Raw genomic sequence first — 230,686 nt, 5'->3', positions numbered from 1 at the left:
GCGAAAAGCGCCCACAAAGCCGCGACCGGCCAGCCGATCAGCGTGAGCTGGAGGATCAGGCAGATAATGCCGGAAATCGGCTTGCCGATGGTGAAAAACGAAAGCCACGGCAGAATGACGGCAATGAAATAACGCATGAAATTGTCCTCTCTTTGAGCCTGTCCTGCGTATCAAGGGGCCGGACGATTTTCTGCTACATGGTGCAGGCGTCGTCGTTTTTGGAGATGCGCGACCCGATTCTTACGAAATTTTGAGGAACGCCTGTCGCTTTTCGGGCCACCATGCCTTGTATCCTATTGCCGAACCTATCATATTATCGTCAGGCTTGCTGGAGCCCCCCAGCGGCGCCTGGGTTATTGCGTATGCCGCATTTTCCCGACACCGTGATCAACGAGGGGCTTTTCTAAGAGGAAATTGATGGCTGATCTTCGTAACTATCAGAACCGCGCGCAGGCGGGAGCGCACGCGAGTGCTGAAATCGATCAGGGCCTGCGCACCTACATGCTCAACATCTACAACCTGATGGCGCTTGGCCTGGTGATTACGGGCACACTCGCTTTCGGGCTGAGCACGCTTGCAACCACCACTGATCAGGCCGCTGCCGTTGCGCAGCTTCCCAACGGTATTCTGCTGACCAGCGTCGGCGCCGCCGTTTACGGAACGCCGCTCAAGTGGCTGATCATGTTTGCACCGCTGATCGCATTCTTCTTTCTGGCTTTCCGCGTCAACAAGATGAGCGTATCGGCTGCGCGCACGTCCTTCTGGGTCTATGCCGCCCTGACGGGCCTGTCGCTGTCGTCGATCTTCATCATGTACACGACGGCCAGCATCGTACAGACCTTCTTCATCACCGCCGCGTCCTTCGGTGCGCTGTCGCTTTACGGCTACACCACCAAGCGCGATCTTTCGGCAATGGGCTCGTTCATGGTCATCGGCCTGTTCGGCATCCTGATTGCCATGGTGGTCAACATCTTCCTGCAGTCGAGCGCACTCAGCTTCGCTGTCTCCGTCATCGGCGTTCTCGTCTTTGCCGGCCTGACCGCCTGGGATACGCAGAAGCTCAAGGAAATGTATTATGAAGGCGACGGTGAAGTCGTTGCCGGTCGCAAGGCCGTCATGGGCGCCCTGACGCTCTACCTCGACTTCATCAACATGTTCCTGTTCCTCCTGCGCCTGCTGGGCAACCGGAACTGATATCGCAGAAATTCAATTGATCGAGGCGGCCTTCCGGGGCCGCCTTTTTCATGCCCAAACCCCTTGAGCCGGCCGCTTGCCCATGTCGATCACCATCCGCCCCGCCACATCCGACGACATCACCACCATTACCGAGATCTACGCAGAAAGCGTGTTGAACGGCACCGCCAGCTATGAGCTCGAACCGCCGGCACCTGCCGAGATGCGCGCCCGGATGGACGCGACCATGGCCGGCGGTTTTCCCTATATCGCCGCCGTCGAGGCGGACAGTTTGCTGGGCTATGCCTATGCCGGCGCGTTTCGCACCCGCCCGGCCTATCGCTGGCTTGTCGAGGATTCCGTCTATATCGACCCTCGGGCGCGTGGCAGAGGCGTCGGCAAACTGCTGCTTCAAACCCTGGTGGAAGAATGCGAAGCGCGCGGCTTCCGGCAGATGGTCGCCGTCATCGGCGGCGCAAGCCCGGCCTCGATCGCACTGCACCGAACATGCGGTTTCACCGATGCCGGCCGGTTGACCGGTACCGGCTTCAAGCACGGACAATGGCTCGACACCGTGTTCATGCAGCGCCCGCTTGGCGAAGGCAATGCCTCCGATCCGCTGCCGCTTTCGCTCTGATCCGGCCTATTTCTCGACGAGCTTCAGCTTGCGGTCGAAGACCTTGAGCACCTGACGCAGATCGTGGCCGCGCTTCAGCACCATGCCGGCGGTATTGGTGACACTGAAGGCACCCTGTTTGGAGGCCAGTTTCGGGTTCTTCTCAATCCGGTAGAGCGGCATTTCGCCGGAGCGCTTGAAAACGGAAAAGACCGCTTTGTCCTTCATGTGGTCGAGAGCGTAGTCGCGCCACTCGCCGTCGCCCACCATTCTGCCATAGACCCAGAGGATCGCGTCGAGTTCACGCCGGTGGAATGTGACGGGCAATGGCTCGGCCTTCTGGCCGGGTCTGAACTGGGCGATTTCGACGACATTGCTGCCGTCCGCCTCTTGCTTGCGTTGCGTATCCGGCTTTTGCACCATGCTTTCCCGCCTCGCATCCTGATTACAGATAAATGACAGTCTGCCCGCTTCAGCGAGAATTGCAAGGGCGCGCTTTCACCCGTTTCACCATGGCGGGCCAATAATTTGTTAACCCAAACGGCTTATCAATTCGGCAAGGGTTTTCGATCAGTTCCAGTAGTGCGTATCCATGTGTTCAGGCATCCCAAAACCGCTGACGTCCGGTGCGTTGGAAATGCGCCCGGCCATTTCGTGCCGTGCTGACGGGCGAAAGGCGGCGGATCGATGAGCATCATCCGCAAGGACCTCGGACCAAGACCCCCTGCCCGGCTGAAATCGAAACTGTCGGTGGTACGCCCCGGCAAGACCGTGCCCGATCTTCGCCTGGAGCTGAGAAGCGGCGGCGAATTTTCCATTTTCTCCGATGCTCCGGGCGAGCTGGAACCCGCCATGGAGCGGCTGGGCGATCAGGCCGTTGAACCAAATCCCTTCCAGACATTGCCATTTTTGACCGGGCTCTCTGGCCAGGCCCATGCACATACGCGTCTGGCGCTGATCGAAGACAGCGCCGTTGCGGCCGGGGCCGGCCATCTTGCCGCACTGATGGGGTTTTCGGTTGCGAGCGGAAATTCACACCTTGTCGCGTCCACAGCACCCGGTGGCTATCACGCCCCGCTGATCTCGCGCCACCGCCCGATGGCGACGCTTGACCAGCTGTTCGAGGCACTGGCGGGCTCTCTTGCCAATCTTCCCGGCGTGATTGCCTTTCCAGGGCTTCTGGCCGACGGCGCTTTCATGCGTTCAGCACGCGCGGTCGCTGCTGCACGCGGCCTTGCCTTCCGGGTTGCAGGCGCCTGGCGCGGCCACGCACTGTCCGGGCGGATCGACCCGACCAGCGGGCTTTCCCACGCAGACCGGGAAGCCTGGCAGGCCAATCTCGAAAAATGGGAAAACCTGCAGAAAAAAGGCAGGATCACCTACCACGTTGCCCGCAACCCCGCCGAAATTTCCGCAGCGCTAGAAGAGCTTTCACTGCTCTGCGACACGGACGAGCACACCAGCCGGTGCGCGGCATATTTTCCCGCCGTCAGGCTGCTTTCCGAGCGCGACCGGATCAGGCTGCATGCGCTTTATCTTGACGGACAGATGATTGCAGCCGCGCTCCAGCCGCTTCATCGCAGCGAGGCCTGGGTCTGGCAGGTCATGGTCCGGCCCGACATGAGCGACAAGGCAATCGACGAGCAGCTGATCATGCGACTGACGCAGTGGAACCTGCGCGATGCCAATATCGCCGTAACCCGCGTTGCGCCCGCAGCAGGTCCGTTTCTTGCAGAGCGGTTCTGGCCGGTTGACGAGGGCTATGCGAGCCTGCTGGTCGCGCTGCGCCCCGGCATGGAGCGCGCGCTCGACAGCGTGGCCGCAACCTATGAAGACGCCGGGGCGCAGTACCCCAGCCATCAAACCGAATAACAGCCCTACATCGTGAAAACGGCCGGCAGCGGCTGCCATGGCCTTGACACGGGGTCAGGAACAGCTTTTCAGCCGCGATTCCTCGGGCCGATTCATCAGTGCGAAAATGTCGATATTCTGAAGCAGCGGATGGAAACCATCGTCGTCGCCGGCCTCGATCAGAACATCGAGCGGCACGACCGGCGCGACCATGGGACCGTTCCAGCAGGCGGCATCGAGATCAACCGAAAAACCGGGCTTGGCACCGCCAGTCTGGCGGGCGGCCGCCATCTGCTCCTGCTGATCCCTGAGCGCCAGAGCATCGGCGGGCGAAAGCCGCAGCACCGTCAGGTGCTGACCGGGCTTGCGGAACTTTGCCACGTCGGCTTCCTCCGCAGCGGCATTCGCGCTCACCAGCGTATAATCGTGACTGATCTCGCCGGCGCCGGATTTCTGGTAAACCGTCAACACAATCTCGTTTGTCGGCAGCTTCATCTCCTCCGGCGCCAGCACCGCAATCCTGAGCGACGCAGGATTGGCCGCGATCGGCGACGGGATGGTCGTCGGCTTGGCGCCCGACAGGAAATTGAGCGAACAGGCCGAAAGCAGGGCGAGACCGGAAGCAGCCAGGAGTGTCTTGAAGATTGGCATGGGCATGATCGGGCGGGTCACAAACATGGTTAATAATCATTCATCCTATCGGGGATAGCTTAAGGGCCGGTAAAGAGTCGGCCGCTGACTGAGGCCGATGGCGCAACAGGCGCGGACGAAAACACGCCGTGCGCGCGGCATACCCTTGTTCGACCGGCTTCAACACGAGACGCCATTTTCCCATGCGGTTGCCGCACTTTTGCGCCGCGCGGGCCTGATTGCGCTTGCCGGCGCTGTCACCAGTCTTTTCCTCACGCCGGTGGCTACACTTCTGGCAACACTCGCCAATCCGCCGGGCAGCCGCACGCTGTCCGTCGGTCTCGGCAGCGATCAGCTGATGTTGTTCCTGCTCGCCGGCCTGCTTTTCGTGATGGGGCATGTCATGGTGCTCGCGACATCGATGAATGAAGACTATGAGCGTTTCGTCTGACCCATGCCGATCATTGTCAATCTCGATGTCATGCTCGCCCGCCGCAAGATGCGGGCGAAGACCCTTGCCGAACATGTCGGCATCACCGAGCAGAACATCTCGCTGCTGCGCTCGGGCAAGGTCAAGGGCGTGCGGTTCGAAACGCTTGAAAAGATATGCCAGGCGCTCGATTGCCAGCCCGGTGACATTCTGGAGTATCAGCCGGACGAAACCGGCTGATCCTTATCTCTGCTCGGTGTCGCAATTGCCCCGGGCGGCAGATCAAAGCCCGATTTCTTGCGCGTAGGGCGGGTTGGCGCCGGCGCGAGAGACGGTGACGGCAGCGGCCTTTGCGCCCAGCGCCAGGGCGTCCGCGATTGCCTCGGGGGACAGCGTTTTGACCTTCTCCTTGGTCAGCAGCCCGGCGATATCGAGCGAGGCAAGAATGCCGGCGTCGAACGTGTCGCCGGCGCCGACGGTGTCGACGACCTCGACCTTTTCACTTGGCACCTCGACCTTGTGCTCAGCGGTATAGCCGATCGCCCCATCCGCGCCGCAGGTGATGACAACAAGGCTTGCACCGGCCGTAATCCAGTGGCGCGCCTTGTCATCGAGCGAGCCTTCAAGACCGAACCAGTCCAGATCCTCGTCGGAGAATTTCACGATATCCGATTTGGCCGCCATGCGCTCGATCCGGGCACGGTGACCGGCGGGATCGGTAATGAATGTCGGACGGATATTCGGGTCGAGCGAGATCACGCGAGTTTCGGCCTCACGCATCAAAAGCGCTTCATAGGTGGAACCGCAGGGTTCGGGGATCAGGCTGATCGCGCCGAAATGCATGGCCGCGCAGTCTTCGCCGATTGCAGGCAGATCATCCTCGGTAATCATCCGGCCAGCCGTGTTCTCGTCGTAAAAGGCATAGCTTGCCGAACCGTTGACCAGCTTGACGAAGGCGAGCGTCGTCGGCCGGTCGGAAATGGCGACATAGGAATGATCGACCTTCGATGCGTCAAGTTTCTCGCGAATGATATCGCCCATCAGGTCGGACGAGATACCGGAGAAGAACCCGGTCGGACGGCCAAGCCTGGAAAGCGCGACCGCCGTGTTGCACACGGCACCGCCGGCATAGGGCGCAAATGCCGGTTCGCCCTTGTCGGTCTCGCGCGGCAGCATGTCGATCAGGGCTTCACCACAGCATAAAATCATTCTCTTCTCCCGTTTTTGTTCCCGCGCCTGTCGTCCCGGCCTAGACGATCAGTTCCTCAAGACCGCCGCGGGCCCGCGACCATTCCATTGGATGATCGAGAAACGCGCCAACCGCATCGAGCGTTGCCTTGTCGGCAAGCTCTTCTTCGCGTGCGACCGCAAGAACGTTCTGCCACGTCGCCAGGTAATGAAGCTCAACGCACCCTTCCCGGAAACGTTTCTCGGCCTGTTCGAAAATATCATAATAGAACAGAGCCATGCCGTGTTCCACCAGTCCGCCGGCAGCGCGGATGGCATTGATGAAGTTGAACATGGAGCCGCCCGCCGTGGTCAGGTCCTCGATCACCAGCACCCGCGCTCCGGCTTCCAGATGCCCTTCGATCTGGGCGTTCTTGCCATAGCCCTTCGGCTTCTTGCGCACATAGATCATCGGCAGTTCCAGACGGTCGGCGAGGAATGCGGCGAAGGGAATGCCCGCCGTTTCGCCGCCGGCCACGCAGTCGAATTTCTCGAAACCGGCATCGCGCAGCACCTTGGCTGCGGCAAAATCCATCAGCGTGGAACGGATGCGCGGATAGGAAATCAACTGCCGGCAGTCGATATAGACCGGACTGACCAGACCGGAAGCAAGCTTGTAGGGCTCATCCGGGGAAAAATGGACGGCGCCGATTTCCCACAGCATGCGGGCCATCAGTTCGCCCATCACTGCGGGGTCGGCAAAACTTGCTCTGCTCATCTCAACAATCCTCTTTGTCTTTGCGCCGTCACGGCCTTGCAGGGTGCGGGAGGGACACTCTCCTGCAAGACACAATCTGCCGGCACACGCCGCCGCCGGGGCAGCCGTTTCCGTTCCGGCCCTGAGTTGAACTGTCGGGGCCGAAAAATCAATCGCAGCCGGTATATTTCATCATGCCGAATGGCATGCCCGCCACCATAGCGGAACGCCGGATGGCCGCAATGACGGATATTAAATCGTTTAAAAAAACTTTTTGCCGCTGCTCTAGACTTCCATCGAATATCCGGCTCCGCGCACGGTGCGGATCACATCCGGCATCTGCGAGAAATTGAGCGCCTTCCTGAGCCGGCCGACATGTACGTCGACGGTGCGCTCATCCACATAGATGTCATGCCCCCAGACACCGTCGAGAAGCTGCGCGCGGGAAAACACCCGCCCCGGAGACGTCATCAGGAATTCGAGAAGCCGGAATTCCGTCGGGCCAAGCCGCACTTCGCGCGCCTTGCGGTGAACCCGGTGGGTTTCGCGATCAAGCTCGATATCGCCGCATTTCAGCACGCTGGAGAGCACTTCCGGACGCGCGCGGCGCAGGATCGCCTTGACCCGCGCCATCAGCTCCGGCGTGGAAAACGGTTTGACGACGTAATCGTCGGCGCCGATGGCAAGGCCGCGCACCCGTTCGCTCTCCTCACCGCGCGCCGTCAGCATGATGATCGGCAGGCGTTCGGTTTCCGGCCGCATTCGAAGGCGGCGACATAGCTCGATGCCCGACACCCCCGGCAGCATCCAGTCGAGCAGAAGAAGGTCGGGGACCCGCTCCTGCAGTCGGATTTCGGCCTCGTCGCCGCGCATGATGGTTTCGACCTCATAGCCTTCGGCCTCGAGATTGTAGCGCAGCAGAACGCTGAGCGCTTCCTCGTCTTCAACAACTGCTATCTTCGGCACCATTGGGCTGATATCTCCCTCGTCTCAAATGGCTTCAGACATCATCGGAACCGACGGCAGGGGAATTGTCGTCCTTCGGACGTTCTCCCTGCGGCTGGGCGCCTGTCGCGATGTAGTAAATCATCTCGGCGATGTTGGTGGCATGATCGCCGATGCGCTCGATGTTCTTGGCGCAGAACAAAAGATGCGTGCAGGTGGTGATATTGCGCGGATCTTCCATCATGTAGGTCAAAAGCTCGCGGAACAGCGAGGTGTAGATCGCGTCGATCTCGTCATCACGCTCGCGGATCGAGCTCGCCTTGTCGGCCTGGCGCGTGGTGTAAGCGTCGAGCACTTCCTTCAATTGCAGGAGCGCCAGTTCGCACAGATGCTCGATGCCGTGGGCCAGCTTGCGCGGGACACCGGTGCCCTGCACCGAGATCACCCGCTTGGCGGTATTCTTGGCCATATCGCCAACGCGTTCGAGGTCGGCAGCGATGCGAATGGCGCCCATGATTTCGCGCAGGTCCGCAGCCACCGGCTGGCGCCGGGCAATGGTGACGATTGCCTTCTCGCCGATCTCGCGCTCCGCTTCGTCAAGCGCCAGATCGTCGGCGATCACCTTTTCGGCAAGCTCGGTATCGGTGTTGACGAGGGCCGAGACCGATTCGCTGACCATCTCCTCTGCCAGACCGCCCATTTCGGAAATGCGGCGCTGGAGGTATTTCAGCTCGTCATCGAATGCCGTCGAAATATGCGAGGGGGCCATGTTCTTTCCTTTCCTGGCTTGAGCGTGCGGCAGCCGCCCCTCAGCCGAAACGTCCCATGATGTAATCCTGGGTCCGCTGGTCCGCGGGATTGGTGAAAATCGTATCGGTATCGTTCTCCTCGACCATATGGCCGAGGTGGAACATCGCCGTGCGTTCGGAAACCCGCGCGGCCTGCTGCATGGAGTGCGTCACCATCACGATGGTGTAATTCTCTCTGAGATCGGAAATCAGTTCCTCGACGCGGGCCGTTGCGATCGGGTCGAGCGCCGAACAGGGTTCGTCCATCAAGATCACTTCCGGGCTCACCGCAATGGCGCGGGCAATGCACAGCCGCTGCTGCTGGCCGCCGGAAAGGCTGGTGCCCGGCTCATGCAGGCGATCCTTGACCTCGTTGAACAGACCCGCCTTGATCAGGCTGGTCTCGACGATCTGGTCGAATTCCGTGCGGTGGCGGGCAAGACCGTGGATACGCGGCCCATAGGCGACATTCTCGTAGATCGACTTCGGGAACGGGTTGGGATTCTGGAACACCATGCCGACGCGCGCGCGCAGTTCCACCACATCGATCCCGGAGGTGTAGACATCCTCGCCGTCGAGCGTGACCGTACCGGTCACCCGGCAATTGTCGATCGTGTCATTCATCCGGTTGAGCGTGCGCAGAAAGGTCGACTTGCCGCAGCCCGACGGGCCGATCAGCGCAGTGACGGCGTTCTCGCGGATGTTGAGGCTGACATCGAACAGCGCACGCTTCTGCCCGTAATAGACGGACACCGCCTGACCGGCCATCTTGTATGTGTTTTCGCTCATCGTCTTTTTCCAAGCCTTTTTGCGGTCATAGTCATCCATCGCCTACCAGCGCCGTTCGAAACGGCGGCGCAGTATCACCGCCGTGACATTCATGAAGATCAGGAATGCCAGAAGCACGATAATGGCGGCGGAGGTGCGCTCGACAAAGGCGCGTTCGGCCTCGCCCGCCCACATGTAGATCTGCACCGGAAGCGCTGTTGCCGGGTCAAGCGGGCCCGCCGGATAATCGGCCACGAAGGCGACCATGCCGATCAGAAGCAGCGGCGCGGTTTCGCCCAGCGCCTGGGCAAGACCGATGATCGTTCCCGTCAGAATGCCCGGCATGGCCAGCGGCAGGACATGATGGAACACCGCCTGCATTTTCGAAGCCCCGACCCCCAGCGCCGCCGAGCGGATCGAAGGCGGCACCGCCTTGAGAGCTGCCCGCGTCGCGATGATGATCGTCGGCAGCGTCATCAGCGTCAGCACCAGCCCGCCGACCAGCGAAGCCGAACGCGGCAGGCCGAGGAGGCCGATGAACACCGCAAGGCCCAGAAGGCCGAACACGATGGAGGGCACGGCCGCCAGATTGTTGATGTTGACCTCGATAAGGTCGGTGAACCGGTTCTTCGGCGCAAATTCCTCAAGATAGATCGCCGATGCCACGCCGATCGGCAGTGCCAGAAGCAGGACCACGCCCATCATGTAAAGCGTGCCGACAAAGGCCACGCCAATCCCGGCTGCTTCCGGCCGGCTGGATGCGCCATGGGTGAAAAAGCCGGTGTTGAAGGACTTGTTCAGCCGTCCCTCGGCCTTCAGTTCCTCCATCCACTGCAATTGCCGGTCGGAAACCCGGCGGCTTGTTTCCGGTACGGAAAGGTCGATCTGGCCCTTGTTGGCGGAATCGATATCGGCGGCGGCCAGAAGCCGCACATCGACGGTCTTTCCGATGACGGAGGGGTCTTTCAGCACCACATCGCGCAGCTCCACCCGGCTGCTGCGGGAGATCATCCGCATCGCCGCGCGCATTTCAGGCCCGTTTTCGGGATTGATGGCGAGCGTGCGGGCAAGCGCCTGACGCACCAGTTGCGGATAATCGGCCGTCAACAGCAGACGCGGGTTCTCATCGCGCGCGCCATCGGGATCGATCACCGAGGCCTCGAAGGTGACCGGCAGGGTGATGGTCGTCTGCTGAAACGCGGTATAGCCCTTGCCGGCAACGGAAAACAAAAGCGCGCCCAAGAAGAAAATGCCCACGCAGATCGCCAGCAGGCCGAAAACGCGGAAACGACGTTCGGCCGCATTCCGACGTTTCAGCGACTTGCGACGCCTTGCGGCAATCGCCCGGCTTCCTCCAGCCGTTTCGGTCGCGGTGCGGACTGTGTCGGTCATGCGTACTGCTCCCGGTATTTGCGCACGATATAGAGCGCATAGACATTGAGGCAGAGTGTGATCACGAACAGCGTGAGGCCAAGGGCGAAGGCCACAAGCGTCTGCGGCGTGTTGAATTCCAGATCGCCGGTCAGCTGGTTGACGATCTTGACCGTCACCGTCGTCATCGGTTCCAGCGGGCTGAACTGCAACTGCGCGGCAACGCCGGCGGCCAGAACCACGATCATGGTCTCGCCGATGGCACGCGAAGCCGTCAGCAGCAGAGCGCCGACAACACCGGGAAGCGCCGCCGGCAGCACGACGCGCTTGATGGTCTCCGACTGCGTGGCGCCAAGGCCGAGCGAGCCCTTGCGCAGGCTGTCGGGAACCGCATTGATGATATCATCGGACAGCGAGGAGACGAAGGGAATCAGCATGATGCCCATGACCACACCCGCCGTCAGCACCGACTGCGCCTCGATGAAATTGCGATAGCTGCCGGTAAAAAGCCCGTTCAGTTCTGCAGAAATATCGCGCAGCAGCGGCCCCACCGTGACAAGGGCGAAGAAGCCGTAGACGATGGTGGGAATGCCCGCCAGCACTTCAAGTAGCGGCTTGGCGATCGCGCGCAGTTTCGGCCCGGCATATTCCGACATGTAGATCGCCGCATAAAGCCCGATCGGGACGGCAACCGCCATGGCGACGATGGAGATGTAAAGCGTGCCGGCAAGCAGCGGGATCAGTCCGAACTGCCCGATTGAACCGCTTTCACCAGCGGCAGCAAAGCGCGGGTCCCAGACCGTGCCGAAGAAGAAGTCGGCCGGCGGCACCTGGGAAAAGAACCGCAGGGATTCCGTCAGCATCGACAGCACGATGCCGACCGTCGTCAGGATCGCGATGGTCGAGGCGAGGACAAGGGCTGCGAGTACGGCCTGTTCAACGCGGTTGCGCGCGTGAAAAGACGGCCTGACCGCGCGGTATGCAAGGCCGAGCGAGACCAGCGCCACCGCCAGCGCCGCAACGGCCATGGCCGCGCGCGATGCGGCGGAAAGCGCATTGAACCGCTCGGCCGAAGACAGCACGAAAGGCCGGGGCGAAGCGGCAAGCGGAATGCCGTTTGCGGCAAGAACAGCGCGCAGCGCGCCCGCATCCTCATCGACGCGCGCCCGGGCATCCTCCGGCAGCTGCCGCAGGCCATAGGCCACGGAAATCACCGTATTATAGGTGAGGCTCTGGGCCGCGGCCGGCTGCTGCTGCACGCCTTCGGGAAAGTCGCTTCGGATCTGTGCGCCGATGACCAGCGGACTGACCACCATCCACACCGCCATCAACAGCACGGCCGGGACGATTGCGGCCATCGCCACGAAGCTTGCATGGTGGGCCGGCCGCGAATTCAGCCGTTTCAGGCTTTCTCCGGCAAGCGCGTAAGCCTTGGCCCTTGCCGAGAAATAACCGGCAATACCAAGCCCGGCCACAATCGCCAGTATGATCAAAAAGACATGCATTATGTCGTTCCAGACCGTCCGGGATTTCCGGACCCTTGTTTCCGGCGTCCCTCAAAAACATGGACACAGCCGGGTGTTTATTCCGTCTTTGGCAGCGCCTGCCCTAATCTTCAGGCGAAACCGTTGCTTCCTCGAATGCGGCAAGAACCGCCGCGCGCTGTTCCTCCGATGCCGGGACAAGACCATATTCGGCAAGCGGCCCGTAGGGACCGGCCATGGCATCCGACAGGAAGAAGGCAACATATTCCCGCAACCCCGGGATGGCCCCGACATGTGCCATCTTGACGTAGAAGAACAGCGGCCGCGATACCGGATATTCGCCCGATCCCACGGTTTTAACCGAGGGCGTGACACCGGAAATCGTCGCCACATTCAGCTTGTCGGCATTGTTGTCGTAAAAGGACAGGCCGAAGACACCAAGACCGGTCCGGTCGGCCACCACGCGGGCCAGCGTCTCCGTGTAGTCGCCGTCAATCCCCGGCGCCCGCCCGTCCCTGCGCACGGCAATGCATTTGTTTTCGCCCTGTCTTTCGCCAAAGGTCTCCGTCAGAAAAGGCAGCGCACCGGCCTCCGCGCAGCCGACGGCCAGCACCTTTTCCTCGAAGACCTCGCGCGTTCCGTGCTTTTCTCCGGGAATATAAGCCTTGATCTCGGTGTCCGGCAGCGCGGGATCGATCTCGGACCAGCGGGTATAGGGGTTTTTCACCAGCGCGCCGTCAATAACCAGTTCGGCGGCCAGCGCCCGATAGAGATCAAGCGGCGTCAGCGCCATCTGCGGCATGGATGCATCGGTGGCAAAGACGATGCCGTCATAGCCGAACACCACTTCCGCGATCTCGGTGACACCGTTCTTCGCGCAGTTTTCAACCTCGCCCGGCCGGATCGGCCGCGACGCATTGGCGATATCGATGGTGCGCGGGCCGACACCCCGGCAGAATTCCTTCAGACCGGCGGAAGAGCCGCCGGATTCCACCACCGGCGTCTTGTAGTCGGGATAGATCTCGCCAAAGGTCTCGGCAACGATCTTGGCATAAGGCAGGACGGTCGACGAACCGGCAATCTGGATCTGGTCACGCGCCTCGGCCGACCCGATGGCGAAAAGCACACCGGAAAGCACAACAGCCGGCAGAATGAAAAACTTCATGGCGCATCCCTTGCGGGTTACATGCCCGCATCGTTTCAATCGATGCCCGAGCGGGGCCGCCAAGAACCGGCGGCATTGATCTGGCCCGGTTTTATGTCATTTTTGATTCAGTTTTATGACAGTACAAATTATTGTTTTTTATATCATATTTTAAACAGTCAGAAACGGACGGTAAAGGTCGTTCCCTTGCCGACGGCAGACTTGACCACCAGACGCGCACGATGGCGGCTGAGGATGTGTTTCACGATCGCAAGCCCCAGCCCGGTGCCCTTCTTCGAGCGGCTGTCGGCCACCGAAACCCGGTAGAAGCGTTCCGTCAGGCGCGGCACGTGTTCGGCGGGAATGCCCGGACCATAATCGACGACGGACACTTCCGCCGCCCCGTCGTCCCGCGCCTTGAGATAGACGTCGACCCGGCCACCCTCGGCACCGTATTTGCAGGCATTTTCGATCAGGTTCTCGAACACTTCCAGCAATTCGTCATTGTCGCCGTTCACCGTGACCTGTTGTTCCGGCAGGAAAAGATTGATCGCGACGTTCAGGTCCTCGGCAAGCGGCAGCAAGCCGTCACGCACATGCTCAAGCAGCGTATTGAGCGTGACCTGCTGCTCCGGCGAAAGATGGGCCTTGGCCTCCAGACGCGACAGCGACATCAGGTCATCGACAAGCCGGCTCATGCGGGTCGCCTGATCGAGCATGATCGGCAGGAAGCGCTCCTGCGCCTTGGTATCGTTTTTCGCAGGGCCCTGCAGGGTTTCAATATAGCCGCGCAGCGAGGCAAGCGGCGTGCGCAGCTCATGGCTGGCATTGGCGACGAAGTCGGAGCGCATGCGGTCGATCCGCCGCGCCTCGGAAATATCGCGCAGCACCAGCATGAAAACCGGCGTGTCATCCGCGCCGCCGGCAACCGGCGCAACCCGCACGAGGTAGACCCGCTCGGAGGGCAGCCGTTCGGAATATTCAATCTGATTGGTGTGGCCGTTGGCCAGCGTGTCGCGGATGATATCGAGCACGCCCGGTGCGCGCATGCGGGCGGAAATATGCGATCCGAGGGGAAAACTGCCGAACGTGCTGCTGGCCGAACGATTCTGGAACAGCACGGATCCGTCTGCGGCAAGCAGGTATACGGCAAGGTCGATCTCATCGAGGAAGCGTGGCAGATCGCCGAATTCGGCCGCATTCTCGCTCGGTTCGCGTTCCTGCTCCTGCTGTTCCGGTTCATCACCGGCCGGCGAACACGATGCCAGCGCCGCCGCAGATACGGCGAGCCAGCCGACAACGGCGGCAACCGGCGGGGCGAAACCGAAACCGACCGCGGCAAGGCCCGTGGCAGCGGCCACCAGCAGAACAAGCCGCGCGGCCAGCGCGCGGACCGCAATACTTCTGACCGTCTGCTCCAGCCTGCCCACCTGATTCCCTCAAAACTTATGCAAGTTGTGTTGCATATACGCCTTTTGTGACAGGAATATTCATCAACACACGAAAATGCCGACCATTCAGTCAGCCGCGCGCGCACGAATGGCGAAGATGTCCAGCGGTGCTCCGCCCCCGGTGAGATCGCTGGAAATCATCATCTGCGTCGGCAACACCCCGCCCTGGCTCGGATCAAGCCGAATCACGAGGCTTTCTCTGTGGGCGCTCGGCGTGAAACGGTGACGCTGGCAGCCGTCGATCGTGCCATCGGCACAATAGATGCCGACCGACTGTCCGCCGCCATCCGGCGCCAGCACGCTTGCCTCGATCAGGACCGGACCGCTCTCCAGCATTTCCCTGACGGCCGGCGGCAGGTTGATGCTGACGGCGCCGGCATCACCGCCCGCCTGCGCTGAAATCTGCACGGCCGGCACGCCATCAACCGTGACATTGTCGACTTGCACGGCAGAGCCTGCCGCAGAGCCGGTTTCCGACCCCGGCTGGAAGAGGCCGGTCCAGCCCGACGCCCCTTCGAAGTCCTCGGCTTCGATACGCGGCGCGGGATTGGGCACGGCCGTATCGAGGCTGTCCGGGTCAAGCGCGAAATTCGAGCTGACCACCCACCAGCCGCCGAACACCAGAAATGCCAGAACGATAACAAAGATCAGCAACCTGGCGAACCGGCCGCGCTTGCGCGGGGGGCGCTCCGCCCTTTCCGCCCGGTGTGCCTTTCTGTTTTTCTTCGGCCGCTTTTTGCCGGACGCCTTGAGCGTGCCGCCGCCCGGCCGCCGCTCCTCAGCCGCAACAGCCAGATCATCGATCGCCGAAAGCTCTCCGGAATCAAGATGACCGTTTTCTGTGCTGTCTTGCGTCGAAACCGTAAAATCGGCCTCGGTAAAATCCGTCTCCCGCCGTTCAGGCGAAACAACAGGACTTTCGGGATAATCGAAATGCGCTTCCGGTTCCGCGCGCAGGCCGAAATCACCGATCTGCGGCTCTGCCGGGCGCGCGTCCTCGAAAGACGGCTCCTGCGGTGCGTCCGGTTCGGGCGCTGCCGGGCTTTCCGGCACGCGACCGACAGCAAAGGGATCGTCGAAGACCGCCGGGCGCGGCGACCGCGCCTCGCGGGCCTTGCGGGCGGCTTCCGCCTCCTCGCGTTCTATCGCCGTGATGATTTCATCGAGGCGATGGCGCTGGCGCGCGACGGCCTTGCTGTCGGTAATGCCCTGCTTGGCAAGGCCGCCTTCAAGAGCCTGCCGCGCGGACTGATAGATCCGTGCCCGCTGGTTGGCATCCTCCCGGTCAGTGCTCTCCAGCGCTGTTCTTATGGCTTGTTCAAGTCCGCTCACAGTTTCATCCCGTTACGTTTCACGAGGCTTTCTCAACGCTATTGACAGTGTTTCACCCTGCTGATCAAGGCCAAATAGCGCGTCCGACCCTGACCGGTTATGGTGCCGGCCGACGATGCTTCAACGCCGCAGCACTTCAAAGCGTTGCAAAACTTCGCGAAAAATGTCTCCCTTGGGCGATATTCCGACGCACGATAATCCGTGCGAACGAGACCTGAGGGATCCATGTCGCAAACTTTCCGCCTTGATGACCTGATGCAGATCGCCCGTGAGGACGGCCGGATTGTGGCCGAGGATGCGGCCGCGCGTCTGGGCGTCACCGTGCAGACCATCCGGCGCGACCTGCTGAAGCTCTCCGAAGCCGGCAAGCTGACCCGCGTTCACGGCGGCGCGGTGCTGGCATCGGGCACCAGCAATATCGGTTATGATGACCGACGGGCGCTCTATACCGACGAAAAGGCGGCGATTGCGGCGGCCTGTGCTGCCGAAATTCCGGACAATGCCGCAATCTTCATGAATATCGGCACGACCACGGAAGCCGTCGCCCGCGCCCTGCTCGCCCATCGCGACATTCTGGTGGTGACCAACAACCTCAATGTCGCCAACACGCTGGTCGCCAATCCCGATTGCAGGATTGTGGTTGCCGGCGGACAGCTACGGCGCACCGATGGCGGCCTCGTCGGCACACTGGCCAACACGATCGTGGAACAGTTCAAGTTCGATCTGGCGATCATCGGCTGTTCGGCGATGGATGATGACGGCGACCTGCTCGACTTCGATATCATGGAAGTCGGCGTCAGCCAGACGGCCATCAGGCGCGCGCGCCGCACCTTCCTGGTGGCCGATCATTCGAAATTTTCGCGCTCGGCGCCGGCGCGGATCGCTTCGCTTGCCGATATCGACACCTTCTTCACCGACCGCAAACCATCCGACGACCTGGCGTCGCGCTGCACCGCCTGGAACACACGGGTTGTCGTCGCCGGATAGCCTGCACCACCGGCGCTCGTCCACATGCGAAAACCGTCATAATCACCCGGTTCGGATGACAAGGATGTTTTTTGATTTACGTACATCATTTTTCACGCTATAGTCCGCTCAACGAGGACCGGACAAGGTTTCGGGCAGCAATGCCCACCCCCGGTGAGGAGCGAAACAAACCAGGCGGACGAGATGCGCCCTACCGTACACGACATTGCTGCCGAAGCCGGCGTCAGCCTTGCCACCGTTGACCGGGTGATGAACGCGCGCCCCGGCGTGCGCGAGAAAACCAGGCTCAAGGTGGAGCAGGCGATCGAGAAGCTCGGCTATGTGCGCGATGTCGCGGCCGCCAATCTGGCCAAGGGCCGGAGCTATCCCTTCACCTTCATTCTGCCGTGCAACGACAACGCCTTCATGGCTGAGCTGCGTTCGGCCGTTATCCAGGCCGATGCCCGTGGCCGGGTCGAGCGCACCCGGATCACCATTGTCGACGTACCGGCTTTCGATGCCGAAGCCCTGGCCGACGCCCTGCTTGCCGCCGGTGAGAGCGAGACCGCCGGCATTGCTCTCGTCGCCATCGAAGCCGATCCCGTGCGCGCGGCGGTCCGCTCGCTCACCGAGCGGGGGATACCGGTCGTCACCCTCGTTTCCGATCTGGAAGACAGCACGCGCGACCATTATGCCGGTGTCGACAACCCCTCCGCCGGCCGCACCGCGGCAACGCTGCTCGGGCGCTTTCTGGGCCCGCAAAAGGGCACTATCGGCGTGCTGGCCGGTTCGCTTTCGGTGCGCGACCACCAGAACCGTTTCGACGCGTTTTCCGAAACCATGGGCGCGCATTTCCCCGGCCTTGCCATTCTGCCGCCGATGGAAGGCCGGGACGATGCGTCCCGGGCCCGCCAGCTGGTTTCAAAGGCACTTGCCGAAAATCCGGACATGATCGGGCTTTACAGCCTCGGCGCCGGCAATCGCGGCCTGATTGCCGCGCTGGAAGAGGCGCGCGAAAACGGCCGTGAGGTCGTCACCATCGCCCACGAACTTTCGCCCCATTCACGTGCAGCACTGGAAAGCGGCCTCTTCGATGTCGTGCTCAACCAGGATGCCGGGCATGAAGTGAGAAGCGCCATCCGCGTGCTCAAGGCCAAGGCCGACGGGCTTCCGGTGATCGCCGCACAGGAACGTATCCGCATCGACATCTTCATCAAGGACAATCTGCCCTGAAGAGGCGGAGAAACAAGGGAGAAGCAACCATGTATCTCGGGTTAGACCTCGGAACGTCCGGTCTCAAGGCCATGCTGATCGACGACGCCCAGACCGTCATCGCCAGCGCCGACGCGCCTCTGACCGTTCAGCGTCTTCATCATGGCTGGTCGGAACAGAACCCCGCCGACTGGATCGACGCCTGCAAGATTGCCGTCGACCGTCTGGCCGAGCGCCATCCGGCAGAGCTTGCAGCGGTGAAGGGCATCGGCCTGTCCGGCCACATGCACGGCGCAACGCTGGTTGACGCCGGCGGCAATGTCCTGCGCCCCTGCATCCTGTGGAACGACACGCGCTCCTATGCGGAAGCCGCTGGCCTTGATGCCGATCCGCGCTTTCGCGCCATCACCGGCAATATCGTCTTTCCGGGCTTTACCGCACCGAAACTGGTATGGGTGAAGAACAACGAGCCGGAGATCTTTGCAAAGGTCGCCAAGGTTCTGCTGCCGAAGGACTACCTCCGCTTCTGGCTGACCGGCGAATATATTTCGGAAATGTCGGATTCGGCCGGCACGTCCTGGCTCGATACCGGCAAGCGCGACTGGTCGGATGAGCTTCTGGCCGCCACCGAGCTCCGCCGCGAACAGATGCCGGCGCTGGTCGAGGGATCGCAGCCCGGCGGCACGTTGAAACAGGCGCTTGCCTCCGAATGGGGCATGACCGGCCCGGTCGTCATTGCCGGCGGTGCGGGCGACAACGCGGCCTCTGCCTGCGGCATGGGCACGGTGGCCGATGGCGCCGCCTTCGTTTCGCTCGGCACGTCGGGCGTGCTGTTTGCCGCCAATGACCGTTATCTGCCGAAACCCGAAAGCGCCGTTCACGCCTTCTGCCATGCCCTGCCCGCCACGTGGCACCAGATGGGCGTCATCCTGTCGGCAACCGATGCGCTGAACTGGTATGCGAAGGTGACCGACAAGAGCCCGGCAGAGCTTACAGCCGAAGTCGGCGACACGCTGGTCGCGCCGACCGATGTCACCTTCCTGCCTTACCTTTCCGGCGAACGGACCCCGCACAACGATGCCGCCATCCGCGGCGCGTTCATCGGTCTTGCCCATGAAAGCGACCGTGCGGCCATGACCCGCGCGGTCATGGAAGGTGTCACCTTTGCGCTGCGCGACAGCATGGAAGCGCTGAAGGCGGCCGGCACGGACCTGACCCGCATTACCGCCATCGGCGGCGGCTCGCGCTCGCGCTACTGGCTGAAATGCATTGCCACCACGCTGAACCTGCCGATCGACATTCCCGCCGACGGCGATTTCGGCGCGGCGTTCGGCGCGGCCCGCCTCGGGCTTGCCGCTGCCACCGGCGCCGATCCACGCAGCATCTGCACCCCGCCGGAAACGGCGGAAACCATTGACCCGGAGACAGCCCACACGGCTGCCTTCGAGGCGGCCTATCAGCGTTACCGGGCGCTGTATCCGGCCATAAAACCGCTTTCCGGAAACTGATACGCAGACCGGGCGCTGGCATCGTCCAGGGTCCGGAAATCTGCGGATAACAACAGACTGAATGGGAGTTACAAGATGAGCACCGGCTTTTTCGGCGACGTCACCAAGATCCAGTATGAAGGCCCCGAAAGCGAAAATCCGCTTGCCTTCAAATATTACAACCCCGACGAAATCGTCATGGGCAAGCCGCTGAAGGAACATCTGCGCTTCGCCATCGCCTACTGGCATTCGCTGGCATGGGAAGGCGGCGACCCCTTTGGCGGCCGCACCTTCGACCGCCCGTGGTATGACGGCGGCATCGACAAGGCCAAACTCAAGGCCGATGTCGGCTTCGAGCTGTTCACCCTGCTCGGCGCCCCCTTCTACTGCTTCCACGACGTCGATATCCGTCCGGAAGGCGCAAACTTCGCCGAAAGCACGAAGAACCTGAACGAGATCGTCGACTATCTCGGCCAGAAACAGGAAGCAACCGGCGTCAAACTGCTCTGGGGCACGGCCAACCTGTTCACCCACCGCCGCTTCATGTCGGGCGCCTCGACCAATCCGGACCCGGATGTCTTTGCCTACTCGGCTGCAACCATTAAGACCTGCATGGATGCCACCAAGAAGCTCGGCGGCCAGAACTATGTTCTGTGGGGCGGTCGCGAGGGTTATGAAACCCTGCTCAATACCGACATGGGCAAGGAACTCGACCAGATGGCGCGCATGCTGCACATGGTGGTCGAATACAAGCACAAGATCGGTTTCGAAGGCACGATCCTGGTCGAGCCGAAGCCGCAGGAACCGACCAAGCACCAGTACGACTACGATGTCGCCACCGTCTACGGCTTCCTCCAGAAGCACGGGCTGGAAAAGGAAGTGAAGGTCAACATCGAGCAGGGCCACGCCATCCTCGCCGGGCACACCTTCGAACATGAACTGGCGCTTGCCCGCACGCTCGGCGTTCTCGGCTCCATCGACATGAACCGTAACGACTACCAGTCCGGCTGGGATACCGACCAGTTCCCGAACAATGTTCCGGAAATGGCGCTGGCCTATTACCAGGTTCTGCTGAACGGCGGCCTTGGCACCGGCGGTACCAATTTCGACGCCAAGCTGCGCCGCCAGTCGATCGACCCGGCCGACCTGCTTTATGGCCACATCGGCGGTATGGACAGCTGCGCCCGCGGTCTGAAGGCTGCGGCAAAGATGGTCGAAGACGGCGCCCTGCAGAAGCCGCTCGACGAACGTTACGCCGGCTGGAACGGCGAAACGGCCAAGAAGATGCTTGCCGGCGAAATGACGCTGGAAGACATCGCCACCATGGTCGAGAAGGACGATATCAATCCTGAGCCGAAGTCCGGCCGTCAGGAATATCTGGAAAACATCGTCAATAAATACGTCTGATCGCGCGAAAGATGTGATGTGCATTCGAGGACCGGGGCGGGAAACCGTCCCGGTCCTCAGTGTATTGGCAAACCTCTTTTTCCGTTCTGCGCCAACGGAATGATACCGTTCAGTCCACGCCTGTGATGCGGAGTGCGCGATTGTCGCTCTCGACAATGTCATCCATTGCACGTTCCAGGGCATCGCGATCATCGGCACCGCGCAGCATGCGGCCGGCCAGCCGGTCGAAGCGGCCCCGGGCGATGTCGGCAATCAGCGCTGCGGCGTTTGAAGGCGGCACATTGATATTGTCTTCAAAAAGCTGTTTGACATCAGGCAGATAGGTCTGACCCGCCTCGGTATTCAACTGAAGCTCCGTCATGCTGGTGCGCACGAGGCCCGGATCGACGGCAAAGGCCCGCACGCCGCCGCTTGCCGTCGTATCGTTCAGGCTTTCGGTAAACCGCATGATGCCCGCCTTGCTTGACGCATAGCCTGAACCGTGCGGGAAACTCGTGCCGGTGCCCCCGCCGACGAGATTGACGATGCGCCCGCTGCCGCGCGAGAGCATATCGGGAGCCGCGGTCCGGCAGGTGTGAAACACGCCGCGCAGATTGATCTCGACATCCTGCCACCAGATATCCGGATCGCACTCCCAGATGGGGCCGAATGCGCGGAACGCACCGTGATTGTTGACCAGCAGGTCGACCGGACCGAGATCCGCGCCGATTTTCGCGAAGACGGCTTCCACGGCCATGCGATCAACAAGGTCGACGGGGTATGCGCGCGCCATTCCCCCCTCCGCCGTGATCATGGCAGCCGTTTCGTCAATTTCGGATTTTGTGCGGGCGAGAACGGCAACTTTTGCGCCGGCGCGCGCCTGATGCAGGGCGATTTCCCTTCCGATTCCCCGACCGCCTCCGGTCACGACGCTGATCGTTCCTCCCAGGTCAGCCATACCGGCCCTCCTCTTTTCCCGGTTTCCTGCAGCCATTGGTCAATGGCGCATCGCCAAGCTGGAACAACGGAGATGCGATTGCAAGCCCGTGAGGGAGAACGCCGGCACCCCCGCCGGCATCAGGCGGGCAGCGGGAGGAAAGGATTACGCTTCCAGCTCGACATTCGACAGCGGACGCGAGCAGCAGGCGAGGATGTAGCCTTCCTCGATCTCGTCATCGAGAATGCCGCCATTGTGCTGCATGTCGACCTTGCCGGATTTGCACATGGTGCGGCAGGTACCGCAGATGCCGCTTTCGCAGGATGACGGGATGCGCACCCCGGCCTTGCGGGCGGTCTGCAGGATGGTGAAGCCGGCTTCCGCTTCCACCTTGACCCCGGAATCGGCGAACTCGATCATGAAGGATTCGGCTTCCTCGCCGCTTTCGCCGACAAACACCGTCGGCTCCGGCACTTCCGGCGTGAAGGTCTCTTCGAAATAATTGCCGGCCATATCGAAACTGGAGACTTCCAGCGCGTCGCGCACGGTGGCCATGAACGGCGCGGGGCCGCAGCAGAACACCCGCCGCTCAAGGAAATCCGGCACCAGAAGGGCAATCTTGGCGCGGTCGATCAGGCCTCTGAGCCCCGACCAGAGCTGGGTGCGCTCCAGTTCGGAGACGATGAAGCCGAGATTAAAGAACGGCATGTAGCGCGCCTTGTACTCCAGCTCCCAGCGGAAAATGATGTCGTTGGGCGAGCGCGCGCAGTGGATGAAGGCGATATCGGTATCCGGATTGCGGTCCCCCAGATCGCGCGTCATCGACATCATCGGCGTGATGCCGGAACCGGCGGAGATGAACAGATATTTTTCCGCCGGATGGTTCACATAGGAAAAATCGCCGAGCGGGCCGATGGCCTTCAGCTTCATGCCGGGATGCAGGTTTTCGTGCATCCAGCGCGTGCCGATACTGTCCTTCTGCGCCTTGACCGAGACCGCGATGGTAAACGGCCGCGTCGGGCTGGAGGAGATCGTGAATGTGCGCATGATCGGCTCGGGGCCGACCGGCAGTTCCAGCGTGATATACTGGCCCGGCAGATACCGGAACCAGATGTTCGGCTCCTCCGCTTTGAAGGTGAAGGTCATCACGTCCGGCGCTTCCGGCGTCCACGCGACACATTCCAGCATGTGTTCGCGGCCGTTCCAGGGCACCATTTCATCGATATGTTTGAACGGCTGCGGTTTCTTCATGTCAGGCGACGATCGAAAGCGGTTTTTGGGCATCGGTCAGGCGGTTGATCGATGTGTTGACGTACCATTCGACGAACTGCATCACGCCACCCTCGTCTTCGGTCGAATAGGGACCGGGCTCATAGGCCGGCGAGCGGATGCCGCGCGCGTTTTCCTCGACGATCTGACGGTCCTGATCATTGGTGAAGGTCCACACATGGGTGAGATCCTCAACGTCGTAATCGATGCCTTCGACCGCATCCTTGGGCACCAGCCAGGTGGTGGTGACTTCCGTTTCCTGAGGCCCGCGCGGGATAACCCGGAAGGAGATGGCGTGGTCGCCGAGGAAATGGTTCCAGGTCGTCGGATAGTGGAACAGAAGCAGGGCCCCGATGCCGCCGGCGCCGGTTTTCTCGCCCATATTCTTCTTCACCGCCGGCTTGCCGGACATGGTGTAGCTTTCCGCCCCGTCGATCAGCGGCATGCGGGTAACGCGGAACTGGCCGTCGGGGCTCAGGAAGAACCGCGCCTCAAGCCCGGCCTGTTCGCAATGGGCCCAGTGCGCGAGGATTTCCGGGTCGTCCATCATGCCCTGCACGCCGGTGACCGAAGCGGCCTCGGGATAGGTGCGGCAAAGTTCAGGGTGATTGGCGGCGCAGTGATAGCATTCGCGGTTGTTTTCCCAGACCAGCTTCCAGTTGCCCTTCTCGATGATCGAGCTTTTGAAGGCGACCTTGGTTTCCGGGATATTGTGGGGCGCGAGATAGGGCGCGATCTTCTGGCGCAGCGGCTCGATATCGGGCGCGACATCGGCCAGACAGATGAAGATATAGCCCTCAATGCTTTCGCAATGGATCGGCTTCAGGCTGAATTTCGACTTGTCGAAATCCTCGCCCATATGGCGGACGAACTGCAGCGTGCCGTCAAGGTCGTAGGTCCATTGGTGGTAGGGGCAGACGAGCTTGGCGCTGGTTCCCTTTTCCGCCGAGCAGACCCGCGAGCCGCGGTGACGGCAGGCATTGTGCAGCGCCCGGATCTTCTTGTCGCGCGCGCGCGTCAGGATGACGGAGTATTCGCCAACCTGAACGGTCATGTAATTGCCGGGCCGCGACAGTTCGCAGTCGTGCCCCACAAACAACCATTCACGGTAATAGAAATTTTCCATGTCGATCCGGAAAATATCCGGGTCTGTGTAAAAAGGCTGCGCCAGGGAAAAACCGTCCCGGCGGTTCTGCAACTGTTCAAGCATTGACTGACGTGTTGTCATGACGGCCTCGCAGGAGAAAACGAGCAATTAAGGCTGCATTAAATCATCGCGCGCGCTGGCCTTGCATCTCATGAGCGACATGACTTTCGAAAATGACGACACCGGCATGACAGCACCTGCCGGATCGCACTGAACTGTTGCGATGGCGCAATTCGGCGTTATCATGAAATGCATACTTGCATATTAGTTTGCTGACGAACCATCGCAAAGCTCTGGGAGGACGACTGCATGGACAGGAAAAACAGGCATTTTCATCTGAAACGCGCCACGGCCACGGCCGCCATAGTCATCGCGGCAATGGCTCCGGCAATCGCCGCCGATATGTCTGACCCGGACGATACGCTATTCAGCATCGAGGGCTATGCCGCCGTGGCGAACGTCACCGGCGGCGGCGTTTATCCCGAAGGCGACCCGCGCTATATCAAGGTGTCCACGGCGGAAGAGTTTCTCGCCGCCCTTGCCGGTATTTCGGATGAGGACAACGAACCCTACCGCGTCATCGAAATCACCGAGGATCTCGACCTTGGCTATGCGGCCGCGGGCGGCGATGCGACGGCGGCGAAATATCCGTTCTTCACGGCCCACAACCCCGCGCTTGCCAATCCGCTGTTGATGAAGACCGGCGTTTCGAAGATCAACATCACCGGTTTTGACGGGCTGACCATCTATTCGAAAAACGGCGCCCGCATTCTGCACGCCGGTTTCAATATCGATGACGGCAGCAATCTCATCATCCGCAATCTCGTCTTCGACGAGTTCTGGGAATGGGACGAGAAAACCGGGGGCGACTACGACGAGAACGACTGGGATTACATCACCATCGGCAATTCCAAGGAAACCACCGTCGGCGGCATCTGGATCGACCACTGCACCTTCTACAAGGCCTATGACGGCATCGTCGACATCAAGCGCGGCGCGTCCAACCCTGCCGACACTGGCCTTGATACGCAGAAAGCCAATGGCATCACCATTTCCTGGTCGCAGATCCTGCCCGGCAGCGGAAACCCGGATTTCATGAAAGGCCAGTTCGACTATCTGGAGCAGAACCGCGGCGATTTTCCGTTTTACGATTTCCTGCGCTCCTTCATGAGCGAAGACCAGATCATGGAAGTCGAAACGCCGGTCAAGAAAGGGCATCTGATCGGCTCGTCGAGCAAGAAGGAAAAGCCCGGCTTCACCGTCACCCTGGCGCATAATTATTACAAAGACCTGCAGGATCGCATGCCGCGGCTGAGGACCGGCGACGTTCAGGTCTACAATCTTTATGCCGACGTTGCCGATGTGCGCGAAACCATGGTCTGGTTCGACAAGCTGATGGCCGACAATCCGGACAAGGCGGCCAAGCTTAAAGGCGATCCCTACAAGCTGAAACTCTACACCAACGGCTCGATCTCGACCGAGGGCGGTGCGGTCATGGTGCGCAACAGCGTCTACAAGGGCGTGGAATGGCCGCTGAAGAACAACCAGTCGAAACCGGATGACCCGACCTATACCGGCGCCATTGAAGCCTTCAACACCCGTATGGAGCTTCTGGCGGGCGACGACGCCGAACGCCTGCCGGACCCGATGGGTTCCTACACCGATGATCACGGTACGGAATGGATCTGGTGGCAGGGCGACAGCGGTCTTTCCGGCACCCCGCTCGGGCCGCTGGATGCCCCGCCGATCCCGTTCAAGTGGAACAATGGCGAGCCGCCCGAACCCGCCAATCTGGTCGATACCGATCAGGTGGAAGACCTCGTGACATCCTATGCGGGTGCGGGAAAGATCGACCTGACGGCAGACCAGTGGATGACCCCGGTTCTGAAATAAGATCCGGCAAAACCGGCGGCGGCGCTCACCCTTCGGCGGCGAGCGCCGTCACCTCGATTTCAATTTTGTATTTCGGATCGATCAGGCCGCATTCGATCATTGTCGCCGCCGGCGGATTATCGCCGAAGGTTTCGGCAAGAACCGGCCAGCAGGCGGGAAAATCGGCGGCATCCGGCAGATAATAGGTGACCCGGACGACATTGGCGAAACCGGTGCCAGCTTCGGTCAGCGCCTTGCCGATGGCTTCCAGTGCGGAGCGGCACTGGCCGGCGACATCTTCGGGAATATCTCCGCCCTGTGCCGTCGTGCCGGCGACATGAACAAAGCCGCCGGCCACCACCGCACGGCAATAGCCGATTTTCTGTTCATAAATCCCGCCCGAACTGATCCGTCTGATTGCCATGAGAAAATCCTTTGTTGTGTCGTGCCTTTGTTCTAAACGGGAAACGCTCAACGAAGAACAGGTTTGTCATGGCGCGGATTATCGATATCGCCCGGGAGGAAGACATTGCGCTGGCAGAAGGCCGCAGACTTCTGAACCAAGGCGAACTCGTGGCCATGCCGACGGAGACGGTCTACGGGCTTGCCGCCGATGCCACCAATCCGGACGCGATTGCGAAAATCTATGCCGCCAAGGGGCGTCCGGCTTTCAATCCGCTGATCTGCCACATGTCGGATCTTGCGATGGCGGAAGATTATGCCGTGTTTTCACCGCTCGCCCGCCGTCTCGCCGAGGCATACTGGCCCGGCCCGATGACGCTGGTGTTGCCGCTGAAAGAGAACGCAGGCATTGCGCCGGCGGCAACGGCAGACCTGCCGACGGTCGGCGTGCGTGTGCCGAAAGGCTTTGCCGGCAAGCTGATTGCCAGGACCGGTCGCCCGCTTGCCGCCCCCAGCGCCAATACATCCGGCAGGATCAGCCCGACCACCGCCGCCCACGTCGAAGCCGATCTTGGCGACAGGCTGCAGCTCATCCTCGATGCAGGCCCGGCCGAAGTCGGTGTGGAATCGACCATATTGAAGGTCGAGGACGATGCCATAACCCTTCTCAGGCCGGGCGGCATCGCGGCGGCAGAGGTCGAGAGGCTGACGGGCCATCCCGTCCTGCGCCCTGCCCGCAAGACAGCCATTGTCGCGCCCGGCATGATGGTCTCGCATTACGCCCCGACGGCCACCGTGCGGCTCGACGCGACACGGGTGGAAGACGGTGAGGCGCTGGTGCTGTTCGGCCCGCAGACAATCGAAAACGCATCCGCCGCGTGCGCCACCTTCCAGCTGAGCGAAACGTCCGACCTTGCGGAAGCGGCAAGCCGGCTTTACGACACGATGAAACTGGCAGATGCCAGCGGCGCACGCGTCATCGCCTTTGCGCCGGTTCCCAAAGACGGTATCGGCGAGGCCATCAACGACAGGCTTTCGCGCGCTGCCGCGCCCCGGAAGGAAGACTGACCGCATGACCACGCCCGCCCCCGAACTTATCGCCCGGTTTTCCCAGATTGTCGGCCCGGCCCACGCCCTGACCGAAGCCGCCGATATCGAGCCTTACCTCACTGAAAACCGCGGCCTTTACCGGGGCCGGACCGTGCTGGTGCTCAAACCCGGTTCCACGGAAGACGTCTCGGCAATCCTGAAACTGGCGAGCGAAACGAAAACGCCGGTGGTGCCCGCCGGCGGGCGCACCGGCCATGTCGGTGGTCATGTGCCGCGCGAGGACGGCACCGACATCGTGCTGTCGCTGGAGCGCATGGACAGGATACGCTCCATCAATGCCGCCGGCGGTTACCTCATCGCAGATGGCGGCGCGATCCTTGCCGATGTCCAGAAAGCAGCCGACGAGGTTGACCGGCTGTTTCCGCTTTCGCTGGGTTCGGAGGGTTCCGCCCGCATCGGCGGCAATTTGTCCACCAATGCCGGCGGCACGGCGGTGCTGGCCTATGGCAATATGCGCGCGCTCTGCCTCGGGCTGGAAGTGGTGCTGCCGACGGGTGAAATCTGGAACGGGCTCAGAAGCCTGAAGAAGGACAATACCGGCTACGATCTGCGTGACCTGTTCATCGGCGCGGAAGGCACGCTCGGCATCATTACCGGCGCCGTGCTGAAGCTTTTTCCCAAACCGCGCGGCCATCAGGTCGCCTTTGCCGCGGTGGAGACGCCGGAAAAGGCGCTCGACCTGTTCAACCTCGCCTCCAACCGCTGCGCCTCGGCGCTGACCGGTTTCGAATTCATGGCCCGCATGGTCTTCGATTTCACCGTCAAACATACCGAAGGCGCGCGCGACCCGCTGGCGACAAAATACCCGTGGTACACGCTGATCGACGTTTCGACCTCCGACAGCCAGCAATCCGCCGACCAGATGCTGGAAACCCTTCTGGAAGAAGCCTTCGAGGCGGGGCTGGTGGAAGATGCGGTGATCGCCAAGTCGCAAGGCGAGATCGATGAATTATGGCACATGCGCAACACCATGTCGGAAGCGCAGAAGCCGGAAGGCGGCTCCATCAAGCATGACGTTTCCGTGCCGGTTTCGGCCATTCCCGCCTTTCTGCATGAGGCGGATGCAGCGGTCGTGAACGCCGTTCCCGGCGCGCGCATCTGCGCCTTCGGCCATCTCGGCGACGGCAATATCCATTACAACATCTCCCAGCCCGAAGGCGCCGACAAGGCGGAATTCATGGGGCGCTGGGGCGAAGTCAACAAACTGGTCCACGCCATCGTGCTGTCGCATGGCGGTTCGATCTCCGCCGAACACGGCATCGGCCGGCTGAAGCGCGACGAACTGGCCGAGATCCGCGAACCGATCGAAATCGACCTGATGCAACGCATCAAGCACGCCTTCGACCCGGCCGGGATCATGAACCCGGACAAGGTGCTGAAAAGCCGGGGCTGAGCGCCCCGGCTGCGGCAAATGCCATCAAACCGGAATCAATCCGGTTGCGGTGCATAAAACAGGCCGCGCCGGGCGAAGGTCCTGCGCGCGTTGACGAACATCACGATACCGGCAACACACAGCATGGCGACATCGCTTGCCGGTGACGCCATCCACAAGCCGGTTTCACCAAAAGCAAACGGCAGGATGAAGATCAGCGGAATGGTGAAGAAATAGGTGCGGCCAAGGCTGATCACCGCCGCATTCGCCGCCTGTCCGATCGCCTGAAAATAACCCGACAGCACCATCAGCGGACCGACCAGAATATAGGCGGCGCTGATGAAGCGGACGATATGGGCTGCGCCGGCGATGACCGCGGGATCGGACACGAAAAGCGCACCCAGCGCTGCCGGCGCCAGTTGAAACACCGTTTCCACCAGAAGCCCGTAGCAAAGCCCGGCGCAAACACCGATGACCAGCGTGCGGTCGGAACGCTCAAATGCCCGCGCCCCGAAATTATTGCCGACAATCGACTGGCAGGCGAAATTCAGCCCCATCAGCGGCAGGAAGGCAAAGGTCAGAAGGCGCGAGGCGATGCCGTATGCGGCAATCGTCACATCCGCATTGTCGCCGCTCCACAGCTGAATACCGACGATATAGGAGCCCGCCGACAGGCTGACGCCGACAAGCGCCAGCGACGAGGGCAGACCGAGCGCCAGTATCCGCCCCCAGGCCTCGGTCGCCGCAAGACCGGTTTTGCGCCAGAGCGCAATCGGGGTACGGCCGGAGAGCCGGAGAGCAACGACGAAGACAAGCGCAATGGCCTGCGCGGCAAGCGTGCCGATGGCCGAACCGGCAACACCAAGCCCCATCATGGCGATGAAAACATAGTTGAAGCCGATATTGGCGAGCGTGACGAAGACCCCGATCAGCGCCATCAGGCCGGGCTTGCCCTCGGATCTCAGCGTATCGCCCTGAACGCCGATGAAAAACTGCAGCGGCGAGCCGAAGACCATCAGCGCAATATAGATATCTGCCATTCCGGCAAGCCCGCTGTCACCGCCCGAAAGCCAGCCGACCAGCGCATGGCCCCCGGCAAGGTAGAGCACCATCAGCGTAACGGCCGTGACAAGCGCCAGCAACGTCGCAGACTGCACGGCCGATTGCGCCCCATCGTGATCGCCCGCCCCCAACCGGCGCGCCAGAATGGAGGCCATGCCGGAGGAAACCAGCGTGGAAAGCGCGTTGATCGCCATGAACAGCGGAAAAACGAGCGTGACGGCGGCCAGCGCCTTCGCGCCGACATAGACCCCGAGAAAAATGGCATCGACCACCGTATAAAGCCCGCTGACCAGCATCAGCAGAATGATGGGTGCCGCCGTCTTGAAGAAAAGCGGGCCGAGCGCCCCGGCAAGATAGGGATTGGCGCGGGAAGAAGACGTGTCATCCATGGTGTTGTCCTTCATGGACACCCGAAAAACGCAATAACGCGCCGCAGGAAAGGCGCCCGCATTACCTTGAAGCTTCGAGTGCCGTTTTGGGAAAACAACCAACGAAGACCATGTCTGACTTCACCATCGCATGTTCAGCGCGCGGGCGGCAGGCGTCAGCAGCCGGGCGCAGATAGCCCCGCAAACCGAGCCAAGTCAAGAAGAAGAAAGTGGGCCTGCTTCAGCGTTCAGACTGCTGACAAACCTCTCCGTTTAAGAGGCGTCATCCTCGGGCTTGTCCCGAGGATCTAACCACCGTTCCGCACGAGCGGCGTTGGCGTTTCGTAGTATATTGTATTTAAACAGATTTTCATTCGACACGCTTGTCGCATTGATGCGTGTTTAGATGCTCGGGACAAGCCCGAGCATGACGAATGTGGGGGAAGCAACCTTTGTCAGCAGTCTGAGGCGACCTCAGTCCTTCGCCTCTTCCCGCGCGACTGCCCGCCAGCCGATATCGCGGCGGCAGAAGCCTTCGGGCCAGTTGATATCCTCGATCAGCTCATAGGCATGGGTCTGGGCTTCGGTGACATTGTGGCCAAGCGCGGTGATATTGAGCACACGGCCGCCATTGGCCACCAGCTTGTTGTCGCGCACCGCCGTGCCGGCATGGAAGGTGCGGGCTGATTCCGTATCCTGCGGCAGGGATTTGATTTCGCTGCCTTTCTTGTAGGAACCCGGATAGCCTTTGGTCGCCATGACCACGGTGAGCGCGGTCTGATCGCTCCATTCGGCAGAGGCCTTGTCCAGCGTGCCGCCGGCGCAGGCGTCCAGAATATCGAGCAGGTCGCTTTGCAGCCGCATCATCAGAACCTGGCATTCCGGGTCGCCGAAGCGGGCATTGTATTCGATGAGTTCGGGCCCCTTTTCGGTAATCATCAGCCCGGCATAAAGCACGCCCTGGAACGGATGGCCCATTTCGGCCATGCCGCGAATGGTCGGCTCGATGATTTCCGCCATGGTGCGGGCGATCATCGCAGCATCCATCACCGGGGCCGGGGAATAGGCGCCCATGCCGCCGGTATTCGGCCCGGTATCGCCGTCGCCGACCGCCTTGTGGTCCTGCGCGGTGGCCAGCGGCAGCGCGTTCTTGCCGTCCGAAAGGCAGAAGAAGCTTGCTTCCTCGCCCACCAGAAATTCCTCGACCACCACTTCCGCGCCCGCAGCACCGAACGTGCCGGAAAAGCAGTCGTCGATGGCGGCCAGCGCCTCGTCATTGGTGCGGGCGACGGTCACGCCCTTGCCGGCGGCAAGCCCGTCGGCCTTGATGACGATCGGCGCACCGATTTCGCCGACATAGGCCTTTGCGTCCTCGGCATTGTCGAAGCGACGATAGGCCCCGGTCGGGATATCGTAGCGGGCGCAGAGGTCCTTGGTGAAGCCCTTCGAGCCTTCAAGCTGGGCTGCTGCCTTGGTCGGGCCGAAAGCCCTGATGCCGGCAGCCGTCAGCGAATCGACAAGCCCGTCGACCAGCGGCGCTTCCGGGCCGACGACAACGAGCGCGATATCCTTCTCGCCACAGAAGGCGACGATAGCGGCGTGGTCGGCCACATCGAGCGCAACGCATGTGGCATGGTCGGCCATGCCGGGATTGCCGGGGGCCGCGTAAAGTGTCGTCAGACGCGGGGATTGCGAAAGCTTCCAGGCCAGCGCATGCTCGCGCCCGCCCGAACCGATCAGAAGGACATTCATGGGGTTCGCTCCAGTTGTCACCTGCTGGCGGTTGGGTAAGCAGGCAAGCGGAAAAGGTCAAGGCCGCGTTGGTTACCAAATTGGATAAGATGCCACTCGGACGCCGGCTTCAGGCAAGCGTCACCCACAGCGGAAAATGATCGGACCCGCAGGCGTCCCGGTCCACCCGGGCACCGCGCATGCGCGGCGCAAGGCCGGGGCTGACAAAGACATAGTCGACCCATTTGCCTTCGCCGTTCTGAAAACTCGGATGTGTCCACGTGATCGCATTGCCGGCGCGTGCGCCAAGCCGGTCGAAGACATCGACGGGCTGCCCCGCACGCAGGTTGCGCGCTCCGTCGAGTTCGCGGCGGCCGGCCATTGCCAGATAATCCTCGCTTTCCGGTTCCATGTTGAAATCGCCGAGCAGGATGAAGTCCTCGGCCATCGGCGGATCGGCAAGTCCGTATTCCGCGCCGCCGGTCATGGCACTACCCTCCATCGCAAAACCGGAAAGCCGTTTGCGCAGGAAGCCGATCTGGGCGAGCCGTTCGTCCACGCTCATATGGTCAAGATGGGTGGAATAGACCCGCAAGGCCCCGGCCGGCGTCTCGACCACGCCTTCCAGCGCCGAACGCTGATAGTTCAGGCGATCAAGGGTACGGCTGCGCGGCAACAGCAGATGCCTGAGCGACAGCAGCGGATAGCGTGACAGCAGCATGTTGCCGAACTGCAGACGCCGTTCAACGATGCGGCCATTTGTGCGGGAAAAATCAAGGTGCATGTCCGCGCCGGCGCCGAAGGCTGCGAAATGGCCGGGAAACAGCGCCTCGATCTCTGCGACCATATCTCGCCCGTCATTGCCCGGAAAACCGCGCGTGACCTCCTGAAGAGCAATGATGTCGGCCCCTTCCAGGCTTGCGGCAATGCGGTTCAGGTCATATCTGCCGTCGGTTCCGATACCGAACTGGATGTTGTAGCTTGCGATTTTCACGATAATCTTTGACCTTGCCGCCGACGGACGATAACGATGCGGTCGGTTTTACCCTTCACACTCCAAGGCACAAGCGACGAACCATGAAATTTCTCGATGAGGCAAAAGTCTATATCCGTTCCGGCGATGGCGGAGCCGGGTCTGTCTCGTTTCACCACGAGAAATATATCGAGTTCGGCGGCCCGGATGGCGGCGACGGCGGACGCGGCGGCGATGTCTGGGTGGAAGCCGTCGAAGGGCTGAACACGCTGATCGACTTCCGCTACCAGCAGCATTTCAAGGGCGCGACCGGTGGCCACGGCATGGGCCGCAACCGCACCGGCGCCAATGGCAAGGGCGTGACCCTGAAAGTGCCGGTCGGCACGCAGATCTTCGAGGAAGATCGCGAGACGCTGATCTGCGACCTCACCGCGGTCGGCGAACGCTACCGGCTGGCCGCCGGCGGCAATGGCGGTTTCGGCAACGCCCATTTCAAGACATCGACCAACCAGGCGCCGCGCTGGGCCAATCCCGGGCTCGAGGGCGAAGAAAAGACGATCTGGCTGAAGCTGAAGCTGATTGCCGATGCCGGTCTTGTCGGCCTGCCGAATGCCGGGAAATCGACATTTCTGGCGACCGTCACCCGGGCGCGGCCGAAGATTGCCAATTATCCGTTCACCACGCTGCATCCCAATCTCGGCGTTGCCAGCATCCATGGCCGCGAATTCGTCCTCGCCGATATTCCCGGCCTGATCGAAGGCGCCCATGAGGGCGTGGGGATCGGCGACCGGTTCCTCGGCCATGTGGAGCGCACCCGCGTGCTGCTGCATCTGGTATCATCCATGGAAGAAGACGTGGCCGCCGTCTACCGCACCGTGCGCCACGAGCTTCAGGCCTATGGCCATGAGCTGGCCGACAAGCACGAAATCGTGGCGCTTTCGCAGATCGACATTCTCGATGACGAAACGCTTGCGGAAAAGAAGAAAGCGCTGGAAGCGGCAAGCGGCGGACCGGTCTTTGCCATTTCGGCTGTGGCCCAGAAGGGCATGACGGACGTGCTTGCAGCCCTTGCAGAGACCATTCGCGCCGAAGAGGTGCGCCTGGGTATCGCCGCGCCCGAACGCGGGGCGGACAAGGGCCGTCACGACAAGTGGGAGCCCTGACGATGAACGGCATGCACCGTTCACTGACGCATTACCGGCGGATCGTGATCAAGATCGGTTCGGCGCTGCTGGTCGATCGCACAAGCGGGCTGAAACATGACTGGCTCAACCGGCTTGCAGACGACATCGCGGCGCTGAAGGCCGCAGGCGTCGAGGTGCTGGTCGTCTCCTCCGGCGCTGTCGCGCTTGGGCGCACCGTGCTCCACAGCCATTCCGGCACGCTGAAACTGGAAGAGGCCCAGGCCGCCGCCGCCGTTGGCCAGATCGGCCTGGCGGGCGCCTGGACGGAAAGCCTCAGACATCATGATATTCTCGCCGGACAGGTGCTGCTGACCCTGCAGAACACCGAGGAACGGCGGCATTATCTGAATGCCCGTGCCACCATCCTTCAGCTGCTGAAGGCCGGCGCCATCCCGATCGTCAACGAAAACGACACGATTGCCACCTCGGAAATCCGCTACGGCGACAATGACCGGCTGGCCGCCCGCGTCGCCACCATGATCGGCGCCGATCTTCTGGTGCTGCTGTCCGATATCGACGGGCTCTACACCGCGCCGCCGCATCTGGATCCGGATGCCCGTTTTCTGGCCGAGATCGAAATGATCACACCTGAAATCGAGGCCATGGCGGGCGGTGCGGCCTCCGAACTGTCACGCGGCGGCATGCACACCAAGATCGAGGCGGGCAAGATCGCGACGGCTGCCGGCTGTGCGATGATCATCGCGTCCGGCACGATCGACCATCCGCTGAAGGCGGTCGAGGGCGGTGCACGCCATTCGATGTTTCACGCCTCGCATATGCCGGTCAACGCCCGCAAGGTCTGGATTGCCGGACAATTGCTGCCGGCCGGCACCATTTACATCGACGACGGCGCGGTCGCGGCGCTCAAGCACGGCAACAGTCTTTTGCCGGCGGGCGTGAGCGCGGTTGACGGGCATTTTGCACGCGGCGACACTGTGGCGATCGTCAATGCCCGCGGCGGCGAGATCGCCCGCGGCCTGTCGGGCTATGACAGCGACGAGGCGCGGATGATCGCCGGGCAGAAAACCAGCAGCATCGAGGCGATACTGGGTTATCCGGCGCGCGCAGCGATGGTACACCGCGACGATCTGGTGATGACCGCCACGGGCAAGAAGAGACAGAACGAGGGTTCGACCCATGCTTGATCAGGTTCAAAACGACGATGTAACCGCCGTGATGCGCGAGATCGGAAAACGCGCGCGCGCAGCTGCCCATGCGCTCGCCATTGCTCCGACCGCGGTCAAGAACCAGGCGCTTCATGCCATGGCCGATGCCATCGAGGCCAACAGCGATGACATTCTGGCCGCAAACCGGAAGGACGTCGCCGCTGCCCGCGAAAACGGCATCTCCGGCGCCTTCATCAACCGGCTGGAACTGGACGCGGCCGGCATCGCGGCAATCGCCGAGGGCATTCGCGCCATCGCCGCCCTGGATGATCCGATCGGCGACACGATAGCCGAATGGGACCGGCCGAACGGGCTGACGATCTCGCGCGTGCGCACGCCGCTCGGGGTCATCGGCGTGATTTACGAAAGCCGCCCGAATGTCACGGCGGATGCCGGCGCGCTGTGCCTGAAGGCCGGCAATGCGGTGATCCTGCGCGGCGGCTCGGATTCCGCCCGCTCGGCGCGCGCCATCCATACCGCGCTCAAGGCGGGCCTTACCGAAGCCGGCCTGCCGGAAGACGCCATCCAGATCGTGCCGACCACGGATCGCGCTGCCGTTGGCGAAATGCTTGCCGGTCTTTCCGGCAATATCGACGTGATCGTGCCGCGCGGCGGCAAAAGCCTGGTCGCGCGCGTGCAGTCGGAAGCGCGCGTGCCGGTGTTTGCCCATCTGGAAGGCCTGTGCCACATCTATGTCGACAAATCCGCCGATCTCGACATGGCGCGCGCTATCGTCGTCAACGCCAAGATGCGCCGCACCGGCATTTGCGGAGCGGCCGAGACGCTGCTGATCGACCGGGCGGCGGCCGAAAAATTCGCGACCCCGCTGATTGAAGCGCTGGAAGACAAGGGCTGCCTCGTGCGGGTCGATCACGACATGATCGCTTATGCGCGGGGCCGCGACGAGGCCGATGATACCGACTGGACCACGGAGTATCTCGACGCGATCATTTCGGTGAAGCTGGTCGACGGGATCTCGGGCGCGATCGAACACATAGGAAAATATTCCTCGCATCACACCGAAGCCGTGATTGCCGAGGACCATGAGGTGGTTGCCCGTTTCTTCAACGAGATCGATTCCGCCATTCTTCTGCACAATGCCTCGACGCAATTTGCAGATGGCGGCGAGTTCGGCATGGGCGCGGAAATCGGCATTGCCACCGGCAAGATGCATGCGCGCGGACCGGTCGGCGTCGAACAGCTGACCTCGTTCAAATATCTCGTGCGCGGCACCGGACAGACACGGACCTGACAGCTTGACCGAGGGGACCATCGATCGGCGTTATCTTGTTATGCCCTATTGCGAGCCGGGGATGACGGTCGGCCTGTTCGGCGGGTCATTCAATCCGCCGCATGAGGGGCATTTTCTGGTGGCAAGCCTTGCCATTCAGCGCCTCGGCCTCGATCAACTCTGGTGGCTTGTGACACCCGGAAATCCGCTGAAAAGCGGCAATGGCCTTGCGCCGCTACATGAGCGGCTGGCGCTCAGCGAAGCGTTTGCGCATGATCCGCGCATTCACGTCAGCGCGCTGGAAAAAAAGCTCGGCACCGCCTATACCGCCCGCACCATCCGCCACATCGTCCGCCGCAACACCGGCGTCAATTTCGTCTGGATCATGGGCGCAGACAATCTCGGCGATTTCCACCGGTGGCAGGAATGGCGCAGCATTGCCCGCACCGTGCCGCTGGCGGTGATCGACCGGCCCGGCTCCACACTCACCTTTCTGTCGTCCAAGGCCGCGCGCGCACTCGACAAGGCCCGTGTCGCCGAGAAGAATGCGCGCGCGCTGGCGCGCATGAAACCACCGGCCTGGACCTTCATCCACGGCCCGCGCTCCCATGTCAGTTCCACCGCGCTGCGGCGCGGAAACGGCCATTCGGGCTGATCTGAGGGGCATTCCGACGCGCGACTTTCGCCATATCCACCCCGAAACCGAAATGACCTCTGACAGCACAGCATCCCGGCGCCGGCCCCGCGCAATATGCCCGGCCGCAGCCCAAGGCGGCTCAATTTTTGTGACAGACCTTGCATAGAAGGCGTTTTCGCATCACCTTAAAGGGGACTCGTGGGATCACGAGTCGCACCCGTGCTTGTTCCGGTCCATGAAGAAAGGAAGACCCCTGACAACATTGCACGCCAAGGGCGCAGCAGATGACACTGCGCCGAAGAGCAGGAAAAGCGGCGCCCATGCCGCAGATCAGGCTTTGTCCACCGTCCTCACCAGCCTCGAGGATTCGAAGGCTGAAGATATCGTGACCATCGACATCAAGGGCAAATCGGCACTCGGCGACCACATGGTGGTTGTGTCCGGGCGCTCGAACCGTCATGTCGTGGCCATCTGCGACCATCTGGTCAAGGACATCAAGCAATCGGGCATCGGCACGCCCAGGATCGAAGGCCAGGAGGCCGGCGACTGGGTGCTGATCGATACCGGTGACGTGATCGTCCATGTGTTTAGGCCGGAAGTCCGCGAATTCTACAATATCGAGAAGATGTGGTCCGCGCCTGAAATGAACGAGGGACGGCTGCACTAGCGGTTGTCCCGAAGCGTCGGTGAATGCCGTCTTGCCCTGCCTGCGCGCATGGGCCCGGTTGTTGCGGCCTGGAAAAGCCCCGGAAGAGACGTGTTTTCAGGATCCGGGCGGGGCCTGCCGGGCACTGCGACAATGTCTTGTGTGCGCCGGTTCCGGCTGTTTGCGCACGGTGCACCTGCTTGGGACTATTGCAGCGCTACATCCCGGTTGAAGGATAAAAAATGCAGATCGGAATTTTTGCGGTCGGACGGCTGAAATCCGGTCCGGAAAAAGAGCTTGTGGCGCGCTATCTGGACCGGCTGAAAAAAACCGGCAAGGCACAGGGCATCGACTTTACCCGCGTCACCGAGGTCAACGAAAGCCGCGCCGGCAATGCCGCCACCCGTAAACGCGAGGAGGCACAGGCGCTGGAGGCGACGCTTTCGCCAGAGACCGTGTTGGTGCTTCTCGATGAAAACGGAAAATCCTTCGACAGTCCGGGCTTTTCCGAAAAGATCGCGACCTTCCGCGACCAGGGCAAGCGCGCGATGATCTTTGCCATCGGCGGCGCTGACGGGCTCGATCCGGCCCTTGTCGAACGTGCCGATCTGACCATCAATTTCGGCGCCATGACATGGCCGCACCAGATCGTGCGCATTCTGCTTGCCGAACAGCTCTACCGTGCCGTGACACTGATGGCCGGCCACCCCTATCACCGGGTATAGTACCATCAAATCTTTGTGTCTTATAAAGATGTTCGGGTTTCGTTAACCTGTCGGCGTTCTATATCGTCTGCGCTGCAACGGGAAGACAGGCTAGATGGGCTTTGCAAGGGCCAATACCGTGCGAATTGCGGCCGCAGGCAGCCTTGCGCTGCTGGCGGTCTTGCTCCTGCTTGCGCCCGTGCCGGGGCTTGCGCAGGACAATGACGAGCCGCAGACCGATTCCCGGGAAATGGTGGAAAAGCTTTCCGCCGAGCGCAGCGAGACACAGGTGAAGCTCGACACGATCCGCAGTTCGATCACCCTGTCTCAGGAAAAGATTACCGCGCTTGAGGCCGAGATCGACAAACTGGCCGGCGACACGGCCAGTCTGAAACAGGCATTGGTGGATTCTGCCGAGCGCAGGCGCGCGCTGGAAGAGCAGATCGGCGCAAGCGAAACCCGGATTGCGGAACTTTCGGAAAAGGAAGACCAGTTGAAAGCCGCGCTGAACAGGGAGCGTGATGTGCTGGCCGATGTGCTGGCGGCGCTGCAGCGCATGGGCCGCGATCCGCCGCCGGCGCTGCTGGTTGCCCCCGGCGATGCGCTTGATTCCGTCAGAAGCGCCATCCTGCTTGACGGTGTGGTGCCGGAAATGCGCGAGCGGATGGACAGCGTGCTCGGCGATCTGCGTTCGCTGCAGGCCGTCAAACAGGAACGTGAAGCCACGCGCGATGAACTGGCCGCAGATCTCGACAGCCTCGCCGAGGAAACCAGCCGCATGGATATGCTGGTCGCTGAAAACGAGAAGGCCAGCGCAAAAAGCACCGCCGCCCTTGCCGAAGAGCAGCGCCAGGCAGAAGCCCTGGCTGCGCGCGCCACCGACCTCAACGGGCTGATCGCCACGCTGGAAACGGAAATCACATCGGCGCGCAACGCCGCCCTTCTGGCCCGGCAGGAAGAAGAACGCCGCCGGCAGATGAGCGAGGCGCAGCGCCGCGAAGCGCGTGAGCGTGCGCTTTCCACCACGCCCGATAAAAACCGCATTGCGCCCGCATACCCGTTTTCTGATCTGAAGAACCGTCTGGTTCTGCCGGTGGCAGGCGATATTCTCCGCCGCTTCGGCGATCCCGACGGGACGGGCCATCAGGCAACCGGCATCACGATTGCGGCACGGCCGGGCGCTCTGGTGACGGCCCCTTCGGACGGAACGGTGGTTTACGCGGGGCGCTTCAGAAGTTACGGAGAGATGATCATCCTCAATGTCGGCGACGGGTATCACATCGTGATGACCGGCATGGAGGGTCTGAAAGTACATCAGGGCGATTTCGTGTTCTCGGGCGAGCCCCTGGCACAGATGGGCGCCAGACGCATTGCAAGCGCGGCGACACTGGCTCTGGAAACAGACAGGCCGACTCTCTACATTGAGTTTCGGCAAAATGGCAAACCGGTTGATTCTCAGGCCTGGTGGGCGGATGAAAAAGATGGAAAGGCACGTAATGGTTCGTAGGGCAACGCTTCTTGTGGCGGGCGTCGTTATTGGCGCGGCGACAACCGGGATTCTGGTCTCGGCCGATATACCAGCGCGCGCGGCAAGCGACGATTCCACCTATCGCGAGATGTCGCTGTTCGGCGATGTGTTCGAGCGCGTGCGCAGCCAGTATGTCTCGCCGCCGGACGAAGAGAAGATGATCCAGGATGCGATCAACGGCATGCTGAGCGGGCTCGATCCGCACTCAAGCTACATGACCGCGGAAGAATCCGAGGAAATGCGCGACCAGTCGAAGGGCGAGTTCGGCGGTCTCGGCATCGAAGTGACGATGGAAGACGAGGTCGTCAAGGTCGTTGCCCCGATCGACGACACGCCTGCTGCCAATGCCGGCGTTCTGGCCGGTGACAGCATTGTCGAGATCGACGGCGAAAGCGTGCGCGGCATGTCGCTTAATGACGCCGTTGACCGGATGCGCGGCGAGGTCGGCGAACCGATCGACGTCACCATCATCCGCGAGGGCGTGACCAAGCCGATCGAAATGACCATCGTGCGCGGCGTCATTCCGGTACAGTCGGTCAAATGGCGGGTTGAAAACGACAATGTCGGCTATATCCGGCTTTCGACCTTCATGAACGAAAAGCTGGACGAGAGCCTGAACGAGGCCATCGAGGAAATCAGGGCCGAAGTGCCTGACGATCAGCTGAAGGGCTATATCCTCGACCTGCGCCTCAATCCCGGCGGCTTCCTCAATCAGGCAGTTGCCGTCGCCGACACCTTCCTCGATGAAGGCGAGGTGGTTTCTACCCGCGGCCGCAATGCCAGCGAAACCCGCCGTTTCGATGCAGGCCCCGGCGACCTGACCAACGGCAAGCCGCTGATCGTGCTCGTCAATGGCGGTTCCGCTTCGGCCTCTGAAATCGTCGCCGGCGCGTTGCAGGACCTCAAGCGGGCGACGCTGGTCGGCACCCGCACCTTCGGCAAGGGCTCGGTCCAGACCATCGTGCCGCTCGGCGTCGAGGGTTCGTTGCGGCTGACGACGGCGCTTTACTACACGCCGTCCGGCACCTCCATTCAGGGCACGGGCATCAGCCCCGACATCACCGTTGAACAGGTGCTGCCGGAAGACCTTGAAGGCGTGATCCGTCCGGAAGGCGAAAGCGCGCTGCGCGGCCATATCCAGGGCGACGAGGAAACCGATGAAGGCTCCGGTTCTGTGGCCTATGTGCCGCGCGAGACCGAAGACGATGTCCAGCTGAAATACGCCATCGATCTTCTCGAGGGCAATATCACCGATGACGCCTTCCCTGCCGATCCGGCCAAGGCCGTGCAGGAACTGCAGGCCGCAAAGGCCAATGCAGAACAAGAAGACAAGGAACCGGAAATGGAAGATGCCCACTAAGGGCATCGCTTCCACACAGGTTTGCGATTGGGAAAGGCCGGGTTCGCCCGGCCTCAGGTTATTGACAAAGCTGCCTCTCACTTCCGGTCCCCTCATTCCGGGTCATCCTCGGGCTTGACCCGAGGATCCAGGGCTACACGATGTATGCTTGCTTGAAACCCTTTCTTATCAAAGGGTTGAGCGGAATGGATGCTCGGATCACGTCCGAGCATGACACCTGTGGGGACAGATGACGGAGGCAACAACCCGCACGTCTTCGGGTTTGTCCACAAAGTGAGGCCGGGTTCGCCCGGCCTTTTGCTTTTTACAAAAAAGTGCTGAAACAGCGGATAATCGTAAAAACCGGCTATGCCGTCCGCAGGGACGGGCCGAACTGGGCGACCAGCGTGTGCATGTCGCCGGGATAGGTGAGATTGACCTGGGTGATCGAGCCGTTCGCATTCCAGGTACGCCGGGCAATGACAAGGCAGGGCGTGCCTTCTGCCAGATCGAGCGCCCGTGCGGCATGAGCGTCGGCGCCTCTGGCATTGATGCGATGTTCGGCAGCGCTCCATGGCACCTGCTCGAGAAGCCAGGAACCGGGCGGATTGCGGGAAAAGTCGGCATCCTGCGCCAGCGGCACCTCCGCAAGACTGATCAGCCGATCCTCGAGGCAGAAAGGCCGCTGCCCGGCGACATGAAGCCCCTTCAGACCCAGAATACTTCCCGGTTGCTCCAGAACAAGACGCCGGCAATCCTGATCGTCTGCAATCCGCTCGACGCGCTCGATCAGCCTGAAATCGTAATCGAGCCCGAGCGCGCGCACCTCGCGCTCAAGCTGGTGAATCTCCAGAACCGCCGACAGCACTTCCGGCTGGCGCACATATGATCCCGATTTGCGCCGTCGTTCGATCAGCCCCTTGCGGACCAGTTCGGAAAGCGCCTTGTTGACCGTCATGCGCGAACAGCCATATTCGGCCGTCAGCTCGTGTTCGAAGGGAATGCGCGTGCCCGGCGGCCATTCACCGGAAACGATCCGGCTCTCCACATCCTGCTGAATGCGGGCATGAAGGGCGGTTGGACGGCGTGCCTGCCCTGTGTTGTCCCGGCCATCTGCTGCACGCGCCAATTGCCTTACCCCCTGCTTGCCGCCGCAATCACTTCAGCCCGGATTTCCTCCGTCAGCTTCATGCGAAGCTTGGCGAATTCGGGATCGGCTTTCAGGCGGTAGTCGCGCGGATGGGGGAAATCCACCGGTGTGACCGACGAAATCCGGCCGGGCCGCGCCGACATGGTGACCACGCGCGAGGCCATGAACACGGCCTCCTCGATATCGTGGGTGACGAAGATGACGGTCTTCTTGTCACGCTCCCAGATGCCGAGCAGCAGTTCCTGCATCAATCCGCGGGTCTGGTTGTCGAGCGCGCCGAAGGGTTCGTCGAGCAGCAGGATTTTCGGGTCGTTGGCAAGCGCGCGCGCAATCGCCGTCCTTTGCTGCATGCCGCCGGAAAGCTGTTTGGGCCAGTGATCGGCAAAGGCCGAAAGGCCGACGCGGTCGAGATAGAGATCGACGACCTCGCGGATTTCGGCCGTTTTCATGCCCTTTTCACGCAGGCCGAAGCCGACATTTTCGCGGATCGTCAGCCAGGGAAACAGCGTGTAGGACTGAAACACCATGCCACGGTCGGCGCCCGGCCCGCGAATTTCCTTGCCTTCCAGATAGACAGCACCCGTCGTCGGCCTGTCGAGGCCGGCAACGATGCGCAGAAGCGTCGACTTGCCGCAACCCGACGGCCCGAGAATGGTGACGAAATCGTTCTTTTCCAGTGTCAGATCGGTCGGCGACAGCGCCTGCACAGGCTCCGCTCCACGCCGCCCCGGAAACACGCGGGAAACGCCGTTGATTTCAAGCTCGGCGAAGCTCATGCGAACCTCCATGCAAACAGGCGGCGGTTCGCCATCTTGAAGGCAAAGTCCGAAATCAGGCCGATCACGCCGATGACAATAATGCCGAAAATGATCTGGCCGGTGGCCATCAGTGCCTGCGAATTGATGATCATGTAGCCGATGCCGGACGATGCGCCGATCAGCTCGGCGACGATGACATAGGTCCACGCCCAGCCGAGCACGAGGCGCAGCGTCTCGGCAATATCCGGCGCGCTGGCCGGCAGCAGAACGCGGCGGACAATGCCGGTATCGGATGCGCCAAGCGTATAGGCGGCTTCGACAAGATCGCGGCGCGTATTGGCGACATAGACGGCGACCATCAGGATAATCTGGAACACCGCGCCGATGAAGATGACGAGCAACTTCTGCATCTCGCCGATCCCCGCCCAAAGGATGAGAAGCGGCACGAAGGCGGAGGCAGGCAGATAGCGCGCGAAGGACACGAACGGCTCCAGCAGCGCCTCAATGGGCTTGTATGCCCCCATGATGATGCCGAGCGGCACGGCGATGACCGAGGCCAGCACGAAGCCGCCGACAACGCGCCAGACGGTGATGCCGATATCGCCGAGAAAACCGCGTTTCGACAGCAACCACCAGCCATCCTGCAGCATGGTGATCGGGTCGGCGAGGAAGGTCTTCGACACGAACCCGCCAAAGGTCGCGAACGACCAGCCGGCAAAGAAGATCACGAAGAACAGGATGCCAAGCGACAATCTGAGCTTCGGACTGATAGGCTCAAGCGGTTTCATTGGGTCTCCGTGTTTGGGTGGCGGGCATGTGAGGTACTTTTCTTTGCTGTCTGGTGGTCTTCCAGCTTTGGAAGGAGCAAGGCATGCAAATTTAGCAAGCCCTCCCCCAGTTCTGCGTCATCCTCGGGCTTGACCCGAGGATCCAATCCCGTTTCCCTGCGAGCGAAGTGGCCGTCTGCTCATGGGGTTCCCGATCTTAACAAACCAGCGCCGCCCCCCCGGCGGCAATGTGGTTAGATCCTCGGGACAAGCCCGAGGATGACGGAATTAAGGAGGTAGTGCCCCAAAAAGACATGCCTCCCGGAGAGCGCAGACTACTCCTGAATGAAGGACGGGTCAGCCAGCGTCGAAAGGTCCGGGATTTCGCGGATAACCCCGGCATCCAGCAGAAGCTGCGCCGCATCGGCGGAAAAGTCGTTGAACTCGCCGCCGAAGAAGGCAATCGCCGCGTCGCGATCCTGCCATTCGAGATATTGCGCGGACCCGGCAAACTGTTCGGCCGACTGGTTCACATCGGCGCCCATGATCTCATAGGATTTTTCGGGCTCGGCCGCGATCATGTCCAGCGCCTCGTAATAGGAGGTCGCAAGCGCCTTGGCCGCATCCGGGTTTTCCTCCAGAAAGGCCGGTGTACAGCCGAAGGTGTCCATCACAGCCGGATAGTCGAGCGTGGTGGCGATGATCTTGCCGGCGTCCGGTGCTTCACGGACGGAGGAGAGATAAGGCTCATAGGTCATCGCGGCGTCGTTCTGGCCGGCGATGAAGGCCTGCGCGGCCGGGCCCGGCTCCAGATTGACGACCTTGACGTCGTCCATGGTCATGCCGTTTTCCTTGAGGATCCAGGCGAGATAGAAATAAGGCGACGTGCCGGGTGCGGAGGCCGCAATCGTCTTGCCCTCAAGATCGGCTATCGACTCGATATCGGAACGCACCACCATGCCGTCAGCGCCATGGGACTTGTCGAGCTGGAAGATCTGCGTGGTCGGCACGCCGGCGGCGGCCCAGACGATCCATGTTTCCACCGTGGTCGCCGCGCACTGGATATCGCCGGAAGCCAGCGCCAGATGACGGCTTGCCTGCGGGATCTTGACGAGATCGACATCGAGGTCGTTTTTCTCGAAAATGCCGGCGTCCTTGGCCAGCGTCAGCGGCGCGAAGCCGGTCCAGCCGGAAAGGCCGACGGCGACCTTGGTTTCCTGAGCCTGAGCACCGGCGGCGACAGCCGTCACGGCGATTGCAGTTGCTGCAAACCATTTGAAATTCATGTTGGAACCCCTCTTTGCACGATTTTAGGCAGTTTTTCTGATTGCTATTCCGGCGGGCATAGTAGCCAGCTCCCGGATATTTTGTCTAGACAAAATATCCGGGTTCCGCGACCGGCCGCCGTCACTCGATCCGCCCTGAAAGCGCAGGCCATTCGGACAGAAAGGCATCGCGGGTGCGAATACCGGGAGACCCCTTCATTCTTTCGTGCGCCTGTGTCAGCCGGGCGAAGATACGGGTCTGCCCGTCCTTTTCCGCCCAGCCCACATACCAGCCCCAGCCGCGCGCATAATCGAAGCTGCGATCTGCCCTGCGGGGAAAGGCAGCGCCCGTTTTTCCATGCACCCGCCAGCCGCCGGCCTGCCGGGTTTCAACGATGGCCCGCGTCCGGGCCATGGCATCCGCGCGCACCGGCAACGTGCCAAGAACAAGGGCGCGCAGGAAACGCACCTGCTCTACGGGCGAAACCTGAAGCGAGGATGCGATCCATGCCCGATCAAGCCCGTTGTCAAAACCCGCATCGCCGGAAAAATCAGCATTGCCGTAGCCGAAGGATTGCGCATAGGCCGTCAGCGTTTCCGCCCCCAGCGCATGGGTGATCCGCTGCGAGTACCAGACGACGGAATAGTGCAGCCAATCCGCAGGATTGGTATCGCGCCGCCAGTTCACCCCGCCCCAGTCGGGATCCCCGACGTGATAGGCCAGAACGGGATGTCCGGCATCTCTCAGAAATCCGGCATCAAAACCCATGACCGCCAGCGGCAGTTTGAAGGTGGACGCCGGCGTGACCCGGGCCTGACAATCGCCCTCTTCCAGCAGCACCGCGCCCGTTGCTGCATCGGCGACGAGTGTGCAGAGCGTTTCGGCAAGGGCGGCCCGTGCCGGTATTGCGATGACGAACGAAACGAGGGCGGCGATAAACCAGCGCATGACATTCCTTCCGGCGCGCATTTGAGACGAGCCTCCCGATGGGTTGAACGTAAAGGCTCTTCCGCCGGCGCACGTCGTATGGCTCTGGATCCTCCGGTCAAGCCGGAGGATGACGCAGAGGAGGAAGAGAGGGTTGTCAACGAACGGGCCGCGCAACACACACAGCGTCCCGCCCTGATGTGCGATTCGGGTAAAGATTTCCGAAACGCCGGTCGCCTTCATCCTTCAATTGCCGAGAATACCGGGCAGCCGTAAGCCGTTTTCCTTTGCGCATTCAATGGCGATGTCGTAGCCCGCATCGGCGTGGCGCATGACGCCGGTGGCCGGGTCGTTCCACAGCACCCGGCCGATGCGCCGCGCGGCATCATCCGAGCCGTCGCAGCAGATCACCATGCCCGCGTGCTGGGAAAAGCCCATGCCGACGCCGCCGCCGTGATGCAGCGATACCCATGTGGCGCCCGAGGCGGTGTTGAGCAGCGCGTTCAGCAGCGGCCAGTCGGACACGGCATCGGAGCCGTCCTGCATGGCCTCGGTTTCGCGGTTTGGCGAGGCGACGGAGCCTGAATCGAGATGGTCGCGACCGATGACGATAGGGGCTTTCAGCTCGCCATTCTTCACCATTTCGTTGAAGGCGAGGCCAAGGCGGTGGCGATCGCCGAGGCCAACCCAGCAGATGCGCGCAGGCAGGCCCTGAAAATGGATGCGCTCCTTCGCCATGTCGAGCCAGTTATGCAGGTGGGTGTTGTCCGGCAGCAGTTCCTTGACCTTGGCGTCGGTCTTGTAGATGTCTTCCGGATCGCCGGAAAGGGCAGCCCAGCGGAACGGACCGATGCCCTTGCAAAACAGCGGGCGGATATAGGCCGGGACGAAACCGGGGAAGTCGAAGGCGCGCTCGCAGCCTTCTTCCTTGGCCATCTGGCGGATATTGTTGCCGTAATCGACGGTCGGAATGCCCATATCCCAGAAGGCCAGCATGGCCTCGACATGGGTGCGCATCGAAGCCCGCGCCGCCTTTTCGACCGATTTGGGATCGCGTTCGGCCTTTTCCCGCCACTCGCCGAGGCTCCAGCCTGCGGGCAGATAACCGTTGACCGGATCATGGGCGGAGGTCTGGTCAGTGACGATATCGGGACGCACGCCGCGTTTCACGAGTTCCGGCAGGATTTCGGAGGTATTGCCGAGAAGGCCGACGGATTTCGCCTCGCCCGCTTTGGTCCAGGCGTCGATCATGGCCAGCGCCTCGTCCAGCGTCTCGGCCTTTTCATCGACATAGCCGGTGCGCAGGCGAAAATCGATGCGGGTCGGGTCGCATTCGACCGCAAGGCAGCAGGCGCCGGCCATGACGGCGGCGAGCGGCTGTGCGCCACCCATGCCGCCAAGACCGCCGGTGAGGATCCATTTGCCCGAAAGATCGCCGTCATAATGCTGGCGACCCGCTTCCACGAAGGTCTCATAGGTGCCCTGCACGATGCCCTGCGCGCCGATATAGATCCACGACCCGGCCGTCATCTGGCCGTACATCATCAGACCTTTCTTATCGAGTTCGTGGAAATGGTCCCAGTTTGCCCAGTGCGGCACGAGGTTGGAATTGGCAATCAGCACGCGCGGCGCATCCGCATGGGTGCGGAACACGCCGACCGGCTTGCCGGACTGCACCAGCAGGGTTTCGTCGTCTTCCAGCGTTTTCAGTGTCTCGACGATCCGGTCGAAATCGCCCCAGGTGCGCGCCGCCCGGCCAATGCCGCCATAGACCACCAGCTCATGCGGCTTTTCCGCGACATCGGGATCGAGATTGTTCATCAGCATTCTGAGCGGCGCCTCGGTGAGCCAGCTCTTGGCGTTCAGCTCCGTGCCGGTGGGTGCGTGGATCTCGCGGGAATTCAGTCGCGGATTATCGGTCATGGCTTGTCCCTCACTTTTTGTCCTTGTGGCGCCTTTGCGGCCCCCGCCCCCTCTTCTGCGTCATCCCCGGACTTGATCCGGGCATCCATACGGCTTTCGCCATGGATCCTCGGGTCAAGCCCGAGGATGACGCCTGTGAGGGTTGCGCTGCCCAACAGGCTTGCGGCTCTTCAATCTCTACATCCGTGCGGAAAACGACAGGCGTTCGATCCGCTCGAGAACATCCTGAAGATGGCGGCGCAGCTTTGCGGCCTTCTCCTCATCATAGGCAAAGGGCGGCGCTTCCGTTGTCAGATGCGTCGACTGCGCCAGTTCCATCTGGATGGCATGCACGCCGGTTTCCGGCTTGCCGTAGTGGCGCGTGGTCCAGCCGCCCTTGAAGCGACCGTTGACGACATGGGTATAGCCATCGGCCAGCGACACAACGCCTTCCACTGCGGCCTCGAACTCCGGCGCGCAGGTGACGCCGAGATTGGTGCCGATGTTGAAATCCGGCAGCTTGCCCTCGAACAGGAAGGGGATATGCGAGCGGATGGAATGGCAGTCATAGAGAATGGCAATGCCATGTTCCTTGCGCACCCGTTCCAGCTCGGCGGCAAGGGCCGCGTGATAGGGCCGATGAAAGCCCTCGATACGCGCGGCGATATCGGCCTCGCCCGGCCCCTCGCCGTCCTTCCAGATCGCCACACCGTCAAAATCGGTTTCCGGCACCAGGCCGGTCGTGTTTTGCCCCGGATAAAGGCTACCACCCGCCGGATCGCGATTGGCGTCGATGACATAGCGGTGGAAATTCGCTTTCACCATCGTCGCGTCTGCCAGCAGCCCGTCATAGAGCCTGTCGACATGCCAGTCGGTATCGGCGAGAAGACGGCCGTTGTCGTTCAGGTGTTTTTCGATCTCGGGCGGCACATAGGTGCCGGTATGGGGAAAGCCCAGAACGACGGGGGACGAACCGTGCTTGACGATGACCGGATCTGTCATGGGAAAATAATCCTTTGTCTGGGGTTATGGCCAATGCAGCTTGCCCTCATCCGGCCTTTGGCCACCTTCTCCCCAAGGGGAGAAGGGTACGCCGGCGACGCTCTGCCTTTCTGCATTCTCCGGTGCTGACGGCTTACTCCCCCTCGCCCCTCAGGGGAGAGGGTGGCGCGCATGCGCCGGGTGAGGGGTGGAACCCGCAGCGCTGGCGAGAATACACCGCCCATGTCCACAGACACCATCATGTCGAAATCTCCGGCAGCAGCCCTGCATTGACTGCGCCGATCAAGGTGCCATCCTGAACGGCAAGTGCGGCCTTTTCCAGATCGCCCGCCATATAACGATCGTTTTCGAGCCCCGGCACGATGGCGCGGAAAGCAGCAATCACCGTATTCAACACCGGACTGGTTTCCAGCGGCGCGCGCAGTTCCACGCCCTGCACGCTGCACAGCGCCTCGATGCCGATGATGGCGGCGAGGTTGTCGGTCATCTGCAGCAGCCGCCGGGCGCCATGGCAGGCCATCGACACATGGTCTTCCTGATTGGCCGAGGTCGGGGTGGAATCGACCGAGGCGGGATGCGACATCTGCTTGTTTTCGCTCATCAGCGCGGCGGATGTGACTTCGGCGATCATCAGCCCGGAATTGAGCCCCGGCTTTTTCGAAAGAAACGCGGGCAGGCCGAAGGACAGCGCCGGGTCCACCAGCAGCGCGATACGGCGCTGGGCAATCGCGCCGATTTCGCAAACGGCAATGGCAATCTGATCAGCGGCAAAGGCCACCGGCTCGGCGTGGAAATTGCCGCCGGAAACCACGCTGTCATCGGAAAGCACCAGCGGATTGTCGGTCGCCGCATTGGCTTCGATTTCCAGCGTGCGGCCCGCCTGCCTGAGAAGATCGAGGCAGGCGCCATCCACCTGCGGCTGGCAGCGGATGCAATAGGGGTCCTGCACGCGCTCGTCACCCTCGATGTGAGAGACGCGGATTTCCGAGCCTTCCAGCAGGTGGCGGAGGCTGGCGGCCGCATCGATCTGGCCCTTGTGGCCACGCAGCGTGTGGATATCGGGATGGAAGGGCGCGGGCGAGCCCATCGCCGCATCGGTGGAAAGCGCGCCGGTGACAAGTGCGGTTCTGGCGCAGCGGAAGGCGCGAAACAGGCCGGCAAGCGCCAACGCGGTCGACACCTGCGTGCCGTTGATCAGCGCAAGACCTTCCTTGGCGGCAAGCTGAACCGGCGCAAGCCCCGCCTTTTGCAATGCTTCAGCGCCGGAAAGCCGCTCGCCCGCAAAGAACGCCTCGCCCTCGCCCATCATCACCGCCGCCATATGGGCGAGTGGCGCGAGGTCGCCGGAAGCGCCGACGGACCCCTTTTCCGGGATCACCGGGGTGACGCCGTTTTCGATCATGCCCTCGATCAGCCGGACGAGTTCCAGCCGCACGCCCGAAGCTCCGCGCCCGAGCGAAATCAGCTTCAGCACCATGATCAGGCGGACGATCTCGGCGGCAAGCGGCTGGCCGACGCCGCAGCAATGCGACAGGATCAGGTTGCGCTGCAGGGTCGCGGTATCGGCGGCATCGATCTTTATCGAGGCAAGTTTACCGAAACCGGTATTGATGCCATAGACCGGCGCATTCCCGGCGGCGATCCCGGCAATGCGGGCGGCCGCCTTTTCAATCGCGGCATCGCAGGCGGGCGCAAGTTTCACCGGCATCGCGCCGCGATAGATCGTTTCGAGCGTGGAAAGCGTGACCGAACCTGGTTCGAGCGTGACGGTCATGGCTGAACCTCCCGGCCTTCGGCGTAAAACGAATGAAGCGGATTGAAACCGATGCGGTAGGCAAGTTCTGCCGGTGCTGCCACATCCCAGATGGCGATATCGGCGGCTTTGCCCGCTTCGAGCGTTCCCGTTTCACCGGAAAGCCCGAGCGCCTGCGCGGCATTGCGGGTGACGCCAATGAGGCATTCCGAGACCGTGAGGCCGAACAGCGTCGCGCCCATATTCATGGTCAACAACAGCGAGGTCAACGGCGAGGTGCCGGGATTGCAGTCCGTCGCCAGCGCGATTTTTGCGCCCGCTTGCCTGAGAGCTGCGACCGGCGGATGCCGCGTTTCCTTCAGCGTGTAGAATGCGCCCGGCAGGAGAACCGCGACGGACCCGGCGGCAGCCATGGCCCGTGCCCCGGCCTCATCGAGATATTCGAGGTGATCCGATGACAGCGCGCCGAAGGATGCCGCCATTTCCGCGCCGTGAAGATTGGAAAGCTGCTCGGCATGCAGTTTCACCGGCAGGCCCAGCGCCCGCGCCTTTTCAAACAGGGGCTTGAGTTCCTCGGGCGAAAAGGCAATGCCCTCGCAAAACGCATCGACCGCATCCACGAGACCGTCCCTGTGCGCCGCTTCGAGGCCGGGCAGAACGATATCGGCGATATAATCGGCATTGCGGCCCTTGTAGGCCGGCGGCGTGGCGTGGGCGGCAAGGTAAGTCGTCTTGATGCGCACCGGGCGCAGTTCCGCCAAGCGTTTCGCGGCGCGCAGCATTTTCAGCTCGGCCTCGATATTGAGGCCATAGCCGGACTTGATCTCGATGGTCGCAACGCCCTCGCCAATCAGCGTGTCGAGGCGCGGCAATGCGACTTCAACCAGTTCGTCTTCAGAAAGCGCGTTGGTCGCCTTAACGGTGGAAACAATACCACCGCCGGCGCGGGCGATCTCCTCATACGGCACGCCCTCAAGCCGCATTTCGAATTCCTTCGCGCGGCTGCCGCCATAGACGATGTGGGTGTGGCAATCGATCAGAGCGGGCGTCATCAGCCTGTCGCCGCAATCCACGACCGGAAAATCGGCGCAGTCTGCCGGAAGCCCATGCTCCGGACCGACATAGGCAATCCGCCCATCGCGCATCGCCAGAACGCCGGAAACCGGCGCAATGTCGTCGCCGGTCATGGCCGCAATCCGGGCATTGGTAAAAAGCGTGTTCGGCGCTGAACGCATCTTCTTCCCCTTATTGTCTTGGTTGATTATTATGTATATACATAACACAATAATCGGCAAGAATAAATTTCGAGGCGGGACAGGCAGAATGACAACCGGGATTTTCGCAGAAAACGTGCTGACACCCGACGGCTGGCGCAAGAACGCACGGCTTTCGGTGGCGGCAGGCCACATTGCGACGCTTGCCTTCGACACGAAACCCAAAGCCGGAGACGAACGCCACGGCATGATCGTGCCCGCCGTCGCCAACCTGCACTCCCACGCCTTTCAGCGCGCCATGGCCGGCCTTGCCGAACGCCGGGGCCCGGCAAGCGACAATTTCTGGAGCTGGCGCGAGGTGATGTACCGTTTCACCTTCGCCATCGAGCCGGACGAGGCGGAAGCGATTGCCGCGCAGCTCTATATGGAAATGCTCGAGGCCGGGTTTTGCCGGGTCGGCGAATTCCACTATCTGCACAATAACAGGGACGGCAGCCATTATGCCAATATCGGCGAAATGGCCGAACGTATCGGCGCGGCGGCCGCCGAAACCGGCATCGGCCTCACCCTGCTTCCGGTTTTCTATGCCCATTCGAATTTCGGCGGCGCGGAACCGAACGACGGCCAGCGCCGGTTCATCCACGATCGCGACAGCTTTGCCGGATTGATGGAGGCTTCGGCCAGGGTCGTCGCCGGGCTGGACGGCGCGGTTCTCGGCGTCGCCCCGCATTCGCTGCGCGCTGTCACGCCGCAAGAACTGGATTTTGCGGCAAACCTGACGGCCGGCCCGGTCCATATGCATATTGCCGAGCAGGTGAAGGAAGTGGATGACTGCCTTGCCTGGAGCGGCAAGCGCCCGGTCGATTGGCTGCTTGAAAACACCGATGTCGATGCCCGCTGGTGCCTGATCCACGCAACCCATATGACGGACACCGAGACCGAAGGGCTGGCAAGGTCCGGCGCGGTTGCCGGTCTCTGCCCGGTCACCGAGGCCAATCTCGGCGACGGCATCTTCCCGGCAGGCCGGTTTCTGGAAGCAGGCGGCCAATTCGGCATCGGCTCGGATTCCAACGTTCTCATCGGCCTTGCCGACGAGTTGCGCCAGCTGGAATATGCCCAGCGGCTTGGGACGCGCGCCCGCAATGTGATTGCCGAAACCGGCGGCTCCACCGGCCGCAGGCTCCTTGACGGCGCGCTTGCCGGCGGCGCACAGGCGATGGGGGTTAATGCCAGGATTTTCGAAGGCGCACCGGCAAGCTTCCTGTCTCTCGACAACAGCGCCGCCCCGTGGCTAACCGAAGATCAGGCGCTGGACGGTTTCATCTTCGCCGGTCAGATCAAGCCCGATTGCGTTTGGGTGAACGGAAACAAGCTGGTCGAAGACGGACGCCATCTGAGGCGCGATGCCATCACGTCGCACTTTCGCAAGGCGATGACGGCGCTCATGGAACGCTCGGCATAGGGCGATACCCCTTTGGCAGACGCCTGCGGCGTGATAGGACCGGATCGAATTCCTCCCGCCCGCCCAAGGAGCGCATCATGTCTGAAGAAATGCCCCGCCCAAAAGCCCAGGACCTGCCCTACCGCCCCAATGTCGGGGTGATGATCCTGAACCGTGAAGGCCAGGTCTGGCTTGGCCGGCGGCTGTCGGAAGGCAATTCGGAATCCGATGGTTCGCCGCAGCTCTGGCAGATGCCGCAGGGCGGCATCGACCCCGGCGAGAAACCGTTCGAGGCAGCAAAACGCGAGCTTTACGAGGAGACCGGCATCAAGACCGTCGAGCTTCTCGGCGAATCGAAAGGCTGGATCAATTACGACCTGCCCGAACACCTGATCGGCATCGGGCTGAAGGGCAAATTCCGCGGACAGACCCAGCGCTGGTTCGCCTTCCGGTTTCTCGGCGACGACAGCGAAATTGCCATCGATCCGCCGCCCGAAGGCCATGAACGCGAATTCGATGCCTGGCAATGGACCGATATCGACGAACTGCCGAAGCTCATCGTTGCCTTCAAGCGCGCGGTCTATGATCAGGTGGTTGCCGAGTTCCGCCATCTCGCCAAGGGCTGACAATACCCGGCGCGATGCAATAAAAAAGCCCGGGACGCAAATCCCGGGCTCTGGAAACCAAGAGAACAGAAGTGCCTATTCGGCGTCGTCGGACGCACCGGCATTCAGCTGGGCATATTTCTTCTCGCCAAGCGACTCGAAAAGCTCAAGCTGGGTTTCGAGGAAGTCGATATGGCCTTCCTCATCGATCATCAGTTCTTCGAAGAGTTTCATGCTGACGTAATCGCCAGCGGTGTGACAGATGTCGCGGGATTCCTTGTAGGCGTTGCGCGCCTCATACTCGCCAGCCAGATCGCCTTCCAGCACTTCCTTGACGTTCTGCCCGATATGCAGCGGCGCCACCGTCTGCAGGTTCGGGTGGCCTTCGAGAAAGATGATGCGGTCGATAAGCTTGTCGGCATGCTGCATCTCTTCGATCGACTCAGCCCGCTCTTTCGCAGCGAGTTTGGTCAGACCCCAGTCTTCAAGAAGACGGTAATGCAGCCAGTACTGGTTAACGGCTCCCAGCTCCAAAAAGAGCGCTTCGTTTAATCGTTCTATGACCTTTTTGTCGCCTTTCAATATCCGTTCTCCTTTTGTGTTCCTGAAATGCTTTTAGCCGATTCAGGAAATCACAAATCTCATCCTCGGTCGAGTCTCGTTTCTGGTGATACGCCTCGGATGTACGGACAATGATATCGATGACACTGGGGAAGCAGCCGCAACAGCGACCGCGCTTTTCAAGCCGGTTATAGACCTTGCCGGGAATGATGATCTGCCAACAGTCTTCATCGAGGAGTTCGGTCACGACATCCTCGATTTCTTTTTCCGTTACGAAATTGCAGCTGCAGACAAGCATGGGTTCACCATTGACCACCATATTCAATGGGAATATCTGCGAAATACGAGGCAATTTGTCAAGTTTTCTTCGTCGATTCCGTGTTCACGATTTGCGGCGCTGCATTTGCCTCGCCGCGCCGCGTCAGCCCATGCTGACAAAGGCGCACAGCCATGGAGAACATTATGGAAATATATCCGATCGGCACCATCCACACCGGCTTCAGCACACTGGACGATTGCCCGCCCGCGCCGGGTCTTAGGGACGGCACCGCCCGCATCGAGGTTTTTGCGCCTTTCCGCGACGGTCTCTACAATTTCAGCGCGGAAGAAGTCGACGTGCTCTACTGGTTCGACAAGGCGCCGCGTGACCGGCTGCGCTCGGCGACGCCGCATGACGGCGTGGAGCGCGGTGTGTTTGCAATGCGCTCGCCGCACCGCCCCAACCCGATCGCGCTATCGCGGGTCAAGGTCATTAAAGCCGATGACACCGGACTGACGGTCGACGCTCTGGATTGCCTGGATGGCACCAGCCTCATCGATCTGAAGCCGGTCCGCATAAATCGCAATACTGTCGGGAAAAAGTAACGGGGAAAGGCCAAAGAGCCTGAAGCGAAAATCGTGCCGGCTGATCCGATACCGCCGGCACCGATATTATTTCAACGCGGCCATGGCGCAGGGATCGATGCCATAGGCAGGCGCGCATCCGGGCTTGCTTGCTGCAATGGACCCCGGCGCGGCAAGCGAAGCTGCCATGATGATCAAAGCCGCACCTGCAAACAGAACAGCGATCGATTTACCCATTTTTATGGACACCTTTTCAACAAAAAACCGGCAATACCATTCTCATGATTGCCAACGAATAGTTATTAAAGACGTAACCCGCGTGACAGGTTCCCGATTGTGGCTAAATTTTGTTAAAAAAGCGCACGAAGGGGTCTTCGCGTCCCACTTTGTCAGGCGGCTCTTCCGAATTGCCCGTGCTGACGGTACTGCACGAGATAGGTCGGCAACACGGCATCCAGCTGCGCGGCGCGAATGCCGAGCCCGCTCAGCGTGCGCCCCTCCGCCACGGCAGCCTCCGAAACGACATTGTCAGTTTTCAAAAGCCTGACCTGATCGGCGGTCAAGGGCGGCGTGATCAGCGGAATGGCGCCGGCGATCCCGCCGAAGAAGGATGCAAGGCCGAAGGGCAGCGACACAAGCGCACGCTTGCGACCGGTCACCTTCAGGACCTCCTCAAGACATTCGCGGAAGCTCAGCACATCGCGGCCGCCAAGCTCGTAGACCTGGCCGCCGGCAAGCTGTCCGTCGACAGAGCGTGCGATCACCTCGGCAACATCGCCGACATAGACCGGCTGGAATTTGGTCTTGCCGCCGCCGATCAACGGCAGGAACGGCGAGATAAGCGACATCTTGCCGAACTTGTTGAAGAAATCGTCTTCCGGCCCGAAGATGATCGACGGACGGACGATCACGGCATCGGGCACGATTTTCTGGACGGCGGCTTCGGCCGCAGCCTTGGAACGGGCATAATGCGACGGGCTGTCCTTGTCGGCGCCGATTGCGGAAACATGGGTGAGGGTTGCGCCCTGTTCATGCGCAGCTTCCGCCACAAGGCGGGCGCCCTCGGCCTGGACCGCGTCGAAACCGTTCTTGCCGTTTTCAAACAGAAGACCGACACAGTTGACAACATGATCGGCGCCTTCCACCGCGCGGCGCACCGAATCGGAAAACCGCAGATTGGACTGGAAGAACGTGATCTGCCCGACATTGCCTAGCGGCTGCAGGAACAGCGCCAGATCCGGACGGCGAACGGCCACACGAATGCGATAGCCCCGTTTTGCAAGGGCGCGGACAACATAGCGCCCGACAAAACCCGAGCCGCCGAAAACCGTGACCAGCGGGGGTATATTCGATAGCGTCATGCCGAGCTCCTGAGATCGCCGAATGCCTGAATGATTATCTTGTCCAATAGACCAAACCGAACCCAAGGTGAAGGGTCAAGCTGACGCAGTCGCGTCAACGTCACCGCATCAGCGTCAAAAACCCTGCCGGTCGTGTCGAAACGGACACATGACGGAAGTCTAATTTGCCGCAACAGCGCTTTCAATCTCCGCAACGATGCCATCGGCAGCGGCCCTGGGGTTTTCCGAGCGGATCACCGGACGGGCGACAACGAGATGCGATGCACCTGCGGCAATGGCTAGGGCCGGCGTCATCACGCGTTTCTGGTCGTCTGCCGCCGCGCCGGCCGGGCGGATGCCCGGCGTCACGAGCGCCTTGTCCGGGCCGATAATATTGCGCACCAGCGTCGCCTCCGCCGCCGAGCAGACGATCCCGCCCATGCCGGCTTCCACCGCCTGTTCGGCGCGCCGTTTCACCAGCGCCTGCGCATCGCCGGGATAGCCGGCTTCTTCAAGGTCGTGATTATCCATCGAGGTCAGCACCGTCACGCCGAGCAGGCACAGCCCGGAACCGCTGGCGGCTTCGACGGCCGCGCGCATTGCCTTGGGATAGGCATGCAGTGTGAGCATCGACATGCCCATCTTGGCGATATTCTCGACGCCCTTGGCAACCGTGTTGTCGATATCGAGCAGCTTCATGTCGAGGAAGACCTGCTTGCCGTCGGCGGCCAGTTCGCGCGCAAAGGAAAGCCCGCCGGCAAAGGCTAGCTGATAGCCGATCTTGTAAAAGGAGACACTGTCACCAAGCCGCGAGACCATTCGCTCAGCCTCGTCAACAGTCGGGACATCCAGCCCCACGATCAAGCGTTCGCGTGCGCCCATGGTATCGCCCCTTCGTTCCGCAACTTTTTCGCGCTTCAATTGGCACAAAAGCCGTTCGATGAAAAGGGCAAAGCGCCATATGGAAAACCGGACGACGCGCCAGCATCGCCCGGTTGTTCAGATTCCTTGTTTCAGCGCGGCGGGTTAGCGGAAAACCGGTAACCCTTTTTCATCCGACGCTTTAAACCCGCATCGGCATCAGAACGTAGAGCGCGTTTTCATTGTCGGTATCACGCACCAGCGTCGGAGACCCCGCATCGGCAAACAGGAAGATCGCCTCGTCGCCGGTCAGCTGCGCGGTGATGTCGAGCAGATATTTGGCGTTGAAGCCGATATCCATTGCCTCGCTGTCGTAACCGACGGCCAGTTCATCGGTAGCGCTGCCCGAATCGGGATTGTTGACGGTGAGCGTCAGCTGCCCTTCGCCAAGCGACAGCTTGACGGCGCGCCCGCGCTCCGACGAAACGGTCGACACGCGGTCGACGGCCTTGGCGAAGGCATCGCACTCGATCCGCATTTCGCGGTCGTTGTTGGCCGGAATCACGCGCTGATAGTCCGGGAAGGTGCCATCGATCAGCTTGGACGTGATGACCACCGAACCGATGGTGAAGCGGATCTTGGCATCGGACACTTCGACGGCGACAATGATCTCGGGATCATCGACGAGTTTCTGCAACTCGCCGACGGTCTTGCGCGGAATGATCACGCCCGGCATGTTCTCGCAGCCCGAGGGCGCATCGATTTCAGCGCGCGCCAGACGGTGACCGTCGGTGGCGACAGCGCGCAGCTTCAGGTCGGATCCCTCGGCCATGGCATGGAAGAAAATACCGTTCAGATAATAACGGGTTTCCTCGGTCGAAATCGCAAACTGGGTGCGATCGATCAGCATCTTCAGATCGGCGGCCTTCAGCTTGAAGGCATGGCTGAAGCTTCCCGCGGTCAGGTCCGGGAAGTCTTCCTGCGGCAGGCATTGCAGCGAAAACTTGGATTTGCCGGAAAAAACGGAAATGGTCTGGCCGTCGGGCGCGGTTGCCAGCGACACCTCCGAACCGTCGGAAAGCTTGCGGACGATCTCGTACAGCAGATGGGCCGGCACGGTGGTCGCGCCTGCCTGCTCGACCATGGCCGGGGTTTTCTCGGTGATCTCGAGGTCCAGGTCAGTCGCCTTCATTTCCAGATCGGCGCCTTCGGCCTTCAACAGAACATTCGAGAGAATCGGAATGGTATTGCGGCGTTCGACCACGCGGTGAACATGGTTCAGGGACTTCAGCAGATTGGATCTCTCGAGCGTGATACGCATGACTTTCGCTTTCACTCTTTCGCACGGGACAAATACCGGACGGCAGTCGAACACGGCCCGCAGCCGGAAAGGCCACAGGCGGGGAGACAAAATGACAGCAATTCAGCGCCGATTGCAAGGGCCGCCATGGCGCGCGCGCATTTATTCCACTTCTGTCGCCGGTATCCGCTGTCACCGCCTGACCTTTACCCCTTGTCGCAGCATTAAGGTCATGTTCAAAGAGGAAAAAGCAAGGTCGGGAAGATGAGCATAAACGAAAGCGACAGCAACCGTTTCGAAATCGCGGGGCATTCAATCGAGGCCCGCCCGCTGGCGCCCGGCCTTTATCTGGTGGCAACGCCGATCGGCAATCTCGGCGACATGACCGTGCGCGCGCTTGAAACCCTCGCCGGCGCCGACATTCTCGCCTGCGAAGATACGCGCGTGACCCGCAAGCTCCTGGACCGCTTCGCGATCCGCAAGCGCCCCTTCGCCTATCACGAACACAATGCGGAAAAGGCCGGTGAGCACCTGCTGGCCGCACTGCGGGACGGCAAAAGCGTCGCGCTTGTTTCCGATGCCGGCACGCCGCTGGTTTCCGATCCCGGCTACAGGCTTGCCGGCATGGCAATTGCAGACGACATCAAGGTCGTGCCGATCCCCGGCGCATCGGCGCCGTTGGCAGCCCTTGTGGGCGCAGGCCTGCCGAATGATGCCTTCTTCTTTGCCGGTTTCCTGCCGCACAAGGACAAGGGCCGCCGCGACCGGCTTTCAGAACTCATGCATGTTCCGGCAACGCTGATCTTCTTCGAATCACCGCACCGCATTGGAGCAACGCTTCAGGCCGCCTGTGATGTGCTGGGCGCGGCCCGGCCGGCCGCCGTCTGCCGGGAGCTGACCAAGACCTATGAGGAGTTCCGGCGCGGCACGCTGGGCGAACTTGCCGAAGCCTATCGCGATGCGGAGGTGAAGGGCGAGATCGTCCTCGTCATCGGCCCGCCGCCGGCAGCGGAAGCCCCGCAACAAGCAGATATCGACGCATTGCTGAAACTGCTGGTCGCCGACATGCCGGCGGCCAAAGCCGCAGCGCAGGCCGCAAAGGAAACCGGCCTGCCACGCAAGGACCTCTACCAACGGCTTCTGGCGATAAAGGACGGCGATGGCGCGTGAGGCCGACAAGAGGCGCAGCGCGGAACGGCGCGGACGGCGCGCCGAACGCCTTGCCGCCTTTTATCTGCGTCTCAAGGGCTATCGCATCCTGACCACGCGTTTCAAATGCCATGCCGGCGAGATCGACATCGTCGCCCGCAAGGGCGATCTGGCCATTTTCGTCGAGGTCAAGGCGCGCAGAAGCGAGCAGCTGGCCATCGATGCCGTAACCGCGTCCGCCCAAAGGCGCATTCGTTCAGCGTCCGATATCTGGCTTTCGCGGCAGGCCGATGCCCATCGTCTGTCGCAACGCTACGACATCATCGCCTGCCTGCCCGGCCGCCTGCCCCTGCACTTCCCGGGCGCATTCTGACGATGCAGCATTGATAATGCGCAAGTGCACGTTCGCGCATATCCGGTTTTACAAATCTGAAACAAATCCTTCGTTCAGGCGTCACGCAACCGCAATAGGTCCGATCCATCATCCCGAGCGATGATTTCAAACCTATTTGAACGGGGATTTTGACGATGAAGAAATTTGTTCTGGCGGCGGTTTTCGCCGGTCTTTCCACCTCGACGGCCCTGGCCGCTACGCAGGTTCCGTGGTGGCACGCCATGGGCGGTGAACTCGGCAAGAAGGTCGATGAGATCGTCGCCGGCTACAATGCCTCGCAGGACGAATATGAGGTCGTCGCATCCTACAAGGGCGGCTACGCCGAGACCATGAACTCCGCGATCGCCGCTTTCCGCGCCGGTCAGCAGCCCGCTATCGTTCAGGTTTACGAAGTTGGCACGGGCACGATGATGGCTGCCAAGGGCGCGATCTATCCGGTCTACGAACTGATGGAAAAAACCGGCGAGGCATTCGATCCGTCCGCCTTCCTGCCCGCTGTCGTCGGCTACTATACCGACACCGACGGCAACATGCTGTCGATGCCCTTCAACTCTTCCACGCCGATCCTCTATTATAACAAGGATGTCTTCGAAAAGGCCGGCCTCGACCCGAACACGCCGCCCAAGACCTGGGCGGATATGGAAGCGTTTTCAAAGAAGATCGTCGAAAGCGGCGCTGCGGAATGCGGCTTCACCACGGGCTGGGTTTCCTGGATCCAGACAGAAAACCTCTCCGCATGGCACAATGTACCGCTCGGCACCGAGGAAAACGGCTTTGGCGGCCTTGATGCGCGCCTGACCATGAACGGTCCGGTTCAGGTCAAGCACTGGGGCAATCTCAAGAAATGGGCTGACGAAGGCCTTTATAAATATGCCGGGCCTGTCGGCGGCGATGACGCACAGCCGCTGTTTTATTCACAGAACTGCGCGATGATGATGAACTCTTCGGCATCCCGCGCTGGCGTTATGGCCAACGCCAAGGATTTCGACGTCGGTTTCGGCATGCTGCCCTATTACGACGATGTCGATGGCGCTCCGCAGAATTCGATCATCGGCGGCGCAACACTCTGGGTTCTTCAGGGACAGAAGGATGACGCCGTCTACGCGGGCGTTGCCGATTTCTTCTCCTATCTCTCGTCGCCGGAAGTTCAGGCCGACTGGCACCAGTTCTCCGGTTACCTGCCGATCACCGCCGCTGCTTATGACCTCGGCAAACAGCAGGGTTACTATGAAGCCAATCCGGGTGCCGATGTCGGCATCAAGGAAATCACGCTGAACCCGCCGACAGCCAATTCGAAGGGTCTTCGTTTCGGCAACTATGTTCAGATCCGCAACATCATCGATGAGGAATTCGAGGCCTTGCTCAACGACAGCAAGGACGCCCAGGGCGCACTCGACAGCGTTGTTTCGCGCGGCAATGCACTGCTCGTCGATTTCCAGGACGCCAATCAGTAATCCCGACGGTCACGGAAACACATGGGTCCGCGCAAGACTGCGCGGACCTTCTTCTATCCGCTTACCTGAATGCAGGTCAGCGTTTTTGAAAAAAGCCCGCCATGACGACAAAACGCACGATTTTCCGCAATCCGATCCTGCCCTACCTGCTGCTGTCGCCGCAATTGGCAATCACCGCCGCGTTCTTTCTGTGGCCTGCGGGCCAGGCGGTGCGACAGTCCTTTCTGCGCGAAGACGCCTTCGGCTTCAAAACCACCTTTGTCGGTCTGGCCAACTACAGCCGTCTCTTTCATGACCCAGTCTATCTCAATTCGGCAAAGGTCACGGTTGTCTTTGCCCTGTCCGTGGCGGCTCTTTCCATGGGGCTGGCGCTGATCTTTGCCGTGGCTGTCGACAGACTGGTCAAATCTGCGCAGGCCTACACCACGCTTCTTGTCTGGCCCTATGCGGTGGCGCCTGCCGTGGCCGGTGTCCTGTGGTGGTTCATTTTCAATCCCACGCTCGGCGTGCTGCCTTACCTGCTCAAGCAGATCGGTTATGACTTCAGCCAGACAGCCTCCGCAACCGATGCCATGATCCTTGTGGTGATCGCAGCGAGCTGGAAGCAGGTCAGCTACAATTTCCTGTTTTTTCTGGCCGGGCTTCAATCGATACCGACATCGCTGCGCGAAGCGGCGGCAATCGACGGAGCGGGGCCGTTCAAGCGCTTCTGGACCATTACCTTTCCCCTGCTGTCTCCCACCACATTTTTCCTGATGGTCGTAAACGTCGTCTACACCATGTTCGATACCTTCGGCGTTATCGACGCCACGACATCGGGCGGGCCGGCACAGGCGACCAATATTCTGGTCTATAAAGTGTATCAGGACGGCTATATCGGCCTCAATCTCGGGTCTTCCGCCGCGCAGTCCGTCATTTTGATGCTGATCGTTATCGCACTCACGGTGTTCCAGTTTCGCTTCATCGAACGCCGCGTCGAATACTGAGGAAAAGCATCATGGTTGAAAACAAACGCTGGCTTGATGTTCTCGCTCACGCTGTTCTGCTGCTTGGACTGCTGGTCGTTGCCTTCCCGGTTTATATCGCCATTGTCGCATCGACCCACGCCTCCGGCGACTTCCTGTCCGGTATGATCCCGCTTTTGCCGAGCACCCATCTGCTCGAAAACTACAAAGCCGTTCTGTTTTCCGGCATCAACAATTCAGGCACCCCGCCAATCGCCCTGATGCTGTTCAACAGTCTGGTCATGGCACTGATCGTCGCAATCGGAAAAATCGCCATCTCGATCACATCCGCCTTCGCGATCGTCTATTTCCGCTTTCGTTTCCGCATGTTGGCGTTCTGGCTGATCTTCATCACGCTGATGCTGCCGGTCGAGGTTCGCATCATGCCGACATTCAAGGTGGTCGCCGATCTTGGCATGCTGAACTCCTATGCGGGTCTTGCCATTCCACTGATCGCTTCAGCCACGGCGACATTCCTGTTTCGCCAGGTTTTCCTGACCATGCCGGACGAACTGACCGAGGCGGCGCGCATCGACGGCGCCGGGCCGATGAAGTTCTTCAAGGACATTCTGTTGCCGCTCTCGGTCACGAACATCGCCGCCCTGTTCGTCATCCTCTTCATCTTTGGCTGGAACCAGTATCTCTGGCCGCTTCTGGTGACCACGGACGAGCGGTTCTACACGATCGTGATGGGAATCAAGCGCATGTCCGATGCCGTTGATGCCGAACCGCGCTGGCATCTGGTCATGGCCGCCGTCACCCTTGCAATGCTTCCCCCGGTTCTGGTCGTCATATTCATGCAGAAGCTCTTTGTCCGGGGCCTCGTCGAGACGGAGAAATAATCAATGGCGTCAATTTCGCTTCAAAATGTCGCAAAAACCTATGTCGGCGGCACCAGAGCCGTCTGCGATATCAATCTCGACATAGCCGATGGAGAGCTGATCGTTCTGGTTGGTCCGTCGGGATGCGGCAAGTCGACCCTTTTGCGTATGGTCGCCGGACTGGAAACCATCAGCGAAGGCATTGCCCTGATCGGAGACAGGCAGGTCAACAATGTCGAACCGGCCGAGCGCGATATCGCCATGGTGTTCCAGAACTACGCGCTCTATCCGCATATGACGGTCTATAACAATCTCGCCTATGGCCTGAAAAACCGGGGCACGCCCAAGGCCGAAATCGACGCGCGGGTGAAGGAAGCCGCGCGCATGCTGGAGCTGGAGCCCTATCTGGAGCGCAAGCCGCGCGCGCTTTCCGGCGGCCAGCGTCAGCGTGTCGCCATGGGGCGCGCCATCGTGCGCAAGCCCGCTGCCTTCCTGTTTGACGAGCCGCTGTCAAACCTCGATGCCAAGCTGCGCGTTTCCATGCGCGGCGAAATCAAGCATCTGCAAAAGCGCCTCGGCACCACCTCGATCTATGTCACCCATGACCAGCTCGAGGCGATGACGCTGGCCGACCGGCTGGTGGTGCTGAATGCCGGGCACATAGAGCAGATCGGCACGCCGCTCGACGTCTACCACAAGCCGGCCTCCACCTTTGTTGCCAACTTCATCGGTTCGCCCGCGATGAACCTGCTTTCCGCAGAGCTTAACGATGACCGGCTCGCCCTTGGCTACAATGTGCTGAACATGACGCGCGACCTGCCGGTTTCCGGCCCGCTGACCGTCGGCATCCGCGCCGAGGACCTGCAGGTCGCCGACCAGCCTTCCGCGCATACGATCACCGCCAGGCTCGACTATATCGAGGAGTTGGGGGCCACCCGCCTTGCCCATTGCCTGATCGGCGAACAGAAACTGACGGCGGCCCTGTCGCCCGCCATTCCGCTGGGTGAGGAGATGCGCTTTTCAATTGATCCGGACAGGCTGCATTTCTATGATGGCGAAACCGGCAAGCGGGTCCATTCCCGGAGCGCACCGGCTGAAGCTTGAAAATGCGACCCATGCCAGAACTCTTTACCGATTGTGTCCCCGCGCTGGACGCGCCCGGACGCGCCGAGCGCGCGCGTATCTCAGGCCTTGAGAAGGCAAATCACATCCATGACCGGCTGCAGCAGGAGCTTGGATGCCTGCACACGATCGAGACCGGCGGCAGGCCGGACAGGGATATGCCGCTTGCCTTTCCCTTTACGGCGGCCGCCTGGAACCTGCAGCGCGGCCTTTTCCCGCATGAAAGCGCTTCAAGGCTTGCTGCGGAAAACGCCGCCGTGGTGATGCTTTCGGAAATGGACAACGGCATGGCGCGCACCGCCCAGCGCCACCCGACCGCAGAAATCGCCGACGATCTGGCCATGGCCTATGCCTATGGCGTCGAATTCATCGAACTCGGTCTCGGCAATGCCGCAGAGCGACCCTTCTGCACTGACGATTTCAACGCCAGGGGCTTTCACGGCAATGCGCTGCTTGCCCGTACGCCGCTTGTCAGCCCGTTCATGCTGCCGCTTTCCGGAGACCCGATCTGGTTCAGCCGTGACAAGGACCAGCCGCGCATCGGCGCGCGCATGGCCATCGGTGCGCAGATCGAAACGGCGCAAGGGCCCCTCGTCGCGCTGTCGACCCATCTGGAAAGCCATGGCGACATTGCGCTTCGCGAACGGCAGATGGCCGATATCTTCGCGCTTGTCGACTGGCATTTTTCCGGCCTTCCGGTGCTGATCGGCGGCGATCTCAACACCGTCAACCGCAGCGGCAGCGACCCGGACGTCGAGACACTGTTTTCGCTCGCCGCAGACAAGGGCTATGAGCGCCACGGCGGACCGGCGGACCGGATTACAACACGGCCGAGCCTGATCTCGGAGGAGCGCCCGAAGCCGATGAAGCTCGACTGGTTTCTGTCCCGTGGGCTGGACATTTCCGAAAGCCGCGTCATCGATGCTCTTGATGCCGACGGCAAGCCCCTGTCGGACCACGACCTGCTGATCTGCACCGTCGCCGGCGTCCGCTCCTGATCGGGAACGATTGCCAAGCCGCACCGCGATGACTACATATCGTGGCGCTTCAAACCATATCGGGGGCTCCAGTTTCATGGCCGCAATCAAAAACGTCGCTGTCCAGATGGACCATATCTCCACCGTCAAGATTGCAGGCGATTCGACCTTCGCCATGTGTCTGGAAGCCCAGAACCGGGGCTATAACCTGTTTCACTACACACCCGACCGGCTGAGCCTGCGCGACGGCAAGGTTTTCGCCGCCGTCGAGCCGATGACGCTGCGCGATGTCGAGGGCGACCATTATACGCTCGGTGCGGCCGAACGCGTCGACCTTTCGACCATGGATGTGGTGCTGCTGCGCCAGGACCCGCCCTTCGACATGGCCTATATCACCTCCACCCATCTTTTGGAGCGCATCCACCCGAAGACGCTGGTGGTCAACGATCCGGCCTGGGTGCGCAATTCGCCGGAAAAGATTTTCGTCACCGAATTCGCCGACCTGATGCCGCCGACGCTGATCACCAAGGACGAGGGCGAGATTGCGCGGTTTCGCGAGGAAATGGGCGACATCATCCTGAAGCCGCTTTACGGAAACGGCGGCGCCGGCGTGTTCCACTCCACCCGCGACGACCGCAACTTCACCTCGCTTCTGGAAATGTTCGCGCAGATGTTCCGCGAGCCCTATATCGCCCAGGCCTACCTGCCGGCCGTGCGCAAGGGCGACAAGCGCATCATCCTCGTTGACGGCGAATTCGCCGGCGCAATCAACCGCGTTCCGGCCGAAACCGACAGCCGCTCCAACATGCATGTCGGCGGCCGCGCGGAACCCTCCGAGCTGACGGCGCGCGAGAAGGAAATCTGCGCCCGCATCGGCCCGGCGCTGAAGGAACGCGGCTTCATTCTCGTCGGCATCGACGTCATCGGCGACTACATGACCGAGATCAACGTCACCTCGCCCACCGGCATCCGCGAAGTGCAGAAATTCGGCGGCGCGGATATTTCAGCGCTGATGTGGGACGCAATCGAGAAAAAGCGCGGTTGAGACGCTATTTCGTCTGCCCGACCAGCGCCTGCTGCGTGAGTGAGGTGCGCAGTTCGTTCTTCTGGGCTTCGATCATGCCGGAGATCAGGAACAGGTCGACCAGCCACCAGATGCCGAAAATGGCCAGAAACAGAAAACCGATAAAGAAAACCAGCGTCAGCCAGCCGACGACATTCAGCAGCAGCATGGTGACGGCGGTGCCGGGCCGGCCGAGATAAAACCGGTGGGCGCCGGCCCAGCCGACGAAAAACCAGAGCAGATAGGCCGCCGCCGCCGATTTCGCGCCATTGGTTATCCGCTGTTCGATCAGGATCTGTTCTTCGGTTGTCAGTCCCATTTCAATCTCCGCCTTATCTTGCCGGCAAGCCTGTGTTTCGAATCGTTTACGGTGCGAACACGGCAAATGTCCATCCCCAATGACATTGACACATCCGGCGCTCCGATAAGTTCCTCTTTTGTTCTTGCATTAATGCGCGCATTGTGGAATCTTTACAACCAAAAGATTTGACGGAATGTCGTTTTCAGCGAACACCGATCGGAGCGGGGCTTGTCATGGTGTCGAGAATACAGACGGTTGCATTTCAGGGGATCGAGGGGGTTCCGGTCGATGTTCAGGTGATGGTGGCGCCGGGCAAGATCGGCATGCAGATCGTCGGACTGCCCGACAAGGCGGTCGCCGAAAGCCGTGAGCGGGTTCAGGCCGCCCTTCATGCCACCGGCCTTGCCCTGCCGCCCAAACGGGTGACCGTCAACCTCGCGCCTGCCGACCTACCGAAGGAGGGTTCGCATTTCGATCTCGCCATCGCGCTCGGGCTGATGGCAGCCCTTGGCGCCGTGCCGGCGGATGCGCTGACCGGTTACGTCGTCATCGGCGAGCTCAATCTCGACGGCACGATTGCCGCCGTCGCCGGTGCGCTGCCGGCCGCCATCACCGCAAACGCACAGGACAAGGGGCTGATATGCCCGGCCGATTGTGGGCCGGAAGCCGCATGGGCCGGAAGCGACATTGATGTTCTGGCGCCGAAAAGCCTGATTGCGATCGCCAATCATTTCAAGGGCACACAGGTTCTTTCGCGCCCGGCCCCAGCCGTCCGCGCCAGCGCCCGGAACCTGCCGGACCTTGCCGAAATCAAGGGGCAGGAAAGCGCCAAGCGCGCGCTTGAAGTGGCGGCCGCCGGTGGCCACAATCTGCTGATGGTCGGCCCGCCGGGATCGGGCAAATCAATGCTGGCCGCGCGTCTTCCTTCGATCCTGCCGCCGCTTTTGCCGCAGGAACTTCTGGACATGTCGATGGTGCATTCGATTGCGGGCAAGCTTTCGGGCGGACGCCTGTCCGACCGCAGGCCTTTCCGCGCGCCGCATCATTCCGCCAGCATGGCGTCACTCGTCGGCGGTGGCATAAAGGCGCGACCGGGGGAAGCATCACTTGCCCATCACGGCGTCCTGTTTCTCGACGAACTGCCGGAATTTTCGCCGCAGGTGCTCGACGCGCTGCGCCAGCCGCTGGAAAGTGGTGAGTGTGTGATAGCGCGTGCCAACCACCGGGTCTCCTACCCAGCCGCCTTCCAGCTCGTCGCTGCCATGAACCCCTGCCGCTGCGGCATGGCGGGCGAACCCGGCCATAGCTGCGCGAGGGGGCCGCGTTGCGCCGCCGATTACCAGGCCCGCATCTCCGGCCCGATGATGGACCGGATCGACATCCGCATCGACGTACCGGCCGTCAGCGCCATGGATCTCATCGGCGCCAGCGCCACCGGCGAGACAAGCGCCGCCGTGGCAAACCGCGTGGCCCGCGCCCGTCAGGCTCAGCGCGAACGCTTTGCGGCGCTCGGAAGCGATCCGGCCACCGTCAATGCCCGCTGTTCGGCCAATGTAATCGAGAAGCTTGCTGAACCCGATGCGCCGGGACTCGCGCTTTTGCGGGAAGCAGCCGAAAAGATGCGGTTTTCTGCCCGTGGTTATCACCGGGTGTTGAAGGTTGCCCGCACCATCGCCGATCTTGACGGCAAGGCAACAGTCGGCCGGGTGCATATCGGCGAGGCCATTGCCTACAGGGTCTCTGCGGCCGAACGCGTCAATACCGCGGCATAGGCGCATTGCCCACCTTTTTCCCCGCGCACTCCGACGGCGCTAGGCTTGAGCCATCAGGCCACAGGCCCGCAACAGGAGTGTAACATGTCGGATCAGACGGCCAGGATCGGCCTTCCCTTCATACTGCCCGCACAGGCCCAGAAACACGTCACCCACAACGAGGCGCTTCAGCGGCTCGATGCAATCGTCCATCTCACGGTTCTCAGCGCCGGCACTGCACCGCCTGCAAGCCCCGATGACGGAACCTGCCATCTGGTCACGGAGGCGCCAACCGGCGAATGGGCGGGACATGCCGGTGCGATCGCGATCTTTCAGGACGGCTACTGGCAGTTCATCACACCGGTCACCGGCTGGTCTGCCTGGTTTGCAGCAGACAGCGCCCTGCGCATTTTCGACGGCAGTGACTGGGTTTCCCCGCCCCTGCCGGCCGACCTCTCAGCCTCCATGCTCGGCATCAATGCCGCCGCCGATGCCACAAACCGGCTTTCGGTTTCATCCCCCGCAACGCTTTTCAACAATGCCGGCAGCGGGCACCAACTGAAAATCAACAAGGCGACGGCGGGCGACACGGCATCCCTGCTCTACCAGACGGGCTGGTCGGGCCGAGCGGAAATGGGGCTTGCGGGCTCGGACAATTTCGCGATCAAGACCAGTCCCGACGGCGCAAGCTGGTACGAGGCGCTTCGGATCACCCCCGAAGGCGCCGTTGTTATGCCGTCGCGACCGCTTGCCCGCGCGGCGGCCCCGAGCGGATCCACCCTGATTACCGGCCCGGCAAACCGCGGGTTCGGCACATTGCATGTCGGCGAAGGCGGATTTGCACTGGGTGGGAGCGTCACCGGCGGCGGCAACCGGCTTATGTTTCCGACAAGCGGCTATTACGCCGTCAACCTCACCGTCACGGCCGCTGCCACGGGCAGTTATTCGGTGTCCCTGGAAAAGAACGGGTCGGAAAACTGCGTCATCCTGCGCGGAATTGCCACCGGCGGTAGTCCGCTTACCCATTCGGCTTCCGCCATCAGCTATTTTTCGGCCGGCGATTATGCCCGCCTCGCCTTTTCCGGCACCGCAACCTATGAACTTGGCTACGGCGCGACGGAAATGACGGCCATGCTGCTTTGAGGTTCGTCTTGCCATCGACCGCCCTTCCCCGCTATGCCTTGTCGAAACACACCCCGGAAAGGCGATGACATGGCAGGCAAGATCGACTGGCGCGAAAGCCTTAATCTGAAACATCCGTCTCTCAAGCCGCTCTGGATCCGGGTTCTCGCCGTTGCGGTGTGTGGCGGCTGGGCCGTTGCCGAAATCTTTATCGGCTCGCCCTACTGGTCGATCCTGTTTGGCGCGGCCGCAGCCTACATGGCCTATGCCTTCTTCATTTCTCCGGACAGTTCCTATTTCAGCGAACCTGAAAACAAACCAGAAGAATAGGCCAAAAATCTCAGGCCGGGTGAGGCCCCGGAAAAGTGCGGTCCGCCAGCTTCGGCAGCATGTAGCGGAAAGCGACAGAGCGCACGCCCTGAAACAGCAGCATGGCAATCCACAGGCCGTGATTGCCGAAAAGCGGCTGCAGCACGGCCCAGGCGGCGAAATAACAGGCGAGCGAAAACAGCATCAGCGTGCGCATTTCGCGTGACCATGTCGCGCCGATGAATACCCCGTCCATCTGGAAGGCGATGACGCCGACAAGCGGCATGATCGCCGCATAAGGCAGATAGACATGGGCCAGCGCCTGGGTCTTGGCGATCGGCGCGATCAGCGCGACCACATATGGCCCGGAGATGAAAAACGCAGCGGAGACGAACACCGCCATCGCCACGCCCCAGAGCGTGGTCAGCCGGATCACCCGGTCGAAGGCCGGGCGATAGAAAGCCCCGACAGCGCGGCCGGCAAGCTGCTCGGCGGCGGTGGCAAAGCCATCGAGAAAGGCAACACCGAAGAAATAGTAGCGCAACAGCACCGTGTTGGCGGCCAGAACATCGATACCCAGAACGCCCGATTGCCGGGTGAAGAACGAAAGCCCGATCAAAAGCGCAAAGGAGCGGATCATCATGTCGCGATTGACCGAGAAAAGCCGTTTCACGGTGGCAAGATCCGGAACTTCCCATTTGTGCCGGTCGGTACGGCGCAGGATGAGAACGACGCCGGCAATCGCCGTCAGCCCCTCGGCCACCAGGCTTGCAGCGCCCGCGCCCGCAAGCCCGTAATTCAGCCACAACACCCAGAAGAAGCTGAAAAACAGATTGAGCGCATTCAGCGCGACCTGCAGGAGAAGCGCGGTCACCGCCTCGCCGCGGCCGATAACCCAGCCGAAGACGACGAAATTGAACAGCGCGAACGGTGCCGACCACACCCGCCAGGCATAATAGGTCCAGGCTGCGTCCCCTACCGCGCCGTCGGCATCGAGCACGTAAAGGCCAAGCCGGCCGATGGGAACATGCAGCGCCAGGATAAGAAGACCGGAGCCGACCGCAATCAGGATGCCGCCGAGCAGCATGCGTTGCTCGGCACGGGGATCCTCCGCCCCGACGGCCTGCGCGGTAAAGCCGGTGGTCGCCGCGCGCAGGAAGTTGAACGTGGTGAACAGCACATCGAAAATCACCGCCGCCAGCGCCACACCGCCGATCAGCACCTCGTCGCGCAATTGCCCGACCACGCCGGTGGCCGCAAGGCTCACCAGCGGGGTGGAAAAATGCGCGATCATCATCGGCAGGGCGATGGTGAGCACCTGCCGGTGCGTCACCGAAAAAGGGCGCGGAACGCGACCGGTAGCGGTTTCCAAAACAGGTTCGTCCTTGATATGCGGCTCGCCCGGTGTGCATCAGCCGGTGGGCCCGGCCGAAAAAAGGCGATAGCATCGATTAGGTCGAGAATTTCCGGATCGTCAAGACCTGCCGCATGAAGTTTCGCCCCATCGGCGCGTCTTACTTATCGTCACAGCTCAGCGCGTGGAAATAGTCGCCCCAGCTATCGATGCGGATGCCGAAATGGCGGCCGCTGTCGAAGACACGGCCACCATCCCAGACAAGGTCGCCATCTCTGGCGGTTCCGCGCATGTAGACAACGCCGTTATCCGTCATCAGATCGACGAAGCGGCGCGCGCCACCCTCGATACGCCCTGAAATGTCGGTAAATTCTCCGCTGTCGTCGCCCTCCATCACCCGATAGCGCAGATTATAATCGATCGGCACATCGCAGCGGTTGGTCAGCACGAAGGTAATCGCAAACCGGGGATTGGCCTCGATGGCGCGGAAAAACGGCGACCCGCTGCCCATCACAATGGCCTCGATGGCCTCGACTTCCGTTTTTCCGAGATATCGCCCAAGTCCGGGCGAAAGATAGACCCCGAAAATGCCTGAGGCGGCGCGAATGCCGGCCCCCGACGCACCATCGGGCAGCGTGCAGTTCACCGGCATCAGATCACCCGGTTCGATTTCAAGCGCCGCACAGCCCGAAGCCGTCATCAGCCCGCCCGTCGCCGCATCATGAAACTGCACCACCGGGCGACCATCGCCAGCGCCTGCTTCCTCCCCTCTGTAGAAGGATATTTCGTCCGTTTCGGCCGCAAAGGGCGGGCGCTCGGAAGGCTCGCGGACCTCAACGAGGGCGATCTGGCTTTCAGGCGCGCCGGCCGTGCTGAAGGGGGCTGCATCCACCGGCAGATAGACGCGCTGGATGAACCGACGCGAAACAGGGATATAACCGTCATCGAGATCGATCCGCGGCATAACCTGCCGGTCGGCAATCACCTCTCCGGTTTCGGGGTCGAGAACGCAGGCGGCTGCGGTCAGAACATGGCGCGGCCCGACCACGGTTGCGCTGCAGACCACCTGATCGATGCCGGTGACAATGGCCGCCAGCGAACGGTTGTCTGTCGCACGCGCGTCGACCGGCTGAATGCCGTTTTGCGCAGGCTCCACCACCGCATCTGCAACAAGGTCTGCACGCGTCGGACCGCTTTTCTCGTAAGAAGCCTGATCGTCTTCCATCAGCGCCATGATCGCGGCGGCGTCGCCCCGTGCCTCGTCATAGGCCGTCGGATCGCCCGCCTTCAGGCTGTCCGGCAGGCTCAAAAGCCGCTCGAACTTGCGCAACAATTCAAGCGGCACCGCCGACCGGAAGGCGGGTTCTTCAAATTGCGCTGGGTCCTCGAGTTGTGCTGCGACCTCATAGCCGAAACTGCGGGCAGCGCCGGAAAGCAGGCGATTGACCGCCTCGGCCGTGGCGATGGAACGATTGCGCATATTGTTTTCGGCAAGATAGGCCATCAGGTCCGCGGCCGACCAGCTGATGCCGGCGATCCGCACACCGTCCGGCTGCAATGCGCCGTCATTCCAGATCTGCTCCGCGGTGGCGGCGGGGACCGGTTCCCCCGCAGCATCCCCGCTTTCCCAGACGAAAACATCGGACCAGTCCGGGCTTTGCGGCTGATTGCTTGCCCACGCTCCCGGCAGGCCCGGCGCTTCGACAGTCTGCGCGAGGCCGATAGCGGCATCCTGGCCTGGCACGCGAAAGCGAAAGATCAGTTTGACTGCATAAGGCAGGACGGGCGGTGCGGCCTCCGGCAGTGCAGCACTATCCGGCACGCTGCCTGTCAGCGACCAGAGTTGAAACGCACCGGGGCCAAGCGTGGGCAAGGCGTAGAGGTAGTCCTCGAGATCATAGCGAAACCGGGCGGAGACCACCGGCTTGCCGGCATCAAGCACCATTGTCAGTTCGCTGTCCCAGCCGAGCGTCACCGTCGAGGCAGGAGCTGTGTCCTCTTCACGCATCGGGTGCCGGAATTCGGCTTCGTGTGCATTGCCTTCGGCCGTGATCACGCGCGCGTCATCGGCCAGCGCCCCCACCGGAAACAGCATCAGTGCAGCAAGAAAAAGCACCGGTACGCTGCGCAGTTTTACAAACGATACAGCATCCAGCCAGTCACAATGACCGTTCAGGAATCGAGCCATGCTTCAAATCCCCTTTGCTGTTCGTCCGAGATGAAGAGTTTGCGCTTTCCACCAAGCGATTCGATGTTGAGGCGCTGGCCATAATAGCCGTCGGCACCGGCTCCGACGTGATCAAACGGCACATAGGTCAGCACATACCAGCCGGAGACGGCCAGAGCGGCAATCACGCCGAGGCCGGCAGCAAGGCCGATCCGCCTTTTTGCTGTCCGGCCGTGCGTCGCGGCGACGGTCGCAGATGGTTTGTCGGCGGCGGTCTCGTCCTCGTCACCTGCAAACACACCATCGGCAAGCAGATAGACGCCCTGCGCCGTACCCAATGCCGCGGCCAGCGGATCATCCGCATCGGGTTCGATGACGGCGATTGCACGATGACGCACAAGATTGCGGGCGTCATTGCTGGAGAGAATCCGGCCCGAAAGCGGCATCTGAAGTTCGACCACCGCCCCGGTTGCCGCTTCGATCGTATAGAGCACGCTGTTACGATCAATCCATTCTCCCGGCTCGGCGTGCACTTTCATGAGATTGGCAGGATAAAGCGCGGCATCGACAGGCGTGCGCAGCTCCACCCGTCTCGTGCCGGTTGGCAAGGCCGTTTCCGCCGGCATTTGCGGATGGAATTCTTCCGATGCGTCATCATCGGCAACGTTGAGTTCGATCAGCGTTTCACGCGCGCTCAGGACGGCGCCGACGGCAAACGGCGATGTCACCGCCTCGCCGCTATGACTGGCGTGAATATGGAGCAGCCGGCCATTGGCCGTCTCCAGATCATAAAGCGGATCACCGCTGATGATCGTGTCGCCCGATTCGAAATAGTTTCTTTTGACCCGGGCCGGATAGAATTCATCTCCGGCCGGGCTTTCAATGATCACACGTACCATCGCATTCACAGCCCCCGCTGCGGGCAAACGTAATCGAGCGCCCGGTCATCAGCAAGTGACAAGCCGATCCAGTGTGAAGAAGCCTTTCCGAATGCTTAAAGTTCGAGCGGGCGTGCTTCCGAGGCCAGCATGATCGGCACGCCATCGCGGATGGGATAGGCCAGCCGCGCCTTCTGCGAGACAAGCTCCTGACGCTCGGTATCATAAGTCAGCCGTCCCTTGGTCACCGGACAGACCAGAAGCTCCAGCATTTTCGGATCGATACCGGCATCCTTCCTGTTCATCGGGGATGCCCTATTGCAGCTTGTCGCCGGGATCGCCGGCAAGCGCGAATTCGATGATCGCCACGAACATTTCCGCGCGGGCCTTGAGATCCGGCGCCTCAAGCAGCGCCTGTTTTTCCGCCGGCCCGAACGGCGCCATCATCGAAAGCGAGTTGACCAGCGTCAGATTACCCGCCTGTTCGATATGCTCCCATTCAGTCTCCAGCCCCTCGGCCTCAAGATAGGCGCCGAAGGCTTCCAGCAGCGCGGCGCGGTCGACGCCGGCTTCCTGAGCCTCGACATTGAGATCGCCCATGAACGGGGCGATCTCGAAACTGCGGAACGGTTTGGCGGTGTGCACTTCCTCGATCAGCCGCACACGGCAAATGCCGGTGAGCGCCACGAGATAGCGCCCGTCCCCGGTTTCCGCAAAAGAGGTGACCCGCCCGACACAGCCGATATTGGAAAGCGGCGTTTGCGCGTCGACGTCCAGCGTCTCGTCGTGATGAACGGGCTGGACCATGGCAATCAGCCGGTTGCCCGCGACCGCATGGTCGACCATTGCCAGATAACGCGGTTCAAAGATATTGAGCGGCAATTGCCCCTGCGGCAGCAACAGCCCGCCCGTCAGCGGAAACACCGGAACCACGTCCGGCAAGTCCTTGCGGGTCAGATATCGGGCATTGCCAATCTGCATGATGCGCTCCCGTTACGAAAACAGGATCGTGGAAAGCCTGCGGCGCGCGGTAATCGTTGCCGGGTCCTTCGGGCCCCAGGCTTCGAAGAAGTCCACCAGTTGCCTGCGTGCGCCGTCATCCTCGAATTCGCGATCCTTGCGCATGATCGTCAGCAGATGTTCGGCCGCCTCTTCGCGCTTGCCTTCCGCATTCAGCACCTTGGCTAGTTTCATGCGGGCGGCGTGATCGTCGGGATTGTCGGCCAATGCCTGTTCAAGCGCTGCCGGATCACCGAATTTGCGGGCTTCCTCGATCTGCGCGATGCGGGTGGCGAGCGCCTTGATGGCGTCATCCTCCTTCAGTTCCTCGGGCACCTGGTCGAGAACCTGTTTTGCGCGGTCAAGCTGGCCGGCGGCAACCATGCAGCGACCGATACCGGCAAGGGCTTTGGGGTTTTCCGGATCGGCCTGCATGACGCCGGCAAAAAGCTGGCCGGCTTCCTGCAGTTTCTCCTCGGCCAGCAATTGTTCTGCCTGCTCGAGCGCCGAAGCGATCTCGGCCTTGCGATCCTGCTCGGACGGGTTGGCCGACGACAGCTTGGCGATGAACTCGTTCACCTGGCTTTCGGGCACGGCGCCCATGAAACCGTCGACCGGCTGACCGTTGGAAAACGCGATAACGGCAGGAATCGACTGAATGCCGAGCTGACCGGCAATGGCAGGGTGATCATCGATATTCATCTTGACCAGCTTGACCTTGCCGCCGGCCCCCGTAACCGCCTTTTCAATGATCGGACCAAGCTGCTTGCATGGCCCGCACCAGGGCGCCCAGAAATCGACCAGCACCGGCTGAGTGCGCGATTCCTCGATCACGTCCTTGGTGAAATCGGCCGTTGTGGTGTCCTTGATCAGTCCGCCGGGCGGTGTCGCGCCGTTGGTTGCGCCATCGGCCGATACATTCATCTGGCCACTGAAGGAGCCGCCATATGGGTTGTCAAAACCGCTCATCAATATCTCCCCGTCTGGCCCGCAGGGCCTGTTCCGACTTTGCCTGTAGATCGTGTGTCACGCCGTCACTTTCAAGACAAGCGGTTCGTGTCCCGTCGCCCGGATGAAGCGCAGAAGATCATCACGGTGGATGGAAGTCGTCGCCGTGTTGCGCAGCGGATGACAGTTTATGGTTTCGCTCTCCATCAGATCCGCATCGAGGATGAAGGTCACCTGATGCTGGGTATCATTGATCGCGCCCAGCGCGGTAACCGACCCCGGTTCGACACCGAGATACGCCATCATCGCATCCGGCTTGCCGAAGGAAACCCGGCCCGATGCACCGATCAGATTATGCACCTGCTTTAAGTCCACCGTCGCATATTCCTCGACGGTCAGCAGAAAATAGCGGCTCTTCTTGTCCTTGATGAACAGGTTCTTGGTGTGGCCGCCGGGAATTTCCTCCCGCAGATCATCGCCTTCGGCAACGGTGAAGACGGCGCGGTGTTCCCGGTTGTCGTAGGCAATCCCGAGTTCATCGAGATAGGTGAACAGATCTTCGGACGATTTGGGGGCGGTCTTGGAAACAGTCATGGCGGCCAGGTGCTTTTCGACGGCGTGAAATCACAACGCGCCTGTTTCACCACCATTCGAGGCCGAATGCAACAATGGCCCCGCCTGCGCAGGGCCATTGCAACAAAATCACGGCAAGGCGTGCTAAACGCCGCAGAAGCTGACCGTCATACCCATTTTCGCCGCAAGCGCGGCCTTGGCCATCATCGCCTTGTCGGCTTCCGCAGCCGAAAGCGCATAGGCAACCTGAATATGGTTGGCCTTGTGGCGCGCCATCATCTGGTCGCGCGAAACACCGGTCAGAACCGCATTCATGATCGGCCAGGGATAGTCCGTGGCCCGGCTGCGGCGTTCGCACTCTTCCGGCGGCAGCTTGACCGCCTGCCCGCGACCGATATCCATGTGCAGGGCGCCGTCCTTGAGGAAGATGCGGCTCCAGACGATTTCGCCGGGCTTGGCATAGCCCTTCAGCGTTCCCCCGCCGAAGGGAAAGAACATAGCCGGCTGGCGATAGCTTTCCGACCCTGCCCAGCCGCCTTCGTGGTGGGCGGGCGGAACCGCGCCGGAAATCTCGAACACCCAGATGAAGTCGTCGCGCGAGCCCGATTTGTCGCCGTCGCCCCAGCGCAGGTCGTGCAGCGTGGTCTCCACCGGCTGGCCGAGCGCGCGATGCAAGCGGTTGGTCAACACCGCATCGAGGCCGGCGCATTCATCGACCTCGTTGAAATGCACGATTGCCCGGCCATCGCGGATGATCGAACCATCTTCACGGGTCACCGGCGGACGGTCATCATTGTTGAGCATGCCCTCAACCAGGTCGGAGGCCGGCAACAGATCCTTCAGCCCCTGCTGATACTGGATGCCAATCGCTTCACAGCCGAAGAAATCGGCCAGTCGAACGGCAGCAATATACATCCGGCACTGATCGATGACCTGATCTTCGGTCAGTTCCTCCTTCGGATCGGCGCCGAAGTGGAAGGTCATGCCCTTGTCGAGCATCCACTGATAGGCGGCACGCGCTTCTTCGTCACGCACCTGTTTCGTGGCGTGATAGAGCGCGGACTGTGACAGCCGCTCCTTGAACACACCGAGTGGCATCAGGATTTCATCCGGAATGATGGCATTGTACATGCCCATGCAACCCTCGTCGAAAACGCCGAGGATGATCTTGTTGCCGGCCAGATCGGCGGCAATCTCATCTGCAAGTCCGGCCAGTTCGGCCGGCAGCGAAGCCGCATCGAACGGGCGGACATGGCTTTCATCGTGGGCAATCGTACCGGTCTCGAGCCAGCTCTTCAGGCCTTCACGGAAAAAATCGTCATCGAAGGTCTCGCTCCACAACGAAGCATAGGGAACGCCGGCCTTGGTCAGCGAGCCATTCAGGTTCAGCAGGCCGACGAGACCCGGCCATTGTCCCGACCAGTTTGCCACCGTCAGGATCGGCCCCTTGTGCGCCAGCAGGCCGGGCAGCACATGATAGGAATATTGCCAGACGGCCTCCGCCACGATGATCGGCGCGTTCGGATCGATAGTCCTGAAAACATCCATGCCCTCACGCTGGGTGGCAATGAAACCGTGTCCGGCGGGCTTCACCGGGTGAGCACGCTTCAGCGTATGCCCCATTTCGGCAACGACTAAGGCTAGCTTGTCCTCCATCGCCTTTTGCGTGGGCCAGCACTTGGTGTTGGCGCTTTCGCGCAGGTCACCGCTGGCAACCAGCATGATATCCGTCATATCCATTTCCTCCCGGTTGTCATGAAAGCGAGATCACGTCCCTTGCAGACTGGCTGGCTGCGCGCGCCGGATGGAAACATGACCAGCGACCCGGAAACCAATTTTGAAACGAAATCCCGATTTTTCGTTAGCAAATTCGTGTCAGCACCCGTGTTATCCCCGGAAATGACACTTGTCCAGCAGCAAACGGGTGCGCGACAAAACGACGTCTTCCGGCAGGATGCAAACGAACCGACGGAGTCAAGCACCATCCAGAAATGACGGGAATCCTCGGCAGGGCAAATGCCCCGATCTCTGACCTTCATCCAACGCGAGAACGCCCGGCGCACACGGAAATTCCGCCCCCGCTCCGCTTTCTTCCGTTAATGCACTGAAAATGCTTCGCGATTTTTCGCACACAAAAAAATGCAGAAATCCATCATTTCGTTGTTGCATTTGAAATCGGGTTAGGCCATATACGCCCTCGTCGCCGACACGGTGACATCGCCGGTCACTGACTTACCCCGGACCGGTTTGATGAGCGGGTGTAGCTCAGGGGTAGAGCACAACCTTGCCAAGGTTGGGGTCGAGGGTTCGAATCCCTTCGCCCGCTCCAGTTTTTCTTACTTACATAATTTTTTGGTTGTGCAATAAAAGGCGCTTGCCTGTTCGTTTCCGGACATAACGCGTTTTTCCGTGGCGCGTGGAACTTTTCCCCTGCATGCGGGTTTTATGTCGGTGTTTATCACTGACGGTAAAGCAAATGCACTTCAGCACAGTATTTCGATCGAGAAACGCCAGCGTACGTAAGACGAAGCTGAGCCATGCGTTTACGGAATACCTATCTTGCGTTTTCTTCATGTCTTCATCTTTGGCGCATATGAGGCAGAAACAAATTTACAACATTTTTCTAAATTAGAAAAAATAGATCAAACAATTCAGTCTATTAAAAATAAATCGTAGAAATGGTCTGTGACTGGCACATATTCGACCACTTCAGCACAGCAACGATTGTGTCAATGAAAGTCCGAAAAACAGGCAAACGCTGATGACAATTCGGTCGAGAGGGGGTAAAAACAGTATATTCTAATATTTTAATCAACTTAAACATTTACAACCCAAAAGGTGCTGTAGTGAGCGCGGCGGATTTTCAGGCCTCCCCCACGGCCCATGTTTCAGAAACGAATACTTTGCCCAGACGTGCGTTCGGTCACGAGCTTGTTTTTTCCGGTCATTACCAACGGCGAAAGCTTCAGCTGGCCCTGAAGCGTCTGTTCGATATTGCCATTTCGTTTGGCGCCCTTGCGGCGCTCAGCCCGCTGTTTCTTGTGATCGCGATCCTGATCAGGCTCGACAGCCCCGGCCCGGTGTTTTTCAGCCAGGTGCGCTGGGGGCGAAACGGTACCAAGATCAACATTTTCAAATTCCGCTCGATGCGCAACGACCTTGGCGACAAGTCGGGCGTGAAGCAGACGGTCGAGAATGACCCGCGGATCACCAAAATCGGCGCCTTCCTGCGACGGACGAACATCGATGAGCTGCCGCAGCTCTTCAACGTGCTGCGCGGCGACATGTCCCTGATCGGGCCACGCTGCCACGCCGTCGGCATGCTGGCGAGCGGCATGCTGTTTGAGGAACTGGTGCCGGAATATCACCAGCGTCACGTCATGCGCCCCGGCCTCAGCGGCCTTGCGCAGATCAGAGGATGGCGCGGCCCGACCACGCGACGCGGCGAAGCCCGTGCGCGCATCATGTGCGACCTATATTATGTGTCGAACTACAGCTTCATGCTCGACATGCAGATCCTATTTGCAACGCTGCGTTCGGAAGTGGGGCGCGGCACGGGGTTCTAGACAGGAACAACAGCCATCAAAATCAACAACCGGGCGGGACATGTGTTCCGCCCTTTTTGTTGCCTGCCAGTATGCCGGAAGCGTCTGGGAGACAGGCGCTTCTGGTTACCAGAGCGTTACCGTGTCCTTAGTCAAATTTTAAAAGTACCGCGCTAGCTTGAAGTCATAGGTTGTGAGTTTGTGTAGAGAGTACGATGACCGAGCTAGCCCGCGTTCGCGCAAAATACGTCATAGGTCCCGATGGCAGTCCGCTGACTGTTGCCGACCTGCCGCCCTCCAACACAAGACGCTGGGTCATCCGGCGAAAGGCCGAAGTGGTGGCGGCCGTCCGTGGCGGGCTTTTAAGCCTGGAAGAAGCCTGTGAGCGCTACTGCCTGACAGTGGAGGAATTCCTCTCCTGGCAGGCGTCGATCGACGATCACGGCCTTGCCGGTCTGCGCACGACCCGCATTCAGCAATACCGGAACTGAATCACGAGAGCAGCACGACCGACGCTTTCAAGCGCGGCCAAGGCCTCTGGTAAAAAACAAACGCCTCCGTCAGAAATGATGGTGGCGTTTTTTTCTGCTTTTCAGCAGCTCCCAAAACGGCAAAAGGCCGCACCCGATGGATGCGGCCTCGTTCAATTATATACGCCAGCCTACCCGTGAGACGGTCAGGCGCGCTTTCTGTTGGCGCCGTCCCGCATTTCCAGGGCAGCGGCGCGCTCATAATCAATTTCCATCTGGGCAAGTTCCGCTTCCGCAACGTTTTGCTGCTGGCGCAGATCCGCTACCGACACGGCCAGATTATCCGCCCGCTGACGCGCAGACTTGGCAAATGTGGAATAGGCAAAATGGGCGGGATCGGAAATCCCGGACCTTTTTTCTTCCGCAGCAATCTGCTGCATGAGTTCGTCCGACATGCGTGCGAACTCGTCCATCATGAGTTGCAGTTGCTGCAACTGCCTTTTCTTTTCCTTCACCTGAAACGCCTTCAGACGCAACAGACTGTTTCGTGCCTTCATACGCAAAACTCCCCGGCTGACGAACGCATTGCCGAAAGGCGCCCCCCTTGTTGATTTCTGATTCGTTCTCCCTTTTTCGGGGATGATTAACGAATTCGAAATCCCGGTAACCTTTCATTTACAGTCATCGAAGACCATAGCGGTCATCACTTAAGGGTCGGTAAACCGAAAGCGAAAAAAACCGGAAACTTGCGAGTCTAATGAGTCACTTAGCCAGTTTGGTTAATCTTTTTTGTTGGGTTTCACAAACTAAAAAATTCAATGAAATCAATGATGTCACTATGTTCATTAATAAATTCTGTTCACCTTGCCAAAAGGAATCAGAATTTGTTAACCATTCAATGGCAGCTTCTGTTTCAGGTCATCACTGAGTCCGTATCGCGTCGGGGCGACACCAGACCTTTCAATTGCGGCGGTTCAAGGGGAAAGACATGCGGGTTCTTTTAATCGAAGACGACAGTGCCACAGCGCAGAGCATCGAGCTGATGCTGAAGAGCGAAAATTTCAACGTCTATACCACCGATCTCGGTGAGGAAGGCGTCGATCTCGGCAAGATCTACGATTACGATATCATCCTTCTCGATCTCAACCTTCCCGATATGTCGGGATATGAAGTGCTGAAGGCGCTTCGGGTTTCGAAGATCTCCACACCAATCCTCATCCTCTCCGGCATGTCCGGCACCGACGACAAGGTGCGCGGCTTCGGCTCGGGCGCGGATGATTATCTGACCAAGCCCTTCCACAAGGAAGAACTGGTCGCACGCATTCACGCCATCGTCCGCCGGTCCCAGGGCCATGCGCAGTCGATCATCACCACCGGCGATCTTGCCGTCAATGTTGATGCCAAGACTGTCGAGGTGGACGGCCATCCGGTGCACCTGACCGGCAAGGAATATCAGATGCTCGAGCTGCTTTCGCTGAGAAAGGGCACGACGCTGACGAAGGAAATGTTCCTCAACCACCTTTATGGCGGAATGGACGAGCCGGAACTGAAGATCATCGACGTCTTCATCTGCAAGCTGCGCAAGAAGCTTGCAAACGCCGCCGGCGGCACCAATTTCATCGAGACCGTCTGGGGTCGCGGCTATGTGCTGCGCGATCCGGACCAGCAGGAAATGCAGAAGCGGGCCTGAGCCCGCCTTTTCCTCCTCCCCTCAAAATCTGCGGCGCCCGGCGCCGCTTTTTTTGTGTGCGCCAGAAAGGCCGAACATCGCCTATTCGGCCGCGGGCTGCTGCTGTTGGGCAATGTCGTCGCGCCGCTCACCCAGCGGGGCGCACAGCAGCCGCAGATCGCCCTTCAGTCGCTCGATCTTGTATTCGGCCGATTTCACCGATGCCCGTGCCTTGGCGACATCGTTTTCCGCAGCACAACGCTCCAGCGGATCGGCGCTTTGCAGCAGCGTTTCGGCCCGCGCCAGCACCGAACTGGCTGCAGCCAGTTCACTTTCGGCAGCGGCGATCCCCAGTTTCAGCGAATCGAAGTCGCTCATGAAAGCGCGCCGGTTGTCGCGCGCGGTCAGGATCGTGTCGAGCAGGGTCAGCCGCGCCTGTTGCGTCATGCGTAACCCATCGCCTTCATCGATGAGCGGCAAGACATAGGAAATCAGGAACTGAAGATTGAAGCCGCCGGTCTGGGTCATGAAACTCGGGATCGAGGTCGTCAGCCGGGTAAACCGCGACTGTTCGGCAATATCCAGCTGGGCAGCCGCCGCTTCCACCAGAAGGTCCTCCAGCTGCTTCTTGCCCGAGACGGCAAAACAGGCTTCTGCATCCTCCGTCTTGACCGGCGGGTAGTCGGACAGCGCCGAAAGAATGGAGCGGCCGGGGGAAACGTCATAACCACCCTCGGCAAGCCCCGAAAGCCCCAGAAGCTCATCCCGCTTGGAGGCAAGCGAACGGGACACGGCCATCGCTTCACGGCGGGCCGCTGAGATCTGGTCCCTGAGCGTGTCGAGCTCCATCTGACTGGAATTGCCGAGCGCCACTTCGACTTCCATGTCCTCGACCCGGCATTCCAGCCCCTTCTGCTTCAGGGCAACATTTTCGCGCTGGAAATCAAGCGCGGTATAGTCGTTATAGGTATGCAGAAGCGCGCGCGTGGCATTGCGCTGGGCCACCTGATACTGCACCGGAATAAGACGCCCGGCGACTTTCACCGTCCGGCGATCCAGCCTAAGAAGCGCCCGCGAGACGTCCCAGTTCACACCGAGAACGATATTTGAAACAGTCTCGATTTCATCGTTTTCACGGTTGAACGTCGAAATCTGCCGGGCTTCGGCGCTGACGCGCGGATAGCGGCCCGACTTGACCTTGTCGAGGTCCAGCACCGAGCGGGCGCGGCTGATGCGGGCGCGCATGAAATCCTTGCCGCGGCTGTTTGCGCTGGTGAGCAGTTCGGAAGGCCCGAGCGCCTTTCCGTCATCCGGCGGCACCGGCGGCGGGGCGTTGAGCTCGGCTTCCATCACATCGATCCGTGTCTCGGTTTCCTTGAGCTGCGTCGAAGCGCAGCCCGCAAGTGCGACGCTGCACAGGGCAAGGCCTGCGAAGGCAGAAACGGAGCGACAACGGGGAAGGATCGGTCGCCGGCTGGAGAAGGGCACTGCACGTCTAGTCAAGGACAAAATCACCCGGATTGAGACCCGAGATCACCCGGACATAGTCATTGGACATATTGCCGAGTTCCACCTTGATCAGTTCGGGTTCGTCGCCGTCATCCTTGCGCACGAAGGTCTGGTCATCCCTGATCACCACCGCCGACACCGGCACAGCAGGCTCCGGCCGTACACTCGGCTTGGTGAAGCGGCAGGTCGCCGTCTGGTTGAGAAGATCGGCCCCGGAAGGATCGCGGAAGGCAACTTCGACTTCGGTGGTCAGCTCCCCGCGGCGGCGTTCCACCGGATTTTCCAGCGGCCGAAAGGCGGAGATTTCCGCAGGCCTGGGCTTTCCGTCGCTTTCGGGCGCCACGGTGACTGCGGCATTGCGCACAAGGCGCATCTCGGCATCATCGAATGTGAGCCGCGCGCCAAGCTGCCCGGGATCGACAAGCAGGGCCAGCCGGTCGCCTTCATCGACCGTCAACTTGCCGTCGGCAGCCGTGCTGGTCTCGACGTCCACAAGACGGCCGGATGCGCTTGCCCTGACAATCGCGTTGTCGAGCTTGTCATTGGCCTCGGCAAGCGCGTTTTCGCGTTTGCGGATATCATGGGTCATCCGGATCACCTCAAGCCCGGACTCCTGACGCGCCATCACGTTCTGGCGCCGTTCGCGCTCCAGCGCCGCGTCCGCCGCATCAAGGTTGCGCTGAGCTTCCTGAAAGCGGCCAAGCGCCAGACGGCCCTGGCCGTAAAGCCGCTTCATCTCGGCAAACTGCGCAGCCAGATAGTCACGGGTCGCCTCTTTCTCCGCCTCGTTGAGGTTCTGGATGGCGCGGGTATTTTCCTGATACGGCCCCGTCCGGTAATCAAGCCGCGCCTGCATATAGTCGATGTCCAGCCGGACCTCCTCAGCCCGCCGCTCGAGCGCCTCGGTATCATAGCGCGCAATGACATCGCCCGGCGCCACCGCCCGGCCGTTTGCCACGTTGAGCGTCAGCCGCCCGGAGACTGGCGCCACCACGGCCTGGGGCCGTCCGTAGCCGATTTTGCAACTGCGAACGATCTCCTCGGGGAAAGGACGCATTTCGACGGGCACGCGCCGCACCTCCCGCGTCGGGTCGGCAACGGCAATCTGGTAGGTCTTCGGCGGATCGGCAAAGGCCGTTGCCGGCAGCGCCAGAACCAGCGCGCCCGCTGACAATCGCAGCGAAACTTCATTAAAACGCAAGGCGGGGCTCCCTCAGAAACTGACGGGACAGTTGTGGTCACGTATTTTCTAAACGTCGCACTGGCAAAATTGTTTCACCAACCACCAATGCGACACGGCAAAGAAAACCCAATATGAGCACAAAGCGTGACAAAAATTGGATCGTCTCTTGCCGCAACGCAAAATCACGCCACGCCGCAAGCTGATCAGACCGCCGGTTTGGCCTCGAACACCACTTCGCCATCATTGACGACAAATTCGACGGACATGCCGGATTCTTCGGCCAGAAGCGCGGTGTAATAGGGCTGGACGTTGTGAGAGGTGATCGGGTCTTCCATGACCCCGCCATAGATCCGGGCGAAATCGGCCGGCATCTGCACATAGGGCCCGCGGGCGCGGATAATAAAGGCGAAAATGTCACCGGCAGAATCAAGCCCGACATCGATCGTACCGCCACGCGGAATGGTGGACTGGGCGACGAGAAACAGGTTCAGAAGCAGCTTCACCCGGTCCTTGGGCGCATTGAGGCGCGGCCCGGTCCAGTTCAGCGTCACCCGTTTGCCCAGTCCGATCAGCTCGCGCGCGGCCGTTTCGGCCTCGCCAGTATCAAGCGGGGCTTCTAGGGTGCCCGACGCGCCGAACGCGATCCGGGCGAATTTCAGATGAACCGTGGCGCTGAGCGTGCTCTGACGGATCAGGTTCAGGGCTTCCTCGTCCATGCCGCCTTCATCGAGCAGCTCCAGTCCGTTTCCGGCTGCACCGATGGGATTGACCACGTCGTGGCATATGCGGCTGGCCAGAAGCGCGGCCAGATCGGCTCCGCTCAGTGTCAGATTCGGATTTTTCATCGCTGCAAACTTCCTTCCGGTTTGGCCGGCCACCACGCCATAGCATTTCCCGCCTTTCCGGAAAATCGCCGCATTTGGTAAATCCATTGTTAAGAGGTCTCCCTCACAATAGCGGCGGGTTCCACGCTTGCCACATTCACAGAAAAAGGCAATGGCGTAGCGCCCCGGTAATGCCATAAAGCAACAGGAATGGAACCGCCATGCTCGCCAGAACAGTCTCAAGGTCCGCATCGGCCCTCATTTTCGCTCTGCTCCTGCTGACGGCGCTCTGCACCCTGCAGGCAGCCGCGCAGACCGCACAGCAACCGCCGCCCGCAGCAGTCCAACCCCAACAAAACGGCAATTTCTCCGCACAGGAGGTTATTGACGCGGGCAACACCTTTTTCGGCTCGGCAAGCTCCGGCCTGGCCACGGCACTGCAGAATGCCTTCGCCAAACACGGCCTGCCCAACGGCTATATTCTCGGCTCGGAAGGCTCCGGCGCATTCATCGCGGGCCTCACCTATGGCGAGGGTCAGCTCAACACCAAGAATGCCGGCATGCACAAGGTCTTCTGGCAGGGCCCCTCGATCGGCATCGACTACGGCGGCGACGGTTCGCGTGTGATGATGCTGGTCTATAACCTGCCGGCAGTGCCCGAACTGTTCCGCCGCTTCGGGGGCGTCTCCGGTTCGGCCTATGTCGTTGCCGGGTTTTCGATGCAGGTCTATACCAACCGCAATATCGTTCTGGTCCCCGTCCGCTCCGGCATCGGCGCGCGACTTGGTGTCAATGCCGGATATCTGAAGCTGACCCAGAGACCGACCTGGAACCCCTTCTGACCGGAGAATGCGGCTTGGCAGGCGACCCTGAAGCAGAAAAACGCGAGATCGAGGCCCGTTACGCCGCCCTTTGCGCGCGCGTGAACGAAGCCGCCGGTTCCGCGCAGGAAGACGACGCGCTCAGGGACGCCTTTGCCGAACTTGCTGCAATGATGATTGCCTATAGCCACGAAACCGGTGCGAAACAGGCGCTTGTCGAAGCGCTTTCGCGCGCCGAGAAGGGCAGGACAAACCCCGCCCGCCTCAGCCTGGCCGCCCGTGCACTGAAACGGATCGCGGAAGACAGCGGGAACTGACGGCCGGTCAGCCGATGCGGCCGGTCGAAAGCGCAAGCTGATAAAGCGCGATCCCGGCGGCAGTGGCAACATTCAGGCTGTCGAGCCCCGGCGACTGCGGAATGCGCACCGGCCGGAAAGCCTTCAGGATATCCGGCGGCAACCCCTCCCCTTCGGTTCCAAGCACCAGCGCCGTGCGCCGGCCGGGCCGCAGGGTATGAAGCGCGTCTTCACCCGCCGGAGAAAGGGTGACGACCTGAAAACCGGCGGTATCAAGCGCCGTCAGGATTTCTGCGCCAGACCCGCAACGGCTCCACGGCATTTTCAGAACCGACCCGACCGAGACCCGCAGCGCTTTCCTGTAGAGCGGATCGCAGGAGGTCTCGTCGAGCAGCACGGCATCGGCGCCGAAGGCCGTGGCGTTGCGGAAAATCCCGCCGGCATTGTCGTGATTGGAAAGGCCGACCGCGACCGCAACCAGCGCATTGTCCGGCAGCGTGGCAATCATCCCGGCGGGCGACGGGCTTTCCGACACCCGCCCGAGCGCCAGCACGCCACGATGCATGTCGAAACCGGCAATCGCGTTCATCACCGCAGAGCCGCAGACATAAACGGGAATGTCGTCAGGAAAACCCGCAAGCACATCGGCAACACCGGCGAGCCGGTTTTCCAGAACCAGAATGCGATCAGCGACAAAACGCCCCTTGCCATGCGCCTCGGACAGCACACGCAAGACCACGGTGCCCTCGGCAATGAACAGGCCGCGACGCCCGACCAGATCCTTCTCCCGGATGGCGCGGAAGGGCGCTATCCGTTCGTCCTCGGGATCAAGGATCGCAACCGGTTCAGCCGCCATCAGTCAAAACGGATTTCAACATCGGCGGCCATCCGGCCGGTGTGAAGGTCGAACAGGTACAAGGTCTGCTCGCCGTTTTCCTTCTGGCCGTAAATCAGCGCCTGACCGTTGCCATAGCTGATATCGGCGATCTGGAACCCGCGCGGCAGCGTGGCCGTCAGCGCACGCGGCGCATCGGCCGGCACAATCGCCCCGGAGGAGGTTGCCGCCGTCTGTTCGTCGGCCGGCTTGTTGAAGACCTTGTAGAGGATCGCGCCGAAAACCGCCATCAGCGAGACGATCATGATCAGCGCGGAAACGATCTGCAATCGCAGCATCCGCCGCCGCACCAGCTCGACGGCCGGGTCAAGCGGCTGTTCTTCTTCCTGGTCTTCGTTAAGATGTTGCGACATTGTCCATTGCTCCGCAGCCTTGTTTGGCATACAAGCGCCAGTCTCGCACCAGCCCTCACGCAAACACTCAGATGACAGACGATCCCTTTAAACAAACAGAGGCCAATAGAAAAGTCTTTCTCGTTCCCGAAGGAACGAAAGAGCGCCTCGACGCTTTTGTCGCACGGCAGATGGGCGACGGTGTATCGCGCACCCGCATCAAGGCCCTGATCGGCAAGGGGGCTGTCACGGTCGACGGGTCGCCGGTTCTGGAGGCAAGCCGCAAGGTGAAGCCCGGTGCGGAAATCACGGTGATCATCCCGGAAGCCGTCGAGGCCGAGCCGCAAGGCGAGGATATTCCGCTCAACATCCTGCATGAGGACGACGATATCATCGTCATCAACAAGCAGGCTGGCCTTGTGGTCCATCCCGGCGCGGGCAACTGGACCGGAACACTGGTCAATGCGCTGATCTATCATTGCGGTGACACGCTTTCCGGCATTGGCGGGGTCCGGCGGCCAGGCATTGTCCATCGCCTCGACAAGGATACCACCGGCGTCATGATCGTGGCCAAGAACGATGCCGCCCATCAGGCGCTGGCAGCACAATTTGCCGACCACGGCCGCACCGGGCCGCTGCAGCGCGCCTACAAGGCGCTGGTCTGGGGACGGCCGCGCAACCTGCACGGCACGATCGACGCGCCACTGGGACGCGCCTCCGACCGTATTCGCCGCGCGGTTAAATCCGCCGACAGCGCCGATGCCGATTTTGCGATCACCCATTACAATGTCGAGCAGCGCTTCGGCGAGCGGCCGGACGGAACGGCGCTTGCAAGCCTGGTCGAATGCCGTCTTGAGACCGGACGCACCCACCAGATCCGCGTCCATATGGCTCATGCCGGCCATCCGCTGATCGGCGACAGCCTGTATGGGTCCGGCTTCAAGACCAAGGCCAACCTGCTGGAAGAACCGGCACGCAGCATTGTGCGCGCCTTTCCGCGTCAGGCGCTTCATGCCGCCCTTCTGGTCATTGAACATCCCGCAACGGGCGCGCAGATGCGCTTCGAGGCCGCCCTTCCCGACGATATGACCGCACTGTGCGCGGCATTCGGGCCATCAGCGTAAAAAACATTCCAGTGAATGGAGTGTTCACCGTTCGAGAACCTTGAAACACGGGATTGCCATACTTAAATCCGGTTTTCCCTTCATGACATCAGTGACTGGTTTGCGGGGTCAAGACCTCGCTGGCTATGCTATGCTTGTTTCATGGAAGGTTCAGACACACCAAGGGGGTGAAAGCAGTGGCCAATACATTACCCAGCATTCGCGCCGGAGAAAACGGTCTCAACCGCTATCTCGAGGAAATCCGCAAGTTTCCGATGCTGGAGCCGCAGCAGGAATACATGCTCGCCAAACGCTATCAGGAGCATGACGACCGCAATGCCGCTCACCAGCTGGTGACGAGCCATCTGCGCCTCGTCGCCAAGATCGCGATGGGCTATCGCGGTTACGGTCTGCCGATCGGCGAAGTTGTCTCGGAAGGCAATGTCGGACTGATGCAGGCGGTGAAGAAATTCGATCCCGAACGCGGGTTCCGGCTTGCGACCTACGCCATGTGGTGGATCAAGGCCTCGATCCAGGAATATATCCTGCGTTCGTGGTCGCTCGTCAAAATGGGCACAACCGCCAATCAGAAGCGCCTGTTCTTCAACCTGCGCCGGCTGAAGGGCAAGATCCAGGCAATCGAGGACGGCGATCTCAATCCCGAACAGGTCAGCGAAATCGCCACCAAGCTGAAAGTCAGCGAGGAAGAGGTCGTTTCGATGAACCGCCGCCTGTCCGGCGACGCCTCGCTCAACGCACCGATCCGCGCCACCGAGGGCGAAAGCGGGCAGTGGCAGGACTGGCTGGTCGACGAGAATGACAGCCAGGAAGACATCCTGATGAATCAGGATGAGCTGGAAAACCGCCGCGACATGCTGTCATCGGCGATGAACGTGCTGAATGACCGCGAAAAGCGGATTTTCGTGGCACGCCGGCTTTCCGAAGACCCGGAAACGCTGGAATCGCTGTCCGGCGAGTTCGACATTTCACGCGAGCGTGTTCGTCAGATCGAGGTCCGCGCCTTCGAAAAGGTGCAGGACGCCGTGCAGAAACAGGTTGCCGCCAATGCCCGCGCGGTTCGTGCCGTGCGCGACGGCGACGACGCTTCGGAATAACAGGATCGCCTCGGTCTGAGCGTTTTCGCCAGCCGGGAACATGAAGCCTGAACATATTGAAACGCCCCCACGGATGACTTCGCGGGGGCGTTTTCTATTTATTGTGAGACGGCGATGATTGAACCATCCAGCCGTTATCAATGTTCAGAGGCCGGAAAGCCGATACACATCAGCGTAAGAGGCGCAAGTGGCGCCGGCAGCTCAAGAACACCTGCCGTGGCTTCATCATCAAAGCCGCCGACCAGAACGCTTCCCAGCCCTTCTTCCACCGCCTGAAGCTGGATATTCTGGGCGACCGCACCTGCCTCCAGATAGACATACCGCTCACCGCGCGCGCCATAGGGCTGCTGCTCGAAAAACGCCTGTGCCGCGGCCAGCATGTCGCACAGAGGGCGATAACGCACGCCGCATTCGCAACCCATTCAGGATTGCCAATCGATGCCTTGCACAGGGCCGGCCGCAGATCGGTTTGGTTGACGGCTTTCAGGTCAGGCCCGGTCGGCTCAGCGGCGTATAACCCGCGCTCAAGACCGGCGACACTGCCCGCCAGGACAAACAGGCGAAGCGGATAAAGCGCGTGCGCGGATGGAGCGGTCCTTTTGCCATCTTCGCCAGACCTGCCCTGGGCCGCCCACAGGAGTTTTTCCAGAGAGGCGAGCGGTATCGGACGCTCCGCAAAAGTGCGGACCGAGCGCCGGCGGGCAATTGCCTGACCAAGAGTGATACCCATCTGTCCGGCCCCATTTCACGCCCGCAAGCAGCCTTGCGCGGTATCGAAAAACCGCGTCAGTTGCCGCTGTTGATATCGCCGAGCGCCTGCCATTCCTGAATGGCGCGGTTGAAGATCGCCATGCCGGTCGTGCCCTTTTCGAGCGTCAGCAGCGCACGGCGGCCATTGCGATAGGTCACCGGAATGTCGATCCAGTTGCGTTCCCCCAGAAGCGAGAGGTTCTGCGCCCGTGCCTGATCGAAATCGTTGAGCGCGAGCATGTAGAGATCGTCCGTGATCTTGGCGGAAACCGCGATCAATGGATCGCCGCGTGCCGCCTCGGTGCCCTTCATCGAAATGCGCTGGACGTTTTCGATCCCGCCACCGTCGAAACCATCGCTGAGCGTGAAGGAAATGTCGATGAGATGGCTTGCCGGCAGCGACGGATCGTCATTGCGCCGGAAGGTCAGGACACCGGAAAGGCCGGCATCAGGCACATTCAAAACCCCCTCGACCACCGGTTCGGAAACCGCCGTTCCGGTGTTTTCCTGCTTCAGCTCCCATTCAACCGTGCCCTGGAAGGCCGAGGGCACCGACTGGCCGAGCTGCTCTTCATAAAGATACATCTTCTGCCCGGACCCGACCGGCGGCGCGGGATCGGCCGTCTCTGTGGCGGACGCTGTTTCCGAGGGCGTCGAGGGCGATGTCTGGTTGGCAACCGATCGCGCCGGCCCGGACACGGCCCCGGCAGCCGGCAGGCCTTCATCGACCTCGGTTCCGTCGGGCAGCAGTCGCTGGGTATAGGGCTTGGTGTTTTCGGCCGTTTGCGTCTCGTCCGGCTCAGATGCGGGTTCTCCCGATGCCGAAGACGGCTCGCTTCCCGCGCTCTGCTGCTGGTCGGCAGGCGAAATCGCCGCCACAATACGATCGCGGTTGTCCCAGGCGAAATAGCCGCCGACAACGAGAACCAGCGCGACGACAACGGCGCCGGCGATCATGAAAATACGCCGTTTGCGTCCGGCCTCGGCGTCATCATCTCCAGCCTGCGCCGGGGCGCCGGTCATCTCGTCATAATCATCGAAGCCCGAACCGGGATCTTCCGGTTCCAGCCCTAAAAGACTGTCGACATGCGCCCAGTCCTTTTCCGGCACGGACCGGCGGGGCGGCGGCGGAGCAGGCTCGAACGGACCGGCCTTTGCGGTTGTCGCCTCGAAATTCCAGTCATGCGGCGCGGATTGCTGTTCTTCTTCCTCATCCCAGTCCCGACGCAGCGCCTCTTCCTCGTCGGGCTCGACGATGACGGTGCCCGCATCGGTTTCGACCGGTTCGTCGGTCACATCATAGGTATAGGCGTTGTCGCGGTCTTCGGCGCCATCATCGTGATAGACCCGGTCCGGCGTGCTGACCGTCTCGAAGGTTGCCCCTTCGAGCAGATTGCGCGACGCAGAGGGCGCTTCTTCATCGAAAGGCGCGGTCTCCGTTTCCGCACTCTCGTCGACAGCAGGCCTGTCGGCAAACGCCGGCGCTTCGGCCATTCCAGAGGCCGGCTCCGCCGGACCCTCATGCGCATGGTGATCGTCATATTCGGGGTAGGACGCATCGGAAACGACCCGTTCCGGCTCACCAGTGGGAACCTCTTCCGGTTCGTCGTCCTGCTGCGGTTCCGCCTCATCGGCGGGCCATTCCTGTCGTGCGTCTTCCGGCGCGCGAGCAGGCTCGTCATCGCCCGCATCGGCCGGAGTATCGTCCTGCTCCTGTTGCTCAGCAACAGGTTCTTCCGGCAGATCGGCATCCTCGGGCGGCAGGGCCTCGGCAAATTCGGCCTCGACTTCGGCAATCGCGGCGTCGATCTTGTCGATCTGCCGCTTGATCAACGCCTCGGGCGGGGCCGGAGACATATTCTCCATCTGCCGGACGACGGCGGAGCGCGCCTTCTCGTAAACGCGCGCGCGCAATTCCGGAGACTGTTCCGGAAGGCCTTCGACGGCACGCCGAATGACTGCTGTGAAATCCGCCATTAATTACCCCTATTGTGCGGGTCGTATTCCGCGACAATACTATGATTTATGCTTAATCCTCAAACGGATCGGTCACAAGAATGGTGTCTTCACGCTCAGGACTTGTGGATAGAAGCGCAATTGGTGCACCAATCAGCTCTTCAACCTGGCGTACATATTTGACAGCCTGTGCGGGAAGGTCCGCCCACTTGCGTGCGCCGACGGTTGATTCTTTCCAACCTTCGAGCGTGATGTAGACCGGTTTGACCCGTGCTTGAGCACCCTGACTGGCCGGCAGAGCCTCGATCTGCTCGCCGTCAAGCTCATAAGCGACGCAGATCTTCAGCTCATCAAGGCCGTCCAGCACGTCGAGCTTGGTCAGCGCGATACCGGTGATGCCGTTGGTGGCAACAGCCTGACGCACCAGCACGGCATCGAACCAGCCGCAGCGGCGCTGACGCCCGGTCACCGTGCCGAATTCACGGCCGCGCTCGCCGAGAAACTGGCCAACCTCATCTTTAAGCTCGGTCGGGAACGGACCTTCGCCGACGCGGGTGGTGTAGGCCTTGGTAATGCCGAGCACATATTCGAGCGCGCCCGGGCCCATGCCGGAACCGGCGGCGGCCTGGCCTGCGACCGTGTTCGACGAGGTGACGAAGGGATAGGTGCCGTGATCGATATCGAGCAGCGAGCCCTGCGCGCCTTCAAACAGGATGCGCTGACCGGCGCGACGCTTCTTGTCGAGCAGCAGCCAGACGGTTTCGCGGAACGGCAGAACCTTGTCGGCGATCGAGGTCAGTTCGTCCATGATCGCATCATGCTCGATTTCGGCTGCGCCAAAACCGCGCCTCAGCGCATTGTGATGGGTCAGCAGGCGGTCGACCTTGGCCGGCAGCGTTTCCAGATTGGCCAGATCCATCAACCGGATCGCGCGGCGGCCGACCTTATCTTCATAGGCCGGGCCGATGCCGCGGCGTGTGGTGCCGATCTTGGTGCCGGAATTGGACGCCGCATCCTCGCGCATACCGTCCAGTTCGCGGTGCAGCGAAAGAATCAGCGTCGCGTTGTCGGCGATACGCAGATTGTCGGGCGAGATCGAAACGCCCTGCGCTTCCAGCCGGCCGATTTCGGCAATCAGTGCATGCGGGTCGACGACCACGCCATTGCCGATAACGGCAAGCTTGCCTTCACGCACAACGCCTGACGGCAGCAGCGACAGCTTGTAGCTGACGCCATCAATCACGAGGGTGTGGCCGGCATTATGGCCGCCCTGATAGCGCACCACGATATCCGCGCGCTCGGACAGCCAGTCGACGATCTTGCCCTTGCCTTCATCGCCCCATTGCGAGCCGACCACTACAACATTTGTCATTTTACCTACCTAGAAACCGATGCCTTGCCTGCGGCAGAACCGCAGCATCTATAACCATCCCTTACGTATATTGCGACACCCCTTAGCCGCAAGCCCGCAAAATTTTTGCGTGACTTTGGCACGCGCGACAGATTATGGCGAAAGCGCGATAAAACCATCATCCCTTCTTTTTTGAAGATACGACCTGCGGATGAGCCAAATAGGGGACTATGGCCATGCAATGGCGCGCCTATCTTCTTTTGACAGTGACCACACTTTTCTGGGGCGGAAACCTCACTGTCGGCAAACTCGCCATCGGCCACGTCTCCCCGATGGTGATGAACTCGCTCAGATGGGGCATCGCCGCACTGGTCATTTCGGCCTTCGCCATGCCACAGATCCGTCGTGAATGGCCGGCCATCAAGAAGAACTGGCCGATCCTCTTCGGTTTCGGCGCTGTCGGCTTTGCCAGCTTCAATGCCTTTCTCTATTCCGGCCTCAGGTTCACTTCCGCCATCAACGGCGCCATCGACCAGGCCGCAATTCCGCTTTTGATCTTCGCCCTCAATTTCGTGTTTTTCAGGGTTCGCGCCTCGCTGGCGCAGCTCGCCGGTTTTGCGCTCACCCTCGCAGGCGTTGCCGTGACGGTTTCCCATGGCCAGATATCGCGGCTGCTCAGCCTTGAAATCAATTTCGGCGATTTTCTCGTGCTGATGGCGGTGCTGTGTTATTCGTTCTACACGGTCTGCCTGCGCTACAAACCGGCCCTCGACTGGCGGGCCATGGCCATGGCCTGTTTCATCGGGGCCTTCATCGCCTCACTGCCGATGGTGGCAACGGAGGCCGCACTGGGCCTTTCCATGCTGCCGCACGACCTCACCGGCTTCGGCGTTATCGTCTTTATCGGCCTTTTCCCCTCGCTGGTCTCGCAGATTCTGTTTATCCGCGGCGTGGAGATGATCGGGCCGAACCGCGCCGGCCTGTTCATCAATCTCATTCCGGTCTTCGGCATGATCCTTGCCGTGGTCGTGCTTGGCGAAAGCCCCGAAGGCTATCACGCCATCGCGTTCCTGCTGGCCATCGGCGGCATCGCCCTTGCGGAATGGGGCAAACCGAAACAGGCCTGAGAGCGCGCGCAAAAAGGCAGCGGACGGAACACAAAACGATGCTTTTGTCCGCATGATGTTTTTCCTACACCTGTTTTGAAGCCGCACAGGGGATGCGGCACGGGAACATCAAACAGGTTGATCGACATGGCCAAGCGCTTCTACTGGAATGAACTGACAAGCCCGGAATTCAGCGCTCTGGACCCGGCGACCACCGTGGCCATCCTGCCGCTTGCCTCGACCGAACAGCACGGCCCCCATCTGCCGGTCGCAACCGATGTGGCGATTGCGCAGGGCATGCTCGACACGCTGCAGGAAAACATCCCCGACAATCTCGACGTGCTGGTCCTTCCCGTTCAGGAAATCGGCAAGGCCAACGAGCATATCCATGGTCCCGGCACGCTGTCCTTCGGGGCGGACCTTCTGATCCCGGCCTGGACGACGATTGGCGAAAAGGTGGCAGCCGCCGGGCTTCGCAAGATCATCATGGTCAACAGCCATGGCGGCAATCTCGACATCATGAGCATTGTCGCGCGCGAAATGCGGGTGCGCTTCGAGATGGTCGCCGTTGCCACCCAGTGGGCGCGCTTCGGCACACCGGACGGCATGATCAGCGAGGAAGAGCGCACCTATGGCATTCACGGCGGCGAGGTCGAAACATCGCTGATGCTTCACTTCCGCCCGGAACTCGTGAAAATGGAAAATGCCGAAAACTTCGTGTCATTGGCCAAATGGCAGAAGGAAAACACCCGCCGCCTGCAGCCGACGCCGCCGAATGCGCTTGCCTGGGTCGCCCACGACCTGAACCCCAAGGGCGCGCTCGGCAATGCCGCGATCGCGACCGCTGAAAAGGGCGCAGCCATTGCCCGCCACCAGATCGAAGGCTTCATCGAGCTGGTCGAGGATGTCATCGCCTATCCGCTCGACAAACTCTATACGCCGGGCTGATCAGCCCGGCGACGGCGGCAGGTGGTGGCGCTCCTGCAGCGTCTCGATCATCGCTGCGATTTCCTTCAGCAGGTAATCGACAAACAGGCTGCTGGCCGCATCCAGCGGCGCGCGGGCGCGGGAAAACAGTTTCATCGGCTGGTGACGCACATGCGGATCGGCGAGCGGGCGGAAGGCCAGTTCGCCCTTCTGGCATTCGACATAGACATCGAGCGGGTTGAGAAAGGTCAGTCCCGTGCCGCGCTTGACCAGACCTTTCAGCATCTCCGATGCATTGGTCTCGACCACCGGCTCGATCGGCAGCGACAGCGGAGAAAGCGCCAGATTGATGACGTGACGCAGGCTGGTGCCCGGCTGCGCCAGAACCAGTGGCTCCTGCACGACATCGGAGACATTGACACGGTCTTCCTTCGCGAGGCGATGGTCCGGCGGCATCACGGCGCCAATCGGCACATCGAAGGATGCCAGCGTGCGGATGCCGGGGGTCGGCGGAATATTGAAGCCGAGGCCGAGATCGACATCGCCAGTCAGCACATTGGCAATCGTCGTGGTGCCGCCATCGGACCTGAGATGAATCCGTATCCTCGGATTGTCGGCGACAAAGCGGCCGATGATCTCCTGCAGCGGACCGGCCGCAAGCCCGACGGTCGCCACCAGCGTCACCTTGCCGGCCTGCGGCATTTTCAGCGCACGAATACGCGATTCCAGCCGTTCATAGCCCTTCAGCACCTCGCGGATATGCTCCACGCACATCTCGCCGGCCGCCGTCAGCCGCAAACCCCGCGGCAGACGCTCGAACAGCGGGGCGCCGAACTCCTCCTCCAGCGCCAGAATTTGCCGGTTGACGGCGGATGAGGCGACATTCAATCGCTGGGCCGCCTTGCGGATTGAACCGCATCGGGCAATTTCATCGATATATTGCAGTTTCCTGGAGTGCAGCATGGGCGTAAACTCAAGCGTAAAAGAACCGGCTCTGACCAAATTTTGCGCAGTTCGATTACATTTATAACAATCGCGCCGCCTGTGCAAAAAAGGCATCAATGCGCACGAAATTTGATGCTTCTCAAACAGCGGTGAAGCCGCTCAAATGCAGTTCTGGAAAGCGACACGACGAAAAGCGAAGGGGAACAGCTTATGTCGACTACCTCAAAGACCGCCGCATTAGCCGGCGCTGCCTTGCTGGCAGCGGCTGCAACGCCCGCCTTTGCGCTGGATGAGGTCACCTACGGCACCAACTGGCTGGCACAGGCCGAACATGGCGGGTTCTATCAGGCCGTGGCCGACGGCACATATGAAAAATACGGGCTGGATGTGACCATCGTTCAGGGTGGCCCGCAGGCGGCCAACCGCTCGCTTCTGATCGCCGGCAAGGTCGATTTCTACATGGGATCGCCGCAGGGCGAACTGGATGCCGTGGTCGAGGGTATTCCGGTGGTCGATGTCGCCGCCATGTTCCAGAAGGATCCGCAGATCCTGATGGCCCATCCCGATCAGGGCATCGAGGAATTCGCCGATCTGGCCAAGCTGCCGACCATCTTCATGGGCAAGGACGGTTTTCTTTCCTACTTCCAGTGGATGAAGGCCAATTTCGACGGCTTCGACGATGCCCAGTACAAGCCCTATACCTTCAACCCCGCGCCGTTCATCGCCGATCCGGAATCGGCCCAGCAGGGTTATCTCACCTCCGAACCCTATTCGGTGGAACGGGAAGCCGGCTGGACACCGGAAGTGTTCCTTCTGGCCGACAGCGGCTATTCGCCCTATTCGACGATGATCACCGCCCAGCAGAAGCTGGTCGACGAAAACCCGGATCTGGTCCAGCGTTTCGTCGATGCCTCGATTGAGGGCTGGTACAACTATCTCTATGGCGACAACACGGCTGCCAACGACCTCATCAAAAAAGACAATCCGGAAATGACGGATGAGCAGATCGCCTTCTCCATCGACAAGATGAAGGAATACGGCATCGTCGTCTCCGGTGACGCCGACGAAGGCGGCATCGGCTGCATTACCGATGCGCATTACAAGACCTTCTTCGAAGACATGGTCGATATCGGCCTGTTTGAAGCCGATCTCGACTATACCAAGGCCTTCACGACCCAGTTCGTTTGCAAGGGCGTTGGCATGGATCTGATGAAGTAGACGGGAAATACCCCGGCACTCCGTTTCGCGCCTTCCCGCGCGAAACGGGATTTTGAATTGAATGCAGGATAACCGCATGCCGAACGCTAGTGCCGAGACCCCGGCATCGCCGCCTTTGCAAAAGTCCCTGGTGCGGATGGAGCATGTCACCAAGATCTTCTCCAACGGCACCATCGCACTTTCCGACATGTCGCTGACCGTGCGCCAGGGTGAGTTTGTCAGCCTGCTCGGCCCCTCCGGCTGCGGTAAGTCAACCGCGCTCAGGATCATCGCGGCTCTCGGCGATGTGACCCGCGGCACCATTGACTGGCCAAGTTCACGCATTTCCGCCAAGGGCCGTCCCGAAGGCGATATCAGCTTCGTGTTCCAGGAACCGACGCTGATGCCCTGGGCCACGGTTTTCGGCAATGTCTACCTGCCGCTGAAACTGCGCGGCCAGTCGAAAGCCGGTACGCGCGACCGGATCATGGATGTCCTGAAAACCGTCGGTCTTGAGGATTTTGCGGACGCCTATCCGCGCGAGCTTTCCGGCGGCATGAAGATGCGGGTTTCGATTGCCCGCGCGCTCGTCACCAACCCGAAACTGCTGCTGATGGACGAGCCCTTCGCAGCCCTTGACGAAATCACCCGCCAGCGGCTCAACGACGATGTTCTGCGGCTCTGGCGCGAAACCGGCATCACCGTCGTGTTCGTGACCCATTCGGTGTTCGAATCCGCCTATCTTTCAAACCGCATCGTGGTGATGCGCGCCCGTCCGGGGCAGGTTTTCGACGATTTCCCGCTCGACACCAGCCAGGTTCGCGACGAGGACTATCGCTCCTCGGACGAATACCACCAGGCCTGTGCGAAAGTGTCTCATGCGCTGCAGGGCGCAATCCACGCCGCCGGGGGAGAACACTGATGAGCGACAAGGTAACCGCCACGCAGCCGGACGATACGGTTTACGCCCAACCCGGTTTCTTCGCCCGTCACGGCGAAACCATTCTCAAGGTCCTGATCCCGATCGCCGTACTCGCGCTTCTGGTGGCAATCTGGCAGGCGATCGTGATCATCTACCAGACGCCGCACTACATCCTTCCCGGTCCAGCGCTGGTGGCCGAAGCCTTTGTCGAGGACTGGGGCATACTGGCGCCGGCGCTGTGGGTGACAACCAAGATCACCTTCATATCGCTCGGTCTTGCGCTGGCCGGCGGTGTTGGTCTTGCCGTCATCATGGTGCAGTCGCGCTGGATCGAGACCGCGCTTTACCCGATCACCGTGATCCTGCAGGTCACCCCGATCGTCGCGATTGCGCCGCTGATCCTGATCTACACGCCGACGACGCAGGTGGCGCTGCTGATCTGCGCCTTTCTGGTGGCGTTCTTCCCGATCCTATCCAACATGGCGCAGGGGCTGAAAAGCGTCGACCACAACCTTTTGAACCTGTTCGAACTTTACGGCGCCTCGCGCTGGCAGACGCTGATCCATCTGAAACTGCCCGCCTCGCTGCCCTATTTCATGACCGGGCTGAGGATCGGTGGCGGGCTGGCGCTGATTGCCGCCGTGGTCGCCGAATTTGCGGCCGGGTCGGCCGGTGCGGGCTCCGGCCTTGCCTTCCGGCTTCTGGAGGCGCAGTACCGGCTCAACATTCCGCGTCTGTTCGCAGCGCTGTTCATGCTCGCCTGTCTCGGCGTCGCCATCTTCGCGCTCACCTCCTTCATTGCCTGGCTGTTCCTGCATCGCTGGCATGAAAGCAGCCTGAAGAGGGAAAACTGATGGCGGATTTCATGACACTGCCGAACGCGACGTCATTTGCGCTGTCACGGGCGACCATCCCCGCAATCTGCCTTGCGGATGCGAGCGGCTTTGCGGCCCGGGAAGGCCTTGTTTCGGCCGATATCGTGGTCACCGATGGCAAGATCGGCGCCATTCTGCCGGCCGGCACGGCGCCGGCCACCCTTCCCGTAACCGATATGCGCGACGGCATGGTCTGGCCGACCTTCACCGACATGCACACCCATATCGACAAGGGCCATATCTGGGAGCGCCGCCGCAATCCCGACGGCACCTTCATGGGCGCGCTTGAAAACGTGATGACCGACCGTCAGGCCAACTGGTCGGCCGAAGACGTCGCCGCCCGCATGGAATTCTCGCTGAAATCGGCCTATGCCCACGGCACCGGCCTTCTCAGAACCCATATCGACAGCCTGCCGCCGCAACACGACATCTCGTTCGAGGTGTTTTCCGACATGCGCGCAAAATGGGCGGGACGGATCGAGCTTCAGGCCGTGGCGCTGTTTGCAATCGACATGATCTTCGAACCGTTTTTTGATGATCTGACCGCCCTTCTGAAACGCCATAACGGCCTTGTCGGCGGCGTGACGCAGATGCTGCCGGACCTCGATGCACGGCTCGACCGCCTGTTTCAGGCCGCCGGCGACAACGGCCTCGATATCGACCTTCATGTCGACGAGACCGAGGACCGCGAGGTGCTCACCCTGGGCCGCATTGCCGAGGCCAAGCTGCGCAACGGCTATGAAGGCGCGGTCACCGTCGGCCATTGCTGCTCTCTGGCGCGCCAAGACGAGGAAACGGCAAAACGCGCCATCGACCTTGTGGCCGAGGCCGGGCTTTCCGTCGTCTCATTGCCGATGTGCAACATGTACCTGCAGGACCGCCACGAAGGCCGCACGCCGCGCTGGCGGGGCGTGACGCTGTTCAAGGAGCTTGCCGCAGCCGGCGTGAAAACGTCCGTCGCCTCCGACAACACCCGCGATCCGTTCTACGCCTATGGCGATCTCGACCCCGTCGAGGTCATCCGCGAGGCCGTGCGCATTCTCCAGCTCGACCACCCGCTGGACGACACCGCCCGGATCATCACCCGCACGCCCGCCGAAATTCTCGGGCGGGCCGAGCGCGGGATGATCGCCGCAGGTGGTCCCGCCGACCTCGTTTTGTTCAGCGCCCGGCGCTGGAGCGAATTTCTTTCCCGTCCGCAGGCCGACCGCATCGTGATGCGGAATGGCATGGGCATCGACCGCAGCCTGCCGGACTATCGCGAACTTGACCCGCTTATGGATAAGTGAACATGCCGGACTATCAGCAGATCAAGGCCGAACTCGACGGCATCACCGTTGACGACAATCCCAACATGGTTTTGCGCAAGAGCCGGGATTTCTACTGGTACTCGCCGATCCTGAAGGAACAGCTCGACCAGGTGACCGGCGATCTGGTCGTCTCGCCGAAGAACGAGGAAGAAGTTATCCGGGTCCTGAAAACCGCCTTCAGGCATGATGCCCCGGTGACGGCGCGCGGCGGCGGGACCGGCAATTACGGCCAGTGCATGCCGCTTTCGGGCGGTATCGTTCTCGACATGACCAAGATGAACGCCATCAAGGAGGTGCATACCGGTCGTGTGGTTGCCGAAGCCGGCATCATCTGTGCCCGGCTCGACAAGCAGTTGAAGGAAGAGACCGGTCAGGAACTCCGCTTTCACCCCTCAACCACCAGTTCGGCAACCCTTGGCGGCTTTGTTGCCGGCGGCTCCGGCGGCGTCGGCTCGATCACCTGGGGCGGTTTGCGCGATCTTGGCAATGTCCTCAAACTCAGGATTGTCACGATGGAGGCGGAGCCGCGCGTGATGGAGCTGACCGCGCGCGACCTGATGAAGGTGAGCCACGCCTACGGCACCAACGGCATCATCACCGAGGTGGAAATGCCGCTGGCGCCCGCCTATGACTGGGTCGACGTGATTGTCGGGCACGACACCTTCATGGACGCAGTGCGCTTTTCCGATGCGCTGGCCGCCAGCAACGGCATCTTGACCAAGGAAATCGCGCCGATTGCCGCGCCGGTTCCCCATGCCTTTTTCAGTCGTCATCAGCCTTATCTGAAGGAAAACGAAGCCGTCTCCGTGGTCATGGTTGCCCCGCATGCCATGGCCCCGTTCGAAGCGCTGGTGAAGCTGCACAAGGGCGAAATCCGCTTCCGCGCCGACGAGGCGGAAAGCCTGCGCGGCATGCCGCGCGCCTATGAACTGGCCTGGAACCACACCACGCTGCGGGCGCTGAAGAAACAGCCCGGCTCCTTCACCTATCTTCAGGTGCAGTATCCCGGCCCCGATCATGTCGCCAAGGTGGAGAAGATGTGCGAAATCTTCGGCGACGAGGTGATCGGCCATCTCGAGTTCATGCGCTTCGACGGCGCCATCCAGTGTTCCGGCCTGCCGCTGGTGCGTTACACCACGGCCGAACGGCTGGAAGAGATCATCCGCATTCACGAGGAAAACGGCTGCCCGATCTTCAACCCGCACCGCTACACACTGGAAGAAGGCGGCATGAAGCAGACCGACACGCTGCAACTCGCCTTCAAGAAGGAAACCGACCCGAAGGGGCTGCTCAACCCCGGCAAGATGATCGCCTGGGAAAATCCGGATTTCGATTTCAAGGCCGGCCGGTATTTCCTGTTCAAGGGGCTGGCCGAAACGGAGATCGGCTGAAATGCGGGTTCTCGTTCTCTACAGCCACCCGGTGGAGACCAGCTATGGCGCGGCTCTGCATGCCCAGGTCGTGGAAAGTTTGAAAAAGGCCGGCCACGACGTCGACGACTGCGATCTCTATGCAGAAAACTTCCAGCCGGTTCTGACCCGGCAGGAGCGGATCGGCTATCACGATTACCCCGAAAATACCGCGCCGGTGGCAGACTATGTCGAAAGGCTGAGAAAGGCGGAAGCGCTGGTGATCGTCTCGCCGGTTTGGAATTTCGGCTTTCCGGCAATGCTGAAAGGCTATTTCGACCGGGTCTGGCTGCCGGGCGTTTCCTTCGCGCTTGAAGACGGCAAACTGTCCCCGACGCTGCGCCACATCGCCAAGCTCGCCGCCGTCTTCACCTATGGCGCAACGCCGATGCGCGCCTTTCTGGCCGGCAATCCCCCGAAGAAGATCGTCAAGCGCGTGCTGCGCGCCCAGATCAAGATCGGCGCGCCGGTTTCCTTCATGGCCCATTACGACATGAACAACTGCACCGACAGGACGCGCGCCGATTTTCTGGCCAGAGTGAAGGCCGAGATGGAGGCTTTCTGAGGTTTCAGACCACCGCCCCCCCTTTACATCACCGCTCAGACCACTAGGTCTAAGACTACCCCGCAAGCGCACCGCACAGGCGCTTGCGGGCTCTTTTGAGCGATACCGCAGCGCCCGAGATGATGTATTTTGTACCGGGCACGCGGCAGAATATGAGAAATAGCGCATATTTTTAGGGTTTTTCAGATCCGCCATGCGCCAGACGCGGGGAATAAGGCCAAAATGTCCATGCTTGAGCAGAAAACCGCCGACGAGACCCGCCTGCGCAAATTGCGCGGCACTGTGCCGGTCAATGCCGTGCTTCATGTCTGGCTGAAATCCGTTCATCCGCACGCGCCTGCCGAAATGCGGCTTTCGCTGAACGAGCAGGTGTTCGGCAATATCTATGTGCAGAACTCCGAGGAATATGAATTCCGCATGTTCTTCGTGCCCCATGGCGGTGAGCTTGAATGCGCCTACGACCCGGAAACGACGACGATTTCGGTGGCTTACTGGTTCACCGATGCCAAGGTGCTGGACGAAGGCATCACCGTGCTGCGCACGCATGCCGCCAATGCGCCGGCACCGGCGCCCGGCTCCTACCATTTCCGTCCGCCCTTCGGCTGGATGAACGACCCCAACGGCTTCGGCCGCTTCAATGGCTCCGCCCATCTTTTCTATCAGCATTATTCACATGGGCTGACATGGAACACCATGCATTGGGGCCATGCGGTGTCGGAGGATTTCCTGCACTGGCGGCACCTGCCGATCTTCCTGTTTCCCTCCGAGGAGCTGACGGCCAAGCCGGACAAGCGCGGCGGCGCCTTCTCAGGCTCGGCTATACCGCTGGAAAATTCCGCGGGCGTTCGGGTGTTCTTCACCGAAAGCGTGATCGAACGCGATCCCGAACGCGAAATCCAGATGGTCGCAACCTCGCAATCGCTGATCTTTGCCGGCGCGGCGCATCCGCTGATCGACAAGCGGCCGGAGGTCGAGGGGCTGACGCTCGATTTCCGCGACCCGTATGTTTTCCGCGGGCCGGACGGCTACTGGAAAATGCTGCTCGGCAGCCGCCAGGGCGAGGAAGGCGTGGTGCTGCTCTATCAGACAGCCGACCTGACGGCCGCCGGCGGCTGGGAATTCGTCGACATTTTGCACCGTGAAGGCCGGTTCAACACCCAGGTAATCGAATGCCCCTGCCTGCTGCCGCTCGACGGGCCGGCGGGCGACCCACAGACCCGCTGGGTGCTGGTCTGCGGCCTGATGCACAGCCATCACGAGAAGACCGGCCGCAAGAACCTGACCATGGCCACCGTCGGCCATTTCGACGGCAGCAGCTTTACACCCGATTTCGAGCAGGAACTCGATTTCGCCACCGACAATTATGCCTTTCAGGCCTTTCTCGATCAGGGAACGCCCGTGGGCATCGGCTGGCTCGCCAACTGGGCCGACGCCGCGCCTGAAATCGACTTCCCCACCGCCATGACGCTGCCGCGCAACATCGTCTATGACGCGGCGGACGATACGCTTCTGACGCCGCCGATCGAGGGTGTCGAAGTGCTGCGCGATCAGCTGATCGACGATAGCGTGCTTGCCGCCGGCGAACCCGTGATGCTGGAGAGCGGGCAGGCCGAAATCGTGATCGAACTGGACCGCAATGACGGCCCCTTCGAACTCGACCTCTACCACAACAATATCGAGATCATGGTGAAGGTGGACGAAGAAGGCCTGCGGCTGATCTATCTGGATGACAGCAAGGAACAGAGCCCCGATTACATCGCGCCCGGCGCCACGCCGAGCCACATCCGGGTGTTTCTCGATATCGGATCGGTCGAGGTCTTCGCAGACAACGGCCGCTGGACCGGCACCAAGCGCATTGCCGGCTTCGATCCCGTGCATTCGCTCAGAATTCGCGCCGGCGCCGTCAAGTCGGCAAAGGTGTGGTCGCTCGCGCTTTAACAGCCCGCCTTATGAAGGGGGCCAGAGGTCGTGACACTGGTTTTCTGCGTGGACGGCAAAGCAAACCTATTCTTTTTACGGACGTCATCCTCGGGCTTGTCCCGAGGATCTAACCACGGCTCAGCACGAGCGGCGTTGGCGGTCCGTAATGATTTGTTTGAAATTGACTTTTTACCCGATACGCTTGTCGCGTTCATGCGTGCTTAGACCCTCGGGACAAGCCCGAGGGTGACGAAAGAGAGTGGGGCGAGCTTTGTCAGCCGTCTGACAAACGACCCGGTTTCAAGGCCGGGCCGTTTGCAAACATTGTATGCGGACACAATCGTCCGTGGGCATTTCCGCGCCGGCAATTCAGGCGCGGATCACACCGCCCGTCGACTTTTCGACATTGGCGATAATCTTCTTCATCAGCACCTCGAAGTCCTCATCCGTCAGCGTGCGGTCCGCCGGTTGGATTGCCACTTCGATGGCGACCGACTTCTTGCCTTCGCCCACTGAAGCGCCCTCGAAGATATCGAAGACGGTAACGCCGGTGATCAGCTTGCGGTCGGCGCCTGCTGCGGCGCGCTCGATGGCCGCCGCCTCGATATCGCGGTCAACGACGAAGGCGAAGTCGCGGGAGACGGCCTGGAACGGCGACAGCGTCAGCGCCGGCTTGGTGCGGGTGGCCTTTTTCTTCGGCGCGGGAATGGCATCGACGAAGATTTCGAAGCCGGCAAGCTTGCCGGAAACATCCAGTGTTTCCAGCACTTTCGGATGGAACTCGCCGAAATGACCCAGCACCACTTTCGGTCCCATTTTGATGGTGCCCGAACGGCCGGGATGATACCAGTCCGGCCCGCCAGCGACGATCTGCACATTGCCCATCGGCATGCCGCAGGCCTCAAGCACGGCCAGCGCATCGGCCTTGGCATCGAACACGCCAACGCCACGGCCAGCACCCGTTTCGCCGTTCGACCACATGCGACCTGCGCCTGAAAGCGTGGCGGAGCCGCGACGCACACCGCCTGCAACGCGGCGCTGGCCCTTGGGCGTGTCGTTCTCATAGGTCCCTGAGACTTCGAACAGCGCCACATCGCCATGGCCGATGGCCGCATTGCGTTTGGCGGCGGCCAGAAGGCCCGGCAGCAGCGACGGGCGCATATCGGACATGTCGGCCGCAATCGGGTTGGAAAGCTTCAACGCTGGCGCACCGCCGCCGAAAAGCGTCGCCTCCGCCTCGGAGATGAACGACCAGGTGACGGCCTCCATCATGCCGCGTGCGGCCAGCTCCCGCCGGGCGGCGCGCGAGCGGATCTGCAGCGGTGTCAGGATCTTTTCATTGACCGCGCCAAGCGTCGGCAGTGCTAACGGCTTGATGCTGTCGACGCCGTGGATGCGCATCACCTCTTCGACCAGATCGGCCTTGCCATCCACATCCGGACGCCAGGAGGGCACGGCGACGGACACCGTCTCGCCATTACCCTCAACGGCAAAACCAAGCCGGGTCAGGATATCGCGGCTTTCTGCCGCCGAAACGTCGAGACCGGTTAGTCGCTTGACCTCGGAGAACGGATATTCGACGATTTTCGGCTGATAACCGTCATAGCCGGTCACCGTCTTCTCACTCGCCGTACCGCCGCAGAGCTCCAGCACCAGTTCGGTGGTGCGTTCCAGACCCGGCACCATGTATTCCGGGTCGACGCCGCGTTCGAAACGATAGCGGGCATCGGTGATGATGCCGAGCGTGCGGCCGGTGCGGGCGATGTTCATCGGGTCCCACAGCGCCGATTCGATCAGCACATCGGTGGTGTTCTCGTCGCAGCCGGAGTGCTCACCGCCCATGACGCCGCCGATGGATTCCACGCCATTGTCATCGGCGATGACAACATTGTCCGCCGTCAGCTCGTATTCGCGTTCATCGAGCGCCAGAATTTTCTCGCCAGCCGTGGCGCGGCGCACCGTCAGCCCGCCCTTGACCTTGGCCGCGTCGAAGACGTGCATCGGGCGGCCCTGATCGAAGGTCATGTAATTGGTGATATCGACCAGCGCATTGATCGGACGCAGGCCGATGGCAATCAGCCGCTGCTGCATCCATTTCGGGCTCGGCCCGTTCTTCACGCCGCGCACCAGACGCAGCGCAAAACCGGGGCAGAGATATTTGTCGTCCTCAGCGAAATCGAGCGTCAGCGAAACCGGCATATCGCCTTCGACCGCGAAGGACGGCGCGGGTTTCGTCTTCAGCGTGCCGAGGCCGGAGGCCGCTAGATCGCGGGCGATGCCGAAAATGCTGGTGCAGTCCGGCCGGTTCGGCGTCAGGTTGATTTCGATGACCGGATCGTCAAGTCCGGCATATTCGGCAAAGCTTGTGCCGACCGGCGCATCCTCCGGCAGGTCGATGATGCCGTCATGATTGTCGGAAATGTCGAGTTCCTTTTCCGAACACATCATGCCGTGGCTTTCGACGCCGCGAATTTTCCCGACAGACAGCGTCACGTCGATGCCCGGCACATAGGTGCCCGGCCGCGCCAGCGCACCGACGAGCCCTGCACGCGCATTCGGCGCGCCGCAGACGATCTGCAAAGGCTTGCCGTCACCGGCATCGACCGTCAGCACCTTCAGCCGGTCGGCATCGGGATGCTGTTTGGCGTCGACCACCTTGGCGATGGTGAAGGGCTTGTAGGCCGCCTTGTCGTCAACCTCTTCGACCTCCAGGCCGATGGTTGTCAGCCGCTCGCAGATTTCATCGAGCGAAGCGTCGGTTTCCAGATGTTCCTTCAACCAGGACAGTGTGAATTTCATGTCTCTCGTCTCACCATTTCAGTCGACCATCGCCCGGATTGCCGAAATCCGTACCAGCCGAATTCTGTTTTCTCAAACGTTGTCTTCCGCGCCCAGAACTTCGACAAGCCGGAACCGCTCGCATATGAGCTCCATGTCCGGGGCAAAGCCGCCATTGCGCTCGAAATATGCCTGGTGCTCCTGCCGCCAGGTGGCAAGCGACCGGTCGCCTTCCCCCTCGTCATGCGCAAAATCCGCATCCACTTCGTCGAAACGGCGAATGCTCACTTCCGTCGTTTCGATGACCGCCGCCGGCTGGCCGCGCCCGTCCAGAACGACATCGCGGCGCCCGACACAGGGCATTGGCTCACCGGATTCAGTCACATCTCGAAGCGCGCCACAGGTCGCCGTCTTCCTGCCGGCAATGACCAGCGCCAGCAGCTCATCCATGAGTGCCGGCGTGTCGCCGAATGCGAAGGTGACAGCCCCTTTATAGCGCTCCGGCAGTTGCATCACGAACTCAACCCGCCGAACAGCGTCGGAATATCGAGCGGGCGGAAGCCGTAATGCGATGTCCAGCGTTCGTCGGCGGCAAAGAAGTCTCTGAGGTCCGGCATGCCGTATTTCAGCATGGCGATGCGGTCGAGGCCCATGCCCCAGGCAAAGCCCTGATAGACATCCGGGTCGAGGCCGCAATAGCGCAGCACATTCGGGTGCACCATGCCGCAGCCGAGGATTTCCATCCAGTCCGTGCCGGTTCCGAACTTCACCTGCTCGCCGGAACGGTCGCACTGGATGTCGACCTCGAAGGACGGTTCGGTGAAAGGGAAGAAGGACGGGCGGAAGCGCATGGTCACGCTGTCGACCTCGAAGAACGCCTTGCAGAATTCCTCCAGCGTCCAGCGCAGATGGCCGACATGGGTGGTCTTGTCGATCACAAGGCCTTCAAGCTGATGAAACATCGGCGAGTGCGTCGCATCGCTGTCCTGGCGATAGGTCTTGCCGGGAATGACAACGCGGATCGGCGGTTCCTGGCTCTCCATCGTGCGGATCTGCACCGGCGAGGTGTGAGTGCGCAGCACCTTGCGCTCGCCGTTCTCATCCGGATTGAAGAAGAATGTGTCGTGCATTTCGCGGGCGGGATGCCCTTCGGGGAAGTTCAGCGCAGTGAAATTATAGTAGTCCGTCTCGATTTCCGGTCCTTCGGCAATCGAAAAGCCCATATCGCCGAAAATGGCGGTGATCTCGTCGATCACCTGGCTGACCGGATGAATGCGGCCGGACAGCGACGGCGACGGACGAACGGGCAGCGTGACGTCCACGGTCTCCGCCTTCAGCCGCGCGGCAATCGCTGCATCCTTCAGCTCGGCCTTGCGGGCGGCTATCGCCTCGCCGACCTCGTTGCGCAGCGCATTGATGGCCGCGCCGCGCGTCTTGCGCTCTTCCGGGTCCATCTTGCCGAGCGTTTTCAAAAGCTCGGAGACCGAACCTTTCTTGCCGATAGCACCGACGCGCACGGCTTCGATTGCCGCCTCGTCCGCCGCCCCGGCGATCTCGTCCATCAGCTTCTGTTTCAGATCCTCAAGATCGGACATCTCTTATCTCTTTCCTGCCGGAGCGGACCGGCTCCGCTCGCCCCTCGGCCAGATACATGACTTTCGTGATTTGAAAATGAAAAACCCGCACTGGTCCTGCCAGCGCGGGTTTCCCAAAAGGTAGAATTTCAAAAGAGCTTGGGAAGCGCTGGCTTATGCAACCGCGCTTTCAAACTCATTGGCCGTGCCCTCTTTCTTGAGGTACTCAAGGCCCTTCTTGGAAGCAGCAACGATGCTTGCAAATGCTTCCGGCTCATGAATGGCCATATCGGACAGAACCTTGCGGTCGACTTCGATGCCGGCCTTGTTCAGGCCGTCGATGAAGCGGCCATAGGTCAGGCCATGTTCACGCACAGCGGCGTTGATGCGCTGGACCCACAGAGCGCGGAAATTGCGCTTGTTGACCTTGCGGTCGCGGTAGGCGTACTGCTTCGACTTGTCGACAGCAGCCTTGGCCGTGCGGATGGTGTTCTTGCGGCGGCCGTAAAAGCCTTTTGCCTGCTTGACGACTTTCTTGTGCTTGGCGTGTGCTGTAACGCCACGTTTTACGCGAGCCATATCGGTTCTCCTTGAAATCTATCGGAATGCGTTAAGAATCTGCGGGCGTTACTTGCCGTAGGGCATGAACTGCTTGACGATCTTGGCGTCCTGATCGGACAGGACCATCGTGCCGCGCGCATCACGGATAAACTTGTTGGAACGCTTGATCATGCCGTGCTGCTTGCCTGCAGCCGCGACCTTGACCTTGCCGCTCGCGGTCAGCTTGAAACGCTTCTTGACCGACGATTTCGTCTTCATCTTGGGCATTTTGCTACTCCGTTGTTGTTAATTGCACCGGACGAAGAAATCCGGGGCCTTTGGCATTGAGAACACACACGGCATGCCCTGCCGGCCTGTTCCGGTGCACGCTTTCCCGATATCGAAAAAGGTGCACATTCAAAATGTCCGGGAGGAAAACCTGTCGGCATTCCGCTCGGACGGCGCGCTTATACGCGGTTTGTTGGAAAAGCGCAACCGGTTCTGAAACAACACACGCAATTCGCCGCCACGGCACTTTTGAAAAGTCCCGGACGGCGCATAAACGTGTGCGGCAAGGCTTATTTCGGCGCCAGCACCATCAGCATCTGACGGCCTTCCAGCTTCGGTTCGGCTTCCACCTTGGCGATTTCCGCCGTGTCTTCCTTCACCTGGCTCAGAAGCTTCATGCCCAGTTCCTGATGCGCCATTTCGCGGCCGCGAAAGCGCAGCGTCACCTTGACCTTGTCACCGCCTTCAAAGAACTTGTTCATCGCCTTCATCTTCACCTCGTAATCGTGGCTGTCGATGTTGGGACGCATCTTGATTTCTTTGACTTCGACGACTTTCTGCTTCTTGCGGGCCTCGGCGGCGCGCTTCTGGTTGGCATATTTCAGCTTGCCCAGATCGAGAATCTTGCAAACGGGCGGCGTCGAGTTGGGGGCGATCTCTACAAGATCAAGCCCGGCTTCTTCAGCCATTCTCAGCGCATCTTCTGTTGGAACAACGCCCTGGTTCTCCCCGTCCTCGGTAATCAGCTGCACTTCACGAATGCGAATGTCGCGATTGGCGCGGGGACCTTCCTTGGTCGGGGGAGCGGCTCTATGGGGTCTGCGAATGGTCGTGATCTCCTCAATTGTTGAAAAACGGGTTCGTAAGTGCCAAGTGCAGGACTATAAGCACGTATCGGACACAAATGGTTGTTAAACCCGTCCCATGTCAATAACACAGCCCAAAAAGAAAATCACCACTTCATCGCGCAATCGGCGCGGTTGCGGGCTTTTCCGGTAAATCAACGGAGACCAGAATGCAGCAGGACATTGCCTTGAGCTATACGCAAATCGACCATGGCGACGGCCCGCTGAAGATCGCCATGCGGCTACGGCCCGGCAACACGGACAAGCCGGCGCTGGTCTGGTTTTCCGGCTACGGCTCCGACATGCTCGGCACCAAGGCCGAGGCGCTTGACGCTTATGCGGCGGAAGAAAACCTTGCCATGATCCGCTTCGATTATACCGGGCACGGCGAGAGCGAAGGCGCTTTTGCCGACGGCACGATTTCGCGCTGGCTTGCCGACAGCCTGGCCGCAATCGACCATGCCGCACCCGAGCGGATCATCATTATCGGCTCGTCCATGGGCGGCTGGCTGGCGCTCAGGGCCGTTCAGGAGCTGAAAAAACGACCGGACGGACCGAAGATCGAGGGCCTGCTGCTGCTGGCGCCGGCGCCGGACTTTACCAACGAGCTTATCGAGCCGGGCCTGAAAGAGGCCGAATGCAAGGCGCTTGCCGACAAGGGATATTTCGAGGAAGCCTCGATCTATGGCCCGGAGCCGACCATCTATACGGCCAACCTGCTCGATGACGGACGCCGAAACCGCGTTCTGGACGGCATTATCGAAACCGGATGCCCGGTGCACATCATCCAGGGCCGGCAGGATCCGGATGTGCCCTATACCCATGCACTGAAGCTGATGGCGCACCTGCCGGCCGACGATGTGGTGCTGACGCTGGTGCAGGATGGCGACCATCGGCTTTCGCGGCCCGCCGATATCGAACGCATGCTCAAGGCTGTGGGCGATCTCGTCTCGCCGGCACGTAGCGGTTAACCATTCCTTAAGAACCTGCCCCCGGTTCACGCTTGTCTGATTGACTCCGTCCGCCAATTCTTCTTAACTCTTTGTTAAGAATTCACAGGCGGATGGGTATAGCGTGCCTCGTTTCAGTCAACTGGCTTATTTGGTATTCTGTGCAGTAGCAGGCGTTTTCGGGGCAGGCCTTTTTGCCCCGGTGCTCGCGGCCGGCATGCCTGCAATGCCCATCGGCGGCATTACCTCGCAGCCCATCGGCCATTTCGAATTCTGCCAGGCCCATCGCAACGAGTGCCGCGCCCATCGCGGCAATACCGGCCCCGCCCGGCTGACGGATTACGGCTGGCAGGCCGTCCAGACAATCAACCTTTCCGTCAATGCGACGATCGAGCCTGTTACCGATGAGGAACTCTACGGCCGCGAGGAAGTCTGGTCCTACCCGAAAAACGGTGCCGGCGATTGCGAGGATTTCGTTCTGGAAAAGCGGCGGCGCCTGATCAAGGCCGGTTTCTCCGCCACCGACCTCCTGATCACGGTCGTGCGCAAGCCCAATGGCGAAGGCCATGCCGTTCTGACGCTGCGCAGCACGCAGGGCGATTACGTCCTCGACAATCTCAGCGACGAGATCCTGCCATGGTCCGAAACGCCCTATACCTTCCTGAAGCGTCAGGCCTCTTTCGACAGCGGACGCTGGGTCAAGGTTGAAACCGGCAGGGACCTGCCCGTGGCCGCACTGCGTTGACACGGACGCGACCGATCGGCAGGGCAACCGCATAGCAAGGCACGAACGGTCTCATGCAGATTTCACCCAAAGCTTCCATTGTGGTTCTGACCGGGGCGGGCATTTCCGCTGAATCGGGCCTTGCAACCTTCCGTGACAATGGCGGCCTGTGGGCCGATCACGATATCCGCGATGTTGCCACCCCGGAAGGCTTTTACCGCAATCCCGGCCTCGTCTTCGATTTTTACAACATGCGGCGGCGCGAGGCGGCCAAGGCCAGCCCGAATGCGGCCCACAATGCGCTTGCAGCCCTTGAGAACGCCTGGCCCGGCGATTTTCTGCTGGTGACCCAGAACGTCGATAACTTGCATGAAAAAGCCGGCTCGAAAAATGTTCTGCACATGCATGGCAAGCTGAATTCGGCGCTCTGCTATGAATGCGGCAGCCATCAGCCATGGGAAGGCGACCTCGACGAGGGCATGGTCTGCTCGAGCTGCGCACGCGCGTCACTGCGCCCCGACATCGTCTGGTTCGGTGAAATGCCTTACGACATGGAGCGGATCGAGGACGCGCTCGACCGGGTCGAACTGTTCGTGGCCATCGGCACGTCTGGCACCGTTTATCCGGCAGCCGGCTTCGTGATGGAGGCCGCCGGCAAAGGCGCGCATACCGTCGAACTCAATCTTGAAGCGACCGGCAATCCCTTATTCAAGGACTGTCGCGAGGGGCCGGCCGCAACCGCCGTCCCCGCTTTCGTCGAAACGCTTCTGTCTGGCCGGTAACGCCCGCCCCCTCCGCTCACGCGACGAATGATTGTTTGACTGCCGTGACTTATTCATGACAAAAACAATCATATTTTCTACATGATACCGCCCTCATCAATGGCGCGGTATCTTTTTCGGAGTCCGCCATGTCCCACCAGACCAACAACACCGCTTCGCCCGATATCGATACGCCGGAGGTTGCTCCGCCGGAGATCGCCCCACCCGAGATCGAACGCGTCCGCCATGAACTCAAGCGCCGGGTACTGACGGTTACCGCCTGCGAATACATCACGCCGGTGATGCTGCGCATCCACTTTGAAAGCCCGACACTCAGCGATTTCATCAGTGCTGCGCCCGACGACCATATCAAACTGTTTTTCGAAACCGGCGACGACAAGCCGGCGATGCGTGACTACACGCCCCGCCGGTATAACAATGACGACAATTCGCTGATCATCGATTTCGCCATCCACGACGCAGGCCCGGCAACGGCCTGGGCCGTTGCGGCAAAGCCCGGCGATACGCTTGAAATCGGCGGACCACGCGGCTCGAAGGTCATCAGGGGACCGGTCGATCACTGGCTGCTGATCGGTGACGAAACCGCCCTGCCGGCAATCGCGCGTCGCATCGAAGAGGCGTCCGCCGGCACGACTTTCACGGCCATCATTGCCGTGCCCTCGCCCGATGATCATCAAAGCTTTGAAACCGAAGCCGATACGCATATCCACTGGATTGATCGTCAAGGTGCAGACGCGACCGATCCGGCGCCGTTTCTCGACATTCTGAAGGGGATCGATCTTCCGCCGCAGACATTTGTCTGGGTCGGCGCCGAAGCACGCGTTGCACGGGCCGTTCGCACCCACCTGCTGGAAGAACGCAACCATCCCCTCACCTGGATGAACGCATCGGGCTACTGGGTCAGCAATGCACCGGGTGCAAGCGAGAAAAACATGTGAAACCGGCAACCGTCGCATGATTGTTGCAAAAAGCGGCAATCATGGCGACGCCCGCCTTCCCGGATCACCGCATTTGACCTTCTCCCGATATTAGATTAGAAATATTCTAAACTAATATCGGGACGACGATCATGGCGCTTAACTTCTTCCCCCGCGCGCGGCGGGCATTTTCCTCGCTGTCCGAGCAAGAGATTCTGGCCCTGGCAATTTCGGCGGAGGAGGATGATTCCCGGATATACAAGACCTATGCCGAGCATCTGCGCGAGGATTATCCGGATTCGGCGCGGATCTTCGATGACATGGCACAGGTCGAAGACAGTCACCGCCGCATGCTGATCGACCAGCACAAACGGCGTTTCGGCGACACCATTCCCTTCATCCGGCGCGAATATGTCCGTGGGTTTTACGATCGCAAGCCGGACTGGCTGATCAAATCCATGCCGCTTGAAAAAATCCGGGCGCAGACGATCGTCATGGAGGATCAGGCGCGCCGGTTCTATCGCGCCGCCGTGACCCAGGTCAGCGATGCCGACACCCGCAAGCTTCTCGGCGATCTGGCCATGGCCGAAGAAGCCCACGAGGAAACGGCCCGGGCGCTGACCGAAAAACACGCCCCGGAAGATGTGCGTGACGAAGAGACCATGAAGGAGCGCCGTCAGTTCGTGCTCACCTGGGTGCAGCCAGGCCTTGCAGGGCTGATGGACGGTTCGGTCTCGACGCTGGCGCCGATCTTTGCCGCCGCCTTTGCCACCCAGGATACCAAGCAGACCTTTCTCATCGGCCTGTCGGCCGCCGTCGGCGCCGGTATTTCCATGGGCTTCACCGAAGCGGCCCATGATGACGGCAAGCTTTCCGGGCGCGGTTCGCCGATCAAGCGCGGCATCGCATCGGGCGTGATGACCATGCTCGGCGGGCTGGGCCATGCCCTGCCCTACCTGATCCCCGAATTCTGGACAGCGACCATCGTCGCCATCATCGTGGTGTTCTTCGAACTCTGGGCAATCGCCTTCATCCAGAACAAATACATGGAAACACCGTTCATGCGCGCCGCCTTCCAGGTCGTGCTCGGCGGCGGTCTTGTTCTGGCAGCAGGCATGCTGATCGGCAGCGGCTGATCAGCCGAAGCTGCGGGTCGGGCGATCCATCACCCGTTTCCCGAACAGGCTTGCCGCCAGATCGGTCATCAGGATTGCGGACTTGCCGCGCTCATCGAGAAACGGATTGAGTTCCACAAGGTCGAGGCTGGTCACCAGCCCGCTGTCATGCAGCATCTCCATCACCAGATGCGCCTCGCGGAAACTCGCGCCGCCCGGAACAGTGGTTCCGACGCCGGGCGCGGCCGACGGGTCGAGAAAATCGATATCGAAACTCACATGCAGCATGCCATTGCTGGCCGCGACCTTTTCGAGAAACGCCGACAGCAGCGCGCCGATGCCACTTTCGTCAATCGCGCGCATATCGTGGATCGTAACACCGGCCTGACTGACGGCCACGCGCTCGGGGGCATCGACGCTGCGAATACCGAGCATGCAGACATTGGCCGGATCAACCGGCGCATCGAGCGGCGGATAAACCCCTTCGAAACCCGGCCTGCCGGTAAAATAGGCCGCCGGCGTGCCATGCAGATTGCCGCTTTCGGTGCTTTCCAGCGTATGAAAATCGGTATGGGCATCCAGCCAGAGCACGAACAGCGGGCGACCCTTCTGCTGCGCCCGCCGGGAAACGCCAGCCACGCTTGCCGCCGCCATCACGTGATCGCCGCCCATGAAAACCGGAATGCCGTTTTCGGAAATCTCGAAGGCCTTCTCCGAAAGGGCATCGAGCCAGGATACGGTTTCGGCAAGCGCCTTCAGGCTGGGATTGGAATGCGAAACCGCGCGTTCCGGCGCGGGCTGCAGATCGCCCAAATCGACAACATCATGCCCCAGCCCGGCCAGCGCTTCGGCAAGGCCGGCCGCCCTGAGGCCGTTCGGGCCCATATTACAGCCCTTCCGTCCGGCACCGGACTGAACGGGAACACCGAGCAACGTGCAATACATCAAATAACTCCGTCATGAAGGCGCTTCCCCATGCAGGACACGACAGGGAAGCCGGGATTTTCGGCCAGAAGTCTTCGCCGGCCTGAAATATATGGGGGCTTTGTCTTTGTGGTTTGTAGAGTATAACGAACCATTCGCGGAAATGTACCCCGTATTCCGCGCCATGCAGATTTGATGATTGAAACGTTTGAACTGCAGAAATTTATGCTATGGCTTGCTTCAGGGTGAAATGGACGGGAGGACGAATGTACAAGGCCCCGCGCCCCATGACCATTCCACGCAGAAGGGCCGAGGTTTTGCGCTGTCATACCCATTTTCATCTTGAGAAAAGACATCAGACACACGTGACGGACAAAAACGGCAAGGCTTGGTGGGCTCGCAATGTTCCGATCTGCCCGGCCATCTTGTCCGGCATTGCATACTGTCTGGCGATCATCGCAGTTGCTTTCCTTACGCTCCTGTCCGCCGGAACGCCGGCACGCGCGTCCGATCTTGAACTGAACCCTGCCGAGCGCGACTGGATTGCCGAACGGGGAGCGGTGAGCATCGGCGTGGTGGCCGACAACGACCCCTATTCCTTCTATCGCAACGGCAACATCATGGGCTGGACCGTCGATGTCATCGGCGCGATCGGCACCATGACCGGGCTTGATTTCAAGCTACGCATGGGCTCGTGGTCGGAGGTCTACGGCCAGTTTCGCGCCGGCGGGCTCGATGTGATTGCCGATATATCCGAAACCGAGGAACGCAGCCACTTCATCACCTTCACCGATCCCTATCATCTGCGCCGCACCGTACTGTTCGAAAATGTCGACCACCCGCTTGAAAAACCGGTCACGCTGGAAGGGCTGAGACAGAAGCGCATCGGCATCATCCGCGATATCTATTATGCCGATGCGCTCAGCGAAACCGGTATGACGCCGGTCAGTTACGCCACCTATCGCGACCTGATGGCCGCCGTTGCCTTCGGCTGGGTCGATGGCGTGCTCGCCGCCGAGATGACCGGGCATTACTTCGTGCGCGAAAACGGCTTTACCAATGTTGTCGATGCCGGAACGCCACCGCTGACGGCCGTCGCACTGGAGGATTTTCGCTTCGGTGTCATGACCCGGGACGGCAACACGGACGCGAAGATGCTGTCGGGCATTCTGTCGAAGGCGGTCGACGCGCTTCCCACGGCAACCCTCGATGCAATCACCGCACGCTGGCTGGGCTACCGCAGCGACCGGGCGATGAGCACGGGGCCGCTGCGTCTGCTTCCCGAAGAACAGGCCTTCGTTTCGGATGCGCCAACGCTGAAGATCGGCTTTTCGGCCGATTACGAGCCTTTCAGCTTTCTCGAGAGCGGCAACGGCAAGGGGTTTGCCGAAGACATCACCCAATATATCGCCTCGTCTACGGGGCTTGCTTTCGAACGCGTCTATGACAACTGGACGGGACTGCTTGAACGTTTCCGCGCGGGCGAACTCGATGTGATCACCAATATTTCCTACACCGATAAACGCGCCGAATACACGCTTTATTCCGACCTCTACTACCGTGTGCCGAACGCGGTTTTCCTGCGCTCCGGCGACGGCCCCTATCACGGCCTTGAAGACCTCGACGGCAAAATCATCGGCATCAGCCGCGACATCTACTACGCCGATGCCCTGCGGGAACGCTTCGACCATGTCCGCGGCTTCCGCAGCCGCGAAGCGCTGATGCGGGCGCTCTCCGACGGCGATATCGATGCGGCGGTCACCTCGCTCAGCAACGGCAACGCCATCATCCGGCAGTTGGGACTGATCAACGTGCAGATCGGCGGCGAATTTCTGATGGACGGCGTCGAGCGGGAGGATCTGCGCTTCGGCGTCTCCCCGCGCTATCCCTATCTGAAGAGCATTATCGACCATGCGTTGGAATCCATCCCGCTGTCGCGCTGGGAAGAAATGGAACGGCGCTGGCTCGGCCCGCCGGTTGCCGGCATGGAAACCAGCCACGACCTGCTGGACGGCGACGAGCGACGGTATCTTTCCGAAAAAGGCACGATCCGCGTGTGCGTCGAGCCGCGCTCCCCGCCCTATACGACGATCAACGATGATGGCGCATTCGGCGGTGCGGTTGCCGAAATTCTCGGGCTGATGAGCGAACGCGGCCGTTTCGACCGCCAGATCGAACCCATCGCGCTGCCGAACACCGACAACGAAAGCGCGCTTGCAGCCGATTGTGACGTACTGCCCTTCGTGGCGCGCGAAAACATGCGCTCCACCACATTCGATCTCGCGCCGCCCTATCTCGACATCGCGCTCGCCGTGGCCGCGCCGCTGCAGGCGCCGTTCGTCAACAGCCTGCGCGAACTTGAGGGCCAGCGGGTCGGCATTGTGCCCACACATGTGCCGAAAGACCTGCTCACGAACCGTTACCCCGGTGTCACGCTGGTCGACCTCGAGAGCGAGAAACAGGGACTGGAAGCCATGGAAGACGGCGATCTCGATGCCATCGTCGGCCCGCTCGACAGCCTTGCCTATCTGATTGCCGGCATGAACAGGAACGATGTGAAGATTTCCGGCCGCATTCCCGAAGGCCTGCAGGTGGTGGTTGCCACCGCACCCGACGAACCGGATCTGGGCCGGATTTTCGGCAAGCTTGTCGTCAATCTCGATCCCGATGCCGTCGACCACATCGTCAGCCGGCAAAAGCTGGCGCCCTTCGAGCGGCGGGTCGACTACCGCCTCCTGCTGGCCGTGACCTCGGTCGGTATCGTTGTGCTGGTGCTGTTTCTCTACTGGGTCCGCAAGCTGCGCTCGCTCAACCGCGCGCTCAACCGGGCCAACAGCCAGTTGCACGAGATCAGCATCACCGATGGCCTGACCGGGCTTTTCAATCGCGGCTATTTCACCGACCGCGGCGATGCGGAATTTGCCCTTTGCCGGGAGCGCGGGCGGCGTTTCACCGCGATCATGCTCGATGTCGACCACTTCAAGCCGATCAACGACAGGATGGGCCATGTCTTCGGCGATGCCTGCCTCAAGCATCTGGCCGAACTTCTGGACGCTCATTTCCGGCGGACCGGAGATCTTGTCGCCCGTTACGGCGGCGAGGAATTCGTGGCCTATACGCTATCCGGCGAGACGGACCAGATCCGGGCATTTCTCGAAAAGCTGCGCAAAAAGGTGGAGGAAAGCCCGGCACGGATTGACGGCGAGACCTTCAGCCTGACGATCAGTATCGGTTTCTATTCCACCGTTCCGGGCAAGACCGATACTCTTGAACAGTTTATCGACATTGCGGATTCGCACCTCTACGATGCCAAGAGGAACGGGCGCAATCGCGTGAACGGCAATCTTTGACCCACCTGGCCGCAGCCACCCGTCAGCAAGAGCTGCCAGAGCGGCAGAACCATGTCGGATCTCATGCATTCCGGTAAAGCCGGAACGTGCATGCAGCGGTATGCGCCCCGGACAACATATTGAGGAGAAAACAAATGGCTATCGAAGGCAAAGACGAAATCCATTCAGGCCGCATCCGGCTGGGCATGGTCGGCGGCGGTTCCGGAGCCTTTATCGGCGGCGTGCACCGCATGGCGTCCCGGCTTGACGACCACTTTACCTTTGTCGCCGGCGCCCTGTCGTCAACACCGGAAAAGGCGCTGGCCTCCGGCAAGGAACTGGGCCTCGATCCCGAACGGACCTATGGCTCCTATGAGGAGATGGCGGAAAAGGAGGCCGCGCGCGAAGACGGCATCGAGGTGGTCGCGATCGTCACGCCGAACCATATGCATTTCGAACCGGCCAAGGCCTTTCTCGAAAAGGGCATCCATGTCATTTGCGACAAGCCGGTGACCTCGAATCTCGCCGACGCCAAGGCGCTGAAAGCCATCGCCGACAAGGCCAATGCGCTGTTCATCCTGACCCATAACTACACCGGCTATCCGATGATCCGGCAGGCCCGCGCCATGATTGCCAACGGCGATCTCGGCGATATTCGCCTGATCCACGCCGAATACCCGCAGGACTGGCTGACCGAACCGGCCGAACGCGAAGGTTCCAAACAGGCCGAATGGCGCACCGATCCGAAGCGCTCGGGCGCCGGCGGCGCTATCGGCGATATCGGCACCCATGCGCTCAATCTTGCGCTGTTTGCCTCCGGCGCCGAACTGGAGAGCCTTTCGGCCGATCTCGACACTTTCGTGGAAGGCCGCCAGCTTGATGACAACGCCCATATCATGCTGCGTTTCAAGGAGAAGAACGGCGTAAGACCCAAGGGCATGCTGTGGGCAAGCCAGGTGGCGCCTGGCTTTGAAAACGGCCTGCAGCTCAAGATCTGCGGCACCAGGGGCGGCATCCAGTGGTTTCAGGAAAACCCGAACTATCTGTGGTTCACGCCCTTCGGCGAGCCCAAACGCCTGCTTTCGCGTAACGGAGCCGACGCTCTGGAGGCTGCAACCCGTGTTTCGCGCATCCCGGCCGGTCACCCGGAAGGCTATCTGGAAGGCTTTGCCAATCTCTATTGCGAAGCCGCCCGCGCCATCAGGGCATTCCGCGATGGCAAGACGCCCGAGGACGTCATTTATCCCACAATCGAGGACGGCGTGATCGGCCTTGCCTTCATCGAAGCCTGCGTGGCCTCCTCAAACGCCGACGGCAAGTGGATCAGGCTGGATGTCTGACCCGGCAGACCGCCGCTGAAAGATTTCTCTCCGCCCGAGGCCCCACGCCCCGGGCGGCGCTGTCTTGTGCCCTGAAAGCTCTCATGCAGGCCACGGCGTCAGCCGCTTTTCTTGACCACAATCAGGCATTGACGCAAATCGGCAACGGCGTTTCAGGAAATCCTGCAACGTTTCAGTTTCACGTTTGCGTTTATGTACAAACAGGCTGAACTCCACTAGAGGAGACTGCAAAAAACGACAGGACCCGATCCGCCGACAGGCTGCGGCCGTATACCGGATCGTCATGTAAAGGAACCGACCATGATTGACCCGAAACAGCTTGCACGACGCTTTCCGGAAGATTTCATTTTCGGCGTTGCCACCGCCTCCTACCAGATTGAGGGTGCAGCCCGCGAAGACGGCCGCAAGCCGTCCATATGGGATGCGTTCAGCCATATGCCCGGGCGCGTGCACAATCGCGATACCGGCGATGTCGCCTGCGACCATTACCACCGCATGGAAGAAGACCTTGACCTGATGAAGGATCTCGGCGTCGAGACCTATCGGTTTTCGATTGCATGGCCGCGCATCATTCCCGACGGCCGCGGGCCGGTGAACGAGGCAGGGCTGGATTTCTACGACCGCCTGATCGACGGCTGCAAGGCGCGCGGACTGAAAACCAATGCCACGCTTTACCACTGGGACCTGCCGCTGACACTTGCCGGCGACGGCGGCTGGACGGCGCGGTCCACGGCCTATGCCTATCAGCGCTATGTCCAGACGGTGATGAAACGCCTCGGCGATCGCCTGGATCTGGTATCCACCTTCAACGAACCCTGGTGCATCGTCTGGCTCAGCCATCTTTACGGCGTTCATGCGCCGGGCGAAAAATCCATGGACGCAGCGCTAGCAGCCCTGCACACCGTCAACCTTGCCCACGGGCTCGGCGTCGAGGCCATCAGGCAGGAAGCGCCGGAGGTCAAGGCCGGTATCGTCCTCAATCTTCACGCCTTCTATCCCGTCAGCGAGACCGACGCCGATCACGCGGCTGCCGAACGCAGCTTCCAGTTCAACAATGGCGTCTTCCTCGATCCGATCTTCAAGGGTGCCTATCCGGACGGCTTCATGGCGGCGCTGGGCGACCGGATGCCGGTGATCGAAGACGGCGATCTCGCCCTTATCAACCAGAACCTCGACTGGTGGGGCCTGAACTATTACAAGCCCGACCGTGTTGCCGACGACAGTGCATCGGGTGCGGAATATCCCGCCGTCAGCACCGGTGCGCCGGTCAACAATGTCATCACCGATATCGGCTGGGAAACCTACGCGCCGGGTATGAAAATGCTGACCGAACAGGTCTACCAGCGCTACGACCTGCCCGAGATGTACATCACCGAAAACGGCGCCTGCTACAACATGGCTCCCGTCAACGGGATCGTCGATGACGCGCCACGCACCGAATATCTGTCCGAACACATCTCGATTGCCGCCGATCTGGTCGAATCCGGCATTCCGCTGAAGGGCTATTACGCCTGGAGCCTGATGGACAACTTCGAATGGGCCGAGGGCTACAACATGCGCTTCGGCCTCATCTACGTCGATTACGAGACCCAGGAACGTACGCTGAAGAATTCCGGCAAGTGGTACAAGGCACTCGCCGAGGAGTTCCTCGAAAAGAGCGCAAACACCTGATATTTCGCTTCGATATTCGATGATAAACGCCCGCAGAACAGCTGCGGGCGTTCAGACTGCTGACGAAGTTCGCCCCGCGTTCTTTCGTCATACCGGCCTTGAGCCGGTATCCAGGGCCGCTTGTTGTGCGCTTCCAGAAAGAGTCTTTGCGCGCAAGGACTTGGCCCTTACTAGATTCCGGCTCAAGGCCGGAATGACGGCAGGAGGAGGATAGGCACACTTCGGAGCAGTGGATTTTCGCAAAAGCATCTGTGAACCGCCCTGTCTTCGGGCAGTCAACAAAAAGAGCCCGCAGACCTGCATCAGCAGGAAAGCGGGCTCAGGTGTTTGCGGGAAGAAGATAAACCCGCGATCGTCCGGCGCTGCGGCGCCATGAAGCCTTTTAACCGATAACAGCCTCGACCTTGACCGCCGTCACGCCTTCAGCCGGCGACGCGATCAGGTTGCCGTCTATCGGCGCGCCATCGACGGTGAGCGCGACCGTGTTGCCCGGGCCCTTGCGGGTAACGGTGATATCGTAGGTCACGCCGCGCCATGTGCGCTTGACCGAGAAGCCATTCCAACGCTCCGGAATGACCGGCGCCACGCGCAGGCCCTCATATTCCGGCCGAATGCCGAAGATGAACTGGGTGATGGCATAGTAATTCCAGGCGGCCGTACCCGTCAGCCAGGAGTTCTTCGCCTCGCCAAAGCGGGTCGCATCGCGGCCGGCAATCATCTGCGAATAGACGTAAGGCTCCAGCCGGTGCGTATCGGAAATGCCCTCGCGCGCCGAGGGGTTGATGCGGGTATAATAGTCAAATGCCGCATCGCCATTGCCCAGCACGGTTTCGGCAATCACCACCCACGGATTGTTGTGGCAGAAGATGCCGGCATTTTCCTTGTAGCCCGGCGGATAGGTCGAGATTTCACCATATTCGATATAGTATCTGGTATAGGCCGGCTGCAGCACGACAATGCCGTGCGGCGTTGCCAGATGTTTTGCGACCGAATCGAGCGCCTTGCGGGCCTTGCCGTCTTCAACGCCGACACCGGCCAGCACGCAGAAGCCCTGACTTTCGATGAAGATCTTGCCTTCCTCATTTTCCTTCGAACCGACGGGACGGCCGAAATCGTCATAGGCGCGCAGGAACCATTCGCCGTCCCAGCCATGTTCGAGGATCGTGGCGTCCATATCGGCAGCCACCTTCGCATAGCGTTCGGCGTCGTCACTGCGGCCACTTTCCTTTGCGATATCGGAAAGCTCGCGGGCAGAAAGTACCATCAGCCCGGCGATGAAGACCGATTCAGCAACCTTGCCGTCCTTGCTGGTGGTGGTCTGGAAGCTTTCGCCGGGCGTATCGGAAAAGCAGTTGAGGTTCAGGCAGTCGTTCCAGTCGGCACGGCCGATCAGCGGCAGGCCATGCGGACCGATGCGATCCAGCGCATACTGCATGGAGCGCTGAAGATGCGCGTAAAGCGGTTCTTCCGTACCCGGCGTGGTGTCGAAAGCCACCGGCTCCTCAAGAATGGAGAAATCGCCGGTTTCCTTCAGATAGGCCGCGACGCCGATGATCAGCCAGTGCGGATCATCGTTGAAATCGCCGCCGATGTCGTTATTGCCCTTCTTCGTCAGCGGCTGATACTGATGATACGCACCGCCGGTGGCAAGCTGGGTTGCAGCGATATCGAGAATACGTTCACGGGCGCGCGCGGGCACCATATGGACGAAGCCGAGCAGGTCCTGGTTGGAATCGCGGAAGCCGAGGCCCCGGCCGATGCCGCTCTCAAACGAGGATGCGGAACGCGACATGTTGAAGGTCGCCATGCACTGATAGGCATTCCAGATATTGACCATGCGGTCGGCATGTTCGTCAGGCGAGGACACCTGATAGACACCGAGAAGATCGTCCCAGTGTTTGGCGAGCGCCGCAAAGGCAGCCTCGACATTCTCGACCTTGCGGTACTTCTCGATGATCGGCATCACCGTCGATTTATTGATGCGCTGCGAACCGGGCGGGTCGAATTTTTCGTCCCTGTCATTCTCGTGATAGCCGAGAACGAAAATCACCTGACGGGTCTCGCCGGGCTGAAGCGTCATCTTCACATGATGCGAGCCCATCGGCGACCAGCCATGCGCTTGTGAATTCCGCGACCTGCCTTCGGTAACGGCGGCCGGCTTGTCCCAGCCGCGCCAAGGGCCGAGGAATTCCTCGCGGCTGGTGTCGTAACCGGCAAGCGCTTCCGAGCAGGCGAAATAAGCAAAGTGGTTACGCCGCTCGCGATACTCCGTCTTGTGGAAGATGACTTCGTCCTCGACCTCGACCTGACCGGTCGAAAGATTGCGCTGGAAATTGCTCTGGTCGTCGAGCGCATCCCACAGGCAGAACTCGACCGAGGAGAACAGCGACAGGTCAGCGGGAACGAGACGCTCATTGGTGACGGTCAGCTGCCAGATTTCCAGCGTCTCACCGAGCGGGACAAAGTAGCGGTTGGAAACGCGGATGCCGTTTCGTTTGGAGCCGATCACCGAATAGCCCATGCCGTGACGGCAGGAGAAATCCTCCACCTCCGACTGGGTCGGCATCCATGAGGGCGACCAGACATCACCATCCGTGTTGTCGCGGACATACACATACCGCCCGCCATTATCATACGGCACGTTGTTGTAGCGGCCGCGGGTGATGCGCCTCAGCCGCGCGTCACGATAATAGGAATAGCCGCCACCGGTTGCCGACAGAATGCCGAAATATCCTTCGCAGCCGATATAGTTGATCCAAGGATAGGGCGTATCCGGTCGCGTAATGACGTATTCGCGCGCCTGATCGTCAAAAAAACCGTATTTCATGATGTGTTCCCGTTCCTAGCGTGCCGCACATCAGTCTGGCCAATCCGTATCGTTGCAGATTGTTCTGACGCGCATCCTCCTGTCTTCATCGCCTAACACATTCTCGCATGGCTCAAAAGAAAAACATGCTTATTTCGCATTTTTTCTGCATTCAAACCGCTTTTATATCGAGATATCAGTAAACTCTGAGCATAGGTCAGACTCCACCGATATCGGGCAAAACCCAACATCGAAACAGGATTGCAGACGCGTTATCGGGATAACTGTATCGTTTCAGATCGATAATTGCAGCCGCCTGGACGCGACGCCTGATGGAACAGCGACAAACCGTATTATCGATGAAAAGAGCGCGGTGCGCGCTGGCAAAGTCACTTCGTCGGCGACGTCCCACCATCGCCGCGCCAGACGACATCACGCCCGGAAACAATCCGGGCGCGCACCGTGTTCAGAAGGGAAAATCGGGCGATATGCACAAGGCCCGGGCATGCCTTGAGAGGAAAGTATCCGGCTTCATAACCGGAACACACCGGCAGGCGTGGCCCCCTTGTGAAGGGGGCGCCGCTGTTTCAGCCTGCCGAAGACTGCATCTTCGCCTGTTTGGCTGCCAGACGGGCGCGGATGCTGTCGACATCGGCCCGTGGCGTCGCCTTGAACAGCGTCTGCGTGTATTCGTGCTGCGGATCGGTGAACACCTGATCGCGCGTACCGCGCTCCACCACCTCGCCGAAATACATCACCATGATCTCGTCGCAGATATAGCGCACCACCGAAAGGTCGTGACTGACGAAGACATAGGTGAGGTTGAACTCGTCCTGCAGGTCGGCCAAAAGGTTGAGGATCTGCGCCTGCACCGAAAGATCAAGCGCGGAGACCGGTTCGTCCAGCACAAGCAGGCTCGGATTGAGGATCAGCGCGCGGGCGATGGCGATACGCTGACGCTGGCCGCCGGAAAACATGTGCGGGTAGCGTTCGAAATGCTCCGGGCCAAGCCCGACCTTTTTCAGGAGGTCATGCGCCTTGTCGCGGCGGTCGGCGGCGCTCATGTCGGTGTTGAGAAGCAGCGGTTCCATCAGCACATCGCCGACCTTCTGGCGCGGATTGAGCGAGCCATAGGGGTTCTGGAACACGATCTGCACCTTGCGGCGCATCTCGGCCGTCGGACGGTGCCTGTTGATGTCGATGGACTGACCGCCGATCTCGAGCGTGCCGTCGGTCTGGGCGTCGATCATGGTGATGATCCGGGCAAGCGTGGACTTGCCACAGCCGGATTCGCCGACCAGCGCCAGCGTCTTGCCGCGCTCGACCGAAAAATCGATGCCCTTCAGCGCTCTGACGGTGCGGGCCTTGTGGAACATCCCGCCCGGCACGATGTAATCGCGGACGATGTTTCTGCCCGCAGCAACGATATCACTCATGCCTGTTCTCCCGTGTAGTCCGCCGCGTAATCGATCGTCGGCAACCGGTCGCCGGTGGCGTTTTCGGGAAGCGCGGAAAGCAGGGCCCTGGTGTAGGCGTGTGCGGGATTTTCAAACAGGGTAAGCACATCGGCCTCCTCCATCTTGCGTCCCTGATACTGCACGATCACACGGTCGGCGGTTTCGGCGACAACACCCATGTCATGGGTGATCATGATCAGCGCCATGCCGGTTTCCGCCTGCAAGCGCGCAAGCAGATCGAGGATCTGCTTCTGGATCGTCACGTCGAGCGCGGTTGTCGGTTCGTCGGCGATCAGAAGCTTCGGCGAGCAGGCCATGGCAATCGCGATCATGATGCGCTGGCACTGACCGCCCGACATCTGATGCGGATAGGCTTTCAGACGGTCTTCCGGGTTCGGCATGCCGACATCGTTCAAAAGCTCGAGAGCGCGCGCATGACGGGCCTTCTTGTCGAGATCGGTATGCTGTTTGAGAACCTCGTCAATCTGGAAACCGGCAGTGAAGCACGGATTGAGACTGGCAATCGGCTCCTGAAAGATCATCGAAATATCCTTGCCGATGATCCTGCGACGGTCCTTTGCCGAAAGGTGCGAGATATCGCGCCCCTCAAAGGCGATACGATCGGCCGTGACCGTTGCCGTCGGCGGCAGCAGGCCCATGACGGCGAGCATGGCGACGGATTTACCCGAACCACTTTCGCCGACGATAGCCAGAACCTCGCCCGCGTCGACCGTATAGGACGCCTTGTGCAGGACCGTGGACTGGCCGTTTGCCGTGGGAAAGCTGACCGAAAGATTTTGAACATCCAGTAGCGGCATGGGCTTAACTCCGCTTCAGCTTGGGATCGAGGGCATCGCGCAGCCCGTCACCGACAAGGTTGATGGCAAGCACGGTAATCAGGATGGCAAGGCCGGGGAAGGTCACAACCCACCATGCACGCAGGATAAACTCGCGCGCCTCGGCCAGCATCGTGCCCCATTCCGGTGTCGGCGGCTGCGCGCCCATACCGAGAAAGCCAAGGGCCGCCGCTTCCAGAATGGCGTTCGAAAACGAAAGCGTCGCCTGAACGATCAGCGGCGCAAGGCAGTTCGGCAGAATGGTCTTGAACATCAGCCGCAGATTGCGCGCGCCCGCAACGCGGGCCGAAATCACATATTCACGCCGTGCCTCGGCCATCACCGCTGCGCGGGTCAGACGGGCAAAATGCGGCTGCAACACCAGCGCAATCGCGATCATCGCGTTAAACAGGCCGGGGCCGAGAACGGCAACCAGCACCAGCGCCAGAAGAAGCGGCGGGAACGCCAGGATCACGTCCATGACGCGCATGATCGCAACATCGACCCAGCCGCGGAAGAACCCGGCGAGAAGGCCAAGCGTGATGCCGAGCAGCAGCGCAATGGACACCACGATCATGCCGATGGCCAGCGAATAGCGCGAACCGAAAATCAGACGCGAGAGAATATCGCGGCCGACGGCATCCGTGCCAAGCGGGAAGGAAAGCGTGCCGCCCTCCTGCCAGAACGGCGGCGTGAGGAACATGTCGCGATATTGCTGGTCGGGATTGTGCGGAGCAATCAGCGGGGCGAAAATGGCCACCAGAACCAGCGCCACGATGATGCAAAGTCCGACGACCGCCCCCTTGTTCTGGCTGAAATAATGCCAGAATTCGGAGAGCATCTGCAGGCGGATATTTTTCTGTCGGGCCGGTTGGCCCAGCGTGTTGTCTGACATGGCTGAGCTCCTACTGGTGGCGGATACGCGGGTTGATGAGACCGTAAAGCAGGTCGACAACCAGATTGACGAGCATGACCAGACCGGCGATCAGCACCAGTCCGCCCTGCACCACCGGATAGTCGCGCCGCGAAATCGAATCGATCATCCACTTGCCGATCCCCGGCCACGAAAAGATCGTTTCCGTCAGAATAGCACCCGCCATCAGCATGCCGATTTGCAGACCAATGGTCGTGATAACCGGGATCATGGCGTTTCTGAGCGCATGAACGCCGATAACACGCTTGTTTGCCAGCCCCTTGGCCCGGGCGGTGCGCACATAATCCTCGCCCAGCACTTCCAGCATGGCAGAGCGCGTCTGCCGCGCAATCACCGCAAGCGGGATGGTGGCCAGCACGATCGACGGCAGGATGAGGTGGGACAGCGCGGAGCTAAATGCCCCCTTTTCCCCCGACAGTAACGAGTCGATAGTCATGAAACCGGTGACGGAGGGGAAATAGTAGAGAAGCGAAATACGCCCCGAGACAGGCGTCCACCCCAGAATGCCGGAAAACAGGATGATGAGCAGCAGCCCCCACCAGAAGATCGGCATCGAATAGCCGGTGAGCGCGATGCCCATCGTGGCCTGGTCGAAGACCGATCCGCGCTTCACCGCAGACAGGATGCCGGCGGGTATGCCGATGGCAACCGCCAGGATCATCGCACACAGGCCAAGTTCGGCGGTTGCCGGAAACAGGTTCAGGAACTCCCTGAAGACCGGCTGCTTGGTGGCAATCGAGATGCCGAAATCGCCATGCAGCAGGCCCCACACATAGTCGAGATACTGAATGACAACCGGGCGGTCATAGCCGAACTGGTGAAGAAGCGCCTGATAGCGGTCGGGGTCCATGCCGCGCTCGCCGGCCAGAAGCAGCACGGGATCGCCGGGCAGGACACGCACAAAGCCAAAGGCAACGATCGTAATTCCGATAAAGGTCGGAATGATCAGCAGCAGTTTGCTGAAAAGAAATCTGAGCATAATGCGATTACGCCTTCATTGCGAAGGGGCCGGACAAGCCGGCCCCAATGCTGAATGTCGTTCTTGTTATTCGGTGATGTCGACGTCGTCGAAGCGGTGGTAGCCGAGCGGATCCATGACGAACCCTTCAACCGAAGTCGTCATCGGCATGAACACCTTGGAGTGGGCGATCGTGTTCCACGGCGCCTGTTCCTTGAAGATCACCTGAGCCTGTCTGTAGAGCTCGGTCCGTTCTTCGGTATCCGACGTGACCTTGGCCTTCTGGATCAGGTCCTCGAACGGCTGGTAGCACCACTGCGAGCGGTTGGAACCGCCGACAGCATCGCAACCGAGCAGAACGGCAAGGAAGTTGTCCGGGTCACCATTATCACCGGTCCAACCGAGCAGAACCGCACCGTCGCGGTCTTCGGCAGACGAACGGGCCAGATATTCGCCCCACTCATAGGAAACGATCTCGACATCAACGCCGACCTTGTCGAGGTCAGCCTGCATCAGCTCGGCCATACGGCGGGCGTTCGGGTTATACGGACGCTGAACCGGCATTGCCCAGATCTTCATCGAGAGATCGGTGACGCCTTCTTCTTCCAGCATCGCCTTTGAGGCTTCCGGATCGTAGGGGTCGTCCTGAACGTCGTCATTATACGACCACATGGTCGGCGGGATCGGGTTCTTGGCCACTTCACCGGCGCCCTGGAACACCGATTCCAGAATGGCCTGCTTGTCGATCGCCATGTTCAGCGCCTTGCGGACCTTCGGATTGTCGAACGGCGCCATCTTGGTGTTGTAGGCGAGGTAGCCGACGTTCAGGCCTTCCTTCTCCATCACCGTCAGGTCGTCGTTTTCCTGCAACGCCTCGATGTCTGCCGGCGCCGGGTAAGGCATGATCTGGCATTCGCCGGCTTCAAGCTTCTGGCGACGCACGGCGGCATCCGTGGTGATGGCAAAGATCAGGTTGTCGATCGCCTGCTGGCCCTTGAAATAGTCCGGGTTGGCCTTGTAGCGGATGACAGCATCCTGCTGATAGGCAACATAGGTGAACGGACCCGTACCGACCGGCTTCTGGTTGAACTGCTCCATCGAGCCATCGGCTTCAAGCTGATCGGCATATTCCTTGGAAACGATGGAGGCGAAGTCCATGGCCAGGTTCGCAATCATCGGCGCTTCCGGGCGGTTCAGCACGAACTTCACCGTCATGTCGTCGACCTTGTCGATGCTCTTGATGAGCTCGGGCATCGACATGCCGTTGAAATACTCCCAGGAGATGCCCGGAGCATACTGATACCAGGGGCTGGATTCATCCATCTGGCGCATGAAGGAAAAGATGACGTCGTCGGCATTCATCTCACGCGTGGGCGTGAAATAATCGGTCGTCTGGAACTTGACGCCCGGACGCAGATGGAAAGTGTATTCCAGGCCGTCGTCGGAAACATCCCAGCTTTCGGCAAGACCGGGCTCGACTTCGGTGGAACCGTGCTTGAATTCGGCAAGACGGTTATAGACCGTGCGCGAGGCGGCATCGAAGGTGGTGCCGGATGTGTATGGCGCAGGATCGAAGCCTTCCGGCGAACCTTCCGAGCAGTAGACGAGCGTCTTGGCGCTGGCAGCACCGCCAAGCGCGACAAAGACGCTCGTAGCGAGAGCCAAAGCTTTCAGTTTCTTCATCATTTTCCCCTTGTTGAAGTGAAATCAGCCTTTGAAACGGGCAAGGCCCGTCATGATCTGCAGAATGTCTCCGGCAATGCCAGTCATCAGTCTGTTCTGTCGTGCAGGAGACCCTTCTCAACGTCCGGCCCGCTATGGACAGCGCAACGTCATCAAGACCCGTGCTCATCTGCCCCAACCGCAGATGTCACACTTGTGGCGAGACTAGCGCTTTTTCTTGACCATGCAATCAAAAAACAAAAGACCGGACATATCGCAAATCGTCACACCGCAATGAAATCGCTATAACTTTGCGAAATACGACAAAAATGGCAAATTAAGGCAGCTTCCGCGCAATGCTATGTCTCACAACACGGGTCTGAATTACACAAGATTACTGTCCACAGGGTGACCCGCCGGTTCGCTATGAAAGCAGAGGTTCGCGGTTTATTGTCATCCGTCAAACCGGAACAGGGCGGAAGAGGCAACGTGAAACAGGACAATACCGTAAAATCCGTTATTGCCGCCTATGACGCACGCTTTTCCACCCGCTACAGCGCCTTTGTGCGCGACGCCGTCGACTATGCGAGCCGCCACACCTTTCCGGTGCACGCAACGGCGTCGCTGTTTGCATTTTCGCCGGACGCCACGCGCATTGCGCTGATCCATCACAGGGCGACCGGCAAGTGGTTCCAGCCCGGCGGACACCTGGACCCCGGCGAAACGCCGGCGGAAGCAGCCTGCCGCGAATGCAGGGAGGAAACCGGCCTGATCGCCGAACTCGCTCCGGATGAAATGCCCGTCAGCCTCGATCTGCATCGCATCCCGGAAAACAGCAGAAAGGGCGAACCGGAACACTATCATCTCGATATCCGCTTCGCCGCGTTCGTTTCCGGCACATTGACGCCAAACCTTCTGGAAGTGCACGACGCGCGCTGGTTTGACGCCGAACACAGCGACACGGTCGATGAGCGGGTGCGGGCGCGCTTCCTGCCCGGGACAAAATAACCGCGCGCTTTTTCTTGGCGCAAAAGGCATTTGGTGCTACCGCCCTTTATACATGAGAAAGAGCGAAGCGACCGTGACCGAGGCTCTCGTCCACCCCGAACTGATTGCCGTCTTGACTGCGCTGACGGATGACGTGCCGCGCGTCATGACCGTGCGCACCGGTGCTGCCCTGCCTTCGGGACCGTTCGAAAGCGACCACCGCAGCCTGCAGGCCGGATTGCGCTCATGGGTGGAAAGCCAGACCGGCCACCCCGTCGGCTACCTCGAACAGCTCTACACCTTTGCCGACCGCGACCGCGGCCCGGATGACCTGCGGACCATTTCGATCAGCTATCTGGGGCTTGTGCGCGAACAGGCACCGCCGGGCGGCGGACGGCCTTTGTGGAAAGACTGGTACACCTATTTTCCATGGGAGGACCTGCGCGGCGGCAGACCCGAAATCCTCGAGAAGATCACCGACATGCTGACCCAGTGGGGCATGAGCGACCGCCCCGGACGGGCGCATCGCCTGCACCGCATCGCCTATGCATTTGGTCTCGACGACATGGCCTGGAACGAAGAACTGGTGCTGCAGCGCTATGAGCTGATGTACGAGGCCGGGCTGATTGCCGAAGCGGGGCTTGCGCCCGCGTTCTGGTTCGGCAAGCCGATGGCCGGCGACCACCGCCGCATCCTCGCCACTGCGATTGCCCGCCTGCGCGCCAAGATCAAGTACCGGCCGGTGATTTTTGAGCTGATGCCGGAAAGCTTCACCCTGCTCCAGCTGCAAAAGGGCGTCGAGGCGCTGGCCGGGCTGACGCTGCACAAACCCAATTTCCGCCGCCAGATCGACCAGCAGCAGCTGATTGAGGAAACCGGCGAAACGACGAGCGAGACCGGTGGGCGCCCCGCCCGGCTTTACCGCTACCGCCATGCGATCCTGACCGAACGTGCGCTTGCCGGTTCACGGCTGCCGGTTGCGCGCATGTAAGCCACCGGAAGAACCGGCGGCACAACGCGCCATCCTCCGGAGACCGCATAAACAGAACATCCACGACTGCAGACGGCATCCGCGGCACGCCCACGGAACCACGACCCTTTGTGCGCAACGGGCATCAGTGGCCGCATTCCAGCCGCGAAACAGCCGGCGCAAATCGGCCCTCTTCGCAGCCGCCAAACGCTGCACCTCCCCGCTCCGCCGAAACAGAACAGGCCTCAACGGCAAGGGCGATTTGACATTGCCGAGGCATGAGATTATGACTCCGCTCTACATATACTCTAAGTGAGTATAATTACCCGTCGGAGCCGATATCCGACCGCAAGGAGGAAATGCAGATGAACGCTCCCCTCTCCGCCGCTCTCTATGAGCGCGTTTCGCATGTGATTCCGAAAGCCGAATGGCTGAGCTTCGAAGACGATATCGAAGCCATTTTGCGGTTGAAGAACGAACGCAATGCCGTCGTTCTGGCGCATAACTACCAGACCCCCGAAATCTTTCACGGCGTCGCCGATATCGTCGGGGACAGTCTGGCGCTTGCCCGTGAGGCAACCCGGGTCGAGGCTGACGTGATCGTGCTGGCCGGCGTTCACTTCATGGCCGAAACCGCAAAATTGCTGAACCCGGAAAAGACGGTCCTGATCCCCGACATGGGCGCCGGCTGTTCGCTTGCCGATTCCATTACCCCCGCAGACATCGCACTTCTGCGCCAGGCCCATCCCGGCGTGCCGGTGGTGACCTATGTGAACACATCGGCGGCCGTGAAGGCGGCTTCGGATATCTGCTGCACCTCGGGTAATGCCAAACGCGTGGTGGAATCGCTTGGCGTGCCGAAAGTGCTGATGCTGCCGGACGAATATCTGGCCCGCAACATTGCGCGCGAAACCGATGTCGAATTGATTGCCTGGCATGGCCATTGTGAAGTGCATGAACTGTTTACGGCCGATGATGTGCGCGAGATGCGCGAGGCTTGGCCGGGCGTCACCATCATCGCCCATCCCGAATGCCCGCCCGAGGTTGTCGCGGAGGCGGATTTTTCCGGCTCCACGGCCGGCATGTCGGATTATGTCGGCAGCGCCAAACCCGGACGCGTGGTGCTTTTGACGGAGTGCTCGATGAGCGACAATGTTTCCGTGCAGCACCCCGAGGTCGATTTCGTGCGCCCCTGCAACCTGTGTCCGCATATGAAGCGCATTTCGCTCGCCAATATCCGCGCAGCCCTTGAGGAAAACCGCCACGAGGTGATCGTCGATCCGGCGATTGCCGATGGCGCACGGCGCGCGGTTGAACGGATGCTTGCAGTATGAGCGCGCCTGTCGCCGTGATCGGTTCCGGCATCGGCGGCCTTGTCACCGCGCTGGCACTCGCGCCGCAGCCGGTTCTGCTGATCACCAGGGCCGAACTCGGCGCCGGGACCTCCAGTGCCTGGGCCCAGGGCGGCATTGCCGCAGCGCTGGGCGAGGATGACAGCCCCGAACTGCACCTTGAAGACACCCTTGGCGCAGGCGACGGTCTTTCCGATCGCAATGCCGCCCGCGCCATTGTCTCCGCAGCACCCGAGGTCATCGCCTTTCTGGAGCGCCACGGCGTTATTTTAGACCGGGAGGAAAACGGCGCATTTCAGCGCGGCCTTGAAGCGGCGCATTCGCGCCATCGGATCCTGCATGCCGGCGGCGACGCGTCCGGCGCGGCCATTGTCGCGGCACTTGCAAAGGCGGTTGCCGCCACGCCCTCCGTCACCGTAATGTCCGGCACCGAGGTCCGCCGCCTGCTGGTTGAGGATAACAGCGTGCGCGGCCTTCTCTGCGTCCGCAACGATCGGGCTATCCCCATCGAAACGGGTCGCGTCGTGCTGGCAACCGGCGGCATTGGCGGGCTTTATCATGCCTCGACCAACCCGGCCGGGAATTTCGGACAGGGCGTGATGCTGGCCGCCCGCGCGGGCGCCGCCCTATCCGATATGGAATTCGTGCAGTTCCACCCGACAGCGCTGGCCTCTGCGACAAGGCCTCTGCCGCTAATCAGCGAGGCTGTCCGTGGCGAGGGCGCAATCCTGGTCAATGACAGGGGCGAGCGCTTTCTTGCCGAAACACCGGGCGCCGAACTGGCGCCCCGCGATGTTGTCGCCCGTGCGATTGCCGCTGAAATGGCCCTTGGCCGAAAAGTCTTTCTCGATGCACCGCCGGCACTTCGGGCTCGCTTTTCCACACGCTTTCCGGCCATTACCGGAATCTGCGCGCGCGCAGGGATCGACCCGGCGACAGATCGCATCCCCGTGCGTCCCGCCGAGCATTACCACATGGGCGGCATCGCCACCGATATCGATGCGCGCACCACCGTTTCGGGCCTGTGGGCCGTCGGGGAATGCGCAGCCACGGGCCTGCATGGCGCCAACCGGCTTGCCAGCAATTCGCTGCTGGAAGCCGCAGCGGCAGGCCTGGCCGCCGCACGGGATATCGCCGCCCGCCCCGGCATTGCCACCAGCCATTCGATTGCCACGGCCGTGCCGCCGGCCGCCCAGACGGACCGGGTGCGCTCGATCGTCTCCCGCCATCTGGGGGTGATCCGCAACGGCCCCGCGCTTGCAACGGCCGTCACAGCGCTTCTGCCGCTCGCGCAAAGCACCGGCCCAGACGCCGATCCGGCCGTGGTGGCGCTTTCGGTCGCTGTTTTCGCGGCCTTGCGCACGGAATCGCGCGGTGCCCATGCCCGCAGCGATTTTCCGGAAAAATCCGCGCACCCGCACCGTCGCACCATGACCCTCGATGAAATTTTCACGGCCGCCGGGACCATTTCCGGCGCACACCCGATCCACCATTCACTCGCCCGGAGCGCCTGACATGCAGTCCCTGCCCCGCCTCGTCATCGAACCTGCCGTCCGCCGTGCGCTTGAAGAAGACCTCGGCCTTGCCGGCGATATCACCGCCGATTCAGTCATTCCGCCGGCCCATCACTCCTCGGTGGTCATGGCTGCCAGAAAGCCGGGCGTGGTCGCCGGGCTCGATGCCGCAGAACTCGCTTTCACGCTCGTCGATCCATCGATCCGCCTGACCCGGCACGCGGAAGACGGCAGCGCCATTGCGGCCGGCGATATCATCGCGACCGTGACCGGTCCGTCGCGTGCATTATTGACCGGCGAGCGCACCGCGCTCAATTTTCTCGGCCATCTCTCCGGCATCGCCACGGTCACGGCAGGCGTGGTCAAGGCGGTTGCCGGCACGGGCGCTGCCATTGTTTGCACACGCAAGACGACGCCGGGCCTCAGGGCGCTGGAGAAATACGCCGTACGGGCCGGCGGCGGCGGCAATCACCGTTTTTCGCTTGCCGATGCCGTGCTCATCAAGGACAATCACATCGCCATTGCCGGCGGCATTGCCACCGCGATCCGCCGCGCGAAGGAAAACGCCGGCCATATGGTGAAGATCGAGGTCGAGGTCGACACGCTCGCCCAACTCGAAGAAGCCATGGCCGAAGGCGTCGATGCGGTCCTCCTTGACAACATGTCCGCCGAGACGCTGCGCCGCGCCGTTGAAATTGTTGCCGGCCGCGCCATCACCGAAGCCTCCGGCGGGATCACGCCGGAAACGGCAGGTGATGTCGCAAAAGCCGGTGTCGATCTGATTTCCATCGGCTGGCTGACACATTCCGCCCCGGTTCTCGACATTGGTCTCGACTATCGCGACGCCACCGGCTGAACCGGCGCGTCAGAGATTGTAATACCACGGCGCCAGCAGCGAAAAGACGACGGTAATGAGCGCGATCAGCGGCAGACCGGCGCGCAGGAAATCGCGAAAGCCGTAATGCCCCGGCCCCATGACCATGAGGTTGGTCTGATAGGCAATCGGCGTTGCAAACGAGCAGTTGGCTGCGTAGATGACGGCAGCGGCAAACACCTCCGGCGGCGCCCCGATCCGGCGCGCCATGTCCAGCGAAATCGGAATGAACAGCGCCGATGTCGCATTGTTCGACAAAAGGTTGGTCAACAGCGCCACCGCAATGAACAGCAGGGCCAGAACCACCGGCGCCGACGAGCCGCCGCCCAGCCCCACAATGCCTTCGGCAATCAGGCGCGCGCCGCCGGTCGCCTCCAGCGCGGTTGCCATGGCAATGGAAGCGCCGACAAGCAGGAAAATCTGGCGGTCGAAGGCGCGGGCGGCCTGTTGAAAGGTCAGGCAACCGAAAACGATCATCAGCAACGCGCCGACCACCGAATTGACCACCATCGGCGAAAGCCCGGTCGCCGACAACGCCACGATGCCCCCGAAAATGACGCTGGCAATCAGCGACTTGTCGCGCGGCGGCACGCTTTCGGCCGAATGTTCGAGCAGCAGAAGGTCGTGATTGCCCCGCATCGACATGACGTCATCTTCATTGCCGCCGATCAGAAGCGTATCACCGGCCTCGAACCGCAGCTGTGAAAGCGGCGTGCGCGCCATCCGGCTTTTGCGCCTGACCCCGAAGATCGTGACGTGGAAGCGCTGCTGAATACCGCTGAACCGCACCGTTCGCCCTTCGAACAGCGAACCGGGCGCAATCACGGCCTCGGCAAGGTGATAGTGCGGCCCGACCTTGCGCTCACGCGCCGGCACGGTGCCATCTGGCGGCTCGGAAAGGCTGATCTCGCCCTTGGCAAGCATGTCCATGAAGGCCTTGCGCGTGCCGGTCATCTGCAACCGGTCGCCCGGCTCAAGGGTGAGCCCGTCATCATAGGGCGGCAACAGAACCCGGCCGTTGCGGATCAGCGCATGCAGCGACATCGGGGTGAGGTTGGGAAAGAACCCCGAGCGCGCACTGTCGCCTGCAAAACGGCTGGACGACTGCAGGACGATCTCGCCCAGAAACTGCGTGCCTGAACTTTGAAGACCGGATTTTTCCTCCGAACGTTCGCTGTCGAGAATTCGGGGCAGAATGAACAGAACATAGAGATAGCCGACCCCCGCCAGTATCAGCCCCATGCCGGTAATATCGAAGAAACCGATATCCAGCCCTTCCCGCGCCGCCATGCCGGCGGCGATCAGGTTGGTGGACGAGCCGATCATCGTCGTCATGCCGCCGAAAATGGTGATGAAGGAAAGCGGCATGAAAATCTGATAGGCCGGAAGGCGGAAACGGGCCGCAAGCGACGTCAGCACCGGAATGAAAATGACAACCACCGGCGTATTGTTCAGGAATGCCGACGTCACCCCCGCAACGACAAGAATAATGGCGATGGAGAGCCGCGGATTGCCGCCATACATCCGGCCGATCCGGTTGGTGAGGCCTTCAAGCGCATCGGTGGCAAACAGCCCCTTGCCAACGATCAGCAGCGCCAGAACGGTGACCAGTGCCGGCGAGGCGAAGCCGGAAAGCAGGGCTTCAATCGAAACCGCGCTGCCGGTTTCCGGCTGATAGGGAAACGTGCCGAACAGCACCAGCAGCAGCGAGATCGAGGCAAGCGCTATGCTCTCGACGGGAAATCGGTCGAGTGCATAGAAGACAATCGTTCCGGCGATAATTGCCAGCGTGGCGTAGAGATGAAAATTCTCAACCAAGTCGAGGCCTCATGGCCGAAAACCGATCAATGCGGGCCAACCGGAGAAAAGCAGGCCAAACTTGTCAAACCGGTCCGCAGCTTGCTATGAAATTGGCAATCTGAAATTGACCGGCACCAGGACCGGTCGGGCGGATATTGAACGGAAACAGAGACCTTCGCAAGCCTCGCAGCGGGTGGAATGTTGTTGTTTCATGCCGCATGTTTCCCGCGACGCGCTGCGCGCCAGGCCTTTTTTCTTCCGGCCGCATTTTGTCCGCTTTTTGCCAATACCGGCAAATTCAGACGAAAAATTTACGCGAACGTCAAGGTCCTTTCGGGGGCCGTTCAGCACACGAAAGGCATCTGCATGACAGCGGCATTTCTCGCGGCTCTTTTGCCACACACTTCAACCAAACGCACTAACGCAAAATCTGGTTTCAAAGTTCCCCGGTGTTTCTGTGAAAAACCTGCTCTGACGAAAAAACACGCCTGCGAAAGCCGGGGTAATGAAAAATTTACCCTGAGTGCATTAATTTGCCGGCTGAAAACAGACACACCATCTTTGAGTATTGCGTAGGAAGTGTGGCTCGTGACGTCGAGAAAAACCAGACATTCGTCCATTCGTGGCGGCCATAAAAGCCGTTTGTTCCGATTGGTGGCAGCATCCGCCATCCTGCTTGTCACAGGGGGCGCGATCGCCACGATTGCATCATCGCCCATCATTTCGGCGACAGTCTCCAGGCCGCATCTTGCCGCTTCGGGCAGCGCGCTTCTGGCGGTAAACCCGGCCTTCCGGTCACCGGAACGCGCCCAAAGCGCCAAGGCGTCGCGTCTTCTGGCCGCGCGGGAAGGACAGGGACGGGCACAGACGCTGAAGCCCGAGGATGTACGCCTCTCCTATCTCAAGCCGAAGCTTGAACGCAGCGGCCACTCCGCCCTGACGGACCGGCAGCGCAAGCTGGTCGGCGAGCAGATCGCCGAAAATGCCGATGCCAATGTTGCCCTCGCCGGCCTGCCGCCGGAGCTGACCCCGGCAACACCGGCCGCAACCAAAACGCCGGAGTCTATTCCTGCAAGCACCGCGCTCGCCAGCGTTTCGCCCAAGGATCACCCGGCAGACGGCGCCGACGACGCCTTCAAGCTGGTCTTGCAGGGCGCTGACGATTCCCGGCTTGCGCCGGGCGAAATCCCCACACCGGAAAAACGCCCGGCCGCCCTCACCCTTGCCTATGCCGATTTCGGCCATGACGGCCTCGACGGCATTTTCGGGGAAGTGCCGGAACGCACATCCAAGGTGGCCGTTTACGATATCGCCGCCGGCAAGGTCTACATGCCCGACGGCGAGGTCATGGAGGCGCATTCCGGCAAGGGCAAGTACCGCGACAACCCGGACTATACCCATGTGAAGATGGCCGGCGCCGTGCCCGCGGCAACCTACAAGCTGACCATGCGCGAGTCGCTTTTCCATGGCGTGCCGGCCCTGCGGATGACGTCGGTTGACGGCACCCATCCTCTCGGCCGGACCGGGCTGCTGGCCCACACCTACATGCTGCGGACACCGGGCGATTCACACGGGTGCCTTGTCTTCAAGGATTACTACAAGTTCCTGAAGGCCTATAAGGCCAACAAGGTCGATTACATCGTCGCCGTGCCAAGCCTCAAGGAAGGCCTGAGCGTCCAGCTGGCAAGCCGCACGAGCTGAAAACGTTCGCACGTTCACCTGAAGCATCAGACAGAGGCGGTCTCGACGGACCGCCTCTTTTTTGTGGTCTTTTCGGCGGCAGGCTATTTGACCGGTTCGAGTGAGCCGGTTGTTGCGCCGCCATCGATGATGAATTCCGCGCCGGTGGAATAGCTCGCCTCGACCAGCAGAAACCTGACGAGGCGCGCGACTTCTTCCGGCTGTCCGTAGCGCGCTATCGGCTGGCTGGCGACAAGGTCATCCCCGAGATCCGCCGTCATCGGTGTGGCAATCGGCCCGGGGTGAATGGAGCAGACCCGCACATTGTCGCGCGCCAGATCGAGCGCGGCCGCCTTTGTCATGCCACGCACCGCCCATTTCGATGCCGCATAGCCGAATACGGATGCGACCCCGTAAAGGCCGGCGGTGGACGAGGTATTCACGATCACGCCGCCGCCTGCCCTGATGATTGCGGGTGCGGCAAAATGCATCCCGTAGAAGACGCCATTGGCGTTGATGTCCATGATCTTGCGGAAATCTTCGGGCGTGCAGTCCTTCACACTGGAAAACTGCACGATGCCGGCATTGTTGAACAGCGCATTGACGCCGCCGAAAGCCTCTTCCGTGGCCGCAACAATGGCCTCCCAGTCTTCCGGCCGGCTGACGTCCAACCGATGGAAACGCACGTTTTCACCCAGTTCCCCGGCAAGTTTTTCACCGGCGTCGTCAGCAAGATCGCCGATCATGACCTTCGCACCGCCTGCAGCGAGCAAACGCACCGTTGCCGCGCCGATACCGCCGGTTCCGCCACTGACGATCACCTTAAGATCGTCAACCTTTTCAATGCCCATGATTTTTCCTCCCGTTTCGACAGCCTGCAGCTTCGTTCGAAGTCAGGCACATATGATGTGATGTCTGCGACACATGGTTTCCAGATGCCCTGCCCCGGGGAGCGTTTGCAGCAGCCGGCACGACAAGACGAGAGACATGAGGCCTGTGGAAAAGCCGGCGACAACACACGGACCCGACAAGGCCGAACGACGCAGGTGCTGCACTTGCGATATCGGCCCTGCGCAACAGCGCGGCCGGTCCGCGACTGCGGCCTTTCGGTCACAAATCCATGGTTCCAAACGGCCCGCAAAACACCGTCTTGGCCCCGCACCGGCGATGACAGGCCGGCCGCTGCAGGATAGGGCGTTGTCGCTGCATTGCGATAAAACGATTGTAACACCACGTTTTTTGAGGTTACATCTGGGGTGGGAAGAGGAAACGACAAACGCGGGGAGGAGAGACAAATGCCCGTACGCGACGGACCGACTGCGATCAAGAAATATGCCAATCGCCGGCTCTACAATACCGGCACCAGCAGCTACGTGACGCTCGAAGATCTGGCGGACATGGTGAAACAGGGAGAGGAATTCACCGTTCAGGATGCCAAGTCGGGCGACGACATCACCCACACGGTGCTGACCCAGATCATCTTCGAACAGGAAGCGAAATCCGGACAGGGCGTCCTGCCGGTCTCCTTCCTTCGGGAAATCATCGGCTATTACGGCGACCAGATGCAGGCCATGCTGCCCGGCTTTCTCGAAAATGCCATGAAGGCGTTTTCCGAACAGCAGGCCCATATGCGCGAGCAGATGGACAAGGCGCTTTATGAAAACCCGCTCAAGCGGGAATATTACCGCAAGGAAGAGGCGGCGCGCCGCTCCGGCCTTGGCGCCAGCAGCTATCGCACCAAAGCCACAGCCGACGACAGCGATGCAGAGGAACCGGCTGTTCATGCGGTGACCGGAGACCTCGACGACCTGCGCAACCAGCTGCGGGTTCTGCAGGACCGAATCGACAATCTTTAAAGCGCATGGCGTCTGAAACGGTTTCAGACGCCATCCATTTTGCCGGGTCCCGAAAACAGAAAAACCGCCCCGAGGGACGGCTTTTCAAATGCTTTTCGGTAAACCGATCTTTCGATCAGGCTTCCTTCGGCGTCAGAACCTGACGGCCGCGATACATGCCGGTCTTCAGATCGACATGGTGCGGACGGCGCAGTTCGCCGGAATTCTTGTCTTCGACATATGCCGGAGCCTTGAGAGCGTCTGCAGCACGGCGCATACCGCGCTTGGACGGGGTCGTTTTTCTTTTCGGTACAGCCATTGGACTACTCCAGTTTCGGCAAGGCCTGATCCGCGGCGGGCATAACCACCGCAAGTTCGTCCTTGAAATTCATGAAATTTGGCGCGCTTATACAGGTCTTGTGCCCGTTTGACCAGTCCCTCCGGCATTTTTTTGACTCATACCGGAAAGCAGCCATTCAGCCTCAGATCTCTTCTTCCGGGATAATCCAGCTTTCGGCCAGCGCGCCGTCACGCCAGCGCTGGAAAGCGGGCAGGCTTTTGACCGCATTCATATAGGCAAGCGTCACGCTGTCATCGGCCAGTTCGTAGATCTCCAGGCGGTTGACGACAGGCGCATACATGGCGTCAGCAGCAGAAAAATGGCCGAACAGGAAAGGCCCGCCCGAGGCCTCAAGCGCATCGCGCCACATGGTCTTGATGCGGGTGACATCGGCCTTTACGGCATCATCGACCGCCAGCGGCGACGGCTTGCGGCCGAAATTCATCGGGCAGGCGCCGCGCAGTGCCCGCAAGCCCGCGTGAATTTCCGCGGAAAGCGTGCGGGCGGCGGCGCGTTCGACCCTGTCAGCAGGCCAGAGCTGGGCTTCGGGGTAAAGCTCCGCGACATATTCGATGATCGCCAGCGATTCCCAGATCCGGACCTTGCCGTGATGCAGCACCGGCACGAGGCCGACCGGCGAAAGTTCGCGAAAACGCGGATTTCCGGCCGGAAAATCAAACGGGATCAGCACTTCCTTGAACGGAATGCCCGATGCTTCCATGGCAAGCCATGGCCTCAACGACCAGGAAGAATAGCGCTTGTTGCCGATATAAAGCGTCAGATCACGCATGGGGCGGTGTCCTTTCCGTTCATAACTCCTCAGCGGGAATTACCCTGAAACGCTGCCGCCACACCAATGGATTTATCGGATATCAGTCATAAAGGCAGTGAATGTATGCGCCGGAGCGTGCGGCAAGCCGCTCCACGCGGTTTGCAAGCCGGTTCATATGAGCGCTCGGTGCGGCGGCCTGCCTGCCGGTGGGGTTCGGCAGGGACACGGCCAGCAGGGCGGCCTGACGGCGGGAAAGATCGGCAGCGGAAACCCCGAACTGCTCCTGTGCTGCAGCCTCGATGCCGAAGGTCTCCGGCCCCCATTGGGCGATGTTGAGATAGACCTCCATGATCCGTTTCTTCGGCCAGAAAGCATCGGCGGCAACCGCCAGCGGCAGCTCCAGAACCTTGCGCAGATAAGAGCGGCTGTTCCACAAAAACAGGTTCTTGACCGTCTGCATGGGGATGGTGCTGGCCCCGCGCGTCTCTTCACCGGCGAGCGCATCCTTGACCACGGCTTTGTATTCGCGCCAGTCGATGCCGTAGTGATTGCAGAATTGCCCGTCTTCCGACATCAGCACCGATTGTACCAGAACCGGGGCGATATCATCGAAGGCGACCCACTCCCGGTCATAGCCGGTAAAAATCCGCGACAGCATCGGCACCGAGACAGGATGCACGAAGGCCGGACGGTAAAGCGGCAGCAGCAAATAAGGCAGAAGAACCGCAACAAGCAGCACAAGCGCGACGATACGGAACCAGCGCCGGAAAAAGCTCCGCCGCGGGGCTTCATCCTCATCAAACTCCGGCGTTTCGCCCATATATCAACCGATCCTCATAAAAACCGCCTTCTCCTTAGCCCGAAAACGGCCTGTTTGAAAAGAAGGCAGCGGCAATATGCGCCGGTCATTCCGGCTTGAACGGCGCCCGGCGCCATGCCAAGAGAAGCGCATGACAGATCAGACCTTCACCGCCCGTCTTGACGATGCTCGCCAGCAGGTGGAAGCCCGCCTCGACGCTCTTCTCGGCCCCGCCCCCCTTGCCGGCGAAACCGCCCGTCCGCCAACGCTGATGGCGGCAATCCGCCATGGCGTGTTAAACGGCGGCAAGCGCTTCCGACCGTTTCTCGTAATCGAAAGCACCCGGCTTTTCGACGGCCCGCAGGAGGCCGCGCTCAGGGTGGCCGCCGCACTGGAATGCGTTCACTGCTATTCGCTGATCCACGACGATCTGCCGGCCATGGACGATGACGATCTCAGGCGGGGTCGGCCGACGGTGCATAAAGCCTTTGACGAGGCCGGCGCCATTCTGGCGGGCGACAGCCTGCTGACACTTGCCTTCGACATCATTGCCGATGATGCCACCGGGCTTGAGCCTGCAGCGCGGCTGAAGCTCGTCTCGGCGCTGGCGCGGGCAGCCGGGGTTGGCGGCATGGTGGGCGGTCAGGCACTGGACCTGGCGGCGGAAAAATCACCGCCCGACGAAGCCGGCATCGTCACGCTGCAGGCCATGAAGACCGGCGCGCTGATCCGGTTCGCAGCCGAAGCGGGCGCGATCATTGCCGGCGCCGGCGAAGACGAACGCGCGCGGCTTCATCGCTACGGCGCCGTGGTCGGCCTTGCCTTCCAGCTTGCCGATGACCTGCTCGACCTGACGGCCGATAGCGAAACCATGGGCAAGGCAACCGGCAAGGATGTCGGACGCGGCAAGGGCACGCTGGTTGCCCTTCACGGGGTCGAATGGGCGGAAAACCGCCTTGGCGAACTGGTGGACGAGGCCTCAACATTGCTGTCGCCCTTCGGTGCAAAAGCCGAAACCCTGGTCGAGGCGGCCCGCTTCGTCGCCAAGCGAAAGAACTGAGCGTGACAGCACCCGTCGCCATTATCCGCAAAGGCCACCGCACGCTTTTGAAATGGCATCGCGGAAAGCGCTTTCCGGCCGATACGCCATTTTCGAGAGCCCGCATCGCCGAGGGCCTGCAAGCTGGCGCAAGCAGCGAAATCGATCTGCAGCTGACCGCTGACGGCGCCCTGGCGGTGCTGCACGACGAACGGCTGGAACAATCGACCACCAGCACCGGACCGGTCGCCATGGCAAGCGCCGATCAGGTCCGCGCTGCCCGTCTTCTCGATCCCGCCGGACGGGATAGCGGCGAAAACGTGATGCTTTTCGATGATCTGGCCCAGTTGGTGGCAACAAGCAGCGTCGACGATACCGCCATTCTGCAGCTCGATCTCAAGGAGCCGCTTTCCGCCTTTTCACCGGACAGTATTGCCCGCTTTGCCGAAGCCGTCCGCCCGGTCGCCCGCTACATGATCCTGTCCGGCGGGCATGCGGATGCCGTCAGGCGACTTTCGCAAGCCGCACCCGGTCTTTTGACGGGCCATGATCCCTGCCTGGACGGCGCGATGGAAAAGGTGATGGCAAACGGCCGCTACGCCGCGTTCGTCGCCAATGCCCTGGCAACCGCGCCTGAAGCAGAGATGTTCTACCTCCATTTCGAACTGATTTTCGCCGCAGAAGACGCCGGTTTCGACATGATCGCCGCTTTCCATGCCGCCGGAAAGACCGTTGATGCATGGACGATCAGGGGCAGCAGCGCGGAAGACCTTGCGCGCGTCGAGCGGCTTCTGGCGCTGAAAGCCGACCAGATCACCACCAATGACGCCGACGGGCTTTTTGCTGCATTGGGATGATGCGTCCGTCAGCAGCCGATCCGGCTGCGGATGCGATTGACCTCGATCCGTGATTTGCAGACATTCTCACACGGGATGCCGTCACTGTCGCCGTCGGCCCGGCGATAGCCGCCGCACCAGTGCTGCACCGCCTCTGCACAGCTGGACGCCTGCCCGCAGGTCCAGCCGGCCACCGGCACGACTGGCACGACCGGCAAAACCGCCGGCGACATCGGTGCGGGCATGCGCGATTCAACCGCGACCGGCCCACCGGCGACGATCAGCAAGGTGAAGAACACGAGACCGTGCAAACGGCGCATCGGCTTCGCTCCGCTTCAATCCCGCCCCGGCAAAACCCGGTTCGGCGGGCGGTGGCCGTCGAAGAAGGTGCGGATGTTGATGATCACCTTGTCACCCATATCAACCCGGCTTTCGAGCGTCGCCGAGCCCATATGCGGCAGCAGCACGGCCTTGCCGTTCTTCGCCAGTTCCAGCAGGCGCGGATTGATATCCGGTTCGTTTTCAAAGACATCGAGACCGGCCCCGGCAATCCTGTCTTCCTCGAGGCATCTGATCATCGCCTCTTCATCGATGACATCGCCGCGCGAAGTGTTGACGATATAGGCTTCCGGCCGCATCAGCTGCAGGCGGCGGGCGGAAATCAGGTGATAGGTCGCCGGCGTCGACGGGCAATTGACCGAAACGATATCGACACGGGCCAGCATCTGATCGAGGCTGTCCCAGTATGTCGCCTCCAGCTCGGCCTCGGTTTCCGGGCTGATGCGGCCACGATTGTGGTAGTTCACCGAAAGCCCGAAGGCCTTGGCCCTACGCCCGACCGCGGTGCCGATGCGGCCCATGCCGACAATGCCGATACGCTTGCCCCAGATGCGCCGACCGAGCATCCATGTCGGGTTCCAGCCCTGCCACTCGCCGGGTTCGGCGCGCGACAGGAAGCGTGCGCCCTCGGCAAGCCTGCGCGGCACGGCCAGCACCAGCGCCATGGTCATGTCGGCTGTGTCTTCCGTCAGCACGTTCGGCGTATTGGTAACGGTGATGCCCTTTTTGGCGGCGGCGTTGACATCGACATTATCGACGCCGTTGGAAAAGCTTGCGATCAGCTTCAGCCGCGGCCCGGCCTTTTCGATCAGCTCCGCATCGATCCGGTCCGTCAGGGTTGGCACCAGAACATCGGCCCGGCCCATGGCATCGGCCAGTTCGTCACGCGACAGCGGACGGTCGTCGCGGTTCAGCGTAACCGAAAACAGTTCCTGCATACGCGCCTCGACCGGCGCGGGCAGTTTTCGCGTGACAAAGACATCGGGTTTCTTCGGGTGGGTCATCGGTTAACAGCTCATTAAACATGTTTGGCGATAATGCACATATTGCAGGCGCATTTCCACCGGAAGCGGAACGCCGCGGCGCGAAAACATTGCTGTCGCAGCGCCGAAGCCGTTTCCGTGCCGAAATCACGCCATGCAAGCCCTCAAACCGGGCGGACTATCAAAGGGTTGCCATGCGTCGTATCGTCAGTCTGTTCCTGTGTGCGCTTTTCGTCTTCGCCGTTGTCTCGCCGGTGTCGCCGGTTCAGGCACAGAGCGAACGGCGCGGAGCCTCCGGTGCGCCGCTTCCCCGCTTTGCCATCATCAAGCCGGATCGTGCCCGCATGCGCGTCGGACCCGGTTTCAACTACGCCACCAAGTGGATCTACCAGCGTCCCGGCCTGCCCGTCGAGATCATCGAGGAATACGCCGTCTGGCGCCAGGTCCGCGATGCCGACGGCACGGAAGGCTGGATGCATGTGTCGGTGCTGTCGTCGGTGCGCAACGCGATGGTCGCGCCATGGCTGCGCGGAAACAGTGCGAAAGAGGACAATTATCTCGCTGTGAAGGCCAGCGCCAATGATTCAGCCCGCAATGTTGCCAGCATCGAACCCGGCGTGATCGTCCATCTGGAAGAATGCGACGGCACCTGGTGCGAACTCGAGGTCAAGGGCGTTTCCGGCTACATGCACCAGAACGATCTCTGGGGCGTCTATCCCAACGAAGTTTTCCGGTAGACCGCTTCAGGCCTCCGGCTTGGTCGTCAGCACCATGTAGTTGACATCGGTGTCCGTCGAACGGTTCCAGCTGTCGGTCAACACACTATAGAACACGCCCTGACGCTCCACGATCTCCATGCCGACGTCTTTCAGCGGCTTCTCGATTTCCTCGGGCCGCACCAGCTTTTCATACTGATGGGTGCCCGGCGGCAGCCAGCGCAACACCCGCTCGGCCGCAAAGATCGCCAGTGCCCGGGCCTTCAGCGTGCGATTGATGGTCGCCACCAGCATCATGCCGCCGGGTCGTACCAGAGAAGCGCTTGTCTTCAGGAAGAAGTCGACATCCGAAACATGCTCGACCACCTCCATGTTGAGCACGATATCGAAGGTCTCGCCCGCTTCGGCCAACGCTTCGGCTGTGGTCGCGCGATAATCGATCTCCAGCCCCGATTCAGCGGCGTGGGTGGTGGCAATGCCGATATTCTTTTCGGCCGGATCGATGCCGGTAACACTGGCGCCCATGCGTGTCAGGGGTTCCGCCAGAAGCCCGCCGCCGCAGCCGACATCGAGGATCTTCAGGCCCGTGAGCGGCCGCGCCGATTTCTCGTCACGGCCAAAATGCTTGCACGCCTTTTCCCGGACATAGGAAATCCGCACCGGATTGAACTTGTGCAGCGGCTTGAAATTGCCGGTCGGATCCCACCATTCGGCCGCCATTTTCGTGAACCACTCGACCTGGCTGTCGTCGATTGTCGTCTTGGCGGCGTTATTCATCGGCCTGATCTCCGGGTGATGCGTGCCTGCTTTGAAAACAAACACGCTCTGTCTCAGTGTTGCGGTGCGCAAGGGGGGCGGTTGATAGCGTCCCGCACCAGCCTTGTCCCTTTCGCTTATAGAAGCGGTGTCAACCGGCGGCAAGCAAGACGCTGAAAGCATTCACGGCAAGCTGTGCGCACCGACCGCCATAGTATTACCGATTTAGGGCGATTTTCACTGTTTCCAAGCCCATAATCGCCGCCTGCCCTGTGCCCGTTCCTGCCTGCTGACCTCCGGCCGGATAGGTAAAAAGCAGCATCACGGCAGTTTGGCGGCCGTCACCTCGACTTCGACCAGAAACTCGGCGCGGGTGAAACCGCTGACGATCAGCAGCGTGGAAACCGGCTTCGGGTCCGTGACGAAGCGGTCGCGGACATCCATATAGGCGGGAAAATCCTCGCGGGTCGTGACATAGCCATTGATGCGGATCACGTCCTCAAACCCCATATCGGCTTCAGCGAGGATCTTGCCGATGGCCTCGAAACACAGTTCCGCCTGCGCGCTGACGGAGCGCGGGATCACGTCGTCCGCACCGATGCCGAGTTGACCGGAGGTCACAAGCAGCCCGGCGCCCGGCGGCACATAAAGGCCGTGGCTGTAGTTGCCGAAGGGCTTGCGAACGCCGGCCGGATTGATGCTTTTCTTCATGTGAAACCGCCTCTGAAAACCTGTCTTACCGCCTGACCGCAGCCGGACCCGGCTGCAACGGCCAAGCGGGTCCGGCCACAATGTAGCGTCTTCTGCGGGAATTTTAAGCCTTGTAGCCGCGTATCCCCTTGATTTCGAGAAAATCCTCCATGCCCCAATCGGCAAATTCGCGACCATTGCCGGACTGTTTGTAGCCGCCGAAGGGGATCGATGTATCCCAATCGCTGTCGTTGATCGAAACATTGCCGGCGCGAAGCCGCATCGCCACGGCGCGGGCATGGTCGATATCGCCCGACTGAACATAGGCGGCGAGCCCGTATTCGGTGTCGTTGGCGATATCGATCGCCTCCTGCTCGCTGCCGTAGGGCAGGATCGACAAGACCGGACCGAACACTTCCTGCCGGGCGATGGTCATGTTGTTATCGACATTGGCGAACACGGTCGGCTGCGCAAAATAGCCGCGATTGATCCCGTCGGGTCGGCCCGGTCCGCCGACCGCCAGCGTCGCGCCTTCCGCAATCGCCGTCTCGATCAGGCCCTGAACCTTTTCATATTGCCGGTCGCTGACCAGCGGGCCGAGATCGGTGTCTTCGGATCCGGGATCGCCGACCTTCAGGGTTTTGGCCGTCCGCCGGGCGATGTCGACGGCCGCGTCATGTTTTGCCGCCGGCACCAGCATGCGCGTCGGCGCGTCACAGGATTGCCCGCTGTTCTGGAAACAATCCCGCACGCCGCGCGAGACCGCATCTTCAAGATCGGCATCATCCAGCACGATATTGGGCGATTTACCGCCGAGCTCCTGGCACACCCGCTTGACGGTATCGGCCGCCGCCTTGGCAACGATGATGCCTGCGCGCGTCGAACCGGTAAACGACACCATATCGACTTCCGGGTGTTCGGCCATCACCTGGCCGACATCCGGGCCGGTTCCGTTGACAAGGTTGAACACACCGGCGGGAACGCCCGCCTCCTCCAGGATTTCGGCAAAGATGATCCCTGTCAGCGGCGCGATTTCGGACGGTTTCAGCACCATGGTGCAGCCCGTCGCAAGCGCCGGCGCCACCTTCGCCGCGATCTGGTTCAGCGGCCAGTTCCACGGTGTGATCAGCGCACAGACCCCGATCGGTTCCCGCACGATCAGGCCGCGATTGCGCACCTCGGAAAAGCTGAATGTGCCGAGCGCCTCCAGCGTCGAGCGAATATGCGCGGCGCCGACGGGCACCTGCGCGCCTTTCGCCAGAGCCAGCGGCGCACCCATTTCGCTGCTGACGGCCGCCACAAGATCATCCGTGCGCGCCATGTAGCATTGCAGGACACGCTCCAGAAGCTGCATCCTCTCTTCGCGCGTGGTGCGTGAAAAGCTGTCAAAGGCCTTGCGCGCCGCCATCACGGCCTTGTCCACATCGCTCGCGCCGCCAAGGGCAATGGTGGCAATGGCCTCTTCGGTTGCGGGATTGATGACATCGATCGTCTCCGACCGGTCGGGATTGACCCATTTGCCGTCGATAAAGAAATTCGAATGGTGCGACATCCGCCCCTCCTCTGATTGTTTTCAAGCCTTGATGTAACATAGACAGGCGGCAGCGAGATCGCAGACGCCGCCTGTCTTGAACGGCGCACGCCGTCAGCTGTCTTCGGGATCTTCCGGCAACTGCCAGTCCACCGGCTCCATCCCCTGCTCCAGAAGAAACTGGTTGGCTTTGGAAAAATGCCGGCAGCCGAAAAAACCGTTATGAGCGGAAAGCGGCGATGGATGGGGCGATTTCAGCACCAGATGACGGGATGTGTCGACGAAGGATGCCTTTTTCTGCGCATAGGCGCCCCAGAGCATGAAGACGACATGGGGGCACTCGTCATTGACCACGCGGATGACGGCGTCGGTGAAATTCTCCCAGCCCTTGCCGCGATGGGAGGCCGCAGCGGCCTGCCGCACGGTGAGAACGGAGTTCAGCAGCAGCACGCCCTGCTTCGCCCAGTGTTCCAGAAAGCCGTGATTGACCTTCTGGAAACCGACATCGGTGGCCAGTTCCTTGTAGATATTGACCAGCGATGGCGGCACGCGCACGCCCGGCTGCACCGAAAAGCAGAGCCCGTGGGCCTGTCCCGGGCCGTGATAGGGGTCCTGCCCGAGAATGACCACCCTGACGCTTTCAAGCGGGGTCAGGTCGAGCGCGCGGAAATATTCATTTCCCTTGGGAAAAACGGTCTGCCCGGCGCGCTTTTCTTCCACCAGAAAGGAACGGAGCGCGGCCATATAGGCGCTCTCGAATTCCGGTTTGAGTTTTTGCCGCCAGCCTTCCTCAAGCCTGATTTCGCTTTCTGCCATCACACACCCTATCCCTTGTCAGACGCTCTCCTTGTTATCGCCGCCGCCGCGGCGATGCAATTGCCTGCGAAAATGTCACACTTGTGCGCGCCCTGTCGCGTATTAGATGTGTGACGGGAAAAGGAGGAGCAAACATGCAGCCCACAGCTTTCGTATCAACGCTTTTCGACGGAAAATCCAACCCGAACAAGGTCACGGTCGCCTTCACCATGGCGGTCAATGCCCTTGCCAAGGGGCACAGCGCCACCTTGATCCTGATGGCGGAGGCCGTCGAACTCGGAAGGCCGGGTGCCGCCGACGGAATGGCGATCGGCGCGCCCTTTGCCCCCGTACCCGACCTTCTGGCGAAATTCCGCGAGACCGGCGGCAATATTGCCATTTGCGGCGCCTGCATGAAGCATAACGGCTTCAGCGCGGAAGACATGGACCCCGATTTCGAGATCATCGCCGCCCCCGACGTGATCGACCTTCTGATGAACGCGGAAGGCTCGCTGCAGATCACCTGAGGCCGGACCGGCCGCGGCGAATGCGACGCCCGACAGCGCAGCCCCTGTGGCGCGCGGTGTCTGCTTGCCTGTCGTCAACAAAATAAAGTCGTCAAGGGCGATGTTCCGGCGTTGACCGCCGCCAAGCGGCAGGCCAAACTGCCGGGCGTGATTACGCCGCGCGACGCCGCGCAAGAATAATCCTGACAGGGGGTTCAATATGCTCAAACTGAAGACAGCGGTGCTGGCCACCGCCGCCGTGGCCGCGATGGCGGGTTTTGCCGCGCCGGCATTGGCGCAGGACACCGACGAGAAGACCGTCGCCATTACCTATATCGTCGAACATCCCGCCCTTGACGCCGTGCGCGAGGGCATTATCGAAAGCCTCGCCGAAAAGGGCTATACCGAAGGCGACAACCTGACGGTGGTTGCCCGTTCCGCGCAGAACAACATGACCACCCAGACGCAGATTGCCTCGGAATTTGCAGGTCTCAAGCCCGATGTCGCGGTTGGCATTTCCACGCCGTCGGCCCAGGCGTTGAAAAATTCCATGGGCGATGCGCCCGTCATCTTCGCCGCCGTCACCGATCCGGTGGCTGCCGGCCTCGTCGAAAATCCCGAGCATCCGGAAGCCAACATTACCGGCACATCCGACAAGCAACCGCCCAAACCCGCACTGGAGCTGATCCAGAAACTGGTGCCCGACGTCAAGACCATCGGCGTGATCTACAATCCCGGCGAAGCCAATTCGGTCGTACAGGTTGAAGACATCAAGGCAGGCGCCGCAGAACTCGGCCTCGAGGTCGTTGAAAGCCCCGCCGCACAGTCGAGCATGGTGCCGGACGCCGCCCGCAATCTCGTCGGCAAGGCGGATGCCATCCTGCTGCCGACCGACAATTCGGTCATCTCGGTGCTTGAGGCCATCGTCACCGTCGGCGAGCGCGCGCAGCTGCCGGTGTTCACCACAGATACCGATTCCGTCGAGCGCGGCGCGATTGCAGCGCTTGGCTTCAACTACGCCGAAATGGGCAAGGTCACCGGCGACATGGTTGCCGAAATTCTGGCCGGCAAGACGCCCTCGGAAATCGCCGTTGTCGTGCCGGGCAATCAGGACCTGTTCCTCAACATGAAGGCGGCGGAAGCCATGGGCATCACGGTGCCTGACGACATCAAGAACAGCGCCAAGAAGGTCATCGAATAATATGACGCTTTTCGCACTCGCCGGGGCCTTTGAGACCGGCTTGCTCTTCGCCCTCGTGGCGTTGAGCATTTTTATGTCATTTCGGGTTCTCGACTTTCCCGATCTGACGGTGGACGGAAGTTTTCCCCTCGGCGCGGCGGTTTCGGCCGCCAGCATCATCAACGGCGTCGACCCTTTCCTCGCAACGTTTTTCGGCATGCTCGCAGGTGCCGCCGCCGGTTTCGTGACCGGCCTGTTGAATGTGCGCTTCGGGATCATGAACCTTCTGGCGGGCATCCTGTCGATGGTCGCGCTGTTTTCCGTCAACCTTCGGATCATGGGACGGCCGAACCTGCCGGTCTACGGCCACGACACGGTGTTTTCACGCTTTGAAAGCGCGGTCGATGCCGGACTGTGGAGCAATACGATCCTGCTTTTGATCATCGCCATCGGCGCCAAGCTGATTGTCGACTGGTTCCTGAAGACCGAGATTGGTCTCGGCCTCAGGGCCTCGGGCGAAAACCCGGCCATGGCCGAAGCCCAGGGCATTCGCAACGGCGCGATGACGCTGCTCGGCATGTCGATTGCCAATGCGCTCTGCGCGCTCGGCGGGTCGCTGTTTGCCCAGATGCAGGGCGTTGCCGATGTGACCATGGGTGTCGGCACGATCGTTACCGGGCTTGCGGCGCTGATCATCGGCGAAGCCATTCTCGGCCGTCGCACCGTGTTTCTGGCAACGCTCGGCTGCGTTATCGGCGCTATCGTCTACCGGCTTTTCATTGCGTTTGCGCTTTCAGCCGGTTTCATCGGCATCCGCCCGCAGGACCTCAACCTGATCACCGCCATCGTCGTGGCCGTCGCCGTGGTTCTCTCCCAGAACCGGGGCAAGCGCGGACGCAAGAGCCTTTTCAATTTCAAGCTGGTGCGCGGCGCGCAGCAGCCAGATGAGGGACAGGACTGATGCTTTCCCTTTCTGATATCCGCCTCACCTTCAATCCGGGCACTGCAACGGAAGTCAAGGCGCTGCGCGGCGTTTCCATGGCGATCGATGAAGGCGAATTCGTCACCGTGATCGGCTCGAACGGCGCCGGCAAGTCGACGCTGCTGTCATCCGTGGTCGGCACCGTCAAACCCGACAGCGGCTCCGTCAAGCTCGACGGGCTGGATGTGACCGACTGGCCCGCGGCCAAGCGCGCCCGCTATGTCGGCCGCGTGTTTCAGGAACCGCGACTGGGCACCTGTTCCTCGCTTTCCATCGAGGAAAATCTGGGGCTGGCCGCAGCCCGCGGCAAGAAACGCGGTCTTGGTCTTGCCCTTGGCAAGAAGAACCAGAAGGCGATGTTCGCCGAGCATCTGGAAAAGCTTGGCCTCGGGCTCGAGCATCGCATGGGCACGCCGATCGGCGCGCTGTCGGGCGGCCAGCGGCAGGCCGTCAGCCTGTTGATGGCTACACTGCTGCCGATGAAGATCCTGGTGCTGGACGAACATACGGCGGCGCTCGACCCATCCGCCGCCCATAAGGTGCTGACGCTGTCGGACGAGATCGCCAAGGAACGCAAGCTGACCACGCTGATGGTGACCCATTCGATGCGCGACGCGCTGGCCTATGGCACCCGTACGCTGATGATGAATGCCGGCCGGATCGTCCTCGACATCAAGGGTGAGGAACGCTCAAGGCTTCAGGTCTCCGACCTGCTGGAACGCTTCGGACGCGCTGCCGGCACCGATATCGACGACGACCAGCTCGTGCTGGCCTAGCTGTGGAGCCACAAAAAAGGCGGCTGACCTTTCGGCCAGCCGCCAGCTTCGGGAGGAAGCTTTTTTATGATTGTGAGCGGGCAAGCAGCTCGGCAAATCCCATCATGAACGGGCCGACGCCCTTGATATCGTCGGGATTGAGCGTCTCGGTCAGGTAATAGCCGGGCGTGCCATCGCGATACTGGCCATTGAAACCGCCGAGACCGGCAACCCAGACGATGGCGCCCAGAACGCGCCGGCCACTGTCGTCGATTTTGAACGCGTTCCTGTAAAGCGATTCAAAGGCTTTCCGGCCGGTGCCGGCGGTTGCGCCAAGACCGAGACGATCCGCTTTCAAAAAGGCATAGGCAAACATGGCCGTTGCCGAGCTTTCCGGATAATTGCCGCCAAGTTCCGGCCGGTCGGGCACCTGCAGCCAGCGGCCGTCAGTGGTTGCGAGCGCTGCCAGCCTTTCGGCAAGCGCAGCCCAACGCGCAATGATCTGCGAGCGCTGCTCGCCCTCCGGCAGGTATTCGACGAGATCGACCATCGCCATCGCGGCCCAGCCGATGGCACGCGACCAGTGGGCCGGCGACTGCCCGGTATCCTTGTCCGCCCAGGGCTGCGCCCTGGCGGAATCATAGGCATGGCGATAGAGCCTGCTTTCGGCGTCATAGGTCAGTTCAAGCCCGGTCAGCAATTCGTTGGCCGCCTCGGTCACGAGATCCGGCCGGTCGAATGCGAGACCGTATTCAGCCTTGAAGGGCAGCCCCATATAGAGCCCGTCAAGCCAGACCTGTTCGGGATAGCGGTGTTTGTGCCAGTGCGGGCCTTCCTTGACGCGCGGATGCTCGGCCAGTTGGGCAACAAGCTGGTCGGCGGCCTTGCGATAGCGCGGATCGTTGGAGCGCCGCGCCAGCCAGATCAGCGCACGGCCGGAAAGAATGTTATCGATGTTGAAATCATCCGCCACATAGCCATTCATCACGCCATCTTCGTCAACCTGCGCGTTGACATGGCGGACGAGGTGATCGAACCAGCGCGCTTCCCCGGTCGTCTCGTAAAGCGCAATCAGACCACGATAAAGGCAGCCGTCCTCATAACAGAGCGAACCGCCCTTGTAGGCGCGGTAATCGGCGGCGTATTCGTCGCAGTAGCGCAGCAGTGCCTGACGGTAATAGGGTTCTTCGGCGCTTTCGTTGACGAAAATGACATTGCGGGCCGTGACGGAAGCGTTTTCGGCGATGACGCCGCCATGGCGCACGGGATCGATCCCGCAGGCCATCACCGGTGGCTGCGCTTCTGCGCCCGGCGCGTAGGAGACGGTATAGTCCTCGATCGTCACGTTCTCGATCGGCATTTCCGGCAGGCCGTAAAAGGCGGCCGCCGAAGTGTGCACATTGCGTGCGACGATGCGGCGGAAGGTAATCTCCGACATCCGCGGCGTGCGGTCATCGACCGGCAGCGCGGCGCGCGACTGTACGTAGTCCGACTTGCCGTCGGCATCGCAGAAATAGAATGCGTTCATCACGAACGGGCTTGCGACATTGTCCATGTCGCAGTCCTCGACCAGAATGCGGGAAACGAAACCGCCGCGCCCGCGCCGCGTCTTCACGCGCAGGCCGCGATCCGTGTCGCGCATTTCGCAGCGCGCCACTGTGACGCCGGAGACCGTGCCGCTCATTTCCGAACCGATGACGACGCCGCCATGGCCGCGTTCCATGAAGCAGTTTTCGATGCGGATATTACGGGTCGGCCCGTCGAGCCCGCCCTTGGGATCGCGCTTGCCGGCCTTGATGGCGATGCAGTCATCGCCGACCGAGAAATGAATGCCGCGCATGCGGACATTTTCGCAGCATTCCGGATCGAACCCGTCCGTGTTGGGGGAACCCGGATCGCTCTCGATCTTCACATCGGCCACCAGCATATCGGCGGTGAACACCGGATGCACCATCCAGGACGGTGAATTGCGCACCGTGACACCTGTGACGGTGACATTGCTGCAGTGGTTGAAGAACAGGCTGCGCGGACGACGCGCGCCATTGCGGGTTTCCTTGGCCCACTGCCACCAGTCGCCGCGATCGCCGCCGGCATCGATGACACCGCCGCCGACAATGGCGATGTCGGACGCCTCGATTGCCGTCAGGAGACTCGCATAACAGGCCTCGGCGACGCCTTCCCAGGTGCCGAGCACACGCCCGTTTTCGTCGCGGGCGGGCAGGATCGGGTATTGATCGCGGTCGGCAATGCCATAAAGCACGGCTTCGGGGTCCAGCATCAGCGTCAGGCCGGATTTCAGGAAAAGCGGCCCGCTTTTCCACACGCCCGGGCCGAAATAGAGCGTCGCGCCTTCGGGCAGACCGTCGATTGCCTTCTGGATCGCAACCGCATTGTTTTCCGACTGAAGGCTGGCGCCGAAATCAGCAACATCGGCGAATTCGGTTTCCGGCGCTGTGACGAAATCAAGCGCCTCGTCGCCGATGACCAGACGATAGGCCGTGTGCGGCTCAAGGCCATTGATCGAGAATACGGTGCGCTCGCTCACGCCTTCTGCCACCGTCTCACCGGTGTTTTCCGTCGCAAGCCGCCAGGACACCGGGGCCTTCAGGAAGTATTTATTCTCGCCGGAAAAGACGGCAAAGGTCACCGTCCTCGCCGAAACGGCGAGCAACTCAATGGCATTCATCATGGTCGTCCAAGCAGGATACGAAAGTATTGGGGGCGGCTATTGCCGCCCCCGGCAAGGTCTAGTTGCGGATACGGTCCAGAACGTCCTCGACATTGTAAAGAATGTCATCGGCAGCCGTTTCGGCGTCGATCTGGTCATAGGCGAACTCTTCGAGCGGATCGCCGATCGCCTGCGAGATCTGCGGATGTTCGAAATACGGCGAAATCGTCGGACCGGTCGCAGCCAGAATGATCTGGTGAGCCTTCATCTGCTCAGGCGCGATCTGGTCGCCCGCTTCCAGCTGTTCGAGAGCCTTTTTCGAGGCCGGAATGCCGCGGGTCGTGCCGAGGATATCAATCGCGCCCTCATCATTCAGGAGGCAATTGACCACTTCGGCCGCGGCGTCCTGGTTGTCCGAGTTCTTCGAGATCGAGAACAGCATCGAAGGCTTGCGATAGACGCCGTCATTGGTGGCGCCTTCGGCAAGCGGAATGGTCGAAGCCGTCAGCACCTGACCTTCCTCAAGCACGTCGCCAATCTTGAAATAGGTCGAATCCCAGGCATAGGTGCCGGCAATGTGGCCGTTGGCCCATTCCGGATTTTCATTGAGCACCAGATTGCCGCCGGCAGCGACCTTCGGCCAGGGGATGACGACACCGTCTTCGACGAACTTCTTGTAGAGGTTCAGCCCGTCGACCAGTTCTTCCTTGCTGTAATTGAATTCGAGCGTATCGGGCTCGATCATGGTCTTGCCGGTCTTCTGCGTCAGATAGGCGGTGATCAGAAGACGAATGTCGAGACCACTCTGGGTCGGGCTCGAGGCTTCATAGGGGAAGTAGTCTTCGCCAAGCTTTTCCTTGAAGGTGATGCCGGCCTTGTCCATGTCGTCCCAGGTCTTCGGCAGGTCCAGACCGGCCTTTTCGAAGGTCGTCTGGTTGAAGAACGGTACACGACCGGTGATCGACAGCGGCAGGCCCTGCAGGTGGCCGTTGACCGTCGAGGTGGCAAGCTCCGCGTCGGTCCACTGCGACAGATCGATGATATCGGAGAAGTCGTTGAGATCGGCGAAACCTTCACCGGTCGGTGTGAACAGCGGCAGCCAGGGCCAGTTGATCTGCATGATGTCGGCTTCGGTACCGCCGGCCAACTGCGTGGTGATCTTCTCCTGATGGCCGGTCCAGCCGGTGAATTCCGGAGAGACGGTGTGGCCGAGCTTGTCGCCGCAATATTTCAGCGCTTCCTGGGTGGCCAGGTGACGGCTGTCGCCACCCCACCAGGACATGCGGAGATCGGCGGCATTGGCTGCCGTCAACGATGTGGCAGCCATCAGGCCGGCCAGGATTGTCAGTTTCATGGTCATATTTTCCTCCCTTTGAAAAAGACGGTTTACGAAACTCATGCCGACAGCGAGATGTTCTCGCCGGTGCGGCGGTGAAAGATATGCAGGGCGTCTTCCTGCGGCATGATGCGGATCTGCTCATCCCGCAGGTTCTGCCGCTCCAGCCCCGTGGCCGGGACGACGACGATGAAGGAATGCCCCTCCACCATGATGTAGAGGTAGACCTCGTGGCCCATGAACTCGACATGGGAGACGCGGCCCAGCAGCCCTTCTTCCGCGTTCTGATCGACAATATGGAAGTGCTGGGGACGCACGCCGAAGGTCACTTCCGTCGGGGCATCCTTGTCGATGCGCGCGCGCGCCTTTTCATCGATGGTGATGACCTGCGTGCCGATCTTCAGCTTTCCGCCGTCAACGAGGGTGGCATCGCCGATATTCATTTCCGGCGAACCGATGAAGCCCGCGACAAAGGCGTTGGCCGGCCTCTGGTACAGCGTGAAGGGATCAGCAACCTGCATGATCCGGCCTTCCTTCATCACGCAGATACGATTGCCCATGGTCATCGCTTCCGTCTGGTCATGGGTGACGTAGACGACGGTCGAATGCATGCCGTCCGCCAGCAGCTGCTTGTGCAGGTCGGTGATGCGCACCCGCATCGAGGCGCGCAGTTTCGCATCGAGGTTCGACAGCGGTTCGTCGAACAGGAACACCTGCGGCTTCTTGATCAGGGCACGGCCGAGCGCCACACGCTGGGCCTGACCGCCGGAAAGCTGCTTCGGCAGGCGCTCCAGATACTCCTCGATCTCCAGAATGTGGGAGACCTCGTCGGTGGAAGCGGCAATCTCGTCCTTCGGTGCATGCTTCAGGCGAAGACCGAAGGAGAGGTTGTTCTTCACCTTCATATGCGGGTAAAGCGCATAGTTCTGGAACACCATGGCGATGCCGCGCTGGCCCGGGGCCTTGTCGTTGACGAGATCGTCGCCGATGCGGATCTCGCCGCCGGAGATGCGTTCGAGACCGGCGATCATGCGCAGCGTCGTCGACTTGGCGCAGCCGGACGGGCCGACCAGCACCATGAACTCGCCATCCTCGATTTCCAGATCGATACCGTGAACGGCCTTGAACTTGCCGTAGACTTTTTCGAGATTTTTCAGCTGAACTCTGGCCATGGTTGTTATCCTTTGACTCCGCCAGCGGAGATACCTTCGATGAAATATTTCTGTGCCATGAAGAACACGACGAGAGCGGGCGTGATCGCGAGCACAGACATGGAGAGAATCTTGTTCCAGGCGAATGCTTCGGTGGTATCGATCGACAGTTTGAGGGCCAGCGAGACCGGGTATTTGTCGACCGAGGACAGGTAGATCAACGGCCCGAGGAAGTCGTTCATCGTCCACATGAACTGGAACAGGCAGACCGAAATCAGGGCCGGCGTGAGCAGCGGTACGACGATGAAGAGAAGGGCCTGCCAGCTCGAGGCGCCGTCAACGCGTGCGGCCTCTTCCATGTCGCGCGGGATGGCGCGCAGGAACTGGACCAGCATGAAGACGAAGAACGCATCTCCGGCAAGGGCCGAGGGCACCCACAACGGCAGGAAGCTGTCGAGCCAGCCGAATTCCCGAAACAGCAGGTATTGCGGAATACGGGTGACGACGTTGGGCAGAAGCAGGATCGCGATCAGCGAGGAAAACAGGATCTTCTTGCCGGGAAACTCGAACCGGGCGAAGCCATAGGCAACGGCGGTGGCCGAGATCGCGGTCCCGATCATTTTCGGAATCAGGATCAGGAAGGTGTTGAGGAAGAACCGGCCGAACGTATAGGGCGTCGAGGTTTTCCAGCCTTCGATATAACCGCTGACGGTCGGGTGCGTCGGCCAGAAGCCGGCGCTCGTGAACATTTCGGCGTTGGTCTTGAACGACGCGCCGATCAGCCAGATCAGCGGGTAGAGCATGATCAGCCCGACCACAAGCAGGACCACATAGCGGATGAACGACGAGATCGCGACTTTGCGCTGTTCGCGTTTGCGGGCGCGGATGGCTTCCAGATCGCGGGCGGACAGCATGCTGGACAAGGTTTGCTCGGTCATGATCAGCTCCTCTTGTCGCCGGCGTAGTAGACCCAGTGACGTGACGACCAGAAGGCAATCAGCGTCAGGACCATGATGATGGCGAACATGACCCAGGCAATGGCCGAGGCATAGCCCATGCGGAAGTTCTTGAACGCCTCGTCATAAATGTAGAGCGGCAGCAGGTAGGTCGATTTCAGCGGACCGCCACCGGTAATGATGTAGGGACCGTTGAACTCCTGGAACGCCTGAACCGTCTGCATGATGAGGTTGAAGAAGATCACCGGCGTGATCAACGGCAGGGTGATGAAGAAGAAGGTCTTCCACTTGCCGGCCCCGTCGATGGCGGCGGCCTCGTAAAGCGAATTGTCGACGCTCTGGAGCGCTGCCAAGAAAATCACCATCGCCGAACCGAACTGCCACAACCGCAACAGGGTGATGGTGAACAGCGCATTGGTGGGATCGCCGAACCAGTTGACCTCCGGCAGGCCGAGGCCTTCGAGCATCATGTTGATCAGGCCGACATCGGCAAACAGGTAGCGCCACAGCACCGCGATCGCGACGGACCCGCCGAGGATCGACGGTACATAGAAGGCCGTGCGGAAGAAATTGATGAACTTCAGCTTGTAGTTCAGGATCACCGCGATGAACAGCGCGAAGGCCAGCTTCAGCGGCACGGTCGAGAACACGTAGATCAACGTGACGCTGAGCGACTTGTTGAACGTGCGGTCATGCGTGAACAGCCGGATATAGTTCTTCAACCCGACGAAATGGGGCGAACTCATCAGCGAATAGTCGGTAAACGACAGCACGAAAGAGGCAAGAAAAGGCACTGCCGTAAACAGCAGCAGGCCGATGATGTATGGGGACAGATAGGCGAGCCCCATGAAACGATTTTCACCGCTCATGACCGCATTCCCGTTTGTTGTTTCCGGCAGCCCGTCAAAGGCGTGTCGGCATGACCTTGCCCGAAAGACGGGCAGGCAACATGCGGCAAACGCAAAAGACGCCGCCCGCGAAGGGCCGCACGGATGTTATTGTGTTCTGAATTGTGCATGGCGCTAGTGCGCAGCGCGAGGGATCAACCCAGTCGGGTTTCGACTTTTCCCATACGAGCGACATCCTCCCAGATGGTTTTTAAAGTAATACGCCTTTATTTCAGCGTTTCCAGTGTTCATAATCATGGTTGCAAGCTGATTTGGAATAGAGGGTTTCGGACAAAAGGATGGAGAAAATCGAAGGTGGAGTTCTGGACGGCCTTGCGGTGAATGCGCTCAATCTGACATTGACCCGCTCGACCATCAGAATGTTGCACACATCGACATGGACGGCGGACAAGGTCAACAAGGTCCATGACCTCGTCATCTGTCTGACCGGACAGGCCGAATACGAGGTCGCCGGCGAGACCTTTGCGATGAAACCGGGCCGCGCCCTGCTGATTCCGGCCGGCGAGCGTTTCATCGGGCGCTCCACCTCCGAAGAGCTTTATACCGGCGTGGCGCAGCATTTCCGTGCCGAGGTCTTCGCGCGGATGGATCTGTTCGAACAGATGGACTGCCGGCTGTGGGTCGACCTGCCGCGCTGGGAGATGATTGCGCCGCTGGCCCGCCACTACCGCGAAACCGCACCGCTGTCCTCGACCACCTTCGCCCAGCATCACCTGTTCATGGTGCTGCTGATCGAGTTCATCGAGGCGGCCTTTATCCGCTGGCGCCCGCAACAGGATGTCGCGGTCAACAACCCCGACAGCCTCTCGCTTTCCGTCATGGTTGCCGCCTCGCAGATTGCGGCCGATCCGCTGAGCCCGGACACGGTTGACCGCGTGCTCGGCTCGATCCCCTACAATCAGGATTATTTCCGGCGCGAATTCAAGAAACAGGTCGGCCTCACGCCGCCGAAATATCAGGAATTCAAGCGGATGGAGCGGGCCATGGCGGTGCTTGCCAGCGGCCAGACCGTCAAACAGGCCTCCGCCTTTGTCGGTTATGACGACAGCTATTATTTCTCACGGATGTTCAAACGCTATATCGGCGTCAGCCCGGCCGGCTACAAACTGCTGAACAAACGCCACCAGGAAGGCGCCTATCCGCGCGGAGAGGAAGACGGCATGGCCGTCTTCCCGTTGCTCAGTCCGCAGGAGTAGAGCGGATCAGACGTCGACAAGCGCACCGCGCGCGCCGATGACGCGGGCGGAAAGGGCAGAGCCTTTGGCAAGCGCCTCAACCAGCGGCGCGCCGGTCATCAGTGCGGAAATCAGGCCGGCGTTGAAACTGTCGCCGGCAGCGGTGGTGTCCACGACATTGTCCGACGGCGTCGGCTTGAAGGTCACCGGGCCTTCCTCTTCGTCCTCGGCAAAGATCGTGTCGGGGCCGCTCTTCACAATCACCGTTTTCACGCCCGCTGCGCGGTAACGCGCAATCGTTGCCTGCGGGTTTTCGTCGCCGAACACCGCACCGTCCTCGTCAAAGGACGGCAGAACGATATCGCTGACGGCAGCGGCCTGCATGATGGTTTCAGCCATGACATCGCGCGAGGGCCAGAGCCGGGCGCGCATGTTCGGATCAAAGGCGATGACGGTGCCAGCGGCGCGCGCTTCGGCAAGCTTTTTCAGAAGCGTTGCGCGATGCTCTTCATTGACCACAGCCATGGTAATGCCGGAAAACAGCACAAGCCCCTTGCCCGCCAGCGCTTGTGCGAGCGCCTCTGGGTCTTCTGCCAGAAGCTTTGCAGCCGACTGGCCGCGCCAGTAGGAAAAGCTGCGCTCGCCGTTTTTCAGCGCAATCATGTAAAGCCCGACGGTGCGCTCTTCGATCCGGCGAATGGAGGCGGTTCCCACGCCTGCCTCGTTCATGAAGGCCAGCATCTCGTCGGAAACCGTATCGGTGCCCGCGCCGGTAAAATAATCGACCGTAAAATCATCCGGCAGCTGGCGGGCGAGATACCAGGCGGAGTTGAACGTATCGCCGGCAAAGCCGCGCGTATAGGCGCCGTCTTCGCGCGGGGCCATTTCGACCATGCACTCGCCGACACACAGGATTTTTCTGGGCAGGTTTTTCATTCGTCTTCCATTTCGAAAAAGGCCGGATGCGAGACGTTGATACGCTCGACGATCTTGGCAATCTGCGCCAGATGGCTTCGCATGGCCTCAACGGCCGCGTCCTCATCATGCGCCTCGATTGCATCCAGTATCACGGTATGTTCATTCAGCGCGCTTTCCGCGCCAAACGACAGACTGAGATACCGTACACGGTCCATATGCGCCTTGTGGTCGCGGATCAATGACCAGGCGTCACCATGGCCGGAAAGCTCGCAAATCTGCTTGTGGAAGGCGTCATCGAGAACGTGGAAACCGGTCTTGTCTCCATCGCTGATGGCGGCCTCCTGCTTGGCCAGGCTGGCGCGGAGTGCGGCGGTATCATCCTTGCTGCAACCGGCCGCCGCCGCCCTGACTGTTGCAAGTTCAAGAGCGCTGCGAATAAAGTGAGCCTGCATGACGGCGCGTTTGGAAATATGGGTCACAAGCGTCGCCCGTTGCGGCCGCACGAGCAGGAAACCCTGCTGCGACAGCCTGTAAAAAGCATCACGTACGGGCTGACGCGACACTCCGAGGATGCGGGCGACCTCGACTTCTGATAGTTTCGACCCCGGCGGCAATTCGTTCTCGATAACCTGCCGGTAAAGGTGATCATAAACCAGGTCGGTCACGGTGGGCTGGCGCGCCTGCTCCAACGTACCGATATCTAATTTTCCGACCATCCATTCCTCCATTGACAGGTTTCGCATACTAACATATTAGTTTTCGAGAGAAATGCAATCGCGCATTTTCTACCGACATTTCAGAATGCGAGCGGGAGGCTACGACATGCTCAACAAGGACCGGCTCTTTCCGACAGAACCGAAGACGCGGGATCTCGCCCGCGCACTCTACAACGAAATCAGCACGCTTCCCATCGTCAGCCCCCACGGCCACACCGATCCGCGCTGGTATGCGGAAAACGAACCTTTCCCGGACCCGGCCAAGCTGTTCGTGGTTCCCGATCATTATGTCTTTCGCATGCTCTGCTCGCAGGGCGTCAAGCTGACCGATCTGGGTGTCCCGCGCGTTGACGGCGGCGAGACGGAAACCGACAGCCGCAAGATCTGGCGCCTGTTTGCCGAAAACTTCTACCTGCTGCGCGGCACACCGAGCCGCGGCTGGCTGGAACACTCCTTCGAGCACGTCTTCGGCCTGACCAAGCGTTTCGGCCCCGACACCGCAGATGAATTCTACGACCATATCGGTGAATGCCTGCAGAAGCCGGAATTCCGTCCGCGCGCGTTGTTCGAGCGCTTCAACATCGAAGTGATCGCGACCACGGAAAGCCCGCTCGATGACCTGAAATGGCACGCGATGATCCGCGATTCCGGCTGGACCGGCGGCAAGGTCGTCACCGCCTATCGCCCGGACCCGGTTGTCGACCCCGATTTCGAGGGCTTTGCCGAAAACGTCGCAAAGTTCGGTGAAATCACCGGTCTCGACACCACAAATTTCGACAACTATCTCGAAGCCCACCGCGTTCGCCGCGCTTTCTTCAAACAGTATGGCGCGACCTCGACCGACCATGGCCACCCCACAGCCCGCACCGAAGACCTGCCGAAGGCGGAGGCCGCAGCCCTGTTCGCCAAGGCGCTGAAGGGCGAATGCACGGCCGAGGAAGCCGATGCCTTCCGTGGCCATATGCTGACGGAAATGGGCCGCATGAGCGTCGAGGACGGGTTGGTGCTGCAGATCCATCCGGGTTCGACCCGCAACCATTCGGCCGAAGTCATGGCCCGTCACGGCCGCGACAAGGGCTTCGATATCCCCTCGCAGACCAATTATGTCGATGCGCTGCGTCCGCTCCTGAATGCCGTCGGCATGGAACCGGACCTGACGATCGTTCTGTTCACCCTCGACGAAACCGCCTATTCGCGCGAGCTGGCCCCGCTTGCCGGCGTTTATCCGGCACTGAGGCTTGGTCCCGCATGGTGGTTCCACGACAGCCCCGAGGGCATGCGCCGCTACCGTGAAATGGTCACGGAAACGGCAGGCTTCTACAACACGGTCGGCTTCAACGATGACACGCGGGCATTCTGCTCGATCCCCGCACGTCACGATGTCGCTCGCCGCGTCGACTGCGCATTTCTGGCGACCTTGGTCGCCACTGGTCGCCTCGATGAAGATGAGGCGCCCGAAGTCGCGCGTGACTTGACCTACAATCTGGTCAAGCGCGCATACAGGCTGTAGCTAGCTACAGCCATTTTCAAGCAGGGAGAGGACCTTATGAAAAGCTTGAAAGAACTGGGAATGGGAATTGCAACTGTCGCGATCATCGCGACAGGCGCTGTATCGGCACAGGCTGCCGAAATGACATTGCGCTCGTCGGATACGCATCCGGCCGGCTATCCGACGGTGGTTGCCGTCCAGTATATGGGAGAGCAGCTCGAAGAGTGCACCGGTGGCAAGATCGGCATCGAAGTCTATGACAGTGCCCAGCTTGGCGAGGAAAAGGACACGATCGAACAGACCCGTTTCGGCGTGATCGATATGCTGCGGGTGAGCCTCGGGCCGTTCAACGGCCTGATCGAGGAAACACAGATCCCGTCGCTGCCCTACATCTTCCGCTCCACCGACCACATGCATCATGTGATGGACGGCGAGATCGGCGATGAAATCCTGGCCGCCTTCGAACCCTACGGCCTTGTTGGGCTGGCCTTCTACGACGGCGGTTCGCGCTCCTTCTACAATCGCGAAAAACCGATCACCTCGATCGATGATCTCGACGGCATGAAATTCCGCGTGATGCAGTCCGACATCTTCGTCGACATGGTCAACGCGCTTGGCGCCAATGCCACGCCGATGCCCTATGGCGAAGTCTATTCCTCGATCCAGACCGGCGTTATCGACGGTGCGGAAAACAACTGGCCGTCATTCGAAAGCTCCAGCCACTACGATGTCGCCCCCTATTACACGCTCGACCAGCACCTGATCGTGCCGGAAGTGCTGGTGATGTCGAAAGCGACCTGGGACAAGCTGACACCCGAGGACCAGCAATGCGTCCGCGACACGGCCAAGGCATCGGTCGAATATCAGCGTGAGAAATGGGCTGAACGCGAAGCCGAATCCGAAAAGATCGTGCGCGAGGCAGGCGTCGAGGTCATCACCGACATCGACAAGACGCCGTTCATTGAAGCCATGGGCCCCGTCTATGAAAAGCATGTCACCAGCGAAAAGCTGAAGGACATGGTGAAACGGGTACAGGCCGTTCAGTAAGCACATTACGGATGCGGCGGCATTTCGCCGCCGCGTTCTTCTCCTTGGGGGAGTTGAAAAAGTGCAAGACATAATGAAATCGATAGCGCTGGGCCTGGGTGTCATTGCCCGGATCGCGCTTTGGGGGGCTGCCGTCGGGCTTGCCCTGATGACGGCTTTTATCGCCTGGCAGGTTTTTGGCCGCTACGTTCTCAATTCAACACCGATCTGGACCGAGCAGACATCGATCCTGCTGATGGGCTGGTTCATCTTTCTCGGCGCTGCCGTCGGCATTCGCGAAGGTTATCACTTAAGTTTCGATATTCTGATCCATGTCATCCCGCGCTGGCTGAAGCTGATTTTTTTCACCATTTCGGACATCTGCGTCGTCGGGTTTTCGGTCGGCATGGTCGTTTATGGCTGGCAGCTTGTCGAAGGCACCTGGGAGGCAACGATGCCCTCGCTCGGCATTCCGGATGGCGTCGCCTTCCTGTCGCTGGTGTCCGGCGGTTTTCTGATGATCGTCTTCTCGCTTGAACGCATCGCGCGCCGCGCGGCCGGCCTTCCCACGGCCCGTTTCGGCGAAACAGACCTGTTTGAGGAGGAGTAGGAACCATGGAACTCGTCGTCCTTTTCGGCACCTTCGCTGTCCTGCTCTTCATCGGGACCCCGGTTGCCTTTTGCCTCGGCATCTCATCCTTTGCCACAATCATCTATCTCGGCCTGCCGCCGCTGATCGTCTTCCAGCGCCTGAATTCCGGCGTTTCGGTGTTTGCGCTGATGGCGATCCCGTTCTTCATCTATGCCGGTGAAATCATGGTGCGCGGCGGCATCGCCAGACGCCTCGTGGCGCTTGCGGGCGCGGCCGTCGGCCATTTCCGTGGCGGTCTCGGTCAGGTCAATATCGCCGCTTCCGTGTTGTTCGGCGGGATTTCCGGCTCGGCTGCGGCAGACGCGTCGGCCATTGGCGGCCTGATGGTGCCGCAGATGAAGGAACGCGGCTATGACGCCGACTATGCGGTGAACATCACCGTGACGGCCGCCATGATTGCCCTGATGCTGCCGCCGTCGCACAACCTGATCATCTATTCGATTTCCGGCGGCGGCCGTATCTCGATTGCCGATCTGTTCACCGCCGGCATCATTCCCGGCATCGTTCTGGCGCTCTCGCTGATGGCGGCGGCCTGGTTCGTTGCCAAACGGCGCGGCTATCCGACGGAGAAATTCCCCGGTGCGAAAATCGCCGGCGCCCTGTTTGTCGACGCCATTCCCGGGCTGATCCTGATTGCGATCATCTTCGGCGGTGTCCGCTCGGGCATATTCACCGCTTCGGAAAGCTCGGATATCGCCGTTGTCTACGCGTTGGCCTGCACGGTGTTCCTCTACAAGACGATGGACTTCAAGACCTTCGTCGATGTCACCGTCGGGGCCGTCAAGACCACGGCGATGGTGCTGCTGGTCATCGGCTCTGCCGCCTGCTTCGGCTGGCTGCTGGCCTATCTGAGGGTTCCCGCCAATATCGTCGCCTTCATGCAGACGGTTTCGGAAAACCCGATCATCATCATGCTGCTGATCAATGTGGCGCTCTTGATCCTTGGAACCTTCATGGACATGTCGCCGTTGATCGTGATCACCACGCCGATCTTCCTGCCGGTTGCCACCGCATTCGGGGTCGATCCGGTTCAGTTCGGCGTCATCATGATCCTGAATCTGGGGATCGGGCTATGCACACCACCGGTGGGATCGGTTCTGTTCGTCGGCTGCGCGGTCGGCAAGATACCGGTGACCCAGGCCATCAGAACCATCTGGCCGTTCTATTTTGCGGCCGTCTTCACCCTGTTGCTGGTCACCTACATTCCGGCGCTTACCCTCTTCCTGCCGTCTCTGTTCCACTAGGACAAACGGCTGACCGGCAAAACGGTCCTGAAATCCGCCCTCGCCGCAACCGGCGGGGGTGTCATCGCAAGGCCAAGGCCTTGAGCCCGAGAGAGGCATTCAAAAGGGCACGATGACCGACGCATTCACGTCCCAAGCGTGAAGCATTTTTAATAAGTGAAGGAGAAAACAATGCTGAATATTGAAATTCGCCATGCGATCGATCCGGTCACGGCGAGTACGTTCGATACAAGCGAACTGCGCGAACACTTTCAGACCAGCAATCTGTTCGTCCCCGGCGAAATCAACCTGATCTACACCCATTACGACCGCATGATCGTCGGCGGCGCCTGCCCGGCAAACGGCCCGCTGGAACTCGACCATGTCGCCCCCTGCGGCACGGATTCGGTCCTCGACCGCCGTGAAATGACCATCGTGAAGCTCGGCGGTCCGGGCAAGGTCACCTGCGATGCCGAATATGACATGGTCCACGGCGACATGCTCTATCTCGGCATGGGTGCGGGCAAGATCACGTTTTCCGGTGAAGGCCGTTTCTACATTCTCTCCGCGCCGGCGCACCAGACCTACCCGTCGCGCCTGATCAAGATTGCCGAAGCGGCAAACGTCACGCTGGGCGCTGCCGAAAACTGCAACGAGCGCACCATCTACCAGTTTGTCCATCCCGATGTGATGAAGTCCTGCCAGCTCGTTGTCGGCATGACCAAGCTGCAGAAGGGTTCGATCTGGAACACCATGCCGGCCCACGTCCACGACCGCCGCATGGAAGCCTATCTCTACATCGACCTCGATGAAGAAGCTCGCGTGTTCCACATGATGGGCGAGCCGGATGAAACCCGCCACCTGGTTCTGAAGAACGAGGAAGGAGCCATCTCTCCGCCCTGGTCGATCCATTGCGGCGCAGGCACCTCCAACTATACCTTCATCTGGGCCATGGCCGGCGACAACGTCAACTACAAGGATGTCGAAATGGTATCCATGGAGACGCTGAAATAATGGCTATTTCTTTCTCTCTTGAAGGCAAGCGCGCGCTGGTGACAGGCGCCAACACCGGTATCGGCCAGGGCATTGCAATTGCCCTTGGCGCAGCCGGTGCGGAGGTTCTGTGCACCAGCCATCAGGACAGCGATGAGACGGTGAAGATCATCAAGGACGCTGGCGGCAAGGCCGTCAGCGAAATCCTCGATCTTTCCGACCCGATGAATGGCAAAAAATTTATCGAGGCCTATGACAAGCCGATCGATATTCTGGTCAACAATGCGGGCCTCATCCGCCGCGAAGACGCCGTCGACTTCTCCGAGAAGGATTGGGACGATGTCATGGACATGAACGTCAAGGCGGTGTTCTTCGCCTGCCAGGGCTTCGCCAAGAAGGTTCTTGAGCGCGGCGGCACCGGCAAGATCATCAACATTGCCTCGATGCTGTCATTCCAGGGCGGCATTCGCATTCCCTCCTACACCGCCTCGAAAAGCGGTGTGGCCGGCATCACCAAGCTGATGTGCAATGAGTGGGCGGCCAAGGGTATCAATGCGAACGCAATTGCCCCCGGCTATATCGCCACCAACAACACTGCCGCACTGCGCGCCGACGAAAAGCGCTCTGCGGAAATTCTTGGCCGGATTCCGGCCAATCGCTGGGGCGACCCGGCAGACCTGGGCGGCACTGCCGTCTTTCTTGCTTCGCCCGCGTCCGATTACATCAACGGGGCGATCCTTAATGTCGATGGAGGGTGGCTTGCCCGCTAAAGCCGAAAGCCTTCCCCGGTTGAAACGTCCGGACGCACCGCGTCCGGGCTCGGGGATTGTGCATCTGGGCCTGGGAGCGTTTTATCGCTCCCATGGCGCAATCTATATTTATGAAGCAATGCAAAAATCCGGTGGAGACTGGGGCATTGTCGGCGTCAATCTGATGACGCCGCCCAAGCAGCGCGAAATCTTCGAGCCGCAGGGCTTTGCCTATACCGCCGTATCGCTCGCGCCCAACGGGATCGAGCCGCAGGTGATCCCGGTTCTGAACGACGTGCTTGACGCGCCGGAAGACCCGGAAGCCGTTCTTGCCCTGATGGCCGATCCGAAGATCAGGATCGTCACCTCGACGGTCACTGAAAAGGGCTATTGCCACTTCCCGTCAACGGGCAAGCTCAACCGCGAACACCCGTTCATCGTTGAAGACCTGAAGGACCCGAACAAGCCGAAATCGGCCATCGGTTACATCGTGCGTGCGCTTGACCGCCGCCGCAAGGCCGGCATCCGCCCGTTCACGATGATGAGCTCCGACAACCTGCCGAACAACGGCCATGTCGTCCACGCCGTCGTCGTCGAACTGGCCGGCATGATCGATCCCGAGCTTGCCGCCTGGATCGAGAAGGAAGTCACCTTCCCCTGCACCATGATCGACCGCATCGTGCCGGCCACCAAGCCCGAAGACATCGAGCGCGTGGCCGAGCTGACCGGTGTTTACGATCCGGTTCCGGTGATGCACGAGCCCTTCCGGCAATGGGTTGTCGAAGACAAGTTCGTCGATGGCCAGCGTCCCGATATCGGCGCGGTCGGCGCGCAGCTTGTCGAGGACGTGACCCCGTTCGAGCATATGAAGCTTCGCTGCCTCAACGGCACGCATTCCTCGATTTCCTATCTCGGTTATCTGGCCGGCAAGGAAACCATCTACGACACGGTGTCCGACACGGTGTTTGCGGCCTACTGCAAGTTCCTCTGGGAACAGGAAATCATTCCGGCCGTCGATGCGCCACCCGGCGTCAGCCTTGAGGAATACACCGCCGCCCTGTTCGAGCGCTATTCCAACCCGTCGATCCGCCACCTGACCTGGCAGATCGCCATGGACGGCTCGCAGAAGCTGCCGCAGCGCATTCTCGAAACGGTGCAGGAAAACCTCGAGGCCGGACGTCCGGTCCCGGGCCTGTCGCTCGCGATTGCCGCATGGATGCGTTACGTCGGCGGCGTCGATGAACGCGGCAATCCGATCGATGTGCGCGACCCGCTCGCCGGCAAGCTCAAGGCGCTTTCCGACGCCGGCGCAACGCCGCGCGAAAAGGTCGAAGCGCTGGTTGGCGTTTCCGACGTTTTCCCCAAGGCGCTGCAGGACAACAGGGACTTCGTGGAAGGCCTCGTTGCCGCCTATGAGGGCCTTGTCGAAAAGGGCGCACGCGCGATGGCTGAAGCTGTCGTGCAATAAACCAAAGAGCACAGGCGTCGCGGCCAGCGCGGCGCCTGCCTGCATGAAATTCAACCGGGCTCATCCGGTGCGGAGGTATCTATCGTGGCTGACCACTGTCTCAAACTCCACCCCAAGGACACGGTGTCCATTCTGGCCGTGCGCGCCGACAAGGGCGATACGCCGCTCGGTTTCGGCGTGCCGCTTGAAGCCCCGGTCACCCGCGGCCACAAGATTGCCAATACCGACATTCCCGAAGGCGGCGCCATCTACAAGTTCGGCCAGCTCATCGGTTATGCCGCCCGCGACATCAAGGCCGGCGAGCATGTGCATGTGCATAACTGCACCTTCGGCGATCACGGTCGCGACTACGAAATCGGCGCGGACCTTGAAGCCGCGAAAGCCGCTATTCCCGCGGTCAAGCCCCGCACCTTCATGGGATACCGCCGTCAGGACGGCTCTGCTGGAACCCGCAACTATATTGCCATTTGCGGAACCGTGAACTGTTCGGCAACGGTCATCCGCAAGGCCGCCGACATCATCAATCACTCCGGTATTCTCGACAATTATCCGAATATCGACGGCGTTGCCGCCTTTGCCCATGGCACGGGATGCGGCATGGCCTCTTCCGGCCCCGGCTTCGACAATCTCCAGCGCGTGCTCTGGGGCTATGCAACACACCCCAATACCGGTGCGGCGCTGTTCGTCGGCCTCGGCTGCGAACAGATGCAGCTGGCCCGCATGCGCGAAATCCATGGCGAGATGGATGAAAGCCGGTTCTTCCAGATGACCATTCAGGAAAACGGCGGCACGAAACACTCGATCGACAAGATTGTCGATCACATCAAGGAACTTCTGCCGCAGGTCAATGAAGTAACCCGCACCGAAATTCCTGCTTCGGAACTGAAGCTTGCGCTTCAGTGCGGCGGCTCCGACGGATTTTCCGGTATCACCGCCAATCCGGCGCTCGGCATCGCTTCCGACCGCCTGATCGGCATGGGCGGCACGGTCATTCTCTCCGAAACCCCGGAAATCTATGGCGCAGAACAGCTTTTGCTGCGCCGTGCAGCCAGCGATGACGTGGCGCAGAAACTGCTGACCCGCATCAAGTGGTGGGAGGAGTACACCGATGCCAATCACGGCTCGATGGACAACAACCCCTCGCCCGGCAACAAGCAGGGCGGTCTGACCACCATTCTTGAAAAATCGCTCGGCGCTGTCGCCAAGGCCGGCAGTACGCCGCTGATGGATGTTCTCGAATACGGCGAACAGATCCGCGAAAAGGGCCTTCTGTTCATGGACACGCCCGGCTACGACCCGGTCTCGGCCACCGGGCAGATTGCAGGCGGCGCGCAGATGCTGGTGTTTACCACCGGCCGTGGCTCCGCCTTCGGCTCCAAGCCGACCCCGACGATCAAGGTGGCCACCAATTCCGCGCTGTTTGCCGCCATGCCCGACGACATGGACCTCAATTGCGGCGATATCCTCTCCGATGGCGTCAGTATTCAGGACAAGGGCGAGGAGATCCTCGATTATGTTCTGAAGGCCGCCTCCGGCGAAAAAACTAAGTCGGAGGAAATGGGTCTGGGCGACAATGAGTTCGTTCCCTGGCAGGTCGGCGCGGTGATGTAGTTCCCCACGTCAGCCCGAGAAGCACACAAAGGCCAGCCTCGGACTGCTGACAAAGCTCGCCCCGCTCTCCCTCGTCACCCTCGGGCTTGACCCGAGGGTCTAAGCACGCATGAGCGCGACAAGCGTATCTGAAAAAAAGTCAATTCAAAACAATCTATTACGGACCGCCAACGCCGCTCGTGCTGAGCGGTGGTTAGATCCTCGGGTCAAGCCCGAGGATGACGCCCGTAAAAAGGATAGGGTTGTCAGTAAACTGAAACGGACGCGAAACAGCGTCCGGCCTTTTTTCGTCCGTTTTTGAGGACGATAGCCGGTTCCTGCGTCTGCCGGATGGCAACACATGCATAAAAGCCGGAATTGATATACGTCATGTTCAGCTAACGTTCATGAAAACTCACATATCAAGTGACTATCCGTTTTCAGACGCGATTACAGCACTTTAATAAATGTTGTCCATTTTAGTTAAGTATCTTGCATGCAATTATACCGCGTGCCATAGAAATAGCGGATGGACAGGAAAGGAAATGCAATGACCGTAACCAATGCCGGTGCCATGGCACCGCAGCTCAATGAGCTCCTGAACGGCGAAATGGAAGCCGCACGGTTTTATTTTCAGGCTGCCGCATGGTGCAACCAGCGCAACATGTCCGGCTGCCAGACCTTCCTTCTCGGCCATGCCAATGAGGAACTCGACCATATGCGCCGCTTCCTGGCCTATCTGTTCGACCTCGACTTCCCCGTAAAGATTGACGGCATGGAAGCGCCCGAGATCAAGGCGGAAACGCCGCGGGAGCTGTTCGCAGCCATTCTGGAGACCGAAAAACAGGTCACCCGCAACATCTATGCGGCCACCACGCGCGCCGAAGAGGAAGGCGACCACGCCACCTTCGAATTCCTGCAGTGGTTCGTGCGCGAACAGCGGGAGGAAGAAACCCTTTTCGGCGACATCCTCGACAAGATCGACCTGATCGGTGATGGCCCGCATGCCAATTACTACATCGATCGCGAAATCGCGGGCATGGGACACGAATGAGCAACGACCCGACCATGGAGACGCTGCGCGAAGGCCGGATCGTCTCGCTTGAAAGTCTTCAGCCCGGCGAAAGCGGCATTGTCGAAATCGTCGAGGCCGGCGATTTCGAAAACGGACTTTCGGTGCGGCTGAGGGCCCTTGGCCTTTCCAGCACCCACCAGGTTTCCATGGTCCGGCGCGCCTGGTTTGGCGGGCCACTGGTCGTGCGCGCCGGAAAGGCGACCGAGATCGCCATCCGCCGCGCGGAAGCCGCACTCGTCAAGGTTCGCAAGCTCTGAAAACGGAGCTCAGCACCCGGTCTGCGCCCTGAAGGGCGCAGGCCAGCGATATATCAAAGATGTCCAAAGGGCACAGGGTCAGACGCTGAATATACGTTGCCGGAGATTTCCTTCCCGGCGCGTATCCATAGACGAACACTCCGGTCAGGCTGCGATATTGCCGTGTCCGGTCAGCTATCTGGAAGCCGCTATGAGCCACTGTTCGCCCGCCCAGGCCAATCTTGAAGCCAACGACGTCCCCCGCATTGCCATGCTCGGCCAGCCGAATACCGGCAAGTCGATGCTTTATAACCGGATCACCGGCGCCGGCGCCTATGTCGGCAACTGGCCGGGGATCACGGTGTCGCTCTCCAACGCACGGGTAACGCTTTCCGGCCGCGATGTGGAATTCGTCGACCTGCCCGGCATCTACGATCTGGAAGGCTTTTCCGAAGACGAGACCGTCGTCGCCGACTTTCTGAAAACCTATCCGGTCGACCTCGTGATCGTCGTCATGAATGCAAGCCAGATCGACCGGCAGATCCTGATGCCCCTGCAGATCAGGCAGCTTGGCCTGCCCGCCGTGGTGATGCTCAACATGGTCGACGAGGCCCGCAAGAACGGCATTGAGATCGACACGGAAGCGCTTTCCGCCCGGCTCGGCATGCCGGTCCACCTGATCAGCGCCAAATATGGCGAGGGCTACCCCGAGGCCATATCCAGCGTCGATGAGATGCTGAAGGTCCGCGAGAACGCGCCGCCGGCCTATGCCGATTACGACGCGCTGCGCGAAACGCTGATGACCGAGGAGACGCTGGCCGAAACGCTTTCCGGCGCGGTTGTCTATCCCGACGTGCCGCCGCAGACGATCACCCAGAAGCTCGACCGCTTCCTGCTGCATCCGGTTTTCGGCCTACCGCTGTTTTTCGCGGTCATGCTGTTCGTGTTCTACGTCGTCTGGACCATCGGCCTGCCCTCGCAGGACTGGGTCGGCATTATCACCGACTGGATCCAGAACCGGATTCTCGAACCGGTGCTCAGCCTCGGCCCGAGCTGGCTACAGAATTTCGTCATCAACGGCATCTGGCTTGGCGTGGCCACCGTTGCCTCCTTCGTGCCGCTGATCATGCTGTTCTTCTTCTGCATGGCGGCGGTGGAGGACAGCGGTTATCTGTCGCGCGCGGCCTATCTGATGGATACCTGGATGCGCCGCATCGGCCTCGACGGCCGCTCCTTCGTGATGCAGATGATGGGTTTCGGCTGCAACGTGCCGGCCCTGATGGGCACCCGCGTCATGCGCTCGCAACCGCTTCGGCTGCTGTCGATGCTGATCATCCCGTTTTCGCTCTGTTCGGCGCGGCTGGCGGTGTTCGTGTTCATCATCGCCGCCGTCTTCCCGCCCTCTCAGGGGCCGTTCGTGCTGTTTTCCTTTTACGTCATTTCCTTTGCAGCGGCATTTCTGGCGGCGGCCATCTTCTCCCGCTCCAAACAGTTCAAGAACACCGAGCCTTTCGTGCTGGAACTGCCGCCCTATCGGGTGCCGACGCTGAGGCAGGTGTGGCTGCGCGGCTTTGGCGAACTTAGGGAATTCCTGCATCGGGCCACCAATTTCATCATCATCGGCACCGTCGCCGTGTGGTTCCTCACCAATTTTCCGACCAATGCCACGGGCCTCGACACCTGGGGCGGTCAGCTCGGCGAACTGCTGCAGCCAGTCATGGCCCCGATCGGCATCAACGCCTATCTGACGCTGGCGCTGATCTTCGGTTTCATCGCCAAGGAGGTGGTGATCGGCTCGCTGTCGACCATCTACGCCATGTCGTCCGGCCTCGTCGCCCATCAGATCGCGACGACCGTATCGCCGGCGGCGGCCTATTCGTTCTGTCTGTTCTGTCTGCTCTACACCCCCTGCCTGACCACGGTCGCCACCGTGAAGGCGGAAAGCCGGTCATGGGGCTTCATGATCTTCTCGCTGATCGTGTCGCTCGTCTATGCGTGGCTGATCTCCTTCGCCTTCTATCAGGGCGCCCTTCTGCTGGGCTTTGAGTGAGGGAGAGAACAGATGAAAAAGCTTCTTGAAAACAAGACCCTTGTTGCCGTCTGCGGCGTTGTCGCGATCGTCGTCATCTCCGCGCTCACCTTTCTGCAGGGCCGGGCGGCCTATAACCCCGCGCACCGCTATGAACAGCTGCGCGAAGACCTCGCCAGAGGCGATTTCCGCGCCGCCAACACCGAGGCCTCGGAAATCACGCTGGTGCTTGCCAACCGCACCAATGAAGGCTGGCTCGGCAAGGACGACGTCGAGAATCTTCCCTGCGCCGACATCATCTATATGGACCGGCTGTTTGCCGAAGCCTCCGGCGGCAAATTCGGGCTTTCCGCCCAGCGCGAAGTGCTGGACGCCCTGCCGGAAACCACCCCGGATGGCGTGTTGCTGTCATCGGCCCCGGAAACGCTGGTCGCCTTCGGCGAGGCCGTCGGCTGGCGCAGGGATGGAGAATGGCTGACCTATGACGCCATGTCGTTTTCCCCCGAGGACGCGCCCAAGGGCCACCTGCCGGTGTTCAAGCCGGAAGACAAGATCCGCGCGCCGTTCAAGTCCCGCAATGGCCGCCCCCAGACCGGCGGCGCGCTCTACGACCTGCTGACGCACCGTCTCGACGCCTGCCAGCCGGGCCTGTCAGGCTGACGGATTCGGCTCCGTTGCGACAGGGCGGACAACGCCCGACACACCCGCCACAAAACATTCTCTTTCGTTTTCGTCAAAAAATGTGTAAGAGCGCCCTCAAGAGTTACAGGGCGCTCCTCCCAAAACCTTTGACTGCGCCCCAGCCCCAGAGATTTAAGATATGGCACTTCGCAACATCGCGATCATCGCGCACGTTGACCATGGCAAGACGACCCTTGTCGACGAACTTCTGAAACAGTCCGGCGCATTCCGCGAAAACCAGCGCGTCGACGAGCGCGTGATGGACAGTAACGACCTCGAAAAAGAGCGCGGCATCACCATTCTCGCCAAGGCGACCTCGGTTGTGTGGAAAGACACCCGCATCAACATCGTCGACACCCCCGGCCACGCCGATTTCGGCGGCGAGGTTGAGCGTATCCTGTCGATGGTGGACGGCGCGATCGTTCTCGTTGATGCCGCCGAAGGCCCGATGCCGCAGACCAAGTTCGTGGTCGGCAAGGCGCTGAAGGTCGGCCTGAAGCCGATCGTCGCCATCAACAAGATCGACCGCCCGGACGCCCGCGCCGAAGAAGTCGTCAACGAGGTCTTCGACCTGTTCGCAGCCCTCGACGCCACCGACGAGCAGCTCGACTTCCACATTCTCTATGGTTCCGGCCGCGCCGGCTGGATGAACACATCGCCCGAGGGCCCGCAGGATGAGGGCCTTGGCCCGCTTCTCGACCTCGTCGTGGATCATGTGCCCGCGCCGAAGGTCGCCGAAGGCCCGTTCAAGATGATCGGTACCCTTCTGGAAGCCAATCCCTATCTCGGCCGCATCATCACAGGCCGCGTATTCTCGGGTTCGATCAAGCCGAACCAGCCGGTCAAGGTTCTCTCCCAGGATGGCAAGACGGTCGAGACCGGCCGCGTCTCCAAGATCCTCGCCTTCCGCGGCATCGAGCGCCAGCCGATCGAGGAAGCGCAGGCCGGCGACATCATCGCCATTGCCGGTCTTTCCAAGGGCACGGTTGCCGACACCTTCTGCGACCCGGCCGTGACCGAACCGCTTCAGGCCCAGCCGATCGACCCGCCGACGGTCACCATGTCGTTCATCGTCAATGACTCACCGCTGGCCGGCACCGAGGGCGACAAGGTCACAAGCCGCGTCATTCGCGACCGCCTGATGAAGGAAGCCGAAGGCAATGTGGCGCTGAAGATCGAAGAAGCCGAAGGCAAGGATAGTTTCTACGTCTCCGGTCGTGGCGAGCTTCAGCTTGCCGTGCTGATCGAGACCATGCGCCGCGAGGGTTTCGAGATCGCCGTTTCGCGTCCGCGCGTCGTCATGCACAATGACGCGGAAACCGGCCAGCTGATGGAACCCTTCGAGGAAGTCGTCATCGACGTCGATGAGGAGCATTCCGGCATCGTCGTGCAGAAGATGGCCGAGCGCAAGGGCGAGATGGTCGAGCTTCGCCCGTCCGGCGGCGATCGCGTTCGCCTCGTATTCTTCGCCCCGACGCGCGGCCTGATCGGCTACCAGTCGGAGCTTCTGACCGATACCCGCGGCACGGCGATCATGAACCGACTGTTCCACGACTACCAGCCCTTCAAGGGCGAGATCGGCGGCCGCAATCAGGGCGTTCTACTCTCCAACCAGGCCGGTGAGGCCGTCGCCTACGCGATGTTCAACCTCGAGGATCGCGGCCCGATGATCATCGAGCCGGGCGACAAGGTCTATGCCGGCATGATCGTCGGCATCCATACCCGCGAAAACGATCTCGAGGTCAACGTCCTGAAGGGCAAGCAGCTGACCAATATCCGCTCCGCCGGCAAGGACGAAGCCGTCAAGTTGACGCCGCCGATCAAGATGACGCTCGACCGGGCGCTGTCATGGATCCAGGACGACGAGCTGATGGAAGTCACCCCGAAATCGATCCGCCTTCGGAAAATCTACCTCGATTCCAACGAGCGCAAGCGCTTCGAAAAGACCCGCGCGGCGGGCTGATCATCAGGAACCAGGGGCGGCTTCGGGCCGCCCTTCGGTTTGTTGATACCCCCTGTAAGCAATCACGGTTTTGCCTCCTTCCCCGCCGTCATTCCGGCCTTGAGCCGGAATCCCGTAAGGGCCAAGTCCTTGCGCGCAAAGACTCTTTCTGGAAGCGCTCAACAAGTGGCCTTGGATACCGGCTCAAGGCCGGTATGACGAAAGAACGAGGGACGAGCTTTGTCAGCAGTTTGAGAGGCGGCTTCGGGCCGCCCTTTTTCGTTTCCGCCCTGCATGGGAAAGCGACATTGCGGTGGATGGCCTCAACGCCACGCTGCTGGGTAAACACACCTGCTGTCATAAAACCCCATTTCGCTGTTGGAAGTCGCCTGTAAGGCAATTGAGGCCTTTCGCAAGACCGCCGGGACCTGATAGTCATAGATCGCAGCGGCGGGCTGAATGGCTTCGCCGCGCGGACAGTGTACAATCCGGGACAGTCTGTTGGTGAAGATCAAACCGGCCGGCGATCAGGCCGTAACAGTAGAATTTGCAGATGTGATCGACGAAACCGTCAGCGCGCGCGTGATTGCGCTTGACCGCGACCTGAAGGCCGATCCGGTTGCAGGCATCACCGAAACCGTGCCGACCTACCGCTCTCTGCTGGTGTTTTTCGACCCCGCCATCTTGCCGGGCCGCGCCCTGATGACGATGCTTAAAGACCGCGTGGACGCCAGCGCCGAGCCTGACGAGACGCAGGCGCGCCATTTCACCATTCCGGTCTGCTATCAAGGCATCGATGCGCTCGATCTTGCCGAACTCTCGGCGGCCAGAGGCTTGAGCCAGCAGGAGGTGATCGCGCTTCATACCGGCGCGACATACCGTGTCTTCATGATCGGCTTTGCCCCGGGTTTCACCTATCTCGGCGGCCTGCCGGAGGCGCTTCATACGCCGCGGCTGACGGAACCGCGCCAGAAAGTGCCGGCCGGCGCCGTCGGCATCGGCGGAGCACAGGCAGCGATCAACTCCGTCGCCGGGCCGAGCGGCTGGCGCTATATCGGCCGGACCCCGGTGAAACTGTTCGACCCCGAACGGAACGATCCGGCGTTTTTCCGGGCCGGCGATTTCATTCGTTTCCGTGCGGTTTCGCCGGATGCTATTGCCGCACTCGACCGGCGCGTTGCCGCCGGTGACCCCATCGTGGAGTGTGAACAGCCATGGTGATGCTCGAAGTTGCAAAAGCCGGATTGATGGTCACGGTGCAGGCAAGACCGCGCACCGGCTACCTTGCCGCAGGCGTTTCACCGTCGGGACCGATGGATGAAGACGCCTTTGATATTGCGCAGACCCTTGTCGGCAATGACACCGAGGCTGCGGCGCTCGAATTCGCCCAGTTCGGCGGCAGCTATAATGTTTCCGAGCCCACACTTGTCGCCGTCACCGGCGGTGCGGCCCAGGTGTCGATTGACGGGCGGCCCGTGCCTTGCTGGGAAAGCCATCTCCTGAAACCGGGACAACGCCTCGATGTCGGTGCGATCCGTGGCGCGATGTGGGGCTATATCGCCTTTTCCGGCGGTATTGACGTACCCGTTCTGCTGGGCTCGCGCGCCACACATGTCAGGAACGCTATGGGCGGCTTCAAGGGCCGTCCGCTTGAAGTCGGCGATCAGCTTGAGCTTGGCCCGTCTGCAACGCTCTGGCCGCGACGGATGACGTCGATCTTCCGCCGGGCTTCAGGCCCGATCCGCGTGATTGCGGGCCCGCAGGATGATTATTTCGACGCGCGCGCATGGTCGCTGTTTCTGAATGAACCGTTTGCGGTTTCGATACGCCGCGACCGGATGGCAAGCCTGCTGTTCGGCCCTGCCCTCAGCGCAGCACGCGGCCACGATATCGTTTCAGACGGCACGCCGCCCGGTTCGATCCAGGTGCCGGGGTCGGGCACGGCGACAGTGCTGACCGCAGAGCGTCAGACGACCGGCGGCTACCCCAAGATCGCAACCGTGATTTCCGCTGACCTGCCGCGCATCGCGCAGATGCCGGGCGGCCAGCCCTTCCGGTTCAGGCTGGTGGAACAGGATGAAGCCGAAGCCTGTCTGCTTGAAGCCCGCGAGACGGTCAAAGCAATCATCACGGAAATCGAAAGCCCCTGATACGGCGCGGCCCTTATCTCAGCAGCACATCATTGCGCAGCTGAAAACGCGACGGATCATAAACGGCGTGAGAGATTTCAACCAGTTCGCCATTGTGGCTGTAAAGATCGGCGTCGATGCAGAGCGCCGGGGCCCCTTCCGAAAGGCCGATCGCATCGGCGGCTACCTGGGGACAGGCGATTGCGCTGGTGGTCTGGCTGACCCGGACAATCGGCCGGTCGAACATTTCCTCGACGAGCCGATAGACCGAGCCGAGTCGGTGACGCGATAACGACGGTTCGACACCGGCATAGGGCCCGGCAACAAACATGCGCGACCAGTTGAGCGGCCGGAGCCTTCCGGGTATGCGGCGCACAGCGACTACCTCGAGCCAGAAACCGGTCGCGCTTTCACGTCCGCCAAGCGCCGGATCGGAATGGTTGGCCACATGGCGTGATGTCCAGACTTCAAGCACCGTTTCGCGCGTAACGCGCATCAATTCCGGCAGGCTGTTGGTCGCCATGCGAAAATGCTGCTGTGGCGTCTGCGAGGCGATGACCGTGCCGACACGTTTGCGACGTGCGACAAGGCCTTCGGATTCCAGCTCGCTGAGTGCCCGCCGCAGTGTCGTACGGCTGACACCGCATTCAACGGCAAAGTCGACCTCGGGCGGCAGGCGTTCTCCGATTTTCCAGCGCCCCGAAGTGATTTCCTCACGCAAAGAAAGAGTTAATTGTTTGTGTCGCGGTGCGCTCATTCCATCTTTCCCGGCAGCCATAGAACAATCTGTGGAAAAATCACCAACAATAACGCGAAGGCGACCAGAATGAGAAAAAAGGGTGCCACGGCACGCAAGAGTTTTCCCATCGTTTCGCCGGTCTGCGCCTGGATGACAAACAGGTTAAACCCGACCGGTGGCGTTATCTGAGATATCTCTACAGCAACAACAACAAAAACACCAAACCAAATCGGGTCAAAACCTGCGGATGTAACCATAGGCAACGTAATCGGCAATGTCATCACGATGATCGAGGTGCCATCGAGAAACACGCCGATCACGACATAAAACAAAAGCAGCAGGGTAATCAGCGCAAAGGGTGCAAGATCGAGTGCGGCAATCCAGCCGGCCACAGCGCGCGGAAGACCGAGGAAACCGAGTGCGGCATTCAGGAGCGCGGCACCGATCAGGATCAGCCCTATCATCGCGCTCGTGCGAACCGCCCTGGTGCCTGCCGTGGCGAGATTGGCAAGGCTCAGCTCCCGCCTCGCGGCGGCCAGCAACAGGGCACCGAGAACACCGACCGAAGCCAGTTCCGTGGGGCTGGCCAGACCGGAATAAAGCGCCCCCATGACGCCGGCAATCAGTGCCAGCAGCGGCGCGATATCGGCAAGGCCGCGCCACCGGTCACTCCAGGAAAAGCGCTCTGCGGTGCTGCGTTCGCCCGAAACCGTGTGGGTCACGGCAATATACAGGCTGTAGAGACATGCCAGCAGCAGGCCCGGCACGACGCCGGCAAGAAACAGGCGCAGGATGCTTTGTTCGGACACCACACCGTAGATGATCATGATGATCGACGGCGGGATCAGAAAGCCAAGCGTGCCCGCCCCGGCAAGCGATCCAATCGACAAGCGCCGGTCATAGCCGCGGCCCTGAAGTTCCGGCAGCGTGACCTGCCCGACAATTGCCGTCGTCGCCGCCGATGACCCGGAAACGGCGGCAAATAGTGCGGACCCGGCAACATTCACATGAACAAGACCACCGGGGAGCCGGCTCATCCATGGTGCAAGCCCGGAAAACAGCGAGCGCCCGAGCCGCGCGATGACGAGGATCTCACTCATGAGAACAAAAAGCGGCAGCGCCAGCAGTTCCGGCGCTGTGCCGGCTGTCCACATCAGCATGCCGGAATAGGCATCAAGCGGGATGTTCGGTTTGTAGATCGCAAGCAGGATATAGCCAACGCCGAAAAGCGACAGGCCGACCCAGACGGAACCGAGCAGCAGGACAACAAAGAGAAGCAGCGTGACCGCGCCGATTTCAACCATCTGCGTGTTCCCTGCCGGTTTCCGGCGCCATGTTCAGCGCCAGCCGCACAAGCCTTGCCGCCATCGCCAGCACGAATTCACCTGCACCGACAACCGCAACCGCCTGGGGAATGGCAAGCGGCGTATTGACATAGCTCGATTGACGCAGCCCGCCTGAAAACGACGTGTGAAAAATGTTCCAGAATGCCCTGAGCAGCAGACAGGCAAGCACAAGCCCGACCAGTGTTGCGGCAATATCGACGACGCGGCGAAAACGGGGCCCCCGCGAAAGCAGCAGCGTGACCCGCACCTGTGTTCCGTGCTGAAGCGCGGGTCCAAGGCCCAGAAGAAACACCCCGCCCATCGCAAAGGCCGAATACTCCCATGAGAAGGCAAGGCTGCGGCTCAGGAAACTGCGGCTGAAAACCTCCGCCAGCATCATGGCGCAAAAGCCATAAAGCAGGAGCATTGCAACGAACTGGGAAATTCTGGCGGTCCAGTCCGTCAAGATGAGAAAGGCACGAACCATTGCATTTCCTGCACACGGGAGGCTTACGGGCTTGCTCGCAAGGCGCTTTTTCTAAGAAAGGGCGGAAGCGATATACCACACTGCCGCGCCGCCGAAAGGTGATACGAACTGCCGATCATGAAACGAGCCGGCACGGCACTTGCCTATTTTCCGACCGCGGCGGCATATTCCCTGATAATCGGCTCGGCGGCCGGAATACGCCCGATATAAGTGTCCCACATCCCGCGTCCCGCTTCGTACATCGCCGCTTTCAGAGAATCCTGCGGCGGCAGGACAGTGATACCGTTTTCAATGAGGATTTCGGTATTGGCGGCATCCTCGGCTGCGCTCTGCGCCCAGAACTTTGCGACAAGCGTTTCGGCAACGCCTTCGATTGCGGCCCGGTCATCCTCCGACAGGGCATTCCAGGCATCGAGATTGACGGTGACCACATCGGTCGACGTCGACCATTGCAGCGGACTGAAATAGGGCGTCATGTCCCAGAGCTTGCCGATCACGCCGGACGAGGTTGAGGTTGCAACGCCGTCAATCGTTCCGGCGGCAAGGGCCGGAACGACATCGCCCCACGGCATTTCCAGCGGCGCGGCGCCAAGCCGGCGCAGGAATTCAAAACTGCCCGGATTAAACGCACGAATCCGGCGCCCTTGCAGATCTTCCGGGGTTGATATCTCGAATTCCGAAAAAAGCCCCGGCGACGGCCAGGGCACATAGTACAGGATTTTCTGGTTGTGGCGGGCGGCGATCTCGTCGAACACCGGGGATGCAACTTCGAGAAATGCCGCCATCTCCTCCTGCCCCTGAATCAGATAGGGCAGCGTATCGATGGCAAGCAGCCGCTCTTCACCGGCCTGCTGGAACAGGAGGAAATCGGCCATCTGCACGATCCCGGTTTCCACGGCAGCCATGCTTTGCGACCCGGATACGCCGATCTCGCCGGCGTTCAGGACATTGATCTGCACGTTGCCGTCAGTGGCTTCGCCAACAGATCTGGCAAATTCCCGCGCTGCCTTGGCCTGAAAATTGTTTTCTCCCCACGGCGTCGAAAAATCCAGTGTGGTCTGTGCCGCCGCCGTACCGGCGCTCAAGGTCGCAACCGCAAGAGCCAGTCTGTACAAGATCGCCATATATCCATTCCCCTGTCGTTTAGCGTCATTCTGTTTTTACGCACAACCGTACTATACCCGGCAAATGTTGCACGGCGAAGCCGCATTCGAAGTTGAGCTCAACATCACATGTCGCCGGATTTCGGGCATGGTGACAATACGATGTGATCGGCTGCATGGATGTGGCGATTTCAACTGGAGAGATAAAAATTCTTCCTTTCTTCAGGCGACGACAAACGCTCCGGGAAAGCGCATGCGAAAACCAGACCGTTGTCGTCGGAGCGCCAAACCCGGCACAAAAAAGCGGCGGCCCCGAAAGGCCGCCGCCGGACAAGGTTAAACAGGTGTCACGTCAGCGCGGTTCGCTTCTGAGCCCCTTGATGATGGCCACACAGGCCAGCAGCAGAACGATCGTGAACGGGAAACCCGTCGAGACCGCCATCGCCTGAAGCGCCTTCAGGCCGCCGCCAAGCAGAAGCGCAATGGCCACCAGTCCCTCGAAGCTTGCCCAGAACACGCGCTGCGGCACGGGTGCGTCGACCTTGCCGCCGGCCGTGATGGTGTCAATCACGATCGAGCCGGAGTCCGACGAGGTCACGAAGAAGACGATGACCAGAACGATACCGATGATCGAGGTGATGGTTGCAAGCGGCAACGCTTCCAGCATCACGAACAGTTTCAGGTCGAGCGGTGCACTGCCGAGTTCTTCGTAATTGTTCACGAGAATCTCGTGGATCGCCGTATCGCCGAACACCGTCATCCAGACGATCGAAACGACCGAAGGGATGATCAGCACACAGGTGATGAATTCGCGCACGGTGCGGCCACGCGAAACACGCGCGATGAACATGCCGACAAAGGGCGACCAGGAAATCCACCAGGCCCAGTAGAACGAGGTCCAGCCATCGAGGAAGTTCTTGTCGGTTCGCCCGAACGGGTTGGCAAGTTCCGGCAGGTAGCGGGCATAATCAGCGAAGTTCGAAGCCAGGCTTCCGAAAATGGAAAGCGTCGGGCCAACAAGAATGACGAACAGCAGCAGGATGCCTGCAAGCACCATGTTGATCATCGAAAGCCGCTGAACGCCGGCATCCATACCGGCAACGACCGATCCCAGCGCAATGCCGGTGATAAATATGATCAACACGACTTTCGAAAGATCATCCACCGGAAGCCCGAAGATGTGGTTCAAACCGGCATTTGCCTGTTCGGCGCCGATACCAAGCGAAGTGGCAAGCCCGAAAAGCGTGGCAAGCACGGCCAGGATATCGATGATATGACCGGTCCAGCCCCAGACACGCTCGCCGAAGATCGGGTAGAATACCGAACGCATGGCCAGCGGCAGACCCTTGTTATAGGAAAACAGTGCTAGCGCCAGCGCGACAATCGCGTAGATCGCCCAGGGGTGAAGCGCCCAGTGGAAGATGGTCGATGCCATTGCCAGGCTTTTGGCTTCAGCCGGATTTCCCGGCGCACCGCCAAGCGGAGCCCAGCTTTCAGGCGCTCCGGCATTTTGCGCAACCGACGCGGTATAATGCGAAATCGGCTCGGACACGCCGTAAAACATCAGGCCGATACCCATGCCGGCGGCAAACAGCATCGCAAACCAGCCGGCGTAGGAATAGTCCGGCGTTGCCTCGGCGCCGCCGAGACGGATTTTTCCGTAAGGTGAAAATATAAGATAAATGCCGAGCAATACGAAGATGTTACCGGCAACCAGGAAAAACCAGTCGAAGGTCGATGTCAGCCAGTCCCGCATGCCGTTGAAGATGGTCGCGGCTTCCTCCTGGAAAGCCAGCGTGGCCAGAACGAAGGCGACAACGGCGAGACCGGAGATCAGAAAGACCGGGTTGTGGATATCCAGCCCGAAGGGACCGATGTTCGTCGTGATATTATCCTGACCGATCTCATAATCGGTATCGATAATCTCCGTTTCGCCCTCTGGCTCGGGAATCCCCGTGTCGGACATGAATAATCTCCTTGTTTTTCAATACATTTGCGCCAGACCGCCTTGCGGACGGCGATATATGCTCAGCCGCGGATCAGAAACACCGATACGTCGGTATGGGTGGCCAGCTGGCCGCCATGCGAATGCATGAAATGATCCGCCAGGTTCGGCACATGCGTGGCCATCACCACCAGATCACACCCCAGTTCGCTGACGGTCCGGGCAAGCGACCGGTCGAGGTCGACGGACGGATCATGGCTGATGACGGTCCGGCACTCAGACGTCACACCGTGGCTGGCGGACTGTTTCTCGGCAAAGGCCTTGAGCTTCGCCTCGAATTCCTTGGGATTGTGGCCGAGCGCTCCGGGAAGCGAAGAGGTCACACCGACATAAACGACAGATGCATTATAGAGTTTGGCGATATCAGCCGTCGTCTTGAGTGCGCGTGTCAGCTTATCTACATGCGCAAGATCGACAGGCACCATGATTTTATTGAACATCTTGTATTACGGTCCTTGTCCGTTTGCGGGTTTGCCGACCCGCATATTTCCTTCCTCTTTTGACCCGCCATATACAGCGAGCCGGCACGGCTCGACAAAGCCGGACACGAAAATGCCATATTCCGGCTAGCATCGCCAAAACCTCGTCGCAAATCAATCCCTGTCACGCCGTACAGGTACGCCCCAAGCGGCCTGCACAGGCTGATATATGTCTGAAGCGACTGAGGAACAGGGGATGCCCGCGCCTTAAACAATGGTGAAAAGCGGTGGGAAACAGCCGGAAATTGCAATTTGCAAGGTACTGACAACATGAACAAAAAAGCCTCGCCGTTTAAATGGCGAGGCTTTTGAACACCGGTGCGGACACGAACAAATGCCCGAAACAGGTTTTACGCTTCTTCGAGTTGCGGCAGGATCTGCAGCTCATACAGGCGGCGATAGGGGCCGTCGTGGTTGAGCAGTTCACGCTGCGGCCCCTGCTCGAGGATCGCACCGTTTTCAAGAACGACAATGTTGTCGGCCGAGGTAATGGTTGCCAGACGGTGTGCAATCACGATTGTCGTGCGGTCCTTGGTCAACCGCGCCAGCGCATCCTGAACCAGAGATTCCGCATAGGAATCGAGTGCGCTCGTGGCTTCATCAAGGATCAGGATGTCGGCATTGCGCAGCATGGCGCGCGCAATTGCCAGGCGCTGTTTCTGGCCGCCAGAGAGGTTGCCGCCGTTCTCACCAACGAAGGAATCATAGCCATCATTCATGTTCAAGATGAAGTCATGCGCATGGGCTGCCTTTGCCGCCTCGACGATTTCCTCATCCGTTGCTCCCTGCCGTCCGAGCCGAAGATTTTCCCGCACGGTTCCGTTGAACAGGAACGTATCCTGTCCGACATAAGACATGTGCGCACGCAGGGATTCGAACGACACCTCCCTGAGATCGAGACCGTTCACGGTGATCACGCCTTCATCGGGATCGAACATGCGCATGACGAGGTTGATGATGGTCGACTTGCCACCGCCCGAAGCGCCCACCAAAGCCGTGGTCTTGCCCGACGGGAATACGAGGTTGAGGTTCTTGAACAGCGGTTTGGACGAATCGTAGGAGAAACCCACATTATCGAACACGATCTCGCCGCCGCCCGGGGGGATCGATTTCGGGTTTTCCGCTTCCGTCAGAAGGATAGGGTGATCCTTGATCTCGTACATCATCCGGACGCCGACCATGGCGGATTCCAGATTGACGCGCATGCGGGCGAGCCGTTTGGCCGGTTCATAGGCCAGAAGCAACGCCGTGATGAACGACATCAGCTCGCCGGGCGTCTGGCTGCCGCCGACAACCCAGAAACCGCTGAGCGCAATGACGCCGGCAATGGCCAGACCGGAAAGCGTTTCCATGATCGGGCTGGTCGCGGCCGAAAGCCGGGCAATGCTGTTGGCCCGATGTTCCACCTGGGTGACCTGCCGGTCCATGCGCGCGCGCATGTGGTCTTCCAGGCCGAATGCCTTGATGATACGCACACCGGTCGATGCTTCCTGAACACTTTCGATGATTTTCGCGAAAGCGGTCAGTTCCTGACGCATGATGTCACGAACTTTTTTCGTCAGATAGCGAACGCCGGTAAAAGCGAGCGGACCGATAATGAAAGCCACAAGCGACAGAACCGGTTGCTGGATGAACATCACGACCACCAGCCCGATCAGCGAAAACAGGTCGCGCACCGCCGACGTCAGGATCAGATCCATCGCCGTGCGCGCCGCCTGAGCATTGTTCGTCAGGCGCATGACGAGATCGGAAGACGGGAAGCGGATGAAGAAATTCAGATCTTGCTGAAGGATGCGTCCGAAAATGCTGCTCTGCGTCTTGGCGATGATATTGTTGCCGGCCTTGCTCAGGATCACGATCTGAAAATAGGTCGAGATCCCCTTGACGATAAAAATCGCGGCAACCGCACCCGCCAGCATGAACATGCGGTTCATGTTCTGGGAGACCACGGTCTCGTTGACAATGTCCTTCATGATCCAGGCGCTGAGCGAGGTCATGCCCGCCACGATCAACATCGCAACCGTGGCCAGCGCATACCAGGGCGCCTGATCGCGCAGGTTTTCAGACAGAAGGCGAAACAGCAGGCTGCGATTGGCTCTGGGAAGGAACCGCGCCGCCAGCGCATCGAGCCAACCGGACAATGGCTTGGGTAGCTGCATGGGGATCCGCATTTCCATATAGACTTCGTGGCCTCCGTTTTGCGCAGGGATGGTGTTTTTTATCCCTGATCGGCCTCAGCGCGTGAGGAATAGGGCAAACAGCCCGCAAGAGCAAGCCTTCGTTTGAGGCTATTCCTGCGCCCTGTTCACGGCCAAAATATGCTGTTTCCCGCCTTGGAGCGTTTCAGACTGAAACGCTCTAACCCCGAAGATAGCTGACAATCGGTGTGCCGTCATCCGGCAGGTGCGAGCGCCGCTTGCGTGTGACGGTGATCACCTTCGGCTCACCGGGCAAAAGCGTGAAGCAGTTGTCGGAATAGATGTCGTCATCGCCGTGGCCATAGGTCACGTAGAGCGCGGGACGATCGCTCGTCAGCGTGACGCGACGTTCGCCATTATCGGCTGTCTCCGCCGCCGTCTCGATTTGAGGCGGGGCAAAGCGATAGGCCTTCGGCCGTTTCGGCAGATATTCGTTTTCGCCGAGCACATTGCCGGATTGATCGCGCCAGTCGAAGATCAGAAAGGCGCTTTCTTCCAGGGTTTCCGGCCGGATGCGCGCCACTTCGACAACACCGGCAGCCTTCGCCGTCACCGGATAATCGCCGATCTCGGCGACCTTGCCGGATGTCGCATCGACGCTGCGCAGCCGGACCGTGACCGGCGTATCCTCGGTCCTGTCGGAAACGGCCAGCAGCATGATCGCGCCGGTATCGGGGTCCGGCTGGGCGGTCACCATCAGGTCGGCGAAAAACCGGCGGGCGAGATACTGCGTGGTCTTCCAGCCGCCGCCATATTCAAGGCTCGACCAGCTTGCCACCGGCCAGGTGTCGTTCAACTGCCAGAACAGCGTGCCCATGGTGCGCGGCCTGTTGGCCCGCCAGAATTCGATCGCCGTCTTCATGGCCAGCCCCTGCCCGAGCTGGCTGAGATAAACCATATCCTCGAAACTGTCGGGGAAGCGGAAATAGCGGGCGATGGTCTCGACAATCCGGCTGTTGCCGCCCTCATTGCGCTGATGCACATCCAGAACGGCAGAGGAGACATTGCGGTCTTCCTCATCGGTAAAGCTCCTGATCACCCGCATGGACGGGAAGGACTGGAACCCGAATTCCGAGCAGAAGCGCGGCCTGACGGTGCGGTAGTGCTCGAAATCCTTCGCCGAGTGCCAGACATCCCAGAAATGCATGTCGCCGGACGTGTCCACATGCCAGCCATCGCCGAAATCGAGACGACCGACGGAGGGCGATGAGGGACGGAACGGCAGGCCGATATCCTCATCCTCCACCGCCTCTTCCAGCGCATGGTTCAACCGATCGTAGATCGCCAGGTAACGGTCGCGGTTCTCAAGGCTCTCCTTGTACCAGGTCAGGGCGCCGACCAGTTCGTTGTCGCCGCACCACAGTGCCATTGCCGCAAAACGCGAAAGCCTGCGCAATTGCTGGCGCGCCTCGTTGCGCACCAGATCGAGCCAGTGCCGCTCATGAGCGGGGTAGAGATTGCAGGCGAACATGAAATCGTGCCAGATCATCAGGCCGAGTTCGTCGCACAGTTCATAGAACCAGTCGGCCTCATACTGCCCGCCGCCCCAGATGCGGATCATGTTCATATTGGCGTCGACTGCCGACTGCAGAAGGTCGCGCACCTGTTCAGGCGTGGCGCGTTCGGGTAGCGCGTCGCCGGGGATCCAGTTGGCGCCCTTCATGAAGATCTCGCGGCCGTTGACCTTGAACGCAAAGCGGTTGCCGATCTCGTCCTCGTCGGTCAGCAACGCGACATCACGCAAGCCGATGCGGAAATCCCGTGTCTGGCCGCCAAGCGAAACGGACAGGTCATAGAATGCCTGCTCGCCATGACCGGCCGGCCACCACAGGCGCGGGTTTTCCACCCGGGCCGTCACGGTCACACGGTTTTCACCGGGAAAGGCATGCAGCGTTGCAGTTGCCCGGTGGCCATCGATTTCCACAATGGCATCTTCAACCGCCGGCGCGAAGGCAAAGGCGTGGAGTGTCACATCCAGTTCAACCGCGCCATCTTCGTGACGCTGACGGATGGCAACATCATCGAGGCGGACCGATCCGGTGCGCACAAGCGCGATATCGCCGTAAAAACCGAGCGGGCACAGCGCGATCCCCCAGTCCCAGCCGCCATGGCACTGCGTCTTGCGCAGGAAATTCAGGTGACCGATGCGGCTGTTGGTCGAAAACGGCATCGGGAAATCGGAGTTTTCCGCCCTTTTTGCCGCTTCCAGGGAATTGGACAGGAATGTCACTTCGATGAGGTTTTCGCCTTCGCGCAAAAAACCGGTGACGTCGAAGTCATAGCGCAGGAACTGGCTCTCGCAGTGCCCGACCGGTTTGCCGTTGACGCGCACTTCGGCAAGGCAATCGACGCTTTCGAAACGCAGCGTGAAGTGCCCGTTGTCCATACTTTCCAGATTGAACGACCGTTTTGCGGTCCAGAGCGAACGGTGCACCCAGTCGGTCAGGGTTTCATTGTCGCGCCAGTAGGGATCTTCGATCTTGCCTGCGGCAAGCAGGGCGGAATGAACATCGCCCGGAACGTTCAGTTCGACTGCGATGTCTGCGTCGTCGCACGTCGCCGTCCAGCCGTCGTTGAGAATGATCGTTTCTGCGACATTTGCCATGATGTTCCGTCTTCCCTGTTGCTCTCGGTCGCCCCACGCTGAGAATTGCGCACAAACCGACCGTCTTCCCGCTCGCCTTTTAGCCTTTTTCAGGCATCGTGCGAAACGCCTAACCGGCAATATGCGCGAACTTTTCGCCAGAGTTTTGCGCATTCGGCGACCGACCACATAGACCAAAGTCCCGAAAGACACCCGTAATGACATAACGAATTAATTATATAAATATATCTTTATATCAATTGACAATCGGTACCGGCCGGATAACACTGCATCCGCTCTGGTTCGCTGTGATGGGTTGATGCCCATCCCCGCGCCAAGAGGGAATCCGGTGCGCTGTGCGACGTCATTGTCAGCGGCAATTCCGGAGCTGCCCCCGCAACTGTAAGCGGAGAGTGCCTTTCCACATCGTCACTGGGAAACCGGGAAGACGGAAAGGCGCGCCGACCCGCAAGCCAGGAGACCTGCCAGAGCCTTGTAACTGTCCACGGGCGGGGTGTCCCGGTGGTGCTGCGAAACCGGCGTGGGAGGTCGCTCCCGCGGTGTTTTCTCATGCTTTCCGCCAACCCATGCCCCCAACTTTGTCTGGGGTATGAAATGCCAAATACGAAACCTGCCGTCGCAAGCCTCGGCTTTCCGCGCATCGGCGCACGACGTGAACTGAAATTCGCGCTGGAATCCTGCTGGTCCGGCAAATCCGGCACTGCCGAACTTCTCGATACGGCCGAACATCTGCGCCGCAAGAACTGGCGCCTGCAACAGGAAAAAGGGATCGATGTGATCCCGTCGAATGATTTCTCGCTCTACGACCACGTTCTCGACACCGCGGTCATGGTCGGCGCAATTCCGCAGGAATATGGCTGGACCGGCGGTGACGTCTCGCTTGAAACCTATTTTGCCATGGCGCGCGGCGCACAGACGAGCGCAGACGATGCCGGTTGCGGCCATGCCGGACACGGGCGCGACGTTCGCGCGCTGGAAATGACCAAGTGGTTCGACACCAACTACCACTATCTCGTGCCCGAACTGACGGAAGATCAGACCTTTGCGCTGTCCTCGACCAAGCCGGTCGATCACTACCTTGAAGCCAAGGCGCTGGGCATCGAAACGCGTCCGGTCATTCTCGGCCCCGTCACCTTCCTGAAGCTCGCCAAGGCGCGGGGATCCGATTTCGAGCCGGTCACGCTGCTGTCCCGTCTTCTGCCGGTCTATACCGAGCTGCTCAGCAGGCTCCATGAAGCAGGCGCAGAATGGGTGCAGATCGACGAACCCGCGCTGGTGCTCGACCTGACGAACGATGAGCGTGCTGCTTTTGAAAACGCCTATGACGCCCTCACCAAGGCCGTGCCGGCGCTGAAGCTGATGCTCGCCAGCTATTTCGGCGATCTCGGCGACAATGCACAGACGGCACTGAACCTGCCCGTTGCCGGTCTGCATTTCGATCTCAAACGTGCACCTGATGCGCTGGAGGGCATTCTCGCAAAGGTCGCGCCCGAACAGGTGCTTTCGCTTGGCGTCATCGACGGACGCAACATCTGGCGGGCAGACCTTCCTGCACTTCTCGAGCAGCTGCGGCCGGTGATCGAGGCGCGCGGTGCGGACAAGGTTCAAATCGCCCCGTCCTGCTCGCTTCTCCATGTGCCGATCGATGTCGCGCTGGAAACCGAACTCGATCCGGAGCTGAAAAGCTGGCTGTCCTTCGCGATCCAGAAGCTCGAAGAGCTTTCCGCCCTGGCCCGCGGGCTTGGCGGCGAAGCGATTGACGAGGCGCTTGCGGCTGCCGGCAACGCCCTTGCCGCACGCAGCCGTTCGCCGCGCGTCCACAATGATGCGGTTGCCGCCCGGCTTGCCGCCGTCGGCGAAAACGACCGCCGCCGCAAAAGCCGCTTTTCCGACCGCATTGCCCTTCAGCGCAAGAAGCTTGGACTGCCGCTGTTTCCGACGACGACAATCGGTTCCTTCCCGCAGACCAGCGAGGTCCGCAAGTCCCGCGCCGCCTTCAATCGCGGCGATCTCGACCGGGCGGCCTATGACGGCTTTCTTCAGACCGAGACGGAAAAGGCGATCCGCTTTCAGGAAGACATCGGCCTCGACGTGCTGGTTCATGGCGAATTCGAGCGCAATGACATGGTCCAGTATTTCGGCGAAAAACTCTCCGGCTTCGCCTTCACCAAGCATGGCTGGGTGCAGAGCTACGGCTCGCGCTATGTCCGCCCGCCGGTGATCTTCGGCGATGTCTCCCGGCCCGCGCCGATGACGGTCGACTGGTGGCGGTTTGCGCAGTCGAAGACCGAAAAGCCGGTCAAGGGCATGCTGACGGGGCCGGTCACCATCCTCAACTGGTCGTTCGTGCGCGACGATATCCCCCGTTCGCAGACCTGCGCCCAGATCGCGCTTGCCATCCGCGATGAGGTTGTCGATCTGGAAACGGCAGGCGCTGCCATCATCCAGATTGACGAAGCCGCCCTGCGCGAGGGCCTGCCGCTGCGCAAATCGGAGTGGAAGACCTATCTCGACTGGGCCATCGACGCCTTCAGGCTTTCGTCCTCGGGGGTTGCGGATGAAACCCAGATCCACACCCATATGTGCTATTCGGAGTTCAACGACATCATCGATGCGATTGCAGCGATGGATACGGATGTGATTTCCATCGAGACCTCGCGCTCGAAGATGGAACTGCTCGATGTCTTCACCGCCTTCGAATATCCAAGCGAAATCGGGCCCGGTGTTTATGACATCCACTCGCCCCGCATTCCTGCAACGGGCGAGATGACCGAACTGCTGTCGCTCGCCCGCAAGCGGCTCGATGACCGTCAGATCTGGATCAATCCCGATTGCGGCCTGAAGACCCGCGGCTGGGCCGAGGTCAAACCGGCGCTGGTCAATATGGTCGAAGCCGCAAAAGCCCTGCGCGGCTGAACGGCCTTGCAAAACGCCCCGGCCCTTTTGGGGCCGGCGGCACACTCGCGTTTGAGGAGGGTGCGCTCTCGCAAAATTGATGGGTGGCAGGATGGCGCCGTCCCCTATACTAAGCCGGATCAGAATCAAGGAGACCGGCATGACGGACCGCCGCACCATTTTGAAAGGCATGCTTGCAGGCTCGGGCCTTGCGCTGTTTCCGATCGGCGCATATGCCCATGAGCCCTCGCCGGAAAACGTGTTTTCCGATCCGAATGCCCCCGTCCTCGGCAATCCGGACGGCGATGTCACCGTGGTCGAATATTTCGATTTCCAGTGCACCTATTGCAAGCGTGACTATCCGATGGTGCGCGATGTCGTTGCCAGGGATGGCAATGTCAAACTGGTGATGAAGGACTGGCCGATTTTCGGCGACGTTTCCGTTTATGCCGCGCAGGCCGTTCAGGGCGCTGCCGCCCTTGGTGAATACGAAACCGCGCTCGATACGCTGATGACGGCAAAAGGCGCGCGCCTGACCCATGAACGGGTCGAAACGCTGCTGACCGACGCGGGCCTTGATTTCGATGCCATTGCCGCGGCGGTGAAAGACAACGAAAAGAAAATTTCCGACCTGCTCGACCGCAATTATCACCAGGCCGAAGCCTTCCAATTCAACGGCACGCCGTCCTATGTGATCGGCCGGACGGTCTATCCGGGCATTCTCGACAGGATCATGCTGGAATCAGCAATCGCCCAAGCACGGTCGGCGGGCTGAACGCAGCAAAACTGCCTTGAAACGACGTTTTCAAGAAATCTCTGGACCGCATTTCACACTGCCGTTAGCTTCGGGCACAGGCGGATTCTTCGGCATGAACAGACCGATCCGCACGCACATTGACCAGTATGAAAGCCCATCATGAGCAAGCTGACACGCTTTTCCGTTTCTCCTCTTTCCGACATGACCCGGCAACTTGCCGATGTCGCTTCCGGCCGCAGCGATCCGGATATCGTCATCACCGGCGCGCGGGTGCTTTCAACCTATTCGGAACGCATGCTGGATGACCGGGAACTGTGGATTTCGGGCGGACGCATCGCCGCAGTGAAGCATGCCGGCGCCCATCGCGGCAAGGCGGCAGACGTTTACGATGCCAAAGGCGGCATTGTCGCGCCCGGCCTTGTCGACCCGCATCTTCATATCGAATCAAGCATGGTGACGGCCTGCGCCTATGCCGAGGCGGCGCTTTTGAACGGCACCACGACGATCTTCTGCGACAGCCACGAGATCGGCAATGTCATGGATGTGGCAGGCGTGGAGGCGATGCTGGAAGATGCCCGCCAGGCCCCGCTGTCGATCTTCCTGACGGTGCCGAGCACGGTCCCGGCCACCAGCGCGGAAATGGAAACGGCCGGCGGCGATCTGACGCCGGACAAGATCGCGAAGATCTTCGACAAATGGCCGGAAGCCGTCGCCCTTGGCGAAAAGATGGACTTCGTGCCGGTGGCCATGAGCGACGAACGCTCGCATGCGATCATCGCCGAATCGTTGAAGCGCGGTCGCCCGGTTTCCGGCCATGTCTACGGCCGCGAATTCGTTGCCGCCTATGCGGCAGCCGGCGTGACCGATACCCACGAGGCCATCGATCGGGAGATCGCCAATGACCTTCTGGAAGCCGGCGTGTGGATTTTCCTGCGCGGTGGACCGCCGACCACGCCCTGGCATTCGCTGCCGGAGGCGATCAAGGCCGTGACCGAACTCGGCGCTTCGCACAAGCGGGTGGCGGTGTGCACTGACGACCGCGACGCCGACGATCTGCTGATGTTCGGCCAGGACTGGGTGACGCGTCAGGCCGTCAAGGCCGGGATGAAGCCGGAACAGGCATGGTCGATGGGCTCGCTCCACGGCGCAACACGCTTCGGCATGGGCGACGAGATCGGCGGGCTTGGCGGCGGCAGGCGCGCCGACATCGTGCTGCTCGACGACACGCTGAAGCCGGTCAACACCTGGTATGGCGGCGAGCTTGTGGTCGAGGACGAAAAGGTGACATCGCTGCTCGACGAAACGCTTTCCGAGCGCTACCGCTATCCAGACGCTGCCTATCACACGGTGAAGCTGCCGAAAGAGATCAAGCTGACGCCGGATCTTCCGACCGAGCGGGTCCTCGCCCATTGCATCCGCACCGAACTGCCGGGTATCACGCTGGTCCATGACACGATTGAACTGGAACATGCCAATGACTGGCAGCAGCATTTCGACCGGCACAATCTCTGCTTCGTCTCGGTGATCGAGCGCCACGGCAAGTCCGACGGCAATGTCGCCCATGGCCTGCTTTCCGACTTCTCGCTGAAACGCGGCGCGGTTGCCTCCTCCGTCGGCCATGACAGCCACAACATCATCATCGCCGGCACCAATGAGGCCGACATGCAGGTGGCGCTCAGGGCCATCGAGGAAAGCCAGGGCGGCGTCTGCGTGGTCGATGAAGGCAAGGTCCGCGCCATGGTCGAACTGCCGATTGCCGGGCTTCTGTCCGACAAGCGCATTGACGATGTCGCCGATGCCGTGCGGGTGCTGAAGCTCGAATGGGAAGAAGCCGGCTGCTCCATCCCCTATATGGGCTTCAACCTCATCCCGCTCTCCGTCATCCCCGAAATCCGCATCACCGACAAGGGGCTGGTTCTGGTGCCGGAGATGAAGGTGATCGACCTGTTCGAGAAGGTTTGAGCGGACGGGGCCTTCGGTCAGTTCATTTCCGCCGAAGGCCCCGTTACCTCCCCTTCCGCCAGGATTTTCTTTTTGGCCTTTTGGCTTTCAGGCTTCCCCGGCCCATCCTACTGGCGTCATCCTCGGGGTTGACCCGAGGATCCAATTATTGTCGCGGGAAGCGATGGCGGACTTTTAGTAAGACATTGCAAGGACTTCACGATAGCCGCAGACGCCAGTCGTAGGACCAGGTGCTCGGATCCTCGGGTCAAGCCCGAGGATGACGCGGAGAAGGAAGAAACCGCCTTGCGTCACATCCGCGCGTCATTCCAATAGCCCTCCAGAACGCTCCGAACCAACACCTAAATTTTCCCCTTGCCCATCCTTGACCACCTTATTACTAACTGGTAGGTAATAAGCAAGTTGATGGGAGGAAATCTATGTCTGATACCAATCGTATCGGGATCATCATGCATGGCGTCACAGGCCGCATGGGGATGAACCAGCATTTGATCCGTTCGGTTCTGGCCATTCGTGATTCCGGCGGGCTTCGGCTGAAGGACGGCTCGAAGGTGATGCCGGATCCGATCATTGTCGGCCGCAATGCCGCCAAGATCGAGGAACTGGCGAAGCGCCATGGCGTCGCGCGTTATACGACCGATCTCGATGCCGCCCTTGCCGATCCCTACAACATCATTTTCTTTGATGCCGCGTCCACCAAGCTGCGGCCGACGCTGCTGAAAAAGGCGATTGATGCGGGCAAGCATGTCTATTCCGAAAAGCCGGTTTCCGAAGGCCTTGAGGAAGCGGTCGCAATTGCCCGCTATGCCAAGGAAAAGGGCGTCAAGAACGGTATCGTCCATGACAAGCTCGACCTGCCTGGCCTCGTCAAGCTGAAGCGCCTGCGCGACAACGGCTTTTTCGGCAGGATCCTCTCGGTCAAGGGTGAGTTCGGCTACTGGGTGTTCACCGGCGAGGACCAGCCGGCGCAGCGCCCGAGCTGGAACTACCGCGCGGCCGATGGCGGCGGCATGGTGTCCGACATGCTGTGCCACTGGCGCTATGTGCTCGACAATGTGGTGGCGCCGGTCAAATCCGTGTCCTGCACCACCGCAACCCACATCCCGACGCGCTATGACGAAGAGGGCAAGGAATATCAGGCAACCGCCGATGATGCCGCCTATGCCACCTTCCAGCTCGAGGGCGATATCGTCGCCCATATCAATTCAAGCTGGTGCACCCGCGTGCGCCGCGACGATCTGGTGACCTTCCAGATCGACGGCACCCATGGCTCCGCCGTTGCCGGCCTGCACAAATGCTACAGCCAGCACCGCGCCAATACGCCGAAGCCGGTCTGGAACCCGGACGAGCCGCAGAAACTCGATTTCTTCGATGACTGGCAGGAAGTGCCGGACAACACCGTGTTCGACAACGGCTTCAAGGTGCAGTGGGAGCAGTTCCTGCGTCACGTTCTGGAAGACGGGCCGTGGGCCTACACCCTGACCGAGGGCGCCAAGGGCGTGCAGCTTGCCGAGGCCGGCTACCAAAGCGCGCGCGAACGCCGCTGGGTTGATCTCGAAGACCTGGGGATCTGATCATGAGCGCCATCAAGCTTCCGACCGCGTCCGGCGGGATCGAGACCTTCAGCTTTTCCGGCGCGCCCGTTGCTGGCGACAAGGGAGACTGGAACCGCAAGGTGTTTGCCGCCGCCCATGTGGTTGTCGATCCGCTTGCCGACAACAACCCCTGGTCCGATTGCAATGTCGACTGGGACAAAACGCTGGCCTTCCGTCAGCATCTCTGGTCGCTCGGTTTCGGCGTGGCAGAAGCCATGGACACCGCCCAGCGCGGCATGGGCATGGACTGGCCGACCTCGCTGGAACTGATCCAGCGCTCGGTGAAAGAGGCAAAGGCCGGCGGCCACTTGATCGCCTGCGGCGCGGGCACCGATCATCTCGATCCGGCCGACGCCAGGACCATCGATGATGTGATCGCGGCCTATGAAATGCAGTGCGAGGCGGTCGAGGCGACGGGCGGGCAAGTCATCCTGATGGCCTCTCGCGCGCTGTGCAAGGTCGCCAGAAGCGCCGACGATTATGCCCGTGTCTACGGCCGCATTCTCTCCGGCCTGAAACAACCGGCCGTGCTGCACTGGCTCGGCGAGATGTTCGATCCGGCGCTCGAAGGCTACTGGGCCAGCACCGACCATATGGCGGCGATGGAAACCTGCCTGAAGGTGATCGAGGACAATGCCGACGAGGTCGACGGCATCAAGATTTCGCTGCTTTCGGCGGAAAAGGAAATCGCCATGCGCCGCCGCCTGCCGGCAGGTGTCAAAATGTATACCGGCGACGACTTCAACTATCCCGAACTGATTGCCGGCGACGATCAGGGCTACAGCCATGCGCTGCTCGGTATTTTCGATCCGATTGCGCCGGTGGCGGCCACCGGGCTTGCGGCCCTGGCAAAGGGCGATATGCAGCGCTGGGGCGCGGTGATGGAACCGACTGTGCCGCTGTCGCGCCATATTTTCAAGGCGCCAACGCGCTACTACAAGACCGGCGTGGTGTTCCTCGCCTATCTGATGGGTCATCAGAATCATTTCACCATGCTTGGCGGCCAGCAGAGCGCCCGTTCCGCACAGCATCTCGCGGACGTGGTCCGCCTTGCCGACAAGGCCGGGCTGATTGCCGATGCAGACATGGCCGCAACCCGCACGGCGCGGGTGATGGCAACTTACGGCGTCGGAGTGTGAGCCCATGGATACGATTACCCCCGAACGGCTTTCGCTGAACACCGCCACCACACGGCCGCAATGGACGCTGGACAAGGCGATTGACGGCGCGGCCCGTCACGGCTTCGGCGGCGTTTCCCCCTGGCGCGACCAGTTACAGGCGCTCGGCGCGGAAAAGGCCGCACGCCAGATCCGCGAGGCAGGCCTTGCCGTTTCCGGCCTTTGCCGCGGCGGCTGGTACACGGCCGAAGGCGCGCTAACGAACGCCGTTATCGACGACAACCGCAAGGCCGTGGATGAGGCGGCCACCATCGGCGCGGCCTGCCTGGTCATGGTCGTCGGCGGGCTTTCGCCCAGAAGCCGCGACCTTGCCGGTGCCCGCGCCATGATCGAGGACGGCCTGGCAAACACGCTCGATTATGCCCGCAGCGTCGGTGTGAAAATCGCCATCGAGCCGCTCCACCCCATGTATGCCGCCGACCGCGCGGCGGTGAACACCATGGCCCAGGCGCTCGACATCTGCGACCGGCTCGGCGACGGCATCGGTGTTGCCGCCGACGTCTATCACATCTGGTGGGACCCGGCAGTGAAAGAGCAGATCGCGCGCGCAGGCAAGGACCGGCTGATGGCCTTTCATCTGTGCGACTGGCTGGTGCCGACGGCAGATATGCTCAACGACCGCGGCATGATGGGCGATGGCGTGATCGACATTCCCGACCTGCGCCAGGCCGTCGAGGCGCAAGGTTTTTCGGGCCTCAATGAAGTGGAGATATTTTCCGCAGAGAACTGGTGGAAGCGCGATCCCGACGAGGTGATGGAGATGATTATCACGCGGGCCGCCAGTTCCTGCTGACAGAATACATGCCTGACCGCGCAGGCAGGTGGCAGCACGCCGCAAATCGGGAAAGAGGAGTCCCGGGCGGCTGACCAGCCAGAAAACGAGCGCATTCGCCGCGCCGGCGACAAACCCGGCGCGTTCAACCGACCATCCGGTCGTCAAGGGAGGAGACTATGAATACCAACGTTTTGAAGCTGGCCGTGTCCGCGGCCGCATTCGCCGCTGTTGCAGCAGGCAGCGCCGGCGCCGAGACCTGGCAGCCCGACCGCCCTATCAACATCATCGTGCCGTGGTCGGCCGGCGGCTCGACCGATCAGGTCACCCGCGTCGTCGCGCCGATCCTTGAAGAAGCGCTCGGCACCGAAGTCGTCGTTGTCAACCAGCCGGGCGCATCCGGTTCGATCGGCACCAAGGCCGCTCTCGACGCTCCGCGCGACGGCTACACCTGGACGGCAAACGCGATTGCCAACAACGCCACCTATGCCGTTTCCGGCCTGCTCGACAGTTCGAATATCGATGATTACCGGATTTATCTTCATGTCGCCAATGCACCGCTGATCTCCGTCAACGCCAATGCCCCCTACGAGGATTTCGGTGCATTGCTGGATGCCATGAAGACCGGTGATGTGACCGTCAGCACGGCCGGCGTGACCTCTTCCGGCGGCACGGCCTATTCGACCATCAAGGATGCGCTGGATGGCGAGATGACGGCCCGCATGGTCGCCTATGACGGCGGCAATCCGGCAGTTATCGCAGCCGCGTCCGGCGAGGTCGACATGACCACCCAGCTGGCGGTGGAACAGACCGAAATGATCAAGGCCGGACGCCTGCGCCCGCTGGCGGTTCTCTCCGACACCGCGCTTGAAATCGAAGGTCTTGATCCGATCCCGCCGATTACCGAATGGCTCGATATTGACGTCGCGCCCGACTATTTCGGCGTCTTCATTCCGGCAGGCGCACCGCAGGAAGTCTATGACACGGTCGACGCCGTCTGGGCCGACAAGGTGATGAATGCGGATGCGCTGAAACACTATGCCAACCAGCGTGGCGCGATGTTTGCACCCAGCTTTGGCGATGAAGCCCGCGCCCGTGCTCTGCCGGTGGCGACCATGGAAGCCTGCGCGATGAAGGAACGCGGCGAAGCCGTCAAGGACCCGTCGGAAGTCGGCCTGACCTGCAAATAATCGCAGTATGCGAACACCCTGCCCCGCCTCTTTCTCAAACAGGAGCCGGGGCGGGATGACATGCAGACCCATTTCGCGCGGGAACGCAAAACGCGCTTCTGCCCGAACATTCTCAATTCATTGAGGGGCGCGCCCCATGCTGAAGATCAAAACAGTCGATCTCGCCGTTTCGACCATTCTGCTGGCCGTTGGCATCGCCGAATTTATCGGTGGATTCACAATGGACCGGCTGGAAGTGCGCCAGATCCATCCGGCCAGCATTCCGGGTCTCCTGCCCATGGTGCTAGGCCTTGCCATTGCGATTGTCGCCGCCCTGCAGCTCATCGGGCTTTATCGCCGGGGTAACACCGAGATCGAAGGGGTTGCCGGCGGTCTGGTCACCGTCAAGGAACTGGCACGCCTCGCACTGCTGATCGCAATCTGCGCATTTTACGCATTGTTTCTGGTCGGGCGCGTGCATTTCTGGGTGGCGAGCAGCCTGTTCATTACCGGTTTCATGCTGATTTTCGAGCTTTCGCTGCGCATGACGAAGCGAAAACTCGCGATCACCATCACCCGCGCCGTCGTGATTGCCGTTGCCTTCGGCGGCGCTGTTTCATTCCTCTTTGAAGATCTGTTTCTGGTGCGCCTGCCATGACCTCAGTTATCGACGCGCTGCTCTCCGCTTTTGCAAACCTTTCAACGCCGATGATGCTGTTCAATGTCGTCTGGGCGACGCTGCTCGGCATCTTCGTCGGTGCGCTTCCCGGGCTGACAGCAACAATGGGCGTTGCCCTTCTGACCACGCTGACCTATTCGCTTGACCGCGATGCGGCCATCCTGGTGCTCATCTGCATGTATGTCGGCGCCATCTACGGCGGCTCGCGCAGCGCCATCCTGCTCAACATTCCCGGAACGCCGGCAAGTGCCGCCACCGCCCTCGACGGCTTTCCGCTGGTGCGCAAGGGCAAGGGCAGCCTTGCCATGGCGATTGCCACGCTCGGCTCCATGCTCGGCACGCTGGTCGGCATCATCATGCTGATTGCAATTGCACCGCCGCTGGCCGAAGCGGCCTTCGGCTTCGGCTCCTACGAATTCTTCTGGCTGGCGCTGTTCGGCATCATCATTTCTGGTCAGCTGACCCATTCCGGCGAACCGCTGAAGGGCTATATGGCCGGTCTTATCGGCCTGTCCGTGGCCATGATCGGTTCGGAAGGCATTCATTCCTATGTGCGCTTCAATTTCGACATTCAGCAGCTGAATGGCGGGATCGACCTCATACCGGCAATGGTCGGTGCGTTCGGTTTTGCCGAGGTGCTGTTCGCCATGACCCTGCCGGAAGCGCAGATGGTCGAGAAAAAATCGGTGCGCGCCCCTCTCAGGGAACTTGGCACAAGCGTCTGGCGCTACAAGCGCACGGTCCTTGAAAGCGGCGTGATCGGCACGCTGGTCGGCATCATTCCCGGCGTCGGCGAGGATATCGGCGCCTGGGGCTCCTATGCCGCCGCAAAACGCCACTCGAAGGAACGCGACGAATTCGGCAAGGGCAGTCAGGAGGGCCTGATTGCAGCGGAGACGGGCAATTCCGCGGTCGTGCCCGGCTCGCTGATCCCAACGCTGACGCTTGGCGTTCCAGGCTCCGCATCGGCTGCCGTTCTGATTGCCGCGCTTTTCCTGCATGGCGTGCGGCCCGGCCCGATGATCATGTTCGACCAGCCGGAGATGATCTACACCATCGCCGTGATGCTGATCTTCGCAACGCTTGCGATGGGCATATTCGGCATGGCGCTGACGCCCGTTTTCGTTCGCGTGCTGAAGGTGCCGCGCACCATACTCATGCCGATGGTGTTCTGCCTCTGCGTCATCGGCCCCTATGCGCTGACCCAACGGATATTCGATATCTGGGTCATGTTCGCCTTCGGTGTCGGCGGTTATATCCTCCGCCGCCTCAACTATCCGATGGCGCCTCTGGTGCTCGGCATCATTCTCGGCGCCCTTCTCGACAAGAGCCTGCGCCGTGGCCTGATCCTTTCGAACGGAGACTTCACCGCCTTCTTCACCCGCCCCGTTTCCGCCGGTTTCGCAATTCTGATTGCATTGATTATCCTGTTTTCCATCCCGCCTGTCCGCCGTCTGTTTCAGTTCAAACGGCGCAATAGCGATGCTAACAGGGTTGAATCGGAAACAGAGTAAGGAGACGACGCGTGGCAAGAGGCGGCAAAACGGCGGCAACGAAAACAAGACGCGGCGTTCGCGATGCGGAAGCCTCGCGCGCAGCCATCTTGCAGGCCGCCCTCGATGAATTTTCCTCCGTCGGCTATGACGGTGCCCGCGTCGACCGCATTGCCGCCGAGGCAGGCCTGTCGAAACCGATGCTCTATGGTTATTTCGGCGACAAGGACGAGCTTTATAAGGCGGCACTGCGCGAAGCCTATGTGCAGATCCGCGCCGGCGAGGAACAGTTGCATCTCGAGGAGCTAACGCCGGAACAGGCCATCGGGGCGCTGGTCATGTTCACCATGACCCATTTCCGCACCCGGCCGTGGTTCATCACCATGCTCAACACCGAAAACCTGCGTCACGGCTCCTCCATCAGCGCCATCGGCGACCGGCGCGAAATTCAGTCGAAACTTCTGGTCAAACTGTCCGACGTGCTCGAACGCGGCTGGAAGGACGGCGTTTTCCGGCGCCAGGCGAAGCCGCTGGACGTCTACATGCTGATTGCTTCACTGTGCTATTTTCCGGTTTCCAACCGCTTCACGCTGGCGGAAGTCTTCGGCTTTGACGGAAGCGCGGAAAACCTCAACGCCCATGCGCATCGCGCGACGGAAGCCGTGATCTGCTGGCTGAAGCAGAAGGGCGAGGCAACGTGACAACACATTTTCAGGCCTCGGGGAGACACCAATGAGCGAAATACCGCGTTTCAGGATCGAAGCCGTATCCTTTGCCACACGCCCGGTCAGTTTTCGCCTGCCCTTCCACTTCGGCAATACCGTGGTGACCCATACGGATCAGGGCTTCGTGTCGCTGGCAATCACCGTCAACAGCCAACGCGCGGAGGGACGCTCCGCCCAGCTTCTGGTGCCGCGCTGGTTCGACAAGCGCACCACACGCAACAATGACCAGACAGTCGCCGACCTGCGTCTTTCGATGGAACTTGCCTGCAAGGCGGCCGAAACGATCGACGGCGAAACGCTCGCAGGCGCGACCGCGCGGTTGCGCGCTGCCGTGGAAGCCGCCATGCCCGATGGCACGCCGCGCCTTGCCGCCCATTTCGGCCCTGCCCTTGTCGAAATGGCGCTGATCGATGCACTCTGTCTTGCCACCGGGCTCAATTTTGCCCAGGCCGCGCGACAGGACATCTTCGGCGTTGCCACCATGGAGGCGCCGGATATCACGGCGCAGGCAATCACGGCTGCGCTTTCCGCCATCACGCCGCTGCCGGCAATTGCGCCGCGCCAGACCGTTGGTTTCGATGCGCCGCTGACAGAGGCCGAGATCGGGGATGACGCCCCGGAAGACGGCCTCCCGGTCAGTCTCGAAGCGATCATCCGCACAACCGGCATCCGCGCTTTCAAGATCAAGCTGAAGGGCGATCCGCAGACCGACATCGACAGGCTTGCGGCCATTGCCCGACTGATCGGCGGCATGGACGACCTGCGCGTAACCCTCGACGCCAACGAGCAATATTCGCCCGACCGGTTCGCCACCTTCATCGATCTGCTGCTAGCCGATGATGCGCTCGGCCCCTTCCGGCAGGCTATCGCGTTCATCGAGCAGCCGTTTGCGCGCGAAACCGCGCTGACGCTCGACATCACCCATGAGCTTGGTCGTTTTCCACTGATCATCGACGAGAGCGACGACAATGACGGCGCCTTTGCGACCGCGCTGCAACGCGGCTGGTCGGGAACCTCGATCAAGAGCTGCAAGGGCGTTCTGCGCGCCCTGCTCAACTATGCCCGCGTACAGGCCGGGCGCACGCACAGCAAACGGCTGTTCATCTCGGCCGAAGATCTGACCTGCCAGCCCGGTCTCTGCTGGCAGCAGGATACACTCTTGGCGGCCACGCTCGGCTGCAGGGATGTCGAACGCAACGGCCACCATTTCGGCGGCGGCCTGCAGGGCTATGACGATCTCGAAAAGGCCCGGCTTCTGGCCGCGCATCCGGACATTTACCGAAAGACGGACGGCCATATCGGTTTATGCATCGAAGACGGCACCATCGCCATCGGTTCGCTGTTTCATCCCGGTTTCGGCCGATAATACCGATTCTGCTCATTATTGAGGCGCTGGTCTGGAGCCTTGCGTTTTTTGCATAGGGGCATTGCTTTTGCCCTACTGCCTCACCGCGAAGCGTAAGCGTATATACAGATCATCGAAAGCGAACACGAAGCCTCAAGCCAACAAGGAGACCGGAAATGAGCATGACCCGTTCGTTCAACAACTGGCTCAAATACCGCGAAACGGTTACCGAGCTTGGCCGTATGAGCAACCGCGAACTGCACGACCTCGGCATCAACCGCGAAGACATTCGCCGCGTTGCCCGCAAGGCCTCGTTCTAAGGAATTCCCCGGCTCGCAACCGAGCCGAGACAAAGTTGTCGGAGCTGCGCCCTCCTCCTCCCAGCGCACTTCGATTTCGACCGGCGATCCTCCTCCTCCCAATCGCTGGTCATTATGATGACGCCCACCGGATCCTCCTCCCCCGGTGGGCGTTTTCTTTTGTCCGGCAGAAATCGCCGGTCAGCGCGCCAAGCCCTGCCGAATTGCATCATGACAATCTGCGCGAAACGGTCCTGGTGATCCGGCTACCTGCCGGATGTCGCCTGAATGAACTCGACCTCGCGATCCGACCGGACGATGGCGGCGGTCAGACGGTCCGTCGCATAGGCGCCCGTGTCGATGGAAACGACCCCGTTCGCCATTTGCGGGACCGGCACGACGGTGTGACCATGCACGATCCACAGACCGTCCCGGCGCGGCAACTGCCCGAAAGCCTGATGCCCCCAGGTGAGGTTGCGCCTCGGCTGCTCATCGAGCGGCTTGCGCGGATCGGCGCCGGCATGCACGACCGAAAGATTGCCGCTCGACCAGATCAGCGGCAAATTCCGCAGCCATTCCAGCTGCGCCGTACCAAGACTTTCAACGACCGCATCCCTGAGGCGCGGCAGATCATGCTTGCCATAGGCCTCGCCCGTGGTGCCCGGACCGAAACTCGCTACGGTCTGCAGCCCGCCATAGCGCAGCCAGCGCTCGCCTTTTTCCGTTGGCTCATCCAGAAAACCGAGAAACATCTCCTCGTGATTGCCCGCAAGACAGACGATATCGCCAACATCGCGCTGTCGTTCGAACAGCATGTTGAGCACTTTGGCTGATTTTTCGCCGCGATCGACATAGTCGCCGACATGAACCACGGGCATGCCCGGCGCCTGCCGTTCGAGCTTTTCCCAGATGCGCGCAAGGTTTTCAGCACAGCCATGCACATCCCCGATCGCGACAAAGGCTTCCTCCGGCTTCGGCAGGCCGCCGCGAAAAGCCGGTGGCGGCTCCGGACGGGGCTGGGGCGCGGGCGAAGAAAACAGACGACGGAGTGACTTCATCGGCAATGCGAACCTCTGTTGAAACAAACAGCCGGACATTGGCGCCGGCCCTTCCAAGATTAGGGCTCGTCAGGGGGCAGTTCAACACATCTTCGACATCCGCACAAAAAACGAAAGGTCGCCCGCAAGGGACGACCTCAGAGTGCTGACAAACCCAAAGACGTATACGTTGTTGCCTCCGCCAGCCGTCCCCATGGGTGTCATGCTCGGACGTGATCCGAGCATCCATTCCACCCAACCCTTTGATAAGAAAGGGTTTAAATTGAGCGTACATCGTGTGGCCCTGGATCCTCGGGCTTGATGTAAAGCCCGGAGACATCCCTGACAGGTGTTCGGAAACATGCCTGACAGTTATTCGTCTTTGTTGAGGTCGATTAGGGCGACCTGGTTTGCTGCGAAGAACACGCCATGTTGGCCGTCGATTTCGAGGGGTCTGATGGCAAGGGTTTCCCCTTGAAAGGCCTTCGGCACACGCCATGCTTTGCCGTTGAATGCGACATAGGCCTTTGTGCTGCTGACACGCCTGACGATTTCGCCTGGATCATAGACGGGCTCGGGAACAGTGGCGGGAAAGCTTCGGGGCGACGGGCTGTAGCGGCTTGCGGGCACGGCCATGGCGATGCCCTGATGCGGCCGATGATGGTTATAGAGGTCGCGCCAGCGATCAAACGCCCTTTGCGCCTGCCTGAAGCCCGACAACGGTTGAAAGGCGAGAACTTCAGCCTTGAAACTGCGGTGGAAGCGTTCGTTCTTGCCGCGTCCCTGTGGATGGTAGGGGCGGGCGTGAATGAGCTCTATCCCCAGCTTGAGGAGCCAGACGCGCAAGCGTGTCCAGCCGTGCGGAACGCCGGTTCCCCAAGGGTTGCCATTGTCGGTATAGATTGCCATCGGCAGCCCGTGGTGACGAAAGATGCGTTCCAGCCGACTGCGAACCGTCATCATCCGTTCGTCGGTGCAGGCCTCAAGCCCGAGGGCAAACCGCGAATGATCATCGAGGACGGTGAGCGGATGACACCAGTCTCCCGAGACGAGCTGAAAACGTCCCTTGAAGTCCATTTGCCACAGTAGGTTTGGCGCTTCGCGCTCGAAACGTCCATAGGCCGGGCCGGCGCCCTCAGGCGTTGCGATCCGCTTGTGTCGGACCAGGATGGCATGGATTGTCGACGCCGCCGGCGGATCGATCCCCGCTCGTTCCAGCCGGCACGCAATCTTGCGGGCGCCCCAGGCCGGATGCGCATCGCGCACCTCAAGCACAGCCTGTTCAAGCGCCTGATCGGTGCGCCGCGGACTGGCGTGCGGCCGCCGCGAGCGATCCTGCATCCCCTCGCAGGCCCTGAAACGCTTCAGCCAGACATAGCCCGTCTGGCGAGAAATCCCGAAACGTCGGCACAATTGCGAAACATTCGCGCCCTCAAGCGCACAAAGCCGGCAAAACTCCAACCGCTGATCCACCACAGACTTCGTCTCCCACCCCATCCGAACCTCCCAGATTGCAATCCGGGAAGTGTCAGGCATGTCTCCGAACATCTGTCAGGTATGTATCAAGGCCGTACATCAAGCCCGAGGATGACGCCGGAGTGAGGGGCAGCTTTGTCAACAAACAGAGGCCGCCCACAAGGGACGGCCTTCAATTCAGACGCAGCGGAACAGTCTATTCCGGCTGGCCGTAATAGGCCGTCGCGCCGTGCTTGCGCAGAAAATGCTTGTCGAGCAGTTCCTGTTCGATTGCCTGCAAGCCCGGATTAATCTGGATCGACATCAGCGCCATTTCGGCAATGCATTCCACCGCGACGGCGACCTCGACGGCCTTGGCCACCGATTTGCCCCAGGTGAACGGCGCATGGCGGTTGACGAGAACGCCCGGAAAATCGAGCGGGTTCAGGCCCTTGAACCGTTCGAGGATGACATTGCCGGTTTCCCATTCATAGGCCGATGCGATTTCCTCCGGCGTCATCTTCCGCGTCACCGGGATTTCGCCGTAGAAATAATCGGCGTGGGTGGTGCCGAAATTCGGGATCGCCCTGCCCGCCTGGGCAAAGGCGGTCGCCTTGGTGGAATGGGTGTGGACCACGCCACCGATGCCTTCAAAGGCCATCAGCAGGCAGCGATGCGTCGGCGTGTCAGAGGAGGGCCTCATATTGCCCTCCACGATTTCCCCATCGAAATCGACGATCACCATGTTTTCCGGCGACAGCTCGTCATAATCGACGCCGGATGGCTTGATGGCGAAGACGCCCTTGTCGCGGTCGACGGCGCTGGCATTGCCGAAGGTCAGGTTGATCAGCCCGTGTCTTGGAAGCGCGATATTGGCCTCATAGGCCTCGCGCCGGATTTCGGTATACATCTGATGCCCTTTCTCAAGCCTTGATGCCGAGACCGAGATGCCAGTAGATCTCGTTGTTCCTGAGATCCTGCCGGAAACGGTCGAGCCTGGTGTCCTCGTTGATGACGGCCAGTTCGATCCCGGCCATGGTGGCGAAATCGTCCAGCATTTCCGTCGTCACGTCGTTGCTGTAGGCGGTGTGATGGGCGCCGCCGGCAAGGATCCACGCCGAAAGCGCGGTCTTGAAGTCCGGCTTGCATTCCCACACGGCGCGCGCAACCGGCAGGTTGGGCAGGTCCGGATGGGAAACCGACGTCACCTCATTGACCAGCAGGCGGAAACGGTTGCCCATATCCATCAGCGAAGCATTGAGCGCCGGCCCGAGCTTCGCATTGAAGACCATGCGCACCGGATCGGCCTTGCCGCCAATGCCGAGCGGGTGGATTTCGACCTTCGGCGTGCCATCGGCAATCGACGGGCAGACTTCCAGCATATGCGAACCCAGCACCTGCTCGTGGCCCGGCGCCATATGATAGGTGTAGTCCTCCATGAACGAGGTCGCGCCGCTCAGGCCATGGCCCATCACCTTCAGCGCGCGCACCAGCGCCACCGTCTTCCAGTCGCCCTCGCCGGCAAAGCCGTAGCCGGCCGCCATCATCCGCTGGGCGGCCATGCCCGGCAGGGTCTCCATGCCGTGCAGATCCTCGAACGTATCGGTAAAGCCCTTGAAGCCGCCGGCTTCCATGAAGGCTTTGAGGCCGAGTTCCTGGCGCGCGGTGTTCAGCAGCGCATCATGGCGTTCGCCGCCCTTTTTCAACACATCGACGACGTCATACTGGTTTTCGTATTCGGCAGCGAGTGCGGCAACGTCATCGTCGTCGAGCGTGTTCATCACGTCAACGAGGTCCATGATGCCATAGCCGTTGACGGCAAAGCCGAGCTTCATTTCGGCGGCGACCTTGTCGCCCTCGGTCACCGCAACCTCGCGCATATTGTCGCCGAAGCGGCAGAACCGGCCGCCCTGCCAGTCGTCCCAGGCGCGCGCGGCGCGCATCCAGGCATCGATCCGCGCGTGAACCTCCGGGTCCGACCAGTGGCCGGAAACCACCTTGCGGCCAAGCCGCATGCGGGTGTGGATGAAGCCTGCCTCACGGTCGCCATGGGCCGACTGGTTGAGGTTCATGTAGTCCATATCGATCGTGTCCCACGGCAGTTCGCGGGCATATTGCGTATGGAAATGCAGGAATGGCTTGTTGAGCATGGAAAGCCCGCGGATCCACATTTTCGAGGGCGAAAATGTGTGCATCCACAGGATCAGACCGCCGCACTCGGGATCGGAATTGGCGCGCACGGCAAGCTCGGCGGCTTCCGCCGGGCTTTTGACAACAGGCTGCGGCACGATTTCGAGCGGCAGATTGCCATCCTTGGAAAGCGCTGCGGCAATGGCGTTGAACTGCGCGTCGACTTCCGCCAGCGCTTCAGGTCCGTAAAGGTGCTGCGAGCCGCACACGAACCAGATCTTGAGGGGCTTCAGGCCGATCATGTTATTTCTTCCTTCTGCAAAAAACGTATGAGGCGGGCGCTTCAGCCCCGCACCTTTTCCCTGATGTCGATCAGATCCTTCATCACCTTCGACAGGTCACTGTCGCGGGTGATGCCGCCGAAACCGTCGTGGAGCGTCAGGTAGAGCCCGTAAAGCTCTTCATAGATCGCGACGTTTTCAGGGATGGGATCGTAGCGGATGTCCTTCAGACCGGTCATCGCGCGCGTCGTCTCGCCGATGGTCTCGTGCGATCCGCCAACGGCTGCGGCAGCCACCGCCGCCCCCAACGCGCAGGTCTGGGCCGAACGAGTGACCAGCATGGTGCGGTTCATCACGTCGGCATAGATCTGCATCAGCATCGGGTTCTTTTCGGCAATGCCGCCGGCGCAGACGACCTTGTCGATCGGCACGCCGAAATCCGTCATCCGCTCGACGATCGCGCGCGCCCCGAAGGCCGTTGCCTCGACCAGAGCGCGGTAGATTTCCGCACGGGTCGAATAGAGCGTCTGGCCGATGATCAGACCCGTCAGCCGCTGGTCGACGAGAATGGTGCGGTTGCCGTTGTTCCAGTCGAGCGCCAGAAGGCCGCTCTGGCCGGGCTTCATCGCCGTTGCTTCCTCGGTCAGTTCGCGGTGCAGCTCCGGCCCGCCCTGGCAGACCCGCTCGACCCACCATTTGAAGATGTCGCCGACGGCCGATTGTCCGGCCTCGATCCCGAAAAAGCCCGGCAGGATCGACCCTTCGACAATGCCGCAGACGCCGGGAATGGTGTCGGACTTCGACAGGTCGACAATGGCGCAGTCGCAGGTCGAGGTGCCGATGACCTTGACCAGCATGCCTTCCTCGATGCCGCAGCCGATCGAGCCCAGATGATTGTCGAATGCACCGGTGGCAATGGCGATGCCCTCGGGAAGGCCGAGCTTTTCCGCCCATTCCGGGCAAAGCGTGCCGGCCGGTACGGAAATATCCTGCGCCGTATCATAAAGCCGGTCGCGCAGATCGGCGATGGCGGGATCGAGCTTGCCGAGGAACTCCTTGTCCGGCAGACCGCCCCATTTGGGGTTGTAAAGCCCCTTGTGGCCGGCAGCGCAGACGCCGCGTTTGACGTCGGCCGGCGCCTTGACGCCGGCAAGCACGGAGGGAATCCAGTCGGCAAGCTCCACCCAGGATGCCGCCGCATCAAAAACGGAACGGTCGACATTGAGGCAGTGCCAGATCTTCGACCACCACCATTCCGACGAATAGGTATCACCGACCATGGCGAGATATTCCGGCCGCTCGTCCTTGCCGAGTGCCGTGATCTTTTCCGCCTCGCGCCAGCTCGTGTGGTCCTTCCACAGCCAGCAATAGGCGTTGAGATTGTCGGTAAAGCGCGGGTCCATCGACAGCGCGCCGTTGTTCTCATCAACCGGCAACGGGCTGGAACCGGTCGAATCCACACCGATGCCGATCACCTTTTGCGGATCGAAGGCCTCGTGCCTTGACGCCTCGGCCAGCGCCCCGCGCACGCTTTCCTCCAGCCCCTTCAGATAATCCGCCGGGCTTTGACGCGCGAGCAGCGGGTCGGAGGGGTCAAGCAGCACACCCTGGTCGCCGCTTGGATAATTGTAGACATGGGTGCCGTATTCAAAACCGTCGTCGCACCCGACGACGAGCGCGCGAACCGAATTGGTTCCATAGTCGATTCCGATGGAGAACATGGTTGCCTCTTTTTTATTGTCTCGCCTCGCTCCCGGCACGGCTGTCTGACCCGCGCCGGGAACTGGTGTTCCCTGGATCAGGATGCCGCCGTCCGTTCGACAGTCAGCTTGAGCAGTCCCTTTTGCAGCAGAATGAAAAGCAACAGCAAAATGCCGATTGCCATCTTGGTCCACCAGCTCGACAGCGTCCCGTCAAAGACGATGTAGGTCTGGATAAGCCCCATGGTCAACACGCCGAAAAGCGTGCCGAAAACATAACCCGCGCCACCGGTCAGAATGGTGCCGCCGATAACGACGGTCGCAATCGCCGTCAGTTCCGTGCCGACGGTCGCCAGCGGATAGCCGGAGCCCGTGTAGATCGCGAAGACGATGCCGGCAAGGCCCGCCATCAGCCCGGAAAAGGCATAAATCATGATCGTGGTGCGACCGACCCTGGCCCCCATCAGCCTGGCCGTCTGGTCACCGCCGCCGATGGCGAACACATTGGCGCCGAAGCGGGTCTTGTGGGCCACGAAATGGCCGAAGACGAAAGCCAGAAGCATGATCACGCCGATCAGCGTCAGCCGCCCCTTGCCCGGCATCAGCCAATAGGCCTTCTGCAGCATTTCGAAGAAGGCGTTGTCGATCGGCACCGAGTCGATGGTCAGCATATAGGCAAGGCCGCGGGCCAGGAACATGCCGGCAAGCGTGACGATGAAGGCCGGCATGCCAAGCGTATAGATCAGCCAGCCCATCGCCGCGCCAAAAGCCGTTGTCAGCACCAGAAGCATGGCGAAAACCACCATCGGGTGCAGCCCGGTGTCGCGCAGCATCACCGCGATGAAAACCCCTGAAAAGGCAATGACCGAGCCGACCGAAAGGTCGATGCCGCCCGACAGGATCACCACCGTCATGCCGACGGCGACGATGCCGAGATAGGCGTTGTCTGTCAAAAGGTTACCGGCCACCCGGGTCGACAGCATGAACGGAAACTGGATGTAGCAGACCAGGTAGGCCAGGATGAAAATCACGATGGTTGCAAACAGCGGATATAAACGCGGATTTTTCATTTGCCTGCCTCCTGCAGTCCGGCTTCACCGGCCTTGTTGCCCCGGCTGAAAAGGCTTTGCCTCAGAAATTTGAGGTTACCGGCGACATTGGGCGATTGCAGGACAAGGATGATGACAACGAGCGTCGCCTTGATGACGAGATTGTACTCCGACGGGAAGCCCGCCAACAGAATGCCGGTGTCGATGGTCTGGATGATCAGCGCACCGATGACCGACGCGGAAATCGAAAACCGCCCGCCCATCAGCGAGTTGCCGCCGATCACGGTGGCGAGCACCGCATCGAGTTCCAGCCACAGGCCGGCATTGTTGGCATCGGCGCCGCGAATATCGGCCGTGGTGATGATCCCGGCCAGAGCCGCGCACATTCCCGATGCCATATAAACCGCAATCAGCAGAACCCGGGCGTTTACGCCGGCCAGCGCGCTGGCCCGGCGGTTGATGCCAATCGATTCCACCAGCATGCCAAGCGCCGAGCGCCGCATGACGAAAATCACAAGCGCGGCCGTGATGATCCAGATCCATGTCGGAACCGGAATCCCGAGAATGTCGCCGGAACCGAGGAAGGCAAAACCCGGCAGGTTGAAGGTCAGGATCCGGCCTTCGGTAATCAACTGGGCAATGCCGCGTCCGGAAATCATCAGGATCAGCGTGGCGACAATCGGCTGGATCCCGATAAAGGCGACCAGAACGCCGTTGAAAAGCCCCGCGGCAAGCCCCGCCGCCAGCGCCATCAGCACGGCGGCAACCAGTCCGTATCCGGCGGCAATGGTTGCTGCGGCAACGGCTCCGGTAATGGCGATCACCGTGCCCACCGAAAGGTCGATCCCCTTGGTGGCAACGACCAGCGTCATGCCGATCGCCAGCAGTGCGACCGGCGCGCCGCGTTTGACCACATCGATCACCGGGCCGACAAACCGGCCATTGGCATAATCGATCTGCAGAAAGCTCGGGAACACGATGCTGACCAGCGCCACCAGAACGACAAGCGTGATCAGTTGCGGAAGAACCCGTTTCAGACCTCCGGGCATCAGACCGCCTCCTTTTCATTCGTCTTGTTCGAGCTGGCAATCGCCTTGACGATATTGTCGGTTGCGATCTCCGACCCGGTCAGTTCCGCGACATGGCGGCGGTCGCGCACGACGATCACCCGGTCGGACACCGCGATCAGTTCATCCAGCTCTGACGAAATGATCAGGATCGACATGCCTTCGGCTGTAATTTCACGCACCAGATGCAGAATTTCCGCATGGGCGCCGACATCGATCCCCCGTGTCGGCTCGTCGAGGATCAGAAAACGCGGGTTCATCGCCAGCCAGCGCGCCAGCACCACTTTTTGCTGGTTGCCGCCCGAAAGCTCGCCGACCGCCTTTTCAGGCCCCGACGTGCGGATATCCAGTTTCTCGATATAATCGGCCGCCAGCCGGTCCTGTTCGGAGCGGGCAATCGGCCGCGCCCAGCCGCGCCGGGCCTGAAGCGCCAGCGCGATGTTTTCACGGATCGACAGGTCGGCGATGATGCCGTCGGTCTTGCGGTCTTCCGGGGCAAAGCCGAAACCGGCCGCAATCGCATCGCGCGGACTGCCGATCTTCAGCGGACCGGAGGCATCCGCGATCTTGCCCGTCTGCGCCGTGTGCACGCCGAAGATAAGCTCCGCCGTTTCCGTGCGGCCCGAGCCGAGAAGACCGGCGAGTGCAACCACTTCGCCCTTGTGCACCTCAAGATCGAACGGCTCGACAAAGCTCTTGCGGCCGACGCCTTCGAAGGTGAGCAGCGGATCGGCGCTGACGCGGCCTTCGGTGGTCCGCCGGGTTCCGGCTTCCTCTTCTTCGTCCAGCGTGCGTCCGAGCATGTGTTCGATCAGCTTGACGCGGTCGAGTTCGGCCGTCACTTCCGTCGTGATCTTGCAGCCGTTGCGCAGCACCGTCAGCCTGTCCGTGATCTCGAAGACCTGATCGAGGAAGTGCGACACGAAAATGATCCCGAGCCCCTTGTCACGCAGCTGCCGGACGACCCCGAACAGCATTTCCACTTCACGCGTATCGAGGCTGGCGGTCGGCTCATCGAGGATCAGCACCTTGCCCGACAGCGCCACGGCGCGGGCAATCGCGATGACCTGCTGAATGGCAACGGAATAGACGCCGAGATCGCGCCCGACATCGATGTCGAGACCATAACCTTCCAGCATCGCCTCGGCATCGCGCTTCTGGGCGCGTGCATCGATAATGCCGAAACGGCGCTTTTCATGGCCGAATGTCAGGTTCTGCGCCACCGTCAGATTGGGCAGCAGGTTGACTTCCTGGTAGACCGTGCCGATCCCCAGTTCCTGCGCCTCGGATGTCGAGCGCGGCGAAATCTGCTTGCCTTCAAGCGTGATCGTGCCTTCATCGCGGGTATAGGCCCCGGTCAGGCATTTGATCAGCGTCGATTTGCCGGCGCCGTTTTCGCCGAGCAATGCATGCACTTCGCCGGCGGCCAGCTCGAAGTCGACGCTGTCGAGGGCTTTCATGCCAACGAAAGTCTTGGTGAGATCTTGGATAGTGAGAAGCATTTCGAAGCACCTTGGCGCAATCCTTCGGCGCCGGGGCGCCGTCATGTAGATGCGGCCGGGGCAGACCCCGGCCGCTTCCGGGAGGATCAATCAGTAGCCAAGGCCCTTGCGGCGTTCATATTCAGCCGTCGGATCGTCAGCCTGCGTGTAGATCTTCGAATCCGTCTGGATGAATTTTTCCGGCATGGTGCCGTCGGCCCAATAGGCTTCCAGAACGTCAAAGGCGGGACCGGCCATGTTCGGTGTCAGTTCCACGGTGGCATTGGCTTCGCCATCGGCCATCGCCTTGAAGTAGTCCGGAACGCCGTCGATCGAGACCGTCAGGATATCCGTACCGGGTTTGAGACCGGCTTCCTTGATGGCCTGGATCGCACCGACAGCCATGTCGTCATTGTGCGCGAACAGGGCGCAGATGTTTTCGCCGCCGTTTTCAGCCTGGATGAAGCTTTCCATGACTTCCTTGCCGCCGGAACGGGTGAAGTCGCCGGTCTGGCTGCGGATGATCGTGACATTCGGATGATCGGCGATTGCCTTTTCAAAGCCTTCCTTGCGTTCGATCGCAACGGACGACCCGGTCGTGCCCTGAAGCTCGACGACATTGCAGTCCTTGCCATCGACCGTGTCGACCAGCCATCCGCCGGCAACTTCGCCTTCATGAACGCTGTCGGCACCGACGGCTGTCATGTAGAGATCGTCGGATGCATCAATCTGCCGGTCGAGCAGGATGACGGGAATGTCATAGTCCTTGGCTTCTTCCAGTGCACTGTCCCAGCCGGTCGCGACAACCGGGGCGAGCAGGATGGCATCGACGCCCTGCGCAACGAATGCGCGAATGGCCGCGATCTGGTTTTCCTGCTTCTGCTGGGCATCAGAGAATTTCAGATCGATGCCGCGCTCTTCGGCCTGCTGTTTGGTCAGCGTCGTTTCGGCAGCGCGCCAGCCCGATTCCGAGCCGATCTGCGAAAAGCCGACCGTCTGCGCAGAAGCGGCAGTGGCAGCAAGCGTGAATGCAGCAACACCTGCAAGAAGTATGGATTTCATCTGTCTTGTCCTCCCTTTAAGAACGAACGGCAGGTCTTCCCGCCGTTCAGGCACCGGTCCCCGCCGGATGCGGAAACCCTGCCTTTCGGCCCTTGCGGCCGAAGCATCACAATGGCATGGATAACATGGTGTTCGACGTTTCCTCCCGGCGAAACCGTGTCGACCAACGCGGAACCAGGGCGTGATCTGCCCGACATTCCTGCGTTTAAAAGGCCTTGCGATGCGGGGAATTGTTACAATTTCCCGTCATACGTACAAATGAATAATCGTGTTTCTGATATAGCAGAATTGGTATGGATGTTATGGCGCACAACCAACGCTATGGGAGCCAGGACGAGTTCATCCGGCGCGGTCTGCGGTTTTCGCAGATGCGCCTGATCGCCCTTCTCGACCGCAAAGGCCAGATTTCTTCCGCCGCCGCGCAACTGGGTATGACCCAATCGGCGGCATCGCGTCTGTTGTCCGAACTGGAACATACCGTCGGCGCCAAGCTCTACGAGCGTCACGGCCGCGGCGTTGTCTTAAGCGAGGCCGGGCAGGCGATGGCGCGCCAGGCGCTGATCATTCTCAACCAGCTCGACCATGCGCATCAGGAAATCTCGCAGATCGTCGACGGCGCGCGCGGCCAGGTCCGCATCGGCGCAGTCACCGGCCCTGCCATGCAGCTCGTGCTGCCGGTCGTTCGCGAGCTGAGGGAAAATTATCCTGAAATCGAGCTTTCGGTTCTGGTCGACACCAGCGAGAAACTGGCCGAAGCGCTGTTTTCCCATGACCTCGATTTCTACATCGGCCGCCTTCCCGAGGACGTGGACGCCAAGTCCGTAACCATGCGCCCGCTCGGCGTCGAACCGATCGACATGATCGCCAGACTGGACCATCCGCTTTGCGAACGCGACACGCTCTCGATTGGCGATTGCCTCGCATATGACTGGGTGCTGCAACCGGTCGGCACACCGATGCGCCGGTCGATCGAGGCGCATCTTCTGGCCAACGGCTTCACCCTGCCCCGCCATGTGTTTGTCACCACCTCGCCGCTGCTGTCGCTTGCCATCATTTCGCAGACCGACGCGGTGACACCGGTGGCCCGTCCGGTCGCCGATTTCCTGCATGCCGACGGCACGCTGGGAGCGGCGATCCGCCGGTTGCCGGTGCGTGAGAATATCGATGTCAGCTCCTATTCGATCATCCAGCGCATCACTGCCGTCCAGCCGCCCCCGGTGGAACGGGTGCTGACGCTGATCGACCGGCAGATCGCTCTGAGCCCGGACCAGTTTCCCGAAGACCTGGTCAACCGCTGAACAGCACGGTTGCATCCGTTCCGCCCTGAGCCAACGCCAGCGTTTGCCGCATAAACCTCATATTTCCAACCGCGGAATAGATGATATTCGGCAATTGTCGGCTTGCGGCATCGATAGTAGAAGAGGCGAATCGGCATTTTGCCGGCGGATGAAGGAGCATTGACTGATGAGCACGCAAAACCCCATGCCGCTGTTCTACCGGAAGCCACAGATCCTGCGTTTTGAAGAGCACAAGGGGCTTGGTCTTGTTGCCAAAAACGACTTCTCCTTTTCTTCAAACGCGACGGCAATCCCGCTTTCGGTAACGGAATTCATGCCGGCCGTGCGCCATTATCCGATTGTTTTCATCGATGCCGGCGGTTCACCGGCGCCGGTTGCGATCGTCGGCCTCAAACAGGGCCATAACCTGATGCTGGAAGCAGACGGAAGCTGGGCGCCGCATGCCTATGTGCCGGCCTATATCCGCCGCTATCCGTTCATTCTGGTCCAGGCCCCCAATGAAGACACGCGCTACCTTGCCTATGACAGCGAAAGCGGCCGCGTGAAGCCGCTTGCCGAGGTTCCGGATGCCGCACCGATCTTCAATGACGACGGCACGGCAAGCAAGGTGGTGGAGCCGATGCTGCAGCTTTGCGAGGCCTATCACCAGCACCGTGCGCAGGACACGGCCTTCCTGAAGGCGCTTACGGACACCGATATTCTGGTTGCCCGTCATGTCGACATGGAATTTCCCGACAAGACCCGCTACCGGCTCGACGGTTTCAGCGTGATCGACCCGGAACGCTACCGCAACCTGCCGGCCCGCACGCTCAAACAGTGGACCGAAAAGGGCTGGACCGATGCCGCGGCCCTGCATCTTGCTTCCGCCCAGAACTGGGGCCTGCTGATGGAGCGCAACCGGCAGGTCTCGGCAAACGGCCATGACGCGCCGTCACGGCATTAACTGACCGCCGTTGATATCGATGATCTGGCCGGTGATATAGCCGGACATGGTCGGCGAGGCGAGGAAGACGAAGCTCCAGGCGCAGTCTTCCGGCACACCGAGGCGGCCAAGCGGGATCGCGTTCAGCGCCGCCTCAAGCACGGCATCCGGCGTGTCGTCATGGAACGGGGTTTCGATGACACCCGGTGCAATGGCGTTGACGCGAATGCCGTCGGGCGCCATTTCGCGGGCAAGCGCCCGTGTCAGCGAATGCACTGCCGCCTTGGCCGCAGCATAGATGCCCGAGCCCGGCGCGCCGCCGTTGCGCCCGGCAATCGAGCCCAGATTGATAACCGACGCCCGGTCGCTTGCCTTCAGCGCCGGGGCTGCATGGCCCACCAGCCTGAGCACCGACCGGGTGTTGAGATCGAAGACCTGATCGTAGACGGCTTCGTCGAAACCGGCAGACGGCGTGCGCCCGATTGCACCGGCATTGTTCACGAGGCAGTCGAGCCCGCCCATCATCGCCACAGACCGTGCGACGATATCTTCCGCATCATTCGCCCGGGTCACATCACCGGAGACGAGATGCACGGTACCGCCCTCTTCGCGCAGTGCGGCGGCAAGGCTTTCGGCCGCCTCCCGGCGGGCATTGTAGTGAAGTGTCACCTCGGCGCCGACGCGAGAAAAGGCCGTCGCGGCAGCCGCCCCGATACCGGAGCTTGCACCAGTGATCAGGACCTTCAGTCCCTCCAGATCATTGACAGGTATCACGCCGGGTCCCTCCCTTTCTGTTTCAATGCCGTCCAGCGCCCGGGCGACGGCGCGGCGATATTCCTTTCACCGCGCCGGACGATGTTTTTTCAGTGCGGGGCGAACTGGGCCGGGTGGAGCTGGCCAAGCCAGGTCTCGGTCAGCGGCTCGCCATCTTCGGCCAGATAGGCGCGGACATCAACCGTATCGGCCGTGCCATCGAATTTCAGGTCGTAGGTCAGCCGCCAGTCGTCGGTACCCACAATCTGCATCGCATAGGCGTTGAGAACCTCAGCACCGTCGCCGACGGTGATTTCCGGCTCAACGTCGTCATCATCCGTCAGGCCCTCAACCGCGGGACCGGAAAAATCAACGACCACCTTCACCTGATCGCCCGGGCGCGGCTGGCCCGGCACACCGCCGCGGCCGATGCGGCTTGCCGTGGTCTCGGCAAGGCGTTCACTCGGCGGCGCGGTCTTTGCCCAGGTGAGCGTGTAGGAGAAATCGCGTTCGTCGCCCGCCTTCGGCAGATCCTCCGGCAGCCAGTAGGCGACGATATTGTCGTAGATCTCGTCGTCGGAGGGCAGCTCGACAAGCTGAACCATGCCCTTGCCCCAGTCGCCCTCCGGCTCGATCCAGGCGGAAGCCCGGCGGTTATAGAACACACCGTCATCCTGATAGTGATCGAAATTGCGGTCGCGCTGGATCAGGCCGAAGCCCTTCGGGTTTTCGTCGTAGAAGCTTGAGGTCACAACGCGCGGCGGGTTGTTGAGCGGCCGCCAGATCTGTTCGCCCGAACCGGCCAGAATTTCCAGCCCGTCGCTGTCATGAACTTCCGGACGCCAGTCGAAGGCCATGTTGCGATGGGTTTCGGAATACCAGTACATCGAGGTCAGCGGCGCGATCCCGAGCCGTTCCACCGGTTCGCGGAAAAACAGCCGGCTCTTGATGTTGAGCACCTGCCCCTCGCCGTCTTCGTTTTCCGCCTCGATACGATAGGCGCCGGCCACGCTCTTGCTGTCAAGCAGCGCGTAGATGACGACATTGTCGCCGGACTTGTCGTCTTCTTCGAGATAAAACGTCGTAAAGCGCGGAAACTCCTCCGGCCGCGAAAGCCCGGTGTCGACAGCCAAGGCGCGGGCGGAAAGCCCATACTGCCCGTCCGGCCCGTCGGTGCGGAAATAGCTCGCGCCCAGGAATGAGATCCAGTCTGTCTTCAGATCGGGCCGCATGACGCGGAACCCGGCAAAGCCGGCGAAATCCTCCACCGCCTTGGCGGGGCTGTCATCCGGCATGTCGAAATATTGGGCGTCATAGAGCACTTCACGCGCCTCGCCGTCCTCAACCACGTTGATCGTCACCGGTTCCTTGAAATAACGGCCCTGGTGGAAGAACTGGATCGGCGCATCGCCGACATCAACCGTGTGGTCCTTGCGGAACACGATCTTCCAGTGAGCATCATAATCAATGGCATCGAACAGTTCGGGCTGTTCCACCGGATAGGCTTCGAACGGCTTTTGCGAGAGCGCCTTTGCCTCTTCGGCCAGGGTTTCGAAGGAAAACGGTTCGGCCGGGCCAAGTTCGGGTTTGAAATCCTGAGCGGAGGCTGTGGCAGAAAGGGTGGAGAGGGCAAGAACGGGAAGAAGAAGGAAGGAGAGACGGGAAGGCGGAACGGAACGGTTCGTCATAAGGGGGATACTCCGAGGGGGACCGAAAACACTCTGGATGCGTTAACGCGATCGGTCGCCCGAAGTTCCCGTTTTCTGAAAAATATGCCGAAGCCCGTCTGAAAAACAGGCTCGGATTATTAACAAAACCGGAGCGCGGAGGCGGAAGAAAGATTTATAAAAAAACTAAGCCCGCCTCCGTGCGGAAGCGGGCTTCGAAAGGTGAAACCAACTGCAGTCGATTTAGCCGACGACGCCGGAAATCCAGGTTGAAAGCGCGGTCTTGGGGGCAGCACCGACCTTGACGTCGGCAAGCTCGCCGCCCTTGAACATGGCCAGCATCGGGATCGAACGGACACCGTACTGAACCGCCAGATCGGGATTGTCGTCGACATTGACCTTGGCGATCTTGACCTTGCCGTTCATTTCCTCGGCGATTTCCTCGAGGCTCGGGCCGATCATCCGGCACGGGCCGCACCATTCGGCCCAGAAATCGACCACGACGGGTTCTTCGGATTCGAGCACTTCCTGCTTGAAGTTGGCAGTATTGACCTTGACTGTCGTCATCATGAACTCCTTGGAGAAGGCGAAAAGTGCTCCCGGCGAACGAGATACTTTCGCATTATCGTAGATTTGTCCTCCATGTGAGCACAGACGGTGGAAAAATCAATGCCGCCGCGCTCACTTTGTCGAAAGAGCCGCCAGCGCGGCCGAAAGTTCGTCCGCCGTCAGACGGCGCACCGCCGTCGTCTCGGTATAGACCAGCAGGCACGAAACCGCCTTGCCCGGGTAGAGCGGCGCCAGGATTTCGCGATAGACCGCCATCTGCGCGGCGTGGCTCAACGGCACGGCCTCCCCCTCCTGCGGCGGGTTGCGGTTGGTCTTGAAATCGACCAGCACCACGGCATCGTCTTCCACCGCCAGCCGGTCGAGCCGACCAGAGACCGTAAAGGCGCCCGCCTCAAGCCTGACGGTTCCGGTGATGGAAACCTCGGCCCGGGCGTCGGCCGAAAACACCGACGCCAGTTCAGGCACCGCCATCACCGCCATCACGCTTTTCCAGATGGCATCGCTTTCTGCCTCGGGCAGGTGCGTTGCAGCGCGCGACAGATAGCGGCGGCAGGCATCCTCACGGTCACGGGCATCGAAACCGGGCAGCAATTGCAAAAGGCGATGGACCAGCCGTCCGCGCTCCAGCGCCAGACTGGCGGAAGCCGCGCCGAAAAGCGGCGAAGTGACAAGCGGCGGCGGGTCTTCCACCTCGAGGCCCGCCCGCGATGGGCTGAGCGGTGGCGCGGGTCTTGCCTCTTCGCGAAACGGTTCGGTGAGCGCCGCCGGCAGGGGCAGACGCTCCTCCGCATCTGCCGTGTCATCGACAACGGGTTTGAAAACGCGCGGCGGAATTTTTTCCTGCCAGATCAGGCCTGACCAGCTTTCCTCGGAAGGCCCGACCATCTCGACCGTTTGCGCGCGCTCCTTCTCATCCGTCGATAGCGCCGACCAGACGAGCCTGTGCCAGCAATCCGGCACTTCCGTCCTGCCGCGATAACCGGCGACAACCAGCCGGTCGGCGGCGCGCGTCATCGCCACATAGAGAAGGCGGCGGTATTCCTCCTTCGTCTCGTCCTCGCGCCGCGCGATATCGTCCAGCACGCTACGGTCTGCATCCTTTTTCGCGGCATGCCAGACGGGCAGCCCTTCCGCCATCACCCGAAAGCCCGAAAGATGGCTTGAGACAAAGGGACGGCCGCCGCTGTCGACCAGAAACACCACCGGCGCCTCCAGCCCCTTGGAGGCATGTACCGTCATGATCCGAACCTCGTCGCGGCCCTTGTCCTGCTCGCGCTTGACCTCGAGACCGCCCTCTTCCATCACGTCGAGGAAAGACTGCAGCCCCGGCAGGCCGGTATCTTCATGATCCTTCGCCGCATTCAGGAACTCGTCCAGAATATCCCCGGCCTCGCTGCCGAGCCGGGCAAGAAAAGCCCGCCGCCCCCCTTCACGCGCCAGGATATCGGCGTAGAAATCAAAGGCGGTGCGGCGGCGGGCGGCATTGATGATGCGCTCCAGTGTCGCCACCGTCGCGGCCAGTGTCTCGTCACCCGCCGCAGCCAGCCGGCGCAGCGACGACCAGACATGCTCGCCCGGTGTGCGGCGGGCGGCAATCGCAAACAGATCGTCTTCGCCAAGCCCCAGAAGCGGGCTCTTCAAAACGGCGGCCAGTGACAGATCGTCTTCCGGCAGCACTGCAAAACGGCCAAGCGCCATCAGATCCTTGACCGCAATGTGATCGGCGAGCTTCAAGCGGTCGGCACCGGCAACGGGAATGTCATAGGGCGATTTCAGCGCCCGTGTCAGTGCGTTGACGAAGGCGTCGCGCTTTCTGACCAGGACCAGAATGTCTCCGGCGCGCACCGGGCGTGCCCGATCCTTCTCGACGATTGTCTCGTGGCCGATCATCTGCGAAATGCGATGCGCGATCCGCCGGGCGAGAATGGCCGCCGGGGCCTGTTCCGGCGTGGCATCGAAGGGGGCGGTCCAGTCCTCCTCGTTTTCCGTTTCGGCCGGCGCGATCATCTCCCAGGCCTCGACGCTGCCGGGGTGGCCGAGGCGGTTGGAGACATGCACCGTTTCATCACCTTCGGCCGAAAGCCCCTTTCGGTTTTCCGGCAGTGAAAACACGCAGTCGACCGCCGACAGCACCGAAGCGGTGGAGCGGAAGGAAAGCGGTAGCCCGAGCTTGGAAAAATCGGCCGCGATCGCCGACACCCGCTTTTGCGTCAGCCGGCCTTCGGCGGCGAAACGCTCCGGGCGGGCGCCCTGAAACGAATAGATCGACTGTTTCTCGTCGCCGACGGCGAACATGGTGCGCAGACCCGGCCGCGCGCCCTCGCCGGTGAAAAAATCTTCGCTTAACGCCCGCACCACATCCCATTGCAACGGCGCGGTGTCCTGCGCCTCGTCCACCAGAATATGGTCGATGCCCTGATCGAGCTTGTAGTGCACCCATGGGCCCGAATCCGAGCGCGCCAGAAGCGCTGCCGTACGGGCGATCAGGTCCTCGAAATCAAGCTTGCCGCGCCGCTGCTTGAGCGCTTCGTAGCGCGTGTCGAGCCGGTCTGCGAGAACAAGTGCGGCAAGCGTCTTTTCGAAAATGTAAAACCGGTTCAGCCGGTCACGAACGGCAAAGACCTGCCGGGCGGCGGCCAGAACCGCTTCGCCGAGTTCCGGCGCTTTGGTCCGCAACGACTTGAACACAAGCGTCGAATCCGCCTTCGGCGTTCCGTCGGCCTTGAGAAAGGCGCTTTCCAGCGCCGAAAACCGGGAGACGGCATCCTTCGCCTCAACGGCGGCCTGCAGCTGATCGGCAAAACCGGCGGCCCGCGACCCGCCGTCATCGCGCGCAATCCCGACCAGTGTCGAAAGGTCCTCAAGGCCTGCAAGCGGCCAGGCTTCGGCGGCAATGGTTTCCGCGTCCGCATCCTTGCCAAAACCATAGGCAGCGCGAAGTCGCGCCTCCAGCCCGTCCGTCCGGCGCGCCTCTTCGAGAAAAGGCCGCACGGCATGGCGGGCGCTGACGATTTCGCCGAGCAGCTTTTCCAGCCCGCTGTCGTCGGCAATGTCCAGCACCGTCTGAAACGCATCCGACAGGGCGGGGTCCTCCCGGCTTGCCGTTGCCGTCAGCAGCTGGCGGCGGGCATCGGCCAGAAGCGTGGCGGCGGCAATATCGTCCAGAACCGAGAAGTGCCCGGCAACATTGGCCTCCAGCGGAAAACGATGCAGCAGGCTTTCGCAAAAGGCATGGATGGTCTGGATTTTCAGCCCGCCCGGCGTTTCCAGCGCATGGGCAAAAAGCCGCCGCGCCACCGCAATTTTCAGCGCATCGGGCCGCGCGCCCTCGATTTCGGCAATCTCATCGGCAAGTTCTGTTTCCGGCAGCACCGCCCACTCGGCAAGCCGGCCGAAGACGCGGTTCGACATCTCGGATGCCGCCGCCTTGGTGTAGGTAAGGCAGAGGATCGCCGACGGGCGTGCGCCGGCAAGCAACAGCCGAACCACTCGCTGGGTCAACACATGGGTCTTGCCGGAGCCGGCATTGGCCGAAACCCAGACCGTGCGGGCCGGGTCGGATGCCAGCCGCTGGCGGCCGGTGGTCCATGACAGCCATTCTTCGGGGCTGGCGTTCATTCCCGGATCGTCAGTCATCGCCGCCCTCCGCGTTGTCATCCGCCGTCGACCACTCGGCGACGCGGGCGAGATGGTCGTATTCGCCGCCGAAATCGCGCGCGCTTGCCGGAATGAGACGCGAGGCAAACGGCCGGGCGCCGGTCTTGAGCGCGGTGACGAACCGGGTGAACTCCCGGAGCGCGTCGCTTGCCAGATCTTCCGCGGTAATCGCCGGTTCCTTTTTGGTTTCCGCCTTTTCCAGGGCGTCGACGCCGAACCGGTGTCCGGGCCTCAGCCGCACATATTTGAGACTTCGGGTTTCAAGAGCGGGCACGTCCTTGAAGGCGCCCGCCGCAAGGGCCGCCGCCTCCAGCGGCAATTGCGGTTCGAGCAGCGTGCGGGCCTGATTGAGCGAGGGCGAAATGCCGGTCTTGTAATCGATGATTTCGGCCCGGCCGTCATCCAGAATGTCGATCCGGTCGGCAATGCCGGTCAGCCTGATATCGGCCAGCGGAATATCGAAACCGGC

General features: G+C 60.9%; 209 protein-coding genes, 1 tRNA gene, 2 pseudogenes and 1 riboswitch (2 of these 213 cut by a window edge). Of the genes and pseudogenes, 104 read left to right on the top strand and 108 right to left on the bottom strand.

Features of this window, described 5'->3' with window-relative positions:
* Positions 1-137 carry the 5' portion of a YqaE/Pmp3 family membrane protein gene (locus tag ACHZCU_RS11230; RefSeq protein ID WP_319518847.1) on the bottom strand. It extends 67 nt beyond the left edge of the window, so 137 of the gene's 204 nt are visible here — the first part of the coding sequence; the start codon lies at positions 135-137; the stop codon falls past the left edge of the window.
* 280 nt (positions 138-417) lie between these two features.
* On the opposite strand from ACHZCU_RS11230, the gene ACHZCU_RS11225 reads away from it, so the two are divergent.
* Both ACHZCU_RS11225 and ACHZCU_RS11220 read left to right on the top strand, forming a co-directional pair.
* Positions 418-1,194 carry a Bax inhibitor-1/YccA family protein gene (locus ACHZCU_RS11225; protein ID WP_319518846.1) on the top strand — a complete coding sequence of 259 codons (777 nt, stop codon included), beginning with the start codon at positions 418-420 and terminating at the stop codon, positions 1,192-1,194.
* An 82-nt stretch (positions 1,195-1,276) separates the two neighbouring features.
* The gene (locus ACHZCU_RS11220; protein WP_319518845.1) at positions 1,277-1,810 is read left to right on the top strand and encodes a GNAT family N-acetyltransferase; all 534 of its coding nucleotides are present in this window, start codon (positions 1,277-1,279) and stop codon (positions 1,808-1,810) included.
* A 6-nt stretch (positions 1,811-1,816) separates the two neighbouring features.
* Here the strand turns inward: ACHZCU_RS11220 and ACHZCU_RS11215 are convergent, their stop codons facing one another.
* Complete coding sequence (locus tag ACHZCU_RS11215; protein ID WP_319518844.1) at positions 1,817-2,212, bottom strand: DUF2794 domain-containing protein; 396 nt, start codon at positions 2,210-2,212, stop codon at positions 1,817-1,819.
* A gap of 264 nt (positions 2,213-2,476) precedes the next feature.
* Here ACHZCU_RS11215 and ACHZCU_RS11210 point away from each other — a divergent pair, with 264 nt between their 5' ends.
* Positions 2,477-3,661, top strand: coding sequence for a GNAT family N-acetyltransferase (locus ACHZCU_RS11210; protein WP_319518843.1), 1,185 nt, complete (start codon positions 2,477-2,479; stop codon positions 3,659-3,661).
* A gap of 54 nt (positions 3,662-3,715) precedes the next feature.
* Here the strand turns inward: ACHZCU_RS11210 and ACHZCU_RS11205 are convergent, their stop codons facing one another.
* On the bottom strand, positions 3,716-4,318 hold the full coding sequence (locus tag ACHZCU_RS11205) for a hypothetical protein (protein ID WP_319518842.1): 603 nt from the start codon (positions 4,316-4,318) through the stop codon (positions 3,716-3,718).
* Between the two features lie 70 nt (positions 4,319-4,388).
* Here ACHZCU_RS11205 and ACHZCU_RS11200 point away from each other — a divergent pair, with 70 nt between their 5' ends.
* Both ACHZCU_RS11200 and ACHZCU_RS11195 read left to right on the top strand, forming a co-directional pair.
* Positions 4,389-4,721, top strand: coding sequence for a DUF2975 domain-containing protein (locus ACHZCU_RS11200; RefSeq protein WP_319518841.1), 333 nt, complete (start codon positions 4,389-4,391; stop codon positions 4,719-4,721).
* Between the two features lie 3 nt (positions 4,722-4,724).
* Positions 4,725-4,940: a helix-turn-helix transcriptional regulator gene (locus tag ACHZCU_RS11195; RefSeq protein ID WP_106312069.1), complete on the top strand. Its 216-nt coding sequence runs from the start codon at positions 4,725-4,727 to the stop codon at positions 4,938-4,940.
* A 42-nt stretch (positions 4,941-4,982) separates the two neighbouring features.
* Here the strand turns inward: ACHZCU_RS11195 and ACHZCU_RS11190 are convergent, their stop codons facing one another.
* From ACHZCU_RS11190 to ACHZCU_RS11145, 10 genes are all read right to left on the bottom strand, one after another.
* On the bottom strand, positions 4,983-5,909 hold the full coding sequence (locus ACHZCU_RS11190; RefSeq protein WP_319518840.1) for a carbohydrate kinase: 927 nt from the start codon (positions 5,907-5,909) through the stop codon (positions 4,983-4,985).
* Positions 5,910-5,949: 40 nt separating this feature from the next.
* Positions 5,950-6,645 (bottom strand): orotate phosphoribosyltransferase, encoded by a 696-nt coding sequence (locus ACHZCU_RS11185; RefSeq protein ID WP_106312075.1) that lies wholly within the window; start codon positions 6,643-6,645, stop codon positions 5,950-5,952.
* Positions 6,646-6,909: 264 nt separating this feature from the next.
* The gene (phoB, locus tag ACHZCU_RS11180; protein ID WP_106312078.1) at positions 6,910-7,593 is read right to left on the bottom strand and encodes a phosphate regulon transcriptional regulator PhoB; all 684 of its coding nucleotides are present in this window, start codon (positions 7,591-7,593) and stop codon (positions 6,910-6,912) included.
* A 31-nt stretch (positions 7,594-7,624) separates the two neighbouring features.
* A complete protein-coding gene (gene phoU, locus ACHZCU_RS11175; RefSeq protein ID WP_106312081.1) occupies positions 7,625-8,338 on the bottom strand; it encodes a phosphate signaling complex protein PhoU in 714 nt (237 codons plus the stop codon).
* A 40-nt stretch (positions 8,339-8,378) separates the two neighbouring features.
* On the bottom strand, positions 8,379-9,185 hold the full coding sequence (gene pstB, locus ACHZCU_RS11170) for a phosphate ABC transporter ATP-binding protein PstB (protein WP_394706049.1): 807 nt from the start codon (positions 9,183-9,185) through the stop codon (positions 8,379-8,381).
* Positions 9,186-9,188: 3 nt separating this feature from the next.
* Positions 9,189-10,517, bottom strand: coding sequence for a phosphate ABC transporter permease PstA (gene pstA / locus ACHZCU_RS11165; protein ID WP_319518838.1), 1,329 nt, complete (start codon positions 10,515-10,517; stop codon positions 9,189-9,191).
* Entirely contained in the window at positions 10,514-12,001 is a 1,488-nt protein-coding gene (gene pstC, locus ACHZCU_RS11160; protein ID WP_319518837.1) for a phosphate ABC transporter permease subunit PstC, read from the bottom strand. Before pstC ends, pstA begins: the two co-directional genes overlap by 4 nt.
* A gap of 103 nt (positions 12,002-12,104) precedes the next feature.
* Positions 12,105-13,145 carry a substrate-binding domain-containing protein gene (locus tag ACHZCU_RS11155; protein ID WP_319518836.1) on the bottom strand — a complete coding sequence of 347 codons (1,041 nt, stop codon included), beginning with the start codon at positions 13,143-13,145 and terminating at the stop codon, positions 12,105-12,107.
* Between the two features lie 158 nt (positions 13,146-13,303).
* Positions 13,304-14,545 carry a phosphate regulon sensor histidine kinase PhoR gene (phoR, locus tag ACHZCU_RS11150; protein WP_394706109.1) on the bottom strand — a complete coding sequence of 414 codons (1,242 nt, stop codon included), beginning with the start codon at positions 14,543-14,545 and terminating at the stop codon, positions 13,304-13,306.
* 96 nt (positions 14,546-14,641) lie between these two features.
* Entirely contained in the window at positions 14,642-15,907 is a 1,266-nt protein-coding gene (locus ACHZCU_RS11145; RefSeq protein ID WP_319518834.1) for a hypothetical protein, read from the bottom strand.
* Between the two features lie 225 nt (positions 15,908-16,132).
* Between ACHZCU_RS11145 and ACHZCU_RS11140 the strand changes: the two genes are divergently transcribed.
* The 4 genes from ACHZCU_RS11140 to xylA all read left to right on the top strand — a co-directional run bounded on the left by ACHZCU_RS11140 (position 16,133) and on the right by xylA (position 20,979).
* Positions 16,133-16,894 carry a DeoR/GlpR family DNA-binding transcription regulator gene (locus ACHZCU_RS11140; protein ID WP_319518833.1) on the top strand — a complete coding sequence of 254 codons (762 nt, stop codon included), beginning with the start codon at positions 16,133-16,135 and terminating at the stop codon, positions 16,892-16,894.
* Positions 16,895-17,077: 183 nt separating this feature from the next.
* Positions 17,078-18,106 (top strand): LacI family DNA-binding transcriptional regulator, encoded by a 1,029-nt coding sequence (locus ACHZCU_RS11135; protein WP_319518832.1) that lies wholly within the window; start codon positions 17,078-17,080, stop codon positions 18,104-18,106.
* 29 nt (positions 18,107-18,135) lie between these two features.
* Entirely contained in the window at positions 18,136-19,593 is a 1,458-nt protein-coding gene (gene xylB / locus ACHZCU_RS11130) for a xylulokinase (RefSeq protein WP_319518831.1), read from the top strand.
* Between the two features lie 75 nt (positions 19,594-19,668).
* Positions 19,669-20,979, top strand: a complete 1,311-nt coding sequence (gene xylA / locus ACHZCU_RS11125) for a xylose isomerase (protein ID WP_319518830.1) — start codon at positions 19,669-19,671, stop codon at positions 20,977-20,979.
* 109 nt (positions 20,980-21,088) lie between these two features.
* Here the strand turns inward: xylA and ACHZCU_RS11120 are convergent, their stop codons facing one another.
* The 3 genes from ACHZCU_RS11120 to ACHZCU_RS11110 form a co-directional block, all read right to left on the bottom strand.
* Positions 21,089-21,916 (bottom strand): SDR family oxidoreductase, encoded by an 828-nt coding sequence (locus ACHZCU_RS11120; protein ID WP_319518829.1) that lies wholly within the window; start codon positions 21,914-21,916, stop codon positions 21,089-21,091.
* 144 nt (positions 21,917-22,060) lie between these two features.
* Positions 22,061-23,146 (bottom strand): 2Fe-2S iron-sulfur cluster-binding protein, encoded by a 1,086-nt coding sequence (locus ACHZCU_RS11115; RefSeq protein WP_106312113.1) that lies wholly within the window; start codon positions 23,144-23,146, stop codon positions 22,061-22,063.
* Position 23,147: 1 nt separating this feature from the next.
* Positions 23,148-24,392, bottom strand: a complete 1,245-nt coding sequence (locus ACHZCU_RS11110; RefSeq protein WP_106312142.1) for an aromatic ring-hydroxylating dioxygenase subunit alpha — start codon at positions 24,390-24,392, stop codon at positions 23,148-23,150.
* A 228-nt stretch (positions 24,393-24,620) separates the two neighbouring features.
* Between ACHZCU_RS11110 and ACHZCU_RS11105 the strand changes: the two genes are divergently transcribed.
* Positions 24,621-26,204, top strand: a complete 1,584-nt coding sequence (locus ACHZCU_RS11105; protein ID WP_319518828.1) for a hypothetical protein — start codon at positions 24,621-24,623, stop codon at positions 26,202-26,204.
* 25 nt (positions 26,205-26,229) lie between these two features.
* On the opposite strand, the gene ACHZCU_RS11100 is transcribed toward ACHZCU_RS11105, so the two are convergent.
* A complete protein-coding gene (locus ACHZCU_RS11100; RefSeq protein WP_319518827.1) occupies positions 26,230-26,607 on the bottom strand; it encodes a RidA family protein in 378 nt (125 codons plus the stop codon).
* Between the two features lie 68 nt (positions 26,608-26,675).
* Between ACHZCU_RS11100 and ACHZCU_RS11095 the strand changes: the two genes are divergently transcribed.
* Both ACHZCU_RS11095 and ACHZCU_RS11090 read left to right on the top strand, forming a co-directional pair.
* Positions 26,676-27,653 carry an L-threonylcarbamoyladenylate synthase gene (locus ACHZCU_RS11095; protein WP_319518826.1) on the top strand — a complete coding sequence of 326 codons (978 nt, stop codon included), beginning with the start codon at positions 26,676-26,678 and terminating at the stop codon, positions 27,651-27,653.
* Between the two features lie 4 nt (positions 27,654-27,657).
* Positions 27,658-29,088 (top strand): FAD-binding oxidoreductase, encoded by a 1,431-nt coding sequence (locus tag ACHZCU_RS11090; protein WP_319518825.1) that lies wholly within the window; start codon positions 27,658-27,660, stop codon positions 29,086-29,088.
* A gap of 35 nt (positions 29,089-29,123) precedes the next feature.
* Here the strand turns inward: ACHZCU_RS11090 and ACHZCU_RS11085 are convergent, their stop codons facing one another.
* The 3 genes from ACHZCU_RS11085 to ACHZCU_RS11075 form a co-directional block, all read right to left on the bottom strand.
* Positions 29,124-30,518 (bottom strand): MATE family efflux transporter, encoded by a 1,395-nt coding sequence (locus ACHZCU_RS11085; protein ID WP_319518824.1) that lies wholly within the window; start codon positions 30,516-30,518, stop codon positions 29,124-29,126.
* A 453-nt stretch (positions 30,519-30,971) separates the two neighbouring features.
* A complete protein-coding gene (gene purD, locus ACHZCU_RS11080; protein ID WP_319518823.1) occupies positions 30,972-32,249 on the bottom strand; it encodes a phosphoribosylamine--glycine ligase in 1,278 nt (425 codons plus the stop codon).
* Positions 32,250-32,358: 109 nt separating this feature from the next.
* Complete coding sequence (locus ACHZCU_RS11075) at positions 32,359-33,222, bottom strand: endonuclease/exonuclease/phosphatase family protein (protein WP_319518822.1); 864 nt, start codon at positions 33,220-33,222, stop codon at positions 32,359-32,361.
* An 83-nt stretch (positions 33,223-33,305) separates the two neighbouring features.
* Between ACHZCU_RS11075 and obgE the strand changes: the two genes are divergently transcribed.
* The 8 genes from obgE to ACHZCU_RS11035 all read left to right on the top strand — a co-directional run bounded on the left by obgE (position 33,306) and on the right by ACHZCU_RS11035 (position 41,657).
* Entirely contained in the window at positions 33,306-34,364 is a 1,059-nt protein-coding gene (gene obgE / locus ACHZCU_RS11070; protein ID WP_319518821.1) for a GTPase ObgE, read from the top strand.
* Between the two features lie 2 nt (positions 34,365-34,366).
* Positions 34,367-35,530, top strand: a complete 1,164-nt coding sequence (proB, locus tag ACHZCU_RS11065; protein ID WP_319518820.1) for a glutamate 5-kinase — start codon at positions 34,367-34,369, stop codon at positions 35,528-35,530.
* Complete coding sequence (locus tag ACHZCU_RS11060; RefSeq protein WP_319518819.1) at positions 35,523-36,803, top strand: glutamate-5-semialdehyde dehydrogenase; 1,281 nt, start codon at positions 35,523-35,525, stop codon at positions 36,801-36,803. The genes proB and ACHZCU_RS11060 overlap by 8 nt, the downstream gene beginning before the upstream one ends.
* A 40-nt stretch (positions 36,804-36,843) precedes the next feature.
* Positions 36,844-37,437 (top strand): nicotinate-nucleotide adenylyltransferase, encoded by a 594-nt coding sequence (locus ACHZCU_RS11055; RefSeq protein ID WP_319519783.1) that lies wholly within the window; start codon positions 36,844-36,846, stop codon positions 37,435-37,437.
* 217 nt (positions 37,438-37,654) lie between these two features.
* Complete coding sequence (gene rsfS, locus ACHZCU_RS11050; protein WP_319518818.1) at positions 37,655-38,086, top strand: ribosome silencing factor; 432 nt, start codon at positions 37,655-37,657, stop codon at positions 38,084-38,086.
* Positions 38,087-38,307: 221 nt separating this feature from the next.
* A complete protein-coding gene (gene rlmH / locus ACHZCU_RS11045; protein WP_319518817.1) occupies positions 38,308-38,790 on the top strand; it encodes a 23S rRNA (pseudouridine(1915)-N(3))-methyltransferase RlmH in 483 nt (160 codons plus the stop codon).
* Between the two features lie 94 nt (positions 38,791-38,884).
* Complete coding sequence (locus tag ACHZCU_RS11040) at positions 38,885-40,276, top strand: murein hydrolase activator EnvC (protein WP_319518816.1); 1,392 nt, start codon at positions 38,885-38,887, stop codon at positions 40,274-40,276.
* The gene (locus tag ACHZCU_RS11035) at positions 40,266-41,657 is read left to right on the top strand and encodes a S41 family peptidase (protein WP_319518815.1); all 1,392 of its coding nucleotides are present in this window, start codon (positions 40,266-40,268) and stop codon (positions 41,655-41,657) included. The genes ACHZCU_RS11040 and ACHZCU_RS11035 overlap by 11 nt, the downstream gene beginning before the upstream one ends.
* Before the next feature lie 346 nt (positions 41,658-42,003).
* On the opposite strand, the gene hutC is transcribed toward ACHZCU_RS11035, so the two are convergent.
* From hutC to hutI, 9 genes are all read right to left on the bottom strand, one after another.
* Positions 42,004-42,765, bottom strand: coding sequence for a histidine utilization repressor (gene hutC / locus ACHZCU_RS11030; protein WP_319518814.1), 762 nt, complete (start codon positions 42,763-42,765; stop codon positions 42,004-42,006).
* A gap of 5 nt (positions 42,766-42,770) precedes the next feature.
* Positions 42,771-43,562, bottom strand: coding sequence for an ABC transporter ATP-binding protein (locus ACHZCU_RS11025; protein ID WP_319518813.1), 792 nt, complete (start codon positions 43,560-43,562; stop codon positions 42,771-42,773).
* On the bottom strand, positions 43,559-44,332 hold the full coding sequence (locus tag ACHZCU_RS11020; protein WP_106309881.1) for an ABC transporter permease: 774 nt from the start codon (positions 44,330-44,332) through the stop codon (positions 43,559-43,561). The genes ACHZCU_RS11025 and ACHZCU_RS11020 overlap by 4 nt, the downstream gene beginning before the upstream one ends.
* 314 nt (positions 44,333-44,646) lie before the next feature.
* Complete coding sequence (locus ACHZCU_RS11015) at positions 44,647-45,597, bottom strand: ABC transporter substrate-binding protein (RefSeq protein WP_319518812.1); 951 nt, start codon at positions 45,595-45,597, stop codon at positions 44,647-44,649.
* A 121-nt stretch (positions 45,598-45,718) separates the two neighbouring features.
* Complete coding sequence (blaOXA, locus tag ACHZCU_RS11010; RefSeq protein WP_319518811.1) at positions 45,719-46,525, bottom strand: class D beta-lactamase; 807 nt, start codon at positions 46,523-46,525, stop codon at positions 45,719-45,721.
* 225 nt (positions 46,526-46,750) lie between these two features.
* Positions 46,751-48,427 (bottom strand): urocanate hydratase, encoded by a 1,677-nt coding sequence (gene hutU, locus ACHZCU_RS11005; RefSeq protein WP_319518810.1) that lies wholly within the window; start codon positions 48,425-48,427, stop codon positions 46,751-46,753.
* 177 nt (positions 48,428-48,604) lie between these two features.
* A complete protein-coding gene (gene hutG, locus ACHZCU_RS11000; protein WP_319518809.1) occupies positions 48,605-49,408 on the bottom strand; it encodes an N-formylglutamate deformylase in 804 nt (267 codons plus the stop codon).
* Between the two features lie 238 nt (positions 49,409-49,646).
* Positions 49,647-51,182: a histidine ammonia-lyase gene (gene hutH / locus ACHZCU_RS10995; RefSeq protein WP_319518808.1), complete on the bottom strand. Its 1,536-nt coding sequence runs from the start codon at positions 51,180-51,182 to the stop codon at positions 49,647-49,649.
* The gene (gene hutI, locus ACHZCU_RS10990; protein WP_319518807.1) at positions 51,179-52,396 is read right to left on the bottom strand and encodes an imidazolonepropionase; all 1,218 of its coding nucleotides are present in this window, start codon (positions 52,394-52,396) and stop codon (positions 51,179-51,181) included. Before hutI ends, hutH begins: the two co-directional genes overlap by 4 nt.
* Positions 52,397-52,484: 88 nt before the next feature.
* On the opposite strand from hutI, the gene ACHZCU_RS10985 reads away from it, so the two are divergent.
* Together ACHZCU_RS10985 and ACHZCU_RS10980 are read left to right on the top strand one after the other, a co-directional pair.
* The gene (locus tag ACHZCU_RS10985) at positions 52,485-53,837 is read left to right on the top strand and encodes a formimidoylglutamate deiminase (protein WP_319518806.1); all 1,353 of its coding nucleotides are present in this window, start codon (positions 52,485-52,487) and stop codon (positions 53,835-53,837) included.
* 77 nt (positions 53,838-53,914) lie between these two features.
* On the top strand, positions 53,915-54,442 hold the full coding sequence (locus tag ACHZCU_RS10980) for an RNA pyrophosphohydrolase (RefSeq protein WP_319518805.1): 528 nt from the start codon (positions 53,915-53,917) through the stop codon (positions 54,440-54,442).
* A gap of 75 nt (positions 54,443-54,517) precedes the next feature.
* Here ACHZCU_RS10980 and bfr read toward each other — a convergent pair whose 3' ends face one another.
* Positions 54,518-55,003 carry a bacterioferritin gene (bfr, locus tag ACHZCU_RS10975; protein ID WP_106309854.1) on the bottom strand — a complete coding sequence of 162 codons (486 nt, stop codon included), beginning with the start codon at positions 55,001-55,003 and terminating at the stop codon, positions 54,518-54,520.
* The gene (locus tag ACHZCU_RS10970; RefSeq protein ID WP_227023750.1) at positions 54,936-55,301 is read right to left on the bottom strand and encodes a (2Fe-2S)-binding protein; all 366 of its coding nucleotides are present in this window, start codon (positions 55,299-55,301) and stop codon (positions 54,936-54,938) included. The genes bfr and ACHZCU_RS10970 overlap by 68 nt, the downstream gene beginning before the upstream one ends.
* A 143-nt stretch (positions 55,302-55,444) precedes the next feature.
* Here ACHZCU_RS10970 and ACHZCU_RS10965 point away from each other — a divergent pair, with 143 nt between their 5' ends.
* A complete protein-coding gene (locus ACHZCU_RS10965; RefSeq protein ID WP_319518804.1) occupies positions 55,445-55,846 on the top strand; it encodes an SAM-dependent methyltransferase in 402 nt (133 codons plus the stop codon).
* Between the two features lie 66 nt (positions 55,847-55,912).
* On the opposite strand, the gene ACHZCU_RS10960 is transcribed toward ACHZCU_RS10965, so the two are convergent.
* From ACHZCU_RS10960 to dnaN, 4 genes are all read right to left on the bottom strand, one after another.
* Positions 55,913-56,062 carry a hypothetical protein gene (locus ACHZCU_RS10960; RefSeq protein WP_181190823.1) on the bottom strand — a complete coding sequence of 50 codons (150 nt, stop codon included), beginning with the start codon at positions 56,060-56,062 and terminating at the stop codon, positions 55,913-55,915.
* A 152-nt stretch (positions 56,063-56,214) separates the two neighbouring features.
* Positions 56,215-57,186 (bottom strand): complex I NDUFA9 subunit family protein, encoded by a 972-nt coding sequence (locus ACHZCU_RS10955; protein WP_319518803.1) that lies wholly within the window; start codon positions 57,184-57,186, stop codon positions 56,215-56,217.
* Between the two features lie 159 nt (positions 57,187-57,345).
* Positions 57,346-58,047 carry an orotidine-5'-phosphate decarboxylase gene (gene pyrF, locus ACHZCU_RS10950; RefSeq protein WP_319518802.1) on the bottom strand — a complete coding sequence of 234 codons (702 nt, stop codon included), beginning with the start codon at positions 58,045-58,047 and terminating at the stop codon, positions 57,346-57,348.
* 181 nt (positions 58,048-58,228) lie between these two features.
* The gene (gene dnaN / locus ACHZCU_RS10945) at positions 58,229-59,347 is read right to left on the bottom strand and encodes a DNA polymerase III subunit beta (protein ID WP_319518801.1); all 1,119 of its coding nucleotides are present in this window, start codon (positions 59,345-59,347) and stop codon (positions 58,229-58,231) included.
* Positions 59,348-59,590: 243 nt separating this feature from the next.
* Here dnaN and rsmI point away from each other — a divergent pair, with 243 nt between their 5' ends.
* The 8 genes from rsmI (at position 59,591) to gshB (ending at position 67,292) form a co-directional block, all read left to right on the top strand.
* Complete coding sequence (rsmI, locus tag ACHZCU_RS10940) at positions 59,591-60,496, top strand: 16S rRNA (cytidine(1402)-2'-O)-methyltransferase (protein ID WP_319518800.1); 906 nt, start codon at positions 59,591-59,593, stop codon at positions 60,494-60,496.
* On the top strand, positions 60,486-60,848 hold the full coding sequence (locus tag ACHZCU_RS10935) for a YraN family protein (protein WP_319518799.1): 363 nt from the start codon (positions 60,486-60,488) through the stop codon (positions 60,846-60,848). Before rsmI ends, ACHZCU_RS10935 begins: the two co-directional genes overlap by 11 nt.
* Positions 60,849-61,003: 155 nt before the next feature.
* Positions 61,004-62,323: a sn-glycerol-3-phosphate ABC transporter substrate-binding protein UgpB gene (gene ugpB, locus ACHZCU_RS10930; protein ID WP_319518798.1), complete on the top strand. Its 1,320-nt coding sequence runs from the start codon at positions 61,004-61,006 to the stop codon at positions 62,321-62,323.
* A 101-nt stretch (positions 62,324-62,424) separates the two neighbouring features.
* Positions 62,425-63,309, top strand: a complete 885-nt coding sequence (ugpA, locus tag ACHZCU_RS10925) for a sn-glycerol-3-phosphate ABC transporter permease UgpA (RefSeq protein ID WP_319518797.1) — start codon at positions 62,425-62,427, stop codon at positions 63,307-63,309.
* Between the two features lie 11 nt (positions 63,310-63,320).
* The gene (gene ugpE / locus ACHZCU_RS10920) at positions 63,321-64,169 is read left to right on the top strand and encodes a sn-glycerol-3-phosphate ABC transporter permease UgpE (RefSeq protein WP_319518796.1); all 849 of its coding nucleotides are present in this window, start codon (positions 63,321-63,323) and stop codon (positions 64,167-64,169) included.
* A gap of 3 nt (positions 64,170-64,172) precedes the next feature.
* Positions 64,173-65,252 (top strand): sn-glycerol-3-phosphate import ATP-binding protein UgpC, encoded by a 1,080-nt coding sequence (locus tag ACHZCU_RS10915; RefSeq protein WP_319518795.1) that lies wholly within the window; start codon positions 64,173-64,175, stop codon positions 65,250-65,252.
* 11 nt (positions 65,253-65,263) lie between these two features.
* Positions 65,264-66,268: an endonuclease/exonuclease/phosphatase family protein gene (locus ACHZCU_RS10910; protein WP_319518794.1), complete on the top strand. Its 1,005-nt coding sequence runs from the start codon at positions 65,264-65,266 to the stop codon at positions 66,266-66,268.
* 76 nt (positions 66,269-66,344) lie between these two features.
* Positions 66,345-67,292 carry a glutathione synthase gene (gshB, locus tag ACHZCU_RS10905; RefSeq protein ID WP_319518793.1) on the top strand — a complete coding sequence of 316 codons (948 nt, stop codon included), beginning with the start codon at positions 66,345-66,347 and terminating at the stop codon, positions 67,290-67,292.
* 4 nt (positions 67,293-67,296) lie between these two features.
* On the opposite strand, the gene ACHZCU_RS10900 is transcribed toward gshB, so the two are convergent.
* A complete protein-coding gene (locus tag ACHZCU_RS10900; RefSeq protein ID WP_106309815.1) occupies positions 67,297-67,629 on the bottom strand; it encodes a TM2 domain-containing protein in 333 nt (110 codons plus the stop codon).
* 215 nt (positions 67,630-67,844) lie between these two features.
* Between ACHZCU_RS10900 and ACHZCU_RS10895 the strand changes: the two genes are divergently transcribed.
* The 3 genes from ACHZCU_RS10895 to ACHZCU_RS10885 all read left to right on the top strand — a co-directional run bounded on the left by ACHZCU_RS10895 (position 67,845) and on the right by ACHZCU_RS10885 (position 70,814).
* On the top strand, positions 67,845-69,383 hold the full coding sequence (locus tag ACHZCU_RS10895) for a YifB family Mg chelatase-like AAA ATPase (RefSeq protein ID WP_106309812.1): 1,539 nt from the start codon (positions 67,845-67,847) through the stop codon (positions 69,381-69,383).
* 84 nt (positions 69,384-69,467) lie between these two features.
* Positions 69,468-70,505, top strand: a complete 1,038-nt coding sequence (locus tag ACHZCU_RS10890) for a DUF2793 domain-containing protein (RefSeq protein WP_319518792.1) — start codon at positions 69,468-69,470, stop codon at positions 70,503-70,505.
* A gap of 69 nt (positions 70,506-70,574) precedes the next feature.
* Complete coding sequence (locus ACHZCU_RS10885) at positions 70,575-70,814, top strand: hypothetical protein (RefSeq protein WP_319518791.1); 240 nt, start codon at positions 70,575-70,577, stop codon at positions 70,812-70,814.
* Positions 70,815-70,824: 10 nt separating this feature from the next.
* Here ACHZCU_RS10885 and ACHZCU_RS10880 read toward each other — a convergent pair whose 3' ends face one another.
* The 8 genes from ACHZCU_RS10880 to ACHZCU_RS10845 all read right to left on the bottom strand — a co-directional run bounded on the left by ACHZCU_RS10880 (position 70,825) and on the right by ACHZCU_RS10845 (position 79,446).
* Positions 70,825-72,165: an MATE family efflux transporter gene (locus ACHZCU_RS10880; protein WP_319518790.1), complete on the bottom strand. Its 1,341-nt coding sequence runs from the start codon at positions 72,163-72,165 to the stop codon at positions 70,825-70,827.
* A gap of 142 nt (positions 72,166-72,307) precedes the next feature.
* Positions 72,308-74,335, bottom strand: a complete 2,028-nt coding sequence (locus ACHZCU_RS10875) for a hypothetical protein (RefSeq protein WP_319518789.1) — start codon at positions 74,333-74,335, stop codon at positions 72,308-72,310.
* Entirely contained in the window at positions 74,320-75,213 is an 894-nt protein-coding gene (locus ACHZCU_RS10870; protein WP_319518788.1) for a hypothetical protein, read from the bottom strand. The genes ACHZCU_RS10875 and ACHZCU_RS10870 overlap by 16 nt, the downstream gene beginning before the upstream one ends.
* Before the next feature lie 95 nt (positions 75,214-75,308).
* Positions 75,309-75,497: a Trm112 family protein gene (locus ACHZCU_RS10865; RefSeq protein ID WP_106309791.1), complete on the bottom strand. Its 189-nt coding sequence runs from the start codon at positions 75,495-75,497 to the stop codon at positions 75,309-75,311.
* A gap of 10 nt (positions 75,498-75,507) precedes the next feature.
* A complete protein-coding gene (locus ACHZCU_RS10860) occupies positions 75,508-76,173 on the bottom strand; it encodes an LON peptidase substrate-binding domain-containing protein (RefSeq protein ID WP_319518787.1) in 666 nt (221 codons plus the stop codon).
* A gap of 12 nt (positions 76,174-76,185) precedes the next feature.
* On the bottom strand, positions 76,186-77,160 hold the full coding sequence (gene trxA / locus ACHZCU_RS10855; protein ID WP_106309785.1) for a thioredoxin: 975 nt from the start codon (positions 77,158-77,160) through the stop codon (positions 76,186-76,188).
* A gap of 57 nt (positions 77,161-77,217) precedes the next feature.
* Positions 77,218-77,733 (bottom strand): prolyl-tRNA synthetase associated domain-containing protein, encoded by a 516-nt coding sequence (locus tag ACHZCU_RS10850; RefSeq protein WP_319518786.1) that lies wholly within the window; start codon positions 77,731-77,733, stop codon positions 77,218-77,220.
* 123 nt (positions 77,734-77,856) lie between these two features.
* Positions 77,857-79,446, bottom strand: coding sequence for a fucose isomerase (locus tag ACHZCU_RS10845; protein ID WP_319518785.1), 1,590 nt, complete (start codon positions 79,444-79,446; stop codon positions 77,857-77,859).
* Positions 79,447-79,524: 78 nt separating this feature from the next.
* On the opposite strand from ACHZCU_RS10845, the gene ACHZCU_RS10840 reads away from it, so the two are divergent.
* The 4 genes from ACHZCU_RS10840 to ACHZCU_RS10825 all read left to right on the top strand — a co-directional run bounded on the left by ACHZCU_RS10840 (position 79,525) and on the right by ACHZCU_RS10825 (position 81,748).
* The gene (locus tag ACHZCU_RS10840) at positions 79,525-79,707 is read left to right on the top strand and encodes a hypothetical protein (protein ID WP_319518784.1); all 183 of its coding nucleotides are present in this window, start codon (positions 79,525-79,527) and stop codon (positions 79,705-79,707) included.
* A gap of 259 nt (positions 79,708-79,966) precedes the next feature.
* Positions 79,967-80,041: transfer RNA gene (locus tag ACHZCU_RS10835), tRNA-Gly, on the top strand.
* Between the two features lie 574 nt (positions 80,042-80,615).
* The gene (locus ACHZCU_RS10830; protein ID WP_319518783.1) at positions 80,616-81,278 is read left to right on the top strand and encodes a sugar transferase; all 663 of its coding nucleotides are present in this window, start codon (positions 80,616-80,618) and stop codon (positions 81,276-81,278) included.
* A 194-nt stretch (positions 81,279-81,472) separates the two neighbouring features.
* Positions 81,473-81,748 carry a DUF1153 domain-containing protein gene (locus ACHZCU_RS10825; protein WP_018065061.1) on the top strand — a complete coding sequence of 92 codons (276 nt, stop codon included), beginning with the start codon at positions 81,473-81,475 and terminating at the stop codon, positions 81,746-81,748.
* A 185-nt stretch (positions 81,749-81,933) separates the two neighbouring features.
* Here the strand turns inward: ACHZCU_RS10825 and ACHZCU_RS10820 are convergent, their stop codons facing one another.
* Positions 81,934-82,284: a flagellar export protein FliJ gene (locus tag ACHZCU_RS10820; RefSeq protein ID WP_106309773.1), complete on the bottom strand. Its 351-nt coding sequence runs from the start codon at positions 82,282-82,284 to the stop codon at positions 81,934-81,936.
* A 431-nt stretch (positions 82,285-82,715) separates the two neighbouring features.
* On the opposite strand from ACHZCU_RS10820, the gene ctrA reads away from it, so the two are divergent.
* Positions 82,716-83,417 carry a response regulator transcription factor CtrA gene (gene ctrA, locus ACHZCU_RS10815; protein ID WP_106309770.1) on the top strand — a complete coding sequence of 234 codons (702 nt, stop codon included), beginning with the start codon at positions 82,716-82,718 and terminating at the stop codon, positions 83,415-83,417.
* Between the two features lie 81 nt (positions 83,418-83,498).
* Here ctrA and ACHZCU_RS10810 read toward each other — a convergent pair whose 3' ends face one another.
* The 3 genes from ACHZCU_RS10810 to chpT all read right to left on the bottom strand — a co-directional run bounded on the left by ACHZCU_RS10810 (position 83,499) and on the right by chpT (position 86,933).
* On the bottom strand, positions 83,499-84,899 hold the full coding sequence (locus tag ACHZCU_RS10810) for a hypothetical protein (RefSeq protein WP_319518782.1): 1,401 nt from the start codon (positions 84,897-84,899) through the stop codon (positions 83,499-83,501).
* Entirely contained in the window at positions 84,892-86,106 is a 1,215-nt protein-coding gene (locus tag ACHZCU_RS10805) for a hypothetical protein (RefSeq protein WP_319518781.1), read from the bottom strand. The genes ACHZCU_RS10810 and ACHZCU_RS10805 overlap by 8 nt, the downstream gene beginning before the upstream one ends.
* 185 nt (positions 86,107-86,291) lie before the next feature.
* On the bottom strand, positions 86,292-86,933 hold the full coding sequence (chpT, locus tag ACHZCU_RS10800) for a histidine phosphotransferase ChpT (RefSeq protein ID WP_319518780.1): 642 nt from the start codon (positions 86,931-86,933) through the stop codon (positions 86,292-86,294).
* 200 nt (positions 86,934-87,133) lie between these two features.
* On the opposite strand from chpT, the gene ACHZCU_RS10795 reads away from it, so the two are divergent.
* Together ACHZCU_RS10795 and ACHZCU_RS10790 are read left to right on the top strand one after the other, a co-directional pair.
* Positions 87,134-87,754, top strand: a complete 621-nt coding sequence (locus tag ACHZCU_RS10795; protein WP_106309761.1) for a DUF1134 domain-containing protein — start codon at positions 87,134-87,136, stop codon at positions 87,752-87,754.
* A gap of 14 nt (positions 87,755-87,768) precedes the next feature.
* Positions 87,769-88,050, top strand: coding sequence for a hypothetical protein (locus tag ACHZCU_RS10790; RefSeq protein ID WP_319518779.1), 282 nt, complete (start codon positions 87,769-87,771; stop codon positions 88,048-88,050).
* Positions 88,051-88,057: 7 nt separating this feature from the next.
* Here the strand turns inward: ACHZCU_RS10790 and ACHZCU_RS10785 are convergent, their stop codons facing one another.
* Entirely contained in the window at positions 88,058-88,885 is an 828-nt protein-coding gene (locus ACHZCU_RS10785) for an RNA methyltransferase (RefSeq protein WP_106309755.1), read from the bottom strand.
* Positions 88,885-89,277, bottom strand: a complete 393-nt coding sequence (locus tag ACHZCU_RS10780; protein ID WP_106309752.1) for a hypothetical protein — start codon at positions 89,275-89,277, stop codon at positions 88,885-88,887. Before ACHZCU_RS10780 ends, ACHZCU_RS10785 begins: the two co-directional genes overlap by 1 nt.
* A gap of 71 nt (positions 89,278-89,348) precedes the next feature.
* Between ACHZCU_RS10780 and ACHZCU_RS10775 the strand changes: the two genes are divergently transcribed.
* Positions 89,349-90,380, top strand: coding sequence for an RluA family pseudouridine synthase (locus tag ACHZCU_RS10775; RefSeq protein WP_319518778.1), 1,032 nt, complete (start codon positions 89,349-89,351; stop codon positions 90,378-90,380).
* Positions 90,381-90,556: 176 nt separating this feature from the next.
* Positions 90,557-91,474, top strand: a complete 918-nt coding sequence (gene rpoH, locus ACHZCU_RS10770) for an RNA polymerase sigma factor RpoH (protein WP_227023743.1) — start codon at positions 90,557-90,559, stop codon at positions 91,472-91,474.
* A gap of 137 nt (positions 91,475-91,611) precedes the next feature.
* On the opposite strand, the gene ACHZCU_RS10765 is transcribed toward rpoH, so the two are convergent.
* The 4 genes and pseudogenes from ACHZCU_RS10765 to ACHZCU_RS10750 all read right to left on the bottom strand — a co-directional run bounded on the left by ACHZCU_RS10765 (position 91,612) and on the right by ACHZCU_RS10750 (position 95,552).
* Positions 91,612-91,878: a nitroreductase family protein gene (locus tag ACHZCU_RS10765; RefSeq protein ID WP_319518777.1), complete on the bottom strand. Its 267-nt coding sequence runs from the start codon at positions 91,876-91,878 to the stop codon at positions 91,612-91,614.
* 44 nt (positions 91,879-91,922) lie between these two features.
* Positions 91,923-92,204, bottom strand: a pseudogene (locus tag ACHZCU_RS10760) (nitroreductase family protein); the annotation flags it as partial.
* Between the two features lie 56 nt (positions 92,205-92,260).
* Positions 92,261-94,201 (bottom strand): hypothetical protein, encoded by a 1,941-nt coding sequence (locus tag ACHZCU_RS10755; RefSeq protein WP_319518776.1) that lies wholly within the window; start codon positions 94,199-94,201, stop codon positions 92,261-92,263.
* A 52-nt stretch (positions 94,202-94,253) separates the two neighbouring features.
* Positions 94,254-95,552: an adenylosuccinate synthase gene (locus tag ACHZCU_RS10750; protein WP_319518775.1), complete on the bottom strand. Its 1,299-nt coding sequence runs from the start codon at positions 95,550-95,552 to the stop codon at positions 94,254-94,256.
* A gap of 215 nt (positions 95,553-95,767) precedes the next feature.
* On the opposite strand from ACHZCU_RS10750, the gene ACHZCU_RS10745 reads away from it, so the two are divergent.
* Both ACHZCU_RS10745 and ACHZCU_RS10740 read left to right on the top strand, forming a co-directional pair.
* Entirely contained in the window at positions 95,768-96,658 is an 891-nt protein-coding gene (locus ACHZCU_RS10745) for a DMT family transporter (protein WP_106309944.1), read from the top strand.
* Between the two features lie 126 nt (positions 96,659-96,784).
* Positions 96,785-97,585 (top strand): creatininase family protein, encoded by an 801-nt coding sequence (locus tag ACHZCU_RS10740; protein ID WP_319518773.1) that lies wholly within the window; start codon positions 96,785-96,787, stop codon positions 97,583-97,585.
* Here the strand turns inward: ACHZCU_RS10740 and ACHZCU_RS10735 are convergent, their stop codons facing one another.
* On the bottom strand, positions 97,586-98,527 hold the full coding sequence (locus ACHZCU_RS10735) for a LysR family transcriptional regulator (protein WP_319518772.1): 942 nt from the start codon (positions 98,525-98,527) through the stop codon (positions 97,586-97,588). It abuts the gene before it with no gap.
* Between the two features lie 192 nt (positions 98,528-98,719).
* Here ACHZCU_RS10735 and ACHZCU_RS10730 point away from each other — a divergent pair, with 192 nt between their 5' ends.
* From ACHZCU_RS10730 to ACHZCU_RS10700, 7 genes are all read left to right on the top strand, one after another.
* The gene (locus ACHZCU_RS10730; RefSeq protein ID WP_319518771.1) at positions 98,720-99,727 is read left to right on the top strand and encodes an ABC transporter substrate-binding protein; all 1,008 of its coding nucleotides are present in this window, start codon (positions 98,720-98,722) and stop codon (positions 99,725-99,727) included.
* A gap of 76 nt (positions 99,728-99,803) precedes the next feature.
* A complete protein-coding gene (locus tag ACHZCU_RS10725) occupies positions 99,804-100,628 on the top strand; it encodes an ABC transporter ATP-binding protein (protein WP_319518770.1) in 825 nt (274 codons plus the stop codon).
* Positions 100,628-101,482, top strand: coding sequence for an ABC transporter permease (locus ACHZCU_RS10720; RefSeq protein ID WP_319518769.1), 855 nt, complete (start codon positions 100,628-100,630; stop codon positions 101,480-101,482). Before ACHZCU_RS10725 ends, ACHZCU_RS10720 begins: the two co-directional genes overlap by 1 nt.
* Positions 101,482-102,792, top strand: coding sequence for a cytosine deaminase (locus ACHZCU_RS10715; protein ID WP_394706048.1), 1,311 nt, complete (start codon positions 101,482-101,484; stop codon positions 102,790-102,792). The genes ACHZCU_RS10720 and ACHZCU_RS10715 overlap by 1 nt, the downstream gene beginning before the upstream one ends.
* A gap of 2 nt (positions 102,793-102,794) precedes the next feature.
* Entirely contained in the window at positions 102,795-104,204 is a 1,410-nt protein-coding gene (locus ACHZCU_RS10710) for an FAD-binding oxidoreductase (protein WP_319518768.1), read from the top strand.
* Between the two features lies 1 nt (position 104,205).
* Positions 104,206-104,787: an NAD(P)H-dependent oxidoreductase gene (locus ACHZCU_RS10705; RefSeq protein WP_319518767.1), complete on the top strand. Its 582-nt coding sequence runs from the start codon at positions 104,206-104,208 to the stop codon at positions 104,785-104,787.
* 222 nt (positions 104,788-105,009) lie between these two features.
* Complete coding sequence (locus tag ACHZCU_RS10700) at positions 105,010-106,725, top strand: GH32 C-terminal domain-containing protein (RefSeq protein ID WP_319518766.1); 1,716 nt, start codon at positions 105,010-105,012, stop codon at positions 106,723-106,725.
* Positions 106,726-107,076: 351 nt separating this feature from the next.
* Here ACHZCU_RS10700 and pheT read toward each other — a convergent pair whose 3' ends face one another.
* From pheT to infC, 6 genes are all read right to left on the bottom strand, one after another.
* Positions 107,077-109,506 (bottom strand): phenylalanine--tRNA ligase subunit beta, encoded by a 2,430-nt coding sequence (gene pheT, locus ACHZCU_RS10695; RefSeq protein WP_319518765.1) that lies wholly within the window; start codon positions 109,504-109,506, stop codon positions 107,077-107,079.
* A 72-nt stretch (positions 109,507-109,578) separates the two neighbouring features.
* Positions 109,579-109,998: an ASCH domain-containing protein gene (locus tag ACHZCU_RS10690; RefSeq protein ID WP_394706108.1), complete on the bottom strand. Its 420-nt coding sequence runs from the start codon at positions 109,996-109,998 to the stop codon at positions 109,579-109,581.
* On the bottom strand, positions 109,998-111,080 hold the full coding sequence (pheS, locus tag ACHZCU_RS10685) for a phenylalanine--tRNA ligase subunit alpha (protein ID WP_319518763.1): 1,083 nt from the start codon (positions 111,078-111,080) through the stop codon (positions 109,998-110,000). The genes ACHZCU_RS10690 and pheS overlap by 1 nt, the downstream gene beginning before the upstream one ends.
* A 153-nt stretch (positions 111,081-111,233) precedes the next feature.
* Entirely contained in the window at positions 111,234-111,638 is a 405-nt protein-coding gene (gene rplT / locus ACHZCU_RS10680; protein ID WP_319518762.1) for a 50S ribosomal protein L20, read from the bottom strand.
* A gap of 48 nt (positions 111,639-111,686) precedes the next feature.
* Positions 111,687-111,887, bottom strand: a complete 201-nt coding sequence (gene rpmI / locus ACHZCU_RS10675) for a 50S ribosomal protein L35 (RefSeq protein WP_024709981.1) — start codon at positions 111,885-111,887, stop codon at positions 111,687-111,689.
* Positions 111,888-112,177: 290 nt separating this feature from the next.
* Positions 112,178-112,714, bottom strand: a complete 537-nt coding sequence (infC, locus tag ACHZCU_RS10670) for a translation initiation factor IF-3 (RefSeq protein WP_106309700.1) — start codon at positions 112,712-112,714, stop codon at positions 112,178-112,180.
* A gap of 188 nt (positions 112,715-112,902) precedes the next feature.
* Between infC and ACHZCU_RS10665 the strand changes: the two genes are divergently transcribed.
* The 5 genes from ACHZCU_RS10665 to mbfA all read left to right on the top strand — a co-directional run bounded on the left by ACHZCU_RS10665 (position 112,903) and on the right by mbfA (position 117,241).
* The gene (locus tag ACHZCU_RS10665; RefSeq protein WP_319518761.1) at positions 112,903-113,703 is read left to right on the top strand and encodes an alpha/beta hydrolase; all 801 of its coding nucleotides are present in this window, start codon (positions 112,903-112,905) and stop codon (positions 113,701-113,703) included.
* Positions 113,704-113,908: 205 nt separating this feature from the next.
* On the top strand, positions 113,909-114,427 hold the full coding sequence (locus ACHZCU_RS10660; RefSeq protein ID WP_106309931.1) for a transglutaminase-like cysteine peptidase: 519 nt from the start codon (positions 113,909-113,911) through the stop codon (positions 114,425-114,427).
* 53 nt (positions 114,428-114,480) lie between these two features.
* Complete coding sequence (locus ACHZCU_RS10655) at positions 114,481-115,188, top strand: NAD-dependent deacylase (protein WP_319518759.1); 708 nt, start codon at positions 114,481-114,483, stop codon at positions 115,186-115,188.
* 128 nt (positions 115,189-115,316) lie between these two features.
* Entirely contained in the window at positions 115,317-116,126 is an 810-nt protein-coding gene (locus ACHZCU_RS10650) for a siderophore-interacting protein (protein WP_319518758.1), read from the top strand.
* Positions 116,127-116,257: 131 nt separating this feature from the next.
* Positions 116,258-117,241 carry an iron exporter MbfA gene (gene mbfA / locus ACHZCU_RS10645; protein WP_106309691.1) on the top strand — a complete coding sequence of 328 codons (984 nt, stop codon included), beginning with the start codon at positions 116,258-116,260 and terminating at the stop codon, positions 117,239-117,241.
* Here the strand turns inward: mbfA and rocF are convergent, their stop codons facing one another.
* The gene (gene rocF, locus ACHZCU_RS10640) at positions 117,242-118,165 is read right to left on the bottom strand and encodes an arginase (protein ID WP_319518757.1); all 924 of its coding nucleotides are present in this window, start codon (positions 118,163-118,165) and stop codon (positions 117,242-117,244) included.
* A gap of 344 nt (positions 118,166-118,509) precedes the next feature.
* Here rocF and ACHZCU_RS10635 point away from each other — a divergent pair, with 344 nt between their 5' ends.
* The 3 genes from ACHZCU_RS10635 to ACHZCU_RS10625 all read left to right on the top strand — a co-directional run bounded on the left by ACHZCU_RS10635 (position 118,510) and on the right by ACHZCU_RS10625 (position 124,484).
* Complete coding sequence (locus ACHZCU_RS10635; protein ID WP_319518756.1) at positions 118,510-121,494, top strand: diguanylate cyclase; 2,985 nt, start codon at positions 118,510-118,512, stop codon at positions 121,492-121,494.
* Between the two features lie 134 nt (positions 121,495-121,628).
* Positions 121,629-122,813 (top strand): Gfo/Idh/MocA family oxidoreductase, encoded by a 1,185-nt coding sequence (locus tag ACHZCU_RS10630; RefSeq protein WP_319518755.1) that lies wholly within the window; start codon positions 121,629-121,631, stop codon positions 122,811-122,813.
* A gap of 300 nt (positions 122,814-123,113) precedes the next feature.
* A complete protein-coding gene (locus ACHZCU_RS10625; protein ID WP_319518754.1) occupies positions 123,114-124,484 on the top strand; it encodes a GH1 family beta-glucosidase in 1,371 nt (456 codons plus the stop codon).
* Positions 124,485-124,866: 382 nt separating this feature from the next.
* Here the strand turns inward: ACHZCU_RS10625 and ACHZCU_RS10620 are convergent, their stop codons facing one another.
* From ACHZCU_RS10620 to ACHZCU_RS10595, 6 genes are all read right to left on the bottom strand, one after another.
* Positions 124,867-127,311, bottom strand: coding sequence for a GH36-type glycosyl hydrolase domain-containing protein (locus tag ACHZCU_RS10620; RefSeq protein WP_319518753.1), 2,445 nt, complete (start codon positions 127,309-127,311; stop codon positions 124,867-124,869).
* A gap of 566 nt (positions 127,312-127,877) precedes the next feature.
* Positions 127,878-128,726 (bottom strand): dipeptide ABC transporter ATP-binding protein, encoded by an 849-nt coding sequence (locus ACHZCU_RS10615; RefSeq protein WP_319518752.1) that lies wholly within the window; start codon positions 128,724-128,726, stop codon positions 127,878-127,880.
* Complete coding sequence (locus ACHZCU_RS10610; protein WP_106309669.1) at positions 128,723-129,565, bottom strand: ABC transporter ATP-binding protein; 843 nt, start codon at positions 129,563-129,565, stop codon at positions 128,723-128,725. Before ACHZCU_RS10610 ends, ACHZCU_RS10615 begins: the two co-directional genes overlap by 4 nt.
* Before the next feature lie 4 nt (positions 129,566-129,569).
* On the bottom strand, positions 129,570-130,478 hold the full coding sequence (locus tag ACHZCU_RS10605) for an ABC transporter permease subunit (RefSeq protein ID WP_106309665.1): 909 nt from the start codon (positions 130,476-130,478) through the stop codon (positions 129,570-129,572).
* A 10-nt stretch (positions 130,479-130,488) separates the two neighbouring features.
* Entirely contained in the window at positions 130,489-131,496 is a 1,008-nt protein-coding gene (locus ACHZCU_RS10600) for an ABC transporter permease subunit (RefSeq protein WP_319518751.1), read from the bottom strand.
* 66 nt (positions 131,497-131,562) lie between these two features.
* Positions 131,563-133,158 carry an ABC transporter substrate-binding protein gene (locus ACHZCU_RS10595; RefSeq protein ID WP_319518750.1) on the bottom strand — a complete coding sequence of 532 codons (1,596 nt, stop codon included), beginning with the start codon at positions 133,156-133,158 and terminating at the stop codon, positions 131,563-131,565.
* A 468-nt stretch (positions 133,159-133,626) separates the two neighbouring features.
* Here ACHZCU_RS10595 and ACHZCU_RS10590 point away from each other — a divergent pair, with 468 nt between their 5' ends.
* From ACHZCU_RS10590 to nadC, 5 genes are all read left to right on the top strand, one after another.
* Positions 133,627-134,145, top strand: a complete 519-nt coding sequence (locus tag ACHZCU_RS10590; RefSeq protein ID WP_319518749.1) for an NUDIX hydrolase — start codon at positions 133,627-133,629, stop codon at positions 134,143-134,145.
* A 73-nt stretch (positions 134,146-134,218) separates the two neighbouring features.
* A complete protein-coding gene (locus tag ACHZCU_RS10585; RefSeq protein ID WP_319518748.1) occupies positions 134,219-135,115 on the top strand; it encodes a hypothetical protein in 897 nt (298 codons plus the stop codon).
* A 344-nt stretch (positions 135,116-135,459) separates the two neighbouring features.
* Positions 135,460-136,428, top strand: coding sequence for a quinolinate synthase NadA (nadA, locus tag ACHZCU_RS10580; protein WP_319518747.1), 969 nt, complete (start codon positions 135,460-135,462; stop codon positions 136,426-136,428).
* Positions 136,425-137,960, top strand: coding sequence for an L-aspartate oxidase (locus tag ACHZCU_RS10575; protein WP_319518746.1), 1,536 nt, complete (start codon positions 136,425-136,427; stop codon positions 137,958-137,960). Before nadA ends, ACHZCU_RS10575 begins: the two co-directional genes overlap by 4 nt.
* 1 nt (position 137,961) lies before the next feature.
* Entirely contained in the window at positions 137,962-138,816 is an 855-nt protein-coding gene (nadC, locus tag ACHZCU_RS10570) for a carboxylating nicotinate-nucleotide diphosphorylase (protein ID WP_319518745.1), read from the top strand.
* Between the two features lie 9 nt (positions 138,817-138,825).
* On the opposite strand, the gene ACHZCU_RS10565 is transcribed toward nadC, so the two are convergent.
* Entirely contained in the window at positions 138,826-140,652 is a 1,827-nt protein-coding gene (locus tag ACHZCU_RS10565; protein ID WP_319518744.1) for an SLC13 family permease, read from the bottom strand.
* Positions 140,653-141,288: 636 nt separating this feature from the next.
* On the opposite strand from ACHZCU_RS10565, the gene ACHZCU_RS10560 reads away from it, so the two are divergent.
* Complete coding sequence (locus ACHZCU_RS10560; protein WP_319519781.1) at positions 141,289-142,335, top strand: DUF2778 domain-containing protein; 1,047 nt, start codon at positions 141,289-141,291, stop codon at positions 142,333-142,335.
* Positions 142,336-142,418: 83 nt separating this feature from the next.
* On the opposite strand, the gene ACHZCU_RS10555 is transcribed toward ACHZCU_RS10560, so the two are convergent.
* The gene (locus ACHZCU_RS10555; RefSeq protein ID WP_319518743.1) at positions 142,419-143,165 is read right to left on the bottom strand and encodes an SDR family oxidoreductase; all 747 of its coding nucleotides are present in this window, start codon (positions 143,163-143,165) and stop codon (positions 142,419-142,421) included.
* Between the two features lie 444 nt (positions 143,166-143,609).
* Here ACHZCU_RS10555 and phaR point away from each other — a divergent pair, with 444 nt between their 5' ends.
* Positions 143,610-144,170: a polyhydroxyalkanoate synthesis repressor PhaR gene (gene phaR / locus ACHZCU_RS10550; protein WP_319518742.1), complete on the top strand. Its 561-nt coding sequence runs from the start codon at positions 143,610-143,612 to the stop codon at positions 144,168-144,170.
* Between the two features lie 115 nt (positions 144,171-144,285).
* Here the strand turns inward: phaR and rpmF are convergent, their stop codons facing one another.
* From rpmF to ACHZCU_RS10535, 3 genes are all read right to left on the bottom strand, one after another.
* On the bottom strand, positions 144,286-144,468 hold the full coding sequence (gene rpmF, locus ACHZCU_RS10545; protein WP_106309639.1) for a 50S ribosomal protein L32: 183 nt from the start codon (positions 144,466-144,468) through the stop codon (positions 144,286-144,288).
* Between the two features lie 163 nt (positions 144,469-144,631).
* The gene (locus tag ACHZCU_RS10540) at positions 144,632-145,279 is read right to left on the bottom strand and encodes a glutathione S-transferase family protein (RefSeq protein ID WP_319518741.1); all 648 of its coding nucleotides are present in this window, start codon (positions 145,277-145,279) and stop codon (positions 144,632-144,634) included.
* A gap of 82 nt (positions 145,280-145,361) precedes the next feature.
* On the bottom strand, positions 145,362-146,081 hold the full coding sequence (locus tag ACHZCU_RS10535; protein ID WP_319518740.1) for a transglycosylase domain-containing protein: 720 nt from the start codon (positions 146,079-146,081) through the stop codon (positions 145,362-145,364).
* Between the two features lie 130 nt (positions 146,082-146,211).
* Here ACHZCU_RS10535 and ACHZCU_RS10530 point away from each other — a divergent pair, with 130 nt between their 5' ends.
* Entirely contained in the window at positions 146,212-147,120 is a 909-nt protein-coding gene (locus ACHZCU_RS10530; protein ID WP_319518739.1) for a farnesyl diphosphate synthase, read from the top strand.
* Between the two features lie 2 nt (positions 147,121-147,122).
* Positions 147,123-147,956, top strand: a complete 834-nt coding sequence (locus ACHZCU_RS10525; protein WP_319518738.1) for a glycerophosphodiester phosphodiesterase family protein — start codon at positions 147,123-147,125, stop codon at positions 147,954-147,956.
* An 8-nt stretch (positions 147,957-147,964) separates the two neighbouring features.
* On the opposite strand, the gene ACHZCU_RS10520 is transcribed toward ACHZCU_RS10525, so the two are convergent.
* Entirely contained in the window at positions 147,965-148,255 is a 291-nt protein-coding gene (locus ACHZCU_RS10520; RefSeq protein WP_319518737.1) for an excalibur calcium-binding domain-containing protein, read from the bottom strand.
* A gap of 15 nt (positions 148,256-148,270) precedes the next feature.
* The gene (locus ACHZCU_RS10515) at positions 148,271-149,278 is read right to left on the bottom strand and encodes a D-glycerate dehydrogenase (RefSeq protein ID WP_106309630.1); all 1,008 of its coding nucleotides are present in this window, start codon (positions 149,276-149,278) and stop codon (positions 148,271-148,273) included.
* 173 nt (positions 149,279-149,451) lie between these two features.
* Between ACHZCU_RS10515 and ACHZCU_RS10510 the strand changes: the two genes are divergently transcribed.
* Positions 149,452-149,994 (top strand): SH3 domain-containing protein, encoded by a 543-nt coding sequence (locus tag ACHZCU_RS10510; protein ID WP_319518736.1) that lies wholly within the window; start codon positions 149,452-149,454, stop codon positions 149,992-149,994.
* A 6-nt stretch (positions 149,995-150,000) separates the two neighbouring features.
* Here ACHZCU_RS10510 and ubiG read toward each other — a convergent pair whose 3' ends face one another.
* The 4 genes from ubiG to ung all read right to left on the bottom strand — a co-directional run bounded on the left by ubiG (position 150,001) and on the right by ung (position 153,766).
* Positions 150,001-150,750 (bottom strand): bifunctional 2-polyprenyl-6-hydroxyphenol methylase/3-demethylubiquinol 3-O-methyltransferase UbiG, encoded by a 750-nt coding sequence (gene ubiG / locus ACHZCU_RS10505; protein ID WP_319518735.1) that lies wholly within the window; start codon positions 150,748-150,750, stop codon positions 150,001-150,003.
* Positions 150,751-151,050: 300 nt separating this feature from the next.
* Positions 151,051-151,440 carry a RidA family protein gene (locus tag ACHZCU_RS10500; protein ID WP_106309623.1) on the bottom strand — a complete coding sequence of 130 codons (390 nt, stop codon included), beginning with the start codon at positions 151,438-151,440 and terminating at the stop codon, positions 151,051-151,053.
* Positions 151,441-151,543: 103 nt separating this feature from the next.
* A complete protein-coding gene (locus ACHZCU_RS10495; protein ID WP_319518734.1) occupies positions 151,544-152,971 on the bottom strand; it encodes an aldehyde dehydrogenase family protein in 1,428 nt (475 codons plus the stop codon).
* 93 nt (positions 152,972-153,064) lie between these two features.
* Positions 153,065-153,766, bottom strand: coding sequence for a uracil-DNA glycosylase (gene ung / locus ACHZCU_RS10490; protein WP_319518733.1), 702 nt, complete (start codon positions 153,764-153,766; stop codon positions 153,065-153,067).
* A 134-nt stretch (positions 153,767-153,900) separates the two neighbouring features.
* On the opposite strand from ung, the gene ACHZCU_RS10485 reads away from it, so the two are divergent.
* The 4 genes from ACHZCU_RS10485 to ACHZCU_RS10470 all read left to right on the top strand — a co-directional run bounded on the left by ACHZCU_RS10485 (position 153,901) and on the right by ACHZCU_RS10470 (position 157,189).
* A complete protein-coding gene (locus tag ACHZCU_RS10485; RefSeq protein WP_319518732.1) occupies positions 153,901-154,272 on the top strand; it encodes a DsrE family protein in 372 nt (123 codons plus the stop codon).
* Positions 154,273-154,480: 208 nt separating this feature from the next.
* Positions 154,481-155,452, top strand: a complete 972-nt coding sequence (locus ACHZCU_RS10480; protein ID WP_319519780.1) for an ABC transporter substrate-binding protein — start codon at positions 154,481-154,483, stop codon at positions 155,450-155,452.
* A 1-nt stretch (position 155,453) separates the two neighbouring features.
* Positions 155,454-156,392 carry an ABC transporter permease gene (locus ACHZCU_RS10475; RefSeq protein WP_106309608.1) on the top strand — a complete coding sequence of 313 codons (939 nt, stop codon included), beginning with the start codon at positions 155,454-155,456 and terminating at the stop codon, positions 156,390-156,392.
* Entirely contained in the window at positions 156,392-157,189 is a 798-nt protein-coding gene (locus ACHZCU_RS10470) for an ATP-binding cassette domain-containing protein (RefSeq protein WP_319518731.1), read from the top strand. Before ACHZCU_RS10475 ends, ACHZCU_RS10470 begins: the two co-directional genes overlap by 1 nt.
* A gap of 64 nt (positions 157,190-157,253) precedes the next feature.
* Here ACHZCU_RS10470 and ACHZCU_RS10465 read toward each other — a convergent pair whose 3' ends face one another.
* The 5 genes from ACHZCU_RS10465 to ACHZCU_RS10445 form a co-directional block, all read right to left on the bottom strand.
* A complete protein-coding gene (locus tag ACHZCU_RS10465) occupies positions 157,254-159,854 on the bottom strand; it encodes a glycoside hydrolase family 88 protein (RefSeq protein WP_319518730.1) in 2,601 nt (866 codons plus the stop codon).
* A gap of 61 nt (positions 159,855-159,915) precedes the next feature.
* Complete coding sequence (locus ACHZCU_RS10460) at positions 159,916-161,196, bottom strand: ABC transporter substrate-binding protein (RefSeq protein WP_394706047.1); 1,281 nt, start codon at positions 161,194-161,196, stop codon at positions 159,916-159,918.
* A 35-nt stretch (positions 161,197-161,231) separates the two neighbouring features.
* Positions 161,232-162,344: an ABC transporter ATP-binding protein gene (locus ACHZCU_RS10455; protein WP_106309602.1), complete on the bottom strand. Its 1,113-nt coding sequence runs from the start codon at positions 162,342-162,344 to the stop codon at positions 161,232-161,234.
* A gap of 5 nt (positions 162,345-162,349) precedes the next feature.
* A complete protein-coding gene (locus ACHZCU_RS10450) occupies positions 162,350-163,261 on the bottom strand; it encodes a carbohydrate ABC transporter permease (protein WP_106309599.1) in 912 nt (303 codons plus the stop codon).
* A 2-nt stretch (positions 163,262-163,263) separates the two neighbouring features.
* A complete protein-coding gene (locus ACHZCU_RS10445; RefSeq protein ID WP_106309596.1) occupies positions 163,264-164,148 on the bottom strand; it encodes a carbohydrate ABC transporter permease in 885 nt (294 codons plus the stop codon).
* Between the two features lie 317 nt (positions 164,149-164,465).
* Here ACHZCU_RS10445 and ACHZCU_RS10440 point away from each other — a divergent pair, with 317 nt between their 5' ends.
* Positions 164,466-165,383: a helix-turn-helix domain-containing protein gene (locus ACHZCU_RS10440; protein ID WP_106309593.1), complete on the top strand. Its 918-nt coding sequence runs from the start codon at positions 164,466-164,468 to the stop codon at positions 165,381-165,383.
* A 6-nt stretch (positions 165,384-165,389) separates the two neighbouring features.
* Here ACHZCU_RS10440 and ACHZCU_RS10435 read toward each other — a convergent pair whose 3' ends face one another.
* On the bottom strand, positions 165,390-166,298 hold the full coding sequence (locus ACHZCU_RS10435; RefSeq protein ID WP_319518728.1) for a sugar kinase: 909 nt from the start codon (positions 166,296-166,298) through the stop codon (positions 165,390-165,392).
* Positions 166,295-166,996 (bottom strand): GntR family transcriptional regulator, encoded by a 702-nt coding sequence (locus ACHZCU_RS10430; RefSeq protein ID WP_106309896.1) that lies wholly within the window; start codon positions 166,994-166,996, stop codon positions 166,295-166,297. The genes ACHZCU_RS10435 and ACHZCU_RS10430 overlap by 4 nt, the downstream gene beginning before the upstream one ends.
* Positions 166,997-167,102: 106 nt before the next feature.
* On the opposite strand from ACHZCU_RS10430, the gene uxaC reads away from it, so the two are divergent.
* From uxaC to ACHZCU_RS10355, 15 genes are all read left to right on the top strand, one after another.
* Complete coding sequence (uxaC, locus tag ACHZCU_RS10425) at positions 167,103-168,506, top strand: glucuronate isomerase (RefSeq protein ID WP_319518727.1); 1,404 nt, start codon at positions 167,103-167,105, stop codon at positions 168,504-168,506.
* Between the two features lie 36 nt (positions 168,507-168,542).
* Positions 168,543-169,532: a TRAP transporter substrate-binding protein gene (locus ACHZCU_RS10420; protein WP_319518726.1), complete on the top strand. Its 990-nt coding sequence runs from the start codon at positions 168,543-168,545 to the stop codon at positions 169,530-169,532.
* Positions 169,533-169,593: 61 nt separating this feature from the next.
* Positions 169,594-170,121 (top strand): TRAP transporter small permease, encoded by a 528-nt coding sequence (locus tag ACHZCU_RS10415; RefSeq protein ID WP_106309581.1) that lies wholly within the window; start codon positions 169,594-169,596, stop codon positions 170,119-170,121.
* A 5-nt stretch (positions 170,122-170,126) separates the two neighbouring features.
* A complete protein-coding gene (locus ACHZCU_RS10410) occupies positions 170,127-171,407 on the top strand; it encodes a TRAP transporter large permease (RefSeq protein WP_106309578.1) in 1,281 nt (426 codons plus the stop codon).
* 171 nt (positions 171,408-171,578) lie between these two features.
* A complete protein-coding gene (kduI, locus tag ACHZCU_RS10405) occupies positions 171,579-172,400 on the top strand; it encodes a 5-dehydro-4-deoxy-D-glucuronate isomerase (RefSeq protein WP_106309576.1) in 822 nt (273 codons plus the stop codon).
* The gene (kduD, locus tag ACHZCU_RS10400) at positions 172,400-173,149 is read left to right on the top strand and encodes a 2-dehydro-3-deoxy-D-gluconate 5-dehydrogenase KduD (RefSeq protein WP_319518725.1); all 750 of its coding nucleotides are present in this window, start codon (positions 172,400-172,402) and stop codon (positions 173,147-173,149) included. The genes kduI and kduD overlap by 1 nt, the downstream gene beginning before the upstream one ends.
* A complete protein-coding gene (locus ACHZCU_RS10395; RefSeq protein ID WP_319518724.1) occupies positions 173,139-174,596 on the top strand; it encodes a mannitol dehydrogenase family protein in 1,458 nt (485 codons plus the stop codon). The genes kduD and ACHZCU_RS10395 overlap by 11 nt, the downstream gene beginning before the upstream one ends.
* A gap of 81 nt (positions 174,597-174,677) precedes the next feature.
* Complete coding sequence (locus ACHZCU_RS10390; protein WP_394706107.1) at positions 174,678-176,207, top strand: UxaA family hydrolase; 1,530 nt, start codon at positions 174,678-174,680, stop codon at positions 176,205-176,207.
* Between the two features lie 529 nt (positions 176,208-176,736).
* Positions 176,737-177,240: a ferritin gene (locus tag ACHZCU_RS10385; protein ID WP_319518722.1), complete on the top strand. Its 504-nt coding sequence runs from the start codon at positions 176,737-176,739 to the stop codon at positions 177,238-177,240.
* Positions 177,237-177,518: a ferrous iron transport protein A gene (locus tag ACHZCU_RS10380; RefSeq protein WP_106309565.1), complete on the top strand. Its 282-nt coding sequence runs from the start codon at positions 177,237-177,239 to the stop codon at positions 177,516-177,518. Before ACHZCU_RS10385 ends, ACHZCU_RS10380 begins: the two co-directional genes overlap by 4 nt.
* 190 nt (positions 177,519-177,708) lie before the next feature.
* A complete protein-coding gene (feoB, locus tag ACHZCU_RS10375; RefSeq protein WP_319518721.1) occupies positions 177,709-179,547 on the top strand; it encodes a ferrous iron transport protein B in 1,839 nt (612 codons plus the stop codon).
* Positions 179,548-179,559: 12 nt separating this feature from the next.
* Positions 179,560-180,186 (top strand): GUN4 domain-containing protein, encoded by a 627-nt coding sequence (locus ACHZCU_RS10370; protein ID WP_319518720.1) that lies wholly within the window; start codon positions 179,560-179,562, stop codon positions 180,184-180,186.
* Between the two features lie 160 nt (positions 180,187-180,346).
* A complete protein-coding gene (gene typA / locus ACHZCU_RS10365; protein WP_106309556.1) occupies positions 180,347-182,170 on the top strand; it encodes a translational GTPase TypA in 1,824 nt (607 codons plus the stop codon).
* A gap of 483 nt (positions 182,171-182,653) precedes the next feature.
* Positions 182,654-183,370 carry a 5-oxoprolinase subunit PxpB gene (gene pxpB / locus ACHZCU_RS10360; RefSeq protein WP_319519779.1) on the top strand — a complete coding sequence of 239 codons (717 nt, stop codon included), beginning with the start codon at positions 182,654-182,656 and terminating at the stop codon, positions 183,368-183,370.
* Positions 183,364-184,299: a biotin-dependent carboxyltransferase family protein gene (locus tag ACHZCU_RS10355; protein ID WP_319518719.1), complete on the top strand. Its 936-nt coding sequence runs from the start codon at positions 183,364-183,366 to the stop codon at positions 184,297-184,299. The genes pxpB and ACHZCU_RS10355 overlap by 7 nt, the downstream gene beginning before the upstream one ends.
* A gap of 13 nt (positions 184,300-184,312) precedes the next feature.
* On the opposite strand, the gene ACHZCU_RS10350 is transcribed toward ACHZCU_RS10355, so the two are convergent.
* The 8 genes from ACHZCU_RS10350 to ACHZCU_RS10315 form a co-directional block, all read right to left on the bottom strand.
* Positions 184,313-185,035, bottom strand: coding sequence for a GntR family transcriptional regulator (locus ACHZCU_RS10350; RefSeq protein ID WP_319518718.1), 723 nt, complete (start codon positions 185,033-185,035; stop codon positions 184,313-184,315).
* Entirely contained in the window at positions 185,032-186,321 is a 1,290-nt protein-coding gene (locus ACHZCU_RS10345; RefSeq protein WP_319518717.1) for a TRAP transporter large permease, read from the bottom strand. Before ACHZCU_RS10345 ends, ACHZCU_RS10350 begins: the two co-directional genes overlap by 4 nt.
* The gene (locus ACHZCU_RS10340) at positions 186,314-186,829 is read right to left on the bottom strand and encodes a TRAP transporter small permease (protein ID WP_319518716.1); all 516 of its coding nucleotides are present in this window, start codon (positions 186,827-186,829) and stop codon (positions 186,314-186,316) included. The genes ACHZCU_RS10345 and ACHZCU_RS10340 overlap by 8 nt, the downstream gene beginning before the upstream one ends.
* Positions 186,830-186,972: 143 nt before the next feature.
* Positions 186,973-187,953 (bottom strand): TRAP transporter substrate-binding protein, encoded by a 981-nt coding sequence (locus ACHZCU_RS10335; RefSeq protein WP_319518715.1) that lies wholly within the window; start codon positions 187,951-187,953, stop codon positions 186,973-186,975.
* 331 nt (positions 187,954-188,284) lie between these two features.
* Complete coding sequence (locus ACHZCU_RS10330) at positions 188,285-189,898, bottom strand: BCCT family transporter (protein WP_106309534.1); 1,614 nt, start codon at positions 189,896-189,898, stop codon at positions 188,285-188,287.
* Positions 189,899-189,960: 62 nt separating this feature from the next.
* Positions 189,961-190,377, bottom strand: a complete 417-nt coding sequence (locus ACHZCU_RS10325) for a universal stress protein (protein ID WP_181190819.1) — start codon at positions 190,375-190,377, stop codon at positions 189,961-189,963.
* Between the two features lie 389 nt (positions 190,378-190,766).
* Complete coding sequence (locus ACHZCU_RS10320; protein WP_319518714.1) at positions 190,767-192,575, bottom strand: ABC transporter ATP-binding protein; 1,809 nt, start codon at positions 192,573-192,575, stop codon at positions 190,767-190,769.
* Positions 192,576-192,774: 199 nt separating this feature from the next.
* Entirely contained in the window at positions 192,775-195,219 is a 2,445-nt protein-coding gene (locus ACHZCU_RS10315) for a glycoside hydrolase family 2 protein (RefSeq protein ID WP_319518713.1), read from the bottom strand.
* A 261-nt stretch (positions 195,220-195,480) separates the two neighbouring features.
* A riboswitch (cobalamin riboswitch) is annotated at positions 195,481-195,703 on the top strand.
* 110 nt (positions 195,704-195,813) lie between these two features.
* On the opposite strand from ACHZCU_RS10315, the gene metE reads away from it, so the two are divergent.
* From metE to ACHZCU_RS10255, 12 genes are all read left to right on the top strand, one after another.
* On the top strand, positions 195,814-198,135 hold the full coding sequence (metE, locus tag ACHZCU_RS10310; protein ID WP_319518712.1) for a 5-methyltetrahydropteroyltriglutamate--homocysteine S-methyltransferase: 2,322 nt from the start codon (positions 195,814-195,816) through the stop codon (positions 198,133-198,135).
* Positions 198,136-198,274: 139 nt separating this feature from the next.
* On the top strand, positions 198,275-198,889 hold the full coding sequence (locus tag ACHZCU_RS10305; protein WP_106309525.1) for a DsbA family protein: 615 nt from the start codon (positions 198,275-198,277) through the stop codon (positions 198,887-198,889).
* A 141-nt stretch (positions 198,890-199,030) separates the two neighbouring features.
* Positions 199,031-200,833 (top strand): adenine deaminase C-terminal domain-containing protein, encoded by a 1,803-nt coding sequence (locus ACHZCU_RS10300; RefSeq protein ID WP_319518711.1) that lies wholly within the window; start codon positions 199,031-199,033, stop codon positions 200,831-200,833.
* 419 nt (positions 200,834-201,252) lie between these two features.
* The gene (locus ACHZCU_RS10295) at positions 201,253-202,407 is read left to right on the top strand and encodes a Gfo/Idh/MocA family oxidoreductase (RefSeq protein WP_319518710.1); all 1,155 of its coding nucleotides are present in this window, start codon (positions 201,253-201,255) and stop codon (positions 202,405-202,407) included.
* A gap of 2 nt (positions 202,408-202,409) precedes the next feature.
* Positions 202,410-203,567, top strand: coding sequence for a dihydrodipicolinate synthase family protein (locus ACHZCU_RS10290; RefSeq protein ID WP_319518709.1), 1,158 nt, complete (start codon positions 202,410-202,412; stop codon positions 203,565-203,567).
* 4 nt (positions 203,568-203,571) lie between these two features.
* Positions 203,572-204,399: a sugar phosphate isomerase/epimerase family protein gene (locus ACHZCU_RS10285; protein WP_319518708.1), complete on the top strand. Its 828-nt coding sequence runs from the start codon at positions 203,572-203,574 to the stop codon at positions 204,397-204,399.
* A gap of 158 nt (positions 204,400-204,557) precedes the next feature.
* Positions 204,558-205,568 carry a tripartite tricarboxylate transporter substrate binding protein gene (locus tag ACHZCU_RS10280; protein WP_319518707.1) on the top strand — a complete coding sequence of 337 codons (1,011 nt, stop codon included), beginning with the start codon at positions 204,558-204,560 and terminating at the stop codon, positions 205,566-205,568.
* Positions 205,569-205,704: 136 nt separating this feature from the next.
* Positions 205,705-206,205: a tripartite tricarboxylate transporter TctB family protein gene (locus ACHZCU_RS10275; RefSeq protein ID WP_319518706.1), complete on the top strand. Its 501-nt coding sequence runs from the start codon at positions 205,705-205,707 to the stop codon at positions 206,203-206,205.
* On the top strand, positions 206,202-207,740 hold the full coding sequence (locus tag ACHZCU_RS10270) for a tripartite tricarboxylate transporter permease (protein ID WP_319518705.1): 1,539 nt from the start codon (positions 206,202-206,204) through the stop codon (positions 207,738-207,740). The genes ACHZCU_RS10275 and ACHZCU_RS10270 overlap by 4 nt, the downstream gene beginning before the upstream one ends.
* Before the next feature lie 11 nt (positions 207,741-207,751).
* Complete coding sequence (locus ACHZCU_RS10265) at positions 207,752-208,420, top strand: TetR/AcrR family transcriptional regulator (RefSeq protein WP_319518704.1); 669 nt, start codon at positions 207,752-207,754, stop codon at positions 208,418-208,420.
* Positions 208,421-208,451: 31 nt separating this feature from the next.
* Positions 208,452-209,810, top strand: coding sequence for an enolase C-terminal domain-like protein (locus ACHZCU_RS10260; protein ID WP_319518703.1), 1,359 nt, complete (start codon positions 208,452-208,454; stop codon positions 209,808-209,810).
* 155 nt (positions 209,811-209,965) lie between these two features.
* On the top strand, positions 209,966-210,109 hold the full coding sequence (locus tag ACHZCU_RS10255) for a DUF1127 domain-containing protein (RefSeq protein WP_319518702.1): 144 nt from the start codon (positions 209,966-209,968) through the stop codon (positions 210,107-210,109).
* Positions 210,110-210,354: 245 nt separating this feature from the next.
* Here ACHZCU_RS10255 and ACHZCU_RS10250 read toward each other — a convergent pair whose 3' ends face one another.
* From ACHZCU_RS10250 to ytfQ, 9 genes and pseudogenes are all read right to left on the bottom strand, one after another.
* Positions 210,355-211,146, bottom strand: coding sequence for a metallophosphoesterase family protein (locus ACHZCU_RS10250; RefSeq protein WP_319518701.1), 792 nt, complete (start codon positions 211,144-211,146; stop codon positions 210,355-210,357).
* A 307-nt stretch (positions 211,147-211,453) separates the two neighbouring features.
* Positions 211,454-212,622: pseudogene (locus ACHZCU_RS10245) on the bottom strand (IS481 family transposase); the annotation flags it as partial.
* Between the two features lie 175 nt (positions 212,623-212,797).
* On the bottom strand, positions 212,798-213,490 hold the full coding sequence (gene araD, locus ACHZCU_RS10240) for an L-ribulose-5-phosphate 4-epimerase AraD (RefSeq protein WP_106312291.1): 693 nt from the start codon (positions 213,488-213,490) through the stop codon (positions 212,798-212,800).
* A gap of 13 nt (positions 213,491-213,503) precedes the next feature.
* Positions 213,504-215,012 (bottom strand): L-arabinose isomerase, encoded by a 1,509-nt coding sequence (gene araA, locus ACHZCU_RS10235; protein ID WP_106312294.1) that lies wholly within the window; start codon positions 215,010-215,012, stop codon positions 213,504-213,506.
* Between the two features lie 41 nt (positions 215,013-215,053).
* A complete protein-coding gene (locus ACHZCU_RS10230; protein ID WP_319518700.1) occupies positions 215,054-216,712 on the bottom strand; it encodes a ribulokinase in 1,659 nt (552 codons plus the stop codon).
* 77 nt (positions 216,713-216,789) lie between these two features.
* Positions 216,790-217,761 (bottom strand): galactofuranose ABC transporter, permease protein YjfF, encoded by a 972-nt coding sequence (gene yjfF / locus ACHZCU_RS10225; RefSeq protein WP_106312300.1) that lies wholly within the window; start codon positions 217,759-217,761, stop codon positions 216,790-216,792.
* Positions 217,758-218,789 carry an ABC transporter permease gene (locus ACHZCU_RS10220; RefSeq protein WP_319518699.1) on the bottom strand — a complete coding sequence of 344 codons (1,032 nt, stop codon included), beginning with the start codon at positions 218,787-218,789 and terminating at the stop codon, positions 217,758-217,760. The genes yjfF and ACHZCU_RS10220 overlap by 4 nt, the downstream gene beginning before the upstream one ends.
* Positions 218,789-220,309 carry a sugar ABC transporter ATP-binding protein gene (locus ACHZCU_RS10215; RefSeq protein WP_181190878.1) on the bottom strand — a complete coding sequence of 507 codons (1,521 nt, stop codon included), beginning with the start codon at positions 220,307-220,309 and terminating at the stop codon, positions 218,789-218,791. The genes ACHZCU_RS10220 and ACHZCU_RS10215 overlap by 1 nt, the downstream gene beginning before the upstream one ends.
* Before the next feature lie 90 nt (positions 220,310-220,399).
* Positions 220,400-221,350, bottom strand: a complete 951-nt coding sequence (ytfQ, locus tag ACHZCU_RS10210; protein ID WP_106312311.1) for a galactofuranose ABC transporter, galactofuranose-binding protein YtfQ — start codon at positions 221,348-221,350, stop codon at positions 220,400-220,402.
* Between the two features lie 302 nt (positions 221,351-221,652).
* Here ytfQ and ACHZCU_RS10205 point away from each other — a divergent pair, with 302 nt between their 5' ends.
* Positions 221,653-222,648, top strand: a complete 996-nt coding sequence (locus tag ACHZCU_RS10205) for a LysR substrate-binding domain-containing protein (RefSeq protein WP_319518698.1) — start codon at positions 221,653-221,655, stop codon at positions 222,646-222,648.
* Between the two features lie 166 nt (positions 222,649-222,814).
* Positions 222,815-223,591: a SapC family protein gene (locus ACHZCU_RS10200; protein ID WP_319518697.1), complete on the top strand. Its 777-nt coding sequence runs from the start codon at positions 222,815-222,817 to the stop codon at positions 223,589-223,591.
* Here the strand turns inward: ACHZCU_RS10200 and ACHZCU_RS10195 are convergent.
* From ACHZCU_RS10195 to addB, 5 genes are all read right to left on the bottom strand, one after another.
* Entirely contained in the window at positions 223,580-224,344 is a 765-nt protein-coding gene (locus ACHZCU_RS10195; RefSeq protein ID WP_319518696.1) for an SDR family NAD(P)-dependent oxidoreductase, read from the bottom strand. The genes ACHZCU_RS10200 and ACHZCU_RS10195 overlap by 12 nt on opposite strands.
* An 89-nt stretch (positions 224,345-224,433) precedes the next feature.
* Positions 224,434-226,011, bottom strand: a complete 1,578-nt coding sequence (locus ACHZCU_RS10190) for a glucan biosynthesis protein (protein ID WP_319518695.1) — start codon at positions 226,009-226,011, stop codon at positions 224,434-224,436.
* 222 nt (positions 226,012-226,233) lie between these two features.
* Complete coding sequence (trxA, locus tag ACHZCU_RS10185) at positions 226,234-226,557, bottom strand: thioredoxin (RefSeq protein WP_106312355.1); 324 nt, start codon at positions 226,555-226,557, stop codon at positions 226,234-226,236.
* Between the two features lie 114 nt (positions 226,558-226,671).
* Positions 226,672-230,196, bottom strand: a complete 3,525-nt coding sequence (gene addA, locus ACHZCU_RS10180) for a double-strand break repair helicase AddA (protein WP_319518694.1) — start codon at positions 230,194-230,196, stop codon at positions 226,672-226,674.
* Positions 230,189-230,686 carry the 3' end of a double-strand break repair protein AddB gene (addB, locus tag ACHZCU_RS10175; protein ID WP_319518693.1) on the bottom strand. 2,703 nt of this gene lie beyond the right edge of the window, so 498 of the gene's 3,201 nt are visible here — the last part of the coding sequence; its start codon lies off the right edge, out of view; it ends in the stop codon at positions 230,189-230,191. Before addB ends, addA begins: the two co-directional genes overlap by 8 nt.

The organism is uncultured Martelella sp. (genome assembly GCF_963677965.2).
Taxonomy (GTDB): domain Bacteria; phylum Pseudomonadota; class Alphaproteobacteria; order Rhizobiales; family Rhizobiaceae; genus Martelella; species Martelella mangrovi.
The sequence above is the reverse complement of the archived record's forward strand: the minus strand, read 5'-3'. Positions and strand labels throughout refer to the sequence as shown.

Excerpts from the sequence above, each read along its gene's own strand:
- ACHZCU_RS11225 (WP_319518846.1), top strand. The coding sequence starts at position 418 with ATGGCTGATCTTCGTAACTATCAGAACCGCGCGCAGGCGGGAGCGCAC.
- ACHZCU_RS11220 (WP_319518845.1), top strand. The coding sequence starts at position 1,277 with ATGTCGATCACCATCCGCCCCGCCACATCCGACGACATCACCACCATT.
- ACHZCU_RS11215 (WP_319518844.1), bottom strand. The coding sequence starts at position 2,212 with ATGGTGCAAAAGCCGGATACGCAACGCAAGCAAGAGGCGGACGGCAGC.
- ACHZCU_RS11210 (WP_319518843.1), top strand. The coding sequence starts at position 2,477 with ATGAGCATCATCCGCAAGGACCTCGGACCAAGACCCCCTGCCCGGCTG.
- ACHZCU_RS11205 (WP_319518842.1), bottom strand. The coding sequence starts at position 4,318 with ATGTTTGTGACCCGCCCGATCATGCCCATGCCAATCTTCAAGACACTC.
- ACHZCU_RS11200 (WP_319518841.1), top strand. The coding sequence starts at position 4,389 with ATGGCGCAACAGGCGCGGACGAAAACACGCCGTGCGCGCGGCATACCC.
- ACHZCU_RS11195 (WP_106312069.1), top strand. The coding sequence starts at position 4,725 with ATGCCGATCATTGTCAATCTCGATGTCATGCTCGCCCGCCGCAAGATG.
- ACHZCU_RS11190 (WP_319518840.1), bottom strand. The coding sequence starts at position 5,909 with ATGATTTTATGCTGTGGTGAAGCCCTGATCGACATGCTGCCGCGCGAG.
- ACHZCU_RS11185 (WP_106312075.1), bottom strand. The coding sequence starts at position 6,645 with ATGAGCAGAGCAAGTTTTGCCGACCCCGCAGTGATGGGCGAACTGATG.
- phoB (WP_106312078.1), bottom strand. The coding sequence starts at position 7,593 with ATGGTGCCGAAGATAGCAGTTGTTGAAGACGAGGAAGCGCTCAGCGTT.
- phoU (WP_106312081.1), bottom strand. The coding sequence starts at position 8,338 with ATGGCCCCCTCGCATATTTCGACGGCATTCGATGACGAGCTGAAATAC.
- pstB (WP_394706049.1), bottom strand. The coding sequence starts at position 9,185 with ATGGATGACTATGACCGCAAAAAGGCTTGGAAAAAGACGATGAGCGAA.
- pstA (WP_319518838.1), bottom strand. The coding sequence starts at position 10,517 with ATGACCGACACAGTCCGCACCGCGACCGAAACGGCTGGAGGAAGCCGG.
- pstC (WP_319518837.1), bottom strand. The coding sequence starts at position 12,001 with ATGCATGTCTTTTTGATCATACTGGCGATTGTGGCCGGGCTTGGTATT.
- ACHZCU_RS11155 (WP_319518836.1), bottom strand. The coding sequence starts at position 13,145 with ATGAAGTTTTTCATTCTGCCGGCTGTTGTGCTTTCCGGTGTGCTTTTC.
- ACHZCU_RS11140 (WP_319518833.1), top strand. The coding sequence starts at position 16,133 with ATGTCGCAAACTTTCCGCCTTGATGACCTGATGCAGATCGCCCGTGAG.
- ACHZCU_RS11135 (WP_319518832.1), top strand. The coding sequence starts at position 17,078 with ATGCGCCCTACCGTACACGACATTGCTGCCGAAGCCGGCGTCAGCCTT.
- xylB (WP_319518831.1), top strand. The coding sequence starts at position 18,136 with ATGTATCTCGGGTTAGACCTCGGAACGTCCGGTCTCAAGGCCATGCTG.
- xylA (WP_319518830.1), top strand. The coding sequence starts at position 19,669 with ATGAGCACCGGCTTTTTCGGCGACGTCACCAAGATCCAGTATGAAGGC.
- ACHZCU_RS11120 (WP_319518829.1), bottom strand. The coding sequence starts at position 21,916 with ATGGCTGACCTGGGAGGAACGATCAGCGTCGTGACCGGAGGCGGTCGG.
- ACHZCU_RS11115 (WP_106312113.1), bottom strand. The coding sequence starts at position 23,146 with ATGAAGAAACCGCAGCCGTTCAAACATATCGATGAAATGGTGCCCTGG.
- ACHZCU_RS11110 (WP_106312142.1), bottom strand. The coding sequence starts at position 24,392 with ATGACAACACGTCAGTCAATGCTTGAACAGTTGCAGAACCGCCGGGAC.
- ACHZCU_RS11105 (WP_319518828.1), top strand. The coding sequence starts at position 24,621 with ATGGACAGGAAAAACAGGCATTTTCATCTGAAACGCGCCACGGCCACG.
- ACHZCU_RS11100 (WP_319518827.1), bottom strand. The coding sequence starts at position 26,607 with ATGGCAATCAGACGGATCAGTTCGGGCGGGATTTATGAACAGAAAATC.
- ACHZCU_RS11095 (WP_319518826.1), top strand. The coding sequence starts at position 26,676 with ATGGCGCGGATTATCGATATCGCCCGGGAGGAAGACATTGCGCTGGCA.
- ACHZCU_RS11090 (WP_319518825.1), top strand. The coding sequence starts at position 27,658 with ATGACCACGCCCGCCCCCGAACTTATCGCCCGGTTTTCCCAGATTGTC.
- ACHZCU_RS11085 (WP_319518824.1), bottom strand. The coding sequence starts at position 30,518 with ATGGATGACACGTCTTCTTCCCGCGCCAATCCCTATCTTGCCGGGGCG.
- purD (WP_319518823.1), bottom strand. The coding sequence starts at position 32,249 with ATGAATGTCCTTCTGATCGGTTCGGGCGGGCGCGAGCATGCGCTGGCC.
- obgE (WP_319518821.1), top strand. The coding sequence starts at position 33,306 with ATGAAATTTCTCGATGAGGCAAAAGTCTATATCCGTTCCGGCGATGGC.
- proB (WP_319518820.1), top strand. The coding sequence starts at position 34,367 with ATGAACGGCATGCACCGTTCACTGACGCATTACCGGCGGATCGTGATC.
- ACHZCU_RS11060 (WP_319518819.1), top strand. The coding sequence starts at position 35,523 with ATGCTTGATCAGGTTCAAAACGACGATGTAACCGCCGTGATGCGCGAG.
- ACHZCU_RS11055 (WP_319519783.1), top strand. The coding sequence starts at position 36,844 with ATGCCCTATTGCGAGCCGGGGATGACGGTCGGCCTGTTCGGCGGGTCA.
- rsfS (WP_319518818.1), top strand. The coding sequence starts at position 37,655 with ATGAAGAAAGGAAGACCCCTGACAACATTGCACGCCAAGGGCGCAGCA.
- rlmH (WP_319518817.1), top strand. The coding sequence starts at position 38,308 with ATGCAGATCGGAATTTTTGCGGTCGGACGGCTGAAATCCGGTCCGGAA.
- ACHZCU_RS11040 (WP_319518816.1), top strand. The coding sequence starts at position 38,885 with ATGGGCTTTGCAAGGGCCAATACCGTGCGAATTGCGGCCGCAGGCAGC.
- ACHZCU_RS11035 (WP_319518815.1), top strand. The coding sequence starts at position 40,266 with ATGGTTCGTAGGGCAACGCTTCTTGTGGCGGGCGTCGTTATTGGCGCG.
- ACHZCU_RS11025 (WP_319518813.1), bottom strand. The coding sequence starts at position 43,562 with ATGAGCTTCGCCGAGCTTGAAATCAACGGCGTTTCCCGCGTGTTTCCG.
- ACHZCU_RS11020 (WP_106309881.1), bottom strand. The coding sequence starts at position 44,332 with ATGAAACCGCTTGAGCCTATCAGTCCGAAGCTCAGATTGTCGCTTGGC.
- ACHZCU_RS11015 (WP_319518812.1), bottom strand. The coding sequence starts at position 45,597 with ATGAATTTCAAATGGTTTGCAGCAACTGCAATCGCCGTGACGGCTGTC.
- blaOXA (WP_319518811.1), bottom strand. The coding sequence starts at position 46,525 with ATGCGCTGGTTTATCGCCGCCCTCGTTTCGTTCGTCATCGCAATACCG.
- hutU (WP_319518810.1), bottom strand. The coding sequence starts at position 48,427 with ATGACCGATAATCCGCGACTGAATTCCCGCGAGATCCACGCACCCACC.
- hutG (WP_319518809.1), bottom strand. The coding sequence starts at position 49,408 with ATGACAGATCCGGTCATCGTCAAGCACGGTTCGTCCCCCGTCGTTCTG.
- hutH (WP_319518808.1), bottom strand. The coding sequence starts at position 51,182 with ATGACCGTCACGCTCGAACCAGGTTCGGTCACGCTTTCCACGCTCGAA.
- hutI (WP_319518807.1), bottom strand. The coding sequence starts at position 52,396 with ATGCGTTCAGCGCCGAACACGCTTTTTACCAATGCCCGGATTGCGGCC.
- ACHZCU_RS10985 (WP_319518806.1), top strand. The coding sequence starts at position 52,485 with ATGACAACCGGGATTTTCGCAGAAAACGTGCTGACACCCGACGGCTGG.
- ACHZCU_RS10980 (WP_319518805.1), top strand. The coding sequence starts at position 53,915 with ATGTCTGAAGAAATGCCCCGCCCAAAAGCCCAGGACCTGCCCTACCGC.
- ACHZCU_RS10970 (WP_227023750.1), bottom strand. The coding sequence starts at position 55,301 with ATGGTGGTCAATGGTGAACCCATGCTTGTCTGCAGCTGCAATTTCGTA.
- ACHZCU_RS10965 (WP_319518804.1), top strand. The coding sequence starts at position 55,445 with ATGGAAATATATCCGATCGGCACCATCCACACCGGCTTCAGCACACTG.
- ACHZCU_RS10960 (WP_181190823.1), bottom strand. The coding sequence starts at position 56,062 with ATGGGTAAATCGATCGCTGTTCTGTTTGCAGGTGCGGCTTTGATCATC.
- ACHZCU_RS10955 (WP_319518803.1), bottom strand. The coding sequence starts at position 57,186 with ATGACGCTATCGAATATACCCCCGCTGGTCACGGTTTTCGGCGGCTCG.
- pyrF (WP_319518802.1), bottom strand. The coding sequence starts at position 58,047 with ATGGGCGCACGCGAACGCTTGATCGTGGGGCTGGATGTCCCGACTGTT.
- dnaN (WP_319518801.1), bottom strand. The coding sequence starts at position 59,347 with ATGCGTATCACGCTCGAGAGATCCAATCTGCTGAAGTCCCTGAACCAT.
- rsmI (WP_319518800.1), top strand. The coding sequence starts at position 59,591 with ATGAGCATAAACGAAAGCGACAGCAACCGTTTCGAAATCGCGGGGCAT.
- ACHZCU_RS10935 (WP_319518799.1), top strand. The coding sequence starts at position 60,486 with ATGGCGCGTGAGGCCGACAAGAGGCGCAGCGCGGAACGGCGCGGACGG.
- ugpB (WP_319518798.1), top strand. The coding sequence starts at position 61,004 with ATGAAGAAATTTGTTCTGGCGGCGGTTTTCGCCGGTCTTTCCACCTCG.
- ugpA (WP_319518797.1), top strand. The coding sequence starts at position 62,425 with ATGACGACAAAACGCACGATTTTCCGCAATCCGATCCTGCCCTACCTG.
- ugpE (WP_319518796.1), top strand. The coding sequence starts at position 63,321 with ATGGTTGAAAACAAACGCTGGCTTGATGTTCTCGCTCACGCTGTTCTG.
- ACHZCU_RS10915 (WP_319518795.1), top strand. The coding sequence starts at position 64,173 with ATGGCGTCAATTTCGCTTCAAAATGTCGCAAAAACCTATGTCGGCGGC.
- ACHZCU_RS10910 (WP_319518794.1), top strand. The coding sequence starts at position 65,264 with ATGCCAGAACTCTTTACCGATTGTGTCCCCGCGCTGGACGCGCCCGGA.
- gshB (WP_319518793.1), top strand. The coding sequence starts at position 66,345 with ATGGCCGCAATCAAAAACGTCGCTGTCCAGATGGACCATATCTCCACC.
- ACHZCU_RS10900 (WP_106309815.1), bottom strand. The coding sequence starts at position 67,629 with ATGGGACTGACAACCGAAGAACAGATCCTGATCGAACAGCGGATAACC.
- ACHZCU_RS10895 (WP_106309812.1), top strand. The coding sequence starts at position 67,845 with ATGGTGTCGAGAATACAGACGGTTGCATTTCAGGGGATCGAGGGGGTT.
- ACHZCU_RS10890 (WP_319518792.1), top strand. The coding sequence starts at position 69,468 with ATGTCGGATCAGACGGCCAGGATCGGCCTTCCCTTCATACTGCCCGCA.
- ACHZCU_RS10885 (WP_319518791.1), top strand. The coding sequence starts at position 70,575 with ATGGCAGGCAAGATCGACTGGCGCGAAAGCCTTAATCTGAAACATCCG.
- ACHZCU_RS10875 (WP_319518789.1), bottom strand. The coding sequence starts at position 74,335 with ATGGCTCGATTCCTGAACGGTCATTGTGACTGGCTGGATGCTGTATCG.
- ACHZCU_RS10870 (WP_319518788.1), bottom strand. The coding sequence starts at position 75,213 with ATGGTACGTGTGATCATTGAAAGCCCGGCCGGAGATGAATTCTATCCG.
- ACHZCU_RS10865 (WP_106309791.1), bottom strand. The coding sequence starts at position 75,497 with ATGAACAGGAAGGATGCCGGTATCGATCCGAAAATGCTGGAGCTTCTG.
- ACHZCU_RS10860 (WP_319518787.1), bottom strand. The coding sequence starts at position 76,173 with ATGCAGATTGGCAATGCCCGATATCTGACCCGCAAGGACTTGCCGGAC.
- trxA (WP_106309785.1), bottom strand. The coding sequence starts at position 77,160 with ATGAGCGGTTTTGACAACCCATATGGCGGCTCCTTCAGTGGCCAGATG.
- ACHZCU_RS10850 (WP_319518786.1), bottom strand. The coding sequence starts at position 77,733 with ATGACTGTTTCCAAGACCGCCCCCAAATCGTCCGAAGATCTGTTCACC.
- ACHZCU_RS10845 (WP_319518785.1), bottom strand. The coding sequence starts at position 79,446 with ATGACGGATATCATGCTGGTTGCCAGCGGTGACCTGCGCGAAAGCGCC.
- ACHZCU_RS10840 (WP_319518784.1), top strand. The coding sequence starts at position 79,525 with ATGACCAGCGACCCGGAAACCAATTTTGAAACGAAATCCCGATTTTTC.
- ACHZCU_RS10825 (WP_018065061.1), top strand. The coding sequence starts at position 81,473 with ATGACCGAGCTAGCCCGCGTTCGCGCAAAATACGTCATAGGTCCCGAT.
- ACHZCU_RS10820 (WP_106309773.1), bottom strand. The coding sequence starts at position 82,284 with ATGAAGGCACGAAACAGTCTGTTGCGTCTGAAGGCGTTTCAGGTGAAG.
- ctrA (WP_106309770.1), top strand. The coding sequence starts at position 82,716 with ATGCGGGTTCTTTTAATCGAAGACGACAGTGCCACAGCGCAGAGCATC.
- chpT (WP_319518780.1), bottom strand. The coding sequence starts at position 86,933 with ATGAAAAATCCGAATCTGACACTGAGCGGAGCCGATCTGGCCGCGCTT.
- ACHZCU_RS10795 (WP_106309761.1), top strand. The coding sequence starts at position 87,134 with ATGCTCGCCAGAACAGTCTCAAGGTCCGCATCGGCCCTCATTTTCGCT.
- ACHZCU_RS10785 (WP_106309755.1), bottom strand. The coding sequence starts at position 88,885 with ATGGCGGCTGAACCGGTTGCGATCCTTGATCCCGAGGACGAACGGATA.
- ACHZCU_RS10780 (WP_106309752.1), bottom strand. The coding sequence starts at position 89,277 with ATGTCGCAACATCTTAACGAAGACCAGGAAGAAGAACAGCCGCTTGAC.
- ACHZCU_RS10775 (WP_319518778.1), top strand. The coding sequence starts at position 89,349 with ATGACAGACGATCCCTTTAAACAAACAGAGGCCAATAGAAAAGTCTTT.
- ACHZCU_RS10755 (WP_319518776.1), bottom strand. The coding sequence starts at position 94,201 with ATGGCGGATTTCACAGCAGTCATTCGGCGTGCCGTCGAAGGCCTTCCG.
- ACHZCU_RS10750 (WP_319518775.1), bottom strand. The coding sequence starts at position 95,552 with ATGACAAATGTTGTAGTGGTCGGCTCGCAATGGGGCGATGAAGGCAAG.
- ACHZCU_RS10745 (WP_106309944.1), top strand. The coding sequence starts at position 95,768 with ATGCAATGGCGCGCCTATCTTCTTTTGACAGTGACCACACTTTTCTGG.
- ACHZCU_RS10740 (WP_319518773.1), top strand. The coding sequence starts at position 96,785 with ATGGCCAAGCGCTTCTACTGGAATGAACTGACAAGCCCGGAATTCAGC.
- ACHZCU_RS10735 (WP_319518772.1), bottom strand. The coding sequence starts at position 98,527 with ATGCTGCACTCCAGGAAACTGCAATATATCGATGAAATTGCCCGATGC.
- ACHZCU_RS10730 (WP_319518771.1), top strand. The coding sequence starts at position 98,720 with ATGTCGACTACCTCAAAGACCGCCGCATTAGCCGGCGCTGCCTTGCTG.
- ACHZCU_RS10725 (WP_319518770.1), top strand. The coding sequence starts at position 99,804 with ATGCCGAACGCTAGTGCCGAGACCCCGGCATCGCCGCCTTTGCAAAAG.
- ACHZCU_RS10720 (WP_319518769.1), top strand. The coding sequence starts at position 100,628 with ATGAGCGACAAGGTAACCGCCACGCAGCCGGACGATACGGTTTACGCC.
- ACHZCU_RS10715 (WP_394706048.1), top strand. The coding sequence starts at position 101,482 with ATGGCGGATTTCATGACACTGCCGAACGCGACGTCATTTGCGCTGTCA.
- ACHZCU_RS10710 (WP_319518768.1), top strand. The coding sequence starts at position 102,795 with ATGCCGGACTATCAGCAGATCAAGGCCGAACTCGACGGCATCACCGTT.
- ACHZCU_RS10705 (WP_319518767.1), top strand. The coding sequence starts at position 104,206 with ATGCGGGTTCTCGTTCTCTACAGCCACCCGGTGGAGACCAGCTATGGC.
- ACHZCU_RS10700 (WP_319518766.1), top strand. The coding sequence starts at position 105,010 with ATGTCCATGCTTGAGCAGAAAACCGCCGACGAGACCCGCCTGCGCAAA.
- pheT (WP_319518765.1), bottom strand. The coding sequence starts at position 109,506 with ATGAAATTCACACTGTCCTGGTTGAAGGAACATCTGGAAACCGACGCT.
- ACHZCU_RS10690 (WP_394706108.1), bottom strand. The coding sequence starts at position 109,998 with ATGCAACTGCCGGAGCGCTATAAAGGGGCTGTCACCTTCGCATTCGGC.
- pheS (WP_319518763.1), bottom strand. The coding sequence starts at position 111,080 with ATGTCCGATCTTGAGGATCTGAAACAGAAGCTGATGGACGAGATCGCC.
- rplT (WP_319518762.1), bottom strand. The coding sequence starts at position 111,638 with ATGGCTCGCGTAAAACGTGGCGTTACAGCACACGCCAAGCACAAGAAA.
- rpmI (WP_024709981.1), bottom strand. The coding sequence starts at position 111,887 with ATGCCCAAGATGAAGACGAAATCGTCGGTCAAGAAGCGTTTCAAGCTG.
- ACHZCU_RS10665 (WP_319518761.1), top strand. The coding sequence starts at position 112,903 with ATGCAGCAGGACATTGCCTTGAGCTATACGCAAATCGACCATGGCGAC.
- ACHZCU_RS10660 (WP_106309931.1), top strand. The coding sequence starts at position 113,909 with ATGCCCATCGGCGGCATTACCTCGCAGCCCATCGGCCATTTCGAATTC.
- ACHZCU_RS10655 (WP_319518759.1), top strand. The coding sequence starts at position 114,481 with ATGCAGATTTCACCCAAAGCTTCCATTGTGGTTCTGACCGGGGCGGGC.
- ACHZCU_RS10650 (WP_319518758.1), top strand. The coding sequence starts at position 115,317 with ATGTCCCACCAGACCAACAACACCGCTTCGCCCGATATCGATACGCCG.
- mbfA (WP_106309691.1), top strand. The coding sequence starts at position 116,258 with ATGGCGCTTAACTTCTTCCCCCGCGCGCGGCGGGCATTTTCCTCGCTG.
- rocF (WP_319518757.1), bottom strand. The coding sequence starts at position 118,165 with ATGTATTGCACGTTGCTCGGTGTTCCCGTTCAGTCCGGTGCCGGACGG.
- ACHZCU_RS10630 (WP_319518755.1), top strand. The coding sequence starts at position 121,629 with ATGGCTATCGAAGGCAAAGACGAAATCCATTCAGGCCGCATCCGGCTG.
- ACHZCU_RS10625 (WP_319518754.1), top strand. The coding sequence starts at position 123,114 with ATGATTGACCCGAAACAGCTTGCACGACGCTTTCCGGAAGATTTCATT.
- ACHZCU_RS10620 (WP_319518753.1), bottom strand. The coding sequence starts at position 127,311 with ATGAAATACGGTTTTTTTGACGATCAGGCGCGCGAATACGTCATTACG.
- ACHZCU_RS10615 (WP_319518752.1), bottom strand. The coding sequence starts at position 128,726 with ATGAGTGATATCGTTGCTGCGGGCAGAAACATCGTCCGCGATTACATC.
- ACHZCU_RS10610 (WP_106309669.1), bottom strand. The coding sequence starts at position 129,565 with ATGCCGCTACTGGATGTTCAAAATCTTTCGGTCAGCTTTCCCACGGCA.
- ACHZCU_RS10605 (WP_106309665.1), bottom strand. The coding sequence starts at position 130,478 with ATGTCAGACAACACGCTGGGCCAACCGGCCCGACAGAAAAATATCCGC.
- ACHZCU_RS10600 (WP_319518751.1), bottom strand. The coding sequence starts at position 131,496 with ATGCTCAGATTTCTTTTCAGCAAACTGCTGCTGATCATTCCGACCTTT.
- ACHZCU_RS10595 (WP_319518750.1), bottom strand. The coding sequence starts at position 133,158 with ATGAAGAAACTGAAAGCTTTGGCTCTCGCTACGAGCGTCTTTGTCGCG.
- nadA (WP_319518747.1), top strand. The coding sequence starts at position 135,460 with ATGAACGCTCCCCTCTCCGCCGCTCTCTATGAGCGCGTTTCGCATGTG.
- ACHZCU_RS10575 (WP_319518746.1), top strand. The coding sequence starts at position 136,425 with ATGAGCGCGCCTGTCGCCGTGATCGGTTCCGGCATCGGCGGCCTTGTC.
- nadC (WP_319518745.1), top strand. The coding sequence starts at position 137,962 with ATGCAGTCCCTGCCCCGCCTCGTCATCGAACCTGCCGTCCGCCGTGCG.
- ACHZCU_RS10555 (WP_319518743.1), bottom strand. The coding sequence starts at position 143,165 with ATGGGCATTGAAAAGGTTGACGATCTTAAGGTGATCGTCAGTGGCGGA.
- phaR (WP_319518742.1), top strand. The coding sequence starts at position 143,610 with ATGCCCGTACGCGACGGACCGACTGCGATCAAGAAATATGCCAATCGC.
- rpmF (WP_106309639.1), bottom strand. The coding sequence starts at position 144,468 with ATGGCTGTACCGAAAAGAAAAACGACCCCGTCCAAGCGCGGTATGCGC.
- ACHZCU_RS10540 (WP_319518741.1), bottom strand. The coding sequence starts at position 145,279 with ATGCGTGATCTGACGCTTTATATCGGCAACAAGCGCTATTCTTCCTGG.
- ACHZCU_RS10535 (WP_319518740.1), bottom strand. The coding sequence starts at position 146,081 with ATGGGCGAAACGCCGGAGTTTGATGAGGATGAAGCCCCGCGGCGGAGC.
- ACHZCU_RS10530 (WP_319518739.1), top strand. The coding sequence starts at position 146,212 with ATGACAGATCAGACCTTCACCGCCCGTCTTGACGATGCTCGCCAGCAG.
- ACHZCU_RS10520 (WP_319518737.1), bottom strand. The coding sequence starts at position 148,255 with ATGCGCCGTTTGCACGGTCTCGTGTTCTTCACCTTGCTGATCGTCGCC.
- ACHZCU_RS10515 (WP_106309630.1), bottom strand. The coding sequence starts at position 149,278 with ATGACCCACCCGAAGAAACCCGATGTCTTTGTCACGCGAAAACTGCCC.
- ACHZCU_RS10510 (WP_319518736.1), top strand. The coding sequence starts at position 149,452 with ATGCGTCGTATCGTCAGTCTGTTCCTGTGTGCGCTTTTCGTCTTCGCC.
- ubiG (WP_319518735.1), bottom strand. The coding sequence starts at position 150,750 with ATGAATAACGCCGCCAAGACGACAATCGACGACAGCCAGGTCGAGTGG.
- ACHZCU_RS10500 (WP_106309623.1), bottom strand. The coding sequence starts at position 151,440 with ATGAAGAAAAGCATCAATCCGGCCGGCGTTCGCAAGCCCTTCGGCAAC.
- ACHZCU_RS10495 (WP_319518734.1), bottom strand. The coding sequence starts at position 152,971 with ATGTCGCACCATTCGAATTTCTTTATCGACGGCAAATGGGTCAATCCC.
- ung (WP_319518733.1), bottom strand. The coding sequence starts at position 153,766 with ATGGCAGAAAGCGAAATCAGGCTTGAGGAAGGCTGGCGGCAAAAACTC.
- ACHZCU_RS10485 (WP_319518732.1), top strand. The coding sequence starts at position 153,901 with ATGCAGCCCACAGCTTTCGTATCAACGCTTTTCGACGGAAAATCCAAC.
- ACHZCU_RS10475 (WP_106309608.1), top strand. The coding sequence starts at position 155,454 with ATGACGCTTTTCGCACTCGCCGGGGCCTTTGAGACCGGCTTGCTCTTC.
- ACHZCU_RS10470 (WP_319518731.1), top strand. The coding sequence starts at position 156,392 with ATGCTTTCCCTTTCTGATATCCGCCTCACCTTCAATCCGGGCACTGCA.
- ACHZCU_RS10465 (WP_319518730.1), bottom strand. The coding sequence starts at position 159,854 with ATGAATGCCATTGAGTTGCTCGCCGTTTCGGCGAGGACGGTGACCTTT.
- ACHZCU_RS10460 (WP_394706047.1), bottom strand. The coding sequence starts at position 161,196 with ATGACCATGAAACTGACAATCCTGGCCGGCCTGATGGCTGCCACATCG.
- ACHZCU_RS10455 (WP_106309602.1), bottom strand. The coding sequence starts at position 162,344 with ATGGCCAGAGTTCAGCTGAAAAATCTCGAAAAAGTCTACGGCAAGTTC.
- ACHZCU_RS10450 (WP_106309599.1), bottom strand. The coding sequence starts at position 163,261 with ATGACCGAGCAAACCTTGTCCAGCATGCTGTCCGCCCGCGATCTGGAA.
- ACHZCU_RS10445 (WP_106309596.1), bottom strand. The coding sequence starts at position 164,148 with ATGAGCGGTGAAAATCGTTTCATGGGGCTCGCCTATCTGTCCCCATAC.
- ACHZCU_RS10440 (WP_106309593.1), top strand. The coding sequence starts at position 164,466 with ATGGAGAAAATCGAAGGTGGAGTTCTGGACGGCCTTGCGGTGAATGCG.
- ACHZCU_RS10435 (WP_319518728.1), bottom strand. The coding sequence starts at position 166,298 with ATGAAAAACCTGCCCAGAAAAATCCTGTGTGTCGGCGAGTGCATGGTC.
- ACHZCU_RS10430 (WP_106309896.1), bottom strand. The coding sequence starts at position 166,996 with ATGGTCGGAAAATTAGATATCGGTACGTTGGAGCAGGCGCGCCAGCCC.
- uxaC (WP_319518727.1), top strand. The coding sequence starts at position 167,103 with ATGCTCAACAAGGACCGGCTCTTTCCGACAGAACCGAAGACGCGGGAT.
- ACHZCU_RS10420 (WP_319518726.1), top strand. The coding sequence starts at position 168,543 with ATGAAAAGCTTGAAAGAACTGGGAATGGGAATTGCAACTGTCGCGATC.
- ACHZCU_RS10410 (WP_106309578.1), top strand. The coding sequence starts at position 170,127 with ATGGAACTCGTCGTCCTTTTCGGCACCTTCGCTGTCCTGCTCTTCATC.
- kduI (WP_106309576.1), top strand. The coding sequence starts at position 171,579 with ATGCTGAATATTGAAATTCGCCATGCGATCGATCCGGTCACGGCGAGT.
- kduD (WP_319518725.1), top strand. The coding sequence starts at position 172,400 with ATGGCTATTTCTTTCTCTCTTGAAGGCAAGCGCGCGCTGGTGACAGGC.
- ACHZCU_RS10385 (WP_319518722.1), top strand. The coding sequence starts at position 176,737 with ATGACCGTAACCAATGCCGGTGCCATGGCACCGCAGCTCAATGAGCTC.
- ACHZCU_RS10380 (WP_106309565.1), top strand. The coding sequence starts at position 177,237 with ATGAGCAACGACCCGACCATGGAGACGCTGCGCGAAGGCCGGATCGTC.
- feoB (WP_319518721.1), top strand. The coding sequence starts at position 177,709 with ATGAGCCACTGTTCGCCCGCCCAGGCCAATCTTGAAGCCAACGACGTC.
- ACHZCU_RS10370 (WP_319518720.1), top strand. The coding sequence starts at position 179,560 with ATGAAAAAGCTTCTTGAAAACAAGACCCTTGTTGCCGTCTGCGGCGTT.
- typA (WP_106309556.1), top strand. The coding sequence starts at position 180,347 with ATGGCACTTCGCAACATCGCGATCATCGCGCACGTTGACCATGGCAAG.
- ACHZCU_RS10355 (WP_319518719.1), top strand. The coding sequence starts at position 183,364 with ATGGTGATGCTCGAAGTTGCAAAAGCCGGATTGATGGTCACGGTGCAG.
- ACHZCU_RS10350 (WP_319518718.1), bottom strand. The coding sequence starts at position 185,035 with ATGAGCGCACCGCGACACAAACAATTAACTCTTTCTTTGCGTGAGGAA.
- ACHZCU_RS10345 (WP_319518717.1), bottom strand. The coding sequence starts at position 186,321 with ATGGTTGAAATCGGCGCGGTCACGCTGCTTCTCTTTGTTGTCCTGCTG.
- ACHZCU_RS10340 (WP_319518716.1), bottom strand. The coding sequence starts at position 186,829 with ATGGTTCGTGCCTTTCTCATCTTGACGGACTGGACCGCCAGAATTTCC.
- ACHZCU_RS10335 (WP_319518715.1), bottom strand. The coding sequence starts at position 187,953 with ATGGCGATCTTGTACAGACTGGCTCTTGCGGTTGCGACCTTGAGCGCC.
- ACHZCU_RS10330 (WP_106309534.1), bottom strand. The coding sequence starts at position 189,898 with ATGTCCGACACGGGGATTCCCGAGCCAGAGGGCGAAACGGAGATTATC.
- ACHZCU_RS10325 (WP_181190819.1), bottom strand. The coding sequence starts at position 190,377 with ATGTTCAATAAAATCATGGTGCCTGTCGATCTTGCGCATGTAGATAAG.
- ACHZCU_RS10320 (WP_319518714.1), bottom strand. The coding sequence starts at position 192,575 with ATGCAGCTACCCAAGCCATTGTCCGGTTGGCTCGATGCGCTGGCGGCG.
- ACHZCU_RS10315 (WP_319518713.1), bottom strand. The coding sequence starts at position 195,219 with ATGGCAAATGTCGCAGAAACGATCATTCTCAACGACGGCTGGACGGCG.
- metE (WP_319518712.1), top strand. The coding sequence starts at position 195,814 with ATGCCAAATACGAAACCTGCCGTCGCAAGCCTCGGCTTTCCGCGCATC.
- ACHZCU_RS10305 (WP_106309525.1), top strand. The coding sequence starts at position 198,275 with ATGACGGACCGCCGCACCATTTTGAAAGGCATGCTTGCAGGCTCGGGC.
- ACHZCU_RS10300 (WP_319518711.1), top strand. The coding sequence starts at position 199,031 with ATGAGCAAGCTGACACGCTTTTCCGTTTCTCCTCTTTCCGACATGACC.
- ACHZCU_RS10295 (WP_319518710.1), top strand. The coding sequence starts at position 201,253 with ATGTCTGATACCAATCGTATCGGGATCATCATGCATGGCGTCACAGGC.
- ACHZCU_RS10290 (WP_319518709.1), top strand. The coding sequence starts at position 202,410 with ATGAGCGCCATCAAGCTTCCGACCGCGTCCGGCGGGATCGAGACCTTC.
- ACHZCU_RS10285 (WP_319518708.1), top strand. The coding sequence starts at position 203,572 with ATGGATACGATTACCCCCGAACGGCTTTCGCTGAACACCGCCACCACA.
- ACHZCU_RS10280 (WP_319518707.1), top strand. The coding sequence starts at position 204,558 with ATGAATACCAACGTTTTGAAGCTGGCCGTGTCCGCGGCCGCATTCGCC.
- ACHZCU_RS10275 (WP_319518706.1), top strand. The coding sequence starts at position 205,705 with ATGCTGAAGATCAAAACAGTCGATCTCGCCGTTTCGACCATTCTGCTG.
- ACHZCU_RS10270 (WP_319518705.1), top strand. The coding sequence starts at position 206,202 with ATGACCTCAGTTATCGACGCGCTGCTCTCCGCTTTTGCAAACCTTTCA.
- ACHZCU_RS10260 (WP_319518703.1), top strand. The coding sequence starts at position 208,452 with ATGAGCGAAATACCGCGTTTCAGGATCGAAGCCGTATCCTTTGCCACA.
- ACHZCU_RS10255 (WP_319518702.1), top strand. The coding sequence starts at position 209,966 with ATGAGCATGACCCGTTCGTTCAACAACTGGCTCAAATACCGCGAAACG.
- ACHZCU_RS10250 (WP_319518701.1), bottom strand. The coding sequence starts at position 211,146 with ATGAAGTCACTCCGTCGTCTGTTTTCTTCGCCCGCGCCCCAGCCCCGT.
- araD (WP_106312291.1), bottom strand. The coding sequence starts at position 213,490 with ATGTATACCGAAATCCGGCGCGAGGCCTATGAGGCCAATATCGCGCTT.
- araA (WP_106312294.1), bottom strand. The coding sequence starts at position 215,012 with ATGATCGGCCTGAAGCCCCTCAAGATCTGGTTCGTGTGCGGCTCGCAG.
- ACHZCU_RS10230 (WP_319518700.1), bottom strand. The coding sequence starts at position 216,712 with ATGTTCTCCATCGGAATCGACTATGGAACCAATTCGGTTCGCGCGCTC.
- yjfF (WP_106312300.1), bottom strand. The coding sequence starts at position 217,761 with ATGAAAAATCCGCGTTTATATCCGCTGTTTGCAACCATCGTGATTTTC.
- ACHZCU_RS10220 (WP_319518699.1), bottom strand. The coding sequence starts at position 218,789 with ATGCCCGGAGGTCTGAAACGGGTTCTTCCGCAACTGATCACGCTTGTC.
- ACHZCU_RS10215 (WP_181190878.1), bottom strand. The coding sequence starts at position 220,309 with ATGCTTCTCACTATCCAAGATCTCACCAAGACTTTCGTTGGCATGAAA.
- ytfQ (WP_106312311.1), bottom strand. The coding sequence starts at position 221,350 with ATGAAATCCATACTTCTTGCAGGTGTTGCTGCATTCACGCTTGCTGCC.
- ACHZCU_RS10205 (WP_319518698.1), top strand. The coding sequence starts at position 221,653 with ATGGCGCACAACCAACGCTATGGGAGCCAGGACGAGTTCATCCGGCGC.
- ACHZCU_RS10200 (WP_319518697.1), top strand. The coding sequence starts at position 222,815 with ATGAGCACGCAAAACCCCATGCCGCTGTTCTACCGGAAGCCACAGATC.
- ACHZCU_RS10190 (WP_319518695.1), bottom strand. The coding sequence starts at position 226,011 with ATGACGAACCGTTCCGTTCCGCCTTCCCGTCTCTCCTTCCTTCTTCTT.
- trxA (WP_106312355.1), bottom strand. The coding sequence starts at position 226,557 with ATGACGACAGTCAAGGTCAATACTGCCAACTTCAAGCAGGAAGTGCTC.
- addA (WP_319518694.1), bottom strand. The coding sequence starts at position 230,196 with ATGACTGACGATCCGGGAATGAACGCCAGCCCCGAAGAATGGCTGTCA.